The following is a 224,887-nucleotide window of genomic DNA, read 5'->3' on the forward strand; positions in this document are numbered from 1 at the left end:
GTGAAAAATTGCCCCTCAAACAAAAGACACAAACCATTTGAATATTTGATTTTCTTCTCTTCATCGTACCAGGGGAAATTTTGAGGTTTTTTACTGAAAAGTAAATCTGATACGGGGTTGTGCTCAGCCCTGCCAGAAATCACTGCATAGATAAAAAACTGGCGACATGCCTGACGGGTTTTCTTTAGCTTATCCAGAACTCCCCGTTTCTCCATCTTGCGAAAAACATCGAGCATCTCTTTTGCATTAATGTCTGCAATAGGTCTTTTGCCAATGTGAGGAAAAATATCCTTCTTCAGGTATTCAAGAATATCTGTTGCATAACCTTTGGACCATGATGGCTTCTTGTGCTCATGCCATTCAAGAGCGATAAGCTCAAAGCTGTTATTAACAGCCAGAATTTTTGCAGCCTTGATATCCTGCTTCTGCTGACTCGGATCTCCGCCCTCCAGCAGAAGCTTCTTAGCTTCTGAATGCTTCTGTCTGGCTTCTGCGAGGCTCAGTAACGGATATGTCCCAAACACGACCCGCTTCTCTTTACCAGCTATACGGTATTTGAGTCGCCAGCTTTTGGCTCCGTTTGGAAATATTTCAAGATACATACCTCCACCATCGGAAAGTTTGTATGACTTTTCCCTGGGCTTCGCAGAGTCGATTTGTCGGGCTGTTAGCTTCATTTGGGGGCATCATTTCCATTGAACCTGTCGATGCCCCCTATCGTGCCCCCATATTGGATAAGAACGCAATAGGTGACCCTGGACCGAAATGGACCAGTTAAAAGATTTATGTTCTGATTTTTAAGGGAAAAGTAGACTTTAAGGGATGTAAACAGAAGAGAAAGTGGCGCGCCCTACAGGATTCGAACCTGTGACCTACGGCTTAGAAGGCCGGTGCTCTATCCAGCTGAGCTAAGGGCGCGGAGAGGTTGGGTCGAATTATACGGTTGAACGCTGTTACGTCAACGTTTTTGCCGCGCCGACGCGGTGAGTGCCCAGGTAATGACCAATTTTCGCTAATGTTTGTCTCGCCAGGCGCTCAGCGACACCAGGTTACTCACCTCGGCGGTTTCACCTTCCAGCTCAACGCCTTGCTGAGTCACGCGCGTATTATACTGCTCGCGTAGCGCATTAAGCTCATGACTATCCGGTTCCAGCTGGCGCAAAAAGCCCAACGCCAGCAACAACTGCTGGCGGGAAATCGTCGCGGTAAAGCCTGCCCGGCTGAGTGCGCCGTGCCAGCGCCAGAGATTTTCATCGCTGCCATCGACAATCAACACCTGCCAGATTACCAGCACTGCCGCACCATTATTCAGATGTGCTTCATTATCACCGCTGATGTAGTCGGTAAACTCTTTTGCCGCCTCCTTTCCCATCAGGGAAAGCATGGATTCGATGTGAACCGGCGGGAGTTGTAGACGCTTACTGAGCGCCTGCGCGGCATGGCGCGAACCGGCGGTCAGCAGCTGGAAGCCTATAACAAACACGACAACTAAAGTGGCGATTATTAACCAAATCATTACGTCTTCCCTTCATTTCTCTGTCTGGCATCATAAGCGTTAACCCATACTTTCGTCACGGCGAAATGTCGGTAACCACACTGTGGTCAGAATCTCTACCTGACAGCCGGACGTGCTTCTGACAAAATAGGCGCCATTCCCGATTCAAACTCAACACAGTGGATTTACGCTCTGATGGCAGCAAAAATTATTGACGGTAAAACGATTGCGCAGCAGGTACGGCTTGAGGTTGCAGAAAAAGTGAAACAACGCCTGGCCGCCGGTAAACGTGCACCAGGTCTGGCCGTAGTTTTGGTAGGTGAGAACCCTGCCTCACAGATTTATGTCGGCAGCAAACGCCGCGCCTGTGAAGAAGTCGGCTTTATCTCTCGCTCTTACGATCTGCCCGACACCACCAGTGAAGCGGAATTGCTGCAGCTGATTGATACTCTGAACAGCGACAACACGCTCGATGGCATTCTGGTGCAGCTGCCTTTGCCAGCCGGCATTGATAACGTCAAAGTGCTTGAGCGCATCACGCCCGATAAAGATGTTGATGGTTTCCATCCCTATAACGTTGGTCGCCTGTGCCAGCGTGCGCCAAAACTGCGCCCGTGCACCCCGCGCGGCATTGTGACACTGCTGGAGCGCTACAACATTGATGCTTACGGGCTCAATGCGGTGGTTGTCGGTGCATCAAACATTGTGGGCCGTCCCATGAGCATGGAACTGCTGTTAGCCGGCTGCACAACCACCGTCACGCACCGTTTTACCCGCGATCTGCGCCACCACGTTGAACACGCCGATCTGCTGATTGTCGCGGTCGGTAAACCCCATTTTATTCCGGGCGACTGGATTAAACCGGGCGCAATCGTCATCGACGTCGGTATTAACCGTCTTGAAAGCGGCAAAGTGGTCGGGGATGTGGATTATGAGGCTGCCTTTGAACGTGCTTCTTATATCACCCCGGTTCCGGGTGGCGTAGGGCCAATGACCGTGGCGACACTTATTCAAAATACCTTGCAGGCATGCGAAGCGTTTCATGATGGGGAGCAGGCATAATGGCTACGTTTTCTTTGGGCAAATTTCCCCACGTTGATCTCTGCGATCTGCTGAAACTTGAAGGCTGGGTAGAAAGCGGTGCACAGGCTAAAGTGGCGATCGGTGACGGCGAGGTGCGGGTCGACGGCGAAGTCGAAACCCGTAAGCGCTGCAAAATCTTTCAGGGGCAAACGGTCGAGTTTGCCGGGCAGCGCGTTACCGTTGTTGCCTGATCCGCTGGTGCCCCAGGCGGGGCACCTTAAATCCGCGCCTCTCCCACTATCCGCGTCTCACCGTTAACCTGCTCCAGCGCAATGTGACTGACCTCTGCATGTTGTGCAATCAGCGTCGCCAGCCGGGGTGAATGGCTGGTGATCCATAACTGACTGAACTGACTGGCCTCGGCAATCAGGGCGGCAAGGGCAGGCAGTAAATCCTCATGCAGGCTGTTCTCAGGCTCGTTCAGCGCCATAAAGGCCGGCGGGCGCGGGCTGAGCAGCGCCACGACCAGGCACAGGAAGCGCAGCGTACCATCGGAAAATTCGGCGCTTTCCAGCGGGCGCAAAATGCCCTGGCGCTGCATCAGCATCTGAAAACGTCCGTTCTGCACATCCACCTGAAACTCAGTGTCCGGGAAGGCTGTTTTCATCACTTTATACAACAGTTCATGATGCCCACGTTCCACTATCGTTGCCCATGCTGCGGCAAGATTACTGCCATCATGGGCCAGAACGGGTGCGCGCACGCCAATCTGCGGCGAACGAATCGGTGAACCTGGCCAGACGGCAAACTCATGATAAAAGCGCCATGCTTTCAGACGTTCACGCATCCGGGAAAGTTCGGGATAGCGGTGCGGCTCACCCAGTTGTCCAAACAGGGATTCTTCAGGATGCAGTACGCCAGCATAACTGACGCGCTCCCCGTCGATGTTATGCAGAAAGGCGGTCTGATTAGTGCGCTGCATAATGCAGGAAGACGGTCGGCGCTGCTGGCCACTCAGCCAGATGCGTTCTTCTTTAACCAGCGGATCCAGGTTAAACAGGCTCGTTGATAGCGGTTCAGGAAAACCGGTTTCCAGCTGGTAATCCATATCATCCATCGTCACGGCCAGGATGAGCCGCTTAGGATCATGTCGGCGGTCGCCACGGCGCAATCCGCCCGCCCACATCACTTTTTGCACCCCGCCCTCTTCGGCCAGCGCCAGAGCAAGCCGTCCGTTAGCCGCCTCGTGTAGCAGCCGCACCGCTTTATAAAGATTGGATTTACCACAGCCGTTGGGACCGCTCACCACGTTTAGCGGGTGCAGCGGAAGTGTGAGATCGCGTACCGAACGGAAACCGCGAATGTGAATCTGCTTTATCGTCATCGACAAAAAAGGGCGATTGCTCGCCCTCTCCTGTGTTGCGTTTTATTTACGTCGCCAGGTGGAACCCTGCGGTCCGTCCTCCACAATCACGCCCAGCGCATTGAGCTTATCGCGTGCCACATCCGCCTGTGCCCAGTCTTTCGCCGCACGCGCATCAGCGCGGGCTTTGACCCAGCGTTCAATTTCTGCCACTTCGTCGTCATTGCCTTGGGCACTGCTTTGCAAAAACACTTCCGGCTCCTGTTGCAGAATCCCCAATACATCGGCGATTTCACGCAGTTTTGCTGCCAGCGCACTGGCGGCCGTCATGTCTTCACTTTTCAGACGATTCACTTCACGCGCCATATCAAACAGCACCGAATAGGCTTCTGGCGTGTTGAAATCGTCGTTCATTGCTTCGCGGAAACGGGCTTCGAACGCCTCGCCACCGCTGGCCGCTACGGTGCGGTCAGTATGACGCAGCGCGGTGTAAAGGCGTTCCAGCGCGGCGCGTGCCTGGTTCAGGTTATCTTCACCATAATTTAGCTGGCTGCGATAGTGGCCCGACATCAGAAAGTAACGCACGGTTTCGGCATCATAATGCTGTAGCACATCGCGCACGGTGAAAAAGTTGTTCAGTGACTTCGACATCTTTTCACGGTCAATCATCACCATGCCGGAATGCATCCAGTAATTCACATACGGACCATCGTGGGCACAGGTCGACTGGGCGATTTCGTTTTCATGATGGGGAAACATCAGATCAGAACCGCCACCGTGAATATCAAAGTGCGCACCCAGCTGTTTGCAGTTCATCGCCGAACATTCAATGTGCCAGCCCGGACGACCGTTGCCCCACGGCGATGGCCATGAAGGTTCGTCCGCTTTGGACATTTTCCACAGCACGAAATCCATCGGGTTACGTTTCACGTCGGCAACCTCTACACGCGCACCTGCCTGTAGCTGCTCCAGATCCTGACGCGACAGTGCGCCATAATCAACATCGCTCAGGACATCAAACATGACATCGCCGTTATCCGCGACATAGGCGTGACCGCGGGCAATCAGCGTTTCCACCAGCGCAATGATGTCAGGAATATGGCGCGTGGCACGCGGCTCCACATCCGGCGGTAAAATCCCCAGCGCATAGAAGTCGCTGTGCATTTCGCCGATCATACGGTTGGTCAGCGTTTCGATGCTCTCGCCATTCTCGTTGGCTCGTTTGATGATTTTGTCATCAATGTCGGTAATGTTGCGCACATAATTGACGTCATAACCGACGTAGCGCAGATAGCGCGAGACCACGTCGAAGGCCACAAACGTGCGCCCGTGCCCAATGTGACAGAGGTCATACACCGTGATGCCGCAGACATACATGCCGATTTTGCCAGCATGAATAGGGGTGAATTCCTCTTTTTGTCGACTCAGGGTGTTGTAAATCTTCAGCATTGGGGGTTTCCGTAGTGAGGCGTGCGTAACGCACCGTTTTGAGTATCCTGTTATTGTGCCGTATTTTTATCTGTCACGCGACGCAAAGCAAGCCAACTGCGCTGCCTGGCTGACGTATTATCGGAAATTATGATATAAGAACGTTCGAGAAAAAGGCGTGTGCGCTTAAAAGCACACCCTATGCTACTGACGACAACCTTTACAGGACGAAAAAAATGGTAACTTTCCAGACTAACCATGGCGATATCGTGATCAAGACCTTCGATGACAAAGCGCCCGCAACCGTAAAGAACTTCCTGGATTACTGCCGTGAAGGTTTCTACGACAACACCATTTTCCACCGTGTGATTAACGGCTTTATGATTCAGGGCGGCGGTTTTGAGCCTGGCATGAAGCAGAAAGCCACTAAAGAAGAGATCCGTAACGAAGCCAACAACGGTCTGAAAAACACCAAAGGCACGCTGGCCATGGCCCGTACCTCTGCGCCGCACTCTGCGACCGCACAGTTCTTCATCAACGTGGCGGACAACGACTTCCTGAACTTCCGTGACGAAAGCCTGCAGGGCTGGGGTTACTGTGTATTTGCTGAAGTGGTTGAAGGGATGGACGTGGTAGAGAAAATCAAAGCGGTTTCAACTGGTCGCAGCGGTATGCATCAGGACGTACCGAAAGATGACGTCATCATTCAGAAAGTGACCGTTAGCGAGTAATGTCGCGCACGCTGTTTATCGCAGATCTCCATCTGTGTCAGGAAGAACCGGCGATTACCGCCGGTTTTCTGCATTTTTTGCAGCGCGAAGCGCCTCACTGCGACGCGCTTTATATTCTGGGCGATCTGTTCGAAGCCTGGATCGGTGATGACGATCCGAATCCGCTGCATCAACAGGTTGCCAGCGCCCTTCATGCCCTGCCCGTGCCGGTCTTTTTTATTCACGGCAACCGCGATTTTCTGATCGGCAAACGCTTTGCCCGCGCCAGCGGCATGACCTTATTGCCCGAGGAGCAGGTTCTGACGCTTTATGGTCACCGACTTCTGATTATGCATGGCGATACGTTGTGCACCGACGATGCGGGTTATCTGCAGTTCCGGGCGAAAGTGCATAATCCCTGGATTCAACGTCTGTTCCTGACGCTGCCGCTGTTTATTCGTAAACGGATTGCGGCACGGATGCGCGCCAACAGTAAACAGGCCAACCAGCATAAGTCGCTGGAGATTATGGATGTCAATCAACAGGCCGTGGTCGATGCGATGGTACGTCAGCAGGTGCCTTTACTGATTCATGGTCATACGCACCGCCCCGCCATCCATGATGTGTCGCTGAACGGAGCCCCCGCACAGCGCGCGGTATTGGGTGCCTGGCACAGCCGGGGATCAATGATCCAACTGGATGCAAACGGCATCCAGCTCATCGACTTCGATTTTTAGTCGTCCGGTGACATCGCGTTGCACACCTGCGCTGAGGCCCGTCGAGCGGCGCAAGGTACCCGGGTACTGTGCGAACGGGCGGCAGGCCAGCATAGTGAAACGCGTTCACGCCCTGCCGCCTGCCTTCCCCGCCCTGCGGTGAGCTGAGTTGTCTCACTCAGGCCGTATGCATTCCTGATGCGATAAGCTTATCGTCTGACGCTAACCCGCCCGACGCAACCGTTTTCCTTGCGCCTTTCTCATGGTATTCTCTGTGCCCTTCAAAACCTGTCCGCCTGGTCAGGTGTGTTTTTATTCACAGGAGTTGACCGCATGTCGTCGAATGCCGCCCCGGCCCGCATCGCAGTTGTTATGGGTTCCAAAAGTGACTGGTCCACCATGCAGTTCGCTGCGGAAATCCTTACCAGCCTGGACGTGCCCTTCCATGTGGAAGTGGTGTCAGCGCACCGTACCCCGGATAAACTGTTTAGCTTTGCGGAAACCGCAGCGGACAACGGTTTTCAGGTGATTATTGCCGGTGCCGGTGGCGCGGCGCATTTGCCAGGGATGCTGGCTGCCAAGACCCTGCTGCCGGTACTCGGTGTGCCGGTGCAGAGCGCCGCGCTGAGCGGCGTCGACAGCCTCTACTCGATTGTACAAATGCCGCGCGGCATTCCGGTCGGCACGCTGGCCATTGGCAAAGCGGGTGCCGCTAACGCAGCCCTGCTGGCGGCGCAGATTCTGGCGATTCATGACAGCGCGCTGGCGTCACGTCTGGCCGCCTGGCGTCAGTCACAGACCGATGAGGTACTGGACAATCCGGACCCGCGGGAGGAAGCATGAAGCCGGTTTGCGTACTGGGTAACGGACAGCTTGGCCGTATGTTACGTCAGGCGGGCGAGCCTATGGGCATTGCCGTGCATCCGGTTGGCCTGGATGCCGACCCTGCTGCCCTGCCTATCGCCGGGAGCGTGATTACGGCTGAGATCGAACGCTGGCCCGAGACGGCACTGACGCGCGAACTCGCGAGCCACCCGGCCTTTGTGAATCGCGATATCTTCCCGCGGCTGGCCGACCGTCTGACGCAAAAACAGCTGCTGGATCAGCTCAGTCTGGCGACTGCCCCCTGGCAACTGCTGGCGGATAAAGGTGAATGGCCGCACGTTTTCAAAACGTTGGGCGAACTGGCTATTGTTAAGCGCCGCACAGGCGGTTATGACGGTCGTGGCCAATGGCGGTTACGTGCCGGTGAAACCGATACGTTACCCGACGACTGTTATGGTGAATGCATTGTCGAACAAGGCATTAACTTCTCGGGGGAAGTGTCGCTGGTCGGCGCGCGCGGCCATGATGGTAGCACCGTATTTTATCCGCTGACACATAATCTGCATGAAGAAGGCATTCTGCGTACCAGCGTTGCGTTCCCGCAGGCAGATGCCGCGCAGCAACAGCAGGCTGAGGCGATGTTAAGCGCCATCCTGCACGAGCTGAACTACGTCGGCGTCATGGCCATGGAATGCTTTGTCACGCCGCAGGGATTGCTGATTAACGAACTGGCGCCTCGCGTTCACAACAGCGGGCACTGGACTCAGAACGGGGCCTCAATCAGTCAGTTTGAACTTCACCTGCGCGCTGTTCTGGGTCTGGCTCTGCCACAGCCCGTGGTCATTGCGCCCTCAGTGATGGTTAACCTGATTGGCACAGCGTTAAATACTGACTGGCTCCAGCAGCCGCTGGTGCATTTGCACTGGTACGACAAAGCGGTGCGTGAAGGACGCAAAGTCGGTCACCTCAACCTGACCGACAGCGACCAGAGCCGTCTCGCTGCCGCCTTGCAGGCCTTGTTGCCGCTGTTACCTGCCGGGTATGCCAGCGGTATTCGCTGGGCAGCAGCCAAGCTGTAAATCTGTTCACGACCGGGCGCAGTATCATCGCGCCCGGTCGGTTTTACGTCGCGTCAAACGTCCTGAACAACGCATTGCCTTTCAACAAACGCACGCCCAGCCAGCCACCACAGAGCGACAGTAAGAGCGCGCCGCCCAGCGGTAAGGCCAGCCACAATGTCCAGTCGGGTTGCCACGGAAAATCAAAGATTTTACGCTGCAATGCCCAGAGTGCGGCCTCAGCACCGAGCGCCGCCGCAATGCCCGAGACGACGCCAATCAGCGCAAATTCACACCACAACGTAGTGCGCAGCAGACGTTTGCCCGCGCCCAGCGTGCGATAGACGACCAGCTCCTGTCGGCGCTGACGCATCCCCACCTGAATCTGCGCCATGAGCAGTAATACACCGCAGGCCGTGACCAGCACCACCATGATTTCCAGTGCCTGGCTGACCTGGGTCAGAACCTGTCCAATCTGACGCAGGACACTGCCGATATCCAGCAGACTCAGCGTGGGAAATGTGCGGTTAAGCTGCGCCAGTAATGCGGCACGGTTGTCCAGACGGAAACTGGTCAGCCAGGTCAGCGGCTGGCTGTCCAGCGCGCCGGGGGGAAAAATAAAAAAGAAATTGGGGCGCAGGCTTTCCCAGTCCACTTTTCGCAGACTGGTGATTTTGGCGCTGAACCGCTGCGTATCGCCCTCAAAGGTCAAACTGTCGCCCGGTTTTACCCCCAGGCGATCGGCCAGCGCCACCTCCATGGACACTTCTCCGGCTTTGGGCGGCCAGCTCCCCGCGACAAGCGGATTATGATCGGGAAGCGTTGCCAGCGCAGTCAGATTCAGTTCGCGGTTCAGCGCGTTGTCCCGTGCGGGATCGGCAGGCTGACCGTTAATCTCACTCAGGCGCATGCGCGCAATCGGGTAAAAGGTTTCAGGTTTAACCTGATGCGACTGCAGAAACTCACGCACCTGCGGAATCTGCTCCGCCGTGATGTTGAGCAGGAAAAAGTTCGGGCTGTCTGCGGGCAACTGCTGCTGCCAGCGATCCAGCAGATCACCCCGCATCACCAGCAGCAACGCCAGTAACATAAACGACAGGGAAAAGGCGGCAAGCTGACTCAGCGTCATAGCAGGCTGACGCAGTAAACGATTAATGGCAAGCCGCAGCGCCAGATTACGTACGGACAAACGACGCAGAAGCAGTAATGTGCCCCAGCCGAGCAGGGCCAGCAGCCCTGCCAGCACCATTACGCCCGCCAGCAGTGCCCAGAGCATTTTGCTGCCGCCGACCAGTACCGCCAGCAGCGCCACCACCAGTAAGCCCATCGCGGGCAGATAGATTTTCAGCGGCCAGACGGCGGCAACGGCATCGCGTCGCAACACGCGTAACGGCTGTGTCGCCAGCAGCAAGCGGTAAGGACGTAATCCCACCAGCAGGGAAATCATAAACAGCGAACCGATCGCCCACACCCACGGCCACAGGCTGGCCGCTGGCAGAGACGCCGGCAGCACCGGTTTCAACATCGCCATCAGGATGGCTTCAACCACCTGACCGACTGCGCCACCGGCCAGGGCGGCCAGCAGCAACACCGCCAGCCACTGACCGATGATCAATCGTTGTAACGCGCCGCGCGTGGCACCCAGCGTTTTCAGCACGGCCACCAGATCGTAGCGGCTGCGGCAGTAGTGACTCATGGCGACCGCCACCGCGGCAATGGCGAGCATCAGCGTTAACAGAGCAGATAACAGCAAAAACTGCTGGGCACGCTGCATGGAGCGGCCCAGCGCGTCTTCCGAATTTTCAATACTGATCCAGCGCTGCCCGGTTTTAATCTGTGGCGTTATCCAGCGGTCATACGTGTCCAGTTGCTGAGGCTTGCCTGCGAATTTATAGCGCCAGGTGAGGCGACTGCCGGGCTGGATGGCACCGGTTTTATCCGCGTCAGCCAGGTTAATCAGTAAACGCGGGGCCATCTCAAACGGATTAAAACCGCCATCTGGCTCCTGGATAATCTCACCCGTAATACGTAGCGTGGTATCGCCTACATCCAGTTCATCGCCGACGTGCAGACTAAGCAGTGCCATTAAACGCGGCGCGGCCAGCGCGGTACCGGGCTGGGGCTTCAGGCCTGGCGGCTGCGTTTTCAGCTCACCAAACATCGGATAAGTGTTTTCTACGGCTTTCACCGCAGCCAACTGCGGTGTCTGACCGGCAAAAGTCATGGTCATAAAGCTTAACTGTCGGCTGACTGACAACCCCGTTTCGCGGGCTTTATCCAGCCATGCCGCCGGCGCAGCCGTGCTGCTGCGCAACGTGCGATCGCCTGCCATAAAATCCCGGCTCTGCTGGCTCAGCCCCTTTTCCATGCGATCGCTAATCGATCCCAGCGCCAGCACACAGGCGACAGCCAGCGTTAACGCCAGCCAGACGATCAATAATGAGGGCGAGCGCCACTCACGCCAGAACCACCGCCAGATCATTTTTCCTCCCATAATTTTCCCTCGCGCAGACGCAAACGGCGGTTACAACGCGCCGCCAGCTGCGCATCGTGGGTAACCAGAATTAACGTCGTGGCAAAATCGCGATTGAGGGAAAATAACAGGTCGGCAATGCGATCGCCGGTGTGGCGATCCAGATTGCCTGTGGGTTCATCGGCAAACAGCAGCCCCGGACGGCCGCTGAACGCCCGCGCCAGCGCAACGCGTTGTTGTTCGCCGCCGGATAACTGCGCAGGCAGATGCTGTAAACGCCCGGCCAGGCCTAACTGCGTCAGGAGATCGCGCGCCTGGTCGCGGCTCTGCCGATCGCTCTCACCGCGCAGCAGTGCAGGTAACTGGACGTTTTCCAGCGCGTTGAGCGTGGGCACCAGCATAAATGACTGGAACACGAAACCGACCTGCTTCGCGCGCAACGCGGCACGCTGTTCTTCGTTCATGTGATGTAACGGCTGCCCCAACAGATGCACTTCACCTTCGCTGCCGTCATCCAGCCCGGCCAGAATGCCCAGCAAGGTAGATTTACCGGATCCTGACTCGCCAATCAGGGCTATCGTTTCTGCTGGTTTGACAACTAACTCAACTCCGGTAAGGATGGTTAACTGATGCTCTCCCTGACCCACGGACTTAGTAAGATGATGAACTTCAAGAATGTTTTCCGCTGGCATTATCCTTTCCTGTTATTGTGCTGTCTGTTGGTGTCCCGTCTTGCTGCGGCCGATACGTTGCTGGTGCTGGGTGACAGCCTGAGCGCAGGCTATCAAATGTCAGCCAGTCAGGCCTGGCCCAGCCTGCTGAATAAACAGTGGCAGCAGCAGCCCAGCGTCGTGAATGCCAGTATCAGTGGCGATACCGCCGCACAAGGGCTGGCACGCTTACCTGCCCTATTAAAACAACATCAGCCGCAGTGGGTGTTAATCGAACTGGGCGGTAATGACGGTCTGCGCGGCTTTCCTCCCAAAGACGTGGCGCAAACGCTGGGCACCATCATCTATCAGGTGAAAGCCGCAAAGGCAAAACCGATTCTGATGCAGATACGTTTACCCGCGAACTATGGCCGCCGTTATACTGATGCCTTCCGCGATATTTATCCGCAACTGGCAAAACAGTACGACATTGCTTTAGTGCCCTTTTTTATGGAGCAGGTTTATTTGAAACCGGAATGGATGCAGCAGGATGGGATTCACCCCAATCCTGATGCCCAACCGTTTATCGCCGACCTGATGGCAAAAGAGCTGGCTCCCTTAGTTAAGCAGTAGTTGTGCAAAAAAGGTAACGCATGCAAAAAACCATTTTGATAACGGGCTGCTCCAGCGGGATTGGTCTGGTCGCCGCCAAAGATCTGCTGGCACGCGGCTATCACGTCATCGCAGCCTGTCGTAAAGCCGACGATGTTGCACGGATGGACAGCCTGGGATTCACAGGGCTGCAACTGGATCTGGACGATCCTGACAGCGTTGATCGCGCTGCCGACAGGGTACTGGCGCTGACGCATGGCCGACTGTTTGCGCTGTTTAACAATGCGGGATTTGGCACCTATGGTCCCTTAAATACCCTGACGCGTCAGCAACTGGAAAAGCAGTTTTCCAGCAATGTGTTCGGCACTCATCAGCTCACCCTGCGCCTGCTCCCGGCCTTAAAGGCCTGGGGCAATGCCCGAATCATTAATACCAGCTCGGTGCTGGGCATTATTTCGACGCCGGGCCGCGGCGCTTATGCGGCCAGTAAATACGCGCTGGAAGCCTGGAGCGACGCGTTACGTATGGAACTGCATACCAGTGGCGTGCGTGTCAGTTTAATCGAACCGGGCCCCATTCATACCCGCTTCACGGATAATGTCACCCAGGGTGAGCAGGATAATCCGGTGCAAAATCCGGGCCTTGCGGCACGTTTTACATTACCACCTGAGGCCATTTTACCCAAACTGCGCCACGCACTGGAGAGCAACCATCCTCGCCTGCGTTATCCGGTGACGCTGGTCGCGCATATCATGAGCCTGTTGAAACGTCTGCTGCCTGGCTGGATACTGGATCGCATAATTCGCAGTCAGTGAGGCGAATCCGCGAATACAACTTGAAGCCGGGTCGGTCGGCCCCATATTCTTTAAACATTTTCTGCAAAGAGACTTAGTCATGTCACCACACGCTTCGATTATCGACATTAACGAATCCAACCTGCATCAGACCCTTGAGCAGTCAATGCAGATTCCGGTGCTGTTCTACTTTTGGTCGGATCGCAGCCAACACTGTCAGGAACTGACGCCACTGCTGGAACGCCTGGCGCAGGAATATGCAGGCCAGTTTATTCTTGCCAGACTGGATTGTGACAAGGAACAACGGGTTGCCTCACAGTTTGGGTTACGCTCCATTCCCACGGTTTACCTGTTCCAGAATGGCCAGCCCGTCGATGGCTTCCAGGGGCCGCAGCCAGAAGAGGCCGTGCGCGCCCTGCTGGAAAAAGTGCTGCCGCGCGAAGAAGAGCTAAAAGCCCAACAGGCGATGGCGCTGATGCAGGAAGGCAAACCGCTGGACGCGCTGCCGCTGCTGAAAGACGCCTGGCAGCTCAGTAATAAAGACAGCGAAATCGGCTTTCTGCTGGCAGAAGTGCTGATTACGTTAAATCGTAGCGACGAAGCTGAAACCGTATTAAAGGCCGTTCCCCTCCAGGATCAGGACACCCGTTATCAAAGCCTGGTCGCGCAGATCGACCTGCTGAAACAGGCCGCTGACACGCCAGAAATTCAGCAGTTGCAGTCGCAGCTGGAAAGTGATCCGGACAACGCCGAACTGGCAACCAAACTGTCGCTTCAGCTGCATCAGGTCGGACGCAATGAAGAAGCGCTGGAACTGCTCTTCAGCTTTATCAAGCGCGATTTGAATGCTGCAGATGGCCAGGCGCGTAAAATGTTGCAGGAGATTCTGGCTGCATTAGGCACCGGCGACGCCCTCGCTGCGCGCTACCGCCGCCAGCTTTACTCCCTGCTTTACTGAGATAAGCAGAAAACGGGCCGAACGACTTGGCCCGTCACGCTGACAACCCGGAGGTTATATGTTCACGGTTATTCCCGTTCTTATTCTGGTCGCACTGGTCATTGTCTGGTCCGGCGTGAAAATTGTGCCGCAAGGTTACCAGTGGACAGTTGAACGCTTTGGTCGTTATACCCGTACACTGCAGCCCGGCCTGAGTCTGGTCGTGCCTTTCATGGATCGTATCGGGCATAAGATCAACATGATGGAACGGGTGCTGGATATTCCCTCCCAGGAGATCATCTCCAAAGATAATGCGAACGTGACCATCGACGCCGTCTGTTTTGTTCAGGCTATCGATCCGGCACGGGCTGCCTATGAAGTCAGTAATCTTGAACTGGCTATCCTCAATCTCACTATGACCAATATGCGCACCGTGCTGGGCAGCATGGAACTTGACGAGATGCTGTCCCAGCGTGACAGCATTAATACGCGCCTGCTGCATATTCTGGATGAAGCCACCAATCCCTGGGGCGTAAAAATCACCCGTATCGAAATCCGCGATGTCCGGCCGCCGCAAGAGCTGATCGGTGCTATGAATGCGCAAATGAAGGCCGAACGTACCAAACGTGCCGATATTTTAACGGCGGAGGGCGTGCGTCAGGCAGAGATTTTGCGCGCGGAGGGAGAGAAACAGGCCCAGATTTTGAAAGCGGAAGGGGAAAGAACGTCAGCTTTCCTTCAGGCAGAAGCGCGTGAGCGCCAGGCCGAAGCGGAAGCCCGTGCGACAAAAATGGTGTCGGACGCCATTGCCTCAGGCAATATCCAGGCCGTGAACTACTTTGTGGCGCAGAAATATACCGACGCGCTGCAAAAAATTGGCGAATCCAGCAACAGTAAAGTGGTGATGATGCCGCTGGATGCCAGCAGCCTGATGGGTGCCGTTGGCGGTATCAGTGAGTTGTTAAAAGAAACCCGTAGCGAGTCAACGCGCTGATGCTCAGCGAAATTGTGGCGCATCCGCACGGATTCTGGCTGACGCTGGGCGGCTTACTGCTGGCGGCTGAGATGCTGGGTACCAGTGGTTATCTGCTCTGGAGCGGGCTGGCCGCCATGCTGGTTGGCCTTGTAGTCTGGTTTCTCCCCATGAACTGGGCCGCACAAGGGATGCTGTTTGCCCTGTTCACACTGGTCAGCGTATTTTTATGGTCTCGCTGGCTACGCTACCGCGAACGTCAGCAGCAGCCCAGTTCGCTGAACCAGCGCGGCAGCCAGATGATTGGTTTACACCTGACGCTGGAACAGACGCTGCAAAACGGTATCGGACATGTGCGCATCGGTGACAGCAGCTGGCGCGTTCAGGCCGAACACAATTTGCCTGCCGGAACCGAAGTGGTCATCGTGGCCGTTGAAGGCATCACGCTACGTATTCAGCCACGTTTGCCGTCAGCCTGACGGCAGCAACCTGCCAGGTCATTAATGATGGGACAGTCTGCACTGTCGTTGCCCGGACAGGCTGCCGCCAGCGCCAGCAAACGTGCGCGCATGGCGTGCAACTCTTCAATATGCGCAGCAATCTCATCGGCTTTTTGCAGCGTACGCGCCTTCACATCGGCGCTGTGACGCTCAGGATCGTTAAACAGCGCAACCAGTTCGCGGCATTCATCCAGCGTAAAGCCAACCTGGCGCGCCTGGCGCAGTAGATTCAGCTCATCAAGATGATGCGTATTGTAATGCCGGTAACCATTATCCCCGCGCAACGGGGGCGTCACGACGCCCTTCTCCTCATAAAAACGAATAGCCTTGCTGGTCAGTCCGGTCTTTTTCGCTACGGCACTAATATTCATAATGGATTCCCTGCCCTTCCCCTTAACAGTTAGCGGGATGATGAAAACAACGTTCGCACGCTGCTGGCTTAATACTCAGTTTACCTGTTTAGCCTCTGCCTTATCACCCTGGTTTCACTTCACTATGTTGACCCGCTTTCCTGAGAAACTATAGCGCACATCACCCCGTTTCTGAGGTCTGAGCCTGCTCATCATCAGGCTTCAGAGACCGCGCGTTGATTCCTGTTTCCCTTATGTTGCTTACGTTGGCAGCACTTCCCCTGCTCCAGACCGACCGTGCACAAACACGGCTCTCAAAGCAACGCCATAAAAAACAGCCACATAAATATTGTCAATGCGTAAAAATCTTATAAAATGACGTCCATTTGTAACTGTTAATCACATAAATTAAGGAGTGATTATGGTTTTAGTCAGCTGCCCGGAGTGTCATAAGGAAGTAAGTGATTCAGCATTACGTTGTCCGTCATGTGCCAAACAGCTCAGAAAACCACGCCGTTCGTTCTTTGGCAAAGTCATCAAATGGGCTTTCATCCTGTTCAACATTCTCATGATCTACTGCCTTGTTGCCGGATTAAGTGGAAGCGGCGAGGTGGTCAACAACGCGGCTTCTGATGCGGAAAGAGCGGGTGCTGCGATCGGTGCCGGTTTAGGTGTCATGGCTATTGGCGGCATTTGGGTGATTGGCGACATTATTCTGGGCATACTGGTCCTCTTCACAAGACCGAAGGGATGATGGACGTCACAGCGGTGTTGTAGAGTATTTTTTGCGTTAAATGCGCCAGTGCGTCACCCCGCGCTAACGCGTAAAAAACCCTGTATCGTGACCATCATTAACGATTAAGTCTGACAGTGAAGCGGACAGGCCCTGAAGGCGCCCTGCTGCGTAATTCCGGCTAAGGCTCGCCGCTCAGATAATCCGTTTCGGGTTAGTTGTCACACAGCTCGTCTGACGCCGAAACGATGCATAAAAGCCCCGCGGATAACCCGGGGCTTTTGCTTTTCCACCCCCACCCGCGACACGGGCTGCACATTTTTTACCCACCCATTCTGGCATTCTGTCCCTTTTAACAGCCTGTATTTGACCTTCCCCTTGATGGAAGGTTTATCCTTAGTCACAGTCACTTCTGACTACTCACTCCGCCACACCAACCAAGGAGTCAACGATGTCAAATACGGTTATCCTGGCACTGGAAGGATTATCCTGCGGCCATTGCGTTAAACGCGTAAAAGAGGCGCTTGAGCAGCGCGACGATGTTGAACAGGCCGAGGTCACCCAACAGGAAGCCAGCATTTCTGGCAGCGCCGAGGTCACTTCGCTCATCGCCACTGTCGAACAGGCGGGCTATCATGCAACGCTGAAACCTGAAGGCGCGCGCCCAAAGCCTGAGCCGTTGACAGCATCAGAGCCGCCGCCGGAGGCGCTGACAACGGAGTCCTCTTCTCTGCCGGCAACCGAAGCATTGCCTGCCCACGTCCTGCTTATTGACGGCATGAGCTGTGCCAGTTGCGTCAGCCGGGTTGAAAAAGCCCTTGAACAGGTTGCCGGTGTACAGCAGGCACGCGTTAACCTTGCCGAGCGAAGCGCGCTGGTCATGGGCCATGTTGAGCCACAGCAGCTGGTCGCTGCCGTGGATGCGGCCGGTTACGGTGCGGAAGTGGTTGACGACGAGCAGCAACGGCGTGAAAAGCAGCAAATCAGCGCCCGACGCGCCCTGCGTCGCTTTAGCTGGCAGGCGGGCGTCGCGCTGCTGCTGGGCGTGCCGCTGATGGTATGGGGCATGATGGGCGACAATATGATGCTCACTGCCGCGAACAGAACCACCTGGCTGGTCCTCGGGATGCTCACCCTGCTGGTAATGATCGGGGCGGGTGGCCATTTCTACCGCAGCGCCTGGCGCAGTCTCCTTAACCGCAGCGCCACCATGGATACGCTGGTGGCGCTGGGAACGGCGGCCGCCTGGAGTTACTCCTTCAGCGTGGTCATCTGGCCTGACTTTTTCCCGCCGCAGGCGCGTCATCTCTATTTTGAAGCCAGCGTGATGATTCTGGGCCTGATCAATCTGGGCCATGCGCTTGAACAACGCGCGCGCCAGCGTGCCTCACGCGCCCTGGAGCGGCTGCTGGATCTTACGCCCGCACAGGCCAATGTCATCACGGAACAAGGTGAGACGCTTATGCCCGTCAGCGCGGTAGAGCCCGGTATGATCCTGCGACTGGTCGCAGGCGATCGTATCCCCGTAGACGGCGAGGTACAGTCAGGCGAAGCCTGGTGTGACGAAGCAATGCTGACTGGCGAAGCGGCTCCCCAATCCAAAACACAGGGCGATCGCCTGTTTGCCGGTACGCTGGTGCAGGACGGGACCGTTCGCTTTATTGCGCAGGCGACTGGCGGCAATACCGCGCTGGCACGAATTATTCAGCTGGTACGTAAAGCGCAGAGCAGCAAACCTGAGGTTGGCCGTCTGGCGGATCGTATCTCTGCGGTCTTCGTACCGGTGGTCGTGATTATTGCCCTGCTGAGTGCGCTGATTTGGTACCTGGTGGGTCCACAGCCCCAACTGGCCTATGCGCTGGTCGTTGCCACCACCGTCATGATCATTGCCTGTCCCTGTGCGCTGGGTCTGGCAACACCGATGTCGATTATCGCGGGCACCGGACGCGCTGCTGAATACGGTGTGCTGGTGCGGGATGCCGATGCATTGCAACGCGCAAGTCATATCGACACGCTGGTGTTTGATAAAACGGGCACCCTTACACAAGGTGCCCCGCAGGTCACCGAGGTTATCACCTGGCAGGGCAGAACCCGCGATGCCGTGCTCTCTGCCGCTGCGGCACTGGAACAGGCGTCAGGGCATCCACTGGCGAAAGCTATCGTGGCAGAGGCCGGCGCTGGCGAGAAGCCTGAGATTTCGCAATTTCGTACAATACGCGGCAAAGGGGTGAGTGGCATTCTTAACGGCAGACAACTTGTCCTGGGTAATGTCAGCCTGTTAAGCGAGCACGGTGTGGATTGCCAGGCGGCACAGGAAGAAACTGAGAGACTAACCCGCCAGGGCGCAACGCCGGTTTTACTGGCTGAAGACGGGAAGCTTACTAGCCTGATTAGCCTGCGTGATACTCTGCGACCGGAGGCGGGTGAAGCGCTGCAACGGCTGCATCAGGCAGGTTACCGGTTGATTATGCTGACGGGGGACCATGAGAATACCGCCCGCGCTATTGCTGATGACGTGGGCATGGATGAAGTGATTGCGGGTGTTTTGCCGGAAGGTAAAGCCGATGCGATCAGCCAGTTGCAGCAGCAAGGCCGTCAGGTCGCCATGATCGGCGATGGGATTAATGATGCACCCGCGCTGGCCCAGGCGGATGTCGGCATAGCCATGGGCGGCGGCAGTGATGTGGCGGTGGAAAGCGCATCGATAACGTTGCTACGTGACGACCTGCATGGCGTGGCAGATGCCTTAGCGATTGCATCCGCCACACTCAGGAATATCCGTCAGAACCTGTTTGGTGCCTTTGTCTACAACATTATCGGTATTCCGCTGGCTGCGGGCGTGCTCTATCCCTTCACGGGGTTGTTACTCAGCCCGATTGTTGCCGGCGCGGCGATGGCACTCTCATCGATTACCGTCGTCAGCAATGCTAACCGGCTACTGCGCTTCACACCGCGCAAGAAGCCTTAACGGCCGCCTCTGTTTTTCGCCGCCGGATCCCGCTAGCATGGTGTCTTTAACACAGTAAGGACAGGGAATGACTGCGAGCCTTTGGCAACGTTTGCGTAACTGGATGGCGCCCCTTTTTCCCACCAGCTACCGGTGGCCGGCCGTCGATATCCGGTCAGGAGCATGCCAGTTTCATCTGGTGGGAAGCATTCATATGGGCACGCGCGATATGCAGCCTCTGCCAGTGCGGCTGCTACAACAGTTGCAAAATGCCGATGCCCTGGTAGTGGAAGCGGATATTACTCAGGGCGGTTCGCCATTTGATGACACCGAAGTATGCCCGCCGCTGTCGGTGCGTATGGATGAAGGCACGCTGGCGAAGCTGGACGCGTTATGCAATGAGACCGGTTTGTCCCTGACGCAGTTTGATACGTCACCGGCCTGGCAAATTGCGTTGATGCTGCAGGCCCGTCAGGCCCAGCGGCTGGGATTGCGCCCGGATTACGGCATTGATTATCAGTTGCTTCAGGCGGCACGTTCACTGCAAAAACCCGTGATTGAGCTGGAGGGCGCAGACGCGCAAATCACCCTGTTAAAGTCGCTGCCCGATAACGGTATGGCGCTGCTGCAGGATACGCTGACGCACTGGCACACCAACGCGCGCATGTTGCAGACGATGGTGAGCTGGTGGCTGGAAAGCCCGCCCCGCGAACCGCAAATCGCCTTACCGGCGACGTTCAGTCAGACGCTCAATGACACGCTGATTAGCCAGCGCAACCGTGAGTGGCGCGGGCGATTACAAACGTTGCCCGCGGGACGTTATGTGGTGGCCGTCGGCGCACTGCATTTATATGGTGAGAACAATCTGCCAGCCCTGCTACGAGCGGAGTAATCAGCGATAAAAAAAGAGAGCCGACAGTCATATCGGCTCTTCAAAGAGGAATGTGTTAATGATTTTAGTTATCGCTCAACAACCCAGTTGCTGGCGCGTGGCAATTCTCGCCTAAAGCACATTATTTCGCCACATTTATCTTTCAATAAAACGTAATAAGATTTTTCTGAATCAGAGGCCATTATGACGCCTGCGGTAAAACTGTTGGAAAAACAAAAAGTCAGCTTCACACTGCACCCTTATGAGCATGACGCAAGCGAAACGCATTTTGGCGATGAAGCGGTACGTAAGCTTAACCTGGACGCCCGCCAGGTCTATAAAACGTTGCTTGTAGCGCTGAACGGCGATGCAAAGCAGCTGGCCGTGGCGGTGACGCCCGTGGCAACGCAGCTTGATCTCAAAAAGGTGGCTAAGGCTCTCGGGGCAAAAAAAGCGGAGATGGCCGATCCCCTGCTGGCGCAGCGGATTACGGGTTATCTGATCGGCGGCATCAGTCCGCTGGGGCAAAAAAAGCGTCTGCCGACGGTGATTGACCACTCAGCCAACGACTTTGCCACGCTGTTCATTTCTGGCGGTAAACGCGGACTGGATATTGAACTCAGCCCGCAGGATTTGTCCCGTCTTCTGAATGCCCCGCTGGCAGACATTGCCCGACGCGATTAAGCCGGTTGCAGAGCGCAGAGTTCATCAATCATCCAGCGCCCGGCCGGGCCGGGCGGATGGCGGCGCGACCAGACCACTTCTACGGCGATGCGCTGCGGCCACCCGGCGACAGGCAATTCCTTTAAGACACCATGTCCAAACTGTTTCACCAGCCAGCGCGGCAAAATGCTCCAGCCAAAGCCCTGTTCCGCCATCTCAAGCAGCACATAATATGTCTGAGCAGACCAGGCCCTGCCCTGAAAAGTGGGGGCGCGGCGTTCGGTCCAGGTATTGAGACGAAGGTGACGAAGGGGTTCAAGCTGGCTTTCATTCACCGTCGCTTCCTGCGCCAGAGGATGATCCCGGTGCAGGTAAATCCCTAACTCAGCATCGACCTGCAGGCGGGCGACCGCGATGTCAGCCGGGAGCGTCGGCTGGGCACGAATCACGCCGATCTGCGCGCGCCCGGTTTGCAACAGTTCGACGACATCGTCATCTTCTGCGGCAATGCCTTCCAGCTCCACCTCCGGATAGCGCCTGTCAAATTGCCTGAGCAGGCGCTGATGGTAGTGCGTTTGCCAGAAGTCAGATACCGCCACGCTGAGCCGCGGTTCGATTCCCTCGGACAGGCGCGTTGCCAGCGCATCCAGTCGCTCACTGGCGGCAAGAATCTGCTGAACCTGCGGTAAGACGCGTCGCCCTTGTTCGGTCAGTTGCGGCTGACGACCGCGCCGGTCAAATAAGGCAAAACCCAGATCGTCTTCCAGGTTAATCACAGCCACGCTGATGGTGGACTGGCTTTTGTTTAAGGCGCGCGCGGCGGCAGAAAACGAGCCACTGGCTACCGTTTGCACAAAGGCTTCCAGGGATTCAGGAGAGTAACGCATGTGAACCATCGCTTTTATCGATAGATGATCATTTTATCTTAGCATGATGCCATGGGAAAATAGGCACCTGAACTAAGGAGACTGACATGCAAACTCGTTCACTCACCGAGCGCATCTTACATGCCAGCCTGTTTGAAGGCCTGGCCATCCTCACCATTGCCCCGCTGGCAGCCTGGATGATGGATAAACCGCTGTTTCAGATGGGCGCACTGGCCATCATGTTGTCCACGGTCGCGATGCTCTGGAATATGATGTACAACAGCGTGTTTGATCGCTGGTATCCGCCTCGTCAGAAACGCAGTGCGTGGGTTCGTGTGCTGCATGCTCTGGGATTTGAGGGCGGCTTTATCCTGATAGGGCTTCCGCTGGCCGCCTGGATGCTGGAGATTTCGTTATGGCAGGCCTTTATGATCGAAGTGGCGTTTTTTCTGTTCTTTCTGCCCTACACCTTCGTCTATAACCTGGTGTGGGATAAACTGCGGTCGCACTGGTTCAACCGTAAGGCCTGCCGCGCCTGACAAGGCACCGGGGAGACGAAGCGCCTCCCCGGTGATTTAACGCGGTGCTGCACGTTCCCCGTTCCAGTGTTGTATCCATGCCAAAATCATTTTGGGATAACGACGCGCGGGCACCGTTTCTTTCGCGTCTTTCAATGCATCCTGGGCCGTTGCCGTCTGGTAAATCACCTTATCGCGAGGCACGTAGTCGCTGGCATTCAGCGGCGAATGTTTACTGACCCAGTCACGCAGCACCACGGCGTCAACGTTGCCACTGTTGACATAACCCGGATGTGAATCAATACGGGGATAGCCATCGCCGCCCGCCGCATTGAAGCTGTTAGTCGCCATCCGATAAGTTTTGGTGTCATCCAGCGGCTGTCCGTTGATCGTGACTTTACTCACGCCGCTGCCATTCGCGGTCAGACTGACATTTGCAAACTGGGCATAACCGCCTGAACCCGGTTCGATATTCGCCACCACCGCCAGATAGCGTTTAATTTCCGCCCCACTCAGCGTGACGGAAACGACCTGATTGGCAAAGGGTTGGACCTGGAGCAAATCGCGCCACGCTACGGGCCCTGGTTTGAGCGAGGCCCGAATTCCGCCGCCGCTCATCACGGCGAAGTCGGCCTGGGTCGCGGCCATCTGCGCCCGCAGGATGAGCTGCCCGAGGCTGCTTTGCTGAACGCGCACGGTTTCTTTTTCGCCGGAAAACACCCCGTTGACGCGCCCGACATTCACCTGCAACGTCGCTTCAGCGCGTTTTTGAAACGGCGTCAGTAATTTCATCATAGCCGTGTTTTTGGGGATCTCTTCCTGCCAGGTCAGCCAGGATTCGCTGCCATCGAGATTTTTGATTTTATGTTTGAGGTTAACCGGGATGAGCTGATACGACGCCAGGGTAACCTCGCCATTGCGGTAGGTAAAATCGCCACGTCCGACATATTTTCCCCACTTTTCCGCCTGCATAATCCAGACGCCATTTTGCCGGTCAGGCTGACAGAGCTGACCCGGCTGGTAATCTTTGCGGCTCACATTCTCTTTTTCCATACAGACCGCGTCATGCGAATGCCCCCCTACGATCATATTGAGGGTGCCCGCAGGCAACCTGCGCGCCAGCGTCACATCATCAATCCCGTTACTGCCGTGTTTGCCGTCGTCATAATGACCAAGATGGGTCAGCGCCACGATCACATCCGGTTTTTCTTTGGCGCGTAGTTCAGACACAACCTTTACGGCTTCGGCTACCGGGTCACGGAATTCGATATCCGTTAACTGTTCAGGGTTGGTCAGGCGGGCGGTATCCGGCGTGATTAACCCGATAACCGCAATCTTCAGCCCCATGCGCCGGAACATCGCCCAGGGCTTAAACAGACGTTTACCTGTGCTTTTTTGATAAACATTCGCGGCCAGAAAAGGGAATTTGGCCCATTTTTCCTGTTTCCGCAGCACGGCGAGGGGTTTATCGAATTCATGGTTGCCCAGCGTCATGGCATCGTAACCAATCAGGTTCATGCCACGAATATCAGGTTCGGCATCCAGGGCATCCGATTCCGGCACGCCAGTGTTGACATCTCCGGCCGACAAAATCAGTGCACCACCGCCTTTGGCCTGAATATCGTAGCGTGCGGTATCTATTAATGTTTTTTGTGCCGCCAGACCGTACTCGCCCTGCTCATCAAACCAGAAATGGCCGTGCAGATCGTTGGTGTGCAAAATGCTGAAACGGTAACTCCGGTCAGGCACGGCGGCCTGAGTAAACAGTGATGAGAGCAACATCGCTCCGGTCAGACCCGCACCCGCCCATCGAGATAACACCACAGCCGCTCTCCTTTGAATAATGATTCTTGCCGATCGTCAGCGCCCTTCTGTGTCGCACATTCCCTGTGCTAACTCAAGTTTATCGCGCGTCGTCCGGTCATTATCGCAGGTTGTTCAGCGCAGGATGGCAGGACAGGGTCTGATTTTGTCATCACTGTTATGCATTAAGGCGCAATGTTAAGCAGAAGGAACGATTAGCTTGTTAATTTTTAGCTACTTTCGCTGGTGTGATTCGCCCTGTGTTAAATTTATGTATTACTCTGTTTTTAACAGTGCATTTCGTCAAGATGGCCTTCGCGCGCGCAGACAAGGCTGGCTGAGCCAATGCTAAATAACAGCCTGTTTTGTTTGCTGTTTTATCATCCGCTTTCATGCCATCAGGTCAGCCGCCTATCCGGCCGCCCCGACGCACAGAGGCCAACGAAGCAAAGGGAGCGGGCAAATCGCTGCCTGAGTGCGGTTGTAGGCTGTTACCAACACATTTTCACCTCATTATCGTCACGCTTGTGTCATTTAGAATGAATAAACTCCTTCCTGACCGTACGCAACAGACCGTTGTATCGACCCATAACTGCGATAAGTGAGAAAAACAGCCTTCATCTTGCACTTTTCGCGTATTTCCCTAATTTCTTTTGATAATCCCACAAATTATTCAGCGATGCCGCCTGATATGCATTAAACTCATTTGTTACAACCGGATACATTTACATCCAAGGAGACAGGCATGCATCACACCACACCGCTGATCACCACTATTGTCGGGGCACTGGTTCTGGCTTTCCTCCTTGGTATGCTGGCTAACCGGTTACGAATTTCTCCGCTGGTGGGTTACCTTGTTGCTGGCGTTATGGCCGGCCCTTTTACACCCGGCTTTGTGGCAGACACGAATCTGGCACCGGAACTGGCCGAACTGGGCGTGATTCTGCTGATGTTTGGCGTCGGTCTGCACTTTTCACTGAAGGACCTGATGTCGGTAAAGCGGATAGCCATTCCCGGCGCGATTGCACAGATCGCGGTAGCCACCTTGCTGGGAATGCTGATGTCGTGGGCGATGGGTTGGTCGTGGATGACCGGCCTGGTGTTCGGCTTGTGTCTTTCTACCGCCAGTACCGTGGTGTTGCTGCGTGCGTTAGAAGAACGGCAGCTGATTGAAAGCCAGCGCGGTCAAATTGCTATCGGCTGGTTAATTGTCGAAGACCTGGTGATGGTGCTTACGCTGGTCTTGCTGCCCGCCATTGCGGGCATGATGGAACAGGGCAACGCCAGCGCCAGCCTGGTGATCTGGGATCTGCTCTGGACCATCGGCAAAGTTGCCGCCTTTATGGTGCTGATGATGGTGGTAGGCCGCCGTGCGGTCCCCTGGATTCTGGCGAAAAGTGCGGCCACGGGTTCACGCGAGCTGTTTACGCTGTCTGTCCTGGCGCTGGCGCTGGGCATCGCATTTGGCGCCGTCGAGTTTTTCGACGTGTCTTTTGCGCTGGGTGCGTTCTTTGCCGGAATGGTGCTGAATGAATCGGAGTTAAGTCAGCGCGCTGCCCGTGACACGTTGCCGTTACGGGATGCTTTCGCAGTGCTGTTCTTTGTCTCTGTCGGCATGTTATTTGATCCCATGATCCTGGTGAAAGAGCCGCTGGCCGTGCTGGGTGCGTTGGTGATTGTCGTCATCGGCAAATCCGCCGCCGCCTGGCTGTTGGTTTCGCTGCTGGGTCATTCGCGTCGGACAGCGATGACCATCTCGGTGAGTCTGGCGCAAATCGGCGAGTTTGCCTTTATTCTTGCCGGTCTGGGCATTTCACTTGGCCTGCTTGATGAAGAAGGCCGAAATCTGGTCCTGGCGGCCGCTATCCTTTCTATCATGCTCAATCCGGTTCTGTTTACGCTGCTGGGGCGTTACCTCGCCAAAAATGAAACGATGGAGCAGCAGACGCTGGAAGAAGCGCTGGAAGAAGAACAAGAGATTCCTGTGGATGTCTGCAACCATGCGGTCATCGTTGGCTATGGTCGCGTCGGCAACCTGCTGTGTGAGCAACTGATCAAACTGAATATTCCGGTGGTGGTGGTAGAAAGCTCCATCCCGCGCGTAAAAGCCTTACGGGATCAGGGGATCAGAGCGGTGCTGGCGAATGCTGCCCGCGCCAATACCCTGGCGCTGGCGCGGGTGGACTGTGCCAGCTGGCTGTTAGTCACTATCCCTAACGGCTACGAGGTAGGCGAAATTGTGACGGCAGCACGACAGAAGCAGGCTGATATCGATATTATCGTGCATGCCCATTATGACGATGAAGTGGAGTATATTCTGGAGCGCGGTGCAAACCACGTCGTTATGGGTGAGCGGGAAATTGCCGCCAGTATTATTCAAAAGTTACAGGAAAAGCTAACGCTGCAGGAAGAAAAAACCGTCAGCGAAGGCCAGCACTAATCCATCCCAAACGGCTGTCGCCCCGCTGAACTCTCAGAGATTCAGCGGGGCGTCTGACTTGTCAGCCTTAACGATCCCAGTAGGACTCTTCCAGGCTGTCTTCACGCTCAGGCAAACCGCGCGTCAGTCGGGGCGAATGCTGATTCAGGACCTGATAGCTGACCCGGTTAGCATATTTGCAGACCTGCGCCAGCGACGAATAGGTCAGATAAGCACGCGCATGTTTACTGGAGTTAGGTACGTTGCGGCGATGGTAGTTATTCGCCGTAATGTCATGCAGCAACGCTGCCAGCGCGCCGTCCCCTGCCCCATTGGTATTCATGATCTTCTCCGGGCCGCCCATGTAGGGCGCGATGTGCGAGAAAATGCGTAACGGCTGCTGACAATCCTGTTTACGCATTGCGCGACTGAATTCGTACTGGTTGAATTCAGCAATCGCGCCCGGTAACAAAGGATGGTTGGTTTTACGCTTAAATTCGTCTTCGGTATAGCCCGCCATATATAAACCGGTCGGCCCTGCCGTGCACAGCACCAGATCCACCCACTCCAGCGCCCTGTCCGAGGCCAGTAGCGGGTCGGCCTCGCCCGTCAGCGCCAGCGCCTCTTCTTCGTTCATCGCCACAATCGACACGTGGTCACGCAGGAAATCACGCCAGAACTGAGGATTGTCACCTATCACGTGTTTCGTGCCTAACGTCAGCACCACCGGCACGTTGTGGCGCTTTGCATACTCGATAGCCTGCAGCGTCGCCTGTGGCATCGGTTCACCGTCTTTGCAACGCACCAGATACGAGGTCAGAACCAGCGCGGAAGCGCCCGCAATTACGTCCTCAGGCACACTTTCCGCTTTGAGCTGGTTCATCTGGCCAGGGCTAATCGCAAAGGTCCGATCGCCCTGATCGCCGATCAGGGTGAAACAGCGGCCAATCGCTCCGTCCACGCCCTGAAGATAGTTAAGATCCATGCGGCTCGAAGTATTACAAAGGTAACGATACGCATAACCGCCAATCTGAATGTTATTGCACATCACGCCCAGCAATACGGAACGGTCGTCCGCCAGCACGGAGAAATTGTGCAGCGTGTTGCCAATCGTGCCGCCTGCGAACTGGTGAGTAATCAGCTCGTCACGCATCAGTTCAGCGTACAGCGCTTCTGCCACGGCATCGTCAATGACCAGCGAATGGCCGGCACTCAGACCATAGCGGACCAGAAAGGCGTCATCGACTTTCGCTTCGATATCGACCAACGTCTGATCGATGCCCACTACCCAACTGCCGTCTTCGTTATCGAATGACGAGGACTGGAGAAGGGGATCGCGCGCGCTGACGGGAAAATAGTGTTTGGATTTACGTTTGCCGGGAAATTTCATGGTGACTGCCGTGAGGAAAAACAGGCAGAGAAGCATATCATATTCTCTACGACGACTTTAACGCTGCGCGCGAATCCGTAGCTCGCCCATCCCGCCCTGCCAGACTCCGGCGCATCTGACGTATCAGCGTATATTCCTGGCAGGCCATATGATGAACGCCGGGACGTGGCGCCTGCAGGTTCATGACAGCCTGTAGGAGGATGCAGCACGACAGCAATGCGGTTCCGTACCTGTCAGGCAGCAAGGGCCAGAAAACGGTCTGCGACAAGCGCGGCTGGCGTTCAGAGGACAACGAAGAAGGAAAACGCAGGAAAGTATGGGTAGATTCACTACAGCAAAAGGGGCCAGTCGTGCCGGCCCCTCTCTGCTTAGCCCAGAATTTTAGCCAGCTCTGCACTCACGTCGGACACGTTACGTGTGCCGTCGATTTTGTGGTACTCAGTGTTACCCGCTTCGGCTTCTTTGCTGTAGTAAGCAATCAGCGGTGCGGTTAGCTGATGGTATTCCACCAGACGTTTGCGCACCGTTTCTTCCTGATCGTCTTTACGCGTGGTCAGCTCTTCACCGGTCACGTCATCCTTGCCTTCCACCTTCGGTGGATTGAATTTGACATGGTAAACACGGCCTGATGGCGCATGAACACGGCGACCGACGATGCGTTCAACGATCAGTTCATCCGGCACAGCGAACTCCAGCACATAGTCCACTTTGATACCGGCTTCTTTCATTGCGTCAGCCTGAGGAATGGTGCGTGGGAAACCATCAAGCAGGAAACCGTTTTTGCAATCTTCCTGGGCGATGCGCTCTTTAACCAGCGCAATCACCAGCTCATCAGTAACCAGCTTGCCGGCATCCATAATGGCTTTCGCCTGGTTGCCCAGTTCGGTGCCCGCTTTAACCGCTGCACGCAACATGTCGCCAGTGGAGATCTGCGGAATGCCGTATTTCTCCATGATGAATTGGGCTTGAGTCCCCTTACCTGCGCCCGGAGCTCCGAGCAGAATAATACGCATTGCGTAAATCCCCTTGCGAATCGCATTGATGAATCTGAGAAGCGGAAGAACATACCATTATGATCCGCGCACCACAAGGAAGGGGCGGATCAACGCAGATCAGTGTACTGACTTTAGCCAGCGATCGCAGTGCGCGATATCAGTGAAAAGGCATTTTCGGACTGGTGGCGGGTGCAATGGGGCTTTTAAGGCGGTTGCGCAACAAATATGGGTGCCGGAAAGCAGGCAGGAAGACTGCAGCCAAAAAAAACCGGTGAGGATCTCACCGGTTTCGTCGTCTTACGCCGTCAGCAGTTGGTTCATCCGACGGATAAACTGGTTAGGATCGTCCAGCGTGCCGCGCTCTGCCAGCAGGGCCTGATCCAGTAACAGCTCAATCCACTCACCGAAGCGGGCTTCATCCTGGGTATCTGCCACGCGCTTCACCAGTTGGTGATCGGGGTTGATCTCGAAGATATATTTCACTTCCGGCACGTCCTGTCCTGCCGCCGCGAACAGTTTGGCCATTTGCGTGGTCATCTCGTTTGCATCGGTGGTCACAATCGCAGGCGTATCGGTCAGACGGTGCGTCAGACGGACTTCTTTCACACGTTCGCCCAGCAGCGTTTTCACGCGCTCAACAAAAGGTTCCAGCGCTTTTTCCGCTTCTTTCTGCGCTTCCGTTTCTTCGTCAGCCAGCTTATCCAGCGCTTCATCCGCTTTGCTGACAGACTGGAAGGCCTTACCGTCGAACTCGGTCAGATAGCTCATCATCCATTCATCGATACGATCGGACAGCAGCAGGACCTCAATGCCTTTTTTACGGAACAGCTCCAGATGCGGACTGCTTTTCGCTGCAGCATAGCTGTCGGCGGTAATGTAGTAGATCTTCTCCTGACCCTCGACCATACGGCTGACGTAATCTTCCAGCGACACGGTTTGCGCCGCGCTCTCGCTTTGTGTGGTGGCAAAACGCAGCAGTTTGGCAATCGTCTCTTTGTTGGCGTGATCTTCAGCGGGGCCCTCTTTCAGGACCAGACCAAACTCTTTCCAGAAGGTCTGGTACTTTTCGCTGTCCTCTTTCGCCAGCTTCTCCAGCATCTGCAGAACACGTTTGGTCAACGCGCCGCGCAGATTCTGGGTAACACGGCTGTCCTGCAGAATCTCACGCGATACGTTGAGCGGCAGATCGTTAGAGTCAATCAGGCCGCGCACAAAGCGCAGGTAGTTCGGCATAAACTGCTCGGCGTCATCCATGATGAACACGCGCTGCACGTAGAGTTTCAGACCATGTTTATGGTCGCGGTTCCACATGTCGAACGGTGCGCGAGCCGGGATATATAGCAGGCTGGTGTACTCCTGTTTCCCTTCTACGCGGTTGTGGCTCCATGTCGCCGGATCGCTGAAATCATGGGCAATATGTTTGTAGAACTCTTTGTACTCTTCGTCGCTGATCTCTGACTTGCTGCGGGTCCACAGCGCCTGAGCTTTGTTGATTTTCTCCCAGGTCGTGGTGCCGCTTTCTTCATCTTTGGTTTCGATTTCAACCGGCAGCGCAATGTGGTCGGAGTATTTACCAATGATGTTGCGGACGCGCCAGCTGTCGAGGAATTCATCTTCGCCTTCACGCAGGTGCAAGGTGATTTCCGTACCGCGATCGGCTTTGCTGATGTCAGCGATGGTATACTCACCTTCACCTGCCGATTCCCAGAACACGCCTTCGTCTTCGGCGGCACCCGCTGCGCGCGTGCGCACCGAGACTTTGTCGGCAACGATAAAGGCCGAGTAGAAACCCACACCGAACTGACCGATCAGCTGACTGTCTTTGGCCTGATCTGAGCCCAGGGATTCCAGAAAGGCTTTGGTGCCGGATTTCGCAATAGTGCCAAGGTTTTCAATCACTTCATCACGGCGCATGCCGATACCGTTATCGCTCAGCGTGATGGTGCGGTTATCCTTATCGACAGAGAGACGCACGCGCAGGTCACCATCGCCTTCGTACAGGCTGGCATCAGACAGCGCGCGGAAGCGCAGTTTATCCGCCGCATCCGAGGCGTTGGAAATCAGTTCACGCAGGAAAATCTCTTTGTTTGAATAGAGAGAATGGATCATCAGGTGCAGAAGTTGTTTTACCTCTGACTGAAAGCCACGAGTCTCTTGTCCTTTCATGGTCATTGCTACCTCAACAGAATCAGATTTAACGAACGTTGAGGAGGATGTGGGGGTACATGCAGGATTTTCAAGCCGGCGTTTTTCACAACGCCGGCAAGCGTTTAAAATTTAATCTTCTGGCGGCCTGCCAGTGAGTGGGATAGCGTGGTGCCATCCACCATTTCCAGTTCGCCGCCCATCGGAACGCCATGCGCAATGCGGCTGGCTTCAACGCCATACTGGCCACATAATTCTGCAATGTAGTTCGCGGTCGCTTCGCCTTCCACGGTGGGGTTGGTCGCCAGGATCACTTCCTGAATCGCTTCCTTCTCCAGACGCTGTTCCAGCCGATCGAGACCGATATCTGCCGGGCCGATGCCATCCAGGGGTGAAAGATGGCCCATCAGAACGAAATAACGGCCGGCAAATTGCCCGGTTTGCTCAATAGCATGGATATCTGCCGGACTTTCCACCACGCAGATCTGACCGTTTTGCTGACGCCGGGGATTGGCGCAGATAGTGCAGATTTCCTGCTCGGTGAAGGTGCGGCAATCGGCACAGTGACCGATTTCCGACATTGCCCGGGTCAGCGCCTGTGCCAGCCGCATTCCCCCACTACGATCGCGCTGTAGCAGTTGGAACGCCATCCGTTGCGCCGACTTCGGCCCAACGCCCGGCAAACAGCGCAATGACTCCATTAAGGACTCTAGCAGTGGGCTGGTTTGCATCAGAACGGCATCTTGAAGCCTGGTGGCAACTGCATGCCTGAAGAGACAGACGCCATTTTCTCTTTCTGCGCTTCATCAATGCGACGCGCCGCGTCGTTGAAGGCGGCAGCGATCAAATCTTCCAGCATGTCTTTGTCATCTTCCAGCAGGCTGGGATCGACTTCCACACGGCGGCAGTTGTGGGCACCATTGATGGTCACTTTGACCATGCCTGCGCCTGATTCACCCGTGACTTCCAGGGCGGCAATTTCTTCCTGAACCTGGGCCATTTTGTCTTGCATCTGCTGGGCCTGTTTCATCAGGTTGCCCAATCCGCCTTTACCAAACATAGTTTTCTCTCTCTGCTGAGGCTACAACGCGGTTTATTCATAACGTTGCAGCGTGTTCAAACGGGTCGAATGCTTTCCTCATCCAAATCGGCATCGAAAAAGCGACGAAGGGTTTGAATGTGGCTGTCACTCAAGATGGACTGACGCGCCTGCGCCAGCTTCTCTTCATAAATGGCCTGACGCCACTCCAGTGGCGTCAATACCGTAGGATTATCGTCTTCAATAACCGACAGTTCAACCTGATGTCCGGCAACCTGACTCAATGCGGCGGTCAGGGCCTGCTGCGCGGAGGCCGAATTCAGGTGACGCTGGCTGGAACGTAAATGCAGGCAAATACCCTGATCGGTGGTCTCTTTCCAGGCATTCAACGCCAGCTGTTGAACCAGTTTAGGCAGCGGCAAACCGGCCACTTCAGCCGCCCAGGCATCACGCTGCTGGGCTTCTTCAGCCAGCCGTGCGGCCAGCTCAGGATTTTTCTCATGCTCCAGCGCAGAACGCAAGGCTTTTGGCGTGGCGACGGGCGCGGCCGCTTCGGTTACGGGCGTCAGCGCTTTCCAGCGGTACGCCTCTTTTTTTACCGGCGCTTCAGGGGCGCGCTCACGCACACGCTGCTGACTGCGCTCGGTCACCGAGGCCAGTCGCTCAAGGGCAGAACTGGCCGGCCGCGCACCTGGCGCTGCCGGCTCACTCTTTTTTGCTTTGTTTGCTCCCTGGCGCAGCAGTTGGGTGCGCGCCTGCAGGAGCTGGCTGGTGGAACTGGACAGTGACGGTTCGGGTGCCGCAGGCGAGACAGACTGCGCGGTTGGTGCCGAAGCGGGTTCGGGTGCCGCCATTTGTGGCCGGGCAGCGGGCGCCGATTCGGTTAGCGACGGCGGTACGTTCTGTACCGGCACCGGCGCTGACTGCGCAGTCAGCGTGGGCCGCGCGATCGGCTCCGCGACGGCCGCTTTGGGATGAAACGCCAGCGCGCGCAATAAGGCCATCTCAATGCCCATACGACGATCGGGCGCAAGGGGTAAATCTTTGCGCCCCATCAGCAGGGTTTGATAATAAAGCTGCAGATCGGCAGGCGGCACGACGCGCGCCAGTTCCCGCAGGCGCAACGCATTGCTTTCTTCATCGTCGTTAAGAGAGGCAGGCAGTAACTGTACCATGGCAATGCGGTGCAGCAGGCGAAGCATCTCAACGAGCAATGCCTCCCAGTCAACCCCGCGCGAAGCTGCCTGTGCCAGCAACGCCATCACCTGTTCTCCGTTGCCGTCGACTACGGCTTCAAGCAGCCCCAGGGGTTGCTCATCGTCAAGCGTCCCGAGCATCGCCCCGACGGTCGCGCTGGTCACGCTGCCCTCGCCCATCGCAATGGCCTGATCGGTAAGGCTCAGCGCATCGCGCATACTGCCATCGGCAGCACGGGCCAGCAGTTGCAGCGCCCGCGGTTCCCGGGCGATCTGCTCCTGTTCTAATACGTTGTCAAGCTGCTGACGGATCTGGTCAACATCCAGCGCTTTAAGGTGAAACTGCAGACAACGGGACAGGATTGTCACCGGCAACTTCTGCGGATCGGTCGTCGCCAGCAGGAATTTAACGTGTGAAGGCGGTTCTTCCAGCGTTTTCAGCAGCGCATTGAAGCTGTGACGCGACAGCATGTGCACTTCATCAATAAGGTAAACTTTAAAGCGGCCGCGGGCGGGCGCATACTGCACGTTATCAAGCAGATCGCGCGTGTCTTCCACTTTGGTGCGCGAGGCGGCATCAATTTCGATGAGATCGACAAAACGGCCCTGTTCGATCTCACGGCAGTTATCGCACTGACCACAGGGCGTGGCGGTGATCCCGGTTTCGCAGTTAAGGCCTTTTGCCAGCAGACGGGCAATCGTGGTTTTCCCTACGCCCCGTGTGCCGGAGAAGAGATAAGCATGATGGATGCGTCCCAGAGACAATCCATTCGCCAGCGCCGTCAGAACATGTTCCTGACCGACAACATCAGCAAACGCCTGTGGACGCCATTTTCGGGCAAGTACCTGATAGCTCATGTGGTTTCGACGAATTTGGATGGAAATGTGAGCGCAGACGCACTGCAACCCCTGTATATGATTGCAGTAGTCTAACAGCTACGCTTTCACCTATCACTCGTTATCTTGAAGCGGTAAAGCGGAATGGCCCCACAGGTGCGCGAGGCCAGAAGCGAGGCTTAGTGGCCGGGGAAATTGACCAGGCTGTAGCTGTCAACGCCCAGCGCCTTGAGGCGGGCTTCCCCTGCCAAATCGAACAGGTTAATAATAAAAGCAGCATCTTTCACTTCACCGCCTGCACGACGGATCAGTTTGATCGTGGCTTCCAGCGTTCCGCCGGTCGCCAGCAGATCGTCGACCACCAGCACGACGTCGCCCGGCTGGATCGCATCTTTGTGCAATTCCAGTTGGTCGGTACCGTATTCCAGCTCGTAGGATTCGCTGTAAGTTTCACGTGGCAGTTTGCCTGGTTTACGCACCGGGACAAAACCCAGCCCCAGCCCCAGGGCAACCGGCGCACCAAAGAGGAAGCCACGCGCTTCTGTGCCGACAACTTTGGTGATGCCTTTATTACGGTAGCGCTCAACCAGCAGGGCGATGGACGCTGCATAGGCGTTCGGGTCTTCCAACAGGCTGGTGACGTCACGGAAAAGAATACCCGGCTTCGGGTAATCAGGAATACTTTTGATACTGTTTTTAATCAGTTCAAGCTGCTGCGCAGTGTCGGTCATAATCTTAAGCCTGGTAAAAAAATTCTGTTTTGCGCAGCTTCAATAGCGCCAATACCTGATTAAAGGTTCAGCGGAAATACATTCATAATGGGAAGCCGCACACGAAGAGGCCCAAATCTAAGCAAATGGCCGGCTAATTGCAACTTTATCGCGGAGGTAAACTGTCGTCTGGTGTTTCTGCCACCACCGGCATCCGCCACATAAACAGCAACAGAAGGCACAACATGATGCCCAGCATGATCCGTACCCACAGCACAGGCACCAGCCACAAGGATAGCGAAAATGTCGCCACAATCAGTACGATGGCGCGGCTTTTTGCCCCTGGCGGCATGCCACGATGCTGTTGCCAGTGGCGAATATAGCGACCAAAGGGCGATTTCCAGAGCAGCCAGTGATGAAAACGTGGTGAAGAACGGGCAAAACACCATGCTGCCAGCAGCATGAATGGCGTTGTAGGTAATAAAGGTAATACAATGCCCAGTATGCCAAGCACTATCGCCAGCCAACCCAGGGTTAATAAGACAATGCGTTGCATACCTGCCACCCAATGCGTTTTCCGTTGCATGACTTTAGCATACCTGCGTTGGGCGCAATGAGTAAGCATCCGACGCGGCAAAGGCTGCATCACTGCCTTCTCACCTTGCGCCAGGCCATCCACAGCCATCCCGACGGCGAGTGTCGCTCGCCGCGTTTTGACAACCAACTCTTTACGACGAAAGGGACCCGACTGGCCGATTATCTGCAGGAGATTGAGCACAACTATCAGCGCCTTTGTCAGGCCGGCGAGGATGTAGAACGTAGCCAGTGGCTGGCGGGTCATCTGGTGGACCAAATCGCCGCCCTGCAGCGTGAAGCCAGTACCCAGCAACTTCGTAGCCGCGCAGAACGTGCCCGGCCTTCCGCCCGTCAGCAAAAATATCTGGAATACCGGGAATATGAGCGTCGACTACAGGCGATGATCGACCAGCGGGAGCAACGGCTGGCGCTGGCAGAAACCTTTGCCGTTCAGCAGCAGTTGAAAAAAGACCTGGAGGTACTGGAAGGCCGTATGGCACGCTGCCGGCAGGCGATCCGCTCGGTGGAGTGGGCAATGTCACTGTCAGACAGCCCGTTTAGCAGTTAATGCGCTATCTTTGCAAGACCGCCATCGCAGGATGGCACGCTTATCAGGCCCATGATACAACGTCGCAGGAGGAATGATGTCCCTGGAAACGGCCCCCGAAGAGGTCAAACTGGCGGTAGATTTGATTCAGCTGTTTGAAGAACACCAACTGTCGGTGGAAACGGTGTTGTCCGCCCTGGCCATTGTTCAGCGCGATTACGAAAAGAAACGCGACGAACAGCGCAAAGACTAAGCCTTTTTTGCCAGCGTCGGACTTAAGCGCAACATATCAATCAGGGCATCCACCAGTTCGGGCGCATCGGCAACCAGATCAAATTTGCCAGGCGTAAAAAGCCAGCTTTCCATCATGCCATTGACATAGCTGCGCATGATTAACGCCGCCTGTCGGGTCTGGAACGTTTCTGGAAGTTGCCCGGCATCAATGCACTGACGCAGTACGTCTTCTATTTCGTTGTAACGCTCAAGCAACAGACTTTGCTGGATACTTTTTACGGCAGCCATTTCCCCGACAAATTCGCATTTATGAAAGATGATTTCCATCAACGCACGGCGCTGCGGATCGCGCGCAGTCGCCTGAAAGATATAGACCAGCATCGCCCGTAAAATGGAGAGTGGATCACCGGGGTATTTTGTTTGATACTCAAGTTTCACTTCATTAAGCCCGGCATCGCAGCGAAGCCATATTTCGTTCAACAAATCGGCTTTGTTTTTGAAATGCCAGTAGATAGCGCCACGGGTTACGCTGGCTGCAGAAGCGATGTCCGCCAGGGAGGTGGCTGAAACCCCCTCTTTCGAAAACAGAGCAAGGGCGGCGTCCAGAATTTGATGCCGGGTTTCAAGAGCTTGCGCTTTGGTTTTTCGTGCCATAGGGGACTTTTTTTACAAACAGGTAAGTTTACATACATTTGTGAATGTATGTACCATAGCACGAGCTAAAATAATACGCAGCAATGGGTTCATGGCTTTGTGATCCATTGATCATTTGATATCGGACTCTAGAGGTTTATTTATGAACAAATTCAGAGGGTTAACGCCTCTGGCGGCCGTCCTGATGCTCTCAGGCAGCTTTGTGTTAACAGGATGTGACGGAAATAAATCCGACCAGGCCGCCCAACAACAGCCGCCGGAAGTCGGTGTTGTCACCGTTAAAAGTGAACCCCTAAAAATTTCGACCGAACTGCCTGGCCGTACCCTGGCTTACCGTATTGCCGAAGTGCGTCCGCAGGTTTCCGGTATCATTCTGAAGCGTAACTTTATTGAAGGCAGTGAGATTAAAGCCGGTGAATCGCTCTATCAGATCGATCCCGCGACCTATCAGGCGTCCTATGACAGCGCCAAAGCCGATTTAGCGAAAGCAGAGGCCAATGCACGTATAGCGCAACTGACGGTCAATCGTTATAAGCCGCTGCTTGGCACCAAATATATCAGTCAGCAGGACTACGATAATGCCGTCGCCACCGCGGCACAAAACAATGCGGCCGTTCAGGCCGCGAAGGCTAACGTAGAAACCGCACGCATTAACCTGGCGTACACAAAAGTCTCTTCGCCTATCAGTGGCCGCATTGGTAAGTCATCCGTTACAGAAGGTGCGCTGGTACAAAGCGGGCAAACCACAGCGCTGGCCACGGTGCAGCAGTTGGATCCGATGTATGTCGATGTTACCCAGTCGAGTGAAGATTTCCTGCGTCTGCGTTCAGAACTGGAGTCCGGTCAGCTGAAACAGAACGATGGCAAAGCCAACGTTACCCTGCTGATGCAGAATGGTAAAAACTATGCTCAGCCGGGTACGCTGGAGTTCTCGGATGTGACCGTTGATCAAACCACCGGCTCGATCACCCTGCGCGCGATCTTCCCTAACCCTGATAAAGCCTTGCTGCCAGGAATGTTTGTACGTGCCCGTCTGGATGAAGGCACCAATCCAAACGCCCTGCTCGTTCCTCAGCAGGCGGTAACGCGCACACCAACCGGTGACGCCTCTGTCATGGTGGTCGGCGCGGACAACAAAGTTGAAGCACGTAAGATCAAAGCAGCCCAGGCTATTGGCGATAAATGGCTGGTAACAGAAGGTCTGAAAGCGGGCGAGCGTGTGATCTTTACAGGTCTGCAGCGTGCAAAACCGGGTGCACAAGTTACACCTAAAGAAGTCACAGACGATGCAAAAGCCGCAAAAGGTGATCCCTCTCAGGCCCAGTCTGCTAAAACATCGTCCTAACAGGAGCCGTTGATACATGGCTAAGTTCTTTATCGATCGCCCAATCTTTGCGTGGGTGCTGGCTATTATCGTCATGCTGGCGGGCGCGTTATCGATTATTAAATTACCGATTGAGCAATATCCCAATGTTGCGCCACCGGCCATTGAGATTCAGGCCAACTACCCTGGTGCTGACGCGAAAACGTTGCAAGACTCGGTGACGCAGGTCATCGAACAAAACATGAACGGCATTGATGGCCTGATGTATATGTCATCAAGCAGTGATTCCTCGGGTGCTCTGACGCTGACTATCTCCTTCCAGTCAGGGACTGACGCGGATATCGCGCAGGTTCAGGTGCAGAACAAACTGCAGCTGGCAATGCCACTGCTGCCTCAGGAAGTGCAACAGCAGGGGATTCAGGTTAAAAAATCCTCCAGTAGCTTCCTGATGGTAGCGGGTTTCATCAGCGATGATGGCAGCATGACGCAGAACGATATTGCTGACTATGTTGCCTCTAACATCAAAGATCCTATCAGCCGTACGCCTGGCGTGGGTGATACCCAGGTCTTTGGTGCGCAGTACGCGATGCGCATCTGGATGGATCCGAGTAAGTTAAATAACTATCAGCTGACGCCGGTTGATGTGATCAATGCGCTTAAAACCCAGAACGCCCAGGTGGCTGCCGGTCAGTTAGGCGGAACACCGCCGGTACCGGGACAGCAGCTGAACGCCTCAATTATTGCGCAAACGCGTCTGACCTCCACCAAAGAGTTCGGCAACATTCTGCTGAAAGTGAATAACGATGGCTCTCAGGTGCGTCTGCGCGATGTGGCACAGATCGAACTGGGTGGTGAAAACTACGAGATCATTGCGCGCTATAACGGTAAGCCTGCGTCCGGTATCGGTATCAAACTGGCGACTGGCGCTAACGCCCTGAATACCGCCGAAGCCGTTAAAGCCGAGCTGGCTAAGCTGCAGCCTACGTTCCCGGCGGGAATGAAGGTCGTTTATCCTTACGACACCACACCGTTCGTTAAAATTTCTATTTTCGAAGTGGTGAAAACACTGATGGAAGCGATTCTGTTGGTGTTCCTGGTGATGTATCTGTTCCTGCAAAACTTCCGAGCCACGCTGATTCCGACTATTGCCGTCCCGGTTGTGTTGCTGGGGACCTTCGCCATAATCGGCGCCTTTGGTTACTCGATAAACACCCTGACGATGTTCGGGATGGTGCTGGCCATCGGCCTGTTGGTGGATGACGCCATCGTGGTGGTCGAGAACGTCGAGCGCGTCATGGTGGAGGAAGGACTGCCACCGAAAGAAGCGACCAAGCGCTCGATGGAGCAGATTCAGGGCGCACTGGTCGGTATTGCCCTGGTGCTGTCAGCGGTCTTTATTCCCATGGCTTTCTTTGGTGGATCGACCGGCGTGATTTATCGTCAGTTCTCCATCACCATCGTGTCGGCCATGGCGCTGTCAGTACTGGTTGCGTTGATTCTGACGCCCGCACTCTGCGCCACTATGCTCAAGCCGGTGAAAAAAGGCGATCACGGTGCCACCAAAGGCTTCTTTGGCTGGTTCAACCGCCTGTTTGACAAGAGTACGCATCACTATGTTGACAGCGTAGGTCACATCGTTCGCGGTACGGGTCGCTATCTGCTGCTTTATCTGCTGATTGTGCTGGGGATGGCGTTTCTGTTCCTGCGTCTGCCTTCATCGTTCCTGCCGGAAGAAGATCAGGGCCTGTTACTGGCTCAGGCTCAGCTCCCTGCCGGCGCCACACAGGAGCGCACGCAGAAAGTGCTGGATCAGGTTTCTGATTACTTCCTGACGAAAGAAAAAGACTCGGTGAAATCTGTCTTTACCGTTGCGGGCTTTGGCTTTGCGGGCCGTGGACAGAATACCGGTATTGCCTTCGTCAGCCTCAAGCCGTGGGATGAGCGTACCAGCAGCGACATGAAAGTGCCTGCGATCCAGGGACGTGCAATGCAAGCGCTGGCGCAAATTAAAGACGGTATGGTCTTTGCGTTTAACCTGCCTGCCATTATCGAGTTAGGTAACGCGACCGGCTTTGACTTTGAACTTATCGATCAGGGTAACCTGGGACATGAAAAGCTGACGCAGGCGCGTAACCAGCTGTTTGGCATGATCGCACAACATCCGGATACGCTGGTCGGTGTGCGTCCCAACGGTCTGGAAGATACGCCGCAGTTCAAACTGGATATCGATCAGGAGAAAGCCCAGGCACTGGGTGTCTCACTCAGTGATATCAATACCACGCTGGGCGCATCCTGGGGCGGCTCTTACGTTAATGACTTCATTGACCGCGGTCGTGTGAAGAAAGTCTACGTGATGGGTAAAGCTGATGCGCGTATGCTGCCTGACGACATCAATAAGTGGTATGTCCGAAACAGCAACGGCGAGATGGTGCCCTTCTCTGCCTTCTCATCAGCACGCTGGCAGTATGGTTCACCGCGTCTGGAACGTTACAACGGTTTACCGTCTATGGAAATCCTGGGGCAGGCAGCCCCCGGCAAGAGCTCCGGTGATGCCATGAACCTGATGGAAGAACTGGCTTCGAAACTGCCGTCGGGCATTGGCTTTGACTGGACCGGGATGTCCTATCAGGAACGTCTGTCGGGTAACCAGGCACCTGCCTTGTATGCCATTTCACTGATCGTCGTGTTCCTGTGCCTCGCGGCCCTGTATGAGAGCTGGTCCATTCCGTTCTCGGTCATGCTGGTGGTTCCGCTGGGCGTGGTCGGTGCATTGATCTTTACGACCTTGCGCGGACTGAGCAATGACGTTTACTTTGTCGTGGGGTTACTGACCACTATTGGCCTCTCGGCGAAGAACGCCATCCTGATTGTGGAATTTGCGAAGGACCTGATGGAGAAAGAAGGCAAAGGGCTGGTGGAAGCCACGCTTGAAGCCTGCCGTATGCGTCTGCGTCCTATCCTGATGACCTCACTGGCGTTTATTCTGGGCGTACTGCCGCTGGCCATCAGTACCGGTGCCGGCTCTGGTGCACAGAATGCGGTCGGTACGGGCGTCATGGGCGGGATGGTGACCGCGACCGCGCTGGCCATCTTCTTCGTACCGGTATTCTTTGTGGTGGTGCGGCGTCGCTTTGGTAAAAACAAAGCCGAGATCGAAAAGGGTCATCCCGTCGATCATCCTGACCACTCGCATTAATCTGTAAACTAAAAGGCCGCATCAGCGGCCTTTTTTAATGCCTCACGCCGTCTCTTTTTTGACAGCCGCAGGGATTAACCGCTGCCATGATGACGCTGGCTTGTATTATCGCGATAACTTCCTGTTCACTCGGGGTGAACGCTGCCTTCCTCACCCTCTTTTACATTCAGGTTGGTCACGCCCGGCGCGCTCCCGGATGACCTGACGAGTCACTTTGTTTCTTTTCGGTCTTAACCGGTTCACGCTGATTTCACACCCGCTTCTTTCTCTTGTCTCTGCCCGGCTTCTTACCCTCTCGTCAGACTGCGCTGACGTGTCACGCGGCTGACAAGCGTGTCTGAAGCCACTTTGTCTTTGTGGCAGCGCAAATCTGTTCTTTCCTGTCTGCCTGAAGCACGGTCTGCCCTGCGCCTGTTCTCAGTCAGCGACAGCGTGCTATCCGTTGCACGGTTTGCCCGCCATCGCCGCCCCGCTGTTTCCCCTGGGTTTTACAGGGTTGCATTCATATCGGCCACGGCGCATAATATTGTTATATTATAACATTACATTGGTGAGAAGTATGAAAGCGAATATTCATCCCTCCTATCGTGCCGTGGTGTTCCATGACACCTCGGCTGATGTCTTTTTCAAAATCGGTTCAACAATCAAAACCGACCGTACCGTTGAGTTTGAAGGCGAAACCCTGCCGTATGTGACGCTTGATGTCTCCTCGGCCTCTCATGTGTTTTACACCGGTAAGCAGAAAGACTTTGCCAAAGAAGGCAGTACCGCGCGCTTTAATCAGCGTTTTGGGCGTTTTCTGGGTCGGAAATAAGCGAGGGCAACATGCAGGTACTCAGCTCACTCCGTTGCGCAAAGCGTCGCCATCGGGATTGCAAAGTCGTTCGGCGTAAAGGCCGTATCTATGTCATCTGCAAAACGAATCCGCGCTTTAAAGCCGTGCAGGGAAGAAAGAAAAAACGTTGATGTGTCGTGAACCTTAGCCGGACTGTCTCTTTCGAGCCATTCCGGCTTTTTTTATGCTTAGCGCATGCTCTTGAGCATCACGTCAACGTTGTGTTTAAACGCGGCTTCATAGGTCGGCGCCGGTCCGGACGCGGTGGACAGCGCTTCCGGATAAAGCTCACCACCCGGCTTCGCGCCTGTCGCGCTGGCAATCTGTTTCACCAGACGGGGATCGGTCTGATTTTCCATAAAGTAGGTTTTGATATGCTCCTGCTTAAGTTGGGTGATCAAACTGGCTACATCGCTGGCGCTGGCTTCCGCTTCGGTGGAGAAACCAACCGGCGCAAGGAACGTGACGCCATAGCGTTGCCCAAAGTAACCGAAAGCATCATGGCTGGTCAGCACCTTACGTTTTTGCTGCGGAATGGCGGCAAAAGAGGTTTTGGCCCAGGCGTCCAGCTTTTGCAGTTGCTGAATATATTTTTCGCCGCGCTGACGGATATCTTCAGCGTCCTGGGGATCGGCCTTGATTAACGCATTCATCACGTTTTTGGCATATATGGTGCCGTTATACATGCTGTTCCACGCATGGGGATCGGTAATGGTTTTGCCATCCTCTTCCATCGTGCGGGTTTCAATCCCTGTCGAGGCCACTACGGGCTCCCCTTTATAACCTGAGGCCGTCACCAGACGGTTCATCCAGCCCTCCAGACCGAGTCCGCTGACAAACACCACATCGGCTTTTGCCAGCGCTTCGCTGTCCTGCGGCGTCGGTTCGAAAGTATGGGGATCGCCATTGGGCCCGACCAGGCTTTTAACATGAACATGATCGCCGCCAATTTGTTTGACGATATCGGCCAGCACGGTAAAACTCGCCACCGCATCGATCGTTTTCGCCATGGTGAAGGGGCTGACGACTAATGCACCGATTGCCAGACTAATGGGTAATATCTTCATCGCTACCTCTGATTAATGGCGGCGCAGAATGCCACCGCACGGCCCTGTTAAGATGGAGAGAAAAAACAACATTGCGGCACTCAACACCACCGCCGGTCCGGCCGGCAGTGAAAAGTGCCAGGAAAGGACTAACCCCGTAAATGCCGACAGGACAGCCATCAACATGGCCGCGCCCAGCATCAGTACCAGATGACGGCTCCAGAATCGCGCGCTGGCGGCAGGCAACATCATCAGCCCGACCGACATCAGCGTGCCCAGCACCTGAAAACCCGCCACCAGGTTAAGCACCACCAGCGTCAGGAAAATACCGTGCACCAGCGGTGCGCTCCATTTACCTTGCGCACGCAGAAAATCCGCGTCAAAAGCGTCAATAACCAGAGGGCGATAGATCACCGCCAGCATCAAGAGGGTAAACGCGGCGATGCTGCCCACCACGATCAGGGCCGGGTTGTCCACCGCCAGCAATGAACCGAACAGGACGTGAAGCAGATCCACGCTGGAGCCACGCAGTGACACTAACGTCACGCCCAGCGCCAGCGAACCCAGATAGAAGCCGGCAAAACTCGCATCTTCTTTTAGTGGCGTATAACGGCTGACCGCACCGGACAATAACGCCACCGCCAGCCCCGCTATCAGCCCACCCACGCCCATCGCAACAAGGGATAAGCCTGAGATTAAATAGCCAATGGCGGCACCGGGCAGTACGGCATGGGATAACGCATCACCGATCAGGCTCATACGCCGTAAGGAGAGAAAGACGCCCAGCGGGGTGGCACTGAATGCCAGAGCAATACAGGCCACCAGCGCCCTGCGCATAAAGCTGAATTCAATAAAAGGTTGAATAAGCGTCACGGGGCAATGCTCCGTAACGGCGTCATAGCAACCGCACTGCGCTGATGCGATCCCTCATCCATTGACAGCACATCCGTAAAATAACGTTCAACTAACGGACGGTCATGCAACACGACCAGCAGCGTCGTGCCCGCCTGCTGCTGCTGCTGCAGAATTGACATCAGTAACGCCACCGTTTTGCTGTCAATGCCGTTAAAAGGCTCATCCAGCAGCCACAAGCGACTACGTTGCAGCATGAGCCGGGCAAACAGGACACGCTGTAGCTGGCCGCCAGACAATGTCGCGGGCTGAGCATCCGCATAATCACGCATCTGCACCGCATCCAGCGCGGCGTTTATCTCATTGCGCAGTGCCCGGTTAATGCCGCCAAACCAGCCACAGCGCGGCCAGCAGCCAATAGAAACCAGCTCAAACACGGTGAGCGGGAAACGCGTTTCCAGTTCGCTACGTTGCGGCAACCAGCTCACTTCACGGCGCGAGATCCGCACATCACACTGCCCGCTTACCGGGGGTAATAATCCGGCGATCGTCTTTATCAGGGTAGATTTACCGCTGCCGTTGGCACCGATTAAGGCAGTCATACTGCCCTGCGCCAGTTCTGTTGTCACAACGGGCGTGACCGCGCGTCCCTGATAACCTGCCTGCAAATGCCTGAACGTTATCACGGCTGCATTCCCCACCACATCGCCAGCGCCAGTACGGCGATTAACATCAATGCCACCAACAGCCGTCCACCGAGTGACATCAACAGTCCACTTTGATTCATCACTACACCAAAAATGTTATAACATAACAACCATCATACCCGATGTTGTCCGCCCACTGGCACGGCAATGTGTTTCAAAAAATAAACCAGGGCACAAATTGCCCGTATAAGGCCCAATAAGAAGCAGCAGTGAATCAATCACTTGCTTAAATGAGAGCATCACAGCGCAATATTGCTGAAGAGGGGGACTTGCAAAGCGACAAAAGAACATCAATGATGGGTCTGAAGACATTTATTATGAGTACGCTATGTCAGTAAGCATTGAATGTGATGTTGCGCAGAATGAAACGGATTGCGTAAAATTAGCTACAATCATTGAACGGAATATTCTCAAAATAACAGAATCTCTGGTTGGCGATTTGCAATGGTATTCCGCAAACGCTCAGTTAGTACCAGACAGTTTAAAAGTTATTGATGTTCAGATGACCGGACCGAATAGATTTAAGTTACTTTACGATTTCCAGTGGAATTTATTTAATCCTTGTCTGGATTTAAATGAAACCATTACGCAAAATGAACAAGTCAGTTTTCATATCGGCCCTGCCGCGCTTGTGTTTGAGCCCATTGAGAATCACCGTCCCTCACCCGGAGATGAATTGTAATATTTAGTAATGGAGGTGAGCAGAACTAATGATTTTACACTATCCTTAATGCAGTCCGTTAATTATAAGCCCAACCACCACTTCCTGGCCGCTTCACCGAACCTGGCCGCATTGCGGTAACTTTGCTAGCTACGGAGGGGAAAAAGATGGACGAATACTCACCGAAACGGCATGATATTGCCCAGCTTAAATACGTGTGTGAGAGTTTGTTTGACGCCAGTATGGCAACATTAACCGACAGCCATCATGGCTGGGTAAATGACCCTACTGCCGATGGTAATTTACAGCTGAACGATCTGATAGAGCATATCGCCTCTTTCACTATGAATTACAAAATTAAGCATGCAGAAGACGAAGCGCTGATTACCCAAATCGATGAATATCTTGATGATACTTTTATGCTATTTAGCAACTATAGCGTTAACACTCAGGATCTGCAGCGCTGGCAACGTTCAGCAAAACGTTTATTTAATCTGTTTCAAGAAGAGTGCGCTTATCTTCAACAGCCAAGCCATTCATTATAGTACTGACGTGAGAACGGTTTATTTATGAACAAAACCCTGACTAAAACTGATTATTTGATGCGACTGAGACGTTGTCGCTCAATTGACACGCTCGAAAGAGTGATTGAGAAAAATAAGTATGAATTGTCCGATGATGAATTAGCCGTATTTTACTCCGCAGCCGATCACCGCCTGGCTGAACTGACGATGAACAAACTGTATGACAAAGTCCCCGTGTCAGTATGGAAATTTGTACGCTAAGTTAATTTTTGCGTTACGTTTAATCTGATTTAACCCGCCCGTTTCTGTTTGACTCGCCTGCCGGCAATGGATCGGCCCAGGCGAGCTTTGCCTGCCTGCGAAGAAAGAGGCGTGTCAAAAAAAACGAGTGACAAGAGAGGAATCGGGTGGAGACAAAATGGTGGAGGCCCTGCCAGCTACATCCCGGCACACGCGTCACCTGCTGCGGCTGCTTCCTTCCGGACCTGACCGAGTTCACAAGCTAGCATTGCGGGAGAACCAACAGGGCCCCCATTGACAAGCCCTCATATCGAGAGCGCAGGCATTATCGGGGAAGCCTATGGCAATTGCAAGCCTGGCACGGATGACCGTTGGTTTCTTGTACGATCCCTGTAAATTACCCCCTTTATGTTAGCATTATGGTTCTTTTACTGGCAGGTAAGCCTATGGACTCAACCACTGACGGCTTTAAACAACGTATCTGGCAAATTGTGGCCGCCATTCCGCCCGGCAAGGTCACCACCTATGGCGATGTGGCATTACTGGCAGGCTCGCCCCGTGCGGCGCGCCAGGTGGGCGGCGTTCTGAGCCGCTTACCGGAAGGCAGTACGCTTCCCTGGCATCGGGTGATTAATCGTCACGGTACGCTTTCGCTCCAGGGCGAACGTTTTTTTCGTCAGCGTGAAGCGCTGGAAGCGGAAGGCGTGGAAGTTACGGAGGCAGGTCAGATCGATCTGGCTAAGTTTCGCTGGCAGTTTTAATACTGCAGGGCGGCACAGCGCGCCGCCCTGCCTCAGAGCCTTACATCGTTGTCGGTGCCGGCACGGCGGCGGACGGCGTAACCTGCGTGGGCGATGTCGGTGGCACAGTGGTGACGGCGCCAGGCTGAGTCTTCATCGGTACAGAAGGCACGGGCACTAACACCAGATCGGCTTTGGTGCCGCCCTGATTCACGACCGGTTTCACTTCTTCCGTGACAAAGGCCAGCTTGCCATTAACCGTAATAGCTGCGCTCAACAGAATGCGTGCATTTGGCTGAACATCCGCTGGGTTAAACGGCAGTATGAAATGGAACGGCGCCTGTTTCCCGTCGGTGCGAACCACGCGCTGTGCCAACACTTTGGACGGTGCATCTGCCACCGATGCATCAGACAGGGTCACTGTCAGGGCTGCATCAGGCGGTAACGCGATACGCTGACGAATATAAACCGCCCCGCTTACATTAGGCTGAGCGATGGTCGCCGTTTGTCCTGCGACCGCAGAACCCAATGTCGGTGTCGGTACCGGTTTTCCTTTATGGGCACAACCTGCGAGAGCCATTGCCATCGCGACGCCACTTAACACATGCCAGAATTTCATCGATGTCGTCTCCTTTTGATCAGAATGATTTTTAGCAGTGAATCTTTATTACAGCGTTTCACTCGCCGTATAGCTTTAATGTTGGCACAAAATCAAAAGTTTGCCTGGTTGGATGAAAGTCCAAAAGTGTGGTTGACGGAAACTGGTCGGATCTTTCACACTTAACAAAATACATTTTCTCAGGATAGCGCCATGAGTCAGGCACTCGAAAATCTGCTTAATCTTATTCATCTGGAAAAACTCGACGAGGGGTTATTTCGCGGCCAGAGCGAAGATTTGGGCCTGCGTCAGGTATTTGGTGGTCAGGTCGTTGGACAGGCTCTCTTTGCGGCCAAACAGACCGTTCCCGAGGATCGGGGCGTTCACTCCTTTCACAGCTATTTTCTTCGCCCCGGCGACAGCCAAAAGGCGATTATTTACGATGTTGAAAGTCTGCGCGACGGCAAAAGTTTCAGCGCGCGCCGCGTCAGTGCCATCCAAAATGGTCAGCCGATCTTTTATATGACGGCATCCTTCCAGTCTCCGGAAAGCGGGTTTGAACATCAAAAACCGATGCCGCAGGTTAAAGGACCGGAAAACCTGGCCAATGAGCAGCAAATGGCGCAAAAAATGGCGCATATGCTGCCGGAAAAATTACGCGAAAAATTTGTCGCTGAACGCCCGCTGGAAATCCGCCCGGTACAGATCCACAACCCGTTAAGAGGCCATGTCGATAAACCGCAGCGTCAGGTGTGGATTCGGGCCAATGGCACCCTGCCCGACGATGTGCGTATCCATCAGTACCTCCTTGGCTATGCGTCCGATCTCAACTTTCTGCCTGTGGCCTTACAACCGCATGGTAAAGGTTTTCTTGAAGCCGATATGCAGGTGGCGACCATTGATCACTCTATGTGGTTCCATCGGCCACTGAACTTCAATGACTGGCTGCTTTACAGCGTTGAAAGCACCTCAGCATCGGGTGCACGCGGCTTTGTTCGCGGGGAGTTTTACAATCAACAGGGTGAGCTGGTCGCGTCTACTGTGCAGGAAGGCGTTATGCGTCAGCGCAGCGAATAGCAAAAAGGGGCGAATCATCGCCCCTTTTTATTTATTCAGACTGACAAGTTACTGGTTGTAAGCGTTCTCGCCATGGCTGTTGACGTCCAGACCTTCGCGCTCCTGCTCTTCCGGTACGCGCAGACCGACGATCATATCGGCCAGTTTAAAGCCAATAAAGGCAACGACGGCAGACCAGACAATGGTAACGCCCACGCTCAGCAACTGAATCGCAACCTGATGGCCCATGGTCACGCCAGGCGCATAACCCACGCCGCCCAGTGAAGATGAAGCAAACACGCCGGTCAGGATACAACCGATGATGCCACAGACACCGTGGACACCAAACACATCGCAGGGATCGTCAACGCGCAGCCATTTTTTCAGCGTTGTCACGCCCCAGATACCTGCCAGACCACCCACGATACCGATGATCAGCGCGCCGCCAACACCGACATAACCACAAGCCGGCGTGATGGCAACCAGACCAGCAATAAATCCAGAACAGGCACCTAACAAAGACGGTTTACCACGCAGCGCCCACTCGCCAAAAGTCCAGGCCAGCACCGCACCCGCCGTCGCAACCACGGTATTCAGGAAGGCCAGAGCAGCAATTTCATTCGCAGCGGAAGCTGAACCGGCGTTAAAACCAAACCAGCCAACATACAGAATCGCAGTACCGGTGAATACCATCGGCAGGTTGTGTGGTTTGAATGCTTCTTTGCCAAAACCGGCACGTTTGCCCACCAGGTAAGCACCAACCAGACCGGCTACCGCAGCGTTAATGTGCACCACCGTGCCGCCCGCGAAGTCCAGTGCGCCATCCTGAGCCAGTAAGCCGCCCGCCCAGACCATATGCGCAATGGGAAGATAAGCCAGGGTCAGCCAGACACCGACAAAAATCAGCACCGCGGAGAAACGGATACGTTCCGCCAGCGCACCGACGACCAGACCGACCGTGATACAGGCAAAGGATGCCTGGAACGCGACGTGAATATACTGATAAAAGGTGCCCATGACGGCGGTCAGTGCAATGTTTTTCAGCATGGCCCAGTTGAAGCTGCCAAAGAAGGCATTGCCTTCGCTGAAGGCCAGTGAGTAGCCATAAACCACCCACAGTACGCACACCAGTGAGAAGGTCACCGCAACCTGTGTGAGCATCGACAGCACGTTTTTACTGCGGATCAGGCCGCCGTAAAACAGTGCAATCCCAGGAATTGACATAAACAGCACCAGTGCGGTGCAAATCATCATAAAGGCGTTGTCGGCTTTGTCCGCTACGGCAGGTGCCGCCATCGCCAGCGACGGTAACAGTGCCAGGCTGGTCAGGCCCAACTTGGTCAGCATTTTATTCATTTTTTTCCATCCCATCACATTACTGAGTCTTGTTTACAGTGCGGCTTCGTCGGTTTCGCCGGTACGTATGCGAATCACGCGCTGCAGTTCAGCAACGAAAATCTTGCCGTCGCCAATTTTTCCGGTGTAAGCCGCTTTACTGATTACGTCCACTACTTCGTCCAGTTGGTCATCGGCAATGGCGATATCAATTTTTACTTTCGGCAGAAAATTTACGCTGTATTCCGCCCCGCGATAGAGTTCAGCATGTCCTTTCTGACGCCCAAAACCTTTAACTTCGGAGACGGTCAGTCCCTGAATACCAATTGAAGACAATGCTTCTCGCACATCTTCCAGCTTGAACGGCTTAATCACGACGGTAACCAGCTTCATAGCCTCTCCTTAAGGATTAAAATAGGTCGGTCTCATGGACACGGAGAGACTTAAGCAAAGCCTGTGCCAGATATAATTAATGGGCAAAATCACTTTTCAGGCTGCGATGGAATCAGGGTTAGGAAACGCAGAATAAATAAGCAGAGCGCAGTAATGGGATGACTAAACGAAGCGGATGCACGCTTTTGGTGCTGTTAAGCACAAAGACGTGCATCCAAACGGGTCAACAAGGAAAAAATGCGCAAAAAAGGTGCAGATCATCCGGCGCTGGTCAGCGCCTCATCCGATTCGAGCCGATCACCTGCCTGCTGCAGCTGGTACATTTGCCAGTAACGGCCCTGCAAGGCCAGCAGCTGCTGATGATTCCCCTGCTCGACAACGCGGCCACGGTGCAAAACCAGAATCGTATCGGCCTCGGTGATAGTGGAAAGGCGGTGAGCAATCACTACCAGGGTCGTATATTGACGTAAGGTGCGCAGCGTGTGTTGGATCGCCTGCTCCGTGCCGGAGTCAATATTCGCGGTAGCTTCATCCAGTATTAAAATCTGCGGCAGTTGCACCAGCACCCGAGCCAGGGCCAGTAACTGTTTCTGCCCTACCGAGAGATTATTACCCTGCTCTCCCAGTCGGGTATGGATACCGTCAGGCAAGGCGCGCGCCAGCGGGGCCAGCTGTACCTGTTCAAGTACTGACCAGACCGCCTCTTCACTGATATCCCGACCCAGCCGTACATTCGCTAACAGCGTGTCGGCCAGCACCACCGGATCCTGCTGTACCATCGCGATACCGCGACGCAGTGCCTCATGGGAATACTGGTTAAGCGGACGATCGTCCAGGCGCACCTCGCCGCGCGTGGCGGGGTAATAGCCCATCAGCAAATTTGCCAGGGTGCTCTTGCCGCTGCCGGTATGTCCCACCAGGGCGACAAAGCCCCGCGAAGGCACGTCGAGATCAATATTACTCAGCACCTCACGATCGTCCCGGTAGGCAAAGCTCAGGTTCTCCAGCGTAATGCGCCCCGATTGCAGAGGCCGATCGTCATGACCGTAATGCTGCTGTGGCGCATCCATGAGTTCAAAAATACGTTCGCCCGCCACGACCGCCTGTTGCAGCATCGACTGCTGGGTGGTCAGTTCGATCAGCGGTTCATTGAGGCGCCCCAGGTAGGTAATAAAGGCGTAAAGCACCCCAACTTCAAACACACCCGGCACCGAAAAGCTGAACAGCAACAGTAATCCGCAGAGTATCAGCGCGGAGAACAGGCTCAGCAGCGGCCGTAGCAGAAAACCATCCAGCCTGAGCGTTTCCATGCGCGCCAGATAATGTGAACGGCTGGCCTCCAGCATGCGTTCACCAAAGCGCGCCTGCTGGCGAAACTGTTGTATCACGCTCATTCCGCTGATGACTTCATTGAAGCCATTATTAATGTCTGCCAGGTAGCTGCGTACACGACGGGCTATCGGCGTGCTGTAGCGCTGATAAATCAGCATCACAATGAGCACCATCGGGAAAATTAACATCGCCACCAGCGCCATGCGCCAGTCCAGACTAAACATCGCCACCATCATGGCACCGACCAGCGCGGCGCTACGCAGCACCGTTGCCACCACCGTGACGTACAGATCCCGAACAACTTCGGTATCATTCGTGACCCGGGAAATAATTTGCCCGACTGGCTGCGTATCAAAGGCGCCGAGCGGCTGGCGCAGTGCCGCATTCATGGCGTCGGTACGCAGGCGCTGTACCACACCAATGGCGGCCCGGTTAAACAGTAAGGCCTGCCAGTAATGCAAAGCGGCAGCCAGAAGCTGCAACAGGATAAAACTTACGACCAGTCCCGCCACCGTGCCCCACGGCATCTGATGCTTTGCGACCAGATTATCAATAAAATAGCTCACCAGAACCGGACCGGTCACTTCTGCCGCGGCCGCAATCCACAGCATCAACACGGCCAGAGACAATGACTTGCGCCACGGGCTGCCATAGCTGAGCAGGCGTTTGAGCGTTGGCCACATACGTTGTGATTTAGCCATGTGCCACCTCTTCTTCCCTCTCATCTTCGTCCAGTGCCGCTTCCAGCTGTTGGTAACGGTACATATCGCGATACCAGCCAGGCATATTTGCCAGCCCGGCATGATCGCCACGTTGTGCCACCGTGCCTTTTTGCAGCACCAGAATTTCGCTGGCCTCTGTCAGCGCCGACAAACGATGCGCACTGATAATGATCGTTCGCCCTCTGCCCCACTGCCGCAGATTATGCAGGATGTCGTGTTCAGTGCGACCATCAACCGCCGAGAGTGCATCATCAAGCACCAGAATTTCCGCATTCATCAGCAAGGCACGGGCGATGGAAATACGTTGTTTTTGACCACCCGACAGCATGACGCCGCGCTCGCCCACTTCGGTTTCATAGCCCTGCGGCAGACGCAGAATATCCTCGTGCACGCAGGCCATTTTCGCCGCCTGCTCAATCTCGTCCTGCGTGGCGTTGGGCTTACCCAACGCAATATTACGGGCCACGCTGTCCGAGAACAGGAACGGAGTTTGGCTCACCACGGCCAGGCGACTGCGCCAGCTGTCCAGACGCAGCGACGGCAGCGGGATGGCTTGGTAGCGAATATCACCTTGCTGAATGTCGAAATGACGCTGAATCAGACTCAGTAACGTGGTTTTACCACTGCCGGTCGGGCCACACAGCCCCAGCATATCGCCCGGTTTTAACTGGAACGTGACATTGCTTAATACCGCACCGGCACTGGCGGGATAATGAAACTCGCGGATAGCCACCTGCAGCGTTCCCGCTGGCTCAGGCAAGGTGTGATCACCGTCTTCCACCACTGGCGCTTCGGATAATAATGCGCGGATGCGGCTCCAGGCTGCGCTGCCTCGTTCAACGATGTTAAACATCCATGCCAGCGCCAGCATCGGCCAAATCATCAGGCCAAGATACATTACAAAGCTGGTGAGCTGGCCCAGCGTCATGTCTCCGTGCCACACCAGCCAGCTTCCGCCGCCTATCGCCAGCAGGTTGGCAAAACCAATGGCAATATAGATGGTGGGATCGAAACGCGCATCCACCCGGGCGACGCGCAGATTTTTTTCGCCGGTATCGCGTGCAATATCGGCAAACTGTTGGGACTGATGCTGCTCAAGTCCAAATGCTTTGATCATACGGATACTGGTCAGGCTCTCCTGCGTTTGATCGTTCAGGCTGGAAAAGGCAGCCTGAGCCAGTTTGAAACGGTTATGGAGTTGCTCGCCATAGCGGTGAATCACCAGTGCCATAAACGGCATCGGAATAAGCGAAATCAGCGTTAACTGCCAGCTGATTTGGGTACTCATGGCAATCAGCACAACACATCCCATCACCAGCGAATCCACCAGCGTGAGCACGCCTTCCCCGGCAGCAAAAACCACGCGATCCACATCGTTCGTGGCACGGGCAATGAGATCGCCGGTGCGATGGCGCAGGTAAAAGGCGGGCTGCTGTCGGCTGAGCTGACGGTAAAAGTCCTCGCGTAATTCGACGGCGAGTTGATAGGACGCGCCAAACAACAGCACGCGCCAGACATAACGCAGCAGATAAACCACGACGGCAGTCAGCAGCATCACCCCAATCCACATCATAATGCGGCTGGCGCTCATGCTGTGATGCGTTACGCCGTCAACCACCACGCCAACCACCCACGGCGGCAGAAGTTGCAGCACGGCAATGATGATTAATAAAGTGACGGCGCCCAGATAACGCCGCCACTCACGGATAAAATACCAACTTAACTGGCTGAATAATCGCACAAGGCAGCTCTCAATCTCAGGTAATCAGGGGGCAACCGGCAGGGCTGTAGTGTATTTGATCTCTTCCATCGCAAAGCTGGAGGTCACATCGATCAGGCCTGTTACACCATTAACTAAACGCTTATAGAAGGCATCATAACTTTTCATGTCGGCAACCTGAATACGCAGCAGATAATCATACTCCCCGGCCATGCGATAGAAGCCCATCACTTCAGGCATGCTTTGCACTACCGACACAAATTCCTGATACCAGTCTTTGCTGTGCTGGGTGGTTTTCACAAACATAAAGGCGGTAAGTGACAGGCCGAGTTTTTCATTATCAAGTAGGGCAACGCGTGCGCGGATGAAGCCATCTTCTTCCAGCTTTTTCAGGCGCTTCCAGCAGGGCGTGGTGGTGAGGTTAACCGCATCCGCCAGTACCTGGAGCGAAACTGTGCAATCCTGCTGCAGCATCGCCAGCAGTTTAAGGTCGATTTTATCTAACATGCGCACTCCGGTAGAAATTTTTTCTCCATTACGCCGATCTTACTGCAAAAGCTGCAAGCTCTTTTTCCTGCACGTGCCTTAAAATAGGGGGCTTTCACCCGGTCGGAAATAACCCTTATGTCTTCATGCTGGATACGCCACGCGATAAACGAAATCAATGCTGACTTTCAACGCTCTGCGGATACGCATCTGATCCGCTTTGCATTGCCCGATTTCCCGGGAATCGGGTTCTATCTGAAAGACGAAAGTACGCATCCCAGCGGTAGCCTGAAACACCGTCTGGCGCGGTCATTGTTTCTTTATGCTCTCGCTAATGGCTGGATCAAACAGGGTACGCCCGTGATTGAAGCGTCATCGGGCAGCACCGCCGTCTCAGAGGCGTATTTTGCCCGCCTGCTGGGCCTGCCCTTTATCGCCGTGATGCCAGCCAGTACGGCCCGACGTAAAATCGAACAAATCACGTTCTATGGTGGACAGTGTCATTTTGTGAGCGATCCCTGTCAGCTTTATGCCGAATCAGAACGGCTGGCGCGGGAACTGAATGGCCACTTCATGGATCAGTTCACCTATGCAGAGCGGGCAACTGACTGGCGCGGCAATAACAACATTGCCGAGAGTATTTTCCGCCAGATGGCGAATGAGCCTTTTCCTGTTCCTCATACGCTGATTATGAGTGCGGGAACCGGTGGGACCTCCGCCACGCTTGGCCGCTACATTCGCTATCAGGGATGCGATACCCGTTTGCTGGTTGTTGATCCGGAGCATTCCGTGTTTTACGACTACTGGCGAAACCGTGATGCCTTGCTCACCGGTCAGCGCGGCAGCATGATTGAAGGCATTGGACGTCCGCGCGTGGAACCGTCGTTTATGCCCGACGTTATTGATGAAATGATCAAAGTCCCGGATGCAGCCTCGATTGCCGCCATGCTTAAGCTGGAAACCCTGCTGGGGCGTAAACCGGGCCCGTCTACCGGCACAAACTTCTGGGGCATGATGCAGGTGGCCAAACGCCTGCGCGACAATAACCAACAGGGTTCACTGGTTACCCTGCTGTGCGACAGCGGCGAGCGCTATCCTGACACTTACTACCAGCCTGACTGGGTCGCACAACATATTGGTGATATCACGCCCTGGCAGCGCGAACTGGAATAATATTTCACCCCGCCAGGCAGATATAACCTGATGTGATCGCCGCCTGCAGCTGTTCAGCGGCGCACTCAGGTATTACCATAAGCGCAAATGTTTAAACTGGGATATCTCATGAAACGCGCTGTTGTGGTGTTTAGCGGTGGGCAAGACTCCACCACCTGTCTGGTTCAGGCTTTGCAACGTTATGATGAAGTGCACTGTGTGACCTTTGATTACGGTCAGCGTCATCGTGAAGAGATTGACGTTGCCCGCGACCTGGCCCTGAAGCTGGGTGCCCGTGCTCATAAAGTGCTGGATGTGACGATGCTGAATGCGCTGGCGGTGAGCAGCCTGACGCGTGACAGCATCCCGGTGCCATCGTATGACCCGACTGCAACCGGCCTGCCCAGCACCTTTGTCCCCGGCCGCAATATCCTGTTTCTGACCCTGGCATCAGTTTATGCCTATCAGGTTGAAGCGGAAGCGGTCATCACAGGCGTTTGCGAGACCGACTTCTCGGGCTACCCCGACTGCCGCGATGAGTTTGTCAAGGCGCTCAACCATGCCGTCAGCCTGGGCATGGCGCGTAACATTCGTTTTGAAACACCGCTGATGTGGCTTAATAAAGCCGAAACCTGGGCGCTGGCCGATTACTGGCAGCAGCTCACCTTAATCCGCGAAGACACCCTCACCTGCTACAACGGCATTAAAGGCGATGGTTGCGGCGACTGTGCCGCCTGCCATCTGCGGGCCAATGGCCTGAAGGCCTATCAGCAGGATCGCGCTGGCATTATGGCCGCCATGAAGGCCAAAACCGGTCTGGAATAATACTTTTGCGGCGACGATGGCGTGTCGCCGCCTTAATCAGGCCGGCTTCATTAATCTTTCCAGTCGCTGCCGCAGTTCTCCTTCGAGCGGAACGGCTTTTTGCGTGCGAAGATCAATGCACACAAACGTCAGTGCAGCATCCGCGACCACCGTTTCACTGCCCGCTAACAAAATGTGTTGAGTGATGATGCCACTTTTCCCATTGAGTTGCTTAATATCACTGCTGACCTCCAGTACGTCGCCCAATACGGCCGGGCGACGATAATTGATATTGATGTTTACCACCACAAAAGCCAGTTTTTGCTCAAGCAGCCAGGTAAAGGCCTCTGCTTCTTCCAGCCATTGCCAGCGCGCTTCCTCTAAAAACTCCAGATAACGCGCATTGTTAACATGCTGGTAAACATCCAGATGGTAGCCGCGCACTTTTATCGTGGTCTGCATGATCCTTCTCCTGCTGCTTATTGACTGGTTGGACCTGTTCACTCTAGCAGAGTCCCGCCCTGACAGCAGGTTAAGCATCAGAGTTGCGCTTCACTTCACAATTTTAACCGTGAGGCATTTCGCTCCACCAGCGCGTGACCAAAGCCAGGCACGTCTTTCAGTTGATCCACCGCCGTGAACGGCCCGTATTCTTCACGATAGCTGACGATAGACTGCGCCTTTTTCAGACCAACGCCATTCATCACCGCCGAGAGTTGCTCCGCCGTGGCTTCATTGATACTGACCTGCTCCTGATGCGGCATTGAAACCTGTGCAGCCTGTGTCTCACTGGGGGTTTCCGCCGCTGCCAGTGGCGTTTGAACGAGGGCGCCACACAGGGCGAGGGAAAGATAAAAGGCATGTAAGTGGGTTTTAGCCATGCTGTGTTTCTCCTTGTGTTAAACAGCAGGCTCAGCGTGTCATGTCCGCTAAACAGACTCAAAGGGCAACGTTCTAAAATGGAAAAGGCCGCATAAGCGGCCTTTAGTCATTTCAGCTGTTACCTGAATTTTGCGAGGATTACTGCATTTGAGCAGCGGCACCGTATTTGATTTTGGCCGCTTTACGCAGGTTTTGCAGTAAGGCTTCAAAGGTCAGTTGCGCGTTGTTTTGCGTGACGCCTTTGACCATCTCGTCAATCTGCGCCTGAGGCAGGCTACCGGTCGTAACCTTATTCACCGCGATCAGCACCACATTGCCTTGCATGTCCTCACCCACGCCCCATGACGGTTTGTTATCCGCTGGCTCTGGCAGGTTGAAGGCAGCCTGAGCAACGGGATCCTGCGTGTTACGGTCAACCGTTTTGCTGGCGCTTAACGTCAGACCTGCGGCTTTCAGCACATCCGGTTTACCGGCTTTCAGCTCGGCTAACAGTTTATCAGCCTGGGCTTTTGCCTGTTGCGTCGCTTTATCATGCTTGATCGTCTCGGTGATTTGCGCTTTTACCTTGTCGAGGGGTTCCACCGCTTCGGGTTTATGCGCACTGATACGCAGCACAAAGGCACGATCGCCATCGACATTGATGATGTCAGAGTTATTTCCGGGCGCACCGTTTTGTCCCACTAACCCACCATTGAAGATGGCCTGCTTAACGGCATCAAAGTCGAGATCTTTAGGCACATCGTCACGGCTGAACCAGCCTGTTTCTGTGGCCTTCATACCTGACGCCTGCTCTGCACCAGCCAGCGACTCATTATCATTGCTCGCGGCTTCACTGACTTTCTGCTGCAGTTTGTAGAATTCCGCCTGTGCTTTATCCTGTTTGACCGCGTCCGCGATCTCATCACGTACTTCCGCCAGCGGTTTAACCTGCTCAGGCTTGATGTCGTCAAGACGGGCAATCAGGAAACCCACAGAAGACTTGATTACACCGGAAAGCTGACCCTTTTCTTTCAGTCCCGCATTCTTCAGCTCGTCTGGCGTCGTTGACGGCTCAAGCCAGCCCATATCGCCGCCTTTACGGGAAGAGATTGGGTCAATGGATTTGGTTTTTGCCAGTTCCGCGAAATCCGCGCCGCCTTTCAGCTGCGCCAGAATAGCGTCGGCATCGGCTTCGGTTTTGGTCTGAATCACGCTGTAACGATCGCGCTGGGGCTGCGTGTAGTCCGCTTTATGTTGATCGTACCAGGCCTGAATATCCGCATCGCTGGCATTTTCCTGCATGCTGGCGGCATCCAGTTTGATATAGCTTACGCGGAACTGCTCAGGGGCCATAAAGCTGCTTTTATGCTGCTGATAATACTGGTTGATTTCGTCGTCATTGACGGTTTGCTTTGCAGCCAGAGCATTCACATCGAGGGTAGCCGTCTGAATATCACGCTTTTGCGCCACCAAATCCACCAGCTTAGTGGTTTCATTTTTCAGCATAAAATCGGTATTCGCGACCGCATTGATCAGCTGCTGGGTGGCCAGTTGTTTACGCAACGCTTCGGCATACTGATCCGGCGTGAATCCCATATTGCGGATCATCGCATTGTATTTAGCATTATCGAACTTGCCGTTGGTCTGAAACGCAGACTGGCTGAAGATAGCCTGTTTGACCTGATCGTCACTGATGGCAATATGCAGATCTTTTATGTAGGTATCCAGTAATGCCTGGTCAATCAGCTGAGACAGCGCCTGCTGGCGCATCTGCTGCATGTAACCTTCGTTGCCCGCAAGCTGCGAGAACTGATCACCCAGCATCTGCTGCTGACGATTGCGCTCGTTGTTGAACGCCTGCTCTAACTGCGCACGGCTGATCTCCTGGCCATTAACTTTGGCCGCATAATCGTTGTTACCGCCAATCAGATAGTTGCCAACGCCGGTCAGCACAAAGGAGAGAATGATCAACCCCAAAATAATCTTGAGCACGACATGGTTCGACGCCGCGCGTAAATTGTCCATCATGGTATGACAACACTCCGCTGTAGTGTGAATGTAAAGCCCTGCCGCAATAACACCATCTTCCCGACGCATTACTCCGCTGCAAGTCTGGCTGGCAGCATGCATCCTGTTGAGACAAGTCTCGCAACCTTAAACCGCCTCTCCGGATGTAAAAAAGGCACATCTTATTGATGTGCCCGTATGTTACATGAGAACGCGTTAACCGTCCTCTAATCCACTCAAGAAAATGTGTTATTGAGTGGTGGCGTTGTCATTAGTTGACAGCGTCTTTCAGTGCCTTACCTGCACGGAAACCCGGTACTTTACCTGCCGGGATAGTAATCTCTTTACCGGTTTGTGGGTTACGGCCGGTGCGCGCTGCACGCTCACGTACTGAGAAAGTGCCGAAACCTACCAGCGCCACTTCATCTCCGCTTTTCAGCGCGTCAGAAACAGAGCCCATAAATGCATCTAAAACACGTCCTGCTGCTGCTTTAGAAATGTCGGCATCGGCAGCAATTTTATCGATCAGTTGTGACTTATTCACTCTATTCATCCCCTCTTTATTATTTCACATCGTACCCACGCTTCCTGTCGGGCACGAACGCGCAGCAAGTTATATCAAGCCTTATATGCCGAAACAACGGTAATCCTCTTATAACATTGCTTCAGCAGCCACCTAAATTAGCGGGACAAAAAAAAGCTGGCAAGCACCAATTGGTGTTGCCAGCGCGGCTTTTTAACGCTTTATGCCATTAATCACTATTTTGCGGTAGCTACCTGCATACCGTAAGGCGCGTTTTCCAGTGCCAGGTTCAGCACTTCCTCAATACGTTTGACCGGATGAATTTCCAGATCGGCAATCACGTTCTGAGGAATTTCTTCCAGATCGCGTTTGTTTTCGTCCGGGATCAGCACCACTTTAATACCACCGCGGTGTGCCGCCAGCAGCTTCTCTTTCAGCCCGCCGATAGGCAGGACCTGACCACGCAGGGTGATCTCGCCGGTCATCGCGACGTTTGAACGCACCGGGTTACCGGTCAGGCAGGACACCAGGGCAGTACACATGGCAATACCGGCACTGGGACCATCTTTCGGCGTCGCGCCTTCCGGTACGTGCACATGGATATCGCGTTTTTCATAGAAATCGCCATTGATGCCCAGTTTTTCCGCCCGGGCGCGGACGACAGTCAGCGCGGCCTGAATGGATTCCTGCATGACTTCGCCCAGCGAACCGGTATAAGTCAGCTTGCCTTTGCCCGGTACACAGGCGGTTTCAATGGTCAGCAAATCGCCACCCACTTCCGTCCATGCCAGACCTGTTACCTGACCCACGCGGTTTTCGCTGTCGGCGCGGCCATAGTCAAAACGCTGCACCCCAAGGAAATCCTTCAGGTTTTCACCATTAATGGTGATGTGCTTTTTGGTTTTGTCCATCAGCAGCGTTTTCACTGCTTTACGGCACAGCTTGGACAGTTCACGTTCCAGGCTACGCACACCGGCTTCACGCGTGTAGTAACGAATGATGCCGATGATGGCGCTGTCTTCGACGGTGATCTCAGACGATTTCAGGGCGTTACGCTCAATCTGCTTCGGCAGTAAATGCTGCTTGGCGATATTGAGTTTTTCGTCCTCGGTATAGCCAGACAGACGAATCACTTCCATACGATCCAGCAGTGGAGCCGGAATGTTCATGGAGTTCGACGTCGCCACAAACATCACATCAGACAGATCGTAATCGACTTCCAGATAGTGATCGTTAAAGGCGATGTTCTGTTCAGGATCCAGCACTTCCAGCAGCGCTGAGGCCGGATCGCCGCGCATATCCGACGACATTTTGTCGATTTCATCCAACAGGAACAGCGGGTTTTTCACGCCGACTTTCGCCATCTTCTGAATCAACTTGCCCGGCATAGAGCCAATATAGGTACGGCGATGACCGCGAATTTCCGCTTCATCCCGCACGCCGCCGAGGGCCATGCGTACATACTTACGCCCGGTTGCTTTCGCAATAGACTGACCAAGCGAGGTTTTACCCACGCCCGGCGGTCCCACCAGACACAGAATCGGCCCTTTAATTTTGCTGACGCGACTTTGCACCGCAAGGTACTCAAGGATGCGGTCTTTGACGCGTTCCAGGCCATAATGGTCGGTATCCAGCGTTTCCTGGGCTTTGCGCAGATCTTTCTTCACTTTGCTGCGCGCATTCCACGGAACCTGAACCATCCAGTCGATATAGCCGCGCACCACGGTCGCCTCGGCAGACATCGGCGACATCATTTTTAGCTTCTGCAGTTCTGCTTCAGCTTTCTCACGCGCTTCCTGCGGCATTTTGGCCGCATCGATTTTACGTTTTAACGCTTCGTACTCGTCAGGCGTATCATCCATCTCGCCCAGCTCTTTCTGAATGGCCTTCATCTGCTCATTCAGGTAGTACTCACGCTGGCTCTTTTCCATCTGCTTTTTGACGCGATTGCGAATGCGTTTCTCAACCTGCAGCAGATCGATTTCAGATTCCATCATGGCCATCAGATATTCCAGACGTTCATTGACGTCTGACATCTCCAGCACTGACTGTTTATCCGCGAGTTTTAATGGCATGTGCGCCGCCACCGTATCCGCCAGGCGCGCCGCATCATCAATATTGTTGAGTGACGTTAAGACCTCAGGCGGGATCTTTTTATTCAGTTTAATATAGCCTTCAAACTGATTGATCGCCGTGCGCACCAGCACTTCCTGCTCGCGCTCTTCAATCTCCGGAGAGACCAGATATTCCGCCTGGGCGACAAAATGGTCACCGTTGTCAGCCAGCGTAGTGATATTGGCACGCTGTAAACCTTCAACCAGCACTTTTACCGTTCCGTCTGGCAGTTTTAACATCTGCAGTACGGAGGCAATGGTACCCACTGAAAAAAGATCGTTTATGCCAGGTTCATCCGTTGAAGCCTCTTTCTGTGCGACCAGCATGATCTTTTTATCATGATCCATTGCGGCTTCGAGGCACCGAATTGATTTTTCCCGGCCAACAAACAACGGAATTACCATGTGCGGATAAACTACCACGTCGCGCAACGGCAGGACGGGGATTTCAATGCGTTCAGAACGCTCAGGATTCATAGAGCTCTCTCTTAGTTTAGTGTCCGCAAGGTGATGGGTACCGCATCAGGCAGGTGTGCGGTCAAACCCACAGGTGTCTGAGTATATGGGGATGATTGTCAGACATTCAATGTCACAACGGTGAGAAATGCAAAAGGGGAAAGATTTTCCCCTTTATAGATGGCACAATGTGGACGATTTGTTTATTTATTCGCCAGAAGCCTGAGCTTCGTGCTTGCCATAAATCAGCATGGGTTCAGACTGACCTTCAATCACCGACTCATCAATCACCACTTTCTCGACATCTTCCATGGACGGCAGATCGTACATGGTTTCGAGCAGCGCGCCCTCCACGATAGAACGCAGACCGCGCGCACCGGTTTTACGTGACATCGCCTTTTTAGCAATCGCCGTCAGGGCTTCGTCACGGAACTCCAGCTCAACGCCTTCCAGGTTAAACAACGCCTGATACTGCTTGGTGAGTGCGTTTTTCGGCTCACGAAGAATCTGAATCAGCGCTTCCTCACTCAGTTCATTGAGCGTGGCTACCACAGGCAGACGGCCAATGAATTCTGGGATCAGGCCAAATTTGATCAGATCTTCCGGCTCACATTGCGCCAGTAACTCGCCTTCTGTTGCCTTCTGTGATTTACCTTTCACCGTTGCGCCAAAGCCAATGCCTGAACCGGTTTCAACGCGCTGCGAGATAACCTTATCCAGACCGGCGAAGGCGCCACCACAGATAAACAGAATCTTAGAGGTATCGACCTGCAAAAACTCCTGCTGCGGATGCTTACGGCCACCCTGCGGCGGCACGGCGGCGACGGTGCCTTCAATCAACTTCAGTAACGCCTGCTGCACACCCTCACCCGATACGTCGCGGGTGATCGATGGGTTGTCTGATTTACGTGAAATTTTATCGATTTCATCGATATAGACGATACCACGTTGGGCTTTCTGCACATCGTAGTCACATTTTTGCAGCAGCTTCTGGATGATATTTTCGACGTCTTCCCCCACATAACCGGCTTCGGTCAGCGTGGTTGCATCCGCCATGGTAAAAGGCACATCCAGTAAACGGGCCAGGGTTTCAGCCAGCAACGTTTTACCGCTACCGGTCGGACCGATCAGCAGAATGTTACTTTTGCCCAGTTCGATACCGTTGCTGGTATCCCCGTTGCGTAAACGTTTGTAGTGGTTGTACACCGCCACGGCCAGGACTTTTTTGGCCCGTTCCTGACCAATAACATAATCGTCGAGGTGATGGCGGATCTCATGCGGCGTAGGCAGCGCACTACGTTCGCGATGCGGGGCAACCTCTTTAATCTCTTCGCGAATAATGTCGTTACACAGATCAACGCACTCATCGCAGATATACACTGACGGCCCGGCAATCAGCTTACGCACTTCATGCTGGCTTTTGCCGCAAAAAGAGCAGTACAGCAACTTTCCTGAACCGTCTTTGCGCTTATCTGTCATCAGTTAACCTCTTCTTGTTCTCAGGCCGTACCAGCCGTACAGCACTGGCCGTGGGTACACGGCCGATGTTCATTCAACCCGTCATTATCTTGTCCTGTTAACTATAGACCAGAGACAAGGTGAAGTTAGGGCTTATTGGCGATGCGTCAGGATTGAATCGACCAATCCATACTCTACCGCTTCGCTGGCGGAGAGGAAACGGTCACGCTCAGTGTCACGCTCAATTTCTTCCAGTGACTTACCGGTATGTTCCGCCATCAGCTCGTTCATGCGCTGCTTCACTTTCAAAATTTCACGCGCATGAATCTCAATGTCGGTCGCCTGTCCCTGATAGCCACCCAGCGGTTGGTGAATCATCACGCGTGAGTTTGGCAGGCAGAAACGCTTGCCTTTCGTCCCGGCTGTCAGCAGGAAAGCCCCCATTGAGCAGGCCTGGCCCATACAAATGGTGCTGACGTCAGGCTTGATAAACTTCATGGTGTCATAAATTGACATGCCAGCCGTAATGACGCCACCCGGTGAGTTGATATAAAGGTAAATATCTTTTTCCGGGTTCTCCGCTTCCAGAAACAGCATCTGGGCCACAATCAGGTTAGCCATGTGATCTTCTACCTGACCGGTTAAGAAGATAACGCGCTCTTTAAGCAGACGGGAATAGATGTCGTATGAACGCTCGCCGCGCGAGGTTTGCTCGACCACCATTGGCACCAACGCATTTTGCGGTGCAGTAAACTCACGATCGCCACTGTATGACATTACCGTCTCCTGGATAAATTTCATTGGCAACATTCTGTACCGATTTTACGTAAGACGAGCAACAAAAACTATGCTCTGCCTCTTACCGACAACATCAGGACGGTTAATCAGTCAGCCGAACTGTTTTTTGCATACTCCCTCTATCTTGGGATAGTGCTCAGTTGTTTCAAGCATAACAACCTTTTCATCAATCGCTAACCCGGAAAAAGCGATGCGTGAACAATTCGCCTAAAAATTAATCAAATAGCGACAGACCCGTTGCCAGAAAGCGTATTACAGAAAAAAGCCCGCGACTTTTCAGGCGCGGGCTTTAGCACAAGGGGTTAAACGGACGATCAGGCCTGAGCGGTCTGATTCATCAGTTCCTGGAAGTTAGTTTCTTTTTCAGAAACTTTGGCTTTCGCCAGCACAGCTTCAACCGCCTGCTCTTCCAGCGCCACATTGCGCATGTTGTTCATCAGCTCGTTATTTTTGCTGTAGAACTCGATCACTTCCTGCGGATCTTCGTAAGCAGACGCCATTTCTTCGATCAGCACTTTAACGCGATCTTCATCGGCTTTCAGCTCGTGCGTGCGAATCACTTCGCCCAGCAGCAGACCAACCACAACGCGACGCTTCGCCTGCTCTTCGAACAGTTCGCGTGGCAGTTCCAGCGCTTGCTTCTCGTTACCACCAAAGCGTTGTGCAGCCTGACGACGCAGAACGTCGATTTCGCTGTCGATCAGCGCAGCAGGCACATCAATAGGGTTCGCTTCAACCAGACCGTCGATAGCCTGTGTCTTCACGCGGTTACGAATCGCGCCTTTCAGCTCACGTTCCATGTTCTTACGCACTTCCGCACGCAGGCCCGCAACCGAACCATCTTCCACGCCGAAACGCTTGATGAATTCTTCGGTCAGTTCTGGCAGTTCGCGCGTTTCCACTTTCTTCAGCACGATCTCGAACTTCGCGTCTTTCCCTTTCAGGTTTTCCGCGTGGTAGTCGTCAGGGAATTTCACGTCGATAGTGAAGGTTTCGCCTGCTTTGTGACCCACAACGCCTTCTTCAAAGCCTGGGATCATACGGCCCTGGCCCATGGCCAGAACGAAGTCAGATGCTTTACCGCCTTCAAATTCTTCGCCGTCAACAGAACCGGTGAAATCGAGGGTAGCGCGGTCTTCAGCACCCGCTGCAGCGTCGGTTTCAATCCAGTTAGCCTGCTGCTTGCGCAGCGTTTCCAGCATGGTATCGACATCGGCGTCGGTCACTTCGACCTGAGGCTTTTCAACTTCGATGTTTTCCAGGCCTTTCAGCTCAACTTCTGGATACACTTCGAACTCAACCGCATAGGTGAAGTCCTGACCTTCTTTATATTCGCCTGGCACATAGTTAGGCGCGCCAGCCGGATTGATCTTCTCTTTGATGATGGCGTCAACAAAGTTACGCGTCATCAGATCGCCCAGCACGTCCTGGCGCACAGAAGCACCGTAGCGCTGCGCGACGATGTTCATGGGCACTTTGCCTTTACGGAAACCATCGATACGGACTTTCTTCGCCACATCCACCAGTTCTTTTTTAACGGCGCTTTCGATGCTGTCAGCTGCGACAGTAATCGTAATGCGACGGCCCAGGCCCTGAGTGGTTTCTACAGAAACTTGCATCTTGTTACCTCAAAAAATCACGTGCTCGGTCAACTTCAGACACCACACATTAATTAATGCGCCGTATCTAACAACCGGGACGGCTTCCGTGAAGAGAACCTGATCCCTGTTACCAGAAGCGTCCCGAAGACATTCCGGAAAAATAGACGCAGCATTATAGCGGCATCACTGAGATGAGTCGAGGACGCTAAGTCACCACTTTTCAGGGAGTTTGCTGCTTTTTTGAGCCAGGTAACGCGTTTAGCAAGGATAAAAACACAAAAACGGCCCGCAGGCCGTTTAAAAAGAGGGGATGCTATGCGAGTGTGCCCGCGCCGCGACAGTTCGGCGAAGCGAGTACCGTATCCTGCAATCCTTCCCACTCTTTCAGGGTATAAGTATGCAAGGCCAGTGCGTGAACACTTCCCGCCAGCTCAGCACTGAGTTCACCATAAATTGCGCGATGACGGGCGAGAAAACGCTGACCGGTAAAAACGTCGCTGACAATCACCACTTTGAAATGGCTTTCGGAACCGGCAGGCACATTGTGTCGGTAGCTTTCATCATGCACTTCCAGATGAGCCGGCTCAAAAGCCTGGCGCAGCTTCTCTTCTATCTGTTCTCGAATCATGGTTTTACCCTCAATGGCGAGCGCTGTGCCCCATCTGTTTAAATATTAGTCCGTTTTTGGCTGCGCAACGCGACAGCGGACGCAATATTATCACTCCGTCGCCCTCTTCGCTTGTGCCTTGTCAGGCGGGGAATATGAAAAGGTAGAGAGCAAGAAAAAGCGCCTTGCGCGGTTTACCTTGTAGCAAAGGGCTTTATTCACTGCACCGCTTTGCTATGATGGCCGCAGTTTTTGCACACCAACCCATGACACTAACGAGAAAGCGTATGTTGAAAAAACTGTTATTCCCGCTGCTGGCTGCTTTTATCCTGGCCGGTTGCGCTTCCAGCAACAACACATTGACCATTCAACCTAAGATTCAGCTGCCACAGCGCGATCCGAGCCTGATGGGCATTACGGTGAGTATCAACGGCGCCGATCAGCGTCGCGATCAGGCGCTGGCAAAAGTTAATCGCGATGGACAACTGGTCAGCCTGACCCCGTCGCGCGATCTGCGTTTCTTACTTCAGGAAGTGCTGGAGAAACAAATGACAGCGCGCGGCTATATGGTCGGTCCTAATGGCGCGGTTGATCTGCAAATCATCGTCAATAATCTGTATGCCGACGTCACCCAGGGTGATGTGCGTTACAGCATTACCACCAAGGCGGATATCTCTATCGTGGCGACCGCGAAAAATGGCAATAAACAGATTAAAAATTACCGCCAGACCTACAGCGTAGAAGGGGCTTTCAGCGCCACCAATCAGAAAATCACCAATGCGGTGAATTCTACGCTGAGCGACGTGATCGCCGATATGGCGCAGGACACCAGCGTCAACGACTTCATCAAACAAAACGCCCGTTAATCAGGTCTTTTGCCCGGCACCCGGCCGGGCACTTTTCAAGGTCAGTATGAATCACTACTTCCGTGTCTTCCGCCAAAAAAATGCAGCCATTTTACTCCTTCTGGGATTCGCATCAGGTTTGCCTCTGGCCTTAACCAGCGGGACGCTGCAGGCGTGGATGACGGTTGATAATATCGATTTGAAAACCATCGGATTCTTTTCACTGGTGGGCCAGGCCTATGTGTTTAAGTTTCTCTGGTCCCCCCTGATGGATCGCTTCACGCCGCCGCTTCTTGGTCGGCGCAGAGGCTGGTTGCTCATTACGCAACTGGCACTGGTGGCCAGCATTGTGGCAATGGGCTTTTTGCAGCCCAGCCGGGATTTAACCCTGATGGCGGCACTGGCGGTACTGATTGCATTCTGTTCTGCGTCACAGGATATCGTCTTCGATGCCTGGAAAACGGATGTGTTGCCGCCGGAAGAACGCGGAAGTGGCGCTGCCATCACGGTGTTAGGCTATCGCCTGGCAATGTTGATATCGGGCGGTCTGGCCCTGTGGCTGGCCGATCGCTATCTCGGCTGGGAGGCGACTTACTGGCTCATGGCCCTGCTCCTGCTGCCCTGTCTTATCGCAACCTGTCTTGCCAAAGAGCCGGACAACGCGCAGGCCGCGCCGCGTACGCTACGTCAGGCGGTTGTCGATCCTCTGCACGATTTTTTTAATCGCAACAACGCCTGGCTGCTGATCACGCTCATCATTCTTTACAAGCTCGGCGATGCATTTGCCGCCTCTCTCACCACCACCTTTTTGATTCGCGGCGTGGGATTTAATCCGGGCGACGTCGGGCTGGTAAACAAAACGCTGGGCTTGCTGGCGACCATCATTGGCGCGCTTTATGGCGGCATGCTGATGCAGCGCCTGAGCCTGTTTCGCGCGTTAATGATTTTTGGCCTGCTCCAGGCGGTGTCGAATTTCGGCTACTGGCTGCTGGCGGTCACCGACAAACACCTCTGGAGCATGGCGAGCGCGGTCTTTATTGAGAACCTGTGTGGCGGAATGGGAACCGCTGCGTTTGTCGCGCTGCTGATGACGCTGTGTAATAAGTCCTTCTCGGCGACGCAGTTCGCCCTGCTGTCTGCGCTTTCAGCGGTAGGCCGGGTTTACGTGGGACCTGCAGCCGGTTATCTGGTCGAGATCTGGGGCTGGCCAACGTTCTATGCCTTTACCGTTTTCGCCGGTCTGCCGGGCCTGGCCCTGCTGGCTTTTTGTCGCGGTACACTGGACTTTACCCAAAAAACCGGCCAGTTTTTGCCGCGCCGCTATTTTTCCACAGGCTACCGCTGGACGAAACGGCTGTTTGCAGGCGGATGCGGGTTACTGGCGCTGTGGCTGCTGTCGCTGGCGCTGAATGCAACGGGCATGCTCACGCTTTCAGCGTGGCTGGCTCCGCTGTTTGAAGCCGGTATGGCGCTGGCGCTTTGCGGTGTGCTGTCCGGCGTGGTGCTGGATTATCGCGCATTGAGAAAGGCCGGGAATTGACCTTTTGCCTCATAATCGCACAGTCGCAGGTGCCATTTCAGCCAATTGGTTAAGCGAACCTAATTTGTCTTTGCGTGTCAATTTACAAAAAATATTTTTATCATGTGTGCGCTTCGGGCAAGATATTTAAATCCGGTACGCAATTAATTAAGTTAAAAATTAGAGAAAAAATGATGCAATATTGTTAAATAATTGGGTATTAAAAGTCAGGGTTATTCCTTTCCTACTTTTGTTTAACCCCGCATCCATCTCTTTTTGTTATATTACTGCCAACTGCTTGTCCACGTTAATAATTTGTCACCGAGAACAACATCTGTGACACCCTTAGCAAAAGGTGTCAACATGGTTCTGACACATCCTTAAGCTGGTTTACACTGCATAAACCTTCCCGTAAAATGCGCGCACACTTAAACGACAATAGAGCCCTTTGTCATTGAGGTCGTTAAATGAGACTCAGTAAATACAATAAAAGTTTGGGGATTTTGTCATTAATCGCAGGCACTTTATTAATGAGTGGCTGCGATAATGCATTGTTAAATCCCAAAGGACAGATTGCGCTGGAGCAACGTTCGCTGATACTGACCGCTTTTGGTCTGATGATGATCGTCGTGATTCCTGCAGTCTTAATGGCCGTCGTGTTTGCCTGGAAATATCGGGCGTCGAACACGAATGCTAAGTACAGTCCTAACTGGTCACACTCCAATAAAGTGGAAGCTGTGGTCTGGACCATTCCGATCCTGATCATCGTTTTCCTTGGTGTACTGACCTGGAAATCAACCCATGCGCTGGAGCCAAGCAAACCCCTGGCCTCTGACGTGAAACCGGTTGAAATTGACGTCGTTGCTCTGGACTGGAAATGGTTATTCATTTATCCAGAACAAGGTATTGCGACAGTTAACCAGATTGCCTTCCCGGCAAACACCCCGGTTAACTTCAAAATCACCTCCAACTCCGTCATGAACTCCTTCTTTATTCCTACGCTCGGTAGCCAGATCTACGCGATGGCGGGCATGCAGACCAAACTGCACCTGATTGCCAACGAGCCAGGAACTTTCGACGGTATTTCCGCCAACTTCAGTGGTCGCGGTTTCTCTGGCATGAAGTTCAAAGCCATTGCAACCAAAGACGATGCGGAGTTCCAGCAGTGGGTTGCCAAAGTAAAAGCGGCACCTAACACGCTGATGACGATGGATGATTTCGAGAAAGTGGCTGTGCCAAGCGAAAATCACCCGGTGGAATATTTCTCTTCAGCTAATCCTGAACTGTTCTTGCAGGTCATTAACAAGTTCATGAATAGCCACGGGAAAATGGACATGTCTGAACACAAAGGCATGGACATGAGTCACACCGCTACCGCGGGAGCCGAGGAATAATACGATGTTCGGAAAATTAACTCTGGATGCAGTGCCCTACCATGAACCGATTATCATGGTTACGGTTGCCGGCATCATCATTGCAGGTCTGGCGATCGTCTCTGCCATCACCTACTTTGGTAAGTGGAAATATCTGTGGTCTGAATGGCTGACGTCAATCGACCATAAAAAACTGGGTATCATGTATATCATCATGGCGTTCGTCATGCTGCTGCGCGGCTTTGCTGACGCCGTGATGATGCGTACCCAACAGGTTCTGGCTTCCTCCGGGGAAGCAGGCATATTGCCCCCTCATCACTACGACCAGATCTTTACCGCTCACGGCGTAATCATGATCTTCTTCGTGGCGATGCCATTCGTGGTGGGTCTGATGAACATTGCCGTACCGTTGCAAATCGGTGCGCGTGACGTTGCCTTCCCGTTCCTGAACAACCTGAGCTTCTGGTTTACCGCAATCGGTGTGATTCTGGTTAACCTGTCTCTGGGTGTCGGCGAATTCGCGCAAACTGGCTGGCTGGCCTATCCACCGCTGTCGGGGGCAGAATACAGTCCCGGCGTGGGGGTGGATTACTGGATCTGGAGTCTCCAGCTTTCCGGTATTGGTACAACCCTGACCGGTATTAACTTCTTCGTGACCATTCTGAAGATGCGTGCGCCGGGCATGGACCTGTTCAAAATGCCCGTCTTTACCTGGGCTGCGCTGTGCACCAACGTCCTGATCATCGCTGCGTTCCCGGTTCTGACCGTGACTCTGGCGCTGTTGACACTTGATCGTTACCTCGACTTCCATTTCTTTACTAATGATATGGGCGGTAACATGATGATGTACGTCAACCTGATCTGGGTCTGGGGTCACCCAGAGGTGTACATTCTTGTTCTGCCGGTGTTTGGTGTCTTCTCCGAAGTCACGGCCACCTTCTCGAAAAAACGTCTGTTTGGTTATACCTCACTGGTCTGGGCGACCATCGCCATTACCGTGTTGTCGTTCATCGTCTGGCTGCACCACTTCTTCACCATGGGTGCCGGTGCCAACGTTAACGCCTTCTTCGGTATCATGACGATGATCATCGCGATTCCGACCGGGGTTAAAATCTTTAACTGGCTGTTCACCATGTATCAGGGTCGCATTCAGATGCACTCTGCGATGCTGTGGACCGTAGGCTTCCTGGTCACCTTCTCTGTGGGTGGTATGACCGGTGTTCTGCTGGCCGTTCCGGGCGCTGACTTTGTCCTGCACAACAGTCTGTTCCTGATTGCGCACTTCCATAACGTGATTATCGGTGGTGTGGTATTCGGTTGTATGGCGGGTGTGACCTACTGGTTCCCGAAAGCCTTCGGCTTTACCCTGAACGAAACTTGGGGCAAACGTGCTTTCTGGTTCTGGATCATCGGCTTCTTCGTTGCCTTTATGCCGCTGTACGCACTGGGCTTCATGGGAATGACCCGTCGTCTGAGCCAGGATATCGATCCTCAGTTCCACTCTCTGCTGGTTGTTGCAGCGGTAGGTGCGGGTCTGATTGCCTGCGGTATTATTTGTCAGCTGATCATGTTCTACGTGTCTGTACGTGACCGCGACCAGAACCGTGACCTGACTGGCGATCCGTGGGGTGGCCGTACGCTGGAGTGGGCAACCTCTTCACCACCGCCGTTCTATAACTTTGCTGTTATCCCGCATGTGCATGAGCGTGACGCTTTCTGGGAAATGAAAGAGAAAGGCGAAGCGTACAAGCAGCCGGCTAAATATGAAGAAATTCATATGCCGAAAAACAGCGGTGCTGCGATTGTTATTGCCGCGTTTGCGACCATCTTCGGTTTTGCGATGATCTGGCATATCTGGTGGCTGGCAGGTCTTACTTTCCTCGGCATGATCGTAAGCTGGATCGTGAAGAGCTTCGACGAAGACGTGGACTACTACGTTCCTGTTGCCGAAGTAGAGAAGATTGAAAAGCAGCACTTTGACGAAATCAGCAAAGCAGGTCTGAAATAATGTCAACTACCGTAAAACACCACCACGACGCCCATGCGGAGCATGGGCATCACGATGCAGGAGCCAATAAAGTCTTTGGCTTCTGGATCTACCTGATGAGTGACTGCATTATCTTTGCAACCCTGTTTGCGACCTATGCAGTTATGGTTAACAACACCGCCGGCGGCCCGGCAGGCAAAGATATCTTTGAACTGCCGTTCGTGCTGGTTGAAACCGCCCTGCTGTTATTAAGCTCCATCACCTACGGCATGGCTGTTATCGCCATGAACAAGGAAAACAAAGGCGCCGTTATCGGCTGGCTGGCGTTGACCTTCCTGTTTGGTGCGGGCTTTATCGGGATGGAAATCTATGAATTCCATCACCTGATTGCTGAAGGCTTCGGTCCAAACCGTAGTGGCTTCCTGTCCGGCTTCTTTACACTGGTCGGTACGCACGGTCTGCACGTGACCTCGGGTCTGATCTGGATGGCCGTGCTGATGTTCCAGATCGCGAAACGCGGTCTGAACGCCACTAACCGTACCCGTATCATGTGTCTGAGCCTGTTCTGGCACTTCCTGGACGTGGTTTGGATCTGCGTGTTTACCGTTGTTTATCTGATGGGAGCCATGTAATGAGTCATTCTGTTAACGAACATGGTGCATCACACGGTAGCGTGAAGTCTTACATGATCGGCTTCATCCTCTCTATCATCCTTACGGCAATCCCGTTCTGGATGGTAATGGATGGTAGTGCTTCTCATGGAACCATCCTCGGCGTTGTGCTGGTCTGTGCAGTCGTTCAGGTGCTGGTTCACCTGGTTTACTTCCTGCATCTGGACAGCAAATCTGAGGGCGGCTGGAACATGGTGGCCATTGTCTTCTCAGCAATCATTATCCTGATTGTTGTGGTTGGCTCACTGTGGATCATGTGGAACCTCAACTACAACATGATGCCCCACTAAAGAGTCTGTGTAATGTTTAAGCAATACCTGCAAGTTACAAAGCCAGGAATTATTTTCGGGAATTTAATTTCTGTGATTGGCGGATTTTTGCTGGCCTCTAAGGGCAGCATTGATTACGCCCTGTTTCTCACCTCACTGGTTGGCGTGTCGCTGGTGGTTGCGTCAGGTTGTGTCTTCAACAACGTGATTGACCGCGATATCGACATCAAGATGGAGAGAACCAGGAATCGGGTGCTGGTTAAAGGCCTTATCTCCGCGAAAGTAAGCCTGGTGTATGCCACTGTGTTGGGTATTGCTGGCTTTGCACTGCTGTATTTCGGTGCTAACCCGCTGGCCATGTGGCTGGCGGTGATGGGCTTCGTGGTATACGTTGGCGTTTACAGCCTGTATATGAAGCGTCATTCGGTTTACGGTACGCTGATTGGTAGCTTGTCTGGCGCTGCGCCGCCGGTGATTGGCTACTGTGCCGTGACCAATGAGTTTGATGCGGGCGCCCTGATCCTGCTGGCGATTTTTAGCCTGTGGCAGATGCCGCACTCCTATGCGATTGCTATCTTCCGCTTTAAGGATTACCAGGCTGCCAACATCCCGGTCTTACCGGTTGTGAAAGGCATCTCCGTGGCAAAAAATCATATTACGCTTTATATCCTGGCGTTTATGATTGCCACGCTGATGCTGACGCTGGGTGGCTATGCAGGCTATAAGTATCTGGTCGTTGCCGCTGCCGTCAGCGTCTGGTGGCTGGGCATGGCGCTGTCAGGTTATAAAACCTCAAACGATCGGGTTTGGGCACGTAAGCTGTTTGTCTTCTCCATCGTCGCCATCACCGCGCTGAGCGTGATGATGTCAGTGGATTTCATGACGCCTGCGTCAAAAGATTTGCTAACTTACGTGCGCTGATGTGTACCAAAACAGCATGAAACGGGCGCGATTTTCGCGCCCTTTCTTTTTGTTACGACTGCTTAAGAACTATTGTTTTACCCTTCCACTCTCCCTCCCTAAAATAAATGCAGCACATCAACAGAGGTAGGAATGAACGATAATAAAATGACTCCGGTGGAGCTGCGCGCCACATGGGGCCTTGGCACGGTCTTTTCCCTGCGTATGCTGGGAATGTTTATGGTCCTGCCGGTATTGACCACCTATGGCATGGCACTCCAGGGAGCGAGTGAAACCTTAATCGGTCTGGCCATTGGCATTTATGGCCTGGCTCAGGCCATTTTCCAGATCCCCTTTGGCCTGCTGTCCGATCGTATTGGACGCAAGCCTCTGATTGTGGGCGGCCTGCTGCTGTTTGTCCTTGGCAGCGTGATTGCCGCCAGCACGGAATCCATTTGGGGCATCATCCTTGGCCGGGCGTTGCAGGGTTCGGGCGCGATTGCGGCCGCCGTGATGGCGCTGCTGTCGGATTTAACGCGTGAACAGAACCGCACCAAAGCGATGGCGTTTATTGGCATCAGTTTTGGCGTTACCTTTGCGATTGCGATGGTGGTGGGACCGATTGTGACCCACGCGCTGGGCCTGCATGCGCTGTTCTGGATGATCGCAACGCTGGCGACGCTGGGTATTCTCATTACGCTTTGGGTGGTCCCCTCCTCCACTCAGCATGTCCTGAACCGTGAGTCGGGCATGGTGCGCGGCAGCTTTAAAAAAGTGCTGGCCAACCCGCGCCTGGTAAAACTGAATCTTGGCATCTTCTTTTTGCATATCCTGTTGATGTCGAGCTTTGTTGCGCTGCCCGACCAGTTTGAACAGGCGGGATTACCGCCATCAGAACACTGGAAGGTCTATTTAACGACCATGCTGATCGCCTTTGCGGGCGTCGTGCCTTTTATCATTTATGCAGAAGTGAAGCGCAAAATGAAGCGCGTCTTTGTCGGCTGTGTCGGCATGATGGTCATCGCAGAAATTGTTTTATGGGGCGCGCAGGGCCATTTCTGGACGCTGGTGCTCGGCGTACAGCTCTTCTTCCTCGCCTTTAACCTGATGGAAGCCATCCTGCCTTCCCTGGTCAGTAAGGAATCGCCTGCCGGTTACAAAGGGACAGCAATGGGGCTTTACTCCACCAGCCAGTTTCTGGGCGTTGCGATCGGCGGAAGCCTGGGCGGTTGGGTGTTCGGTCATTTTGATGCGCAAACTGTGTTTATGGTGGGAGCGATTGTGGCGGCAATCTGGCTGTTCGTCAGTATGACCATGCAGGAACCGCCCTACGTCAGCAGTCTGCGCATTGTGCTGAGTGATGCGGCGCTGGCAGTACCGAATCTGGAGAAGCGCCTGAAGGCCCAGCCTGGAGTGAACGCGGTGCTGATCGTACCGGAAGAAAAAAGCGCTTACATTAAGATCGACAGTAAGATCACCAGCCGACCGGAGCTTGAAGCCCTTATCGGCGGTGGCTAATCCCCTGCCCTCACCGGGTTTGTTGTCTTTGACAAACCCGGTTCCTCCCGTTTATCCCCGCGCAAAATGCGTCCCTCTGGTCACGCAATTTACGTCACGGACATCAGCACCTTGCAGGGCAAAAGCGTTGCTGTCGCGGAAGGGGATCAGTGACAGCCAGACTGGTGTCACAGTCAGGCTGCCAACCCGACAGGATGCCTCAGAGGGCATCCTGTGCTCACGTGCTGAGTGGAGGGATTAATCGCGGAAGTTTTTGAACTGGAAAGGCTGGCCCAGGTTGCCATTACGCACCAGCGCCATTGCGCCCTGTAAATCATCACGAGACTTACCCGTTACGCGCAGAGATTCGCCCTGAATCTGCGTCTGCACTTTCAGCTTGCTGTCTTTAATCAGCTTCACCAGCTTTTTCGCGACGTCGCTTTCAATGCCTTTTTTCATTTTGGCATCCACGCTCCAGCTTTTGCCGCTGTGTTCAATCTCTTCTGGTACTTCCAGCGCCGCGCCTTCAATACCGCGCTTGAGCATTTTCTCGCGCAGGATATCCACCAGCTGCTTTACCTGAAAATCCGATTCACTGATGACCTTAATGGTTTCATTTTTTTCATTGAGTTCGTAACTGGCAGTGACGTTGCGAAAATCAAAACGCGTCGACAGTTCACGGTTAGCATTCTCTACTGCGTTGCGAACTTCCTGCATGTCGACTTCTGAAACGATATCGAAAGATGGCATCTCTTCTTCTCCTGAGGCTAAACTGGCATGCATAATACGCGTCTTACGGCACTAAATAAAATCGCACTGTGTAGCGCTATACTTAACTCATTGCCACAGCGCATAAATAATAAGCCCGCGAGCGGGAGGCAGCATGAAAATAACCGTATTAGGATGTGGCGCATTGGGCCAGGTGTGGCTCACCGCTCTTGCCCATTGCGGGCACGATGTTCAGGGCTGGTTACGCGTACCTCAGCCCTACTGCTCAGCGAATGTAATCGATCCGCTGGGGCGCGTGACGAACCGGACCTTCATTGCCAACGATCCGCTGTTTTTGGCGCAGAGCCAGCTGCTGTTGGTGACGCTGAAAGCCCCGCAGGTATCAACGGCCGTAAAAAATCTGGAAAGCGTGATGTCAGAAAACTGCCCGGTTTTGCTGTTGCACAATGGCATGGGCACGCTTGGCGAATTAAAAGGTCTGACGCAGCCGCTGTTACGCGGTATCACCACGCACGCCGCAATGCGGGATGGCACGGTCATTAAGCACGTCGCCACGGGCGTCACCCATATTGGTCCCGGCAACCGTAAAAGCGAGCACTGGAGTGAGGTCGCCGATGTGCTGCACGAAGCGCTGCCCGATGTCGCCTGGCATGACAATATCCGGGCGGCCTGCTGGCGTAAGCTGGCGGTAAACTGTGTGATCAACCCACTCAGCGTGGTTTACGACTGTCAGAATGGCGCACTGCGTCAGCATCAGGCCGACATCATCACCTTATGTGACGAAATCAGTTGGGTTATGGAGCGTGAAGGCCAGTCCGTGGCCAGCCAGAGCCTGCAGGATCAGGTGCTGAATGTGATTGAGACGACCGCCGCCAACACCTCATCAATGCTGCAGGATATACGCGCTCAGCGACTGACGGAAATTGAATACATCACCGGCTTTCTGCTGCGTCGCGCACGCACTCACGGCTTAGTGTTACCTGAAAACACCCGGCTGTACGACATGATTAAACGCAAGGAGTCTTATTATGGGCGCGAACGCCTCGGTACTGGTCTGTCTGGCTCATGGCAGTGAAGAGACGGAAGCCGTTACCACACTCGATCTGCTGGTCCGTGGCGGGATAAAGACGGTGACCGCCAGCGTGGAAAGCGATGGCTGCCGTGAAATCGTCTGTTCGCGCGGCGTTCGCCTGCTGGCCGACGTCCCGCTGGTCGAGGTGGCGGACAACGCCTACGATGCCATTGTCCTGCCCGGCGGACTAAAAGGAGCCGAGACATTTCGTGACAGTCCGCTGTTGGTTGAAACCGTACGCCAGTTTCATTTGTCAGGACGTATTGTTGCGGCCATCTGCGCAGCCGCTGGCACGGTACTGGTGCCGCATAACCTGTTTCCGGTCGGCAATATGACAGGGTTCCCCGGTTTAAAGTCCACCATACCGGAAGAGAAATGGATGGAACGTCGTGTCGTCTGGGATCCGCGAGTCAATTTGCTCACCAGTCAGGGACCGGGCACGGCGATGGATTTTGCGCTGAAATTAATTGATTTGCTAGCAGGCAGTGATAAAGCACGTGAGGTCGCGGCACAACTGGTGCTGGCGCCGGGTATTTACGACTATCAGGCCAGTTAAGTCGCCGGTTCAGACGCCTGCCGGACGCTCTGTGCTCGTCTTGCCCTGGTATGCAAGGCGAGCACAGGGGGAAGCGGTCAGTGACCGCTATGCGGATTACGGACGATATACCTTCACGTTTTTAAACCCCTGCTCATGCAGATAGAGCGCCTGTAATTTACTCATCACACCGCGATCGCAGTACAACAGCCAGGTTTTGTTCTGATCAAGGTCGCCAAACTGCGTACTGAGTTTGTAGAAAGGCATCGACTTCACCTCCGTTCCCGCCAGCTGTAGCGGTTTGTCTTCCTGCTCATCCACCGAGCGGATATCCAGCACGCTGTCGTTTTCGTTCAGCAAGCCGACCGTCTCGACCTCAACCACCTCTTCCTGCGTCTGCTCCGCGATTTCGCGAATATCCACATTGGTCGCCTCGGCCACCATACGTTCCAGAATCGCGAAATCAAACTGGCTTTCTTCGGCTTCGATTTTGCCTTTTACCGCTTTGACCGTCGGGCTTTTCGAAATCACGCCACAATATTCCGGCATGGTGCTGGCAAAGTCTTCGGTGCCGATTTCACGCGCCACTTTAATAATGTGCTCTTTGTCGTGAGAAATCAGCGGGCGCAAAATCAACGTATCGGAGGCATTGTCGATCAGTCGCAGATTGGTCAGCGTCTGGCTGGAGACCTGCCCCACCGCTTCGCCTGTGACCAGGGCCTGTACGCCATAACGTTCCGCCACCATTGAGGCTGCACGGACCATCATACGTTTCAGCACCACGCCCATTTGACCGTCGTCGATTTTTTCTAAAATTTCGCCGACAACTGGCTCAAAGTTGATTGCCACAAAACGTACACGGTGCGAACGGCCAAAGCGGTTCCACAGATAATGGGCGACCTGACGTACGCCGATTTCATGTGCCGCGCCGCCCAGGTTAAAGAAGCAGTAGTGAACGCGGCTGCCACGACGCATCAGCATGTAGCTGGAAACGCCGGAGTCAAATCCACCTGAGATCAGCGACAGCACATCTTCCTGGGTACCAATCGGGAAGCCGCCCAGCCCTTCATAGCGTGCGGTGACCAGCGTTAAGCGGTTTTCTTCCACTTCGAGGTTAACCGTCACCTCAGGTTTCTTAAGCTGAACGGTGGCGCTGGCGATGTGCTGATTTAGCCCGCCGCCAACATAGCGCTCGACGTCCTGCGAACTGAAGCTGTGTTTGCCACGGCGCTTAACCCGCACGCAAAAGGTTTTGTTTTCCAGGCTGTCGCGATACTGTGCCAGCGTCTGCTCGAAAATATCGTGGATGTCGGTATATTCGCGCTCTTCAACCGCAAGGACATGATGAATACCCGGGATGCGCATCAGCTCATCGGGAATAATCTTCCGCATGGCTTCATCTTTGCAGCGCACTTCAATATGATCCCAAAAACGCACCACCGCGATCTCATCGCTGACCGTTTTGAGCACGTTGCGGATATTACTGGCAAGAATCTTAATAAAGCGCAGACGCACCGACTGACTCTTGATGGTGATTTCAGGAAATAACTTGACGATAAACTTCATGGCAATACAGCTTCGTTGGGCAAATAAGTGCTAAAACAGGCTGCACTTAGCTGGTAAGATCATAAAATTGCGGGGTGACAGGCGCATCCGCATCCGAGGCGCGAGAGTATATCACCTTTACCCGGTGACTGCTTCTGCAACAGCATGCACATTGATTATTTTGCTAATCATTCTCTCTCAGCTACCATGACCGATTGCAAGATAACGTTCCAACCGTGAGTCGACACGAAATATGCCGAAAAAAGCCGAACAGCCAGCCAGCTTTGAAACGTCATTGCAGCAGCTGGAGCAGATTGTTAATCGTCTGGAAAGTGGTGAACTGCCGTTGGAAGACGCCCTGAATGAATTTGAGCGCGGCGTGCAGTTAGCGCGCAATGGCCAGCAAACGTTGCAGCAAGCCGAGCAGCGCGTGCGCATTCTCCTCAGCGACGATAACGATGCCGATCTCTCCTCTTTCACGCCGGAAAACAACTAATGGATTTTCCTGAACTGCTCAATGCGTATCACCAGCAGGTGAATCACGCGTTGATGGGCTACCTGGATGCCCTCCCTTTTCAGAGTTCTCCTCTGGTGAATGCCATGCAGTATGGGGCACTATTAGGCGGCAAACGCATGCGCCCGTTTCTGGTTTACGCAACCGGCACCATGCTCAATGCGAATAAAGCCAGTCTCGATGTGCCTGCAGCGGCTGTCGAATGTATTCACGCCTATTCACTGATTCATGACGATTTGCCGGCAATGGACGATGATGCGTTACGTCGTGGGCAACCGACCTGCCACATCAAATATGGCGAAGATACCGCCATTCTTGCCGGTGATGCGCTACAAACGCTGGCCTTTTCTATTCTGGCCGACCAGCCCATGCCGGGCGTGAGTGCGGAATACCGCCTCGCTATGCTGTCAGAGCTGGCCAGGGCCAGCGGCGTAGCGGGTATGTGCGGCGGGCAGGCGCTGGATCTGGCGGCAGAAGGTCAGTCTGTCGATCTTCATCAACTGGAACAGATCCATCGTCACAAAACGGGGGCGTTGATTCGCTCAGCCGTGCGACTCGGTGCCTTTGCTGCCGGCGACGCGGGCCGTGAAGCGCTGCCGTATCTTGACCGCTATGCGGATGCCATCGGCCTGGCCTTTCAGGTGCAGGATGACATCCTGGATGTGACGGGCGACACAGCCGTTATCGGAAAACGTCAAGGTGCCGATCAAGATCTTGGAAAAAGCACCTATCCTTCATTGATGGGTCTGGATAATGCCCGGATTAAGGCACTGGATTTATACCAGGAAGCCGTGGATGCTTTGCACATGCTCTCTGCAAAATCCTATGACACCTCTGCCCTGAAGGCGCTGGCGAGCTTCGTAATTGAACGCGATAAATAACTTCCATGATGAGTCACTGATGAGTTTTGATACTACAAAATACCCGACACTGGCGCAGGCAGAAACGGTACAGGCACTACGTGCCCTGCCTAAAGAAAAATTGCCTGCGCTCTGCAATGAGCTGCGCCAGTATTTATTAGACAGCGTGAGCCGCTCAAGCGGCCATTTTGCGTCGGGCCTGGGCGTGGTCGAGCTGACGGTGGCGCTGCATTACGTCTATAACACACCGTTCGACCACCTCGTGTGGGACGTCGGTCATCAGGCTTATCCGCATAAAATTTTAACCGGCCGCCGCGATCGCATTGGATCGATTCGGCAAAAGAATGGCGTGCACCCCTTTCCGTGGCGGGGAGAAAGTGAATACGACGTCCTGAGCGTCGGTCACTCCTCTACCTCCATCAGTGCCGGGCTGGGCATGGCTGCTGCGGCCGAACGGGAAGGTAAAGGGCGCCGTACCGCCTGTATTATCGGCGACGGTGCCATCACCGCAGGCATGGCCTTTGAGGCCATGAACCATGCGGGCGATATTAAACCCGATATGCTGGTTATCCTGAACGACAACGAAATGTCGATTTCTGAAAACGTCGGGGCGCTGAATAACCGCCTGGCACAGATTTTATCGGGTAAGACCTACGCGCGTCTGCGCGAAGGAGGCAAGCGCGTACTGACCGGCCTGCCGCCGATTAAAGAGTTAGTAAAACGCACCGAAGAACACCTGAAAGGCATGGTGGTGCCGGGCACCCTGTTTGAAGAACTGGGGTTCAATTACATCGGACCGGTCGATGGTCATGATGTCCTGACGCTGGTGAATACGCTGACGAATATGCGTAGCCTGAAAGGCCCGCAGTTCCTGCATATTATGACGAAAAAGGGTAAAGGTTATGCCCCGGCAGAGCAGGATCCGATCACCTGGCATGCGGTGCCCAAATTTGATGTCGCCAGCGGCGAACTGCCTAAGAGCGCCGAAGGATTGCCGAGTTATTCGAAGATCTTCGGTAACTGGCTGTGCGAAACGGCGGCTGACGACGCGAAGCTGATGGCGATTACGCCCGCCATGCGCGAAGGGTCGGGTATGGTAGGATTCTCCCGCAAGTATCCCAACCAGTATTTTGACGTTGCCATTGCCGAACAGCACGCCGTGACCTTTGCGGCGGGCCTGGCCATTGGGGGCTATAAACCGGTTGTTGCGATTTACTCTACCTTCCTGCAGCGCGCCTACGATCAGGTTATTCACGATGTCGCGATTCAGAAGCTTCCGGTCCTGTTCGCGATTGACCGTGGCGGCATCGTTGGGGCCGACGGCCAGACGCATCAGGGTGCCTTTGATCTCGCCTATCTGCGCTGCATTCCGGATATGGTCATCATGACGCCGAGCGATGAGGACGAATGCCGCCAGATGCTTTATACCGGCTATCACTATCAGGCGGGTCCGGCTGCCGTGCGTTATCCACGCGGAACCGGCACTGGCGTTGCTCTGACGCCACTGCAAAGCCTGCCGCTGGGCAAAGGTGTGGTTAAACGTCGGGGCGAAAAGCTGGCGATCCTTAACTTCGGTACACTGCTGCCTGAAGCCAGCCACGTTGCCGAAGCGCTGAACGCCACCCTGGTGGATATGCGTTTTGTTAAACCGCTGGATGAAGCGTTAATTACCGAACTGGCCGCACAGCATGAGTCGTTGATTACGCTGGAAGAAGGCGCGATTAAGGGCGGCGCAGGCAGCGGCGTCAACGAGTTCGTGATGGCGAAACGTCTGGGCATTCCCGTTCTCAATATTGGCCTGCCTGATGAATTCATTCCCCCGGGCACGCAGGAAGAGATGCGTCACGACTACCACCTGGACGCAGACGGTATTCAGCAGCAAATCAGTCACTGGCTGGCGCAGTAGTTCCCCTCCCCCGCTCTCTGCGGAGAGCGGTATTCCTGCTATGCTTAATTCCCCTGGAAGGACATAGCAGGAGTCATGATGAAAACCGTTCCACTCGCGAATACTGATTTAAAAGTTTCCCAGCTCTGCCTGGGCTGTATGACATTTGGTGAGCCCACCCGCGGTAAACATGCCTGGACACTGCCTGAAGAAAGCAGCCGACCGCTTATCAGGCAGGCGCTGGAGGCCGGGATTAACTTCTTCGACACCGCTAACAGCTATTCAGACGGCAGTAGTGAGGAGATTCTGGGGCGAGCGCTCAGGGATTTCGCCCGCCGCGAGGAGGTCGTGGTCGCCACCAAAGTCTATTTCCCGCTGAGTAATCTGTCACAAGGCCTGTCCCGTAAAAACATTCTGCAATCCATTGATGACAGCCTGCAACGGCTGGGCATGGAGTATGTCGATCTGCTGCAGATTCACCGCTGGGACTATGACACGCCGCTCGAAGAAACCCTGTCGGCACTTGATGAGGTGGTGAGATTCGGCAAAGCACGTTATATCGGCGCCTCATCCATGCACGCCAGTCAGTTTGCACAGGCCTTAACCATGCAGGCAGAACAGGGCTGGGCACGCTTCGTCAGCATGCAGGATCAGTACAACCTGATTCAGCGCGAAGAAGAACGTGAGATGCACCCGCTGTGCCAGCGTGAAAACGTTGCGGTCCTGCCATGGAGTCCACTGGCACGCGGTAAGCTCACCCGGCCATGGGGCGAAACCACCGCCCGCTCCGTTTCTGATGAGGTGATGAGCACGCTCTATGCTTCAACGGAGGAAAACGATGCGGCGATTGCGGCGCGCCTGGCGCAGGTAGCAGCCGACAAAGGCGTAACGCGAGCGCAGGTCGCACTGGCGTGGTTACTGAGCAAACCGGTGGTGACAGCGCCCATCATTGGCGCCTCTCGTGCAGAGCAGTTTGCTGAGCTGGTGGAAGCCGTGAACGTTGACCTGACAACGCAGGATATTGCCGCCCTGGAAAGTGAATATCAGCCTCACCCGGCCACCGGCTATCAGTGATACCAACGCAGCGTGTTCACAGGCGTGACGCGCTCATTCGGCCCGGCCGGGAGAGAATAATGGTGAGACAACCGTACGCCGGTATTTCGGCTACGGTTGCAAAACGGTGATGATAAGGGGCGCAGGACGAACGCTTAACCGGCGAGATAAACCCCGGCACCATAAAGGATGGCTGCAGCAATAATGCCCGCAATAATGTCATCGACCATAATGCCCATGCCGCCATGCACGTTACGGTCGAACCAGCGAATCGGCCAGGGCTTCCAGATATCCAGCACGCGGAACAGCACAAAACCGGCCACCACCCACTGCCAGCTGTTCACCGGAATGGCCATCAGCGTAATCCACATCCCGATAAACTCATCCCAGACAATGCTGCCGTGATCGTGAACGCCCATGTCTTTGGCGGTGCGATGGCAAAGGTACACGCCCACGCTGATGCCTAGCAGCACGACCAGCGAATACAGATCGTGCGGAAGCAGGGTCAGCAGACACCAAAAAGGAATGGCGGCCAGCGATCCCACTGTACCGGGCATAACCGGGCTGAGCCCACTGCCAAAACCGGTCGCCAGTAAATGCCAGGGATTACGCATCCGCAGACGACCTTTGGCGATATGTTTATCTGATGTCAAAATGGTCGAATCCTTTAAAACGCACATCTGTCGGTTTGCCGTTTTCGAGCAGTGACAATCCTTCTGACTCGGGCGCCATCTGCCCAATACAGGTATAAGGCACGCCAAGATGTCCCAGCGCCACGTCCAGTGCACCCCGATTCACTTCCGGCACACTGAAGCACAGCTCATAGTCTTCGCCGCCGCTGAGCGCCCAGCGCAGCACCTGTGACGCATCAAAATTGTCACGCAGTGCCGGGGACAGCGGAAGCGCGTCAAGGTTGATACGTGCCCCGCAGCCGCTGGCTTTCAGCACATGACCTATATCAGAAATCAGCCCGTCTGAGATATCGATAGCGGAAGAGGCCAGCGAACGCAGTGACTGCCCCTGTAACACGCGCGGCATGGGCCGCAGGTGACGTTTAATCAGGGCTTCATGAATGGCCGGATCGTCAATGCGGCAGTGATGCTGCAGCAACGCCAGCCCGGCCGCGCTGTCGCCCAATGTACCGGTGACATAGATCCAGTCGCCGGGTTTTGCGCCCGAACGCTTTAACGCTTTGCCGTGAGGAATCAGCCCATGAATACCCAGCGTCAGGCTGAGAGGCCCCCGCGTCGTGTCTCCCCCCACCAGCTGCATATCGTAATATTCCAGCAGGTCAAACAGGCTTTCGCTGAAGCTGCTCAGCCAGCTTTCATTCACATCCGGCAAGGTCAGCGCCAGGGTTAGCCAGGCAGGATCGGCACCCATCGCGGCCAAATCGCTCAGATTCACCGCCAGTGATTTATAGGCTAAATCTGCAGGATGGATCGTGGGCAGGAAGTGGATACCGGAAACCAGCGTATCGGTGCTGACCGCCAGCGTTTGCTTTTCGGGCACGCTCAGCAGCGCGCAATCGTCGCCGATGCCGAGTTCGACATCACGGCGGCTACGCGTTCTGCGATTGAAGTAGCGTGCGATGAGTTCAAATTCACCACATGACATAATTGCGTTCCGCTTAACCATTAATGAAAAAGGCCGGTAAGCCGGCCTTATTGATTATTTGCGTTGGGGTCGAATTTGCGGACCGGCTTTATCCAGCACACCGTTGACAAATTTATGGCTGTCTTCAGCGCCAAATACTTTCGCCAGTTCGATACCTTCGTTAATGGCCACTTTATAAGGCACATCAGAACGCTTGCTCAGTTCATACAGCGACACACGCAGAATGGCTTTTTCCACCTGCCCCAGTTCTTCTAACTGGCGCGACAGATAGGGTTGCATCAATCCATCCAGGTACGCGCTGTTGGTCGCCACACCGGCCAGCAGTTCGCGGAAATAAGTAATATCGACGTCTTTAACGTCCTGTTCCGCCAGAAACTGGTATTCCACATCGGCAATGTCGTTGTTAGACAACTGCCAGGAGTAAAGCGCCTGGACAGCGCACTCACGGGCGCGACGGCGAGCAGCAGGTTTCACAAAATTCCCCTTACAAAAATCAGGCTTTAATGGCTTTCAATACGTTGATCATTTCAAGTGCGGTCAGGGCCGCTTCGGCACCTTTGTTACCCGCTTTGGTTCCAGCACGCTCAATGGCCTGCTCGATATTTTCGGTTGTCAGTACGCCGAATGCCACAGGAATATCGCTGTCCATGGCAACACTGGCAATGCCCGAGCTGGCTTCACCCGCGACGTATTCGAAGTGCGCCGTGCCACCGCGAATCACGGTACCCAGCGCAATCACGGCATCATGTTTGCCGGTTTTAGCCAGCGCACGCGCGGCCAGCGGCAGTTCGTAAGCACCCGGTACCCAGACGACAGTGATATTGTCATCGTTGACCTGGCCGATACGCTTCAGGGCATCCACAGCGCCGTCTAACAGGCTCTCGTTGATAAAGTTGTTAAAACGCGCGATAACGATGGCAATTTTTGCTTCTGGCGTTGCAACGGCAGCTTCGATAACTTTCATACACATCCTTTCAGGGGTTTGTTTAGCCCCGCGCAGGGGGGCGGATTCTAACATACTCTTTGGCGGCGTGCTCTCGCTTTTCCGCCTCTGTTATTGCGGTATCAGGGTCAGACGGAGATCGCTGCCGACCTGACGCACGTCGCTGAAGGCAAAAACCGGCGCGTCAGCCAACTGCGTCAGACCCGTAAGCTGACACAAACCGCGCGCGTCATTACCCAGTAATTTCGGTGCCATATACACAATGAGTTCGTCAACCAGACCGGCCTGAAGCAGTGCCCCTGCCAGCGTGGCACCGGCTTCGACCCAGACGCTGTTAATCTGGCGCTGGCCCAGCACCATCATCAGCGCCACTAAATCCAGTTGGCTGTCGCGTAAAGGAACCGGAATTTGCGTCACCGAGTCAGGCCAGCGCTGAGTGTCGGCCTGCTGTCGCATCAGCCAGGTTTCGCCCAATTGTTCTATAAGTTTGTGCTGCGGTGTTACGCGATTCTGGCTGTCGACGATGACGCGTACCGGCTGGCGTAAGGTCTGCGCATCAACCAGGCGCTGACTGTCGCTGTCCAGTTCAGCCCAGCGTACGGTCAGGGAAGGATCGTCGGCCAGCACCGTTGCGCTGCTGCTGAGAATGGCGGCGCTCTGCGCTCGCAAACGCTGGACATCGCGTCGGGCAGCCGGCGAGGTGATCCACTGGCTTTCGCCACTCGCCATGGCGGTGCGGCCATCCAGTGATGCCCCCAGTTTAAGCTGTATCCAGGGGAAGCCGGTCCGCATGCGTTTCAGGAATCCCCGGTTCAGGGCTTCCGCTTCCTGCATCATCAGTCCGTGGCTGACTTCAATGCCCGCCTGCTGCAGTCGATGTAATCCCCGTCCGGCGACCTGCGGATTGGGATCCTGCATCGCGGTCACGACGCGTTTTACACCGGCCTCAATAAGCGCGTCGCAACACGGCGGCGTGCGCCCGTGATGACTGCATGGCTCCAGCGTCACATAGGCTGTCGCCCCACGCGCACGCGCACCGGCCATGCGCAGGGCATGCACTTCCGCATGCGGTTCTCCGGCGCGCTGGTGCCAGCCTTCGCCAACAATGTCGCCATCGCGTACAATGACGCAACCAACATTAGGGTTTGGCCTGGTAGTAAAACGTCCGCGCCGCGCCAGTACCAGCGCGCGCGCCATATAACGTTCATCGGTCATGATTTAATCCTGTAATCTGGCAATCTCTTCGCCAAAATCACGCACGTCCTCAAAGCTGCGATAAACAGATGCAAAGCGAATATAGGCCACTTTATCGAGTTTTTTTAGCTCGTCCATGACCAGGTTACCGATCAGCTTGCTGGGAATTTCACGTTCACCCGTCGCACGCAACTGCGTTTTGATATGGCTCACCGCACTCTCTACGGCATCCGCACTGACCGGGCGTTTCTCCAGCGCTTTCATCATGCCGCTGGCAAGTTTGTCTTCATTGAAAGGTTCACGCACGTCGTTGCTTTTCACCACGCGTGGCATGACCAGCTCAGCGACTTCAAACGTAGTAAATCGCTCATGGCACACCAGACACTGACGACGGCGCCGCACTGACGAACCCTCACTGACCAGACGAGAATCAATCACTTTTGTGTCTACAGCGGAGCAGAATGGGCAATGCATGATGTTTCCTGACACGAGATAATTGGGCCGTACAGTGTAGCGCGAACTGCAAGTCAACAAAATCGATTCCCGTGCTTTACCCTGCCCGCTTCACAGACCGGATGGGAAATGCCCGCCCGCGTAAAACCCGCTACGCTTAAAGCGCTCAGGGCAAAAAGCGGACAAAGTAGCCACGTTCGTGCCGATACGGGGTACTGCATCACCGGATACCTGCGCCACTGCGCTGGCCAGATGCCCGATATCAACCTGTTTCACCTTGCATCATTACGCGTAACGCGAGGTGAAATCGGCACGCCAGCGGCTACGGCATTTTATCGCTCAGGGAAAGGCAATTTCAGAGCACACTTAAGGTAATCGGCGTGATTTCAGTTCAGGCTTCAACGCCATAAGCGGATGCTGATGGGTCCCGCGACAAGGGGCAGTTATTACGTCATTTGAATAAAGGATAAAAAACATGATGAACAGGATGGTTTGGGCACCCGCGGCCCTCTCACTGGTTCTGCTAAGTGGTTGCAGCACCCCAGCCCAGCCGCAGGTGAAACAACTGCACCGGGAAGTCAGTCAGCTTAATCAGCAGATGCAGCAACTCACCAGCCAGGCAAGTGCGGTTGAAATTCAGGGGCAGCTGAACGCCCATTCACAGCAGGGCGCATGGCTGTTGCCGCAGGCAAACACGCCCGTGGCACTTCAAACGCAGGTTGGCACGCTGCGCCTGTCGCTCGCACGCATTGAGGCCGAGGCTGGCGGTACGCATGCTGACCTGACGCTTCGCACACAAGACAATTCACCGCTGCCCGGACTGCATGTGACAGTAGTCTGGGGCCAGCTCGATCCCGCAACCGGTAAGCCACTTGAGGCCGACAGCCTGACGCAAACCCTCAGGGTTCCCGCCTCACTGACGCCACGCAGTTCGGTCACCGTACCATTACGGTTAAAGGGTGTGACGCCGGAGCAACTGGGTTATGTTCGAATTCACCAGATGATCGCAGATACGTCCAGGCCCTGAAAACAAAAAAGCCGCCAGATTACGCTGGCGGCTTTTTTTATCGTACCAATACTACGGCAGGATCGAAGGCTGATCGGCGCCCTCTTTCTCCACTTTCTGTACCAGCATATGTTCGCGTTTCATGCCCAGCTTCAGCGCCAGTGCTGAAGAAACGTAGATCGACGAAACGGTACCGATGGTGACACCAATCAGCATGGTCAGTGAGAAGCCTTTCAGCAGCGCACCACCAAAGATGAACAGGATCAGGATCATCGCCAGCGTAGTCAGGGAGGTGATCAGGGTACGGCTTAACGTCTGCGTCAGGGACACGTTCGTAATGTCATAAGAGGAGCCGCGACGGATCTTGCGGAAGTTCTCACGAATACGGTCCGAGACCACGATTTTATCGTTCAGGGAGTAACCGATGACCGACATCAGCGAGGCCACAATCGTAAGGTCAATCTCGACCCGGAACAGCGACAGCAGTCCACAGGTGATAATGACGTCATGCGCCAGCGCCAAAACCGTACCCAGTGCCAGACGCCACTCAAAGCGAATACCGATATAAATCAGAATCGCAATCAGTGCCGACAGCAGGGCTAACGCCCCGGCCTGCGCCAGATCGCTGCCCACGCTCGGTCCGACAAACTCGATACGTTTGACCGTCGCGTTTTGCTGCGTCGTCTGGTTGATAACCGTTACCACTTTATTACCCAGCTCGGTTCCCGCAGGCCCGGTGACCGGCGGCATGCGCACCATCACATCGCGGCTGCTACCGAAATTCTGGATCAACGGTTCCTGGAACCCGGACTTCACCAGCGCACCGCGGATGGCGTCGAGATCGGCCGGTTTCTCCAGATTGATCTCAATGACCGTACCGCCGGTGAAATCGAGCCCCCAGTTAAAACCGCGTACGCCAACAATGGCAATCGAGATGATGATTAACAGTCCCGAAATGATGAATGCCAGCGTATCCCAGCGCATAAAGTCAACGACTTTACGGCCGTGGTTTAACTGCTCAATGTTATATTCCTGTGCCACAACGCACTCCTCAGATAGACAGCTTCTTAACGCGCTTGCCACCGTACATCAGGTTGATAATGGCGCGGGTTCCGACGATCGATGTGAACATGGAGGTCGCAATACCGATAGCCGTTGTAATCGCAAAGCCCTTAATGGAGCCCGTACCAATTGCATACAGAATCACTACCTTAATCAGGGTCGTCACGTTCGCATCGACAATACTGGAGAAGGCACCTTTGTAGCCCTCATGAATTGCCTGCTGTACGGAACGCCCGTTGCGCAGTTCTTCTTTGATACGTTCATTGATCAGGACGTTTGCATCGACTGCCACCGCCAGCGTCAGCACAATACCGGCGATGCCTGGCATGGTCAGCGTGGCCCCCGGTAACAGCGACATAATGCCGACAATCAACACCAGGTTTGCAAGCAGTGCGCTGGTCGCAATCAGGCCCACTTTCTTGTAGTACAGCACCATAAACAGGATGGAGGCGACCAGGCCCCACAGGCAGGCTTCCAGCCCCTGAGTAATGTTCTGCTGACCCATTGTCGGACCGATTGTCCGCTCTTCCACAATCTGGATAGGCGCAATCAAGGCCCCGGCGCGCAGCAGCAGCGACAGCTGACGTGCTTCGTTCGGGTTGCTGATACCGGTGATGCGGAAGCTGTTGCCCAGGCGTGACTGGATGTTGGCGACGTTAATCACCTCTTCCTGTTTCACCAGAATGGCGCGACCATTCGCATCTTTCTTACCGCTGTCTTTGTACTCCACAAACAGGGTCGCCATTGGTTTACCGATGTTGTCCTTGGTGAAGTTCGACATGATGTTACCGCCCGCGCCATCGAGTGAAATATTCACCTGAGGCTGGTTGTATTCGTCCATGCTGGAGGTCGAATCGGTAATGTGGTCACCGGTCAGAATCACGCGTTTGTACAGCACGACAGGCTGGCCGTCACGCATGTCTTTGACCTCGGAATCCCCCGGCACGCGACCATTGGCGGCGGCGGTCGGATCAACGCTGGTATTGACCAGACGGAACTCCAGCGTCGCGGTTGCGCCCAGAATTTCTTTGGCGCGCGCCGTGTCCTGAATACCTGGCAGTTCTACCACGATGCGGTCAGAACCCTGACGTTGCACCAGCGGCTCCGCGACACCCAGTTGGTTCACACGATTACGCAGGATAGTGATGTTCTGCTGAACGGCATATTCGCGCGCTTCGCTGAGGCGAGCATCGGTCATGGTGGCTCGCAGAGCATCGTTACCGCTGTTGCTGATCACCAGATCCTGATGACGGGATGACAGCCACTTCACGGCAGCGTCACGGCTGGCTGCGTCACGGAAACGGATTTCCACGCCGTAGTTAGCAATCTTGCTGACGTTGGTATAAGGGATATTCTTTTCGCGCAGGTCGCTGCGCAGGCTGTCCGCATTCTGCTCTTGCAGTTTGCTCAGGGCAGTGTCCATATCCACTTCCATCAGGAAGTGCACGCCACCGCGCAGATCGAGGCCAAGTTTCATTGGCTGCGCCGCCAGCAGGGTAAGCCAGCGCGGCGTTGCGGGAGCCAGATTCAGCGCCACAACATAGTTTTCGCCCAGCGCTTTCATGATCGCTTCACGGGCGCGCAACTGCACATCCGTGTTAGAAAAACGCGCCGTAATCGCCCCGTTTTCCAGGGCAACAGACTTCGCCTGAATATTATCTTGTTTTAATACGTTCTGAATTTGATCCAACGTTTGCTCACTGGCGGCGCTTCCGCGCGCGCCAGTGATTTGAACAGCCGGATCCTCACCATAAAGGTTGGGAAGTGCATATACCAGGCCAATGACAAGCACCACGACCAGCATTATGTACTTCCACAAAGGATAACGATTTAACACGGCAGTTCCCTTAGGGAAGTAAAAATTACAGCGCCTTCATAGAACCTTTCGGCAGGACGGCAGCCACGAAATCACGTTTAATAACCACTTCGGTAGTGTCGTTCAGCGCAATCGCAATGTAGCCGGTTTCTGCCACTTTGGTTACGCGACCCACCAGGCCACCATTCGTCAGCACTTCATCACCTTTGGAGATAGAATCCATCAGCTTCTTGTGCTCTTTTGCGCGTTTCTGCTGAGGGCGCAGGATCATGAAGTAAAAAATCAGGCCAAAGACGACCAGCATGATCACCAGAGAATACGGACTTCCCTGAGACGGTGCGCCTGCTGCAGCCACAGCGTCAGAAATGAAAAAGCTCATTAAATTTCCCTCATTGATGAATTATCAGACGTTAAAGGCGGAACCGCTTTGCCCGTCCGTTGGTAGAACTCGGTAACAAAGCGCTCTAATTTACCCTCTTCAATAGCCTGGCGTAAACCTGCCATCAGGCGCTGGTAGTAGCGCAGGTTATGAATCGTGTTCAGACGCGCGCCCAGTATTTCGTTACAGCGATCAAGATGATGCAAGTAAGCACGGCTGTAATTGCGACAGGTGTAACAATCACACTCGGCATCCAGCGGCGACACATCGTCTTTATGCTTCGCATTGCGGATTTTTACCACGCCGTCCGTCACAAATAAGTGACCATTACGTGCATTACGCGTTGGCATCACACAGTCAAACATGTCCACGCCACGACGCACACCTTCGACCAGATCTTCAGGTTTGCCCACGCCCATTAAATAACGCGGTTTGTCCTCAGGGATCTGCGGACAAACATGCTCCAGGATGCGGTGCATGTCCTCTTTCGGCTCACCGACCGCCAGGCCGCCCACAGCGTACCCATCAAAGCCAATCTCTACCAGACCTTTCACAGACACATCACGTAAATCTTCGTAAACCGAGCCCTGAATAATACCGAACAGCGCGTTCTTGTTGCCCAGGCTGTCAAAGCGGTCACGGCTGCGCTGCGCCCAGCGTAACGACATCTCCATTGAGCGTTTCGCATAATCCCAGTCGGCCGGGTACGGCGTGCACTCATCGAAGATCATGACGATATCCGAGCCCAGATCGTACTGAATTTCCATGGATTTTTCTGGATCGAGGAAGATCTGATCGCCATTGATCGGGTTACGGAAGTGAACGCCCGCTTCGGTGATTTTACGAATGTCGCCCAGGCTGAAGACCTGGAAACCGCCGGAGTCCGTCAGGATAGGGCCTTTCCACTGCATAAAATCATGCAGATCGCCATGCAGCTTCATGATTTCCTGACCGGGACGAAGCCAGAGGTGGAAAGTATTGCCCAGAATAATTTGCGCGCCGGTATCCTGCACTTCTTCCGGCGTCATGCCTTTTACGGTGCCATAGGTGCCCACGGGCATAAACGCCGGGGTTTCGACCACGCCACGATCAAAAATCAGACGCCCGCGACGCGCGCGACCGTCTGTGGTATCAAGCTCAAATTTCACAAGACCTCCATCGGAGAAACAGTCCGATGTTCAAAGTAAACAGATCAGGCGCCCACTTTTTCCAGCGGCGCCTGGGGGTTTTTGCTGATAAACATCGCGTCGCCGTAGCTGAAGAAACGGTATTCTTCTGCCACCGCAGCGCGATAAGCAGCCATGGTGTGCTGGTAACCGGCGAAGGCCGAGACCAGCATAATCAGGGTTGATTCCGGCAAATGGAAGTTGGTGATTAACGCATCGATCACCTGGTACTCGTAGCCCGGATAGATAAAAATTTGGGTATCGTCGAAGAACGGCGCAATCAGGGCATCCTGACTGGCTTTGGCGGCGCTTTCCAGCGAACGTACCGAGGTGGTGCCAACGGCGACCACTTTATTCCCCCGCGCCTTACAGGCCAGCACCGCGTCTACCACATCCTGCGGGACTTCCGCGTACTCCGCGTGCATGTGGTGATCTTCAATCGTCTCGACGCGCACCGGCTGGAACGTGCCCGCCCCAACGTGCAACGTGACAAAGGCCATTTCCACGCCTTTATCTTTGAGCGCCTGCAACAGCGGCTCATCAAAATGCAGCCCCGCCGTGGGCGCGGCGACGGCACCGGGTCGGGCGCTGTAAACCGTTTGATAAAGCTCACGATCCGCCTCTTCATCCGGGCGGTCAATGTACGGCGGCAGCGGCATATGGCCGACGCGGTTAAGAATGTCCAGTACGTCGCGGTCATCGTCAAAGGCGATCTCAAACAACGCATCGTGCCGCGCCACCATAGTGGCTTTCACGCTCTCGTCGTCACCCAGCAGCAGCGCTGCGCCAGGCTTCGGCGCTTTCGATGCGCGAACATGCGCCAGCACGCGCTTGTCATCAAGCATGCGCTCGACCAGCATCTCAATTTTGCCGCCGCTTGCCTTGCGTCCGAACACCCTGGCCGGGATAACGCGCGTGTTGTTAAACACCAGCAGATCTCCGGGCTGGAGCTTATCCAGCACATCCGTAAACACGCCGTGAGTGAGCGCGCCGGTTGGGCCATCCAGCGACAGCAGGCGGCAACCACTTCGTTGCGCCTGGGGATAATGGGCGATAAGAGATTCAGGCAAATCAAAAGCAAAATCGGCGACACGCATGACAGACTTCTTACTCAGAAAAACAGGCGGCACAGTTTAGCGGAAAACCGAACAATTCTGAACAACTGGCTGCGTAAACGGAGTTGCGCTTATAATGCCGCATGAATTTTCTTGCGCATCTTCACTTAGCCCATCTTGCCAACAGCTCTTTGCTGGGCAATCTGATGGCCGATTTCGTTCGCGGCGCGCCGCACCAACACTGGCCTGAACCGGTGGCCGACGGCATTCTGATGCATCGTCGCCTGGACGTAATGACCGATGCCCTGCCGGAAGTGCGCGCGGCACGCCAGCTTTTCCGGGCAGAGACCTATCGCGTCGCCCCCATCACGCTGGATGTCATCTGGGACCATTTTCTGGCGCGCCACTGGGATCGCGTTCATCCGTCACAAACGCTGCAAGCGTTTACGGCCCGTGCCGAGCGCGAAATCGTTCCGCAACTGGCCGCCACGCCCGAGGAATTTAAAGAACTGAATGCGGTGATGTGGCGAGAACGCTGGTTCGAACACTACGCCGATCCCCTGCGCCTTGAACGCGTGCTGAATGGCATGGCCCGACGTCGGCCAAGGCTGGCGGCACTCAGCGACTCTTACCAGGACTTCACCGCCCATTATCCGGCCTTTGAAGCCTGTTTCTTTCAGTTTTATCCCCGCCTGATGCAGTTGGCCGCCAGCCGGCAGCTGTGATTCACCCTCTTTATCAGGTAAGACGCGGCTTACCTGATAACGCTGAAAAAGCACGCAAACAGTACACCGACGATATTGCCATTACTGGCGCACTACGGCTTAATAAGCCTTGCTTAACTATGCTTTGCGCTACTCTCACTGTCAGACCGCCTGTTCAGGCGCTTCCTGTATTCGATGTGTTTTAAAATCATAAGAGGGAAACATGTCATCCGCTTCGCATTCTGAAATTGACGCGCGCTATCGCTACGCCTGCGAAATCGCCCGTGCCGCCGCAAGCCGCGCCTTGTCATGGTATCAACAGCGTCAAAAACTGGTGGTGGAACATAAAAGGGACCTTCAGGACGTGGTCAGTGAAGCTGACCGTAACGTTGAAGAATTAATTAAATCACTGATTGCAGAACGCTATCCCGAGGATGCGGTATTAGGTGAAGAGAGCGGTGGAGAAACAGGCGAGGCCCGCATTTTATGGGTCATCGATCCGATTGATGGCACCGCCTGCTTCGTCAATGGTCTGCATAACTGGTGCGTTTCGCTGGCCATCGTCTGCGAAGGTGAACCGGTGGTAGGCGTGGTTTGCGATCCCAATCATCAGGAGCTGTTTCACGCCCGCAAAGGCCAGGGCGCCTGGCTTAATGAGACCCGGCTTGAGGTTCATCAGGCCCGTCACCTCAACGAAGGGCTGTTGGGCATCAGTAATTCCAGCCGGGTGCCGGGAGAAAAGGTTACGCAGCTTATTGATGCGCTACTCAAACAAGGCGGGATGTTCATTCGCATCGGCTCCGGTGCATTAACCAGCGCCTGGGCCGCTGCCGGTCGCCTGATTGGCTATTATGAAGCCCATATGCATCCCTGGGACAGCCTGCCGGGCATCGTGTTAATGCGGGAAGCGGGCGGCGTCACCAATGACTATATGCGCAATGATGGCCTGAAAAACGGCAATCCCGTTTTGCTGGCGAATGCCGTAATCTATCCACAGATTAAAGCCCTTCTCGCGCACCAGGAACTGGAGGATGAATAATGTCTGCCTGTAGCCACCTGCGCGTAGTCGCGCTCTGTGCGTTATGGTTCGTGGCGGGGTCGCTTTACGCGGCGCCAGAATACCAGTTAGAGAAAGTGGTCGAACTCAGCCGACACGGGGTGCGCCCGCCGACGCCGGGCAACCGCCAGGAGACAGAGGCAGCAACCGGACAGCCCTGGCCCCGGTGGAGTACAGCGGACGGCGAGCTGACGGGCCATGGCTACAGTGCGGTGGTGAATAAAGCGCGCTGGGAAGGCGATCACTATCGCCAGTTGGGATTACTTCCCGCGGGTTGTCCTGACGCGACAGCACTCTACGTACGCGCCAGCCCTCTTCAGCGAACGCGCGCCACTGCCGAAGCGTTGGTGGATGGCGCATTTCCCGGCTGCAGCGTGGCGGTGCATACCGTCACGGGCGACGTCGATCCGCTTTTTCAGACGGAAAAATTGCCCTTTGCCCGCATCGATCCGCAGCGTGAGATGGAAGAAAAGCGGCGTGTGGCGGGCGATTTAGCACAGCGACAGCAGCAGCTCCAGCCCGCCATTCAGGCGCTTAAACAGGCGGTCTGTCCGGCTAACCGCGCGTGCCCGTTTTTTGATCGCCCCTGGCAGTTAAAGCAGACCAAAAGCGGCAGCGTCTATGTTGAAGGCTTAAGCACGCTGGCCGCCATGGTCGAGACGTTGCGCCTGGGCTACAGCGAAAACTTACCGTTCGCGAGGCTGGCGTGGGGCCACATCACTTCCGCTCAACAGATCACCGCCCTGCTCCCCCTGCTGACGGCCAGTTATGATCTCAGCAATGATGTGCTCTATATGGCGCAACGCCGTGGCTCGCTTCTGTTACAGCGGATGCTCGACGCCATTCAGGGGAACGATCCCGATGTACGATGGGTACTGCTGGTGGCCCATGACACGAATATCGCGATGGTTCGCCGCCTGATGGGATTTGAATGGCAACTGCCGGGTTATACGCGCGGTAATATTCCGCCGGGAAGTAGCCTGGTGATGGAGCGCTGGCGGGATACGCAAAGCAATCAGCGCTACCTGCGCGTCTATTTTCAGGCACAAAGTCTGGACGGGCTACGTCAGTTACAACCCATTAATGACCGTCATCCTTTGTTGCGTCAGGAGTGGCAGCAAGCCGGCTGCCATATCACCGACGTGGGTACACTGTGCCCGTTACAGGATGCGATTGCCGCGTTGGGTCAACAGCTGGACCGCAGCGCGATCGTTCCGGAATCCCTTATATTACCCGCGCAGAACGCATTAGCGCCCGTGTCGGGTTAACGGTGGGCTTTCTCTTATTTTTCGGCAACTTATTTAACGACGTACGCTTTTGCATTAGCATCGTTTCGTCAATCATCCCTCTGTTTGTTTCATTTGCTATGTGACGTTTTCGGCGAATCCTTTCGCCGATTTTATTTCGTCGTGTCAGTCGCCTTCGCGGCCGGGAATCAGGACGGCTTGCGCACCAGCTTATAACCCAGCAGCAACAGCACAATCCACACCATGCCCACGTAAAGTGAGATGCGCGTATCCGGAAAGTAGCCGATCAGGCCGATGATAAAGCATAAAAAGGCTACGCCGAAACCGGCTGTCCAGCTTCCGCCCGGGAGGGCAAATGTCAGCTGACGGGCTGCCGCTTTACCAATTTTGCGGCGAAACGCAATCTGGGACAGCAGAATCATAATCCAGACCCAGACGGTGGCAAAGGTGGCCAGAGAGGCAATGACCAGGAACACTTTCTCGGGCATCAGGTAGTTGAGCCAGACCGCAATCAGCATGGCAAACATCATGACTACTACCGTGACCCACGGAATCCCGCGTGCTGACACCTTCATAAACACTTTAGGTGCATGGCCCTGCTGCGCCATACCGTGCAGCATACGCCCGACACCGAACACATCGCTGTTAATCGCGGACAGGGAGGCCGTCAGTACCACAAAGTTGAGGATAGAAGCGGCAGCGGCAATACCCAGATGTTGGAAGGTCAGCACAAACGGGCTACCGTTGGTGCCCACCTGATTCCATGGATAGAGGGACATGATGACAAACAGCGTACCCACGTAAAACACCAGAATACGCATCGGCACGGAATTAATGGCGCGTGGGATGGAAGTCGCCGGATCCTTAGCTTCACCGGCCGTGATGCCAATAATTTCTATCCCGCCGTAAGCAAACATCACCATCTGAAGTGACAGCAGCATGCCAACAATCCCGTGGGCAAAAAAGCCGCCGTTGGTCCACAGGTTGTGAATGCCGGTCGGCTGGCCACCGTTACCGATGCCCCAGATGATCATGCCAAATCCTGCCAGAATCATCACAATAATGGTGGCGACTTTGAAGAAGGAGAACCAGAACTCCACTTCGCCGAACACCTTCACGCTCATCAGATTGACCGCGCCGATGATCAGCACGACGCTCAGTACCCAGATCCAGTGCGGCACCTCCGGGAACCAGACACCCATATAAATACCAAATGCCGTGACGTCGGCGATGGCCACAATCAGAATCTCAAAGCAGTACGTCCAGCCGGTGATATACCCAGCCATTGGTCCAAGATAATCCTGCGCGTAACGAGAAAACGAGCTGGCCTGGGGATTATTAACGGACATTTCTCCCAGCGCGCGCATGATAATGTACGCCACCGCGCCGCCGATAATATAGGCGAGCAGAACGCTCGGTCCTGCCATCCTGATGGCGTCCGCCGAGCCATAAAACAGCCCGGTGCCAATCGCCGATCCCAGCGCCATAAAACGGATGTGGCGCGTGCTCAGTCCGCGTTTGAGCTTGTTGGTTTCTTGCATAACAACCTGTACCTGTGAAATGAAAAAACCACGGGCAAGCCCGTGGTTAAAGAAGAATCAATCTTAGCCGTTACGAGTGAACTGTCACCTGTTCCGGCCCTTTTAACCGATCAACCAACGCCACAAGCAGCAACATCACCAGTGAGGGCGGCAACCAGGCAAGCCCCTGGTCGGCTAATGGCAGATGCTGGCTGAATGCGGGTAACGCCTCTTTAAACCCGGTGGTTTTGATTGCGTCAAGGATACCAAACAGCAGGCTGACAAGCATAGTCGGAGCAATGATTCGGCTGCTTTTGTTCCAGATATTCTGGGTAAAACTCAGCACAACCAGTACGATGCACGGCGGATAAATTGCGGTCAGCACCGGAATCGAGATCTGGATCAGATGACTCAGCCCCAGGTTGGAAACCACCATGGAGAACAGCCCCAGCACAAACACCAGCGTTTTGTATGACAACGGCAGATACTGGGCAAAAAACTCGGCGCAGGCACAGGTCAGGCCCACGGCTGTCACCATACAGGCAATAAAAATCAGCGCGGCAAGGAAGAAGCTGCCCATATCGCCAAAGGTGTGCTGTACATAGGCATGCAGAATCGCGGCGCCGTTAGCATTTTGATCGACCAGCGCCCCGCTTCCTGCGCCCAGTTTAAACAGGCTCAGGTAGACCAGCGTCAGCCCTACACCCGCGATAATCCCCGCCAGTACCGTATAACGGGTTAACAGTGCCGCGTTATCAATACCGCGTGAACGGGCCGCATTCACAATCACAATCCCGAATACCAGGGCACCCAGCGTATCCATCGTGAGATAGCCGTTCACGAAACCGCTGGAAAACGCAGCGCGCTGGTAGTCGGCGGTGGCCGGAATGGTGCCGCCTGCGGGCCACAGCAGGGCGGCAACGCCGAGCAGCGTCAGGGCGGCAATTTTCAGCGGTGCCAGAATATGCCCGACCGTATCCAGCAGTTTGCCGGGATAGAGCGAAATGCCCATCACCAGCACAAAGTAAATCAGGCTGTAGATGAACAACGGCAGTGCACCGTCGCCGGTGATCGGCGCGATCCCGACTTCAAACGACACCGTGGCGGTGCGCGGCGTGGCAAAGAGTGGCCCCACCGCCAGATAGCAGACAGTGGCCAGAACCACCCCGGCAATTTTACCAATCGGTGTACTCAGCGCGTCAATCCCGCCGCCGACGCGCGCCAGCGCAATGACGGTGATGACGGGTAATCCCACAGCGGTAAGCAGAAACCCTAAAGCGGCCACCCAGACATGTTCGCCTGACTGAATACCGACCATAGGAGGAAAGATAATGTTACCCGCACCAACAAACAGGGCAAACGTCATAAAGCCCAGCGCGAGAATGTCTTTAACGGTTAAACGATGTGTCATACGGCCTGTCACTGATGTTGCGATGAAAGATAAGTTTGCGTTGCCCCCTCGCTGCGCCATGACAACGGCTGATCAGACGACAGCAGCGCATTATGCGCAGCGTCCGGTTTAGCGCAGGTGATTTGAGCTGCTTTTTTTCTGTTCACAGAGGGATAAATCGACAACGGCCGTAAGTAAAACGTTTATAGCGAAGAAAGGCAATACGAGATCGGAAAACCAGAGGCTTATTTCGTGATTTAAGTCAAAATTAGTGGATCACATCAATATTAGCAGCAAGCACATCAGATGATGTGCCTTAATAATAAACAGGCCATGGGAAATACCAGCATACTGACGTCTTTTTATGCACAAGTGGCGCATATATTGCGCCACACTGCGCACTTTTGACGCTTACCAGACCTGATTCGCCACATCCACAACCAGACGAATCTTCTGCCACTGTTCCGCTTCGGTCAGGCTGTTCCCCTCTTCCGTTGAGGCAAAGCCACACTGTGGACTAAGGCAAATCTGGTCAAGGCTGAGGTACTGCGTCGCCTCCTGTAAACGTGCTTTTACCTGATCCACGTCTTCGAGTTCGCCGACCTTGGTGGTAATTAAACCAAGCACCGCCTGCTGATGACCCGGCCGGATAAAACGCAGCGGTTCGAAACCGCCGGAACGGTGGTTATCATATTCCAGGAAAAACGCATCGACATTAACAGTGCCAAACAGGATTTCGGCCACAGGTTCATAGCCGCCTTCTGAAATCCAGGTCGAACGGAAATTGCCGCGGCAGACATGCAGACCGACGGTCAGATCGGCCGGTTTATCCTCCAGCGCTTTATTCAGCACGCGGGCGTACGTTCGGGCCAGCTGCTCGGGATCGTCACCGCGCTCGCGGATCTCACGCTTTTGATCGTCCGAACACAGGTACGCCCACACCGTATCATCCAGTTGCAGATAGCGGCAGCCTGCCGCATAAAAGGCGGCGATTGCGTCTTTGTAAGTCTGTGCCAGATCGTCAAAGTACACATCAAGATCGGGATACACCTCCGGGTCGATCACTTTACGTCCGCCACGGAAATGCAGCACGCTGGGACTGGGAATCGTCATTTTCGCCACGGCATCCCCTGCGATGCCTTGCAAAAAGCGGAAATGATCCAGCATCGGATGCCCGTCAAACCCCAGTTTGCCGGTCACTTTGACACCGTGCGCTTTGGTCTGTACGCCGTTGAACTGAATGCCCTGATCGGCTTCAAAATGTTCCACGCCTTTCAGGCCGTAGAAAAAGTCAAAATGCCACCAGCCGCGACGGAATTCCCCATCCGTGACCACTTTGAGGCCGTTTTCACGCTGTTTTGCCACCACATCACGGATGGCTTCGTTTTCAACCTCACGCAACTCGTCAGCGCTGATTTCCCCCGCCTGGTATTTCTCGCGAGCCTGTTTGATCGCGGCAGGACGAAGAAAGCTGCCAACGGTGTCGGCACGAAACGGGGCGGTTTGTCTTTGCATGATCACTCCTTATCACGGCCAGATAATTTCGGCCGGGAATAGTTACATAATGTTATTTTAGCCTTCTGGATGGCTAAACGTCTAAATGCAGAGTGACATGCTGTTCTCTCAGCGGCAAACGAATAAAATTCACGTCGCCTGAAAAAAATTCATGTTGCATTGTCGCCGTCGGCTTTTCTGTCAGCGACCGCAGCACAGACAGCCTGATCGGGCTTACGGGTCCGGAGGCAGGCTGTTTCACGGTGACGCTACCGGCGTTTGTTGACGGGCAGGTGGACGTTATTCGAGCGAAGCGCGAGCCTGAGCAATCTGCGCCGCAGAGAGCGGCAAATACCCGGCCTCGCTGACGCGCTGTTGACCCTGACTGGAAAGCACCTGTCGTAAAAAGGCATCGACCAGTGGCGGTAAAGGTTTACCTGGCGCTTTATTCACATAGAGATAAAGCGGACGCGACCATGGATAGCGGCCGGTACGGATAGTCTCTGGATCCGGTGCCACCGCGTCGCCGTTTTTGGTCACCACAGGCAGCAACCTGACGCCGCTCAGATGGAAACCAAAACTGGCATAGCCGATGCTGCGGGGATTATCGGCTACGGCCTGTACCACGGCGGCAGAACCGGGAAACTCGGCCACGTCATTGCGGAAATCGCCCTGACACAGCGCCTGCTGTTTGAAAAAGCCCCATGTTCCCGAGGCGGAGTTACGGCCATAGCGCTGGATGGGACGCTGCTGCCATTCTGTCTCGCGCAGTCCCAGGTCACCCCAGCGTTGTGGAACCTGATGCGCGCCGCAAAGCCGGGTGATAGAAAAAACCGCATCGAGCTGACGCGGATCGATTTCACGCAGCGGGTTACGTTGATTGACCACCACGACCAGCGCATCCATTGCCACCGGCACGGCCAGCGGCGGATAGCCATAGCGCGCCTCAAAGGCCTGGCGCTCATCAGCCTGCATCGGACGACTCATCGCGCCCAGTTGAACGGCCCCGGCGGTCAACGCAGTGGGCGCGGTAGACGACCCCGAAGCCTGAACCTGAACGTTCACGCCAGGCGCCTGACGGCTAAAGTCATCTCCCCATAACGTCATCAGGTAGCCGAGCGTGTCGGAGCCGGCGCTACTGAGATTTCCGGACAGCATGACGGGCTGCGCCTGCCCGAGGGCTGGCAACAGCGAAAAGAACACCAAAAGAAAAGCGCGCATCGTTCCGGTCCGTTCACGATTGATGAACGGCATTCTCCTGCATCCCGTTACTGACAATCAACCTTAGCGCCAGGGTAAATGTAAAACAGGTTTCCTGATGCGGGATGCTGGTGATCTCCAGCCGGGCATTATGGTGACTCAACGCATGTTTGACGATAGCCAGCCCCAGCCCGCTGCCGCCGGTCGCACGTGAACGTGCTTTGTCTACACGATAAAAGCGTTCGGTCAGGCGCGGAATATGCTCAGCGGGAATACCGGGACCGTTATCGCAGACCTTAAATACCGCGCCCTGCTTGCTGCGTAACCAACTGATATCAATTCGTGTGCCGTCTGGCGTATGGTTGACCGCGTTGTAGACCAGGTTGGAGATGGCACTGCGCAATTGCTCGTCATTGCCAAACACTTTCAGATGCGGATCGGTGTGAAAATGGATTTGATGTCGCCCGCCGCTCAGCGTTTCCGCTTCATGTTGCAGCAGTTTCAACATGACCGGCACATCGACTTTTTCTTTCATATTGATGACCGGGGCCGCCTCAATACGCGACAGCGTCAGAAGCTGCTTCACCAGGCTGTCCATTCGGCGGGTTTGTTCTGACATGGTGTGCAACGCTTTGTCACGCGAACGTTGATTCATGACCGAGTCATTCATCATCTCCAGATAACCCTGAAGCACCGTCAGCGGCGTCCGGAGTTCGTGACTGACGTTGGCGAAGAAGTTGCGTCGTGCACCTTCCAGCTGGTGCATTTGCGTTACGTCGCGGGCCACCATCAACCACTGGCCTTCGCTGTAGGGCATAACACGAAATTCCATGTGATGCTGGTTATTCAGCACCAGCGTCAGCGGCTTGTCGAAATCGCGCTGGCGCAGATAACGTGAAAATTCAGGATAGCGCAGCAGATTAAGGATATTTTGCCCGTTATCTTCGGGCCAGCGCAGCCCGAGGTGCTGCTGTGCCAGGCCATTGCACCAGAAGATGGTGCCCTCTTCCGTTGTCAGGATAACGGCATCCGGCAGCGACTCTGCACCACTGCGAAACCGTTTGATCAGATGACCCAGCTCACGCCGCCGACGTCGGTTGCGCAGCTGCATTTGGTACAGACCGTAAAACAGCGGTTCCCAGCTTGCCTGACCGGAAGGCGGGGTCATCGTGCGATCCAGCCACAGCCAGTGCGACAGCCGCATCAGGTTATAAAAATGCCACAGTAAAATACCGACTACGCTGAGTAACAACAGCCACGGCAGATAGCCGAACAACAGGCCGAGTACCAGCGCAGGCAAACACGCCAGCACCAGTTCGGACAATAATCGCTTCCAGGAGAGGCGTTCCAGCACGGTTAAAGCTCCGTTTAAAAGCGGGCAGAGAAACGATAACCTGTTCCGCGGACGGTTTGTACCATGCGATCGTGACCGGTCAGTTCCAGCGCTTTGCGCAGACGGCGAATATGCACGTCAACTGTACGATCTTCAACATAGACGTTGGTGCCCCAGACGTGATTCAGTAGCTGTTCACGGCTGTAAACACGTTCAGGATGGGTCATAAAGAAGTGGAGCAGCTTGTACTCTGTCGGCCCCATCTCCAGCGGCGTGGTTTCCGACATCACCCGGTGCGAGGAGGGATCCAGGCTCAGGCCCTGCATTTCAATTACATCTTCGACCGCCATCGGCGAAATGCGACGCATCACAGCTTTGATACGGGCCATCAGCTCTTTCGGTGAAAACGGTTTGGTAATGTAGTCGTCGGCCCCGACTTCCAGGCCACGCACGCGATCTTCCTCTTCGCCACGGGCGGTCAGCATCATGACCGGAATATCACGCGTCATCGCTTCACGTTTAAGGTGTTTGATAAACTGAATGCCGCTGCCGCCAGGTAACATCCAGTCCAGCAGGATAAGGTCAGGCCAGGGTTCAATCAGCTTACTGACGGCGCTGTCATAATCTTCTGCCTCAATCGGCTGATAATCATTTTGTTCCAGAACGAAACATAACATCTCACGGATTGGAGCTTCATCTTCCACAACTAAAATGCGCTTAGCCATTATGACTCCTGCAGGTAGGACGGCTTTCACTGATATTTGCGGCGCCATTATGCGTCAGTTTTGTGACACTTTTATGAAAAAGTTAGCCATAAAAACCGGCCTGCAACAACCATTTATGACAACATGACGACATGTTTTGTGGCTTTAGTGATGGAGCCAGTATAATCGCCGGGCGATTTGTTATGGCAGGGAGTGTTATGCGCATTATCCATACCGCGGACTGGCACCTGGGGCAGTTCTTTTACAACAAAAGCCGGGCCGCTGAGCATCAGGCCTTTCTGGACTGGCTGCTGGCCCGAATTGAAGAGCATCAGGTGGATGCGCTGATTGTGGCGGGTGATTTATTCGATACCGGCACACCGCCCAGCTATGCACGTGAAATGTTCAACCGCTTTGTGGTGGCGTTACAACCCAGCGGCTGTCAGCTGGTGGTGCTGGCCGGAAATCACGATTCGGTGGCGACGCTGAACGAGTCGCGTGAACTGCTCGCCTGCCTGAATACCCGCGTGATTACCACGCCGCAGGACGGGGACGATGTGCTGGTGTTAACGACGCGTCGGGGCGAACCGGGCGCGCTGCTGTGCGCCATTCCTTATCTGCGGCCACGCGATATTATGCGCAGCCAGGCCGGCCAGTCAGGACGCGATAAACAGCGCAGCCTGCTGGAGGCCATTACCGCCCATTATCAGCGCAGTTTTGCTGCCGCGCAGGCGCTGAATCTGGCGCTTCCCATCGTCGCGACCGGCCACCTCACCGCCCTCGGCGTCAGCAAAAGCGACTCAGTGCGCGATATCTATATTGGTACACTGGATGCCTTTCCGGCCTCGGCCTTTCCGCCTGCGGATTATATTGCGCTGGGGCATATTCATCGTGCGCAGCGCGTGGCCGACAGCGATCATATTCGCTACAGCGGTTCGCCGATTCCGCTCAGCTTCGATGAACTGGGCAGCGAAAAAAGTGTGTTCCTGCTGGATTTCAGCCCGTCAGGCCTGACGGTCACGCCCCTGACCATTCCCCTGTTCCAGCCAATGCAGGTCCTGAAAGGCTCGCTGGCGCAAATCACCCGGCAGCTCAGCCAGTTTTCTGCGCCCGACGGGACCAAACCTGTCTGGCTGGATATTGAAGTGACCACGCAGGAATATTTAAGTGATTTGCAGCGTCAGGTAGAAGCGCTGACAGCTTCCCTGCCCGTAGACGTTTTGCTGCTGCGCCGCAGCCGTGAACAGCGCCAGCACAGTCTGGCACAGCTGGATAAAGAAACCCTGAGCGAACTGAATGTGGAAGAAGTGTTTGCCCGACGACTGGCGCTGGATGACGCGCTGGACGCGGATCAGATTGCCCAGACCACCCTGCGGTTTAAACAGACGCTGGCGGATCTGGAGGAACAGCCATGAAAATTCTGACGCTGCGCTTCAAAAATCTTAACGCGCTCAAAGGTGAGTGGTTTATTGATTTTCGCACCGAGCCGTTTGCCAGCAACGGGCTGTTTGCGATTACCGGCGCGACGGGCGCCGGTAAAACTACGCTGCTGGACGCCATCTGTCTGGCACTGTATCACCAGACGCCGCGCCTGGGCGGCATCTCTCAGGGGCATAACCCCCTGATGACACGCGACTGTGCCGAGTGCCTGGCGGAGGTCGAGTTTGAAATTAAAGGCGAAGCCTGGCGGGCATTCTGGAGCCAGAACCGCGCGCGCGGCACCGCTGACGGTAAACTGCAGGCTCCCCGCGTTGAGCTGGCACGCTGCGCCGATAATCAGATTGTGGCAGATAAAGTGAGCGATAAGCTCAAACTTACGGAAACGCTGAGCGGGCTGGATTTTGCGCGCTTCACCCGCTCAATGATGCTGTCACAAGGCCAGTTTGCGGCGTTTCTTAACGCCAAAGCCAATGAGCGGGCAGAACTGCTGGAAGAACTGACCGGAACCGAAATTTATGGTCGTCTGTCCATGGCCGTGTTCGAACGCCACAAAGCGGCCAAAACGGCGCTGGAACTGTTACGCAGTCGGGCAGGCGGCATGGCGCTGCTTGATGAGGCAACCCGTACTGCACTGCACCAGCAAAAAAAGGCCCTCAGCGACACTGAACACCAGCTGACTGCCGCGCTTGCCGTGGCGCAGGCGCAGCAACAGTGGCAGCAACAGCATCAGCAGGCTATTGCGGATACAGAGCAGGCAACCGCGGCCCTCGCTGCGGCAGAGCACACCAGTCAGGCGGCAGAGCCGGATCGTCAACGTCTGGCGCGCAGTGAACCGGCGGAGAAACTGCGCGGTCCGTTGCAGCAACGTGACAGTCTGCTGGCCGAACGCAACGCGATGCGGGAACGTCAGCAGCAGCTCAGCCAACAGATGCACACGGCCACACAGGCGCATCATGTGTTGCAGCAACGCTATGCGGAAACGGACACGGCGCACGAACAGTGCCGACAGCAACAGCAGCAGCAGGAAACGCTGTTGACCGGGCAGGTCATTCCGCTTGATCAGTCTCTCTCTGCCTTATACGAGCACATTCAGCAGCTACAGCAGGATGCCGAACGGCAACAGCAACACTGCGCTCAGCGCGAAGCCGCGTTACACAGCGAAGCCCGCCAGGTGCGCCACCTGCAAGAGACGATTGCTCAACAGCATGCCCTACGTGAGCAGTTAGCTGACATGCCGCAATGGGGTGAACACCTTCCGATCTGGAAAGAGCGTTTTGCCCAACTGACCCGCTATGAAGCGGCACAGGCTGAGCTGGATCAGCAGATACAGCAGCAACAGCGCCACATTCATCAGCGCCAGGGGGATATTGAGCAGCTGGCACAGCAACTCACGCCACTGGATCAGGCCGCACAGCAGGCGCAGCAGTCCTTGTCTCAGGCTGAGCAAGCACTAACTTCCCTTCAGAACGCGCATCCACCTGAAGCCTTACGTCAGGCACTGAGCCAGCATCAGCAACAGCGCGAGGCGCGCCATGCGCTGACGATAGTGGCCGCGCAGTGGCAACCCCTGCATCAGCAGCGCACGCAGTACGAAAAACGCCTGCATGAGCTTGAGACGGCTCAGCAGCAGGGTGAAAGCGCACTGCTGACGTTAAGAGAAGCCTGGCGACGGGAAAAACAGCAGCTCAGCGACGTAGAGAAAATTTGCCAGCTCGAAAGCCAGATTGCTGACCTGGAACAGTACCGCGCCCGGCTTGAAGCCGGGCAGCCCTGCCCGTTGTGCGGCGCCTGCGAGCATCCTGCGGTCGAAACCTATCGTGCTCTGGAAGTTAGTGCTAACCAACAACGTAAAGCCGAGCTGCAAAAACAGGTAGACGCGTTGAGTGAAACCGGGACGGCAAAGAAGGAGCAGATAAAGCAGCTACAGGCTCAACAGCAATCTCTGCGCGAAGAAATCACGGGTCTGACCCAACAACTTGATGCCCTTTCTCAACAATGGCAGGAACTGAGCAGTGAGCTGGCGCTCACCTTCCCGCTGACAGATACGGATGCAAGAATCGCGTGGCAGCAGGCGCAAAATCGCCACGAGCAGACGCTTACGGCCCGGCTTGACGCACTGGAGCAAGCCGAGCGCGCGGTGCTGGCGGCCAAAGATCACCACCTGCGGCAGCACCAGACATTACAACAGCATCAGCAAACGCTACTGTTGACTCAGCAGCAACTGGAAAGCCAGCACCAGGCGCTTCAGGCGTTACATCAACAGCAGCGTCAGGCCGCAGAAAACGGCCAGCAGCTTGAAGCCGCGCTGGCACAGCAGTTCAGCGACGTGGCGTTATCTTTACCTGAACGTACGGCGCGCGACAACTGGCTGGCAACCCAGCAAGAGCGCTGGCAGCGCTGGCAAGAGAGTGAGCGGTTGCTTGCTAACCTGCAGCCGCAACTTGCACGGGCGGAAACACAGGCTGACGCGCTGCAACAGCAGTTACAGCTTGAGCAGCAACGCCTGGATCAGCAGCGGCAGCAGCTCACCGCGTTACAGCAGCAGGCACATGAAAAACAGCAGCAGCGTCAGGCCCTGTTTGGCGATCGCGATGTGGCTCAGGCGCGCCAGCAGATGCAGGTGCTCGTCGATCAGCACGAGGCGCAACTTACTCAGCAGCGCAACGCACTGCATCAGTCACAGGCAGAGGTCAGCCGTCTTAATGGCCAGTTGACGCTGCTGGAAAGCCAACTGCAGAGCCTGTCCGGGCGCGTCACGGAAGCAGAACAACGCTTCAGCGCGGCGCTGGCGGCGGCCGAATTCGCTGATGAAACGCACCTGCGCGCGGCATTGCTGGATGAACAGGCGGCGCAGCAACTGCGTCAGCAGCTTCAGCAGATTGACCAGCACCGTCTGCACCAGCAGGCACGCCTGGCAGAACTGCAGCAGCGGCTGGCGGCACATCAGCAGCAAAAACCGGCTTTGATGCCGGATTCACCGGACGTGCTGGCGGCAGAGCTGGCGCGCTTACAGCAGTCCCTGCGTGAAAATGCAAACCAGCAGGGCCAGGTACAGCAGCAGTTAGACAGCGATGCCAGCCTGCGAAACCAACAGCAAACGCTACTGGCGCGTATTGCGCAGGATGAGACGGCGTTAGCGCAATGGACCCTGCTTAACGATCTTATTGGCTCGGCAACGGGCGATAAATTCCGGCGCTTTGCCCAGGGGCTTACGCTCGATCACCTGGTGGCCCTGGCCAACCGTCAGTTAGATCGCCTGCACGGTCGCTACCTTTTACAGCGACGTGCCAGCGATGTGCTGGAACTGGATGTGGTGGATACCTGGCAGGCCGACAGCGCCCGCGATACGCGCACGCTGTCCGGCGGAGAAAGTTTCCTGGTGAGCCTGGCGCTGGCGCTGGCACTGTCTGACCTCGTCAGCCATAAAACCCGCATTGAGTCGTTATTTCTGGATGAGGGCTTTGGTACGCTGGATGCCGAAACGCTGGACACCGCTCTGGATGCCCTGGATGCGCTTAACGCCAGTGGCAAAACTATTGGCGTCATCAGCCATGTTGAAGCCATGAAAGAGCGCATTCCCGTTCAGATTAAGGTACGCAAAATGAATGGCCTGGGTTACAGCACCCTTGACATCCCCGGCCAGTAGGAGGTTAACCATGTTGAGATGGACCGGTATTTTCGCGGTTGCCCTGCTGCTTTTAGCAGGCTGCAGCCAGCCGCACGGCGCTGATGCCAGGCACTGCGCGCCGAACATGACGCAGACTCAGTGCCAGGCCGTCGACCACTATATCGCGCAGGTGAATGCCGTGGTGATGCGCAATTTTCATCACGCGCAACGTTACACAGGCCAGCGCTGCCTGGTGACGGCACAACGCCGCGCGGACGGCCGCTATAACGTCATGCGCACAGAAGGAAATGAATCGTTATGCCTGAGCGCCTGGCAGAGCGTGAGTAGCGCGCGTGATATGCCCCTTCCGCCTCAGGGCGCGCCCCGGCAATGGGTATTTGCTTTTGCCCCGTAACCATAACGCGGCAGCTCGCGCCATCGCGGCCTGAACGTAAATGCAGATGCGCCCTTTCGGAAAGTCCTGAACCGGCGGTGCAGCCTGACGGTGATGAAGCCTGAAAACTGGCGGTTCACCGTCCACAACGGATTACTCAGGCCAGAGCCAGGCGGCTCCGCGAACACCGCTCGAATCCCCGTGTACGGCTTTCAGTACCGGCGTTTCACATTCGCCGCCAAATACCCATTTTTTCATCAGTGTGGGGACGGTCTGGTACAGACGATCCACGTTGCTCATGCCGCCGCCCAGAACAATCACATCCGGATCGATCAGGTTAACCACCTGGGCCAGCGATTTGGCCAGGCGCATTTCGTAGCGGCTCATAGCCAGTTCCGCCACCGGATCCTGCTGTGCCAGCAGGTGAACAATCTCGGCACCTTTGCGTGCAACGCCGCTTAAACGCTGGTAATCAGTGGCAAAGCCGGTGCCCGAGACAAAGGTTTCAATACAGCCCTGTAATCCGCAATAACAGGGCACTTCAGCGCGATAGCGCAGTTCATCTTCGTCCATCCACGGCAGCGGATTGTGGCCCCATTCGCCCGCATTACCATTACCACCGATACGGGATTCGCCGTTTATCGCCACGCCCGCCCCCGAACCGGTGCCAATAATCACTCCAAAGACCAGCGGCTTACCGGCACCCGCGCCGTCAACGGCTTCGGATACGGCCAGACAGTTCGCGTCGTTGGCAATGCGGACGTCACGATTCAGCGCGTGCGCCAGATCCTTGTCCAGCGGCTGTCCGTTAAGCCAGGTTGAGTTCGCGTTTTTTACCCGCTGCGTGTAGGGCGAAAGCGTGCCGGGAATACCGAGGCCTACCGTGCCCGTCTGTCCGGTCTTTTCTTCCGCCAGACGCACCAGATCGACAATAGCCTGTACCGTAGCGGCATAGTCGTTTCGGGGCGTGGAAACCCGATGGCGAAACAGCTCGCTTCCCTCGCTGGACAACGCAATCACTTCTGTTTTGGTGCCGCCCAAATCAATGCCGATGCGCACGGTTTATTCCTCATTATTCGTTAGGGGATTCTTACACTAAAAGGCGATGCCCTTAAAGGCAATGAAACCGCATCGATGTTTCGCTATCATGCGCACACTTAGTGAGATTTGTGCGCCCGATCGCGCCACGGTAAGGAATCCTGATGTTGTGGTTTAAAAATATGATGGTTTATCGTCTGAATCGTGACATTCCGTTGTCCGCAGACGACATGGAAAAACAGCTTGAGGCATTCACCTTCTCGCCTTGTGGCAGCCAGGACATGAGCAAGACCGGTTGGGTGTCACCGATGGGAAACCGCAGCGATGCGCTGACCCATGTGAATAACGGTCAGATTGTCATCTGCGCGCGCAAAGAAGAGAAAATTTTGCCTTCACCGGTGGTGAAGCAGGCGCTGGAAGCCAAAATTGACAAGCTTGAGGCAGAACAGAGCCGTAAGCTGAAAAAAACCGAAAAAGATTCGCTCAAGGATGAAGTGCTGCACAGCCTGTTGCCGCGTGCCTTCAGCCGTTTCAGCCAGACGTTTATGTGGATCGATACCGTTAATAATCTGATCATGGTGGACTGCGCCAGCGCGAAAAAAGCCGAAGATACGCTGGCCCTGCTGCGTAAAAGCCTGGGTTCACTGCCGGTCGTACCTCTGACGCTGGAAAGCCCGATTGAACTGACGCTGACCGAGTGGGTACGTTCCGGCGATCTGCCCGCAGGCTTTGCCCTGATGGATGAAGCCGAGCTGAAAGCGATTCTGGAAGACGGCGGCGTGATTCGCTGTAAAAAACAGGACCTGGTATGCGACGAAATCGCCAACCATATCGAGGCCGGCAAGCTGGTGACAAAACTGGCGCTCGACTGGCAGGAACGGATTCAGTTCGTCCTGTCGGATGATGGTTCCGTGAAGCGCCTGAAATTCAGCGATACGCTGCGTGATCAGAACGACGATATCGATCGGGAGGATTTTGCTCAGCGCTTCGATGCCGACTTTATCCTGATGACCAGCGAACTGGCCGCCCTGACCAGTAATCTGATTGAAGCGTTGGGTGGTGAGGCTCAGCGGTAAAACAGGCGGCCGCAAAAGATGCGGCCGTTTTTTTCAGTCTTTCAGATAGCGGCAAAGATAAGAGCTGGGCTCGCCTACCTGCAGATGAAACTCGCTGTGACCCGGCACGTTAAATACCGATCCCGCCTCGAACCATTTCCACTCTGTTTCCCCCGGCAGCAACACTTTCATTGATCCACTGACCACGGTCATCTCTTCCGGCTGGGCAGTGCCAAAGGTGTATTCGCCTTCTGCCATCACACCAACGCTGGCACGACCGGTGCTCGCACTGTCAAAACCGATGGATTTAACTTTTCCGTCAAAATACTCACTTACGTTGAGCATAAATCTTCCTCACAGCACATTAGGGTGACTGGCAGTGTAGAAGCGAACTTGCTGATCTGTCACGCGAAATAATGAGCGAATGTGATCGCTGGCGGTGACAAGGGACGGGGATAAGACGGGCGCGCATCGACGGCATCCTTGCCAGCGCGACGGCTTACTCTTTTTCTACATCTTCGTAACGTTGTTTCGCATCATGCGCTTCCTGCTCTGAATCGTGCTCACTGATGAGTGAATCCGGCTTCGGATGATCGGCTCGCAGTTGCCAGGACGTGACTTTTTTACCTTCGGGGCCTTTTTCCACGGTCACAACGCGCGCTTCTCTGGGGTAAGGAGGTCTTGACGGCATCATTTGTCCCTCTTGGCTGAATGACATTCCACACGACAGGCGGTTGCCCGTCATGGAATAAGTATAGTCAAAAAGGCGTAAATCGCGGCGGGAAGGAGATAAATCTGACGGTTAGCTGGCGCGTGCCAGCGATAACGACTGCAGAATTTGCTCAACAACGCGTTCCGGCGGCTGCATCGCGTCCACTTCATGGTGAGCGGCCATACGATACAGGTGGGCACGGGCGCGCAGCACCTCTGTCATCTCTTCAGCGATGGGCCGTCCGGTCAGCGTCGGGCGCTGCGCAGCTTCAGGCTGGCTTTCCAGACGCCGGGCAAGCACCTCAGAAGGCGCACTTAACCAGATAACCTGACCATGTTCGCGCATATAGCGGCGGTTGACCTCTGCCAGCACCATGCCACCACCGGTCGCGATGATGGTTGAGGGCGCCGTCACGGCTTTCAGCGACTCTGTCTCCCGCGCACGAAAGCTTTCCCAGCCTTCCGCCGCGACAATTTCAGCCACGGTACGCTGGGTCGTGAATTGCAGGTGGTGATCGGTATCGCGGAAGGCATAACCCAGCGCATGAGACAGGGCTTCACCGATGGTGGTTTTTCCGCAGCCGCGCGCACCAATCAAAAAAATGGACAAGGACATCTGGGCACTTCCTCCGCCGTACAGCCCATAACAGCTGCAGGTCTGGCTTAAATAATACGCGCATCATAGCGGGAAATGATGGCGGCCTCTACCCATTGAGCGTATTTTACGCACAGTCAGACAACCCATTGCATTAAGCTTTTTATAAACAATGAATTAACCATGCACATTTTGTGCATGAACACCGTATTTTTGTCTCTGCAACATTTGCTTACCGCCACGAATTTACATTGCTGCTCATCGCCCCCATATACTGTTTACAGTCGCAACGGGAGAGTAATCATGCAACGCGAAGAACAACAACTGATTGAAAATCTGTTCAGCCGTTTGAAACAAGCGGAAAGCCAGACAGCGGCGCGCGATGCTGCTGCCGAACAACTCATCAAACAACACCTGCAGGAACAACCAGGCGCGCCCTACTACATGGCGCAGGCCATTCTGATTCAGGAAGCGGCCCTTAAAAAACTTAATGAACGTATTAAGGAACTGGAAAACCAGCTGGCGCAACAACAGGCGCAGCAGCAGCCGAAGAGCAGCGGTGGATTTTTATCCAGCCTGTTTGGCGGCGGCAGCGCCCAACCGCAGCCAGCTCAGCCGCAGTGGAACAGTGCGCCGCAACAGGCACCGCAACCGCAGCAACCTTATGCCAGCGCCCCGGCGCCACGTGGCAGCGGCTTCCTGGGCGGTGCCCTGCAAACCGCCGTTGGGGTGGCAGGCGGTGTAGTCATGGCCGATATGCTGACCAGCATGTTCCATCATTCTCAGCCGCAGGAGATCGTTAACATCATCAACGAGCAGCCGTTGCCGCAGGTGGACGACAGTCTGAATACCTTCAACGGTGGCAACGATCAGTCGTTCCTTGACCAGAACGGGGCGGATAATCAGTCTTTCCTGGATCAAAGTAACGGCTGGAGTGATTCCTACGCCGACAACGGCGACCTGAATGATTTTGGCGGCAATGACTTCGACGACGACGACAACTTCGTCTGATTTAGCGCTGGCGTTGTCGGAGCCAGCTGTCTAATTCATTGGCAAACTGCTGGCGGTCCCGTGGGCTTAATGCGGCGGGGCCGCCTGTCTGAACACCGCTGGCGCGCATGGTGTCCATAAAATCGCGCATGGTCAGTCGTTCGAGAATGGTTGCTGGTAAATAGCGTTCCCCGCGTGGATTCAAGGCTGCCGCGCCCTTCTCAATCACTTCCGCGGCCAACGGAATATCGGCCGTAATCACCAGATCGCCGACGTTTACGCGCTTAACAATCTCATTGTCCGCCACATCAAATCCCGCAGGCACCTGCAGTGTTCGCAGCCAGGGCGAAGGTGGCACCCGCAGGGACTGGTTAGCCACAAAGGTCACCACGGTTTGCGTTCTGTCCGCTGCCCGGTACAGCACGTCCTTAATCACGTTAGGACAGGCATCAGCATCAACCCAGATAGCCATCGTTATTCCTTGTTCTGCAAAAGAGTGACGATGGTAACCTGTTTTGCTGATCGGGTTGAGTGAAAAACACAGCCCTCTTTAACGCAGAACCTGCTTTAGCCGACCTGGCTGCACCGCCACTGCGCCTTAATGCGCAGCGCACCGCGCCATGTCCTGGCACGGTTAAACGCCTCCGGTCAGCGGGGGGACAGCAGGCCGTTCAGCACAGGGCTAACTTGTTATTAATCCTGTCTGCAGTAAGCTACATCGTTGATATGTGTAAACAGCAAAGGAGACGGTGATGCAGGAAAAGAAAATCGGATTTATTGGCGGAGGCAACATGGCCAAAGCCATCATTGGCGGCCTGATAAACAGCGGGCAAGTTGCACCGTCAGCGATCTGGATTTATGACCGTAAAGCCAGCACTAATCAGGAAATGGCCGAACAATACGGTATCCATGCGGCTGAGAGCGCAGAAGCGCTGGCGCAGCATGTTGATGTCCTGTTTGGTGCGGTAAAACCGAATGTCATCCTCAGAGTTCTGAATGATCTCGCCACCTGCATGAAAAAAGAGACGCTGGTTGTCTCCATTGCGGCAGGCGTTACCCTGGACAATCTGGCCTCCGTACTGGGACACGATCGAAAAATCATTCGGGCCATGCCGAATACCCCGTCTCTGGTGGGAGAAGGGATGACCTCGGTCACGCCCAATGCGCTGGTTGAACAGAGCGAACTCGATGAGGTCGTTGCAATGTTTAAAAGCTTTGGCCAGGCGGCGGTAGTGGATGAATACCTGATTCATTCCGTGGTGGGCGTGAGTGGTTCGGCACCGGCTTACGTGTTTATGTTCATTGAAGCCATGGCCGATGCTGCGGTGGCAGGTGGCATGCCGCGGGCGCAGGCCTACCAGTTTGCGGCACAGGCCGTAAAAGGTTCGGCACAGATGGTACTGGAGACCGGCAAACACCCGGGCGAGTTAAAAGATATGGTCTGCTCGCCGGGCGGCACCACGATAGAAGCGGTCAAAGTTCTGGAAGAAAAAGGTTTTCGCTCCGCCGTGATTGAGGCGATGCAGCAGTGCATGGCGAAATCTGAGAAGCTGAGCCGCAGTTAACCCGCGGCGTCTGGCAACGGCAGTGCGCGTTGCCAGGCGCCTCCCCACTAGCCGGCGGAACGGTAGTCCTGATAAAGCGCCAGCGCCTGCTTCACCGTCATGGATTGCTGCATGTTGTCAACCAGCGCGGCGGTCAGAGTGTAAAGGCCACAGGAGAAAATCGCCGCCAGTTGCCCTTCTTTGCCATAAAACGCCATGAATTCCTTTTCTTCCAGCGAGCCCACCGACTGGTAGTCATCCCAGTCCGCCGCATGGCCAAGATATTCATAGCGCGTACCGTAGTGCGCGGTCCAGAAAAACGGCACCCGATCAAAGTGACGGATATTGCCCAGCATATTGATGGCCGCTGTCTGTCCTTGTTGTTCGGCAACACGAAAGTGTTCGATTCGCAACGGCCCCTGGGGAGAAGGATACGTGGCGATATCGCCTGCCACCCAGACATTCTCGGCCACCCGGAGTTGTTCGTCCGTTTGCAGGCTGCCATCCTCCAGCAGCGGCAAATCATGAATAAAGTGTGTGGCGGGTTTAACGCCGGTCGCAAACAGCACCACATCGGCGGCAATATGCTTGCCCGTTTTTAGTCGTACCGCGTTAACATGGTCTTCGCCCAGCAGGGCATCGATCTCGCCTTCGATAAACTTTACGCCGTTCGCCTGGTGGAGCTGATAAAAATAGCGACCCACGGCTTCGCCAAACTGTTTCGCAAACGGCAGCGGATGACGCGCAATGACGGTGACATCAATGTCGCGATTACGCAGTGAGGAGGCCAGTTCCATGCCGATAAAGCTGTTGCCGATAATGACAATCTGTTGAGTGTCATCGACCGCCTGCAGTAAGTCTGCGGTGTGCTGTTTACTGCGCAGGATATGAACGCCAGCCAGATCGCGCCCGGCCAGCGCAGGTTTGACGGGCGCGCCACCTGTGGCAATCAGGAGCTTATCGAATTGCAGCGTCGTACCGTCAGCAAATATTATCCGATGCTGAGGGTTATCAATCCGCTCCACGCGCTTTTGCAGGCGTTCTACGTGCGCCATGATGTCCTCACCCAGCAGTGAGGGCACCTCATCGATGTCCATTTTGCCCGAGGGGACAAATTTGGTTAACGCCGTGCGATCATAGGGTGCATCAGGCTCCTGCTCAATCAGGATCAGCCGCCCTTTAAACCCCTCGTGACGTAACCGCCATAGCGCCGCACTCCCGGCTGCGCCACCACCCAGCACGACAAAGACCGGCGCAGCGGCTCCACTGCCTATCGCAGTCGCAGGCGACATGGCTTTGGGATTCACCAGAACCGCCTCGTTTTCAATGCGCACGGGATACTGTTTGAGATCGGCCAGCGCGAGCGGCTCACACATTTTGCCACTGTCCAGTTCAAAAGTGGCTTTATGCCAGGGACAGATCAGCCGGTTTTCACAAATGGCACCCTGCTCAAGGGGTGCGCCGGCATGGGGACACTTCGCCTGGTAAGCGTGTACGTTGTCGCCATCACGAATTAACAGCAGCTCTGTTTCCCCGAGCTTTTTTTTAACCGGCTGGCGGTGCGGTAAATCCTTCAGAGCGACCACAAATTGATAGTTCACGACATAGCTCCTTCTCCGACTGTCACGGCTGAACGCGCAGATCAACAGGGCTTCTGCGCAAATGCCTGTAAACAGTAAGTGTGGCAAAGGATCGGCCAGACTCCGGTTTTAACGTCAGGATTTTTTGCTAACTGTTTGTTTAAGCGGAAATTAAAAATACGTGAGGATGTGACAGCGCAGGCAGGAGAAAACTAAAGCGGCCACCGAAATGGCCGACCGAACGTTAACTTTTCTTCAGACACTGACTCATGAAGGTTTTGCGTGCTTCCCCCGTCAGCTTTTTATCACCGGCCTGCAGATTACAGGTTTTCATTTTTACCTGCTGCGGCGACATGTCGGCGACCTTACTGTCCTTTTTCAGGCAATCGCTCATAAATTTCTTTCGCACATCGCCTTTCAACGCTTGTGACGTGGCATGTTCATTACACATGGCCATTTTTTGCTGTTGTGGCGTTTTTTCAGCCGCACTGGCGCTGCCGCCCACCAGTAAGCCTGCTAACACTAGCGTCATTAAACCGCGTTTCATTGTATTCACTCCCTCTTGATGAAAACAGATTAATTCTGGCACGTTACACGCTATACGGAATACGTTTATCAGGGAATAAGGCAGAGATCGCAAATCTGAATTGTCGGTGGCACTTTTCAGATACGCGGACGATTAAGTAAGCGCGTGACATAACGTTTTAGCAGGACCGTATTTTTATCATTATGATCTACATCGGCATTCATCATGGCGGTTTCAATACTGCTGACGATAGCGTGATGCTGCTCGGGTGGAAGCAAACGCAGCATCGCGGTAACCACGATTTCCAGCGCTTCGATCTGTGCAACCTGCTCTTTTGACGCCTCTTCTTTTTCTGCCAGGGTGATTAGCAACTCAGCAATCAGGTTTTTCATGCCGGGGCCCCTTCGTGTAAGACAAATAAAAATTAGCATTCGTCAGATTAAAAAACAAAGTGATTTTTCAGCCCGCTTTGCGTCCGACTCAGGCCATTTTGTCGCTACGGTTTTATTGCATTTATTTTGCCGGAAAACGAAACGTTGTTATCGCAATGAAATAACACGCTGACTCACTCAGTCGAAATAAAATAAAGATTCCCGGCTGGCTTTTTTTAGCAGAGATTCTTTTCTTACAAGCGATAACGGCCGTTTTCATTCCCGTTAACGTGAGAAAAATCTCCCCGCGATTGCGGGCAGTCGGTCCCCCTGTTCCTTAACCTTCCACCTGGACAACAGGATCCGCACGGCCCGATAATGACGGGCTACTCAGCCCTTTGGCTGCGCCAAAAACGCACCTGATTCAGTGCAACAGCTTGTCTTTCATCAAGATAATCTGAAAAAATGCCTTATTGCATATTGGCACTATTCGATTTTCACTCATCACATCTGAAAAATATTTCAGGCTGTTACTGACAATCCTCTCTGGCCCACCTATGTTTAAAAAACCGCCAGGTACGGGCGGGACGTTGGCTGTTCTGACCAACGAAACGCTCCCGATAAAACCCTTGCCGTTCTTTCCGGGAGCCCATCATTCAGTAGCTTCTGCCTGCTGCGCCGTTGCGCACCGGGCAAAGGGTCTGTTTGCGGAGACGAGGAATGAGCGTCCAATCTAATAGTGCCAGTCGTGCTATCACTGATTACTTCAACAGCCCGGACTGGAACGTGCTGCCGGAGTCCGATCTGCTGGCCGTTATCCTGCGTGAACTGATGGAAGCAGGCCAGCCGACAACGAATAAGGCAATAATCGCACGCGTCATTAATAAACTGGAGTTTGAAGGGGATGAGCAGCGCCTGCAGCGTTACCGGGGTTTACTGGCCCAGTTGATGGAAGCGCGGCCACGTGAGTAGGCCGCCTTTATGCTATTTCACCCAACGGAGCTGACGGGCTTCACTTACACTGGCACGGCCGCTGCTGCGTTGAAACAGGCAGAGTTCACGCCCACGCCGGTTTTTCATTTGCTTCTGTGGGTAATGCCCCTCAAGTAACAAGGCGCTGTAACCCACGCTGTCATCATAGTCGATGGGCTGCCCCACGATTTTTACCTTACTTAGCGTACTGGCATTAATACAGGCCTGCCGCATGACCTGCTGGTTTTCCTGCCATGCCGTCGGGCTGGAAGCCAGTGCGACCGGACTGATCAGCAATAAAAGTGACAGTGAGAGGCGTGGACGAGAGTACATGCGTTGCTCCTTCCAGACTGAGCCAGAAAAAAATTCCCGCCAGAGCGGGAATAAACAAGACGAGCATTGCAAATTGATGTGACGAGGAAATCCCGATCCTGCTGGCTCAGTGCGACCAGACGACCACAAGCTGAAGACAACAGAATACCGGCCTTATCTTCCCCTGTTCCCATGACACCTCAATGACAATGCGCGGTTTATTTAACGCTTAACCACAATAGACCTGGGTGATAGTACCGCTTTTGTCTGCCAGAAAGTTCAGGCGGGCGAAATTAAAATCCATCGTGACGGCAGAATTCCACGGAATAGCGCGCACCTTCTGACTGAAACGCTGTTGCTCAAGGGCGGACAGCGGTTTGCCGACAAAGTTTTGGTAATGAGAGGCACCGCAACTGTCCGCTTCCTTGCCGGGCGGGACGGCTGCCGTATCAGGCTGCGTGGTGGAATGACAGGCCGTCAGCAGTAAGAAGCCGGTTGCCACCAGCACTTTTCCGTAATGATTCACGTATGTTCTCCTGTAATCGTGTTAAACCCTGACCTGAAGCGTAACAAGCCCCACCACCGGGTTGAATCGTTAAAATCAAGCGATTCACACATTATTAAGCATTAAATGCTGCCTTATTGTCAGATAACCAGTGTAAAGGCACTTACCGTTCAGAATTTCAAATACAAGGCGCTAACCTTACTAAGAATTATCTTAGGAGGCTACTATGGAACTTGTGATTTTTATCTGCTTTGCCGTTGTGATGACACTGATTGCGGTTCGGGTGCGATAAGCGGCCCGTTTGCGGGTGCGGTTTCACGTCTGACAGGCTGGGCGACCTGACAGGCGACAGAGTGTAACGCAGGCAAAGTACTGATTTTTAACTGATTAACCCAGACTCATTTACGTAGCGTAATAAACAGCTAACATTGTGTGATCGGCTCTCTCGACAGCGATTTGAGGCATTGCTACTATGCGCTTATCTTCGCTGGCTGGGTCGCCTATGAACACCAATTCCGACAGAGTGACGTTGACACTGTTTTATGTCGGCAGCTTTGTTGTTTATTACCTCGTTACCATGTTGATTACCCTGTTTCCTAATTACGGTATTCTGCGTAATGACGGTTTACTGGTGCCTGTGCTTTGCCTGTTTGAATTTGCCGTTATCTATCCGCTGTATCGCTTTTATTGCCAGCGTCGTACCGATATTCCTCTGGGCTTTTTGCGTTCCGGTCAGACTTTACTGTTTATTGGCGCGCTGTTTATTTTAATGGTGGCACAAACGCAGTATTTGCAGCCGGAAGGCTGGCTGGTCGCACAAACCCAGCAGGGGCCCAGTTCGATGCTTATCCTGCTGTTGACCGCCGTCTTACTGGCTCCTGTGTTTGAGGAAGTGTTATTTCGCGGCTTTTTATTACAGGGATTTCTGTTGTGGGCACCTAACAGCCGTTTTGCCTGTGTATTACTGACCTCGTTACTGTTTGCGCTCATGCATACGCAATATGTCCACTGGGAAACGGTGGTGGCGCTGACGCTGTTTTCTATGCTGCTTTGCTACGCCCGTCTGCGCAGCAATACGCTGGCCCTGCCGGTCTTTCTGCATACGCTGAATAATCTGATTGCGATTCTGCCTGCCTGGTATTTCGCCTGATCCCGCTGACCTTTTGTTAACGTGTTATCACTAACCTGCGTAAAATCAGCGTGTATCTTTTACTAACAGGGAAGGATGGTCAGAAAGCCCATGATTACCATGCTGGATGTGGCCCGCAAGGCCGGCGTCTCTAAAGCCACCGTCTCGCGCGTGCTGGCGGGAAATCGCTACGTCAGTAAGAGTACGCAACAGAAGGTCTTTCAGGCTGTGGCGGAAACCGGTTATCGCCCTAACCTGCTGGCGCGTAGCCTGGCGACGCAGAAATCCCAGAATATTGGGCTTATCGTTACCCATTCTTTATTCAATGGGCCTTACTTCAGCGAATTGCTGTTTCAGGCTGCTACGTTGACGAATAACTATGGCCGGCAGCTTATTCTGGCGGATGGTAAAACCAGCGCTGACGATGAACGTGCCGCCATTGAGTTTCTGCTCGACCTGCGCTGTGACGCCATCATTATCTATCCCCGTTTTCTGGATACCGCGGCGCTGGATGCCATTATTGAGCAGCACGCCATTCCCGTTATGGTGGTGAATCGTCAGCTGCAGCGTCATCCGGCACACTGCGTCTGGGCCACCCATCAGCAGAATACCTTTCAGGCCACCCGCTATTTGATTACGCGCGGCCATTACGACATCGCTTTCATTACGGGTCTGGCAGGCTCACCGACCGCTGCGGCCCGCCTGGCCGGTTATCAGCAGGCGCTTGACGAGCATGGCTTAGCGGACCGTGCGCTGATCGTGCAGGGTGCATGGACGCCCGCCAGCGGCATGGCGGCGGCAAAAACGCTGCTTGAATCGGACATGCCATTTAGTGCACTGATGGCCAGTAATGACGATATGGCTATTGGGGCCGCGCTGGCGCTGAACGCTGCGGGCAAAAGGCTGCCGGAGGATGTCTCCCTGCTGGGCTTTGATGATATTCGTGTGGCGGAATTTTTTCTGCCGCCGCTCACCACGGTACATGTGCCGGTCGCAGAGATGATTCAGCATACGCTGGCGCAGCTGGTGGCGATGCTGGAAGGGGAAGCGGTCACGGCCTTGCCGCCGTTTAGCGGTCACCTGATCGAACGGGCCTCGGTCACTGACGGGCCTTATAAACAGTAAGGCGCGGCATCCCTGCCGCGCACCATCAGTAGTCGACTGAATCGTTCAGCGTTGCGCCATTACTGCGAATCAGTTTCTGGTACCAGAAAAAACTCTTCTTACGGTAACGTGCCAGATCTTTTAAATCTTTTTCATCGCGGTTGACGTAAATAAAGCCGTAACGCTTGTTGATGCCCTGATGCGTACTTACCAGATCTATTGCCGACCAGGGACAATAGCCAAACAGTTCCACACCATCGGCAAGTGCCAGCTGCAGTTGAGCAATGTGTTCGCGCAGATACGCAATACGGTAATCATCATGTACCTTATTATCGGCCTCCAGCCGATCAAAGGCACCCAACCCGTTTTCGGTCACGATAAGCGGCAAAGCATAGCGGGCATAAATCTGGCGCGCCGTAATGCGAAAACCCACCGGATCGATATACCAGCCGAACTGATTTTGCCGGAGATGCGGATTATCACATCCCACATAAACCGACCGATCAATGCCCGCCATTTGCTGATCGGGCCGAGGTTTATTTTCGCTTTGCTCCTCCTCGCCTTCGGCTCCCACCGTCGCGGACGCATAATAATTAAAGGCGATAAAATCCGGCTTGCCTGCGGCGATGATGGCCATGTCATCGTCTTCGATCGTGGGTAACCAGCCGCGCTGTTTCAGGAAAGCCCAGACCACGGCGTTATAGCGACCATGGACCGCCAGATCCAGATAGAGCCAGTTGCGAATTGCAGAGAAATTATCGGCTGCCAGCACATCTTCCGGCCGCGCACTGGCGGCATAGACGCAGGAGATATTGGGTGCCGGGCCAATTTTGGCATCCGGCAACCGTTCATGGCAGGCGATCATCGCTTTTGCCTGTGCCAGCATCATATGGTGATTCTGCTGATATAGCGTTTTCTGCGGATCGGCGGTGCCGGGTGGCAACGTACCAATCACATCGCCCTTGAGGATCATCATGTTCTGTTCGTTGATGGTCAGCCAGTACTTAACCTGACGACCATAGTGCTCAAAGCAGGTGATGGCAAAACGCTCAAAGGCCGCCACTGTACGCCGTGAAGACCAGCCGCCCGCCTGCTGCAACGCCCAGGGCAAATCAAAATGATAAAGGGTGACCAGCGGCGTAATGCCGTACCGACAGAGTTCATCGATCACCTGCTGATAAAAAGCCACGCCCGCCGGGTTCAACGCACCATCGCCCTCGGGATAAAGACGGCTCCAGGCAATGGAAAAGCGGTAGGTTTTTAATCCCATCTCCGCCAGCAGCGCGATGTCCTCTCTGAAACGATGATAGTGATCGCTGCAAACGGTAAAATCGGTAAGGTCCTGATGGAAGGTTGCCTGGTCAATGACGGAAGGCCCTTTGCCCTCTTCATTCCAGGCCCCTTCAACCTGATAAGCTGAGGTGGACGCGCCCCAGAGAAAGTCCCTGGGAAACGCGGGCAATGTCGAATGTTGCATATAACCTCCTGTTTAACGTGCGGCTAACTCCCGGCGCAGTTGAATGATCTCCTCAGCCAGTTCGCGACAGAGCATTGCGTTCATCAGGTGGTCCTGAGCATGGACCATAATCAGACTGACCGGAATCTTTCCGCTGCCCTCATCAGCGCCAATGAGCTGCGTTTGCGTTTGATGGGCTGCTTTGGCCGCCGCGGTTGCGGCACTGAGCATACTGTCCGCCTGCGCCCAGTTTTGCTGCCGCGCCGCCCGTAACGCCTCCATTGAACAGGAGCGAGCTTCGCCTGCCTGGATAATCAGTTCGATTACCGTGCTTTCATCAATTTCCATGGGTTACTCCTTAACCGGTTGCGCTGCGGCAGAGGGTTGCTCTTGCTGCAGCAGTTGACGCTCGTACATTTTGAAAAACGGGTAGTAGATCAGCGTGGCAATAGTGACCAGCACGGCAATCAACACAATGACGCGCCAGTCCCAGCCGGTTGACCAGGCGGCCCCAATGGGGGCGGGCGTCGTCCACGGAGCCAGTGAGATCACGTGATTAATCAGGTTCGTTTTGGTGGCGATCCAGGCAATGACGGCGTTGACTAACGGGGCAAGAATAAAAGGGATAAACAGAATGGGGTTCATCACGACCGGTGAACCAAAAATTACCGGTTCGTTGATGTTGAACATGCTGGGCACCACACTCAGTTTTCCAATCGATCGCAGATGTGCTGACTGACTGCGTAAGTAAAGCAACACCAACCCCATCGTCGAACCGGAGCCACCGATAACAATAAAAAACTGCCAGAAGGGTTCAATAAACACGTGGCTGATGGGTTCTCCCGCGTTCAGCGCCTGCTGATTCAGACCGAGATTGGTCAGCCAGAAAGCCTGCAATATGCCCCCGACAATCACCGCCCCATGAATGCCTGCAAACCACAGCAGATGGCACAGCAGTACCGCCACCAGCACGGCAGGCAGTGAATCAGAGGCAGAGATGATGGGCGAGAAAATGGCCATGATGGCCTGAGGCAGCAACATGCCGAACTGCGCCTGTACCCACAGGCTCAGGGGAAACAACGTAATAAAAATCGTGATAATCGGGATGAGCAGATCGAACGACTGACGGATCTTCGGCGGCACCTGCTCGGGCAGTTTGAAACCGATGTTGTATTTCTGCAGAACGTGCATCAGCTCCGTCGCAAAGAGCGCGACCAGAATGGCGGTAAAAATGCCCTCCCCGCCAAGCGAACCAACCGGCAACGTTTTGCCGCTTTGCGGTGCCGCCACCACCAGAAACGCCATCAGCGACAGACTGGCCGCCATAAAGCCATTCATCTTATAACTGTTTGCCAGGTTATAGGCGATGGCACTGGCGATATAGAGCGCCATAATGCCCATCGTCATGTTGTACGGCATCATGATTTGTTCTTCATGCGCCTTTACCATGCCCAGCCACCACTGTGCGAACGCCCAACTACTGTCTGCCGAAAAAGGCGGATGAGCAAACAACAGCATAAACGAGCCCACGATCAGAAACGGCATGGAGGCAATAAATCCGTCCCGGATAGCGATGACATGACGCTGGCTGGAAAGACGGCCCGCCAGTGGGCTAATACGGTTTTCGATGACGCCGAATAGAGATTCACTGAAGTGGCTCATTGCCTGACTCCTTGCTGAGGCAAAAGAGAATAACCTGCCTGACGCAGTGCGGGTTTCGCGTGATATATCCCGGACCTCCCTGGTGTCAGGTATGAATAAGCTTTAGTGCGTCGCTTAATATTTTTTCACCATTCATCATGCCGTAATCCATACTGTTGATGACCGCAACCGGCTTACTGTATTGCTGGGCGATCGGTTGAAAATCGGCCAGCTTGTATTTGATTTGTGGCCCGAGCAGGCAGCAGTCGTAATCGGCGATATCGTCTCTAAACTCTTCAATCCCAACAGCTTTTATCTCGACGTCCAGCCCTTGCTGTTGCGCCGCCTTTTCCATTTTCTGCACCACCATACTGGTGGACATACCCGCAGCACAGCACAGTAAAATCTTCGTCATGGTGTATTCCTCGTTGTGGTGAATGATTAACGAATACACAGGGTGAAAATTTTCTGCAACCGGTTTCAGATTTGCGTATCAGAAGTGTGAGAAGTATCAAAACGCGAGCATTAAAGAGGTTCGGGGCGAATAAACACCTGAATAAGCCTTATCAGGAAGCCCGTTTCTCGTCATGCTGAGGCAATAAAACGGCGGTTCACTCAGCCATATCGTCGGCGCTGTCCATCGCAGTGATGGGTAAGAATTCACTGCCTGATAAGCGGGTAACGCGTATAATTGCTCAGAGCAATCCGATACCGACTGCCGTAACACGGGCGTCCGGCGGCAATTAGCTATACTGGTGATATATAAAGGAACACTCACCCTTCTCGCAGTACGCGGACCGGGATAAGGAGTCGGTTATGTTAATTGGTTTTGTGTTATTGGTCAGCGCGTGTGGACACGATGCCTGTGAAGCTTTACCGGTGTCAGAACGCATTTATCCGACGAAAACCGCCTGTGAAGTCATGGCAAATCGTATCCATAAAGTGCGTCCTAACGTCGTGCTGATATGTGGCGAAGTGCATCGTTAAGAAAGCGGTACAGGGCGAATGGCACAAAAAGTAGCCGATGACATTGCAAGGTTGCCGCTTAACGTTCAAAATATAAGCTGTTCTACACCAACACAGTTGTGAATCCCATGAAAAGTAGTCGTCCCCGCCGTCCTACCGGGCGTTGGGTTTATTACATTTTGTATGAAGGCATTCTGTGGCCCTGTCCGGTTCGCTGGGAATGGGAAAGCGGATACGGTGGCTGGCTGCCGTTTTACTACTCACCTACGTTTGAGTTTGTCGCGGGCGATCCCGGCAAGGCGTACCGTATTGCGCGCACGGATGTACGTGTGAAGCGGAGTGAAGAGATTTACGCCTGATTGCTGTCATGCATTGCATGGCAGCCACGAGGCGGTAAGAAGGAAACAGATTACCTCCAGCAGCAGTACCACCATCAGCAACACGCCGGGTTTGTGGCGCGACAGTCAGGATTTCAGCCCCATAGCATTGCGGCCCTGTGGATCAGCAGCAGTCCGCCCCCCATGCTCAGCAAAACCCGCCCCCCTTTTCCGTCTTTTTTGCCATTTCAGTGTTCGTCTGAAGAAAGCGAAAATGCGCCCTGAGGCGCATCCGGATGCTGCAAGATTACCGCGGGAGCCGCCAGAAGGCGACTCAGGTACGCAATCAGTTATTCAGCGTGTAATCGAGTGTGATTTCTGCATTAAGCACCTGCGAAACCGGACAGCCGGCTTTAGCTTTATTGATGATTTCATCAAAGGTGTCGTTATCAATGCCCGGCAGCGAGATGGTGCTGGTCAGCGCCACTTTCGTAATCGCGAAGCCTTCACCTTTTTTGTCCAGCGACACATCGGCACTGGTATCAATGCTTTCAGGTTTATGGCCTGCGTTACCTAACATGAGCGACAGTGCCATTGAAAAACAGGCGGCATGTGCTGCGCCGATAAGCTCTTCCGGATTGGTGCCTTTCTGCCCTTCGAAACGGGTGTTAAAGCCGTAAGGTTGCTGGTTCAGTACACCACTTTCTGTGCTGACTGTGCCTTTGCCTTTGATATCGCCTTCCCAATGCGCCGAACCTTTCTTATGAATGGTCATATCATTCCTCCTGTTGGTAAAGAAGGTAAGTATAGACAACGTCGCTCAGTTTGCCGGGCATGAGGCCGGATGCAGGGCCACTTCGCCCAGCAACGCATTCGCCTGCGCCAGCGACGTCTGGTTGATATCGGCTATACACTTCGCGCCTGTTAAGGTCATCGCGACTTTCATTTCGTTTTCAATCAGCGTCAGCAGATGTTCGACGCCACGTTGGCCATGTGTGGCCAGCGCGTAAACAAAGGCCCGTCCCAGCAGAACAGTATCTGCGCCCAACGCAATCATGCGCACCACATCAAGCCCATTACGGATGCCGCTGTCGGCAAGAATCGTCATATCCCCCTTCACCGCATCCGCGATGGCCGGTAAGGCACGAGCCGAAGACAACACGCCGTCCAGCTGGCGTCCGCCATGGTTTGAGACCACAATGCCATCGGCACCAAACCGCACCGCATCGCGGGCATCTTCCGGATCCAGAATGCCTTTAATCACCATTGGCCCGTCCCAGAACTCACGGATCCATTCCAGATCTTTCCAGGAAATCGACGGATCGAAATTCTTTGCCAGCCAGCCAATATAGTCTTCCAGCCCGGTCGGTTTGCCCAGATAGGTGGAAATATTGCCCAGATCGTGTGGTCGGCCCTGTAGCCCAACATCCAGTGCCCAGCGTGGGTGCGTGACAGCCTGCCAGTAGCGGCGCAGGGCCGCGTGCTTGCCGCTCATGCCCGAGTGCGCATCGCGATAGCGTGCGCCCGGCGTTGGCATATCAACGGTAAATACTAATGTGGTACAGCCCGCCGCTTTTGCCCGCTCAAGGGCGTTACGCATAAAGCCGCGATCGCGCAGCACATACAGTTGAAACCACATGGGCCGACTGATTTGCGGTGCCACTTCCTCAATCGGGCAAACGGAGACGGTCGATAAGGTAAACGGAATCCCTTTGCCCGCCGCAGCGCGCGCGGCCTGCACTTCCCCACGACGCGCGTACATGCCACACAGCCCAACCGGTGCCAGCGCGACGGGCATGGACAGCGTTTCACTGAACAGCGTGGTTTCCAGGCTGAGCGCCGACATATTCCGGAGAATGCGCTGGCGCAGCGCCACGTCTGACAGATCGGCAACATTCCGCCGTAGCGTATGCTCTGCATAGGCACCGCCATCCAGATAATGAAACAGAAAAGGCGGTAAAATGCGCTGCGCGGCGGCGCGATAGTCACTGGCGGCAGAGATGATCATCAGCGGTTTTCCTTGTGATTGTGCAGGTCATGACCCGGCAAACGCGTAATTCGCGCCTGCCTGGCTTCGTCTTCATCAAGTGTTTTCATTGTGGTGTGAACAAAACCCAGATGATCCATAGCGGCTGACCGGGCAGCCTCGGCATCGCCCAGTAAAATCGCGTCGAGCATCGCCCGGTGCTGATCGGTCAGGCGGTCAAAAATCACGGGTCTGATGTACATCAGCTTACGACTGTGCAGCATGGACGAGTGCAGTAAATCGAATAACCCCCGCATGGTTTGCAGCAGCACGATGTTATGTGAGGCTTCTGCGATGGCCAGATGAAAGCGCAGATCGGCCTGCCCGGCCAGATGGGGATCGTCACTCTCTTTCATCGCCAGCGTGGCATCAAAGGCGTACCGCAGACGCTCTTTATCTGACTCGGTAGCCCGTAGCGCCGCATGCCAGGCCGTGCTGCCCTCAATCGCATGGCGCGCTTCAAGAATGTCGTAACGGTAGTCCGGATCGTTGGCGAGAAGCTGACGAATGGGCTCGACGATGCGCTGCTCAGACCAGGGCTCCTGCGGCTGACGCAGCCAGGTACCGTCACCGCGCCGACTCATCAAAACGCCGCTGCTGATCAGTTGCTGAATAGCTTCACGCAGCGACGAACGGGAAACGCCCAGCGCGGCCGCCAGCTGACGCTCGGCGGGCAAACGCATGCCCGGCTCAAGCTGATGATCGCGGATATAGTGCTTAAGCCGCATCGGTAAGGGATCGTTTGGTGTCATGGGATCATCCAGGGAAAAACGTAAGCCTGCAGCGTGGTCATCACCCCAACCAGGCCGGTAAAGATCAGGCTGTGCTTTACGGTGAAGCGGAACAGATCGGACTCTTTGCCGACCAGACCGACCGCTGCACAGGCAATAGCGATCGACTGGGGAGAGATCATTTTACCGGTGACGCCACCCGTGGTATTCGCTGCCACCAGCAGGATATCGGAAACGCCAATCTGCTGCGCCGTGGTGGCCTGCAACGCGGCAAACAGCGCGTTGGAGGAGGTATCCGAACCGGTAAGAAACACGCCAAGCCAGCCCAGAAAGGGGGAGAAAAAGGTAAAGGCATGGCCCGTGTGCGCTAAGGCCAGCGCCAGCGTGGCTGATAAACCCGAGTAGTTCGAGATAAAGGCAAAGGCCAGCACCATACCAATGGAGTAGATGGGCAACATCAGGGATTTCAGTGTTTCGACAAATGTCCCGACTGCCGCTCTGGGTTTCATTTTCAGAAAGATAATCGCCACAATTGCCGCAATCAGAATGGCAGTGCCGGTTGCAGACAGCAGATCCAGTTTAAAAATGGCGGGCCAGGCGCTGGGCTGTGCCACAACCGGCGGTATCCGGGTAATCCAGTCATGCAGGCCAGGGACGGGAATGCTCATCACCCAGTTGGCCAGTGCACCCCCTTTGGCAAACAGCGCTTTAAAGGGCGGGATGCTCCACAGCGTTACCGTTGCGGTGAGAAACAGGAAGGGCATCCAGGCGCGAATGACCTGCTTTGTCGTATACGTCTGCTGACGTGCGGGTTGCGTCGCCGTATGATTTTCGGCATCGCTGAAGCGAAAGATGCGAACCGGCTGCCAGACGCGCAGAAACAGAGTCAGGGAAACCAGTGACGCCAGCGAAGAGATAATATCGGGTAACGCCGGGCCCAGGAAATTTGAACTCAGGAATTGTGCTATCGCGAACGACCCACCCGCAACCATCACCGCCGGCCAGGTTTCTTTCACCCCGCGCCAGCCATCCATGATCGCCATGATCCAGAACAGCACGATGACGGTTAAAAAAGGCAGCTGGCGTCCGGCCATCTGACCGATGGCAAAGCTGTCCAGACCGGTAACCTGCCCGGCGACAATAATGGGAATACCCATCGCACCAAACGCCACCGGCGCGGTATTCACGATCAGGCATAACCCTGCGGCATAAAGCGGATTAAAACCCAGCCCTACCAGCAACGCAGCCGTGATCGCCACCGGCGCACCAAAACCTGCCGCGCCCTCTAAAAAGGCACCAAAGGAAAAACCGACAATCAGCATCTGTAAGCGCTGATCCGGCGTGATCGACAAGATGGACGCGCGAATGATATCGAACTGCCCGGTCCTGACCGAGATTTTATAGACAAAGACCGCGGCCACGATAATCCAGGCAATGGGCCACAGGCCGTACAGGAAGCCGTAGGCCGCTGAGGCCAGCGCCTGCTGCCACGGCATATGATACAGCAGCAGCGCAACTCCCAGCGCCAGCATGACAGTGATGGTGGCAGCCTGATGGCCTTTCATCTTTAGCTTAATCAACGCAAAAAAGAAAAACAGAACAGGCAGTAACGCAATCAGGCTGGAGAGCCAGATGTTATTGAGCGGATCATAATTTTGCTGCCAGACCTGCATGCCGTTATCTCCAGAAAGGTGATGAGAGCGATGCGCGACGGGCATAAACACAGGGCGCATCTGTCACGCCCGCTCTGCTTATTGGTCCTACCAATTTTGCCAGTTGGGGCTTATCCGTTACAGATACTTAACCCGCTGTTAACCCAAGGCAACAGTTACGGCTTTAATTTTAACGTTATGTGAACCACTGAAAAGGTTTAGCTGTTTTGGTCGGACCAATCACGATTGTGGAAAGGCGTATTTGTAACTTTGCGGATGAAAACGCAGATTTAACCCGACCAGCCCAATCGTAACGCCGCACTGGAGCCACCAGATCGTGGAGAAATCCCCGGTCAGTGCATGCAACTGACCGGCGATAAACGGCATACTGCCGGCAATAATAAAGCCAATCCCTTGCATGAACGCCACCAGTCGTCCGCCCGCCTGCGGATGCGCCAGATGGTCCAGCGCCAGCACCAGCGCCAGGGGAAAAGCACCACCCAGACCCACGCCCGCCATTCCCACCCACAGCCATGGATGGTAAAGCGGTGCAAACAGGAGGCCAAGCATACCGCTTAGCTGAAAAATCAGCGTTAACAGCAACAGCGGCCGTCGATCCGGGCCGCGCGTCAACAGCGGAAACACCATCGCCCCGGCGACCTGGCAGGTAATCATCACGCCCAACAGGCTTCCGCCCGCTTGCGCGCTCCAGCCGAGTTGATGGTAGAAATCAGGCAACCATGCTACGCAAATGGCATAACCGCCATTCACTAAACCAAAGCTGAGCGCCAGCATCCAGGCGCGCGCGTTACGCCATAGTGAAGGCATCACGACCGACGCGCGCGCTGGCGACGTCACCCCGGGCATCCACGCCCAAAGCAGGATGGCCAGCAGCGCAGGCACGGCCCAGCTGCTGAGGGCCATCTGCCAGCTCAGGTGAGCACTTAACCACGGTGTTAATGCGGCACCCAGTCCGCCCCCGCCCATCAGGGCCGCAGACCACAGCCCGGTCATCATCGCACTGCGTTGTGGAAAGCGTTGGCGGATAAAGCCCGGCATCGCCATTTGCACTATCCCGATACCAATGCCGCCCGGTAGCGTGCTCCCTACCAGCGATTCGCCTTGCGCCACAAAAAGGCGGCTGAGGAGCGCCAACACTAACAACGCCAGTCCGCCACACAGCAGTCCGCGCAGTTGAACACGCTGCATAAGTGGTGCGCTGATTAACGCTATCGCTCCCATCATCATCATGGGAATCGCAGGCAGCAGTGACGCTGCCAAGGCGGAGAGCCCAATGCTTTCGCGTAACTGATCCAGCAACGGACTGACGGAGGTCATCAGTGGACGCATATTCAGTCCCGCCAGCACCAGGGCGGTAACGATCACAATATTCTCTTTTTTCATGGGCCATCCTGGAAGTAAACCTTGTCAGCCTGACAGCTGTGGTTACTATTTGGAAATGGAATATCATCATGACAGGCAGTGGAAAAATGAATCGCCAGCCTATGTTCACGCCCCAGCAGCTTCTGAGCTTTGTTGCGGTCTGCGAAACCGCCAGCTTCACCCGTGCCGCCGATCGCGTGCACCTGTCGCAATCAACAGTGAGCCAGCAGGTGCGGCGACTGGAAGAGAGGGTGGGAAAAGCACTGCTGGCCCGCTCATCACATCAGGTAACCGTCACGGAGGAAGGCGAGAAGCTGTTGGGTTATGCCCGCCGTATCATTGCCCTGAATGGCGAAGCACTCGATGTGTTGAGCGATAAGTGGCGCGATGGTGTGCTGCGGCTTGGCGTTCCGGAAGATTTTGCGGCCCCCACGGCTGCCCTGCTGGCGCAGTTCAGTCGCGAACATCCCCATATGCGGCTGGATGTGATGAGCGGGATGCAGGTAGAACTACGTCGGGCCTGGCAGCGGGAGGAACTTGATATCATGCTGATTAAGCAACCTTACGGTGAACGCCCGCTGGCTTCCCGACCCGAGCCGCTGTTATGGCTGGACAGCGCGGCATATCCCTGCTTTGAGCATTCCCCGGTGCCGCTGGTCCTGTTTCCTCAACAGGGACTTTATCGCGAGGAGATCTGCCAGACGCTGGATGGGCTGGGCCGCAGCTGGCGCATCGGTTACAGCAGTGCCAGCCTTGTGGCCCTGTCTGCCGCCAGTGCCCAGGGCCTGGGCGTTACGCTGTTGCCTGCCAGCTGTCGTCTGCTTGCACACCGTGTGCTGGGCGACCAGCAGGGCTTGCCGGTGATTGACACTTTTGAGCTGGCGCTGTTCTGTCGCCAGCCGGATGACGCGCTTCAGCGCCAGCTGGCAGAGGCACTGGTGACATTTGCCGATCTGCACTGGCAGTGAGTTTTTCACTGACAGGCAGTGGTAAAGGACGCTGTAAAACCAGAAACCGCGTGCAGATGCGGACGCGCCCCCTGTCACAGAGCTGGCATGGGGCGCGGACAGCCGAATGAAGGCGACGCTAAACCCGAGCCTCCCTCGTCTGTGACATTAACGCCATCGCAAGCGTATAGAGATGGGCGCCATCAGAAGCCACCGGATCGTCTTCGGCATAACATCCAATCATAGAGGCCACTTTATCTGCCGATAAGCTTTCCCCATAGAGATGCAATGTCAGGACTGCACGACCTACGATTTTAAGTACGTCTTCATGCAAGATCTGCGGGATATTATTCAATGAAAAAATCCTCTGCCAGTAGTGATATCGATGTATCCTCCTCAATATAAAGGCGTTTACAAGTCGTTTTCATCTTCTCTTCTGGCGATACTTTTGCATTATTAATGCGTTAATTCCGTCGCAAATGCGGAATAATCTGATTAACTTTAAATTGTGTACTACAAAGAAAATATTAGAAAAAAATTCTTAATCTTAATGGCTTAGTCCATGTAAGCGGTTTCACATCTTACGTTTTAATTGATTAAAATTTCCCAACTAATCTTTTTCATCTTCAGTTTATTCTTAGATAAAAGCGCCGCCCGGCGCAGGGTTTGCAGGTTAACATTGCTGTTGTGTACGCTTTCTGACAGACTTGCGCTCGCAATGATGCCCCAACTTACAGCCGCAGAGGCCGCACCCGTGACCGCTTTTTCCTCGCTTAATTCTCTTCCCGATAGTCAGCTCGATAACCTGCGCGAGATGGGCTATACCAGCATGACGCCGGTCCAGGCCGCCTCGCTGCCCGCTATCTTAGCCGGACGCGACGTTCGTGCGCAGGCAAAAACCGGCAGCGGCAAAACGGCCGCATTTGGTATTGGCCTGTTGCATCATATCGACAGTGCGCGTTTTCAGACTCAGGCGCTGATTTTATGTCCGACGCGAGAACTGGCCGATCAGGTCAGCAACGTTCTGCGGCAGTTAGCGCGCTTCACGCGCAATATCAAAATTCTGACCTTATGCGGCGGCCAGCCCATGAGTGCGCAGCGCGATTCGCTGGTGCATCCACCGCAGATTGTGGTCGGTACGCCGGGCAGGATTCTTGACCATCTCAAGCGCGAAACGCTGCAGCTCGACAGTCTGCGCACGCTGGTGCTGGACGAAGCCGATCGGATGCTGGAAATGGGCTTTCGTGACGATATGGAAACCATTATCGCCGCCACGCCCGCCGCGCGTCAGACGCTGCTGTTCTCTGCCACCTGGCCAGACGGCATTGCAACACTGAGCCAGCGCTTTCAACGTGATGCGCTGAGCGTCGTGACGGAAGAGGTCAGCGAACTGCCGGCAATCGAACAACAATTTATTGAAGCGACGCACGGCGAAAAATTGTCGCTGCTGATTAGCCTGCTCAGCGAACGCCAGCCATCGTCCTGTGTGGTGTTCTGCAACACCAAACGCGAATGTGATGATATTGCCGCCGCGCTTAACGCCCGCGATATCAGCGCCCTGCCCCTGCATGGCGATCTCGAACAACGCGATCGCGAACGTGTGCTGATCCGGTTTGCTAACGGCAGTGGTCGCGTGCTGGTGGCGACGGACGTCGCGGCCCGCGGCCTGGACATCAAGTCGCTGTCGCTGGTGGTGAACTACCAGCTGGCGTGGGATCCCGAAGTACATCTGCATCGTATCGGCCGTACCGCGCGGGCGGGCGAAGAAGGCGCTGCCGTGAGTTTTGTCGCGGCCGATGAAATGGCGCGCGCGCATGCGTTAGAAGATTTCCTGCAGCAGAAGCTGCCATGGGTTGCCGCCAGTGCGCTCAGGAAAAGCAGTAAACCGTTGCCGGCAGCCATGATGACGATTTGCATTGATGGTGGGCGTAAAGCCAAGATTCGGCCCGGCGATATTCTCGGTGCGCTGACAGGAGAAGCAGGCTATCGCGCCGATCAGATCGGTAAGATTGATCTCACCCCGACGCATGCTTATGTAGCGATTGAAGCGGCTCAGGCAAAATCTGCGCTGGTCAAACTCAAGCAGGGCAAAATCAAAGGCAAAACCTGCCGGGCTGTACTGCTGAAAGACTAAAAGAAAGGGCGAGAGTCATTCTCGCCCTGCCGATTATGGCTCATCGATCCGCATAACGTGCAGCGTGGTTTTGTCACCTTTCCCGTGCACTTTACCGCTGACGCGAACTTTGTCGTCAGCGGAATAGGTTTTGCCATCGAACGTTTTCTTCGGCGCAATAATGGTTAAAGTGCCGGTGCTGTCACGAAACTGATAATTATTGTCCGCGACTTTTTTTACGATATAACCTTCCAGCGTGACGTAACCGCCCTGCCGAAAGTCACGAATCTGATCGATGTGCGTCTGTCCTGTGTCTTCTGACCCTTTGTAGCCTGCATCCTGTTTATGCTGTGGCGGCGGCGTATCACCTGCCTTGAAGCCACCTTCTTCCGCGTAAGCCCCTGTGGTCGCTACCGCCAGTAAGGTCGCCAGTACTAATTTTTTCATCGCTTACTCCTTTATAGGGAAAAGTATCCATGCTGCGTTCTCACTGTTAAGCCTGGCACAATAATCTCTTAACGTGCGTTTTCCCCTCTCACCTTTTTCCGAAGGCTGCCGATAACTTCATCACACCCTTTTTCACCTGCTGCGCTGACGCTGAGGCAACGATGGATAATTTTCAGAAAGAGATCGATGAGAGAGCGAATCTCGCCTTATCGAATAAGTTTGAGCTGCTGCTGTTTCGCCTTGGCTCTGACCAGTTAAAAGGTAAATCAGAGCTGTTTGGGATAAACGTATTTAAACTGCGTGAAATTGTTCCGATGCCGCCGATTACGAAAGCCGCGGGCATGCGTTCGCCGTTGCTGGGCATGGCGAGCATTCGTGGACAGTTCATTCCTGTTATTGACCTGCCTGCGGTAGCCGGTTGCGTGCCTGAAACGGGCCTGAACCTGCTGCTGGTGACCGAATACGCGCGTAATACGCAGGCGTTTGCCGTCGAATCCGTTGAAAACATCGTGCGTCTTAACTGGAGCCAGGTTCATACCGCTGAAGCCGGTATCGGTGGACGTAACATCACCAGTATCGCGTGCCTGGATGACGACGAACAAAAAAGCAATCTGGCCATGGTGCTGGATGTCGAACAGATTCTCTATGACATCATCCCGTCCGTTCGTGGCGTGGAGCCTGAAGCGCCGAAAGAGCGTCAGTATAAAATGAAGCCCGGTTCCGTCGCGATTGTGGCTGAAGACTCCAAAGTTGCCCGCCAGTTGCTGGAGCAGGGCCTGAAGAGCATGGGCATTCCTGCCGTCATGTGTAACACCGGCCTGGAAGCGTGGGAAAAAATCAAAGCGATCCACCAGCAGGCTCAGTCGCAGGGTGAATCCATTCACGACAAGATCGCGCTGGTGTTAACCGACCTGGAAATGCCGGAAATGGACGGCTTTACGCTCACGCGTAACATCAAGCGCGACACCACGTTGCGTCATATTCCCGTCGTGATCCACTCCTCACTTTCGGGCAGTGCTAACGAAGATCACGTTCGCAAAGTCGGGGCTGATGGCTATGTTGCCAAGTTCGAATTAAACGAACTGTCGGATGTCATTTTCAAAGCGCTGGAAGCCGCAAGCTAAAACGTAGCGGGCAGCACAACCCTGCCCTGCTGTCACCTAACGTTCAATACATGAGACTATGAAAATGCAGAGTGAAGCGCTTCCTGTCGTACGTAAGCCCCTGTTCCGCGGGCGTTTACGTCAGCTGAGCTGGATTGCAATGGTGATAGCCTGTCTGGCGTTCTGGGCCGGCGTTCTTGTGCTGATGGTATAAGCGCAGCCTGGAAAACGGCTTCTACATTTCGCGAAAAGGGAATGAAAAAAGGCTGCCACTGGCAGCCTTTTTGATTACGGTAAATGCACAACGCTATAACGCTCTTTAGCCTTTTCAGAGCGCCTGTGGCTGACTCTGAGTTACAATCCTTGTCGCGTTAATCTGAACAACGACCGTTTTGCAAAAAATGCATTTTGCTCCATGCGGGTTGGCTCTTGTCACATCGAAATGTGATGTACGGTACTGCGAGCCATTACAGTGAGGACACTTGAAACGCGTAATTTTCAGTCCTTAGAGACCAACAACGTTTGCAGCAGCTGGGCCTTTAGCACCATTTTCTACTGTAAATTCAACTTGTTGACCTTCATCTAAAGTACGGAAATCAGTACCCTGGATTGCAGAGAAGTGTACGAATACATCTTTGCTGCCGTCCTGAGGAGAGATGAAACCGAAGCCTTTCTCAGCGTTGAACCATTTAACGGTACCGCGGATTTTGTTAGACATGTTTAATTCCTTAAATAATTGAGCCTTCCGGCGTAATGGCCTGAGAACAGATTTCAATCAGAACGTAAGAGAAGACTCAAAAAGAAGGAATGTCTCGCGACAGGCTTAGAGATGAGAACTGCTGTAGATACTTACTTTGATAGCGTCTGTTAATCAAACCGACGATTCATTAGGTCACATCCTCGCGTTGCATGCAAGGGTTATTTTGAAATCGATGCAAACAGGGCAGATAAGCCAGACGACGTGCCTCTGCCCTGTTCTGCCTTCAGCCTTGGCGAATGTGGATTCTGTGGCCCTGCTCACCGGCTGCCAGATCGTCACGCAAGGTTAACTCGGGGATCGCGTAATCCCCGCCGTTTTGCCGATAATAGCCAACAGGTGAAGTAATAAACAGGTTATCGAGCCGCTTACTCAGTTCCTGACACAGCGCATCAAAACGTACGCTATCGATCCGGCCGGTACGGTAAACCGTGAACGGCGGCAGCACGTCAAAGCCGGGGTAAAAAAGAATGCCATGCTGAATGGGAAACAAAATGTCATCAATATGCCCATTGATGCCGCGAGGACCGTAATGCGACGCCCATCCGCCCATAGTGACCACCAGCATGGCGCGCTTCCCTGCCAGCGTACCTTCACCGTAGCGATCGCCCCAGTGCGTATCTGAATGTTCGCCTACGCCGTAGGCAAACCCGCAGGCATAAACACGATCGATCCAGCCTTTCAAGATGGCGGGCATCGAAAACCACCATAACGGGAACTGCAAAATCACCGCATCGGCCCACAGTAGTTTTTCCTGTTCCTGCTGGATGTCTTCGCTTTGAAAGCCGCCTTCAAAAGCCTGAATGGATTCCAGTGAGGGAGTAAACCGTTCGACATGTTGGCGATGTTGTGTGTCGGCAGGCGTTACGCGCGCCTCCCAGTTCATGGCATAGAGATCGGAAACGCGCACCTGATGGCCCAACTGTTGCAGATGACTGACGGAAAAACGCGCCAGCGCACCGTTAAGCGAGCGGGGTTCAGGGTGAGCAACAACGATTAACACATTCATAAACTATCCCGTGTTGATAAAAGAGACAGGTAGCCTGCGCCTGATTGTGCTATCAGTAAAAGTAAAGGAACGGATAGTCGCTATAGACAGGACTGATACCATGAAGCCCGATCTGAATTTGTTGATCACGTTAAACGTCCTGCTACAGGAGAACAGCGTCAGCCGTGCCGCTGAACGGTTAAACCTTTCCCAGCCTTCCGTCAGTGCCCGGCTGGAACGCCTGCGTACTTTATTTAACGATCCGCTACTGATTCCGGTTTCCCATGGTATGCGTCCCACGGCACGAGCAGAAGGATTACGCCCTTCGCTTGAAGAACTGGTTGCCAGAATCGATGAAGTCGTAGCCGAGCCGGGACCCTTTGTGCCCGCAGAGGCAGACATCACCTGGCGTATTGCCGCCACGGATTATGGTGCGCAGACGGCGCTGATGCCGTTGATGAATACCTTACGTCAGGAAGCACCGGGCACCCGGCTTGCCATTCTGGATATGAAACCGGCGTTGATTGCACAGCAGTTAGAAAAAGGCACGGTCGATCTGGTGCTTCATCTGCGTGACGGCGTGCCTGACGGGCTGCATGTCCGCCCACTGTTTCAGGAGCGCTATGTGGTAGCAGGCCGTCAGGGTCATCCCGCCCTGCATTCTGCTATCACCGCCGAAGCGCTCTGCGCGCTGGAGCATGTGGTGGTGTCGCCAGACGGCGGCGGCTTTCGTGGGGTGACGGATACGGTGCTGGAAGCTAGAGGGCTAAGCCGAAACGTAGTGCTCTCTGTGCCTCATTTTTTGCTGATGGGCAGCGTGCTGAGCACCAGCGATTTAGTGGCGTTGATGCCGGAGAGAGTGGCGGCGAGGATGCCGGGATTAATGACGGTGCTACCACCGATGGCGATTCCAGGCTTTGAGCTGGTGATGCTGTGGCATGCGCGATCGCACCGGGATTTGGGGCACAGGTGGTTAAGGGAACGGGTGGTGGGGAGGTTTTAATGGAAGGTTGGAATGGAGCGGTTCTGAATTAGAACTGAATCTGAAAATATTTAACTTTGGAGAATAATGAAGACGACTAAATCGTTTCATTAAGATCACCATACTAAACATTTACGCTTAAGAAGCCCCGGCATTAGGAATACCATCTGTTTTTTACAAGTAACATCTCACCTTATAGTAAAATATTTACACCTACAAAAAATCGCTCCACTTATTAATACCCCCCCCAAAAAAAACCCGCCATTGTGACTGATTCAAGCTACATCTGTAGCTTCCAAAAACTCATACCATCAATCAACCAATATCGCTGATTATCTGGAATTAGCAAACCAAAATCACTATCAGCCTGAGCATTCCAGCCTGCTGGCACAAACTTTTCGTACCCTCTATCCCAATCCGTATGACGATATATATTTTTATCGAAATTGATATAAAATTCAGGCAACCCCATTCGTAATTTATCCCACTCATATGAAACAGGTTCTTTAAGAGTTGATAAAAACACTCAATGTAATTATAAAAATCACATAGGTGAGTTCTTGAATATCCCAATGTGAAAAAAACCTTCAAATTTTCAACTGAATATGTCGCCACATTATTTTAGAAACATACTCACTAAAGTTATCTTTTGTAAGAACAGGCACCCCATTTCTGAATAGTTTTATTGCCTCATCATACAAAGACTCTTCCATAAGCCCATTATCGATATGAACCTTGTATTCCGTTCTTACATCAATGCAATAATTTCCTTATTATCAGAGACATAATAATGAACACCGCGATTGATTTTCCACCATTGAAAAGATCCCTTAACAAAAGCTAGCAATCATTTTCCAAATTCATTGATGAACTCCTCTTTAGTTAACACACGGGCTTTTGATGAGTTTTGCTCTATGAATCTGTCCCATATCTTAGGTAACTCCAGCGATATACTAGGCTTACCTTGATTTGGATCTACTATTTTAGGTGCATTAGGGTCTCTAGGGACACCCGGCATAAGTCTTTGTTGAACTGCAGCATCCATTATTTGTTTGTGTAGCGCAGCATCGACCTCAAAAACGACTACTGATCCATCGGATCTTTTGTTAGTCAGATAGTATGATGCATGATTAGGACCATTTGTACTAACACATAATTGCCAACTGCATCCTGAGTTGATAGTTACACTTCCATAAGCATTAACACTAATTCTATTCTGACTGGTTCTTATAACATTACCTTCAACACAAAAGTAAGTTTCTGATGTATCCACCTTAGCGACAGAATCAACTGTTAAGCCATCCGATGTTGATGCACCTTTATTCGTAGCAGCGCTGTATTTTGCTGCCAGACTTTCCAATTGTAAAATACAAGTAAGCGACGGGTCGGATTTTACTCCACTGGCCTCACAATCTTTGGCTTTTCCGTAAACTTTCTATTCGCGGAACACTCAGCATATTATTCTCAACAACAATGCTCAATATATTACATTTTCAAATCAGTAAGGAAAATCATTTCCTTTCTTTTGATAAACTCCAGGTCCTTAGAATCAGGTAAACTATCAATCAATTTCTTAACCGTTCCTCGTGCATATCGAGCTTCTTGATAGCTTTTACCTGCATCCGTAGTGAAAATGAGCCGTTCCTCATCTTGATCGAATCCTAAATAAAACCAATAACCTCGACCACTTATTTCTGCAACTCCTGTGTCGAGCCAGATTATACCTTCTGGCGCACCTTCTGAAAAATCCAACTCATCTAGAATAATGTTACCAATATCCGGTGCATTTTCAATTACCTCACTATTTACGCTGTCCTTTAAAAAAGATATTGCCACATAAAGATCGACAGCGACACTTTCACCTGGGATCATTTTTCCGTTGATCACAAAATTAAACATTCCGCTTGGAGATGAATAACCAGAAGCCATAAACTCCAATTGAAATGCGATTTCAAAAAAATCATCACCAATAATCATTTGATTTTCCAACCTTGTTGTTTCTTCAATGCCGATTTTACATCATTTGGCAAAATTAATGGGTTTCTTTCATCTGCTGTACTACCTGCCCAATGCCAGTTCCCAGTATTGTATGGCATGAATTGGTGTATATTCCCGCTATCATCCATGGTGTAGCGCGCTTTTTGGTTTTTGGCGTTAACTGAAACTGAGTTTTCAAAAAGACTTAAAGAGTTTCTCGGCTCAATACCTGCGTTTCGTGGTGGATTAATTGTATGCTTAGGATTTGACTGATAATTTAGACCATTACTAGCAGTTACAGGATCTTTAACTGGTATTGGGCTTCCTTTGCCACCTCTGGTTCCCGTGGACAGATTTACATTCGGCCCCAGTTCTTCACCCGATGTGGAGACGTTAACATTCCCCGCACCCGCCATTGCCAGCGCATCATTATTACCTTTCGTACTGCTGGCAATATTCTGCTTGAAGTCATCATACTTCGATAGCACCTGCTTCATGGTTGAAGCCGCCGCACTGCTTATTCCTGTTTTTTCACTCTCGCTTCCTTTCAGGCCATACAATCCCGGCAATGTCTGCCGCTTGGTTGATATTGATGGCGAGCGCGAACTTGTCTTTTGCTTCCTGATAGCTGATATTCTGTGATTTCGCGTAGCCTTCTATTGCGTAATCCCATTTATCAGCTGAGGTATTCGCCACTATTTGGCTAACCCGGGCATGATTCAGCTCTTTCTACGTTAGGCCGCCCAGATAACCGCTGTAGCTATCCTGCAGACCCTGAGCTAAAGCATTCGCATCCTGACAAGCGGGCGATACCCGTCCCTGAGAACAGGCATCCTGAAGATACTTATCAACTTCGGCATCGAGTTTAGTTAGCTGGTCGTGTCGATTTTCCAGCGCAGCCACGTCTTCAGCCGTTCTTGGGTGCAGGGCCAGTCCTGTTTCTGACAGTGCAAGTTCAATGCTGTTTTTCTCCTGGGCATCTTTGCCGCTCAGCGCATTATTCTCTAACGCATTTCCGTTTCCGATTTTCAAAGATTCGCCTTTTGAATTAATGGGATATGTTTCAAAATTAGATTGAGTACCAGTCGTTGCATAAGGACTATTAGGTTTTTCAGATGCAGGTCTGTCCCCCCCTAGTACTATCAGCACTAATCCATCCGCCTTTACTGGTTTGCCTTGCTCCATCACCAACCCAGATCATCCCTAACCTATCGGCTTCGGTACGAGTACCATAGCCCATTGAAAAATCTTTTTTACCAGACCCATCACCTTTAATAGCTATTTCCAGCCTCGGATCCTGCTTCGCTATATTAGTCAGATTCTGTTGTACCAGGTCGACTTTTAGTTTCGGGGAAGACGCGGCGTTCTCTGCTCCACTTGATGGCTTACTTTCTGCCTGAGTACCACCGGCTCCGGGCTTCGCCGACGTTGTCGAGGGTTTCACTCCCGGCGTTAGCCCTTCATCAACAGCTTTACCAACACCAATACCCGCTATCCCTCAGGCAATATACATGGCTCCAAGCTGGTAGCCCACCGCAGCCCGGGCCGCCTCTTCACTCATACCAGTGCGTATGTACGCCGCCACCATGCCGTTAAATAGCGCCTGCGTCTGCTTCGCCTCCGCACTGATGCCATTCAGCAACTGCTGTATCTACTGATAGCCTTCCTGCGCTTCCTTCTGATTCTGGTGACCCAGATTCTGATAGGTGCCCTGCTTCTCCAGCACATCCTGCCGGGCGGCGCTACAGGCCTCTGCGCTGCCACTCATACAGGCATCAACCACCGCCTTACTGGTTTCCGCATCCTTGCGGTTAAGCATGTCTTTCTCTTTCTGCTCCTGCGGCGTCAGGCTCTGCTTGTGGTTCAAATCCGTCTGGCGGCTCTTCTCCGTGCTGCTCAGGTAATTATTCTCAACCGTAACCTTCCCGGCCTGTATTATCACATGTATATTCAAATATACCTGTCTTATCATTAAATGAACCTTCGGCTTGTAGCAATTTCCTTTCTATACCATCACCACCCTTAATGGTAAAAACCTTTCCTTCCATTAATTGCTCGCGGCTCAGATAACTGGCACCTCCATGAGTTGGATCTGGTTTTAATCCACTACCAATACAGTCTGCCTCAATTATTTTAAGATGAAACTTTGGCTGGAAGGGTTTCCGGGGGCGATTAATGATACCGGCGATCTGCCGATGTACAGACGCGGAAACGGGCATTTTGCGTAAGAACTGTTAAAACGTAAAACGATCCCGACTCAGGGGGCCGGGATCCTATCAAGGACCTTGCCATTGTAGTTTAGGCTTTAAATTATCAGGCACCATTTTAAACAATAACTTAATATATTCGGTGTGCTGATTATAATTAGGTGATATATCTTCGCTACATTTTTCAAAATAACTTTTAGCCTGATTATTCAGGAAACATACATCATGCTCTATCATATCTCGCTCCGCAATACTTTTAGGTAAGTTATGTATAAGTTCAGTTTCAAAATAGCAGGAGATATCTCTTGCCTTTACCCAAGCATTTTTTGACTGAATACTTCTTACATAAGGTAAGACAAGATTAAGCATCTGGATGTATATTTCTGTTTTTGTCATTATGATCAACCTTATCAGCGCTTAGGCATAGATACTGTTCCGGCAGGAGCTCTTTTAACTTGAGTCCAAACACCATTTTTTAATAACTGATCAATATATTTTTCATCACCCGTCTGTATATATATATCTTGAGCAGCCACCATTCAATGGTTTCCTTCAGTTATATAAGAACGTCCCTGACTATCAATGTAACCAGCTATTTTCCCTTTAGGAGCAGAGAATTTAAAATCACCATTTAACATATCTTTTTTGCGCTTATCGACATAATCAGGGTTCCTCAACCCTACCTGTAAACTTTTAATCGTAACAGGATAAAACTGAGAAGTTATCGCAGCTTTTGCTAATTGAATTACGTCTTTCCCCGTGTTCGCGAAGGAAGCTAGTGCTGCCTGATTTTCTGGATCAGATACAAACGCCGCAAACTTTGTCCAGGCAGGGCTACTTTGATCTATCTTCGCCAGATCCTGACCATTCCACTGGTGGACGTAAGCTTTGGCTTCCTCACTGGTCATGACATCGGCACCGACACCACTCAACCAGCCGGGACGATCTGCCATATCATAGCCGCCCTGAGCGATTTCCTTATCAACAACTTGGGCTTCCAGCGGATTATCTTTCAGCTTCTGCTCAGTTTCAGTACTCTGTTTATCGCTAATCTGTTTCCACTTCTCGATAACAGCCTGGCAGTCACCACCGGATTTTCGACAGTTCGACAGCTCTTTATCGAACGTCAGTGACTGATCAGGACTCAGCGAGTTATTCTCAACCTCAGTCCGCGCCGCCGAGCCACCGCTTGCTGCCCCCATGCCACCGCTCACAGCCCCGCCCACTTCAGCACGTGCCAGCGTAGCGATATTGGCAATCAGATGTTTTTCATCGGCTGTAAGGAGAGCGGCTTCTTTACCGAAAAACAGCCTGCTTAGCACATCTTGGTGCCCAGAGAGCGGCAGCGGTGAATCCCCCGCCGCTGCGCCAGCCACGCTACCACCCTGAGCCCTGCGATAAGACCGGAGGCCAGTGTACGAAGCAGGATGCGCATGGCATCATTGTCACCGGATGCCTGCTTAAACATTTGAGCAAGTAGCGGTGCCGCACCTGCAGCGACTGCACCGCTGGCATTTCCACCTGCAAGCGCTGAGAATACGCCGCTGACTGCCTGCGCAGCAATCTGCATTATGAAGCCTGTGCCATATTTTCTTCTGTTTGCACGTCGAGGCTGTGCAGGCGATAGTACGTGAAGTGCTGGAGAGCCTGATTAGTAAGTATCAGTACCGCCGCTGGAACTTTGCAAGGAAGGCGGTTAAAGAAGGGTAGAAGACGTTATTTAGCGCAGACTAAAGATGCAGCTACACCAACAACCCGCTGACCGGGTAGTTCCTTCAGCATGCCCTTTTCCGTCAGCGCCTGCCAGCATGGTGTTAGCCATATTCCCGGCGAACTGGCCCGCCATGCTGGCACCCGAGCTCATGCCGATGCCCTGATGTTCCGTTTTGTAGTCGGCCGCGTTATGCAGATCGGTAAAACCCAGCGTTCCCGTATCCAGACGGTTTTTATCCGCCCCGGCCTGAGATTTAACCGGACCTTGTTATAGAGACAAAAGTGAAGCTGCCGCATGAGCCATAACTGGACTCTTTCATGTCGCGCCTGACAGAGCGATTTTATTTACCGTAGGTAATGCTAAATCGCCACGCCCTGTCAGCTGACTGCCGTAATTAACTAAGTCTCCGTTGGCAGGGCCCATGACTTTTTCAGGTGGCGTTGATAATCCGATTCCGGCCTCAGTTATTAATTGAGCCGCTGACTAAATGAGATTGCAAAGTTGGTTCTGAGTTGTGTTGCTGTATTGAGAATGAAATGCTGATGCCAACGACGTTGGCTGGATCATCCTGTCCCTCACTGGCTGACAGGTCTGTACACCAGTTAAAACGGCGTTCATCACCTGATTGGCAGCCAAACTCCTATTGCCCCTTTGACTGACCTACTGAGCCGCAACCACCGCCCTGTTAATAAGAAATTGATATTAAAATCAACGTACAATTGCGGTCTTTTTAAGGGAAATAAAGCCCCCGAAGACCTCATCAGGGGCGAATGAAAAGCGCTAAAGACTTCTGATCTGTTGCCCGGCGACATCTATCATCAGCCTGTCCTCTGGCTGAATGATATCCAGCATATCACCCTGCTGACAGAGAAAGGCAACACCGGCTTCGCGGGCAATAATGGCAGCGTGAGAGAGCGCACTGCCCTCCCGCAGGCAAATGCCTTTTATCTGCTTCACATCCAGACTGGCGACCGCAGAGGGAAAGATGTCATCGGCAATCAGAATCGCGGGCACATCCGGTGACGGAAGCGTAATCTCAAGGCCGCTAAGGTGACACAGGGTGCGGTGCAGGATGTCTTGAATATCGATAAATCTCGCCTGCAGGTAAGCATCATCCAGTTGCCGGTATTGCTGACTCAGCGCCATGAGCACCTCATACCAGGCGGATTCGGCACAGCACCGTGCCGCACGAAGCTTCTCGCAGGCTTCATCAAACATATCGGCATCATCCAGCAACGTGTGATGCCCGGCGAAAATAGCGGCTACCGCCTCGCCATAATTCGCTTCTGCCCGTTTATGCAGCGCATCCAGATCACAGAGAGTGTCAGCGATTGCCTGCTTCAGCCGTCGGCATTCCTGCTGCTCATCGGCACATGGACGCCGGTCAGGCTGCGCCAGCGGCAAGGTATAAAACACTGCTTTACCCTGCACCTGTCCCGTGTCCGGTACCGTTGTCCTGAGCGACATCGTTTCAGGTTGCTCGCCAAAATTTTCCGCCGCCAGAGAGGTGAACGCTTCCAGCGCAGCGCCCGCTTCGGGGCCACGTGCCGACAAGGTAATCTGATCGTTACAGCGCACCTGCAGCAGAGCAATCTGGTTGAGACTGTCTGGCGTGACACACTGGTTATCTTTTTTCAGTACCAACTCCGCATCAAAGCCAGCCAGCGTGGTCACAAGCCGTGAAGCAGGACGGACGTGCAGGCCATGGTGATTTTTTACGGTCACCGTGACCGATTGTACGTCCTCGTGTGGGTTAACGGTGGCGACGCTGGCAACGGCACTATCAGATGCAATACCCAGTTGTGCCTGCTTCGCCTCCAGCGCCTTCATGGCCACCGTCATCACCTTTTCGATATCGGCACCCGCCGCCGCACTGACGGTTGCCGCCAGCGTACCTTCCACCAGCGGTGCGGCACACAAACGCACTTTGGCCGCAATGGCAGGATCAAGCAGCTCAAGCGCCGTTTCTGCACTTAACAGCGCACTTCCCATGTCCATCATGACCAGAACATGATCCGCATCTGCCACCGATTCGATCGCCGCCATCACTTTCACGGGATCCGTGCCAATCGGATGATCAGGATCGTCAATGCCGGCAGCGACCGCCAGCTTGCAGCGATCGCCGGTTAACATTTGTCGCGCCAGCATCTCCACGCCGTTACCCAGCAACGCACTGTGTGACACGATCACCAGATTTACCATATGCTTCTCCTTAAGCTTTGGCGGCGGCAGCCAGCATCTGCATCATAAACATCACCGATGTTGCCCCCGGATCCTGATGACCAATACTGCGCTCTCCCAGGTAACTGGCGCGGCCTTTGCGGGCCTGCATTGTAATGGTGGCGTGAGCGGCCGCTTCTGCCTGCTCGCAGGCGGCATCCAGCGCGGCGATGACCGACATATTTTGCTCACTGGCGTGCCGCAGTAACGCCACCACCGCAAGCCAGACATCACACATCGTTTTATCGCCGGGTTCCGCTTTTCCTCGATTCACCACGCCTTCGGCCCCTTCGCGTATCATTTGATACAGCTCTTCCAGCGTCAGGCTCTGATGTGCCTGTGTGACCTGCGCCGCCCGGATAAAGAAAGTGCCAAACAACGGCCCGCTGGCACCGCCCACATTGGAAAGCAGCGTCATGCCGGTATTTTTGAGGATAAAGCCAATATCCTTATCGGCAATCGCGGGCAGCTTCTCGACCACCTTACTGAAGCCCCGGTGCATATTTAAGCCGTGATCGGCGTCGCCAATTTCGCGATCCAGGCCGGTGAGAAAATCACTTTCACGGGTAAAAACTTCACCACAGCGGTATAGCCAGTTCACAATTTGGGCGCGGGTAAGTGACATGTCGAACTCCTTAACAGCCCCAGTTCAGGGCAGGTGTGTGTACCGGGGCATCCCACAGTGACAGAGCCTCATCATCCACGCTTAACAGCGTGATGGAAAAGCCCACCATATCCAGCGATGTGCAGTAGCTGCCCACCAGATTTCGCGCGATAGTGATGCCGCTTTCGTCGCAACGCTGAGCCAGGCGGTTATAAACACCATACAGTTCCGACAGTGGCGTAGCGCCCAGATTATTAACCAGCGCAATCACACGATCGCCGCGGGTTAATGCCTGCTTGCTGTGTTTAATCTCTTGCCAGCTTCCGCTGTTTTGATCCCAGTGACGTAGGGTGCGGCTGTAGTTGCCATTCTCCAGCAGCGTGTCGAACATCTCATCGACCGTCTTGTCCAGCGAGGTAAAAGTACGGCGGTCGATGCCGGGTTCGCCATGAATCCCTACACCGAACTCCATTTCGTTGTCCTGAAGTTCGAACGAGCGTTTGCCGGCGGCGGGCACGGTACAGGCGCCTAACGCAATACCGATCGAGTGGCCCAGGTTATTGAGTTTACGTCCCAGCGCCGCACAGGCTTCCAGTGAATCGCCCCGCTCCGCTGCGGCTCCAAGCAGTTTTTCAATCAGTACCGTATTCGCCACACCACGTCGTCCTGTCGTGTAGAGACTGTCTTTTACGGCCACGTCATCGTCAACCACCACTGTGGTGACTTTTACACCGCTTTCGTGCAGCAGCTCGGTGGCGGTTTCGAAGTTGAGAATATCACCGGTGTAATTTTTGACTATCATCAGTACGCCTTCACCACCGTCAATTTTCATGGCGCATTCATACATTTTATCCGGCGTTGGCGAGGTGAAAATCTCACCCGGGCAGGCACCCGAAAGCATGCCCGGACCAATAAATCCGCAGTGCATCGGTTCATGGCCGCTTCCGCCGCCCGACAGTAAGGCAACCTTTCCGGCGACAGGCGCATCGGCGCGCGTCATACAAACTGGATCCTGATGCAGCGTCAGTTCAGGATGGGCACGAGCGAAGCCTGCAAGTTGTTCACTCAATACATCTTCCACACGATTAATCAGCTTTTTCATGGGTATGCTCCGTTAGCATCGGTTTGCCGCCGCTCTTGCCTCAGCAAAAGGGACAGCATTATCAGGAGAGCGAGACGGCGAAAAGCAGCGCGTCGGTGGAGTGATTCTTACGGAGTCGACAGGAAAAAAAATGCCCCTCTTCAGCGTTCCATAAGGGAACGTTTTGCTGCGTTATTATGTTTCGTTATGAAACGTTTTATCGCACTTACGGCGAAAAATGAGAGGCAAAGCAAGAAATCGGGATCGTTGCACGTGATCAATCTGTCTGAGCGATAAGCGTTTTATCCCCTCAGGCTGGCGCGCAGTCGCGTCCTTCCTCTCACATGGGTTCCGGGTAGTCTCTTAACCGCTAAGAGGCGATCGCGATCGCAACATGGCTTTTCGAGCGCGTTTATTGTTTCAGGATGGAACATAACTGGCCGTATGGCGTTCCATATAAGAACGTTGGCGTCAAAAATATTTCCCCTCACCGTTGATCGTAAAGTGAGTCGCGTACGCCGGTCATTATCCGGCTCACATCGCCAACTGAGCCAGAAAGATGCGCGCGTTCATCTTGCGAACATGTTCTTACTTGAGGGTGAAAGGAATGCCAAAAATTATTCAGTCTCCAGCGAAATATATTCAGGGCCCCGATGCCTTGTTGTCCTTTGGGAAATATGCCAAAAACCTGGCAAATCATTTTTTTGTGATTGCCGATGACGTTGTGATGAAACTGGCGGGCGATCAGGTCCTGTCCGGCCTTGCCAGCCACAGTGTGACCTGCCATGCCGAACGCTTTAACGGGGAGTGTTGCCGGACGGAAATAGAACGCCTGATGGCCCTTGTCGAACAGCATGGCTGCCGGGGCGTGATCGGACTGGGTGGGGGGAAAACGCTGGACACCGCTAAAGCCGTCGCCTGGTATCTGAAACTGCCGGTGGTGGTGATCCCGACCATCGCGTCGACGGATGCGCCCACCAGCGCGCTGTCGGTCATTTATACCGAATCCGGTGAGTTTGCTGAGTACCTGATCTATCCCAAAAACCCTGACATGGTGGTCATGGATACTACAATCATTGCCAAAGCCCCGGTTCGCTTACTGGTCGCCGGTATGGGTGATGCCCTGTCGACCTGGTTTGAAGCAAAAGCCTGTTATGACTCGGGCGCAACCAGCATGGCGGGAGGGAAATCGACCGCGGCCGCGTTAAGCCTGGCGCGTCTGTGCTATGAGACGCTTCTGGCTGAGGGCGAAAAAGCGCGCTGTGCCGCCCAGGAGGGCGTCGTCACGGAAGCCCTGGAACGTATTGTGGAAGCCAACACCTATCTGAGTGGTATTGGTTTTGAGAGCAGCGGTCTGGCTGCCGCTCATGCGATTCACAATGCATTTACCGTGCTGGAAGAGTGCCATCATCTTTATCATGGCGAAAAAGTGGCGTTTGGTACGCTCGCGCAGTTGGTACTGCAAAACAGCCCGACAGATGAGATCGAAACCGTGCTGAACTTCTGCCAGAAAGTGGGCCTGCCTGTCACGCTGGCACAGATGGGAGTGAAACACGGCATTGAAGAGAAAATAAGCGCGGTTGCCCATGCGGCCTGCGTGGAAGGCGAAACCATCCACAATATGCCGTTCCCGGTTACACCGGACAGCGTGTACGCAGCCATTGTGACTGCGGATCTGCTGGGGCAGCAGTGGCTGTCACGTTAGCCGACTGCCGGTAACCGCTGGCCCGGGTATCACGGGCACCAGGCGTCCCTCTGACCGGATCTGTCAGAGGGATTTTCTATGGTTTTCTGGCGGAAAACGTGATGACGGGTTTACCTCCCCATAGCAATAATGACGGTTCAGTGGTGATTACGCAGTCATGGCAGCGCTGCAGTAAATATATGCAACGCGATAACTGGCAGACGCCACACCAGGCGCAGGGCCTGACCTATGAATCCATATGTCGACGTAAAGCCGCGTTGATAACCCTCGGTCAGGCGACGCTGGAGGATGCATGGGAATACATGGAAAACCGTGCCTGTGCGCTGCTCATTCTGGACGAATCAGCCTGTATTCTGACCCGCTGCGGCGCGCCTGAAACGCTGATGCAGCTTGACGCATTAGGCATGCGGGATGGCAGCTATTGTGCGGAAAGCATTATCGGTACCTGTGCCTTATCGCTGGCGGCACTTGAAGGTCAGCCCATTAAGACCCACGGCGAACAGCACTTCAAACGGGCCCTTCATCCCTGGTTTTTCTGCTCAACCCCAATATTTGATAATCATGGTCGCTTATTTGGCTCCATTTCTCTGGCCTGCCAGGACAAGACGCAGGCATCGTCAGATCTTTCTCTGACGTTAGCCATTGCCCGTGAAGTGGGCAACTCGTTACTGACGGACACTTTGCTTACCGAGTCCAACCGCCATCTGAATCAACTCAATGGCCTGCTGGAAAGCATGGATGACGGCGTGATGGCCTGGAACGAGCAAGGCGTGTTGCAGTTTCTCAACGCCCGGGCCGCACGGATGTTGCATCTGAATGCGCTGACCAGTCAGGGAAAAATGCTGGCGGATTTGGTGACCCTGCCTGCCCTGTTACGTCGGGCCATCACCCAGGTTCAGGCGCTGAAGCATGTAGAAGTCACGTTTGAAAGCCAGCACCAGTTTGTGGATGCCGTCATTACGTTGAAACCGATTGTTGAACCCCAGGGCAACAGTTTTATTTTGCTGCTTCATCCGGTTGAGCAGATGCGCCAACTGATGACCAGTCAGTTAGGTAAAGTCAGCCATACGTTTGAACAAATGCCTGAAGAAGATGCGGAAACACGACGTTTGGTTTGTTTCGGCCGTCAGGCCGCAAAAGGCCGCTTTCCGGTCTTACTGTGTGGGGAGGAAGGCGTGGGGAAAGAGCTACTCAGCCAGGCGATTCATAATGAAAGCGACCGGGCGAGTGGTCCCTACATTGCGGTTAACTGTCAACTTTATGCCGACAATTCTCTGGGAGAGGATTTTACAGGCAGTGCGCCCGGCGAGGATGAAGATGGCCGGTTAAGCCGACTAGCGCTGGCCAGCGGCGGCACGTTGTTTTTGGAAAAGATTGAATATCTGACTCCGGCTCAGCAGTCTGTGCTGCTTCAGGTCATCAAACAGGGCGTACTGACCCGGCTGGATGCCCGGCGGCTTATTCCTGTTGATATCAAAGTGATTGCCACGACGACCACTAATCTGGCCCATCTTGTGGAACAGAATCGTTTTAGCCGTCAGCTTTATTACGCCTTACATTCCTTTGAAATTGCCATACCGCCTCTGCGGGCCCGCCGTCACAGCATTCCCTGTCTCATTAACAACCGGTTGCGCAGGCTGGAAAAGCGGTTTTCGTCACGTTTTAAAGTGGATGACGAGGTTATCACGCAGTTAATGCAGTATGGATGGCCAGGCAATGACTTTGAGCTCAACAGCGTAATCGAGAATATTGCGATCCGCAGTGAAAATGGCCATATCCGGCTAAGCAACCTGCCTGAATCACTGTTTTCTGAACAGGCTGATAATACTGCCGGCACGGCGTTGTTGCCGGATGATTTGTCTTTTCGCGCCATTGAAAAAGAAGCGATTCTTCAGGCGGCCCGAATGACGCACGGCAAGGTACAGGCTATGTCGGCGATGCTGAATATTGGACGCACCACCTTATGGCGAAAAATGAAACACTATGCGATTGATGCCAGTGAGTTCAAACTAAAGTAAGGGCTGTCGGTTATATTCGTCAGCCGATGAGGCGGTCAGTCTGCGCCTGACCGCCTTGTTATTTTGCTATATCATACCCGGGACAATGATCGCCAAAAAGATCAGGGCAATTAAGCTATGTTTTACCCAGTAATAAAGGGTCCGGTTACGCTTTTTCAGATTCTGTCCGGCATCGCGAACAGCATTAACGTATTTAAAAATCCGGTTAATGAATCCCGTTTTGTCATTTTCATCATTGGGCGAGGCGGCTGCCGACATTAACGTATTGCCAACCCAGTGATTAACCGCCTGTGCCCAGCGCCATTTCATCGGCCGCTCAATATCGCAGAACAGAATAATGCGCGTTTGCTCGCTTTCATTCTGCGCCCAGTGCACATACGTTTCGTCAAAAATCACCGCCTGGCCATCGCGCCAGCTATGGCGCTGGCGATCCACTTCGATAAAACAACGGTCGTCATTGGGCGTCACCAGCCCAAGGTGATAACGCACCGATCCCGCGTAGGGATCGCGGTGTTTACCTAAATGACTGCCTGCAGGCAGTTCTGCAAACATAGCCGCTTTGATGGACGGGATCTGACTCACCAGTGCCGTGGTCACAGGACACAGCTGCTGTGCTGAAGGGTGCACATCGCTATACCACTTAAGGTAAAAACGTTTCCAGCCACGTTTAAAGAAGGTGTTAAAACCTGCATCATTATGGCTTTGTGCCGCTTTGATGTGATCCTGAAGCCGTATCGCCTCCTCACGGATAACCTCCCAGTTATCGGTAAGCTGACGAAGTTCAGGAAAATCATCCGTCGGGAAATAAGGCTGTTTTGCCGGCAACCTGGAGAAGCCCGTCATAAACATATTGATGGGCGCCATAAAGGTCGAGTGATCAAATAACTGACGTGAAAACTTTTGCTTTTCTACACCGCGTGAGTGCGCATAGATAACGCTAATAATAAAAATACCAATGATAATGGCAGCCACCATACAACGTGTTCCTTGTATTGCAAGAATGGAGTGTTTCTTGCGAAGAGTTATTGGGACTTTAATTTTTAGTATTGAAACGTAAAAATTTTTGTCATGCAGTGCGCTTTGCGTTATCACTCATGGCGAATAACGGCAGGTTGTTTAGTAAAGGTTTATAAAACGGAAGCAATCTGTCCGCACAGCGCCTCAGATCATCGCAATAACACTTCAACATCTGCCAGCATGTAAATAAACGTCGCGAGGCCGAAGCCTCGCGAATGTAGATGCATGCTAATCGTAATACGCCACCTTGCGATCGACGCCGTTTATATTCATCAGCACAAATCCGGTCGGCGTTGTTTTATTTGTCGGCGAGCCTTCTGCGGTCGCCAGGGTTACCACTCCTTTTTCATTGGCGCCCAGCCCCGCTACGCCATTGTGAAGACCAAAGCGCGCAGCGGGTTTTAGCGTCCCGACTTTTGTGACGTCATCAACCTGAGACATATCACTCTGGAAAAGTGAGCAGGATCCGGTGTCAAAGCGCGTCGGTCCGGTGGTTTTCAGGTTAAACATGGTCTCACCGCTGTTAGCGCGCAGCTTGACCCACACGCCAGCATAGGTGGTGCCCACCCGGTTGTAGCGAATATCCATAACAGCAGGTTGACCCATGTGGCAGGCATCCGCCCAGACGGTATCGAGCCGTTGTAGGTTGATCCACGTTTTCCCTGAACCCGGCATGTTGACGGGTGACGTAGCAGTCCCCGAAGGCGTGGTGTTATCCGCTTTGCCAATCAACTCAATAACCCATTGCTGATTGGGTGAAGGGAAAAACACCTGGCCCAGGCGATACCAGTTATCCGTCGCAGTATTATTCACGACTTTATAGCCACTGAAGTACCCTGCCCGTAGCGATCCACTCATAAACGTGCCGTAGTTCTCGTCGCGGCGATAGCCATACTCGAAAGTAGAAAGCCATTTGCCCGTGACCAGATCCTGACTGAGCTTTGCGCCCGCCTGCAGGTTAATATGGCGCATTACCACGCGCGCATTATTGAGGATTAAAGGTGCACTACAGTCTTCGACGTTGAGCGTATCAATTGTCCAGCCGCCATCAGACAGATCGCCGGGATTACGCGTATGTTCAATCCACACGTTGCGCATAATCGCCTGTGTCATGCGCGGCATGTAAAGCGTGGCATCGCCATAGCCTGTCTGGAAATTCGCGTTGCACAATTCAACCGCCGTGGAGTGATCCCACACGCCATTAGGCGAATTTGACCAGCCAATATCAAACACCCGTGAGTAGGTGGTATTGGTGTAGATTTGCTCAAACTTACTGTCGAGCGTGTCCTGCAGTTTAAAAATCGTGCCGCCACTGCGCTGGCCGCGAAAACAGCTAATATTGACGATTTGCCCCTCCACACAGATATTTTCAAAGAAAGGCTGAGTGTTGCTGCACATCTCAGGGGTGATGGTGGCTTTATTGGCAACAATATCCGCGCTGGCTTGCCCATCCCAGGTGATACCACGGATCGTCGTCCTGCGGGCTTTAACCTTAAACAGCGTATTGGCGCTTTTGTCGGAGATAAGGGTTGTGCCGGGCAGAGAACCCAGCGCCAGGTCATCGCCGGCCAGACCAAAGAACGGCATTTCTGTATCACTCAGGTCCATTGGCATGATCAGGAAACGTCCGCCGGGAAAACGGACCGGTAAACCTTTCATATTTTGGCTGTAAGTTTGTGACCAGCCAAGAATACGTTTAAACGCATCGGTGTCATCGGTTACGCCATCGCCTTTCGCGCCAAAATGCAGGATGTTAACTTCACGTGGATCGTTAATCGAACGCTTCCAGTAAAAGTTATTGCCAACGGCGACTGTACCGCCATCGTCTTTTAACGTGGTGGTGCCGGTGAATCCCACAAAATCACCGCCGCCCCGGAAACTGGAGTCTTTGTCGTAGTAGCGTTTTAACACGGCAATTTCACCTGATTTTGACGGCACGGTAGTACGCAGCTCAGCAAATGAGTTGACTTCAATCATGATATCCTCCTCAGGATAAGATTTATAAATCAATTAGTTAACTATTTTGACGATGAGGGATGCCCACAGAGGGCATCCCAGAGATCGTTATGGGCATTGATGGCGCGCACAGTGCGAATGTCTGCCTTCTGCGCGTCATCGCCATGGGTGTAAATAGGGGAAAAGAGAATGCAGGCTGAATCGTTAGAGATGATGGGTTCAGGGCTGGTTATATTTGGACTGCTGCAACTTGTCGCGAGCAGCAGCATCATCAAGATTGAGGTTATCAGTCGCCACACGCTTCGCCTCCTCACTATTGTGTTGCTGTTGATGAGTAATCTTCGTCAGGCGGTCTGCCTCTTGCCTGGCCCCCTCGGCTTCTGACTGCGCCTGCTGTTGCACCTTGCCAATTTTTTTGCCACCAAAGTAACTGGCTCCCAAAGCCGCCATCAGCGCACCCAGCGCAGCCAACCAGTGCCAGCCGCCGTTGGTTAACAGAGAAAAAAACGTCATGACTCCATCTCCTTACTTTGCCGTTTTTCATTGAGCAGGGTTTTCTGGCGAACAAACTGCGCAATCACGCCCATCGCCACCATGAAGGCACCGATAAGACCCAGATAGTTGTGGGGGAGAATGCTTTTTACGTCCTCCGGCAGCGTTTGCCAGGCATTGAGCGCAGAAGACGGAAACGACTGAACCCAGGCACTGAGCATCGATCCCAGCGAGGCAAGCCATACAGACCAGGTTTTAAACAACAATTTGGCGTGAGAAACAAACTGAAGCGTGGTGAAGCGCTGCATTAACAGCAAAATGATAATGACGCTTAACACCGCGATAATGAAAAGTAACCATCTCATAGTAACCCCCGGTAGACGTCATAGTTTCCGCTGCGCATCACTTCGGCATGACGCCGGACACGGCCCGGTGTCTGCCGCGCCCACAGGCTGTTGAGCATGGCCTCACCGGCCTCAACAAAGTTTTCCTGGGCAATCGCGTTGAGCATGTTTTTAAACTGCAAAATGCCATCTACGCCAAGCTGATAGGCCATACTCATCAGAACATCGGTACGCGCCTCATTACATTTCTCCAGCGCCAGCTTAATGGGCGCACGGCTTTGCATATCTGTAATCTTGTTTTCCAGAATGCATTGCTTCCAGACATCCCCGACCCGCCGGGGAACCCGCATGACATAGTTACTTAGCGATGCGCCTTTCGGGCCAATACGGATGCCGCCTGCAACGGTAGGAAACCCCAGCGTATCGAGATACGGCATTTCGGCGTAACCCTCTTCAAAATTCAGAATTGCAATAATCTGGCTCATAAAAACTCCTCATAGACGATGCAGACATATCCGACCGGGCTGACAAAACATAAAACAAACTGATTAGTGCAGGGATAAACGCAGCGGCGATGCCGGGTGAACATGCAGCAGCATTGAAGCATTTACAAAAGGTCAGAAAGGATGGAGATGTCTGCGACAGGCGTAAAATCAGTGACGAAAAATTCGTTCAACGGACCGCATAGAGATGAACATGTGGCAGGCAGCAATTATCAAATCCCGATATCTCCTGGCTTCTCAGGCGCGGTGCGGCAATCGCGCGATCAACAGCCGATATCACTTGCCGCTGACAGATTTGCTCTGCGCGGCGAAGCGTGCGGGTTTCGGGTGGACAGTTAAGTGCTTCGTCAATACTGTGTTTGAGACGGTTAAGAGGTTGACGCCGCTGATGACGGCGAGTTCGTGCATTGCCTGTAAAAACGCTTTTGCCATACTGGATTATCGCCATAACTCCTCCTGTGAATGAGTCTTTGGCGATAGGGTGGCAGGCAAGCATTTTCGCTCCGTTGAACACGCCTGAACGTCGCGGAATGCTGTTCACAGGCACTCCTCCCGGCTGAATAATCAGTCAGGTGGAAGGCTAAGCAAAGGGTTCGGGCGGCATCTGATGACACTGCACGGTACGCATCCACCCCATCCCAAAGCTCATTAGCGTTGGGGGGTTGATTCGCGCTTGTGCAGCGCCTCAATTGTTTAAGAGCGTTTCATCCTGGAGGTAACAACTTTTTTCGTCCCTGCTCAAATTATTAACAGGTTCTTATGCTTTATCAAACACCACTGGTTAATTTATTTTTTACCATAAGTTAACTTTTTGAATTTAGACCGATTATTTTTTTCACTTAAGGATCATCAGTCTGACTGAATTGCCTAACCCAGAATATGATACTGCCTGGCCTGGCTCATGATCACCTTTGCCAGAACGGTTAAACTGCCCGCATCATTCCGGTCCAGATACCAGGTCTCGTAACGTTTATTATCTGAGATAACAGCAATTCTTTTATGCTGCAGTTGCAGGCGTTTGAGGTAAAGTCTGTCGTCCAGTGTAAAGATGTAGATGCCATCTCCGTCGAATGTCTGCACGCTAATGTCCACAAACAGCTGATCCCGTGGGGCAAATGTGTCTGACATGGCATCACTGTTCATTGCGATTAACCGAATATGATCGGCCGGGCGGCCGCTGAACAAGATGCGGGCTTCCTCCTGCCCGTATTCGATAGCCTTAATCGTTTCAACGAAGTCATCCCCGACGGGAACCCCCATTGCTGACGTTTGCCCCAGGTCAAAACTGTTAACGCGAAACGTGCTTTTTTGGCACGGCATATCCTGCAGTAAATACGGTTCCTGGGTCTGCTCCATGCCATATTGCAGCCATTCTACTCTGACACCCAGTAACTGGCTGAGCGCCAGAAGATTGCCATTATCGGGTACGGACTGCGCGTTAAACCATTTCCACACGCCGGGTGCGGAAATCTGACAACCCTGCTGTTGCAGCGCACAGGCGACCTGCTTATTTCGGCCATGACCGGTGATGCCCGCACTTTCACACGCGGCGATCAGCCTGGCAGTGAACGCTTGTTTGATACTCTCTTTTTTAACCATCAGTTAATAATCAACCATGAAAGAGGTGCTGAATGTTATTTTCGTTATTGCTACCAGTTCATTTTATATTACCGCCCGTTGACTACCTAACGGCATTGCCAGGCATTTTTGATTATTGTTAACCGTTATTATGCCAAGCGAAGCATAAAATCAGGCGCTAAGCCGCGTCTGACCTCACCTTTCAGTAATCTTGTGTAAAAAATTGCGCCCTACCTTCATCGTTTCTGATGAACAACCTCCGTCTTACTGACTAAAAAGCGGCCAACGGGCGAAAAACTCTACCATTGAGTGGTGCGAAAAAAAGCCATCTAAAAAAAACGGGAGCCTGCACAGGCTCCCGTTTTATTCACTAAAATGCGGTTATGCACGCAGGCTGTCGTCTCCCCAGCCAATCCATTTATAGGTCGTCAGCGCCTCCAGGCCCATTGGACCACGGGCATGCAGTTTTTGCGTACTGACCGCGACTTCCGCGCCCAGACCAAACTGTGCCCCGTCGGTAAAGCGCGTGCTGGCGTTGACGTAAACAGCAGACGAGTCAACCTGCTTAACAAAGCGCGCGGCATTTTGTGTGCTGCGTGTCAGGATAGCGTCTGAGTGCTGCGTGCCGTGCTCGCGAATATGCGCGATAGCTTCATCCATATCGGCAACCCGTTTAACGTTGAGATCAAGCGACAGCCATTCATCGTCGTAATCGCCCTGTTGGATGGCGGTAACGCTGGCCGGTCCCTGCTGCAGTTCACTCAGGATACTGGCATCAGCATGCAGCGGAATGTTCTCCTCTGCCATGCGGGCCATAAAAGCGGGCAGAAAGCGCGCCGCCATGGCCGCGTCGATCAGCAGCGTTTCGAGGGAGTTACAGGCACTCGGACGCTGCTTCTTGGCATTCACGATGATATCCAGCGCGGCGTCGATATCCATCGTGTCGTCGATATACATATGGCAAACGCCAATGCCGCCAGTAATCACCGGAATAGTGGAATGTTCGCGACAGAGTTTGTGCAGTCCGGCGCCCCCTCGCGGAATCAACATATCCACATAGCGGTCCAGTTTTAGCAGTTGATTGACCAGTTCCCGATCCGGATTCTCAATCGCCTGAATGGCAGCTGATGGCAAGCCGTGCTGCTGCAAAGCGTTTTGTATTACCCGGACGGTAGCCGCGTTCGTCCGCCATGTCTCTTTCCCTCCACGCAGGATGGCCGCATTGCCGGTTTTCAGGCACAGGCTCGCCACATCCACCGTGACGTTCGGACGCGCTTCATAAATGACGCCGATCACCCCTAACGGCACCCGGCGGCGCTCAATGCGCAAGCCGCTGTCCAGTAAACCACCATCGATCACCTGCCCTACCGGATCGGCGAGCCGACAAACCTGGCGAACATCGTGGGCAATCGCACTGAGGCGCGCGGGCGTCAACGTCAGGCGATCGAGCAATGCGGCGCTCATGCCGTTCTGCCTCGCCTCAGCCAGATCCTGCTCGTTTGCCGCCAGGATCCCCTCGCTTTCTGCCTCAAGCCGATCGGCGATAGTCAGCAAAACCTGATTTTTTTCTGCCGCAGACAGATCCGCCAGTTTCCAGGCCGCGGCGCGCGCCGCCTTTCCCATTTCTTCAAGCATGTGTACTCCTTAACTGACGATCATGTCGTCGCGATGCACGGCAACCGGCCCGTATTCGTAGCCCAGAATCTCGCTTATCTGTTGACTATGGTGACCCGCAATCATGCGCATCGCATCACTGTTATAGCGCGAGACGCCGTGCGCAATATCGCGCCCCTGCAAACTGCGGATACGGATCACTTCACCACGGGAAAAATTCCCCTGAATCTCGCGGATCCCTTTTGGCAGCAGCGAACTGCCGCGCGCAACAATCGCAGCAAGCGCACCGTCATCCACGGTGATCTCTCCGGCGGGCGGCGCACCGAAAATCCAGCGTTTACGGTTTTCCAGCGGCGTCTGCTGAGCATGAAACAGTGTACCGACGGGCTTGCCCTCAATCACATCGTTGATCACGCCATGACGACTTCCGGCCGCAATAATGACATCAATACCGGCCCGGCAGGCGACATCGGCAGCCTGCAGCTTCGTCGACATGCCGCCCGTGCCCAACCCGGATACGCTTCCGCCCGCCAGTGCGCGCAGTGCGTCGTCAATGATATGCACATCGCTGATTAACTGGGCATCCGGATTACTGCGCGGATCGGCGGTAAACAATCCCTGCTGATCGGTCAGTAACAACAGTTTGTCTGCCCCGCCCAGCATTGCCGCCAGCGCAGAGAGGTTGTCATTATCGCCCACTTTAATTTCCGCCGTGGCAACGGCGTCATTTTCATTGATGACCGGCACAATGTGGTTGTCCAGCAAGGCCCGTAAGGTATCGCGGGCATTGAGGAAGCGTTCGCGATCTTCCATATCAGCACGGGTCAGTAACATCTGCCCGATATGAATACCGTAAATAGAAAACAGCTGTTCCCACAACTGGATCAGACGACTTTGCCCCACCGCAGCTAACAGCTGCTTTGAGGCGATGGTAGGCGGCAGTTCGGGGTAACCCAGATGTTCACGACCGGCCGCCATCGCGCCGGAGGTCACAATCACAATACGATGGCCGGCGGCGTGCTGCTGCGCGCACTGACGCACTAATTCCACCATATGTGCCCGGTTTAACCGACGCGAACCGCCGGTAAGCACGCTGGTACCCAATTTGACCACAAGGGTCTGACTGCCACTCATGTTGTCCTGCCGTAAAAAATTTCTGTGAACCGACTTTTTAACAGGTGCGGTGAGGGAAGCCAACAGCCAGTAAGGGAAAAGCTGCAAATTTTGCAGAGTGCGGAGTAGACCAAAAGTTCCCCTTTAACAACAAAACATAAAAGTTGTCATAAAAACTTCATCATTCATCGGTAAAAAGTCGGTGTTTTACAAATATTTTCACTAATGCCTCAAAAGTTTTCTTGATGTAACAAGGCGGCAAATGAATGCCCCCTGGTGCGTTCACTGAGCGGCCGGAGAATAAGGCAGCCCTGCCTGCAGCAAGAAAATAGTGAGGATATAAGCATTTTACTCATTGGGATTGATAGCAAATGAAGAAAAGTACACTGGCAATCGTTGTCTCTGCTCTGGCGCTGACCTCTGCCGCTCAGGCCGCTGAAGTTTATAACAAAGACGGTAACAAGCTGGATTTCTACGGTAAGGTAAAAGCCGAGCATTACATGAGCGATAATGCTGGTCAAAATGGCGACAAATCTTATGTGCGTATCGGTTTCAAAGGCCAGACGCAGATTAACGATATGATGACCGGTTATGGCCAGTGGGAATATCAGTACAATGCTAACAACTCTGAAGGCAGCGATGCTAATACAGGCAACAAAACCCGTCTGGGCTTTGCCGGTCTGAAATTCTCTCAGTACGGTTCATTCGACTATGGCCGTAACTACGGCGTACTGTACGACGTTGAATCGCTGACTGACGTCTTCCCGGAATTTGGTGGTGACGGTACAGCCCGTACGGATAACTTTATGGCGCAGCGCGCTTCTGGCGTCGCCACTTACCGTAACACCAACTTTTTTGGTCTGGTCGATGGTCTGAAGTTTGCCCTGCAGTATCAGGGTAAAAATGACTCGACTTCCGCAAACAGCCGTACCGATATTACACGCCAGAATGGTGATGGCTATGGTGCCTCACTGGGTTATGCGATTGCTGACTCTGGTGTGAGCGTACTGGGTGCAATCACTTCTTCTGACCGTACCAATTCACAACAGGCTGGCACCTATGGTCATGGCGATAAAGCAACGTCATGGGGCACGGGCCTGAAATATGATGCCAACAGTATTTATCTGGCCGCGATTTATACCGAAACCCGCAACATGACGCCTATCAGTGGAACAAACCGTGTCGCTGGCGGCTCCGTTTCAGGCTCAGCCAACAAAGCAGAAAACCTGGAGCTGGTTGCGCAGTATCAGTTTGACTTCGGCCTGCGTCCTTCTATTGGCTACGTGCAGACCAAGGGCAAAGATATCGAAAACGGTATCGGCAACGAAGACCTGGTTAAATATATCGACGTGGGCGCCACCTACTACTTCAACAAAAACATGTCGACGTTTGTGGATTACAAAATTAACCAACTGGATAAAGACAACAAGCTGGCGCTTAACAACGATGACATCGTTGCTGTCGGCCTGACCTACCAGTTCTGATGAATCTGAGCTTCGCCTGACGAGAGAGGCTGTCGAAGGAATGACGGCCCGCGTGATGGAGAGGTTTAGTGCTTTACCCTCAATGTGAATGTGTCTGTTAAAAGGGCGAGTGACCATCACTCGCCCTTTCCTGTAGGGCAATCTGAGCGGGATCGATCCTGACAATAAAGCCCCCGCAGGGGCTTCAGTTTCAGGCGCTGAGTTTTATCGGTTTTTCATCGAAGTCACTAGCGGGCACCAGATCCAGTTCAAACTCTTTCAACGTCTCTTTTAAACGGCCATGGAAATTACGCAGCGTTTCTTCCACGCGGGCTGAATTATCTTTGCCCTTGATCGTGGCGACAGACCAGTCGCCCTCTTTATCAAACAGGCCAATATGATACACATAGGTAACGTGATCGGCTTGCGCTTCCAGCTCCATCCACCAGCCCCAGAACTCTCGCAGCTCAGGCGCAGGTTTAACATTTACGCAGGCAGCCAGGCAGTCGAAGAAGAAGCGATTTTCACTACATTTTCCATCGCGTATGTAAGGTCCCAGTTCCGTGAAGCGTTTAAGCAGGCGACTGCGGGGATGACCACTCGGTAACGTCATGCTAATTCTCCATTAGGACAGGCTTTATATCTCGAACCGCAGCAGCCATGCTGCATTGTCTTGCAACGATCCGAATGATTCCAGCTAGTAGTTGTAGCAAACACTGTCAATTTTGCCAGCTATCTTTTTAAACGTTGTACCAGCCAGTCGCAGATTTCATTCAGGGCGCTATCGAAACTGGCCGCTACCGGTTTTACCGGAATTAACAACGCTTTACCTTGTGCTGAAGAGCTGGCGATCAGTTTGCTTTCCTCCTCAGGGCTGAAGAGATCGTTGAACCAGTATGCTGACAGCATGGGCGTGGCAGTTCGACGTCCCAGTAGCCCCTGATTTTTCAGCGAGTAGCTGAGCAGTTCCGCCCGCAAGGCGCTGTCTGTACTGCCTGCCATGCCAAGCCGACTGGCCAGCATGTCCATATACATATCCGGTACTTTGTTCTGCAAGGTATTTTGTGTCAGCAGGCTGTGTACGATGGGCCCGAGACAGGCTACGGCTCGCAGACGCGGCGCTTCCAGATAGGCCAGACGAACAGCGACATTGGCACCGAAGCGAAAACCCAGCGCCGCTACACGCGTGTGATCGATCCACGGAACAGAAGCCAGATCGCGCAGCACCTGCTGATGCAGAAAGCTGGTATCCTGGCTGAGCTTCCACTTGATGGCGTTCCCGACGGACGGCATATCCAGTGTCAGCATAGCGATGCCGCGCGGCGCAAGATAATCGTGGAAGAGACGATAGTGGTCAGTTTGCAGCGAGTCCAGCGCACCGCAAAACATCACGGTGGGATAAGGGGCTTCCACGCCAGGCGGCATATGCAAAAAACCGCTGACGGGGCTGCCTCCTTCAATGTGGAAGGTCAGCGTTTTGAGTTCCCCGGGTAAGCGGCGGGTCGCTTCTTCATAAGCGCGGCTGGCCAGGGCCTGCGCCTGATCCGCCAGTTCATCGCCTTTAATATAGGGGTACGCGGCCACACTGTAGAGATGAGACGCGTGCAGCCAGTCATGCCCGGCCTGGTCGTGGGCGTCCTCTTTCGCGTCCAGTGCACGTTGTTGCCAGCGACCTGCCTGTCTGCTCCACTCGTAGTTCCAGTTACCGTTGCGATAACCTATTACCGTATCCAGTAGCGCAGGGTTGGTGTGCTCAACATCGCTGATTGCAATACGCGCCAGTACCTCGCTGATCTCCTGCGCGGGCACGCCCCGCCATGTCCACATCAGCTTATTAAGCATCCGATACCAGCCGCGCCGGCTGTCGCCATCCAGGGCAGAATGCACTTCATGCGTGGCATGCCGACGCAGGCGTACCAGCGACGACGTTTCGGGATGTTTGAAGCGAGGTTTAAACAGCTCAACGCTCAGGTTTTTGCCAGACATATCACCTCTCTAACAACACAGACAGCAGCAGTTAAGTTTACTGTACTGCACGGCAAGTCGCGAGGCGCAGAAAGCACAACGCCCGGAAAACCGGGCGTTGTTTGTGTTGCGTCAATCAGCCTTTGACAATCGGTGGAATATAAACCACGCCCATGTCCCATGGCTGTTCGATCCAGGTGTTCTGCGGAATATCAACGATATAGTCATCAACCAGCGCACGTCCGGCAGGCTTTGCAAAGATGGTGCAGAAGCGCGCTTTCGGATACATCTCACGGATGGCTTGTGCGGTACCGCCGGTATCCACCAGGTCGTCAATCACGATAAAGCCTTCACCATCGCCTTCGGCGCGTTTCAGGACTTTCATTTCACGCTGATGATCGTGGTCATAGCTGGAAATACACACGGTATCGACATAGCGAATACCCAGTTCACGTGCCAGCAGCGAAGCCGGTACCAGACCGCCGCGACTCACTGCAATAATGCCTTTCCACTGTTCAACAGGCAGCAGGCGTTGAGCCAGTTTACGGGCATGAATCTGCAGCATGTCCCAGGTAACGACGTATTTTTCGCTCATAAATAGGAATCCCAGCCAGTCAGTGTGGCTTAAAAAATGTGCAACGGGGAAAAGGTTGCGCGAGATTATAAGGACATGACGCGCTAAAAACCAGCACCTGGCGGCTGGTTGCGGTTTTTTAGCGCGGTGAATGACACACAGAACGAAAAACAGTGATATTCTCGCCCTATCTCGTCAGTTCACTGACGGCGATCTTTCACTGGAACTTCGCACTGTCCGGCAAAGCCGGCGCACTGACACAGGAGACTTGTCGTGTCTGAATTGTCTCAACTCTCTCCACAGCCGCTGTGGGATTTTTTCGCCAAAATCTGCTCGATTCCTCATCCCTCTTTTCATGAAGAAGCGCTGGCTAACTACATTGTTAACTGGGCCAAAGAACAAGGCTTCTGGTGTGAGCGCGATCAGGTCGGCAATATCCTGATTCGTAAACCTGCGACCGCCGGTATGGAAAAACGCACGCCCGTGGCCCTGCAGGCACACCTTGATATGGTGCCGCAGAAAAATAACGATACCGTTCACGACTTCACCAAAGATCCTATTCAGCCGTATGTCGATGGCGAATGGGTGAAAGCGCGCGGGACGACGCTGGGCGCCGACAACGGGATTGGTATGGCCTCGGCCCTTGCGGTACTGGCGGACAACAGCCTGACCCATGGCCCGCTGGAAGTCCTGCTCACCATGACCGAAGAAACCGGTATGGACGGTGCTTTTGGTTTACAGCCAGGCTGGCTGCAGGCTGACATTTTGATCAACACCGATTCGGAAGAAGAAGGTGAGATCTACATGGGTTGCGCAGGCGGCATCGATTTCATCACAACCCTGCCCCTGACGCGCGAAGCGGTTCCTGCCGGTTTTGAAACCCTGAAGTTCACCCTGAAAGGACTGCGTGGCGGTCACTCAGGTGCGGATATTCATATGGGCCTGGGGAATGCCAATAAGTTGCTGGCCCGTTTCCTGACCGCGCATGCGGCAGAGCTGGATCTTCGCCTGATTGCGTTCACCGGCGGTACACTGCGCAACGCGATTCCTCGCGAAGCCTTTGCAACCGTTTCTGTCGACAGCAGCAAAGTGGATAACCTCAAATCGGCCGCCGCCAGCTTCCTGGCCGCGGTACAGAATGAGCACGGCGTGAAAGAGAAGAATATTGCTTTTGTCAGCGAACCGGTTGCCCATCAGGGCGAGGCGCTGAGCCGTGAAAGCCGCGATCGCTTCCTGAATTTGTTAAACAGCACTCCGAACGGCGTGATCCGCAACTCTGATGTCGCCAAAGGCGTTGTGGAAACCTCACTTAATGTGGGCGTTGTGACGATGGATGCCGACAAAGCGGAAATTAACTGTCTGATTCGTTCGCTGATCGACACGGGACGTGATTATGTGGTGCAGATGCTGACCTCACTCGGCCAGCTGGCGGGCGCGCAGACCAAACCAAAAGGCGGCTATCCTGGCTGGCAGCCCGATGCCGACTCGCCCATCATGGCCCTGACGCGTGAAACCTATGTCGCCCTGTTTGGCAAAATACCCAATATTCAGGTGATCCACGCGGGTCTGGAATGTGGCTTGTTTAAAAAGCCCTATCCCAACATGGATATGGTTTCGATCGGCCCAACCATCACAGGTCCGCACTCCCCCGATGAGCAGGTCCATATCGAAAGCGTTGGCCTGTACTGGAAGCTGCTGACTACACTGCTGAATGTGGTGCCGGAGAAATAAAATCCGTACACCATAAGATTAAGGGCTTATGTTCTGCATAAGCCCTTTTTTTGCGCCTCGCTCGCCTTTCCGCTGTCACACTTACCCGAGCATTAGCTTTCGTCACCCGTCGCTAAAACAGTTTAAAGCGTTTCTCCGGGGTGCAGATTGGCATTTTCTGTTGCAACACCAGTGTAATAATGTCGGGAATCCCTCTTTTCCCGACCGCGTTTTAACACCATTGCGCTAGTCGGGAATCGTTCGTCTGACACGACCCGAGGACGCATGAAGACCTTATTACTCACCAAAGAAGATGTCCGACAGCTCATCAGCATTGATGATGTCATTGAAGCCGTCGACGAAGCCTACAGGGCCTTTAACGGCGGCCTGGTGGAACAGCCTGACTATATCGGCCTGCACCTGCCCGCCCCCCGTGGCGAGATTGATTTTAAAACCTGCTATTACCGCACCAACGAACTGATTTCGATGAAAGCCTCCTCCGGCGGTTTTTCAGAAAACCCGTCCCGTCCTGGTCTGCCGGGCGGTATGGGCACGATCATCCTGTTTGATGCCCAAAGCGGCGCCCTGTGCTGTGTGATGGACGGTAGCCTGGTTACCGGTCTGCGAACCGGTGCGTCGGGCGCTGTTTCCGTCAGAGCACTGGCACGTAAAAATGCCAAAAAAATCGCCGCGATTGGCACTGGCAATCAGGCGAGAATGCAAATCCAGGCGATCGCCCGGGTAATGGATATTGAGGAAATCCATGCCTGGAGCCGAACGCCAGCCACCCGTCAGGCTTTCAAAGCGGACATTGAAAGCACCACAGGTATTCCGGTCATTATCGCGCACAGCTGTCAGGCGGCGGTCGGGCAAGCCGATATTCTTATCACCACCACCCGGGGCAAAGGTCCGCTGATTGAGGCCGACTGGATTCCGCCCGGCACGCATATCATCGCCATTGGCACCGATCAGCGCGGTAAACAGGAGTTTGACCCGCAGATTTTTAGTCGGGCAAAAGTGATCGTGGATTCCCTGCCCCAGTGCACGCAGAAAGGAGAAACCTGGCATGCGCTGGACAGAAATATCATCAGTGAAAACGCGATTCATGCCGAAATCGGGGAAATTTTGTCCGGGACGAAACCGGGCCGGGAAAACGATCGGGAAATTACCTTCTTTGACTCCACTGGGCTTGCCATTCAGGACAACACGACAGCCGGGCGCATTTACCGCAAGGCCCTTGAAAAAGGCTACGGAACCGGATTTGCATTTTTTGAATAACGTTTCGTTCAGACGAAGGTAATGTATATGACGCGTTCGTACCCCACCCTGCAGGACATTCATGACGCACAGCAGCGCATCGCTGCCCATATTCGCCATACGCCGTTACTCCGCGCTGAAAAAATTGAAAAACGGGTCGGCTGTGAGCTTTACCTCAAGCCGGAGACGTTGCAGATTACCGGCGCGTTTAAAATACGGGGCGCACTGAATAAGGTCCTTTCTCTGCCCGTTGAGGCGTTTGCCAACGGCATGATTTCCAGTTCATCAGGCAATCATGCCCAGGGCCTGTCTTATGCAGGCAGAATGCTGGGCGTAAAGGTCATTCTGGTGCTGCCGGTCACAACGCCGCAAATCAAAATCGACAATACGCGTGCCCTGGGCGCAGAGGTGATTCTCTTCGATGGCGACAATGCGTCCCGCTGGAAGAAGGTGTATGAAATTGCCGAGCTCAACAATTATGCGGTAGTGCATGGCTTTGAAGATCCGATGGTCATGGCGGGCCAGGGAACGATCGGCTGCGAAATCCTGCATGATTTGCCGGATGTGGATACCGTGATTGTGCCGCTGGGCGGTGGCGGACTTCTCTCCGGTGTGGCCACCGCAATCAAAGAAACCCGTCCTGCCGTCAGAGTGATTGGCGCGGAACCCGCTCTGACACCGAAATATTACCAAAGTCGGATCAACAAACAGCCAACGTCACTGCCGCTGCTCAATACTATTGCGGATGGCTTAAGACTCAGCGTGCCGGGCCGCAATCCCTACCCGATTATTGAAAAGTACGTGGATGAGATTGTGCTGGTTGACGACGAGCATATTGCTCAGGGCATGCGGGTGCTGGCCAGTGAGGCAAAATTGATTGCCGAGCCCGCGGCCTCCATCGGCCTTGGCGCGTTGCTGGCGGGCTCGGTCAGCCTGAAGCCCGCTGAGAAAGTCTGTGTACTGTTAACGGGCGGTAACTGGGATCTGGCCGACCTCGCCGAAATCTATGCCGTGAAGTAACCGCGACGGATGCGATGCGTTCTGCACGTGGTGAAGTCTGCGACAAAACCACGTCGCATTTTCCGATCCTGAGATAAAAGCGCATCCGTTTAAAAAAGACTGACGCCCAGGCGCAGCATAATCCGCTGGGTTAAGGCGACTTCTTACCGTTAAATCACCAACTTGCTGCGCTTAGTCAGCTTTAGCCGCCATTATGTCCAGATGTCTGGATGGCTAATAAATTTCTGTGCTAACTTATGCGCTTTCGTTAGTTGCCGCACCGGTAGCTTCGGGAAAAAATGCGATCAGTGACTTTAATGGAGAGCTCCGTGATGCGTGCAGTCAATCGCCTTGAGATGCGTAACATCTCTATCGATTTCGGCGGATTTGCCGCGTTAACCTCAGTGGATTTTCTGACGGAAGGTCACTCGGTTCATGCCCTGACCGGGGCCAATGGCGCGGGTAAATCCACCCTGATGGCGGTACTCTCCGGTGCCCACAGTCACTATCACGGTGAGATTCTGCTGGACGGCCAGCCTGTGTCGATTCGCAGCCCGCGTGACGCCAAAAAGCTCGGCATTCACCTGGTGCAGCAGGAAGTGGATGTTGCGCTGGTGCCCCAGTTAAGCGTGGCCGAGAACATTCTGCTGGATCAACTGGCCGAACCGGGCCATGGCTTTCGCTGGGGCGATATGCGTCGTCAGGCGCGGGACCTGCTGGCGCAGCTGGATGCCACGATTGATGTCAGACGCCCGGTCGAACGTTGTTCGCTGGCGGAAAAGCAGCAAATCCTGCTGGCCAGAGCCCTGTCGCACCATTGCCGCTTTCTGATTCTTGATGAACCCACTGCCCCACTCGACCAACACGAAAGCGAGCGCCTGTTCGCCGTAGTTCGTCGCCTGCAGACCAGCGGTATTGGCGTGATATTTATCTCTCATCGTATTCACGAACTGAAAGCCATCTGCGATCGCCTGACGGTACTGCGCGATGGCCGCCTGGTAGAAAGCAGCCCAATGGCTTCCCTGAGCGGTGAGCAAATCGTTGAAAAAATGCTGGGTCATCCGTTGACCGATATCTATCCTCCGCGCCGGCCATTGCAGTCCTCATCCGTACTCATGGCGGTGGAAGGATTACATGATGAACACCTGCTCCGGGACATCTCACTGCGTTTACACAAGGGCGAGATTCTGGGTATTGCCGGGCTGGCCGGGGCTGGCAAAACCGAACTCTGCAAAGCGTTATTTGGTGCCAGTAAAAGCCGGGTTACCCGCGGTGAACTGCACGGTAAACGCTGGAAACCGCGATCGCCACACGATTCCGTGAGTCAGCGCATGGCACTGGTGCCGGAAGAGCGCCGCAAAGAGGGCATCTTCATTGACGAATCGGTGGCGATGAACCTCAGTATCAGCGCAGACGACAGTTTTTCCCGCTGGAGCCTGTTCGGCCATCGTCAGGCCTGGCGCTGGGCGGAAGCGGTGATCCGTCGTCTTAACGTGCGTACGACTGGCCCCGCCCAACCGTTACGTCGGCTTTCCGGCGGCAATCAACAAAAGGTGGCGATTGGCAAATGGTTACGCAATAACGCCGATGTCCTGATTTTCGACGAACCGACCAAAGGCGTGGACGTAAAAGCCAAAACGGAACTGTTCACGCTAATCAGCAACCTTGCCCATGAAGGCAAAGGGATTATTTACGCCTCTGGCGAATTTTCTGAACTGGTCGGCTTATGCGACCGTATTTGTGTGCTCTGGGACGGACGTATTGTGGCGGAATTAGACGGACAACGCGCCACGGAAGAGACACTTTTGCTCTATTCCACCGGAGGAACCCCTGCGTGAGCAGTAAAGAGTTAGCCCTGAATTCCGCATCGCCATCGCTGCGCCATCAGCTGTTCGATTTCCTCTATAAGTGGGGCATGTTGCTGACAGTGGTGATATTGATCGCTGCCTTTGGCCTGGCTTCCGACAGCTTTCTGGAGCCGAACAATATCATCAATATTTTGCGGTCTATCGCCATCGTAACCGTGATTGCCGTGGGCGTTTCTGTATCCCTGACCGTTGGCGGCTTCGACCTTTCGGTGGGCTCTACCGCGTCACTGGCAAACGCCCTGGTCATTTCGCTGTTTGTCTGGTACGGCTTCGATACCACGGCGGCGATCGCCATCACTCTGGCGCTGTGCACGCTGGTGGGACTGTTTAACGCCTTTCTGATCGTCGTGCTGCGCATTCCCGACATGCTGGCCACGCTGGCCACCCTGTTTGTGATTCAGGGCGTCGCCATGACCTACAGCTTTGGCGGCTCGATTACGGAAAACATGGTGCTGCCCAGCGGCGATATGGCGGAAGGCACCATTCCTGCTGCCTTTAACCTGTTGGGTCAGGTACCTACGATCGTGATTATCATGCTGGTGGTGACCGTGGTGGCACAGCTGGCGCTATCGCTGACCAAACACGGCCGCCGCATGTATGCGCTGGGCGGAAACCCCGAAGCCGCCCGACTTTCCGGTATTCGCACCACGCGTTATCGCGTTCTGGCCTATGTGATTGCCTCACTACTGGCCGGACTGGGCGGTATTCTGCTGGCCTCACGCATTGGATCGTCTCAGGTTAACGCCGGTAGCGGTTATCTGATGGACGCCGTGGCTGCCGCCTGGATCGGCTTTTCACTGGCCGGCTCCGGTAAGCCAAATGCGCTGGGTACGCTGGTCGGGGCCGTCATTTTAGGGGTGCTGCAAAACGGCCTGGTGATGTTATCTGTGCCCTATTACGCCATGGACATTATCAAAGGATTAGTGCTGGCCTTAGCGCTGGCCATCACTTATGTACAGCGTCGTTAAGACGCATTCTTCTACTGGAGTTAAGAATAATGAAAAAGATAACACTCTCGCTGCTGGCCCTGAGCCTGTTAAACGCCAGTGCCGCGTTTGCCGACACCATAACACCTGTCCCTGCCGCCATCGCCAATCATGAAGGGCCGATTCGTATTGCCGTCATCCGTAACCTCGGTTCCGACGACAACACGACTCAGTTTGTGGCAGGCGCGATTCAGCAGGGTCGCCAGTTGGGCTTCAAAGTCAGCACCTTCCTCAGCAACGGTGATGACGCGCGTTTTCAGGATTTTGTTAATCAGGCGATCAGCCAAAAATACGACGGTATTGTGCTGTCACACGGCAAAGCGCCCTATGCCAGTGCGTTGGTAAAACGCATCGCTGACGCGGGCATTAAAGTGTCGGTATTTGACACACCGGTAGACAACCCGATTCCCGGCGTGACGGTGACCGCCCAGGATGACGCCTCGCTGGCGCAGCTCTCCCTGGGGCAGTTGATCAAAGACTTCAACGGCAAAGCGAACATCGTGAAGTTATGGGTCGCCGGTTTCCCGCCGATGGAACGCCGTCAGGTGGTGTATGAAAAATTATTAAAAGAAAACCCAGGCATTCATCAACTGGAGTCCATTGGTGCCGTATCAACGGATGTCCAGGGCGACACGGCCAACAAAGTGGGCGCGATTCTGGCGAAATACCCGAAAGGCAAGATTGACGCCATCTGGGGCGCATGGGATGCCTTCAGCCAGGGCGCGTATAAAGCGTTGCAGGAAAATGGCCGCACCGAGATCAAGCTGTACAGCATTGATGTTTCCAATCAGGATTTGCAGCTGATGCGCCAGAAAGGCAGCCCGTGGGTGCAGACCGTCGCGGTCGATCCGAAAACTATCGGTGCCGTGAATATGCGCCTGGTGGCGAACAAGATCGCCGGTGAAACCACGCCTGCAACGTATGAATTTAAAGCGTCGTCGATTTCACAACAGGCGCTCGACAGCCATCCTGGCGCTGTGAATGTCGCGTCGCTTAACAAGATCATTCCGGGCTGGGGCAGCAATAACGATTTTGTCCAGCCGTGGTTTGCGACGCTGGAAGCAAAATATAAGAAGTAATGGGTTGTTGGTGGCGCTTACGCGGGGCGGTTAATTCGCTGCGCGAGGTGGCTGGTTTGTGTCGCTGACGGCTTATGAAACGCTGAGAGGGTTTCGCCCGCCAGGCGGCCGGGAGTTTCAGTCTGCCCGGTGCGGGCGACCAACAAGGGCTCCCGTCCTGCCCAACTCCCCCACTTTGAGATTTGCGTCTGTTCAGGCGTTTTTATTGCTTTGGATACCGATAATTGATGCTTGTGCGAGAAGTCTTTTCAGGCGTTGAGAAGGTTTGAGTCGCTGACAGCTTATGAAGCGCTGAGGGGGTTTCGCTCGCCAGGCGGCCTGGAGTTTCAGTCTGCCCGGTGCGGGCGACCGACAAGGGGCCGCCAGCCGCCGCGGCCCCTTGACCCCGGGCTCCCGTCCTGCCCACCCGCCGCTTCGCGGTGCCTTCGCTGCTTCAGGATTTCTGCGGACCGCCATGACGCGCCATCCGTGGCGCGGCCCGGCTCTCGCCGACGTCCTGTCGGCTCATCCGGAAATCCCTCATCCGCTCAGCGGGTGGGAAGGCCGCCCCAAACACCCGCTTCACTGTCTCTGTGTTAAAGCCACTTCCGGTGTCGCTGTAGGTGACCGGAAAGTCCTACAGTCTGCTGGTTTTGAATCAATGCCTGTTTATAAAAACTTTTTTTTAAATCCCACTGCACACATTCACTACAGACAACACCCGCTTTTAAAAGAAACCAGGACTGACAGGCGGGGGTTTTTCTGCCGGCATCCGGCGCGCTGAGGAGGGAACGGAGGCCAGGACGGAGCGGCAGGGATGCCGCGCAGAGGACGGCTGCGCCAGGGAGAGCGCATCCGGACGGTCCGTCAGGCCGCAGTGAGAGACGAAGGAACAGCGACGGCTGACGGCCGCCGGGATTGTTAAGGGGCTGGCGCAAGCCCCTTAACCCGGCCGCCTGCACGGACAGGCTGAAACTGCCCGTTGCCTGGCGGGCGGAAAATTCCCCGATGCAGGACCGTAATCTTCCCGCCCCGCGGCCAAACAGACAAATCCTCAGACAACACCACACCACATCAGTAACACGATCCCACAGGCAGGGGTTTCCTGCCGACATCCGGCGCGCTGAGGAGGGAACGGAGGCCAGGACGGAGCGGCAGGGATGCCGCGCAGAGGACGGCTGCGCCAGGGACGGCGCATCCGGACGGTCCGTCAGGCCGCAGTGAGAGACGAAGGAACAGCGACGGCTGACGGCCGCCGGGATTGTTAAGGGGCTGGCGCGAGCCCCTTAACACGGCCGCCTGCACGGACAGGCTGAAACTCCCTGTCGCCTGGCGGGCGGAAAACTCCCGGTGTACGACCGTAATCTCCTCCGCCCCGCGGGCAAACAGACAAATCCTCAGACAACACCATACCAAATCAGTAACACGATCCCACAGACAGGGGTTTTCTGATGGCATCCGGCTCGCTAAGAAAAGAACGGCGGGCGGAAAATGCCCGGAGCACAGCCGTAATCCCCCCACTCAACGCGAAAGCGCCCCCTCTATAATCCCAGCAGCAACTGTCTCTCCAGCTGCGGATCCACCAGCGTCACATGCAGCCCCACCAGCCGGACGCCACGTCCGGCGCGGCGCTCGTCCCAGGTCTTACGGGCCACGGCAATCATGTCCTCTTTATTGAGCACGGGCCAGACATGTTCCTGAGTGGTCTGCTGGAAATCACTAAACTTCAGCTTCACGCCCTGGCGCGCAATGTGCTTATCAGGTCGAATCTGCGTCAGGCGACGATCAAGCTCGGCATAGAGGTAATCAATAATTTCCAGACAGCGCTCCCAACTGTCGATATCGTCAGCCAGCGTCCGCTCCACACCCAGCGATTTCCGTTCGCGTTCAACCACCACGCCCCGTTCGTCAATGCCGTGACTGCGCTCCCATAACACTCTGCCGAACTTGCCAAAACGCTTAAGCAGCAGCGCCAAATCGGCTTTTTGCACGTCCGCGCAGGTGTGCAGACCCAGCTCTTCGAGCTTTTTTGCTGAAACTTTTCCTACACCGGGAATTTTTGCCAGCGGTAAGGCCAGCAAGAAATCGGACATCTGGGCCGGTGTAATCACATACTGACCATCAGGCTTGTTTAAATCGGAGGCGATCTTGGCAAGGAATTTTATGGGCGCGATGCCCGCAGAGGCGGTGAGCTGCGTTTCGCGAAAAATGGTGGCGCGGATGTCCTGCGCGATAAGCGTGGCCGATCCCTGACAGTGCTGGCTGTCGGTAACATCCAGATAGGCTTCGTCCAGTGAGAGTGGCTCAATGAGCGAGGTATAACGCGAAAAGATGGCGCGGATCTGACTGGAGGCTTCTTTATAGACGTCATACCGTCCGGGCAGTAGACGCAGATGCGGACAAAGCTTTAAGGCCATACCGGTCGGCATCGCGCTGCGTACGCCATATTTGCGGGCCGGATAATTAGCGGTACTGATAACGCCACGTCGATCGCGGCTGCCGCCGATGGCCATGGGAATATCGCGTAATGAGGGATCGTCACGCATTTCCACCGCCGCAAAAAAGCAGTCCATATCAACATGAATGATCTTACGCATCGCCCCTCCAGTACTGGATAAGTATACAGTTCGGAAAGGCTTGTGCAATATTTCTTGCAATAACAAACAAAGTTTACAAATTTTTGGCGTCATTCCGCTAAAGAAATGGACATTTTGCGCCGTGCTGTATTGCTAAAAAAACAGACAATGTTTAATGTTGCGCTGCGGTAGCGGAAAGTTCCGATAATGCAAACAGAGGCGCACATAACGCGCCATTGTTCTTCTTCACTTCAAGGTATACACAGCATGGGCAAAATCGCACTTCTGTTTGCGATGCTTTTACTGCCAGCCCTCAGCATGGCAATGACTCCCGAGCCGGTTCAGCAACTGGCCCCTGTGAGTAAAGAGTTAAAGAAACAGCTAATCGGCACGCCGGTTTATATTCAGATCTTTAAGGAAGAGCGGACACTTGAGCTGTACGGCAAGATTGGTAACGAATACCGCTTGCTGGATACTTACCGCATCTGCAATTTTTCGGGCGGTCTGGGTCCAAAACGCCGTGAAGGCGATTTTAAAAGCCCGGAAGGTTTCTACAGCGTAAAACTGAATCAGCTTAAACCGGACAGCCGTTTCTATCGCGCGATTAATATTGGCTTTCCGAATCAATACGACCGTGACCAGGGCTACAGCGGCAACTACCTGATGATTCACGGCGACTGTAAGTCGATTGGCTGCTACGCCATGACCAATGCCTATATGGATCAGATTTTCACGTATGTGAACGCGGCATTGCGTAATGGTCAGCAGGAAGTGAACATTGCAATTTATCCGTTCCGCATGACGGACAGCAACATGCAGCGCCATCGTTATTCGACCTACGCGGATTTCTGGAAGCAGCTTCAGCCGGGTTACGTCTACTTTGCGAAGTATCATCAACCGCCGACAGTCAATGTTGCCAGCGGCAGATATGTGATGAACAGCAGCCCGGTCATCACCCAACCCGAAGCGGCATCACAGTCGTTCCTGGCGCTCTCCAAGGTAAAATAAGGCCCACTCGCCTGGCACGATCCGGTGCCAGGTTTCATTCCCCGTCAGCGGCTGTGTGGCAATGACCGTGACCACGTCGTTCGCCCCGGTATGTTTCTGGAAATCAATTTCCACATCCTGATCGAGCAACTGCGCCCGGCCAAAAGGGGCACGGCGGGTGATCCAGAACAGATTGGTCGAGCAGAAGGCCATCAGATAGCGCCCGTCCGACAGCAACATGTTGAACACGCCCTTTTGCCGCAGCTCGCTCGCCAGCTCGCCGATGTAGCGGAAAACCGCAGGCCAGTTTCCCGGCGTGCGCGGATAGCGCGTGGCCAGCTTATGCAGAATCCAGCAAAAGGCCTTTTCGCTGTCGGTTTCGCCCACTGGCCGAAACGTGCCGGTTTCCAGTTGCCGGTAACCTTTCAGTTGTCCGTTGTGGGCATAGGTCCAGTTGCGTCCCCATAACTCCCGGGTAAACGGGTGCGTATTTTCCAGCGAAACCGGGCCGCGATTCGCCTGGCGAATGTGCGCCACGACGGAATGGGATTTGATGGGATATTCCTGCACCAGGCGCGCAATGGGGGAATTAAAACTCGGCAAGGGATCTTTAAAGGTGCGGCACCCTTTATCTTCATAAAACGTAATGCCCCAGCCGTCTTTATGCGGCCCTGTTCCGCCGCCGCGCTGCACCAGTCCGGTGAAACTAAAACAAATATCGGTGGGGACGTTAGCGCTCATCCCGAGCAATTCGCACATAGCAACCGCCTTAGAGTAAAAGCCTCCTGTCGGTCAGGAGGCGACACACGCTGTTACCTGACCATCTCTTTTTCAATCAGCAGCATCAGGATATGAATCACTTTGATGTGGATCTCCTGAATACGGTCAGCATAACCGAAATGGGGCACACGAATTTCAATGTCCGCGCTGCCGGCCATTTTACCGCCATCTTTACCGGTCAGCGTGATCACTTTCATCCCCTGGGCGCGCGCCGCTTCAACGGCTTTGATGATATTAGCCGAGTTACCTGAGGTTGAAATCCCCAGCAACACGTCGCCCGGGCGCCCTACCGCTTCTACATAACGGGAAAAGACATGGTCATAACCAAAATCATTACTCACACAGGAAAGGTGGCTGACGTCTGAAATGGCAATCGCCGGGTAGCCCGGACGATTTTCACGGTAACGGCCCGTCAGTTCCTCCGCAAAATGCATCGCATCACAGTGTGATCCGCCGTTGCCACAGGAGAGCACTTTGCCGCCCGCTTTGAAGCTGTCCGCCAACATCACCGCAGCACGCTGGATGGTATGAATGTTCGCGTCGTCACTCAGAAAGTTATTCAACGTTTCTGCAGCTTCGTTGAGCTCTGAACGAATAATGTCCTGATACATAGACTTGTCCTTTGTAGGAGAGGGTAATCGCAGCAAGTTTAACGGAATGGCTGACGCACGCATAGCATCACGCCGCCGGATCCTTTTCGCGCCGCGCTTTTTCGCGACCACAGCCTGGGCGTTGCTCGCGCTTTCGCTGATTTTGTGAGTCAGGTTGTAATTGCGATGTAAACAAATTGATAAATGCCCTCATCTGAATTACACCTTCATCATAACAGGTCAGACCTCTTACTACTTACGGAGCACTTCATTATGATGGTTGTCTCGATTCTTGCTACAGTGCTGCTGACTGGCGCACTGTTCTATCACCGCATCTCGCTGCTGCTCAGCAGCGTCATCCTGTTGCTGTGGACCGCAGCAATGGCGGTGGTCCATCTCTGGACGCCGTGGCTGCTTGTGCCGCTGGCGATTATCCTGTTACCGCTGAATCTCACCAGCCTGCGCCGCAGCCTGTTTTCCAAACCAATGCTGCACCGCTTTCAGCAGGTGATGCCGCCGATGTCTCGTACGGAAAAAGAGGCGATCGATGCGGGCACTACCTGGTGGGAAGGCGACCTGTTTCAGGGCAAACCCGACTGGCAGAAACTGCATAACTACCCGCAACCGCGACTGACGCCGGAAGAACAGGCGTTTCTTGACGGGCCGGTAGAAGAAGCCTGTCGTCTGGCAAATGATTTCCAGATTACCCATGAACTGGCCGATATGCCGCCAGAACTGTGGGCGCATCTGAAAGCCCATCGCTTCTTTGCCATGATCATCAAGAAAGAGTACGGCGGCCTGGAGTTCTCTGCCTATGCACAGGCGCGCGTGTTGCAGAAACTGGCCGGCGTCTCAGGCATTCTGGCGATTACCGTGGGCGTGCCTAACTCACTGGGCCCTGGCGAACTGCTGCAACATTACGGAACGGAAAAACAGAAAGACCACTATCTGCCGCGTCTGGCGCGTGGCGATGAAATCCCCTGTTTCGCCCTGACGAGCCCGGAAGCCGGTTCAGATGCGGGAGCGATTCCGGATACGGGCGTTGTGTGCATGGGCGAGTGGCAGGGCCAGCAGGTGCTGGGCATGCGCCTTACCTGGAACAAGCGCTATATTACGCTGGCCCCGATTGCCACTGTGCTGGGCCTGGCGTTTAAACTTTCCGATCCCGACCATCTGCTGGGCGACAAAGACGAACTGGGCATTACCTGCGCCCTGATCCCCACCAGCACACCGGGCGTGGAAATCGGCCATCGCCATTTCCCGCTTAACGTACCGTTCCAGAATGGCCCAACCCGCGGTAAAGATATTTTCGTGCCGATCGATTTCATTATCGGTGGCCCGGAAATGGCCGGACAGGGCTGGCGGATGCTGGTGGAATGTCTGTCGGTGGGCCGTGGAATCACCCTGCCGTCTAACTCAACCGGCAGCCTGAAAAGCGTAGCGCTGGCCACAGGCGCCTATGCGCATATCCGCCGTCAGTTCAAACTGTCTATCGGTAAAATGGAAGGGATTGAAGAACCCCTGGCGCGCATTGCCGGTAATGCCTACGTGATGGACGCTGCCGCGACGCTGATTACCACCGGCATTATGCAGGGCGAGAAACCTGCGGTGCTGTCTGCGATTGTGAAATATCACTGTACCCACCGCGCCCAACAGTCAATTATCGATGCAATGGATATTGCCGGGGGTAAAGGTATCATGCTGGGCGACAGCAACTTCCTGGCCCGGGCTTATCAGGGTGCCCCTATCGCCATTACCGTGGAAGGCGCGAATATCCTGACCCGCAGTATGATCATCTTTGGCCAGGGTGCTATCCGCTGCCATCCGTATGTGTTGCAGGAAATGGCGGCCGCCGCCAGCAATGATGTGGCGGGCTTTGATAAGGCGCTGTTTAGCCATATTGGCCACGTTGGCAGCAATGCGATGCGCAGCCTGTGGCTGGGCCTTCTGGGCGGACGCACCAGCGCCGCGCCAACGCGTGATGCCACCCGTCGCTATTATCAGCACCTGAACCGTATCAGTGCCAATCTGGCGTTACTGTCGGACGTGTCCATGGCGGTGTTAGGCGGCAGCCTGAAACGTCGCGAACGTATGTCAGCCCGCCTGGGCGATGTGCTGAGCCAGCTGTATCTGGCCTCGGCGACGCTGAAACGTTATGAGGATGAAGGCCGTCATGAAGCCGATCTGCCGCTGGTGCACTGGGGCGTGCAGGATGCCTTGCACAAAGCCGAGAAAGCTATGGACGATCTGCTGAGCAACTTCCCGAACCGTCTGGTCGCTGGCGTCATGCGCCTGGTGGTCTTTGCCGGTGGTCAGCACTGCCCGGCACCGTCCGATCGCCTGGATCATAAGCTGGCAAAAATGCTGCAGGTGCCGTCGGCGACGCGTACGCGCTTAGGTCGTGGTCAGTATCTGGCTCCCAGCGAGCATAATCCGGCGGGCCAGTTAGAGCAGGCGCTACAGGATGTGATGGCGGCTGAGGTGATTCACGATCGCCTGTGCAAACAGCAGAAAAAACACCTCTCGTTTACGCGCCTGGATGCGCTGGCTAAACAGGCGCTGGAACAGGGCTGGATCGATCAGAAAGAGGCAGAGGTGCTGAAGCGTGCCGAAGAGAGCCGTCTGCGTTCAATCAACGTGGACGAGTTTGAGCCCGATGCGCTGGCCGTGCCGGTCAGACAGGATGTGACTAAGCCCGCGCGCCCCAGCGAGGCGGCATAACCCATCAGGCCGACATCACGTCGGCCTTTTTTTATCCCGCCTGACGGATGCGGGCAATCAGTGCATCCACATCGTCCACATGCCCGGCCGCCAGAATCAGGGTGCGGCCCAGGGTAATCGCATTGCGAATGCAGTCAGTCCGCATCTCCTCATCCCGAATCAGTTTCATGTCCGCCACATGCGACATGCCAACGGTTCTGCGAATCAGTTCGGTGCCACAATAGCCAATGGTATCTGCCCACACTTTACGCAGAAACGCCTGCGCATAGCCGGGATAAGCCATGGCCACATCCTGCGTCTTGCTCTCCGCCAGCGCCAGAAAACGCGTTTCAAAGGTCTGCCAGACATCATGCACGTCGCTCAGGCGCTGCTCGCGCGCATCCGCGGCTTCACGGGGCGGCAGCAGCCCTGGTAAGCCACAGTAGTTAATCAGCAGATTGCCCAATGCCGTACCGACATCAAATCCCATCGGTCCAAAATAGCCAAACTCTGCGTCGATCGCTTTTAAGCTACCGTCAGCCACAAAAATGGAGCCGCTGTGGATATCGCCATGCAGTAAGGCTTCTGCATGACTGAAGAAACGGTGCTTCAGCCCGGCGACAGCAATGCGCAGCGCCTCATCGGTACGAAGCGATGCCACCAGGGGTTCCAGCGCCTCGGGATAGCTGTTACGCACATGGTCGGTATAGGGATCGTTGAAAAAAAGATCTTCTGTGATTTCACACAGTTCGGGATTGATAAAGCGCGCCACTTCGGCTTTTTTCACATGCGGATGCAGGATGAAGTCTGAGGTATGGAACAACGTCTGGGCCAGATATTCGCCAAGCTGACGCGGCGCCTCCGGATAGTAAGCGCCCTTCACCAGCTCGCTGCGCCAGATACGGTGACTGGACAGATCTTCCATGATCATCACCGCCAGGTCTGCATCGTAATGCGTGACGTTGACCGTGTGCTGCGGGCAATATTTGTAATGCTCGACCAGCGTCTGCGCTTCAATACGCGCACGATCAAGAGTTAACGGCCAGGATTCGCCCACACAGCGCACATAGGGCAACGCCTGCTTGACCACAATGCGGCTGTTGCCCTGGTCGTCGTAAATTTTGAACACCAGGTTGAGGTTACCATCACCAATCTCTTCCGCACTGCGTAAAACCGAGGGATCTTCCAGCCCACCAAACTGTTTGGCATATTCAACCGCATCAGCAGCGGTGAACGTACGGTATTGCGACATTGACCTTTCCTCATCAACAAACGCCGGTGTGCGCCGGAGCTGATTAATCTTTCGTAACAAGCCGTTCAGACGTCTATACATCCGTTACGCATGTTGGCACAATATCCGTCATCAACGCAACATGGATTTCACCAACAATGCAGACATTCCAAACCACAAGCTTACAGGTTCGCAACAACCAGCTCTGGATACTGGATCAGCAGGCCCTGCCTCAGCAAAAGAACTGGCTGCCCGCCCATACTGTGGCGCAGTTGGTTGACCATATTCATGCCCTGCGGGTGCGCGGCGCGCCGTTAATTGGTTTATCTGCATCACTGCTGCTGGCCCTGCTGGCAGAACAGGGGGAATCACGCGAGCAACTGGCGCAATCGCTGGACACCCTGCGGGCCGCCCGCCCTACTGCCGTAAACCTGATGAATAACCTTGATCGTATGAAACAGGCGCTGGCGCAGCCAGAAATGGCAACGAGCCTGATGGAAGAAGCGTTGCGTCTGGTGCATGAAGATAAACAGCTGTGCGATCGCATCGCCGATGCCGGCAGCGCGCTGGTCAAACCCGGCAGTCAGTTGTTAACCCACTGCAACACCGGCGGTCTGGCGACTGCGGGTGTGGGTACGGCACTGGGCGTTATCGCGCGTGCGCATCAACAAGGCCACGTTCACAATGTCTGGGTTGATGAAACGCGCCCGCTGTTGCAGGGGGGACGCTTAACCGCCTGGGAACTGGGCGAGCTGGGTGTGCCTTACCAGTTGATCACGGATTCGATGGCCGCCAGCCTGATGGCGGCGGGCAAGGTTGATGCTGTCTGGGTCGGCGCGGATCGCATTGCCGCCAATGGTGACGTGGCGAATAAAATCGGCACCTACAGCCTGGCGGTACTGGCGCACTATCATGGTATTCCGTTTTATGTTGCCGCGCCGCATACCACGCTGGATCGTCAATGCCCGACGGGGGATGCCATCCCGATTGAGCAGCGTGCCGCCAGTGAAGTTACCGGTGTGTCGGGAAGCTTCGGCAGCGTGCAGTGGGCGCCCGCGGATGCGCAGGTTTCTAATCCGGCCTTTGATGTCACGCCTGCGGCGCTCATCAGTGGTTGGGTACTGGATACCGGCGTGATCACACCGGCACAGGTGGCTGCTGGCGTTTTTCAGCCACAGTAAACAAAACGGGCGGCTGAGTCAGCCGCCCGCAGAAGGCACCGTCATAATTACGCCAGGCGCGGGTAGGCATCGGCGATCCTGTCGCCTGTGAAGTTGGCGATCCAGCCTTCCTGATTATCAAAAATACGAATCGCCGTGAAATGCGGGGATGATCCCATATCAAACCAGTGCGGCGTGCCTGCGGGCACCGAAATCAGATCGTTCTTTTCGCACAGGATCTGCAGAATTTCACTGTCCAGATGCAGGCAGAACAGCCCGGCGCCTTCGACAAAGAACCGCACTTCGTCTTCACCGTGCGTATGTTCTGAGAGGAATTTCTGGCGCAGCACGTCTTTTTGCGGATTGTCTGCCCGCATACTGATGACGTCCCAGCTCTGATAGCCTTTTTCGGCGACCAGGCGGTCAATGGCGTGCTGATAGGCGTTGATCACCGTTTCCGCATCGGGATTCTCGCCCAGATCGCGGTCTGCCTGCCAGCGCTCGAAGCGAACGTCTTTGGCGTTCAGACGCTCACGGATCGCCTCGGGATCGGTGCTGTGCCACAACGGCTGGCTCGGATCGCTATCGCTAAAAATGGTCAGTGCACTCATTTCAAATCGACTCCGGGTTAATCTGAGAAAAATCAGCGACCTGACGATGATGGCTGTCATCATCCGCCGCGTCACGAATCAGCTGCAACGTGTGCCAGCCAGCCTGTCTGGCGGCGTCCAGCTCCTGATGAATATCAGAGAGGAACAGCAATTGTCCGGCCGGCAAGCCCGTTTGCGCCGCGATGTTTTGATACGACGTTACCTCGCGCTTGGCGCCCACGTGGGTATCAAAGTAACCGCTAAACAAACCAGTAATATCACCTTCGTCGCTGTAGCCAAATAACAATTTCTGCGCGGCGACCGAGCCAGAGGAATATATATAAAGTTTAATGCCTTGCGCGTGCCAGGCCGTGAGCGCAGGCAGGACATCCGGATAAAGGTGCCCTGTAAAACGCCCGCTCAGATAGCCCTCGCGCCAAATCATCCCCTGCAGCGCTTTCAGGCCGGTCGATTTGCGGTCCTCATCCATATAAGAAAACAGGATGGCGATCACGCTGTCGACGTCGGCATCGGGCTGTCCGGCCTCCGCACGCACGGCATTGAGCGCGTCCTGAACGGTGGGCTGCGCCTTATGCTGGCGAACATAGTCGGCCAGATGGGCACGGGCATAGGGAAACAGGACGTTATGTACAAAACGGATATCGCTGGTGGTGCCTTCAATATCGGTAACAATGGCCTTAATCATGCCTTCTCCAGCAAGCGACGTTGACGTTCGCATTCAAATAAAAACTCCAGCCCTTCCAGATGGCGGCGCGCTTCTGCCACATCGTTGCCCCAGCAGGTCAGGCCATGACCACGCAGCAGAAAGCCGTAACGCAGCGGAAAACGGGCTGCATAATCTTCAATTTCTGACGCCAGCTCGGCAACATCCTGGCGGTTATCAAACACCGGAATCGCCACGGTATCCTCATGCGTGGACTGACCGCTCAGCGACTTTTGCATCTCATAGCCGTACAGCAGTAGCGCCGCGCCCTGCTCTACGCGCGACAGAACGGTGGAATTGACCGTGTGCGTATGCAGTACTGCGCCCGCCTCCGGAAACAGGCGGTAGATCAGCGTGTGCAGTGCGGTCTCGGCAGAAGGCCTGCGACCCGAGGGGGCCTGGCTGGTGGCAATGTCGACCTGAATAAAGTCATCCCGCGTCAGGCTGCCTTTATCTTTGCCTGACTCGCTGAGCAGGCAGAAATGCGCATCCTGGCGCACCGACATATTGCCGCCGGTGGCGGGCGCCCAGCCCTTCGCACCTATCCAGTGACAGGCGGCAACCAGCTGATCTAAAGCATGAGAATCGGACATTACTCTTCCTTTTAGCCGTCTAAGCGTCTTGATTGCCAAATACTAGCATCCTGTTTATAGTGGCAGCAACTCAGCGTTTCTTCGTAACCGTTTTTGCGCGTAAGGCAACCTAATCATGACGCAATCCATCCTCACGCCTGAGAGCAAGTTACCCGCCCTCGGCACCACGATATTCACGCAGATGAGCGCGCTGGCACAGCAGCATAACGCCATCAATCTTTCCCAAGGTTTTCCGGATTTTGATGGTCCGCGCTACCTGCAGGACAGGCTGGCTTATCATGTCAGTCAAGGTGCCAATCAGTATGCCCCCATGACCGGCGCACAACCGTTACGCGAAGCCATTGCCGAAAAGACCGCTGCGTTGTACGACTATCGTCCCGATGTGAACAGCGATATCACCGTGACCGCAGGCGCAACCGAAGCGCTGTATGCCGCGATCACTGCCCTGGTTCGCCCGGGTGACGAGGTGATCTGCTTCGATCCCAGTTACGACAGCTATGCGCCCGCTGTGCAACTGGCGGGCGGCGTACTGAAACGCCTCACCCTGCAGCCGCCCACGTTTGCAGTTGACTGGCCGGCGTTCTCCGCGCTGTTAAGCGATAAAACCCGACTGGTTATCTTAAATACGCCACATAATCCCTCGGCCAGCGTCTGGCACCAGGCGGACTATGCGGCCTTATGGCAGTCGATTGCTGACCGGGAAATCTATGTGCTGAGCGATGAGGTTTATGAGCACATCTGTTTTGCCCAGGACGGTCATGCCAGCGTGCTGGCGCACCCCGAACTGCGTCAACGTGCGGTGGCGGTTTCCTCGTTTGGCAAAACCTTTCACATGACCGGCTGGAAAGTGGGTTACTGCGTCGCCCCCGCGGCGATCAGCGCAGAAATCCGCAAGATCCATCAGTACCTCACTTTTTCCGTCAACACACCCGCTCAACTGGCGATTGCCGATATGCTGCGCCAGCATCCTGAACATTATCGTGAGCTGCCCGACTTCTATCGCGCGCGCCGTGACCGACTGATACAGGCACTGAGCCGTAGCCGTTTCCGCATTTTACCGTGCGAAGGCACCTACTTCCTGCTGGCGGACTACAGCGCTATATCGGCGCTGGATGACGTGCAGTTTTGCCAGTGGCTGACGCGCGAAGTGGGCGTGGCCGCGATCCCGCTGTCGGTCTTCTGTGAAGCGCCTTTCCCACACAAACTGATCCGGCTGTGCTTTGCAAAACAGGAAGCGACGCTCGACGCCGCAGCAGAGCGCTTATGTCGTCTTTAGCCATTACGTTGTTGCAAGCGCCGCTGACGTGGATGGATGGCGAGGCTAACCTGCGCCATTTCGATAATCTGCTGGCTGACATGACAGACCGGGATGTGATTATTCTGCCGGAGATGTTCACCACCGGTTTTGCGATGGAGGCTGCACAGCAGGCCCTGCCGCAACAGCAGGTCGTGACATGGCTACACCGTCATGCGAAGCGCACGAATGCGCTGGTGGGCGGCAGTGCCGCGATACAAACGCCAGCGGGTGCCGTGAACCGTTTTTTGCTGGTTGAGCCGAATGGCACGCTGCATCACTATGACAAGCGACACCTGTTTCGCATGGCGGATGAACAGCAGCATTACGTCGCGGGCACGGCGCGCACGGTGATTCAGTGGCGCGGCTGGCGCATTTTGCCGCAAATCTGTTACGACCTGCGCTTTCCGGTCTTTTCGCGCAACCAAAATGACTACGATCTGGCGTTGTATGTGGCCAACTGGCCTGCGCCGCGCGCGCTGCACTGGCAGGCGCTACTGCTGGCCCGGGCGATTGAGAATCAGGCGTTTGTCGCGGGCTGCAATCGCGTGGGCAGCGATGGCAACCAACATCAGTACAGTGGGGACAGCCGAATTATTTCACCGCAAGGCGAGGTGCTGGCTGCAGGTGAGCCCTTTACGGCAGGTAAGGTTGAGACGTCGCTGTCGCTTGCCGATCTGCAGGCTTATCGCGAGCGGTTTCCGGCGTGGCGGGATGCGGATGGCTTTACGCTGGCTGAATAAAAGCGCCCCGGCCAGGCCGGGGCGCTTCAGTCAGTTATTGCAGGTCGAAACGGTCCAGATTCATTACTTTTGTCCAGGCCGCCACGAAGTCAGTAACAAACTTCTGTTTCGCATCGCTGCTGGCATAGACTTCCGCCAGGGCGCGCAGGATGGCGTTGGAACCGAACACCAGATCGGCACGCGTGGCGCTGAACCTGACTTCGCCACTCTGACGGTCACGGCCTTCAAAGATCTCTTCACTGCTGTCGGTCGCACGCCAGGCGGTGCGCATATCCAGCAAGTTTACGAAGAAGTCGTTACTCAGGACGCCGACGCGGTCAGTAAAGACGCCATGATGGCTGCCGTCAAAGTTGGTCCCCAGCACACGCAGACCACCCAGTAACACCGTCAGTTCCGGCGCGCTCAGCGTCAGCTGCTGTGCTTTGTCCAGCAGCAGGGTTTCGGTTGACGAGCCGCCTTTCACGCGACGGTAGTTACGGAACCCGTCCGCCAGCGGCTGAAGCACGTTAAAGGATTCGACATCGGTTTGATCCTGACGAGCATCCACACGACCTGGCGTAAAGGGGACCTGCGCGGCCACGCCCGCAGCGGCGGCGGCCATTTCGATACCGACGCTGCCCGCAAGGACGATGACGTCAGCCAGCGAGGCCTTGCCGGATTCCTGCTGAATCTGCTGCAGTTTCGGTAACACGTCGTTAATCACGCTGGCGTTCACAGCCCAGCTATTCTGCGGTGCCAGGGCCAGACGGGCACCGTTCGCTCCGCCACGTTTGTCGCCACCCCGGAAGGTTGATGCCGACGCCCAGGCCGCTGAAACCAGCTGGCTCACGCTCAGACCTGACGCCGCGATTTTCGCCTTCAGCTCACTGATATCCGCTGGCGTGGGCTGATGAGTCGGCTGCGGTAACGGATCCTGCCACAGTAAATCTTCTTTCGGTACTTCTGGCCCGATGTAACGTGCTTTTGGCCCCATATCGCGGTGCGTCAGTTTAAACCAGGCGCGGGCGAAGGCTTCGTTAAAGGCCTGCGGATCGTTAAGGAAACGGCGAGAGATTTTCTCGAACTCCGGATCAAAACGCAGCGTCAGGTCCGTAACCAGCATGGTGGGTTTACGCTTTTTCTCAGGATCGAACGGGTCCGGAATAATGGCTTCTGCGTTAACGGCTTCATACTGAATGGCCCCTGCCGGGCTATGGGTTTTCACCCACTCATATTTAAACAGGTTCTCAAAGAAGTAGTTACTCCACTGAGTTGGCGTCTGCGTCCAGACGACTTCCAGACCCGACGTAATCGCATCGGCACCGACACCGCTGCCGTAGCTGTTGTTCCAGCCAAAGCCCTGAGCTTCGATGGGTGACGCTTCCGGATCGACGCCAACATGGCTGGCCGCCGCCGCACCGTGGGTTTTACCCAGCGTATGCCCGCCTGCGATCAACGCGACGACCTCTTCATCGTTCATGCCCATGTTGCCAAAGGTGGCGCGAATCGCTGGCGCGGCAGATGCCGGATCGCCGCTGGCTTCAGGCCCCTCTGGGTTCACGTAGATCAGCCCCATTTCGGTTGCGCCCAGCGGGGCGTTAGCCAGACTTTCGGGATGACGGTGGGCCAGCCACTCGGTTTCGTTACCCCAGTCCACGTCCATATCCGGTTCCCAGACGTCTTCACGACCGGCACCAAAACCAAAGGTACGGAAACCTGAGTTTTCCAGCGAAACGTTACCCGCGAGAATATAGAGGTCGGCCCAGGAAATTTTCTGGCCGTATTTCTGTTTGACCGGCCACAGCAGGCGACGGGCTTTGTCCAGGCTGACGTTGTCAGGCCAGGAGTTCAGCGGCGCGAAACGCTGCTGACCACGACCGGAGCCGCCACGGCCATCGATAGTGCGGTATGTGCCGGCACTGTGCCACGCCATGCGGATGAACAGACCAATGTAGCTGCCCCAGTCGGCAGGCCACCATGACTGGGAGTCGGTGAGCAACGCCCGGATATCGGCTTTCAGTGCGGAATAGTCCAGTTTGCTGAACTCTTCGCGGTAGTTGAAGTTCTCGCCGAGGGGATTAGAGCGGTTGGAGTGCTGGTTCAGCAGATCCACGCGCAGCATATTTGGCCACCAGTCGCGATTGCTGGTACCACTACCGGCTCCACGAGCCAGAACGCTTTCTTCTTCCGATTTACCGTGATGAAAGGGACATTTACCTGAAGCGGCTACATCATTATCTTTTGGCGTGCTCATTATCGGCTCCGTTGCCTTCACATTGTCATCGCTAAGATAACCCTGGCGTTAGCAGGAATATAGTCGGATGGGCCGAAGGTATTGATAGCCATTAGCTTTCAAGCGCAGCGAAAAAAAAGCTGCGCCCGATGGACCCGTCAGCTGCCGCGATAGGTGGACCAGCTCCAGGGGGATATCAAAAAGGGCAAGTGGTAATGGCTGCCGCTTTCCGTGAGGACAAAATCAATTTGTGCGCTGACGTATAAGGTTTCCCGTCCGTCCGCGCGAAAGTAGGCGCCAATATCTGCCGTGAGGCGATACTGCCCAGACGCAAGTGGCTCAGGTGTCAGATCCTTCAGACGACCATCGTTATCTGTGACGCCTTGTGCACAGGGAGTCCAGCCTTGTGCCGTGTGCTGTTCCAGCAACATGGCAACGCCCGGCGCGGGTTTTCCCAGCGCCGTATCCAGAATGTGAGTGCTGATGGTGCTCATGAAAAACTCTCCTTTAAGCGCAGCAGGGTGATTTCCCGCAACTGCGCCAGGGCTTCCTGTTGCTCGGTTTCCGGGCTGTTGTCCAGCCGCCGCGTGAGTTCATCAAGCAGCGTCTGTGCGCTGCGTCCTTTGGCCCGAATCAAAAATACCCGGTTAAAGCGCGCCTCATATGCCTGATTGCCCCGCACCATGGCCTGATGTAACGCGTCGTCTGCGTGTTGCATGGCCGCCTGTTCGCTACGCGACAACTGTTTTTCCTTCTCATTGCCCTGCGCCTTTTCCCCGATACGTGGATGAGCGGAGAGCGCCTGATTCAGATCGTCCTCCTGCCAGTCCTGTGTCAGCCGTTGTGCTTCAGTCAGCAGGGCATCAAGACTGTGAAACGGGCGGGCCGCCACCAGCGCCAGCTGCCAGTGCGGCAGCGCAACGCAGTGGGACAGGGCAAGCTGTGCAGCGGCTTCCGGTAACTGGTTAAAGGTATCCAGATCCATATTAATGCTGCTCCGCAAGGAGGCAAATCGTCTGCAAATAGGCCTGAACCGCTGGCGCGACATCGGCTTCATTCACCGATTCTGCCGGATGGTGGCTGATGCCGCGGTGGTTACGCACGAACAGCATCCCCACCGGCCAGCGCTCTGCAATGGCAATAGCATCATGACCCGCCCCGCTGGGCAGCGCCAGGCAGCGTCCCTGAACGGTTTCTACCGCGTGGCTCAGCGCCTGTTGCAATCCGGCATCGCAGGCCGTTGCCGCGATACGGTAATACTCCTGCGCGCTAAAGGTTAAACCGCGACGCAGTGCAATGGCTTCCGCCCGGGTCAGCAACGAGGACAGCAACGATTCAAGCGGCGCGTCCTCGGGTCCACGCACATCCAGAGACAGATGCACCTCCCCCGGAATGACGTTCACCGCGCCCGGCGCGCAGTTCAGCGTGCCCACCGTAGCGACAAGCGGTGAAGTCTGCTCGCGCGTGGTATGCTCGATGAATACCATCCACTCTGCGGCAGCGGCCAGCGCGTCTTTACGATGCGCCATCGGTACGGTTCCGGCATGACCGGCCTCACCGGTGAAACAGCAATTGAGGCGACGGGCACCGTTGATCGCGGTAACCACACCCAACGCGAGATCTTCCTGCTCCAGGCAAGGCCCCTGCTCTATGTGCAGTTCAAGATAGGCCACGATGTCGCTGACGTTACGAGCGGCGCGTGAGATCTGGCTGGCGTCCAGGCCGACATCCTGCATCGCCTGTGCCACCGTAATGCCATTGCCGTCAGGATGGGTCGGCCAGCTGACAGGCCAGGTGCCGGTAATGCCGCGACTGCCCAGCAGGGTAATGCCAAAACGCGTGCCTTCTTCATCACCAAAGCCGATGATTTCAATGGCCAGGGGCAGGCGACGCTGGCGATCGTGGAGCCACTGCACGGTTTCAATCGCGCTCAGCACGCCCAGCATGCCGTCATAGCGGCCCGCATTACGAACCGTGTCCAGATGCGAGCCCAGCAGCAGCGCAGGTGCGCCAGGCTGGGCCGCGTCGTAGCGGCCGCAGATATTGCCGACTTCATCCTGCCAGACCGTCATACCGGCGGCCTGCATCCACTCACCGACGCGCGCGTTGGCACGCAGGTGTTCCGGCGACAGATAAACCCGTGTCAGCCCTTGTTCGCTTTCACTGATCTCAGCCAGCGCATCACAGCGCGCCATCACGCGCCGGGCGGCAACCTGAGCCTCGCTGGCATTCATCATCATGCATGGCTCCCGTAGTGGTTCCATGCCGCCTGCGAGCCCGCGCCCTGTGGCGTGCGGTAACCGACATGCGACAACACCATTTCCAGCGCGGCCAGGGTTTGCATCACGCAGTCTTTGCGCGCGTTGTAACCCATCGTGCCGATGCGCCAGACTTTGCCATGCAGCGGACCAAACGACGTGCCGATTTCAATGCCGAAATCTTCCAGCATCAGCTTACGGACCTCATCGCCATTGACGCCCTGAGGGATCACTACGCCCAGCACGTTACTCATTTTGTTGCTGAGATCGCCAAAGGTTTCCAGCCCCATCCCCTGAATGCCTTTTAACATCGCTTCGCCGTGCAGCTTGTGGCGCGCAATCCCGTTATCCAGCCCTTCCTGCAGAATCAGACGCGCGCATTCACGCGCGCCGAACAGGGCGCTGGTCGCTTCAGTGTGGTGATTGAGGCGTTCCGGGCCCCAGTAATCCATGATCATGCCGAGATCGAAATAGTTGGAGTAGATCATCTCGTCATCGCCATCCTGGTGCGCATCCGTGCGGATCCCCTGCTCTACGCATTTGCGCTGGCGGATCACCGCTGCCATCTCATCGCTCAGCGTGATCGGCGAAGTTCCGGACGGGCCACCCAGGCATTTCTGCATGCCGGCGGACACCGCGTCCAGGCCCCATGCATCGGTTTCCAGCGCATTGCCCGCCAGCGATGCCGTGGCATCGGTGTAAAACAGCACACCATATTTTTTGCAGATCGCCCCCAGCTCCGCCAGCGGCTGCAGCATAGTGGTTGAGGTATCGCCCTGTACGGTCAACAGCAAACGCGGTTTTACTTTTTTAATCGCATCTTCGATCTGATCGGGCGTAAACACCTCTCCCCACGGCACCGCAATGGTGTGCACATCGGCCCGGCAGCGACGGGCGATTTCACACAGCAGATGACCAAAACGGCCATAGACTGGCACCAGCACCTTATCGCCAGGGCGAATCGCCGACAGCAGGATCGCTTCAATACCGGCGCGTGAGGTACCGTCGATCAGCAGCGTCCAGCGGTTTTCGGTGCGGAACACGCCGCGATAGAGCGCCATCACTTCATTCATGTAATGGGTCATCGCCGGATCATATTGTCCGAGCAACTGGCTCGACATCGCGCGCAGCACACGCGGATCGGCATTGATCGGACCGGGGCCCATTAACAGGCGCTGAGGCGGATTAATTTGCGAAAATTGAGAGATATCCATAGTGAATTCCTTGTTAAGCACTCACAGACGCACAGAGGAAATAAACTGCTTTAGCTCCGCCGTCTGCGGATGGGCAAACAGTGTTTTGCTGTCCCCCTGTTCCCAGACGCGCCCCTGATGCATAAAGACCACACGATCGCCCACATCGCGGGCGAAGTTCATTTCATGGGTGACGAGAATTAACGTCATGCCTTCGGCGGCAAGTTGCTCCAGCACTTTCAGCACTTCGCCGACCAGCTCCGGGTCCAGGGCTGAGGTGATCTCATCACACAGTAATACCCGGGGTTCCATGGCAAGTGCGCGGGCAATGGCTACGCGCTGTTGCTGTCCGCCTGACAGGCTGGACGGGTAATAATCCAGCCGCTCGCCCAGCCCCACTTTTTCCAGCATACGGGCTGCCAGTTCGCGGCACTCGGCCTGACTTTTTTTCAGAACCCGACGCGGTGCCAGCATGACGTTTTCCAGCGCCGTCATATGTGGGAACAGGTTGAAGTTCTGAAATACCATCCCTACGGAGCGGCTGATTTCGCGCGCCTGTGAGTCGCGGTCGGTGATGGTCATGCCGCCGAGTTTAATGCTGCCATCCTGATAGCCTTCCAGCCCGTTCATGCAGCGCAGCAGTGTACTTTTGCCGGAACCGCTGCGACCGATAATCGAGATCACTTCTCCCATATCGATATCCAGATCCACGCCTTTCAAAACATGGTTAGTGCCGTAATACTTCTGGACCTGATTAATGGTGATGAGCGGCATTGAATTTTTTCTCCAGATACTGGCTGTAACGCGACAGCGGATAACACATCAGGAAGTAGCCCAGTGCCACCAGCCCAAAGACTTTAAACGGCTGGTAGGTCACGTTATTCAAAATGGTGCCGGCTTTGGTCAGCTCGACAAATCCGATAATGGAGGCCAGCGCGGTGCCTTTAATCACCTGCACAGCAAACCCCACTGTCGGGGCAATCGCAATGCGGATCGCCTGAGGCGCAATCACCCGCGTGAGCGTCTGACCAAAGTTCAGGCCGAGGCAGCGTGACGCTTCCCACTGCCCTTTTGGCAGCGCCTGAATACTGCCGTGCCAGATATCCAGCAAATAGGCACTGGTATAAAAGGTCAGCGCCAGCGACGCAGCGGTCCAGGGCGCAACGTCGATGCCAAACAGCCCGACGCCAAAGAAAGCCAGAAACAGCTGCATCAGCAGCGGTGTGCCCTGGAACAGCTCGGTGTACGCGCGAATGATTCGCGTCAGCCATTTACGCTTTAACAGACGTAAAAACAGCAGAGGTAACGTCACGAGCGTACCGCCTAAAAAGGCCACCAGCGACAGGGCAATCGTCCAGCGCGCGGCCAGCAGCAGGTTGCGCACGATGTCCCAGTCGGTAAAGGTTGTCATCATGCCTGCACCCCCAGCCACTTGCGGCCAATCGCCAGCAGCAGCTGACGCATTACTATCGACAACGCCAGGTAGATCAACGTGGTCACCGAGTAGACTTCGAAACTCAAAAACGTACGTGACTGAATCAGGTTGGCGGCAAAGGTCAGCTCCTCGTAGGAGACCTGCGAGACGACCGACGATCCCAGCATCACAATGATGCACTGACTCACCAGCGCCGGATAAATCCGTTGCAGCGACGGTGGCAACACCACGCGCAGAAAGGTCTGGCTGCGCGTTAATCCCAGCACCCGACCGGCTTCCCACTGCCCTTTTGGCGTGACCTGAATGCCCGCCCGGATAATTTCCGTGCTATAGGCACCCAGGTTAACCAGCATCGCCAGCAGTGCGGCTTCCCCTGCGGTGAGTTTCAGCCCCAGGTTGGGTAAACCGAACACAATAAAGAACAGCTGCACCACAAACGGCGTATTACGAATCAGTTCGACATAGATGCCCCACAGGCGGCTTAACCAACTGGGTTTACCGCTGCGCAGCGCCGCGCCGATAATGCCGATACTGACGCCGCCGACCGTCGCCAGCACCGTTAACTGGATCGTTACCCACAGGCCGGAGAGCAACTCCGGCCAGTACGGCAACAATGCAGGGAAATTAAGTTGCCCGGTCATTGCCCCGTCCTTATGCGCCCAGGTTGGCTGGCAGCGGCGCTTTCAGCCACTCTTCGGACATTTTGTTCAGCGTGCCGTCTTTAATGCCCTGGTCGATCAGCGCATTCACTTTCTCTTTCAGTGCCGGCTCGTCTTTTTTCAGTCCGATATAGCACGGCGAGTCTTTCAGCATGAACTGCGCAACAGGGGCTTTAGCCGGGTTCTGACGCGTAATGGCTGCGACGACCAGGTTGCCGGTAGCGACATACTGCACCTGTCCGGAGAGGTAGGCTGATAACGTGGTGTTGTTATCTTCATAACGTTTCACCTGCGCGTCTTTCGGCGCCACCTCGCTCAGCACCATATCTTCCACCGCACCACGGGTGACACCCACCGACTTGCCGCTCAGCGCCGCGGGATCTTTGAGATGATCGCCTTTAGGTCCAAAAACGCCCAGAAAGAACGGCGCGTAAGCCCGGCTGAAATCAATCACCTTTTCACGCTCAGGATTTTTCCCCATGCTGGAGATCACCAGATCCACCTTGTCCGTCTGCAGATAAGGCACACGGTTGGCACTGCTGACCGGCACCAGTTGCAACTTAAGTTTCATCTGTTTGGCCAGATACTTTGCCATGTCGATGTCATAGCCCTGCGGTTGCAGATCGGTCCCCACGGAGCCAAACGGTGGGAAATCCTGCGGCACTGCCACTCGCAGCACGCCGCGTTTCTGGATGTCCTGCAGTTGATCCGCCAGCACGCTGCCTGCCTGTGCCATCAGTACGGCTGCCGCGACAACGGCCATTAATACTTTTTTCATTATGCACCCCGGTGAGATTATGTGAAACAAAAGATTCTTATGATTGGCATTCTGCAACTAATGTGCCAACGCAACGGGTGGGGGATAAATGCGGATTAACGCTGAAATGGCGGCTTTTACTAAGCGTAATGCGATTCCCGAGTCACCCCGGGAGACGGTCCAAAAAGGGGCAAAGCACCAAAATGGTGCCTGCTAACGGTGCTCCAGCTCATCAAGGTGCTGATAAAGATCGGCAATCTGATGAATACGCGGCCGCCCCAGCGCCAGTAATTCATGCAGCAGGGCGTTGGCGAGCAGGTTCACCAGACTCATGGCCGAGGCGTAGCTGTCGAAGGCGGAGACGCTGTCCAGCGGGGCGCAAAACTGCCAGCGCGCCAGTGAAATCACGCTCTGCGCCTGGGGCTCACACAGCGCCAGTACCGGAATCCTTGCGCTTTGCAGCTGCTGCATTAACGGCTGAATAATGCGGGTGCGGCGGCGAAACGCAATCACGACCACCATGTCCTCCGGCGTGATGTCCACCAAATCCTCTGCCAGCGTCTGGCCCGGCTGGGGCAGAATATGCACCTGAGCACGCGTCTGAATGAGCTGCTGACGCAGATGCAGCGCCACCGGATAGGCATTGCGCATGCCAACAATATAGATACGTTTTGCCTGCGCCAGCTGGGCGATGACATCGGCGAATTGCTGGGGATCAATGCTGTTAACCCATTGTGTCAGATTGGCCATTTCCTGCTTGTAATGCCGCGACAGCAGGGTATTTCCCTGTACCGCATCCCGGTTATCCGTTAACGGCATACCGCTCTGGCGCAGGGTACGGAGCTCATCGCGCATGTCTTTATATTTGTCATAGCCCAGGCGCTTAAACAGTCGGCTCACCGTGGCTTTTGAGACACCGCTCAGGCGTGCCAGCTCGGCACTGTTATAGCTAATCAGGTCATCAAAGTGGTCAAAAATAAAGTCGGCTATACGCTGCTCCTGCGGCGAAAGCTGGGGGTAATGCGTTCTGAGTCGCTCATCAAGCTGTTTCATTCAGGTCCTGTAACTTTTGTTTCAATCGCGGGATTGCCACAGAAGCTAGCATAATTTGGGCCAGATAAACCTGTCCAGAGACGTTGTCTTCTTAAAAACTGGAACGGCTCTTGCTTAAACTTTTGCTTTGTACCCTGAAAAACAGAATGAGAAGAGCATGATTCAGAGCAATTTGGCCCCGTTAGGCATGGCCGTGACGCCGCATCATCTGGCCAGTGAAAGTGCGCTGGCGGTACTGCGGGAAGGGGGGAACGCGATTGAGGCCATGGTGGCCGCCGCGGCGACGATTGCGGTGGTCTATCCGCACATGAATGGGCTGGGCGGTGACGGATTCTGGCTGATCATGCCAGGCAAAGGCGATCCGGTTGGCATTGATGGCAGTGGCAGAGCGGGTTCGCTGGCGAATTTTGACTTCTATAAGGGGGAAACCCATATCCCTCATCGTGGACCTAAAGCGGCCCTGACGGTGGCGGGCACGGTGAGCGGCTGGCAGGCGGCACTGGACCTGTCCGCAGAACTGGGGGGAACCACCCTGCCTTTACCGCGCTTACTCCGCGATGCTGTTCGCTATGCTGCCGATGGCATTCCCGTCACCGCCTCACAAGCCGCGGCGACGCGGACGAAGCGCGACGAGCTACAGCATCTGCCTGGCTTTGCCGCCACGTTTTTACCGGACGGCGATGTGCCAGCGGAAGGCAGCCGTTTCACCCAGCCTGATTTAGCCCGTACATTGAGCCTGCTGAGCGAAGAAGGTCTGGACAGTTTTTATCGCGGCACGCTGGCACAGCACCTTGCGGAAGAAATGGTCAATCTGGGCATTCCCATCACCCTGGCGGATTTACAGCAGCAACGGGCTCGCCGCGTCACGCCGCTCCATATTCGCCACAGCGAAGGCGATATCTGGAATATCACGCCACCGACACAAGGTATGGTGTCGCTGGCCATACTGGGCATCACGGATCATCTGGACATGGCGAACGCAGATGAGGTGCAGACGATCCACCGTATCGTCGAAGCCACCAAAAAAGCGTTTGCCCTTCGGGATCAGCATATTACCGATCCCCGCCATGTGGTTGAGGATCTGCAGGCACTGCTTGACGGCGAAACCCTCGCCACCCTCGCCAGCCAGATTCAGGATGATCGCGCCGCGCCCTGGGGAACCGGTCGCGGGCCTGGCGATACCGTCTGGATGGGCGTGATGGACAGCAGCGGGCTTTCCGTTTCCTTTATCCAAAGTATTTATCATGAGTTTGGCAGCGGTGTAGTGGTGCCCGGCACCGGACTTGTCTGGCAAAACCGGGGCGCGGCTTTTAGCCTCGATCCCGACCATATGCTGGCGCTGGCGCCCGGTAAACAACCCTTCCATACGCTGAATCCTGCCGCCGCACGCCTGAAGGATGGTCGCACCATGGTATACGGCTCCATGGGCGGCGATGGCCAGCCGCAAACTCAGGCAGCCATTTTTACCCGCCATGTTATTCAGCGCCTGCCGCTGCAGCAGGCCGTTAGCGCACCTCGCTGGCTGCTGGGGCGGACCTGGGGCCAGCTGTCGGACTCGCTCAAACTGGAAAGTCGCTTCGCGCCCGACACCCTGGAGGCGCTACGTGCGTTAGGACATGACGTGGAGTCGCTGCCGGCCTACAGTGAGGCCGTCGGCCATGCAGGTGCCATTGTTCGTCACAACAACGGTATGTTTGAAGGCGCAAGCGATCCGCGCAGCAACGGCAGCGCCGCCGGTTTCTGACAGGAGTAAATCATGAATCAGAGTGACTGGGCAGCCTATATTGCCCAAATGGAGCAAATCCTGAACGTGGAACTGGACGAAGATCGCCGTGTCGCCCTGCTACAACAGATGACGCGCATTGCCGATATGGCGGCCCCGTTGATGGCTTATCCGCTGGACGACCGGCTCGAAGTCGCAGGAGTGTACAAAGCATGAGACCAGACGAGGTTTCCATTCAGGCACTTCAGCAGGCGATTCAGCACGGTGATATCAGCGCCCGTGAAGTGGCGGAGCAGACACTGACCGCGATTGAGAAACAGAATCCGCAGCTTAATGCCTGGACGGATATCACCGCAACGCGGATGGTGCAGGAAGCGGATGCGATAGACAAGCAACGCCTGCGCGGCGAGACTTTGCCGCCGCTGGCGGGCATTCCCTATGCGGTAAAAAACCTGTTTGACGTGCAGGGGTACACTACCCTGGCGGGGGCCAGACTGTTTCGTCAGCGTCCGGCCGCAACCCGGGATGCCTTTGCCATCACCCAACTTCAGCAGGCCGGTGCCCTGCTTTCCGGCATGGTCAACATGGATGCCTATGCCTACGGTTTTACCACCGAAAATACCCACTATGGGGCGACGCACAACCCGCATGATCTGGCGCGCATTGCGGGCGGCTCATCCGGCGGTTCGGCCGCCGCCGTGGCAGCGGGACTGGTGCCTTTCTCGCTGGGGACGGACACCAACGGCTCAATCCGCGTCCCGGCTTCCCTGTGTGGGATTTTTGGCCTGAAACCGACTTTTGGCCGCTTATCCCGCAGCGGCAGCCATCCGTTTGTCGCCAGTCTGGATCATATCGGTCCCTTCGCCCGTCGGGTGGACGATCTGGCCCTGGTTTACGATCTGCTGCAAGGGCACGACAGCACGGATGCCTTCCAGGCCGATCGCCCGCTGGCAGCCACCTTACCGCAGCTGAAAAACGGTGCACAGGATTTGCGCTGTGCCGAACTGGGCGGCTTCTTTTCGACCTGGTGTAATGATGATGCCCGCGCGGCGCAATTACAGGTGGCGCAGGCGTTACAGGCTCAGGACGACGTGGTAATCGCGGAGGCTGAGTTAGCGCGCTCGGCCGCCTTTATTATGACCGCCTCTGAAGGCGGCAATCATTACCTGCCTGCGCTGCGTCAGCAGCCCGACCTGTTTGAGCCCCATTCGCGTGAACGCCTGCTGGCTGGTGCGATGCTGCCCGCGGCATGGTATGTTCAGGCCCAGCGCTTCCGCCGCCACTTTCAGCAGCAGGTCTTCCCGCTGTTTGCGCAGTACGATGTGCTTATCGCCCCTGCCACGCCATGTAGCGCGCCGTTAATTGGTCAGGAAACGATTGCCATTAACGGGCAGAATCTGCCGACGAAGGCCAGCATGGGCATGCTGACGCAGCCGATCTCCTTCCTTGGACTTCCCGTCTGTACTGTGCCGATGACGACGGCGAGCGGTTTACCGATTGGCGTACAGTTAATTGGCGCCCCCTTTAACGAACAGGCTGTCTTACGCGCAGCCTGTGCCCTTGAACAACAAGGACTGACATTTTCGCCCACCCGCAGGGCAGGAGCACAATGAATACTGACGCGATTAATCTTCCCGAGGTGCTGAACGCCGTTACCGCCGCGTTCTACCGTTATGAAAAGGCGCTGACGGGCAACGACATTGCCGTCCTGGATGAGCTGTTCTGGCACGATCCGCGGACCGTGCGCTTAGGCGCTGGCGAGAACCTGTACGGCATCGATGAAATCCGCGCGTTTCGCGCGGCAAGACCGTCGGCGGGGCTGGACCGCACGCTGCGCAATACGGTGATCACCACGTTTGGTGACGCGTATGCGGTGTGCAGCACCGAATTTACCCGGGCGGGCACGGAGAAAATTGGCCGTCAGCAACAGACCTGGGTGAAGTTTCCGCAGGGCTGGCGCATCGTGGCAGCGCAGGTCAGTCTGATGAGCTAAGCCCGGCGGAGCAGTCATATGTTAAGGCCGGGAGGCCTGAGTCTAACGCTTCACGCCGCGAAAGCGCTCAACTGCAACCCCTACGCCGCTCTACAGGGCGGCGAGCTCGCCTAACCAGGCGATCATTGCCTCTGCGCCAGGCTGGTTCAGCGTGCGATTCGGCCAGGCCAGATAATAGGGCTTGCTGAGCGGCAACGCGAGCGCATCTACAATGACCAGTTCGCCCCGGTCCAGCGCCTGGGCGATCATCCGGCGCTGTCCCAGCAGCACACCAGCGCCGGCCACGGCGGCATCAATCGCCAGCGAGGTCAGGTTAAAGGTCATGGCTGGACGAGCTGCTGGCACAGCCATTCCTTTCGCCTCAAACCAGCCCGACCAGTCTGGCAAAAAGCGCCCTTCTTTGCCCCAGTCGAGATGAATCAGCGGCGCATGCCGTAACAGATCCTCGCGGGAAAAGGCGTCGTTCAGCCGCGGGCTGGCGACCGGGAGCACCTCATCATGAAACAGATACGCTTTATTCAGTCTGGGATACGCCTCCTCGCCGAAGCACATCACAAAGTCGGCCGGCGTTTGAGCAAAATCCACCTCCGCGTGCGTGCCATGTAAGGAAAGAATGACATCCGGACAGCGTTCACGCCAGCGGCACAGATGCGGCAACAGCCATTTCGACGCCAGCGCCGGCAGCGTGTAAAGCGTAAGCTGTGCGGCGGTCTCAGTGCGTCCTATGTTGCGCTGACCAAGCTGGAGAACCGCAAAGGCTTCCGTGACATAGCGAAGATACTGCTTGCCCGTCTCCGTCAGCATCACACCCTGTTGCGTACGTAAAAACAGGACGCAGCCAAGATGATCTTCAAGCTGGCGAATTTGCTGACTCACCGCCGCAGGGGTTAAGGCCAGCTGTGCCGCGGCCCTGGTCAGGCTGCCGGTTTCCGCAGCCACTTTAAATGACTGAATCACGTTGATTTTAGGCAAGCGCGATGACGGGTTGGGCATTAAGCATTCCTTATCAGGGTATTAACGATTTATTGGTATTCAGCTGATGCCGGGCAGGCTAGTGTGACAATTCATCCCTTCATTATGAGACCGCGACGATGCCCAAAGCCCTGGTACGTACTGACTTACATCCTCTGACCGACCACGCCTGGCGTCAAGACTGTCGCAGGCAACTTAATCAACACGGCGCGCTGGTGTTGCGTCATTTTTTGCAGCCTGCCGCCCTGCAGGCCATCGTCGCAGAAGGCAATGCGCAGCGCGATCGGGCTTATTACACTGTCAGTCAGCACAACGTTTACCTGATGAAAACGGATGCCGGCTTCAGCGACAGCCATCCACGCAACCGCGAAGTAAACAGCACCAAAGGGTGCATTACGGACGATATGATTGCAGCGGATTCCCCGCTGCGTCAGTTGTATGACGATGCGCTGTTTCAGTCTTTCTTATGCGAAGTGCTGGACGAAGAGGCGCTGTATCCCTACGCCGACCCGTTGTCTTCGATTAACCTGCACTATGCGCCACAGGGTAAAGAGCTGGGATGGCATTTTGACAACTCCTCGTTTGCCATCACGTTGCTGGTGCAGAAACCGCTGGGCGGTGGACGGTTTCAGTATGTGAAAGACCTGCGGGATGCTGATGCAGGCGAAATGAATTACGCGGGCGTGGCCGCCGTGCTCGATGAACAGCACGCCGTCGATGAACTGGCTATGGATACCGGTGACCTGGTACTGTTTCGTGGGCGAAATTCACTGCATCGCGTGACGCCCACAGAAGGCGACATCACGCGCATGCTGGCGGTGCTGGCCTACAATACCGCGCCCGGCATCGCCCTGTCGGAAACGGCCCGCCTGACGTTTTACGGCCGGTTGTAAACCGCACCCGCAAACGTTTTTGCCGATCATCTGGCCGCGCGGCACGCTCCACCCTGCGTGGCTTTATTGGTGGACGTTACCGCCATCCACTGACGCAGGTTTTGTAGCATTGCCATACAGCGTTCAAGCTGTTCAAGACTGACAAACTCATCTGCTTTGTGTCCCTGTTCCATGCTTCCCGGCCCGCAGACCAACGTGGCTACCCCAATCTCGTCAAATAATCCCCCTTCGGTGCCAAAGGCGACCGTAGCGAAGTCGTTATGTCCGCTCCACTGCGCCAGCCAGCGGGCAAAGTCGGTCTGCGGATCGGTCAATAAGCCGGGGTAGTCGCTCAGTGGTTGAAAGGTAATGTTGCACGACGGTTCAGTGCGCTGCATTTCAGGCACCAGTTCTGCTTCGGCGAAGTGGCGTACGCTGTCATACAGCGCCTGAGCATCCGTACCAGGCAGCGTTCGCCACTCCATATCAAACTGGCAGGTCTCAGGAACAATATTCAGTGCTGTCCCGCCCTGAATCGTGCCAATCTGCAGCGTGCTGTAAGGCGGTTCAAACCGTTCGTCACGTTGCAGCTTTAACGCTTCTTCCTGCTGCAAAAGACGCGCAATTAACCGGGCGGCGTAGTGAACCGCATTCACGCCCTGATGCGTATAGGCAGAGTGGCAGGCGTGGCCCTGCACCCGACAGCGCACCGCCCGTTTTCCCTTATGTCCGTAAACCGGCTGCATGGCGGTCGGCTCACCCACAATACACATCGCCGGTTTTGCCGGTGAGGCATTGAGCATCGCCACCAGCGAGCGCACGCCCAGGCACCCCACCTCTTCGTCACAGGAAAACGCCAGATGCAAAGGCATGCGCAGGGGCTGCTGAAGAAACGCATCCAGCATGGCCAGCACGCAGGCAATAAAGCCTTTCATATCGGCGCTTCCCCGACCGTAGTATCGTCCGTCACGTTCCGTCAGGGCGAAAGGCGGCACGGACCAGTTTTGCCCCTCAACCGGCACCACGTCCGTATGCCCTGACAGCATAACGCCGCCTTCGCCCTCCGGCCCCAGACGCGCATACAGATTGGCTTTTTTACCGCTGTCGTCATACAGCCACTGCGTCGTTACGCCTCTGTCAGTCAGGTAGTCGTCAATAAACTGGATCAGGGCCAGGTTTGACACCCGACTGGTTGTGTCAAAGGCCAGCAGGGAGGCCAGAAGCGCCCGTAACGTCTCATTCATCGCCGGGCACACCATAGGCCGGTGCCTCACGCGGATCCAGCGCGCGCGTGACATAGGCTTCCATCTGGGGTTCATAGGCAAGCCACAGTTGTGTCAACTGCCCGACAGGGTCGTGCCCGGTCCAGTCGATGCGCAGATCCACCAGCGGCCAGGGATAATCATCCACAAGTTTGAGCGCAGCTGAATGTAACGGCCCGGCTTCTCCGCCTGCCGCCACGCCGGCCTGAAGGGCGGCAAGCAGCCGGCTGGCCAGTTCACCGGAGGCCGCTTCAAAGGCTGCGCACATGGATGCCGTTACGTCCTTGTTCGCCAGCATATTGCCTGCGGCGATACAGTTTTTTCCTTCGGCCATGCTCCAGATACCCAGCGTCTTGCTGCCACTGAAAAACGCTGTGTTACCCTGAATATCAATCGCGGCGACCTGGCGGTAATCACTGAATCTGTCGCCAGCCAGCGCCCGCTTTAGCGCCACGTTCAGATCGCTGCCCTGATCCAGATGCAACAGAATCTGCTGCCCCAGAGAGGGCAACGTAATATTCTGGCTGGATACGGCACCCACGCCGGCCTGGAGCCAGGGACAGCGCGCGCCTACCGCAATGCTGGATGAACTGATAGCGATGCCGAGCTGACCGGTTTCTTCACACCGTGCCGTCACTGATAAGGTCATTGGTCTGCTCCACGTTTCCAGTCATCCGGAATCACCGCAATGACATCAATTTCCATCAGCCATTGCGGCTGTGCCAGAGCCGAAATCACCAGCCCTGTTGAGACGGGGAAAACACCTTTTAGCCACTTTCCGACTTCCCGGTAGACCGGTTCGCGATAACGCGGGTCGACTATATACGTGGTGGTTTTGACAATATGCGACAGATCGCTCCCCGCCTCTTCCAGCAGTTGCTTCACATTTTTCATCGCCTGCGCCGCCTGCGCGGCCGGATCGCCCAGGCCAATCAGATTACCGTCGAAGTCAGTGCCGACCTGGCCGCGCAGGTACACTGTGTTACCTGCACGTACGGCCTGGCAGAGATCGTTGTCCAGCGTTTGATTAGGGTACGTTTCTTTGGTGTTAAACATCCGAATACGAGTATGGGTTGGCATAACAGCAGTCTCCTGGTTCAGTTTTCTGACGCGGCACGGTAATCCTGATACTGGCGCTGGATAGCAATATGGTCGGCAACATACTTTGCGTCATGCCACACGCCCCAGATAAACGAGGAGCCGCGGCGCGACTGCCAGGGCAGCCCGAGGAAATAGAGTCCGGACTCCGGGGAGACGCCGCGTTGATGGAGAGGTCTGTTTTTCTCGTCAAAGGCGTTAACCTTCAGCCAGGTATAATCCGTGGCATAGCCTGTTGCCCAGATGAGCGTCGTGATCCCTGCGCGGACCAGATTGAGCGACTGCACGGGATGCGAGACGCTTTCCGGATCGGGCAGAAAGGCGCGTGCGGCCGGATCCTCGGGTAAATTCAGGCCATGGCGTTCAACCCAGGCATCGGCCGCATCCAGCAGGGATAAATAGTTTTCATCGCCTGCGGCAATGTTTTGCGCCAGATCGGGCTTAAAGGTCACGACCTCGCCGGAAAAGCGCTCCGTCAATCCGACCAGGTTGATGCCCTGCTCCGCCAGTTTGCGAAAGTCGACGGTATGCCCGCCGCGCGCGCCGCTGACCGCGATGGTGACGTGTTCTTTCCCCGGTTGGCTGGCTGCCGCATCCCACAGGCCAAGGACCCCTAACCACCAGCAAAAGTCCCGGTTGCGATAGCGGCGAGGCGGACGATCGTGGGGACCAACGGAGAGCCACACGTCTTTTCCTGCACGCTGAAGCTCATCGGCAATCTGCACCCCTGACGAGCCCGCGCCGATAACCAGCACACCACCTTCAGGCAGTTGTTGCGGGTTACGGTAGTCCGCCGAATGTAACTGGGTGAACCGTGTATCCGTGGGCGCAATGGCGGGAATCACAGGCTTCTGAAAAGGCCCTGTGGCGACGACTACGCGCCGGGCAACGATCGGACCAGCGGAGGTTGAGACGTCGAACCCGCTGCGCCCGACACGCGGTACCACGCTGATGACTTCGACGCCCGTTTTGACAGGCGCCTCGATGTGCTGCACATACGCTTCAAAATAGTCAGCAATCTGTTCTTTAGGCACAAAGCTGTCAGGATCCTGCCCCGGAAAAGTCATGCCGGGAAACCGATCGTGCCAGGCCGGGCCGTTGGCGACCAGCGAGTCCCAGCGCCGGGTCCGCCACGCTTCGGCAATACGATTTTTTTCCAGCACGCAATGCGGAATGCCGAGCCGCCCCAGATGCTCGCTCATGGCGATGCCGGCCTGCCCTGCCCCAATCACCAGGGTATCTGTTTCTTGCTCTGATATTGTCATTCCATCATCCTCAAGCCCGACGTTTTAATGACGTGTTCCTGACACGCGCCAGCGCCAAGACTATTTGAGGCAGATGAATGGGTAAAATATTATAAAGCTAATATCTGAATAAGAAATTAATAAGCAGAAGATACGTGCCCGGTTATTAAAGCCACTCAGCGAATAAAGCGCGAAATTAGCCGATGTGATTTACCGCAAATACATTTCTTTTTCTTACCAAACAGCACGGTAATTGCGCGGCACTTTTTACACGGTGGGCCCCAACGCACTATTCTGGCAATAGTCCATAAAAAGTTTTGTCGGTCGCGTCGGTTCATTATGACTTAACCAGGCCATGATTAACGTCGAGGCTTCCATATCATCTTCAATATCAATCTGCGCCAGCTTTTCACCGTCATAAGTCACATCAGTACAGGGGCGGGTGACCAGAACTGAAAACCCCAGCCCCTGTCCTACCATGCAACGCACCATTTCAATGGAGGGCGAACTGTAGGCTACCTGCGGGTGGTACCCTTTGCTTTTGAAAATATTGATGAAGTAATTCCTGCTGGGTACCGCATCCAGCAAAATCATAGGTTCCTGACTCAGCTCACGCAGCGTGACCAGGGATTTTTGTGCCAGTGGATGGTTTACCGGCAGGAGCGCGTAAGGTTTATGCGGGGCGTTTAACGTGGTTTTTTGAATGGTGTTATCCAGCTCGAGATCGTAGAGAAAAGCCAGATCAAAACGTCCGCGATGGAGTCCATGCATCAGTTCATGCTGCTCGCCGTCGTACAGTTCAATGGTAATATCCGGATAGTGTTTTTTAAACCCGGCTATCAGTTTGGGCATATACAGCGGCGCCGCAGATTCAAAACATCCCACCGCAATCGTGCCTGAAATCAGGGTGTTATCTGCACGTGAGTTTTGCTCAAACTCGTGTGTCAGACGTAGCAGCTCCTGCGCCTTTTCGTAAAAACGGCGGCCGCCAGGCGTCAGCGAAACACCCTGTGCGTGATGGCGGATGAGCAGTTGCTGATCGAAGGCGTCCTCCAGGTTTTTGATGGAAACGGAAATGGAAGGCTGGGCGATATGCAACTGACGCGAGGCTTCCGCAATGCTTTCCGTCTCCACCACGGCGACGAAATATCTGAGCTGTTTAAGTGTAAAGCGACTCATGGCGTTACCTCTGTTTTTTATAGTCAGCAAGACACCTTGCTTCGTTCCGGCCTAAGCAGCACTGCAAATGCTGTGCCACTTACCTGCCCGTTCCACCTGAACGCCGTTTATGTATTAACGCCATTCCACCTGTTTTTTTACGTCTGGCAGAAACGTAATCATCAAAAAGAAATTGCACCAATAACTCTCACCCTGCGTCGCAATGATCAGCGTGCTGCCCTAAATAAGCGCAAAAAGGGAAAGAATACGTTAATTATTGCCCTGCACTGTTAAAAAGACACCGTTTAAAAAGGGATATAACAGTTGGATAGTTTTTTTAAAATCAGAAGCCAGCAAATTACTAATTGCTATCGTTCCCGTCCTGCCGCCATAGTGAATTACAGAATTATTCACCCCTTCTGTTTAATGTGAGCAAGCCCATGACATTTAACTGGAACTATATGTTCAGTCTGTTTAGCGACGCTAATTTTTGGCTGGCGACATGGACTGTCATCAAACTGAGCCTGCTGACCTGGGGAACGAGCATTATTGCGGGATTTATCCTGGCGCTGGCCAAGCAGTCGCGCCATCCCTTATTGACGCTGCCGGCCCGGTTTTATATCTGGCTCTTTCGCAGCCTGCCTTTGCTGGTGCTGCTGATCTTTGTTTATAACCTGCCTCAGGCATTGCCCGCCACGTCGACGGTACTGAGCGATCCATTCTGGGCAGGATTTATTGCGCTGACCATGTGTGAAAGCGCCTATATCGCAGAGATTCACCGTGGCGGGCTGCTGGCGATTCCCAAAGGCCAGAGCGAGGCTGCCCGGGCACTGGGATTACGCTATGCAGGCATTCAGTGGCGCATCATTATCCCGCAGGCACTGCGTGTGGCCTTACCGGCACTGGCGAATGAATACATCGCGATCGTGAAGCTGACGTCACTGGTCTCTGTTATCTCGCTTACCGAAATTTTGATAGTCGGCCAGCGACTCTACTCGCAAAACTTTCTGGTCATGGAAACCATGGCGGCAGTGGCCTTCTATTACGTGCTGATCGTTACCGTCTTTGACTTCCTGCTGAAACAGCTGGAGCGCTATCTGGACGTGACACAACGCCAACCGTCCGGCAAACCTGATGCACATCTTTTCGAACTCGCACAACGCGCAGCGGTGAATCCTGTCCGTCAGGCGTTTCACGCCAGCGGACCAGCGTTGCAGGCCCTGCGTCTGCACAAGGCTTACAACAATGTTGAAGTGCTGGGCGCCGTTAACCTGCAGATCCATCCTGGCGAAGTGGTTTCCGTAATCGGGCCTTCAGGTTCAGGAAAAACCACGCTGATTCGCCTGCTTAATGGTCTGGAGCAGATCGATAACGGTGAAATTCGTATTAACGGAAAACCCTTTATTCATCTCAGTCAGCAGGGAGAGCAACGCAAGCCACGCTTCGTTGAGCATGCAGAGCATCGTCTCAATATCGGGATGGTCTTTCAGAGCTTTAATTTGTTCAGTCATCTCAGCGTTATGGACAACCTGTTGCTGGCGCCTCGCTATCACAAGCTCGCGCCTGCCGCGGTATTAAAACAGCAGGCTGCTGCGCTGCTTTTTAAAGTCGGCATGCTCGACCATGCGTGGAAGTACCCTCATCAGCTCTCCGGCGGTCAGCAGCAACGCGTGGCTATCGCACGTGCCTTGATGATGCGTCCGCAAATCATGCTGTTCGATGAACCCACCTCTGCACTGGATCCCGAAAAAGTGAATGAAGTGCTTCAGGTCATTGAAGCCCTGGCAAGCGAGGGCATCACCATGGTGATCGTGACCCATGAGATGAACTTTGCCTTCAAGGTGTCTGACCGGATTGTCTTTATGGAAAAAGGACGCGTGGTCTGTGACGACGCGCCGCAGGCTCTACGCGATGGCCAGCATCCGCGCGTGGAAGCTTTTCTGAAGGATGTCTCGCTGGCGTAACGATGTATTAATCACGAGGGCACGACCATGATTGAACAGTGGCAGGTAGATCAGTATCACCAGCAGGGATTTCTGGTAGTTGAAAATGTCCTGACAAGCGATGAAATCGCAGCGCTACAACACGACTTTGACCAGTGGGTTGAGGAAAGCCGCAGCCAGAATGCGCCCTGGGGCGATACGCAGGATGGGCGTCCGCGTTTCGATATTGAGAGCGATCACCGTGCCGATCATCCTTCTTTGCGCCGCGTCAACTCACCGAACGATATCTCTGCCGCCTATCGCCATGCGGCACTGCATTCACGTATGGCGCAGATTGCCGGACAGTTAATCGGGGGCAGCGGTGCACGCTATCATCACAGTAAGATCAACTCGAAACTGCCCCATACCGCAACGAAAGTGGAGTGGCACCAGGATTTCCTGTTCACCCCGCACAGCAACGACGATATCGTGACCGCGCTGCTGATGGTCAGTGAGGTCACACCGGAAAATGGTCCGCTGAACGTGGTGCCGGGCAGCCATCAGGGGCCGCTTTATTCACACTGGCAGGGTGGCCGCTTTACCGGTGCCGTTGATCCCGCAGTGGTGAAAGAACAGTGCCAGCAGCCTACCGCCTGTTTTGGTCCCTCGGGTTCTGTGTGCTTTATGCATACCCGACTGCTGCACGCCTCCAGTCCCAATGAAACCGAATGGCCGCGCACACTGTTTATCGCCGTGTACGCCGCTGAAGATGCACTGCCGTTCGGTGAAAACCCGTTACCCAGCCCGGATGCGGGCACGCTGGTTTACGGTGAGGAGAGCGGCATGATCCGCAGCACCGCAAACGCCTTCCGCCTGCCGCAGAAACCGCGCGGTGCTTCGTTTTTTGTTCAACAGGCCGGTAAAGATCTTGCCAACGTCTGATGGCATTTTTCAGAGAGAGAATAATGATGAAAACCTACGTGTTAAGTCTGCTTGCCGCAGGCGCTGTACTGGCGTCCTTTAACGCCTCAGCCTTTTTACAACCCGGCAAAATTATCGCCGGATCGGATATGACCTTCTTTCCGTATGAGTACATGAAGGATAATAAACCCGCCGGCTTTGACATTGAGTTTCTTGATGGTCTGGCCAAAGTGATGGGCCGTCAGGCCGTTAACATTGATACCCGTTTCCCTAACCTGATTACCGGCTTGCAGAGTAACCGGTTTGATATGACTAATTCGTCGATGTACATCACCGCCGATCGCATGAAAGTGATCGACATGATTCCCTATCTGAAAAGCGGCGAAGCTATCCTGTCGTTGAAGGGAAGCGATTACCAACCCAAAACGCCTGAAGATTTCTGCGGCCATAAAATCGGTTCGATGGGCGCCACGTCGTGGTTGCAGCAGTTACACAAACTGTCTGACGACTACTGTGTGAAAAACGGTAAACCCCCCATCGCGATTAGCGAATATTCGACCGATCCGCAGACAACGCAGGCGATGCTCTCCCATGCGGTCGAAGCACAGATTACCGATGCCGCCGTGGCGCGTGGCGTGGTGCAAAAGCTGGGCGACCGTATTCAGATTTCCTCCACGACACTTATCTATCCGGTGTTAAACGGTTTTGGCGTGAAGAAGGACAATACGGAGGTGAAAAAAGCCCTGGTCGCTGCGCTGGCTACCTTCAGTAAAACGCCCGAATATGCCGCGCTGCTCAAAAAATACCATTTTGAAGCGCCAACAGCCGACGATCTCAACACCCTGATGCCAAAACCTTAATCTCAAACGCGTGCCCGTCACGCGTTCATTTTCAGGAGGGAATATGGCGCTTTCTTTTGAAGAGCAGACCCGTATCGATCTGGCGGCGGCCTTTCGCATTATTGCCCACCTGGGCATGCATGAGGCGGTAGCGAACCATTTCAGTGCCGCCGTTTCACCGGATGGTAAGCAGTTTCTGATGAACCCAAAGTGGAAACACTTTTCACGGCTTCGCGCCAGCGACCTGCTGCTGCTCAATGCAGAAGATACCGCCTGTGGAGAGCGGGATGATGTAGACGCCACGGCCTGGTCGATCCATGGGCAAATTCATCAGCGGCTGCCAGAAACCCGGGTCGTGATGCATCTGCATCCGGTTTACACCACCAGCGTCGCCTGTCTGGCGCAGCCACACATTCCGCCTGTCGATCAAAACAGTGCGCGCTACTTCAACCGTATCGCGGTGGATACCCTGTACGGGGGCATGGCAGACACTCAGGAAGAAGGCGCCCGACTGGCCAGCCTGCTGACCGATAAGCGTCGTCTGTTGATGGGTAATCACGGCGTTATGGTTACCGCCCAGACGGTGGGCGAGGCCTATGATGATATCTGGACACTGGAGCGGGCCTGCCAGATTCTGGTCACCGCCTGGTCTACCGGGCAACCGTTGAAGGTGCTGAGCGACGAGGTCGCGGAAAAAACGGCCCGTGACTGGGAAGGCATCCCCGACTTCTCTCTGCGGCATTTCGAAGAGATGAAGCAGTTGATGATTGAGGCCGATCCCACGTTATGTGACTGAGTGGGGCCGTGCGGACGACAATGCCGGAAACCGGGGCAGCGCGTGGCGACATCCTTTTGCCGTCACGCGCTTGCCGCCGGGAGATTACGCCTCTGGCGCGGGGTAGGTTTTTATCCAGTGATCGGCAATCTGCTGCCGGGTGCAAATCCACACATCTTTATGCTGCTGAATGTGGTCGAGGAAATTTTGCAAGGCGCGGAATTTTCCCGGGCGACCTAACAGGCGGCAGTGCATCCCCACCGACATCATTTTGGGCGCGGTTTCGCCTTCTTCATACAGCACGTCGAACGTATCGCGCAGATAGGTGAAGAACTGCTCTGCGGTATTGAAACCCTGGGGCGAGGCAAAGCGCATATCGTTGCATTCCAGCGTGTAAGGAATGATCAGATGGGGTTTTACCGTACCGTCCTGACAGGTGACCTGAGTCCAGAATGGCAAATCATCACCATAATAGTCGCTGTCATAACTGAAGCCGCCCTGTTCCACCACCAGCCGCCGCGTATTGGGGCTGTCGCGTCCGGTGTACCAGCCTGTGGGCGCTTTGCCAAACAGGTCCGTTAACACATCCACCGCCTGCTGCATGTGCTGACGTTCGGTTTTAGCATCAATGCCCTGATAGTGAATCCAGCGCCAGCCGTGGCTGACCACGTCATACTGCGCCTGTTTGATGGCGTCCACGATGTCCGGGTGGCGCGCCAACGCCATCGCGACGCCAAACACGGTAAGGGGCAGTCCGCGCTTCTGAAACTCATTGTGAATGCGCCAGAAACCGGCGCGGGATCCATACTCGTACAGGGATTCCATCGACATATGCCGATCCGGATAACTGGCCGCCCCAATGATGTCAGACAGGAACTGTTCTGAACCCGTGTCGCCGTGCAAAACGTTGTTTTCTGCCCCTTCCTCATAGTTGAGTACAAACTGCACCGCGACGCGCGCTTTCTTTGGCCAGCGTGCATGTGGAGGCTTTCCACCGTAACCGATCAGGTCACGCGGGTAATTCTTATTGAAGCTGTAGGTTTTTTTATCCTGGCTTTCAGTCATCACTTGCATCCTGTCGTTGAACGGGAACATCTGCTTAGTTTAGGTGCTGAAAGACACCTGAGAGCGGTTTATGTAGCGGATAAGCTAAATCGCCTTGTTTACTGGTGCCAAAACCCAGCGCCACCAGCGATTCCACCATCTTGACGGCGGCGCTGACGCCATCAATCACCGGCATCTCCAGCTCTTTTGTCAGCGACGCGGCCAGCGTTGCCATGCCCCCACAGCCTAAAACAATGGCGCCACAGCCATCTTCCCGCTTTGCCTGGATACAGCGCTGGCGCACTTTCTCCTGCGCCACGCCGCTGCCGTCTTCCAGCGCCAGCACGGGTAAATCAATAGCATGTAAAGCGGCACAATGGTGCGTAAAACCGTACTGCTGAAGTAAATGGCGTGCGATGACCAGCGTGCGGGGCAACGTCGTGACAATTGAAAAACGCGTTGCCACCAATGTGGCGGTATGCATGGCCGCCTCCGCGATACCGATGACCGGCCCGCTTGCCAGTTCGCGTGCCGCCAGCAAGCCAGGATCGCCAAAACAGGCAATCACATGGCCACTGACGCCCTGCGCTTTGCCGAGCTTCACCTGTTCCAGCACGCCGATTGCCGCTATCGCCTCATCAAAATGCCCTTCAATCGACGGCACGCCCTGCGAAGGGCAAACGGCAATAATGTCCGTTCCAGGTGCGGCCACCGCGCGGGCCGCCTGACCGATGGTTTCGGTCATCGCCTGGCTGGTATTGGGATTGATAACCTGAATCAGGCTCATGATACAGCTCCTTTATGCCCGGCAAACAGTCGGGAAAAATCCGGTAGTGTTTCGCCTCCGCGCTCAAAATGGAGGCTGGCAACGATGTGTTCAAAATGGTGCTGCAGCGAGGCGGTCAGTGACACCAGGTCTTTTTCCCGGAGTCGCTGGAGTAACTGGCCGTGATCGTCACAGCGACAACCGCGCTGCCAGGGCGCGCCCCAGGTGGCAATCACCAGCGACGATCGCTGAGCCAGTTGCGTCACCAAATCCGTTAATACCTGATTGCCCGAAATCGCCTGCAACTTGATATGAAAGGCCGCGGACAGACGAATCGCCGCCGGCCCGTCATGCCGGGCAATCGCCTCTTTTTCCTGCTCAACCAGGGCCGTGAGCCCGGCCAGGTGCGGTGCCTGCAGATGTTCCAGCACCGCAGAAAGATTGCCGCACTCAAGCAGGCTTCGGGTGCGGAAAATATCCCGCGCTTCCTCCACGCTCGGTGTGGCGACATGTGCACCACGTTTGGGCGTGAGCGTGATCATTTGCACCGCAGCAAGGCGCTGCAAGACCTTACGGATGCCCGTGCGGCTCACGCCAAAGACCTCTGAAAGCGCTTCTTCCGGCAATTTGCTGCCGGGCGGCAGTTGATGTTCGACAATGGCGTTCATTAACGCCTGATAGATAGGTTCATCTTTATCATGCAGATCGGCCGCCGTTCTCTGGCCTGTTTCACTCTTCATCACCCGCTCCGGTAAACATCATTGCGTCACTTATCGTATACGTTAAAAATAAATTTTGTATACAAAAAACAAATCTGGCCTGGATCCTGCAATGTGATTTCACAAGGTTATTTTATTCATGTCTTTGAGAGGAGCAGGTTTCATGCCAAATCATTCAACGGTAGGTAACACATCGGCCTCTGAAGCCGGAAAAGCATACAGTCCGAAGCTATGTAATGCTGACCTGGCGCCTACCCGTCATCAAAACTGGTCGTGGTACAACATCTTTTCCTTCTGGATGTCGGATGTGCACAGCATGGGCGGCTACGTGGTCGCGGCAAGCTTCTTCACATTAGGGCTGGCCAGCTGGCAGGTGCTGCTGTGTTTGCTGGCGGGGATCTGTATTGTTCAGCTCTGCGCCAACCTGGTCGCTAAACCCAGCCAGATGGCCGGCGTGCCTTATGCGGTCATTTGCCGCCAGGCATTCGGTGTCTTTGGCGCCAATATTCCGGCGGTGATCCGCGGCCTGATTGCGTTTGCCTGGTACGGTATTCAGACCTGGCTGGCAGCGAATGCGCTGATGCTGGTGCTGCTGAAGTTTTATCCGTCGCTGGAAAGCCTGACGCACAGCCACTGGCTTGGCTTATCGCAACTGGGCTGGTACTGCTTTGGCGTGATGTGGGTTCTGCAGGCGATGGTGTTCTGGCACGGCATGAGTGCGATTAAGCGCTTTATTGATATCGCTGGTCCCGCCGTTTACGTCGTCATGCTGGCACTGGCGGGCTGGATTGTATACAAAACCGGATTCGACGGTATTTCGTTTACGCTGGCCAGCAAATCGCTGTCCGTCGGTGAACAAACCTGGCAGATGATTACGGCAACGGCACTGGTCGTGTCTTACTTCTCAGGCCCGCTGCTGAACTTTGGTGACTTTTCTCGCTACGGCAAAAGCATGAGTGAGGTTCGCCGGGGTAACCGCTGGGGACTGCCGTTCAATTTCCTGCTGTTCTCCATCGTGACCGTTGTGATTGTATCGGGTACGCAGTCCTTGTTTGGCAAAATGATCACCGATCCTATCGAAACCGTGAGCATGGTTGGCAGCGATTTAGCCGTGGCGATTGGCTTACTGACCATGATCACCGCGACGATTGGCATCAACATCGTGGCGAACTTCGTGTCTCCTGCTTTCGATTTTTCTAACTGCTCGCCTCAGAAAATCAGTTTTCGTACCGGGGGGATGATTGCAGCGGTGGGTTCGGTCCTGCTCACGCCGTGGAATCTGTTCCAGTCGCCTGAACTGATTCACTATACGCTGGACGTACTGGGTTCGTTTATCGGGCCTTTGTTTGGCATTCTGTTAGCCGATTTTTACCTGATCAAAGGCGGCCGTATTTCTGTGGACGATCTGTTCGATGCCACACCGCAGGGGCGCTACTGGTATCGCGGTGGATTTAACCCGAAAGCCATTGTCGCCCTGCTGCCCTCGGTCGCTATTTGTCTGGTGATTAGCTTTATCCCTTCTCTGCATCAGGTCGCCAACTTTAGCTGGTTTATCGGCGTGGCGCTGGCGGCAAGCTGCTACTGGCTGGTGGCGCGGGAAAAACAGGTTGCAGGAAAACATACGACAATCCCGTCGGGTGCCGTCGCGATGCAGAAAGACTGATTCACGCTTACTGTCAGTCAGTCCGTTTCTGTGAGGACTGGCTGTGGGAACGTCGTTCTTACCCTGCCTTTATGGGGCATTTATTGGGTGCGACGGGCATCAGGTCGAAAATACGGGATAGCACTGAGCGTGACGGGCAAACCGGCTGTTGAGAGGAAGACGAGAAACGTCCAGAGCCAGAAAGCAAAAACGCCATGCTGATAACCAGCATGGCGTCAAAATTTGGCGGAACGGACGGGGCTCGAACCCGCGACCCCCTGCGTGACAGGCAGGTATTCTAACCAACTGAACTACCGCTCCGCGCTTTGTTCCCCGTCGGGAACGAGGCGCATATTAATCACATCATTACTCGCCGTCAACGGTTTTCCCCCTGCCCGCTTCCGTTTGCTGCTATTTTCGCCCCGATGTTGATTTTACACACAAATCTTTGCGACTCAGGCGCGCCAGAGGCAACTGCCCCCCTTCTTCATGATCAGATCCAGCCGTGATTCGTGATGACTGATTTCCTCATCACTGGCGGTGACCACGCGCAATCCTGATGTGGGCCGAACGATGCGCTGAATGCCTTCGCTCTGCTGCTGACGCGAGCGATCCTCTTCCGACGAGAAAGACAAGGACGTTTGTCCGCCCGTCATGGTTAAAAAGACTTCGGCCAGGATCTCGGCATCGAGCAGTGCGCCGTGCAACGTACGCTTACTGTTGTCTATCTCATAACGTGAACACAGCGCGTCGAGGCTGTTGCGCTTACCGGGGAACATACGGCGCGCCATCGCCAGGCTGTCAGTAATCTTGCAGAAGGTTTCCGTTTTTTCGATGCCGCGCTCAAGCTTGCTGAACTCATAATCCATAAAGCCGATATCAAACGAGGCATTATGAATAACAAGTTCTGCACCACGGATGTAGTCAAGAAACTCATCGGCAATCTCACTGAAGGTCGGTTTATCCAGCAGAAACTCATCGGCAATACCGTGAACGCCAAACGCTTCCGGGTCGACCAGCCGATCGGGCTTGAGATACATGTGGAAGTTGTTCCCTGTCAGGCGACGGTTCACCACTTCAACGGCACCGATCTCAATGATGCGGTGACCTTCATAATGCACCCCGATCATATTCATACCGGTGGTTTCAGTATCGAGAACGATTTGGCGGTTATTTGCAGTGCTCATAGGGCTCGTTTTATGTCAGACTTGGCGTTTTGTCAGAAGGAAGTCTACCAGAGATGCGCAAACAGGTAGAAATTTATACCGATGGTTCCTGCCTCGGCAACCCGGGCCCGGGAGGTTATGGCGCAATTTTGCGTTATGGGCAACATGAAAAAACATTTAGCGCCGGTTACCGCCTGACGACCAATAATCGCATGGAACTGATGGCGGCTATCGTCTCGCTGGAAGCCCTGAAACAACCCTGTGACGTGGTATTGAGTACCGACAGTCAGTATGTGCGCCAGGGCATTACGCAATGGATTCATAACTGGAAAAAACGCGGCTGGAAAACAGCCGATAAGAAGCCGGTTAAAAACGTCGATCTGTGGCAACGGCTTGATACTGCGCTCAGCACCCATCAGATTCAATGGGAGTGGGTTAAAGGCCATGCGGGCCACCCGGAGAATGAACGCTGCGATGAACTGGCACGCCATGCCGCAAACCATCCGGCTTTTGATGATATCGGCTATCAACCAGAATCCTGATCGTTGACGTGTCTGAACTGCCGTGTCGCATTCACAGGCTGCGGCAGGGGCCTTTTGCTCAGACTCATTCTTGCCTTGGTCGGCGTGAGAGGGAAACTGCGCTTACGCGCAACGACGATATTCAGGCACCCTAAAGCAGGTAAATGAGCGCTGATCATTCTGCCGCCCTGACGGTGCCAGGGCAACACCTGAAAACGCGTACGAAAGACCACTTCATAATTCAGCAATCCCAGCCAGTCCAGTAATCGCATCTGGCTGAACATGCGCCCGCTCCAGGGCGCTTTACGCTGTATTCCGGGTAGTATTTTACTTATGCCCAGCAGACTGAACGGATTGAAGCCGCTGATTATCATCCAGCCATCATCGATCAATACCCGGTCCACTTCCCGCAATACCCGGTGGGGATCCTGACTCCAGGATAACGTATGGGCCAGTAAACAGGCATCGACAGACTTGGCTTCGAACGGGAGCTGGGTGGGATGCGCCAGGACCTGTAAGCCTTCACCTTCGACACCTACGCTGACCTGATGGGAAATCGCGCACTGTTCCGTATTGATTTCTGCGCTGAGGTTGCCAAGCTTAAGCATATGAAAGCCATAAAGCTTTCCGAGGTAAGGCTGAAGTTGCTGCGTCAGGGCATCGCGAAAGTAAATGCCCCATGGCATATCGTGCCATGAGCGTGGGGCGTTCAGGATTTGGCGTGTCTTGGCGGGCTTCATGCTTTACCATTTTCCTTTTAACGACCAGCGAGAGGTATTTATGAATCTTACCAGCATTCCTGCACTGCAAGATAACTACATCTGGACGTTAACAGATGACGAAGGAAAATGCCTGATTGTTGACCCGGGTGAAGCCCAGCCGGTTCTGGAGAAAATTCAGGCCAGTGGCTGGCAGCCTGTCGCCATTTTGCTGACGCATCATCACAACGATCATGTCGGTGGCGTGAAAACGCTCTGTGAACATTTTCCCGAGATTGCCGTTTACGGTCCGCAGGAAACGGCAGATAAAGGGGCAAAAACATGCGTGCGTGAAGGAGATAACGTTGACGTTTTGGGCCTGTCATTCGCGGTCATCGCTACGCCGGGGCACACTTTAGGACATATCTCATATTACAGTGCACCTTATCTTTTTTGTGGAGATACGATGTTCTCAGGTGGTTGCGGACGGCTTTTCGAAGGCACCCCTGAGCAAATGTACCAGTCCTTTCAAAAGCTTAATTCGCTCCCGGAAGACACATTAGTGTGCTGTGCGCATGAATATACTTTATCCAATTTGAAGTTTGCTGCGGCAATTTTACCCCACGATCCGCAAATAACGGCTGAATACCATAAAATTAAGGACTTACGGGCCGAAAACCGCATTACTTTACCTACAAAACTGGCCCATGAGCGTGTGATAAATTTATTTCTCCGAACGCAAGATGCTGATTTACAACGCGCTTTAAACGTTGATGCTGGGGTTGGGCCCGTATGGCAAACATTTGCTGTTCTACGCGAGAAGAAAGACGCTTTTTGATTTTTCGGGTTGTGTTGTGAAGGACCGTCACGTATAGTTGCTCGTCTTTTAAGCGAACTATTGACACACACATGAAGGCTAAAGCGATATTATTCGCCTCGGTCTTGCTGGTAGGATGTCAGGCATCACGGAATGACGCCAATATCCCCGAACAGCATGCCCAGAGTCTGTCTTCAGCTGGTCAAAGTGAAAATGGAAAATACGGTGATCGACTTTTATCGCCGCGATGGCAGGAAGATGGAACTGGCCTCGCAGAAGATAATGATCTCTGGCGTTTCATTAGTGACGAGTTGAAGATGGGGATTCCGGAAAACGCCCGGATCCGCGAACAGAAATTAAAGTTTTTAAAAAATAAGAGCTATCTCCACGATGTAACATTACGGGCAGAGCCGTACATGTACTGGATAGTCGAGCAGATTAAGAAACGTAATATGCCGATGGAACTGGTACTGCTACCCATAGTGGAGAGCGCTTTTGATCCTCACGCAACGTCATCTGCAAATGCTGCTGGCATCTGGCAGATCGTTGGGAGTACGGGTCGAAACTATGGTTTAAAACAGAACCGTTACTACGATGGTCGTCGCGATGTTGTCGCCTCAACGAAAGTAGCACTGGATATGATGCAGCGTCTTAATACGATGTTTGGTGGTGACTGGCTTTTGACAGTGGCGGCTTACAACAGCGGAGAAGGACGGGTACTCAAAGCGATTAAACAGAACAAGGCGCGCGGTAAGCCTACCGACTTCTGGCATCTTTCGCTTCCACGTGAAACCACGGTTTATGTACCAAAAATGTTGGCCTTGAGCGAGTTGCTTAAGCACAACAAGCGTTACGGTATCAAACTGCCGACGCCTGACGAAAACCGTGCTCTGGCACGCGTTGAAGTGGGTCAGCAGATAAAACTGACGCAGGCCGCAGAAATGGCGGGGATGTCGCTCACCAAGTTAAAGAGCTTCAATACCGGTTATAAAGGCGGCGCAACAGCACCTAATGGGCCACATTACATTCTGGTGCCGAAGTCTAACGTCGCAAAGCTGCGTGATTCACTGGCTTCCGGTGATATCTCTGCCGTGCAGCCCACACAACTGGCGAAAGCCAGCAATGAGGGGGGCTACAAAGTGCGAAGCGGCGATACCTTATCCGGTATTGCGAATAAGTTAGGCGTCAGCGTGGCCACACTGAAGCAGCAAAATAACCTGCGCAGTGCCAGTATTCGTCCCGGTCAGTTACTGACTGTGGGTTCGAATGGCACGAGCCTGGCGGATAATAGCAACAGCATCACCTATCGCGTTCGTAAGGGTGATTCTCTTGACAGTATCGCCCGTCGTCACGGCGTTAACATCAAAGACGTGATGCGCTGGAACAGTGTTGTGAGTAACGCAAAAGATATTCAGCCTGGTGACGAGCTCACGTTGTTCGTTAAGAATAACGCAACACCAGATACCTGATACGTTGAAAAGGCTGACATTTGTCAGCCTTTTTTCTTGTTTGATTCTACATCCTGCCCGTGACCACGTTCTCTCTGCCCTTTCCTGCCTGATGTCACCTTTATCGTATGGTACTGAACTCAACCAAAAGCGGGTTATGGTCGGATGCCTGCGTCACCAGAACCGAGGCTTCACTGACGTGTATATCGCGATAAAAAACGAAATCTAAAGGTCTGCCAAAGGCTTTACGTCGGTGGTCGGCGGTAAACATCACCTCTTCCAGTTTCATCTGATGCGCAAAGCGATAGAGGGCATTAATGCGCTGGCGGCTCCAGGCGTTGAAGTCGCCCGCCATAATGACAGGCCCGCGATGATGGATAATCTGTTCGCCAATGGGGCCGAGCTGCTTGCTGTAAACATCCACGCCCAGGCTAAAATTTACCGCGTGGATGTTCACCACCATCAGCATCTCGCCCGTGGGAAGCGGATACGCCGTGACTAAGGCGGATTTTGAGAGCCTTAACAGGGGTTCTCGCTCGCGCAGGGGGCAACAATAAACAGGGTGAGCAGAAGCTAACGTCATGACGCCAGAGGGGTGCTGAGGCAGCACTAAAGCCGGGACCTGATCGGCCGCCAGATAGTTACTGGTCGCAAAGCGGATTAGCTCGGGCGTCGTCTGCGCTTCCTGAAGCAGAACCAGATGGGCATCCTTACCAAACCCTTCCAGCACGGACATCCAGTCAGCGCGCTGCTGCTTAAAGATATTCCATACTAATACTTTCAAAGTGGGATCGGCGGGGAGTGGCTCACCCGGTGGCAGTGCCTGGCCGAGATGAAACATGGCACCCGGAGGAAAGATCCTTTCCGCTGGCTGTCCGGCTACATATCTCATCGCATAGGTTTTTTTGCGCACTGTCCCGCCTGGCTAATCATTCAGAAATTCATGTCACTTATCTGTTATAGGGATTTTAGTACGCAGTTTCAATCGATGCCGACGATTGTTCGAGACCGCCCTCCCACTTTATTGTCGTCACGAATGGCGTAATCCGGCCTGTGCAGACCGTTTCTTCCACTAAAAAGATAACCGGCCTGACGGAAAGGCGCTTTCGTCTTCTTTAGCCCGCTTTACCAAAAAGCCATCCGCGCCAAGGGGGTAAACGGCAGGCTGTGCTTTAATTAGCGGTATATGGCCTCAGGCGCTATTTCACATGAAGGAAACAATGAAGGCATCTTCTGAAGAACTCAAAGTATTTGTCAGCGTGGTTGAAAACGGGAGCTTCAGCCGCGCGGCGGACACCTTGCAGATGGCCAATTCCGCAGTCAGCCGCACGATCAAAAAACTGGAAAATAAACTCGGACTGGCTTTACTGACGCGCACCACACGCAATCTTGCGTTAACGCAGGAAGGAGAACGTTATTTCCAGCAGGTTCAGCATTTTCTTCAGGTGATGACGGCCGCAGAAGACGCGTTGATAGAGAGCCGTCATGCGCCCAAGGGATTGTTACGTATTGATGCCGCCACTCCTGTCATACTGCATCTCCTGATGCCCATGATAAAAGCTTTTCGGGAGCGCTATCCCGAGATTGCCCTTTCACTGATTTCATCTGAAAACTTTATTAATCTCATCGAGCGTAAAGTCGATGTGGCGATTCGGGCAGGCAGCCTTACCGATTCAGGCCTGCGGGCACGACTGCTGTTCACCAGCTATCGCCGCTTTATTGCCTCTCCCGGGTATCTGGAGAAATATGGTATTCCTGTGTGCGCAGCCGATCTGGATAATCATCAGTGTCTCGGTTTTATTGATGCGCCACGTCTTAACCGCTGGCCAATCGCCTGTGACGATGGGGAACTTTACATCATCCGTTCGGAACTGGATTCTAACAGCGGAGAAACCATCAAGCAGCTTTGTCTGGACGGTAATGGGATTGCCTGCCTTTCTGATTATATGGTGCATAAAGAGATCGCTGACGGAAGTCTGGTGGAGATCCTGGCCGATCAACGTTTACCGGTAGAGATGCCGTTCAATGCTGTCTATTACAGCGATCTTGGCGTAAGCCAGCGCGTGCGTGCCTTTATTGATTTTTTAAGCGAATGGGTAGTAGAGCAACCCTGGCATATACAGGCTCAGTTACAGCCGTACACCCACCCCTGAAAGCAGTAATTTCCCTCGCCAGACTGTTTAAACATCATCTTCTGATGACGTTTACAGCGCAAATCCAGCCGCGTTTGCAGCCGTTCTGCGTCCCTGAAAGCACAGGAGGGCGTAAGCGAATACGGCGTCGTGAGAAGGACCGCCTGATGGTGAGTGCAAAGAGGGTGAGGTGAAGCCGGACCGTCAAAAACGCCTGTTCTGAGCGCCAGTCGAGGACAGACCAGAAGGTCAGCAGGAAGATTATGCAGCCGGGAGAGTGCGCGGAGGTAATGTCTTTTATATTAAGGAAAGGACTGAGTAGCACGCCAATGCGCGATCAATAAGCTGTGAAGTGATTGCCCTGGGCTGGTTGCCGTAGAAATGGAAAAAGCCCTGACCGTTAAGTCAGGGCTTTCCAATTAA

Annotated in this window: 225 protein-coding genes, 2 tRNA genes, 1 other RNA gene, 1 pseudogene and 1 other annotated feature; of the genes and pseudogenes, 94 read left to right on the top strand and 135 right to left on the bottom strand. The window is 54.5% G+C overall.

The features are described 5' to 3' along the window. The 3 genes from RAC90_RS13185 to RAC90_RS13195 all read right to left on the bottom strand — a co-directional run. Positions 1-677: tyrosine-type recombinase/integrase (locus RAC90_RS13185; protein ID WP_375124435.1), on the bottom strand; the 677-nt coding region annotated here is incomplete at its 3' end. 164 nt (positions 678-841) lie between these two features. Then, positions 842-918: transfer RNA gene (locus RAC90_RS13190), tRNA-Arg, on the bottom strand. 94 nt (positions 919-1,012) lie between these two features. Then, on the bottom strand, positions 1,013-1,516 hold the full coding sequence (locus RAC90_RS13195) for a DUF1198 family protein (protein ID WP_039338456.1): 504 nt from the start codon (positions 1,514-1,516) through the stop codon (positions 1,013-1,015). A gap of 174 nt (positions 1,517-1,690) precedes the next feature. Between RAC90_RS13195 and folD the strand changes: the two genes are divergently transcribed. Next, a complete protein-coding gene (folD, locus tag RAC90_RS13200; protein WP_375124436.1) occupies positions 1,691-2,557 on the top strand; it encodes a bifunctional methylenetetrahydrofolate dehydrogenase/methenyltetrahydrofolate cyclohydrolase FolD in 867 nt (288 codons plus the stop codon). Beyond that, entirely contained in the window at positions 2,557-2,769 is a 213-nt protein-coding gene (gene ybcJ / locus RAC90_RS13205) for a ribosome-associated protein YbcJ (RefSeq protein WP_006117853.1), read from the top strand. The genes folD and ybcJ overlap by 1 nt, the downstream gene beginning before the upstream one ends. Positions 2,770-2,795: 26 nt before the next feature. On the opposite strand, the gene RAC90_RS13210 is transcribed toward ybcJ, so the two are convergent. Both RAC90_RS13210 and cysS read right to left on the bottom strand, forming a co-directional pair. Then, complete coding sequence (locus RAC90_RS13210; RefSeq protein WP_058708299.1) at positions 2,796-3,902, bottom strand: AAA family ATPase; 1,107 nt, start codon at positions 3,900-3,902, stop codon at positions 2,796-2,798. A gap of 42 nt (positions 3,903-3,944) precedes the next feature. Further along, the gene (cysS, locus tag RAC90_RS13215; RefSeq protein WP_375124437.1) at positions 3,945-5,330 is read right to left on the bottom strand and encodes a cysteine--tRNA ligase; all 1,386 of its coding nucleotides are present in this window, start codon (positions 5,328-5,330) and stop codon (positions 3,945-3,947) included. A gap of 215 nt (positions 5,331-5,545) precedes the next feature. On the opposite strand from cysS, the gene ppiB reads away from it, so the two are divergent. The 4 genes from ppiB (at position 5,546) to purK (ending at position 8,639) form a co-directional block, all read left to right on the top strand. Then, complete coding sequence (gene ppiB / locus RAC90_RS13220) at positions 5,546-6,040, top strand: peptidylprolyl isomerase B (protein WP_006117856.1); 495 nt, start codon at positions 5,546-5,548, stop codon at positions 6,038-6,040. Continuing rightward, positions 6,040-6,756 (top strand): UDP-2,3-diacylglucosamine diphosphatase, encoded by a 717-nt coding sequence (gene lpxH, locus RAC90_RS13225; RefSeq protein WP_058708297.1) that lies wholly within the window; start codon positions 6,040-6,042, stop codon positions 6,754-6,756. Before ppiB ends, lpxH begins: the two co-directional genes overlap by 1 nt. Before the next feature lie 312 nt (positions 6,757-7,068). Continuing rightward, on the top strand, positions 7,069-7,578 hold the full coding sequence (purE, locus tag RAC90_RS13230) for a 5-(carboxyamino)imidazole ribonucleotide mutase (RefSeq protein ID WP_006117858.1): 510 nt from the start codon (positions 7,069-7,071) through the stop codon (positions 7,576-7,578). After that, positions 7,575-8,639 (top strand): 5-(carboxyamino)imidazole ribonucleotide synthase, encoded by a 1,065-nt coding sequence (purK, locus tag RAC90_RS13235; RefSeq protein WP_054634390.1) that lies wholly within the window; start codon positions 7,575-7,577, stop codon positions 8,637-8,639. The genes purE and purK overlap by 4 nt, the downstream gene beginning before the upstream one ends. Positions 8,640-8,682: 43 nt before the next feature. Here purK and ybbP read toward each other — a convergent pair whose 3' ends face one another. Continuing rightward, positions 8,683-11,100, bottom strand: coding sequence for a putative ABC transporter permease subunit YbbP (gene ybbP / locus RAC90_RS13240; RefSeq protein ID WP_375124477.1), 2,418 nt, complete (start codon positions 11,098-11,100; stop codon positions 8,683-8,685). Beyond that, a complete protein-coding gene (gene ybbA / locus RAC90_RS13245; protein ID WP_375124438.1) occupies positions 11,097-11,783 on the bottom strand; it encodes a putative ABC transporter ATP-binding protein YbbA in 687 nt (228 codons plus the stop codon). The genes ybbP and ybbA overlap by 4 nt, the downstream gene beginning before the upstream one ends. Here ybbA and tesA point away from each other — a divergent pair. From tesA to RAC90_RS13270, 5 genes are all read left to right on the top strand, one after another. Further along, positions 11,751-12,374, top strand: a complete 624-nt coding sequence (gene tesA, locus RAC90_RS13250; protein ID WP_375124439.1) for a multifunctional acyl-CoA thioesterase I/protease I/lysophospholipase L1 — start codon at positions 11,751-11,753, stop codon at positions 12,372-12,374. The two genes, ybbA and tesA, sit on opposite strands and share 33 nt — an antisense overlap. 20 nt (positions 12,375-12,394) lie before the next feature. Further along, the gene (locus tag RAC90_RS13255) at positions 12,395-13,168 is read left to right on the top strand and encodes an SDR family oxidoreductase (RefSeq protein ID WP_033738720.1); all 774 of its coding nucleotides are present in this window, start codon (positions 12,395-12,397) and stop codon (positions 13,166-13,168) included. Between the two features lie 79 nt (positions 13,169-13,247). Then, the gene (locus tag RAC90_RS13260; RefSeq protein ID WP_006117864.1) at positions 13,248-14,105 is read left to right on the top strand and encodes a co-chaperone YbbN; all 858 of its coding nucleotides are present in this window, start codon (positions 13,248-13,250) and stop codon (positions 14,103-14,105) included. Positions 14,106-14,163: 58 nt separating this feature from the next. Further along, entirely contained in the window at positions 14,164-15,078 is a 915-nt protein-coding gene (locus RAC90_RS13265; protein ID WP_006117865.1) for an SPFH domain-containing protein, read from the top strand. Continuing rightward, positions 15,078-15,536, top strand: coding sequence for an NfeD family protein (locus RAC90_RS13270; RefSeq protein WP_033738715.1), 459 nt, complete (start codon positions 15,078-15,080; stop codon positions 15,534-15,536). Before RAC90_RS13265 ends, RAC90_RS13270 begins: the two co-directional genes overlap by 1 nt. Here RAC90_RS13270 and cueR read toward each other — a convergent pair. Next, positions 15,512-15,928, bottom strand: a complete 417-nt coding sequence (cueR, locus tag RAC90_RS13275) for a Cu(I)-responsive transcriptional regulator (protein ID WP_006117867.1) — start codon at positions 15,926-15,928, stop codon at positions 15,512-15,514. The two genes, RAC90_RS13270 and cueR, sit on opposite strands and share 25 nt — an antisense overlap. Before the next feature lie 400 nt (positions 15,929-16,328). On the opposite strand from cueR, the gene RAC90_RS13280 reads away from it, so the two are divergent. The 4 genes from RAC90_RS13280 (at position 16,329) to ybaK (ending at position 21,142) form a co-directional block, all read left to right on the top strand. Continuing rightward, positions 16,329-16,661, top strand: a complete 333-nt coding sequence (locus RAC90_RS13280; protein WP_375124440.1) for a hypothetical protein — start codon at positions 16,329-16,331, stop codon at positions 16,659-16,661. Between the two features lie 430 nt (positions 16,662-17,091). Then, a complete protein-coding gene (gene copA / locus RAC90_RS13285) occupies positions 17,092-19,608 on the top strand; it encodes a copper-exporting P-type ATPase CopA (RefSeq protein WP_375124441.1) in 2,517 nt (838 codons plus the stop codon). A 67-nt stretch (positions 19,609-19,675) separates the two neighbouring features. Next, a complete protein-coding gene (locus RAC90_RS13290; RefSeq protein WP_006117911.1) occupies positions 19,676-20,479 on the top strand; it encodes a TraB/GumN family protein in 804 nt (267 codons plus the stop codon). Positions 20,480-20,662: 183 nt separating this feature from the next. Next, positions 20,663-21,142 (top strand): Cys-tRNA(Pro)/Cys-tRNA(Cys) deacylase YbaK, encoded by a 480-nt coding sequence (gene ybaK, locus RAC90_RS13295; RefSeq protein WP_033738710.1) that lies wholly within the window; start codon positions 20,663-20,665, stop codon positions 21,140-21,142. Here the strand turns inward: ybaK and RAC90_RS13300 are convergent. After that, positions 21,139-22,008 (bottom strand): LysR family transcriptional regulator, encoded by an 870-nt coding sequence (locus tag RAC90_RS13300; protein WP_375124442.1) that lies wholly within the window; start codon positions 22,006-22,008, stop codon positions 21,139-21,141. The genes ybaK and RAC90_RS13300 overlap by 4 nt on opposite strands. A gap of 86 nt (positions 22,009-22,094) precedes the next feature. Here RAC90_RS13300 and RAC90_RS13305 point away from each other — a divergent pair, with 86 nt between their 5' ends. Further along, the gene (locus tag RAC90_RS13305; protein ID WP_039338466.1) at positions 22,095-22,526 is read left to right on the top strand and encodes a multidrug/biocide efflux PACE transporter; all 432 of its coding nucleotides are present in this window, start codon (positions 22,095-22,097) and stop codon (positions 22,524-22,526) included. Positions 22,527-22,562: 36 nt separating this feature from the next. On the opposite strand, the gene ushA is transcribed toward RAC90_RS13305, so the two are convergent. Continuing rightward, positions 22,563-24,287 carry a bifunctional UDP-sugar hydrolase/5'-nucleotidase UshA gene (gene ushA / locus RAC90_RS13310; protein WP_375124478.1) on the bottom strand — a complete coding sequence of 575 codons (1,725 nt, stop codon included), beginning with the start codon at positions 24,285-24,287 and terminating at the stop codon, positions 22,563-22,565. A 766-nt stretch (positions 24,288-25,053) separates the two neighbouring features. On the opposite strand from ushA, the gene ybaL reads away from it, so the two are divergent. Continuing rightward, complete coding sequence (gene ybaL, locus RAC90_RS13315) at positions 25,054-26,748, top strand: YbaL family putative K(+) efflux transporter (protein ID WP_033738703.1); 1,695 nt, start codon at positions 25,054-25,056, stop codon at positions 26,746-26,748. A 67-nt stretch (positions 26,749-26,815) separates the two neighbouring features. Here the strand turns inward: ybaL and RAC90_RS13320 are convergent, their stop codons facing one another. From RAC90_RS13320 to RAC90_RS13355, 8 genes are all read right to left on the bottom strand, one after another. Beyond that, the gene (locus RAC90_RS13320) at positions 26,816-28,117 is read right to left on the bottom strand and encodes an inosine/guanosine kinase (protein ID WP_033738797.1); all 1,302 of its coding nucleotides are present in this window, start codon (positions 28,115-28,117) and stop codon (positions 26,816-26,818) included. Positions 28,118-28,485: 368 nt separating this feature from the next. Further along, positions 28,486-29,130, bottom strand: a complete 645-nt coding sequence (adk, locus tag RAC90_RS13325) for an adenylate kinase (RefSeq protein WP_033738701.1) — start codon at positions 29,128-29,130, stop codon at positions 28,486-28,488. Positions 29,131-29,409: 279 nt separating this feature from the next. Continuing rightward, a complete protein-coding gene (gene htpG / locus RAC90_RS13330; RefSeq protein WP_033738700.1) occupies positions 29,410-31,284 on the bottom strand; it encodes a molecular chaperone HtpG in 1,875 nt (624 codons plus the stop codon). Positions 31,285-31,382: 98 nt separating this feature from the next. Beyond that, the gene (recR, locus tag RAC90_RS13335) at positions 31,383-31,988 is read right to left on the bottom strand and encodes a recombination mediator RecR (RefSeq protein WP_006117920.1); all 606 of its coding nucleotides are present in this window, start codon (positions 31,986-31,988) and stop codon (positions 31,383-31,385) included. After that, positions 31,988-32,317: a YbaB/EbfC family nucleoid-associated protein gene (locus RAC90_RS13340; RefSeq protein WP_033738698.1), complete on the bottom strand. Its 330-nt coding sequence runs from the start codon at positions 32,315-32,317 to the stop codon at positions 31,988-31,990. The genes recR and RAC90_RS13340 overlap by 1 nt, the downstream gene beginning before the upstream one ends. 56 nt (positions 32,318-32,373) lie before the next feature. After that, a complete protein-coding gene (gene dnaX, locus RAC90_RS13345) occupies positions 32,374-34,350 on the bottom strand; it encodes a DNA polymerase III subunit gamma/tau (protein WP_375124443.1) in 1,977 nt (658 codons plus the stop codon). Then, positions 32,971-33,032 (bottom strand) — a sequence feature (DnaX frameshifting element). Its footprint overlaps the gene before it by 62 nt. Positions 34,351-34,508: 158 nt before the next feature. After that, positions 34,509-35,060: an adenine phosphoribosyltransferase gene (apt, locus tag RAC90_RS13350; protein ID WP_006117923.1), complete on the bottom strand. Its 552-nt coding sequence runs from the start codon at positions 35,058-35,060 to the stop codon at positions 34,509-34,511. Positions 35,061-35,205: 145 nt separating this feature from the next. After that, entirely contained in the window at positions 35,206-35,595 is a 390-nt protein-coding gene (locus RAC90_RS13355) for a DUF454 family protein (RefSeq protein ID WP_058708335.1), read from the bottom strand. A 57-nt stretch (positions 35,596-35,652) separates the two neighbouring features. Here RAC90_RS13355 and priC point away from each other — a divergent pair, with 57 nt between their 5' ends. Together priC and rsmS are read left to right on the top strand one after the other, a co-directional pair. Beyond that, positions 35,653-36,183, top strand: a complete 531-nt coding sequence (priC, locus tag RAC90_RS13360) for a primosomal replication protein PriC (RefSeq protein ID WP_039338470.1) — start codon at positions 35,653-35,655, stop codon at positions 36,181-36,183. 76 nt (positions 36,184-36,259) lie between these two features. Next, positions 36,260-36,415, top strand: a complete 156-nt coding sequence (rsmS, locus tag RAC90_RS13365; RefSeq protein WP_006117926.1) for a pleiotropic regulatory protein RsmS — start codon at positions 36,260-36,262, stop codon at positions 36,413-36,415. On the opposite strand, the gene acrR is transcribed toward rsmS, so the two are convergent. Then, the gene (gene acrR, locus RAC90_RS13370; protein ID WP_039338471.1) at positions 36,412-37,050 is read right to left on the bottom strand and encodes a multidrug efflux transporter transcriptional repressor AcrR; all 639 of its coding nucleotides are present in this window, start codon (positions 37,048-37,050) and stop codon (positions 36,412-36,414) included. The two genes, rsmS and acrR, sit on opposite strands and share 4 nt — an antisense overlap. A gap of 142 nt (positions 37,051-37,192) precedes the next feature. Here acrR and RAC90_RS13375 point away from each other — a divergent pair, with 142 nt between their 5' ends. The 4 genes from RAC90_RS13375 to ykgO all read left to right on the top strand — a co-directional run bounded on the left by RAC90_RS13375 (position 37,193) and on the right by ykgO (position 42,536). Next, positions 37,193-38,395, top strand: coding sequence for an efflux RND transporter periplasmic adaptor subunit (locus RAC90_RS13375; protein ID WP_006117928.1), 1,203 nt, complete (start codon positions 37,193-37,195; stop codon positions 38,393-38,395). 16 nt (positions 38,396-38,411) lie between these two features. Continuing rightward, complete coding sequence (locus RAC90_RS13380; RefSeq protein ID WP_033738689.1) at positions 38,412-41,570, top strand: multidrug efflux RND transporter permease subunit AcrB; 3,159 nt, start codon at positions 38,412-38,414, stop codon at positions 41,568-41,570. A 559-nt stretch (positions 41,571-42,129) separates the two neighbouring features. Then, positions 42,130-42,384, top strand: a complete 255-nt coding sequence (locus tag RAC90_RS13385) for a type B 50S ribosomal protein L31 (RefSeq protein ID WP_033738687.1) — start codon at positions 42,130-42,132, stop codon at positions 42,382-42,384. Between the two features lie 11 nt (positions 42,385-42,395). Further along, positions 42,396-42,536: a type B 50S ribosomal protein L36 gene (gene ykgO / locus RAC90_RS13390; protein ID WP_006117931.1), complete on the top strand. Its 141-nt coding sequence runs from the start codon at positions 42,396-42,398 to the stop codon at positions 42,534-42,536. 57 nt (positions 42,537-42,593) lie between these two features. Here the strand turns inward: ykgO and RAC90_RS13395 are convergent, their stop codons facing one another. From RAC90_RS13395 to RAC90_RS13405, 3 genes are read right to left on the bottom strand one after another with little or no spacing between them, the layout of a single operon-like run. Then, on the bottom strand, positions 42,594-43,472 hold the full coding sequence (locus RAC90_RS13395) for a metal ABC transporter substrate-binding protein (protein ID WP_033738684.1): 879 nt from the start codon (positions 43,470-43,472) through the stop codon (positions 42,594-42,596). A 12-nt stretch (positions 43,473-43,484) separates the two neighbouring features. After that, entirely contained in the window at positions 43,485-44,324 is an 840-nt protein-coding gene (locus RAC90_RS13400) for a metal ABC transporter permease (RefSeq protein ID WP_006117933.1), read from the bottom strand. Further along, positions 44,321-44,989, bottom strand: a complete 669-nt coding sequence (locus RAC90_RS13405; RefSeq protein ID WP_375124444.1) for a metal ABC transporter ATP-binding protein — start codon at positions 44,987-44,989, stop codon at positions 44,321-44,323. Before RAC90_RS13405 ends, RAC90_RS13400 begins: the two co-directional genes overlap by 4 nt. Before the next feature lie 349 nt (positions 44,990-45,338). Between RAC90_RS13405 and RAC90_RS13410 the strand changes: the two genes are divergently transcribed. The 3 genes from RAC90_RS13410 (at position 45,339) to RAC90_RS13420 (ending at position 46,456) form a co-directional block, all read left to right on the top strand. Next, complete coding sequence (locus RAC90_RS13410) at positions 45,339-45,692, top strand: hypothetical protein (protein WP_033738682.1); 354 nt, start codon at positions 45,339-45,341, stop codon at positions 45,690-45,692. Between the two features lie 146 nt (positions 45,693-45,838). After that, positions 45,839-46,216 carry an Hha toxicity modulator TomB gene (gene tomB, locus RAC90_RS13415; RefSeq protein WP_039338473.1) on the top strand — a complete coding sequence of 126 codons (378 nt, stop codon included), beginning with the start codon at positions 45,839-45,841 and terminating at the stop codon, positions 46,214-46,216. 24 nt (positions 46,217-46,240) lie between these two features. Then, positions 46,241-46,456 carry an HHA domain-containing protein gene (locus tag RAC90_RS13420; RefSeq protein WP_006117940.1) on the top strand — a complete coding sequence of 72 codons (216 nt, stop codon included), beginning with the start codon at positions 46,241-46,243 and terminating at the stop codon, positions 46,454-46,456. A 167-nt stretch (positions 46,457-46,623) separates the two neighbouring features. Here RAC90_RS13420 and ffs read toward each other — a convergent pair. Then, positions 46,624-46,720: signal recognition particle sRNA small type (gene ffs, locus RAC90_RS13425), an RNA gene on the bottom strand. A gap of 161 nt (positions 46,721-46,881) precedes the next feature. On the opposite strand from ffs, the gene RAC90_RS13430 reads away from it, so the two are divergent. Further along, entirely contained in the window at positions 46,882-47,196 is a 315-nt protein-coding gene (locus RAC90_RS13430; protein ID WP_033738677.1) for an MGMT family protein, read from the top strand. A 40-nt stretch (positions 47,197-47,236) separates the two neighbouring features. Here the strand turns inward: RAC90_RS13430 and RAC90_RS13435 are convergent, their stop codons facing one another. Next, positions 47,237-47,794 carry a YbaY family lipoprotein gene (locus tag RAC90_RS13435; RefSeq protein ID WP_006117943.1) on the bottom strand — a complete coding sequence of 186 codons (558 nt, stop codon included), beginning with the start codon at positions 47,792-47,794 and terminating at the stop codon, positions 47,237-47,239. Positions 47,795-47,986: 192 nt separating this feature from the next. On the opposite strand from RAC90_RS13435, the gene tesB reads away from it, so the two are divergent. Beyond that, positions 47,987-48,850, top strand: a complete 864-nt coding sequence (tesB, locus tag RAC90_RS13440; RefSeq protein ID WP_006117944.1) for an acyl-CoA thioesterase II — start codon at positions 47,987-47,989, stop codon at positions 48,848-48,850. A 48-nt stretch (positions 48,851-48,898) separates the two neighbouring features. Here tesB and amtB read toward each other — a convergent pair whose 3' ends face one another. The 5 genes from amtB to RAC90_RS13465 form a co-directional block, all read right to left on the bottom strand. Next, entirely contained in the window at positions 48,899-50,185 is a 1,287-nt protein-coding gene (gene amtB, locus RAC90_RS13445) for an ammonium transporter AmtB (RefSeq protein WP_033738675.1), read from the bottom strand. Positions 50,186-50,218: 33 nt separating this feature from the next. Then, complete coding sequence (gene glnK / locus RAC90_RS13450; protein WP_003850469.1) at positions 50,219-50,557, bottom strand: P-II family nitrogen regulator; 339 nt, start codon at positions 50,555-50,557, stop codon at positions 50,219-50,221. Positions 50,558-50,814: 257 nt separating this feature from the next. Then, positions 50,815-52,590 (bottom strand): SmdB family multidrug efflux ABC transporter permease/ATP-binding protein, encoded by a 1,776-nt coding sequence (locus tag RAC90_RS13455; RefSeq protein WP_205959251.1) that lies wholly within the window; start codon positions 52,588-52,590, stop codon positions 50,815-50,817. Next, positions 52,583-54,352 (bottom strand): SmdA family multidrug ABC transporter permease/ATP-binding protein, encoded by a 1,770-nt coding sequence (locus tag RAC90_RS13460; protein WP_375124445.1) that lies wholly within the window; start codon positions 54,350-54,352, stop codon positions 52,583-52,585. Before RAC90_RS13460 ends, RAC90_RS13455 begins: the two co-directional genes overlap by 8 nt. A gap of 24 nt (positions 54,353-54,376) precedes the next feature. Next, the gene (locus RAC90_RS13465) at positions 54,377-54,838 is read right to left on the bottom strand and encodes an Lrp/AsnC family transcriptional regulator (protein WP_033738670.1); all 462 of its coding nucleotides are present in this window, start codon (positions 54,836-54,838) and stop codon (positions 54,377-54,379) included. Between the two features lie 117 nt (positions 54,839-54,955). Between RAC90_RS13465 and RAC90_RS13470 the strand changes: the two genes are divergently transcribed. Continuing rightward, positions 54,956-55,990: a PLP-dependent cysteine synthase family protein gene (locus RAC90_RS13470; RefSeq protein WP_033738668.1), complete on the top strand. Its 1,035-nt coding sequence runs from the start codon at positions 54,956-54,958 to the stop codon at positions 55,988-55,990. A 108-nt stretch (positions 55,991-56,098) separates the two neighbouring features. Beyond that, positions 56,099-56,794 (top strand): 7-cyano-7-deazaguanine synthase QueC, encoded by a 696-nt coding sequence (queC, locus tag RAC90_RS13475; protein WP_006117951.1) that lies wholly within the window; start codon positions 56,099-56,101, stop codon positions 56,792-56,794. A gap of 36 nt (positions 56,795-56,830) precedes the next feature. Here queC and RAC90_RS13480 read toward each other — a convergent pair whose 3' ends face one another. The 9 genes from RAC90_RS13480 to bolA all read right to left on the bottom strand — a co-directional run bounded on the left by RAC90_RS13480 (position 56,831) and on the right by bolA (position 67,219). Then, positions 56,831-57,235, bottom strand: coding sequence for a thioesterase family protein (locus tag RAC90_RS13480; RefSeq protein ID WP_006117953.1), 405 nt, complete (start codon positions 57,233-57,235; stop codon positions 56,831-56,833). A 95-nt stretch (positions 57,236-57,330) separates the two neighbouring features. Further along, a complete protein-coding gene (locus RAC90_RS13485) occupies positions 57,331-57,654 on the bottom strand; it encodes a helix-hairpin-helix domain-containing protein (protein ID WP_033738667.1) in 324 nt (107 codons plus the stop codon). 139 nt (positions 57,655-57,793) lie between these two features. Further along, a complete protein-coding gene (ppiD, locus tag RAC90_RS13490; protein WP_039338626.1) occupies positions 57,794-59,662 on the bottom strand; it encodes a peptidylprolyl isomerase in 1,869 nt (622 codons plus the stop codon). Between the two features lie 250 nt (positions 59,663-59,912). Next, positions 59,913-60,185 (bottom strand): nucleoid-associated protein HU-beta, encoded by a 273-nt coding sequence (gene hupB / locus RAC90_RS13495; RefSeq protein WP_006117956.1) that lies wholly within the window; start codon positions 60,183-60,185, stop codon positions 59,913-59,915. 215 nt (positions 60,186-60,400) lie between these two features. After that, positions 60,401-62,755 carry an endopeptidase La gene (gene lon / locus RAC90_RS13500; protein WP_033738666.1) on the bottom strand — a complete coding sequence of 785 codons (2,355 nt, stop codon included), beginning with the start codon at positions 62,753-62,755 and terminating at the stop codon, positions 60,401-60,403. Positions 62,756-62,941: 186 nt separating this feature from the next. After that, entirely contained in the window at positions 62,942-64,213 is a 1,272-nt protein-coding gene (clpX, locus tag RAC90_RS13505) for an ATP-dependent protease ATP-binding subunit ClpX (protein WP_033738665.1), read from the bottom strand. A gap of 132 nt (positions 64,214-64,345) precedes the next feature. Further along, positions 64,346-64,969 (bottom strand): ATP-dependent Clp endopeptidase proteolytic subunit ClpP, encoded by a 624-nt coding sequence (gene clpP / locus RAC90_RS13510; protein ID WP_058708280.1) that lies wholly within the window; start codon positions 64,967-64,969, stop codon positions 64,346-64,348. Between the two features lie 335 nt (positions 64,970-65,304). Beyond that, on the bottom strand, positions 65,305-66,609 hold the full coding sequence (gene tig / locus RAC90_RS13515) for a trigger factor (protein ID WP_033738663.1): 1,305 nt from the start codon (positions 66,607-66,609) through the stop codon (positions 65,305-65,307). A 295-nt stretch (positions 66,610-66,904) separates the two neighbouring features. Beyond that, positions 66,905-67,219 (bottom strand): transcriptional regulator BolA, encoded by a 315-nt coding sequence (bolA, locus tag RAC90_RS13520; protein ID WP_185199659.1) that lies wholly within the window; start codon positions 67,217-67,219, stop codon positions 66,905-66,907. 266 nt (positions 67,220-67,485) lie between these two features. On the opposite strand from bolA, the gene RAC90_RS13525 reads away from it, so the two are divergent. The 8 genes from RAC90_RS13525 to RAC90_RS13560 all read left to right on the top strand — a co-directional run bounded on the left by RAC90_RS13525 (position 67,486) and on the right by RAC90_RS13560 (position 76,280). Next, positions 67,486-68,064 carry a lipoprotein gene (locus RAC90_RS13525; RefSeq protein WP_006117962.1) on the top strand — a complete coding sequence of 193 codons (579 nt, stop codon included), beginning with the start codon at positions 67,486-67,488 and terminating at the stop codon, positions 68,062-68,064. A 46-nt stretch (positions 68,065-68,110) separates the two neighbouring features. Next, positions 68,111-69,583: a muropeptide MFS transporter AmpG gene (gene ampG, locus RAC90_RS13530; RefSeq protein ID WP_205951345.1), complete on the top strand. Its 1,473-nt coding sequence runs from the start codon at positions 68,111-68,113 to the stop codon at positions 69,581-69,583. A gap of 446 nt (positions 69,584-70,029) precedes the next feature. Next, complete coding sequence (gene cyoA / locus RAC90_RS13535; protein WP_033738657.1) at positions 70,030-70,956, top strand: cytochrome o ubiquinol oxidase subunit II; 927 nt, start codon at positions 70,030-70,032, stop codon at positions 70,954-70,956. 4 nt (positions 70,957-70,960) lie between these two features. After that, positions 70,961-72,943: a cytochrome o ubiquinol oxidase subunit I gene (gene cyoB, locus RAC90_RS13540; RefSeq protein ID WP_033738655.1), complete on the top strand. Its 1,983-nt coding sequence runs from the start codon at positions 70,961-70,963 to the stop codon at positions 72,941-72,943. Next, positions 72,943-73,554: a cytochrome o ubiquinol oxidase subunit III gene (locus RAC90_RS13545; RefSeq protein ID WP_006117966.1), complete on the top strand. Its 612-nt coding sequence runs from the start codon at positions 72,943-72,945 to the stop codon at positions 73,552-73,554. The genes cyoB and RAC90_RS13545 overlap by 1 nt, the downstream gene beginning before the upstream one ends. Beyond that, positions 73,554-73,883 (top strand): cytochrome o ubiquinol oxidase subunit IV, encoded by a 330-nt coding sequence (locus RAC90_RS13550; protein WP_006117967.1) that lies wholly within the window; start codon positions 73,554-73,556, stop codon positions 73,881-73,883. Before RAC90_RS13545 ends, RAC90_RS13550 begins: the two co-directional genes overlap by 1 nt. A gap of 12 nt (positions 73,884-73,895) precedes the next feature. Further along, on the top strand, positions 73,896-74,783 hold the full coding sequence (gene cyoE, locus RAC90_RS13555; protein ID WP_006117969.1) for a heme o synthase: 888 nt from the start codon (positions 73,896-73,898) through the stop codon (positions 74,781-74,783). Positions 74,784-74,915: 132 nt separating this feature from the next. Then, positions 74,916-76,280 carry an MFS transporter gene (locus tag RAC90_RS13560; protein ID WP_006117970.1) on the top strand — a complete coding sequence of 455 codons (1,365 nt, stop codon included), beginning with the start codon at positions 74,916-74,918 and terminating at the stop codon, positions 76,278-76,280. Between the two features lie 237 nt (positions 76,281-76,517). On the opposite strand, the gene RAC90_RS13565 is transcribed toward RAC90_RS13560, so the two are convergent. After that, positions 76,518-77,009 (bottom strand): YajQ family cyclic di-GMP-binding protein, encoded by a 492-nt coding sequence (locus tag RAC90_RS13565; protein ID WP_006117971.1) that lies wholly within the window; start codon positions 77,007-77,009, stop codon positions 76,518-76,520. 133 nt (positions 77,010-77,142) lie between these two features. Between RAC90_RS13565 and panE the strand changes: the two genes are divergently transcribed. Continuing rightward, on the top strand, positions 77,143-78,063 hold the full coding sequence (gene panE, locus RAC90_RS13570; RefSeq protein WP_033738652.1) for a 2-dehydropantoate 2-reductase: 921 nt from the start codon (positions 77,143-77,145) through the stop codon (positions 78,061-78,063). After that, positions 78,017-78,616, top strand: a complete 600-nt coding sequence (gene yajL, locus RAC90_RS13575; protein WP_006117973.1) for a protein deglycase YajL — start codon at positions 78,017-78,019, stop codon at positions 78,614-78,616. Before panE ends, yajL begins: the two co-directional genes overlap by 47 nt. Positions 78,617-78,712: 96 nt before the next feature. On the opposite strand, the gene thiI is transcribed toward yajL, so the two are convergent. Then, positions 78,713-80,161, bottom strand: a complete 1,449-nt coding sequence (gene thiI / locus RAC90_RS13580) for a tRNA uracil 4-sulfurtransferase ThiI (RefSeq protein WP_375124446.1) — start codon at positions 80,159-80,161, stop codon at positions 78,713-78,715. Positions 80,162-80,393: 232 nt separating this feature from the next. On the opposite strand from thiI, the gene xseB reads away from it, so the two are divergent. The 4 genes from xseB to RAC90_RS13600 all read left to right on the top strand — a co-directional run bounded on the left by xseB (position 80,394) and on the right by RAC90_RS13600 (position 84,473). Beyond that, entirely contained in the window at positions 80,394-80,636 is a 243-nt protein-coding gene (gene xseB, locus RAC90_RS13585) for an exodeoxyribonuclease VII small subunit (protein WP_006117975.1), read from the top strand. Continuing rightward, complete coding sequence (gene ispA, locus RAC90_RS13590; protein WP_033738647.1) at positions 80,636-81,535, top strand: (2E,6E)-farnesyl diphosphate synthase; 900 nt, start codon at positions 80,636-80,638, stop codon at positions 81,533-81,535. The genes xseB and ispA overlap by 1 nt, the downstream gene beginning before the upstream one ends. Before the next feature lie 19 nt (positions 81,536-81,554). Continuing rightward, positions 81,555-83,420 (top strand): 1-deoxy-D-xylulose-5-phosphate synthase, encoded by a 1,866-nt coding sequence (gene dxs / locus RAC90_RS13595; protein ID WP_375124447.1) that lies wholly within the window; start codon positions 81,555-81,557, stop codon positions 83,418-83,420. A 78-nt stretch (positions 83,421-83,498) separates the two neighbouring features. Continuing rightward, positions 83,499-84,473, top strand: coding sequence for an aldo/keto reductase (locus RAC90_RS13600; protein WP_375124479.1), 975 nt, complete (start codon positions 83,499-83,501; stop codon positions 84,471-84,473). 134 nt (positions 84,474-84,607) lie between these two features. On the opposite strand, the gene pgpA is transcribed toward RAC90_RS13600, so the two are convergent. The 6 genes from pgpA to nrdR form a co-directional block, all read right to left on the bottom strand. Beyond that, positions 84,608-85,066, bottom strand: coding sequence for a phosphatidylglycerophosphatase A (pgpA, locus tag RAC90_RS13605; RefSeq protein ID WP_375093900.1), 459 nt, complete (start codon positions 85,064-85,066; stop codon positions 84,608-84,610). A gap of 25 nt (positions 85,067-85,091) precedes the next feature. Then, positions 85,092-86,069 carry a thiamine-phosphate kinase gene (gene thiL, locus RAC90_RS13610; RefSeq protein ID WP_054634408.1) on the bottom strand — a complete coding sequence of 326 codons (978 nt, stop codon included), beginning with the start codon at positions 86,067-86,069 and terminating at the stop codon, positions 85,092-85,094. A 54-nt stretch (positions 86,070-86,123) separates the two neighbouring features. Next, entirely contained in the window at positions 86,124-86,543 is a 420-nt protein-coding gene (nusB, locus tag RAC90_RS13615) for a transcription antitermination factor NusB (RefSeq protein ID WP_006117983.1), read from the bottom strand. Positions 86,544-86,562: 19 nt separating this feature from the next. Further along, entirely contained in the window at positions 86,563-87,033 is a 471-nt protein-coding gene (gene ribE, locus RAC90_RS13620; protein ID WP_006117984.1) for a 6,7-dimethyl-8-ribityllumazine synthase, read from the bottom strand. 90 nt (positions 87,034-87,123) lie between these two features. Next, positions 87,124-88,227, bottom strand: coding sequence for a bifunctional diaminohydroxyphosphoribosylaminopyrimidine deaminase/5-amino-6-(5-phosphoribosylamino)uracil reductase RibD (gene ribD, locus RAC90_RS13625; RefSeq protein WP_375124448.1), 1,104 nt, complete (start codon positions 88,225-88,227; stop codon positions 87,124-87,126). A gap of 3 nt (positions 88,228-88,230) precedes the next feature. Continuing rightward, positions 88,231-88,680, bottom strand: a complete 450-nt coding sequence (gene nrdR, locus RAC90_RS13630) for a transcriptional regulator NrdR (RefSeq protein ID WP_006117986.1) — start codon at positions 88,678-88,680, stop codon at positions 88,231-88,233. A gap of 457 nt (positions 88,681-89,137) precedes the next feature. Between nrdR and RAC90_RS13635 the strand changes: the two genes are divergently transcribed. After that, on the top strand, positions 89,138-89,686 hold the full coding sequence (locus tag RAC90_RS13635; protein ID WP_375124480.1) for a DUF3251 domain-containing protein: 549 nt from the start codon (positions 89,138-89,140) through the stop codon (positions 89,684-89,686). Between the two features lie 51 nt (positions 89,687-89,737). Here the strand turns inward: RAC90_RS13635 and secF are convergent, their stop codons facing one another. Genes secF through queA form a run of 5 tightly spaced genes read right to left on the bottom strand, consistent with a single transcriptional unit; the run spans position 89,738 to position 95,185 of the window. Next, positions 89,738-90,706 carry a protein translocase subunit SecF gene (gene secF / locus RAC90_RS13640; protein ID WP_006117989.1) on the bottom strand — a complete coding sequence of 323 codons (969 nt, stop codon included), beginning with the start codon at positions 90,704-90,706 and terminating at the stop codon, positions 89,738-89,740. Between the two features lie 10 nt (positions 90,707-90,716). Beyond that, on the bottom strand, positions 90,717-92,564 hold the full coding sequence (secD, locus tag RAC90_RS13645) for a protein translocase subunit SecD (RefSeq protein ID WP_072021736.1): 1,848 nt from the start codon (positions 92,562-92,564) through the stop codon (positions 90,717-90,719). A 25-nt stretch (positions 92,565-92,589) separates the two neighbouring features. Further along, positions 92,590-92,922 (bottom strand): preprotein translocase subunit YajC, encoded by a 333-nt coding sequence (yajC, locus tag RAC90_RS13650; RefSeq protein ID WP_006117993.1) that lies wholly within the window; start codon positions 92,920-92,922, stop codon positions 92,590-92,592. Beyond that, entirely contained in the window at positions 92,922-94,070 is a 1,149-nt protein-coding gene (gene tgt / locus RAC90_RS13655) for a tRNA guanosine(34) transglycosylase Tgt (protein ID WP_006117994.1), read from the bottom strand. Before tgt ends, yajC begins: the two co-directional genes overlap by 1 nt. Before the next feature lie 44 nt (positions 94,071-94,114). Further along, positions 94,115-95,185: a tRNA preQ1(34) S-adenosylmethionine ribosyltransferase-isomerase QueA gene (gene queA, locus RAC90_RS13660; protein ID WP_006117567.1), complete on the bottom strand. Its 1,071-nt coding sequence runs from the start codon at positions 95,183-95,185 to the stop codon at positions 94,115-94,117. A gap of 101 nt (positions 95,186-95,286) precedes the next feature. Here queA and RAC90_RS13665 point away from each other — a divergent pair, with 101 nt between their 5' ends. The 3 genes from RAC90_RS13665 (at position 95,287) to RAC90_RS13675 (ending at position 98,172) form a co-directional block, all read left to right on the top strand. Continuing rightward, a complete protein-coding gene (locus RAC90_RS13665) occupies positions 95,287-95,868 on the top strand; it encodes an ACP phosphodiesterase (RefSeq protein ID WP_006117568.1) in 582 nt (193 codons plus the stop codon). A 202-nt stretch (positions 95,869-96,070) separates the two neighbouring features. Further along, entirely contained in the window at positions 96,071-96,886 is an 816-nt protein-coding gene (locus RAC90_RS13670; protein WP_375124449.1) for an inositol monophosphatase family protein, read from the top strand. Further along, positions 96,886-98,172, top strand: coding sequence for a histidine-type phosphatase (locus tag RAC90_RS13675; protein WP_375124450.1), 1,287 nt, complete (start codon positions 96,886-96,888; stop codon positions 98,170-98,172). Before RAC90_RS13670 ends, RAC90_RS13675 begins: the two co-directional genes overlap by 1 nt. A 167-nt stretch (positions 98,173-98,339) precedes the next feature. Here the strand turns inward: RAC90_RS13675 and proY are convergent, their stop codons facing one another. The 6 genes from proY to phoB all read right to left on the bottom strand — a co-directional run bounded on the left by proY (position 98,340) and on the right by phoB (position 105,813). After that, positions 98,340-99,692 carry a proline-specific permease ProY gene (proY, locus tag RAC90_RS13680; RefSeq protein WP_006117571.1) on the bottom strand — a complete coding sequence of 451 codons (1,353 nt, stop codon included), beginning with the start codon at positions 99,690-99,692 and terminating at the stop codon, positions 98,340-98,342. A 70-nt stretch (positions 99,693-99,762) separates the two neighbouring features. Next, positions 99,763-101,082 (bottom strand): branched-chain amino acid transport system II carrier protein, encoded by a 1,320-nt coding sequence (gene brnQ / locus RAC90_RS13685; protein WP_006117572.1) that lies wholly within the window; start codon positions 101,080-101,082, stop codon positions 99,763-99,765. A 390-nt stretch (positions 101,083-101,472) separates the two neighbouring features. Beyond that, positions 101,473-102,576: a cobalamin-independent methionine synthase II family protein gene (locus RAC90_RS13690; protein WP_033738625.1), complete on the bottom strand. Its 1,104-nt coding sequence runs from the start codon at positions 102,574-102,576 to the stop codon at positions 101,473-101,475. A gap of 279 nt (positions 102,577-102,855) precedes the next feature. Further along, a complete protein-coding gene (locus tag RAC90_RS13695) occupies positions 102,856-103,776 on the bottom strand; it encodes a PstS family phosphate ABC transporter substrate-binding protein (RefSeq protein WP_375124451.1) in 921 nt (306 codons plus the stop codon). A 13-nt stretch (positions 103,777-103,789) separates the two neighbouring features. Beyond that, entirely contained in the window at positions 103,790-105,109 is a 1,320-nt protein-coding gene (gene phoR, locus RAC90_RS13700) for a phosphate regulon sensor histidine kinase PhoR (protein WP_375124452.1), read from the bottom strand. Positions 105,110-105,123: 14 nt separating this feature from the next. Continuing rightward, a complete protein-coding gene (gene phoB / locus RAC90_RS13705; protein WP_014606457.1) occupies positions 105,124-105,813 on the bottom strand; it encodes a phosphate response regulator transcription factor PhoB in 690 nt (229 codons plus the stop codon). 197 nt (positions 105,814-106,010) lie between these two features. On the opposite strand from phoB, the gene sbcD reads away from it, so the two are divergent. The 3 genes from sbcD to RAC90_RS13720 are packed head-to-tail and all read left to right on the top strand — an operon-like array spanning position 106,011 to position 111,254. Further along, on the top strand, positions 106,011-107,207 hold the full coding sequence (gene sbcD, locus RAC90_RS13710; RefSeq protein WP_039338511.1) for an exonuclease subunit SbcD: 1,197 nt from the start codon (positions 106,011-106,013) through the stop codon (positions 107,205-107,207). Beyond that, positions 107,204-110,878: an AAA family ATPase gene (locus tag RAC90_RS13715; protein WP_375124453.1), complete on the top strand. Its 3,675-nt coding sequence runs from the start codon at positions 107,204-107,206 to the stop codon at positions 110,876-110,878. Before sbcD ends, RAC90_RS13715 begins: the two co-directional genes overlap by 4 nt. A gap of 10 nt (positions 110,879-110,888) precedes the next feature. Continuing rightward, complete coding sequence (locus RAC90_RS13720; RefSeq protein WP_277281403.1) at positions 110,889-111,254, top strand: cell envelope integrity protein TolA; 366 nt, start codon at positions 110,889-110,891, stop codon at positions 111,252-111,254. Positions 111,255-111,386: 132 nt separating this feature from the next. On the opposite strand, the gene mak is transcribed toward RAC90_RS13720, so the two are convergent. Beyond that, positions 111,387-112,292: a fructokinase gene (gene mak / locus RAC90_RS13725; protein ID WP_033738617.1), complete on the bottom strand. Its 906-nt coding sequence runs from the start codon at positions 112,290-112,292 to the stop codon at positions 111,387-111,389. A gap of 143 nt (positions 112,293-112,435) precedes the next feature. Here mak and rdgC point away from each other — a divergent pair, with 143 nt between their 5' ends. Further along, on the top strand, positions 112,436-113,347 hold the full coding sequence (gene rdgC, locus RAC90_RS13730) for a recombination-associated protein RdgC (RefSeq protein WP_033738615.1): 912 nt from the start codon (positions 112,436-112,438) through the stop codon (positions 113,345-113,347). 33 nt (positions 113,348-113,380) lie between these two features. Here rdgC and ppnP read toward each other — a convergent pair whose 3' ends face one another. The 3 genes from ppnP to aroL form a co-directional block, all read right to left on the bottom strand. Beyond that, positions 113,381-113,671, bottom strand: a complete 291-nt coding sequence (gene ppnP / locus RAC90_RS13735; protein ID WP_006117582.1) for a pyrimidine/purine nucleoside phosphorylase — start codon at positions 113,669-113,671, stop codon at positions 113,381-113,383. A gap of 154 nt (positions 113,672-113,825) precedes the next feature. Next, positions 113,826-114,017, bottom strand: a complete 192-nt coding sequence (locus tag RAC90_RS13740) for a YaiA family protein (RefSeq protein ID WP_006117583.1) — start codon at positions 114,015-114,017, stop codon at positions 113,826-113,828. A gap of 111 nt (positions 114,018-114,128) precedes the next feature. Then, a complete protein-coding gene (aroL, locus tag RAC90_RS13745; RefSeq protein WP_006117584.1) occupies positions 114,129-114,653 on the bottom strand; it encodes a shikimate kinase AroL in 525 nt (174 codons plus the stop codon). A gap of 282 nt (positions 114,654-114,935) precedes the next feature. On the opposite strand from aroL, the gene RAC90_RS13750 reads away from it, so the two are divergent. Further along, positions 114,936-115,643 (top strand): DUF2076 domain-containing protein, encoded by a 708-nt coding sequence (locus tag RAC90_RS13750; RefSeq protein WP_006117585.1) that lies wholly within the window; start codon positions 114,936-114,938, stop codon positions 115,641-115,643. Between the two features lies 1 nt (position 115,644). On the opposite strand, the gene RAC90_RS13755 is transcribed toward RAC90_RS13750, so the two are convergent. Beyond that, the gene (locus RAC90_RS13755) at positions 115,645-116,094 is read right to left on the bottom strand and encodes a YaiI/YqxD family protein (protein WP_375124454.1); all 450 of its coding nucleotides are present in this window, start codon (positions 116,092-116,094) and stop codon (positions 115,645-115,647) included. A 280-nt stretch (positions 116,095-116,374) separates the two neighbouring features. Between RAC90_RS13755 and proC the strand changes: the two genes are divergently transcribed. Continuing rightward, on the top strand, positions 116,375-117,187 hold the full coding sequence (gene proC, locus RAC90_RS13760; RefSeq protein WP_033738612.1) for a pyrroline-5-carboxylate reductase: 813 nt from the start codon (positions 116,375-116,377) through the stop codon (positions 117,185-117,187). Positions 117,188-117,234: 47 nt separating this feature from the next. Here proC and RAC90_RS13765 read toward each other — a convergent pair whose 3' ends face one another. The 3 genes from RAC90_RS13765 to iraP form a co-directional block, all read right to left on the bottom strand. Beyond that, positions 117,235-118,767: an FAD-dependent oxidoreductase gene (locus RAC90_RS13765; protein WP_375124455.1), complete on the bottom strand. Its 1,533-nt coding sequence runs from the start codon at positions 118,765-118,767 to the stop codon at positions 117,235-117,237. A gap of 223 nt (positions 118,768-118,990) precedes the next feature. After that, positions 118,991-119,293, bottom strand: a complete 303-nt coding sequence (locus RAC90_RS13770; protein WP_006117589.1) for a PsiF family protein — start codon at positions 119,291-119,293, stop codon at positions 118,991-118,993. Positions 119,294-119,409: 116 nt separating this feature from the next. Next, positions 119,410-119,664, bottom strand: coding sequence for an anti-adapter protein IraP (gene iraP / locus RAC90_RS13775; protein WP_006117590.1), 255 nt, complete (start codon positions 119,662-119,664; stop codon positions 119,410-119,412). Between the two features lie 699 nt (positions 119,665-120,363). Between iraP and RAC90_RS13780 the strand changes: the two genes are divergently transcribed. Then, on the top strand, positions 120,364-120,615 hold the full coding sequence (locus RAC90_RS13780) for a biofilm development regulator YmgB/AriR family protein (RefSeq protein WP_006118140.1): 252 nt from the start codon (positions 120,364-120,366) through the stop codon (positions 120,613-120,615). Positions 120,616-120,627: 12 nt separating this feature from the next. On the opposite strand, the gene RAC90_RS13785 is transcribed toward RAC90_RS13780, so the two are convergent. Next, positions 120,628-120,948: a hypothetical protein gene (locus RAC90_RS13785; RefSeq protein ID WP_006118139.1), complete on the bottom strand. Its 321-nt coding sequence runs from the start codon at positions 120,946-120,948 to the stop codon at positions 120,628-120,630. Between the two features lie 208 nt (positions 120,949-121,156). Continuing rightward, the gene (locus RAC90_RS13790) at positions 121,157-121,453 is read right to left on the bottom strand and encodes an I78 family peptidase inhibitor (protein ID WP_375124456.1); all 297 of its coding nucleotides are present in this window, start codon (positions 121,451-121,453) and stop codon (positions 121,157-121,159) included. 481 nt (positions 121,454-121,934) lie between these two features. On the opposite strand from RAC90_RS13790, the gene RAC90_RS13795 reads away from it, so the two are divergent. Together RAC90_RS13795 and RAC90_RS13800 are read left to right on the top strand one after the other, a co-directional pair. Next, positions 121,935-122,582: a CPBP family intramembrane glutamic endopeptidase gene (locus tag RAC90_RS13795; protein WP_033738779.1), complete on the top strand. Its 648-nt coding sequence runs from the start codon at positions 121,935-121,937 to the stop codon at positions 122,580-122,582. Positions 122,583-122,672: 90 nt separating this feature from the next. Further along, positions 122,673-123,686, top strand: a complete 1,014-nt coding sequence (locus RAC90_RS13800) for a LacI family DNA-binding transcriptional regulator (protein WP_375124457.1) — start codon at positions 122,673-122,675, stop codon at positions 123,684-123,686. A 25-nt stretch (positions 123,687-123,711) separates the two neighbouring features. On the opposite strand, the gene RAC90_RS13805 is transcribed toward RAC90_RS13800, so the two are convergent. From RAC90_RS13805 to RAC90_RS13820, 4 genes are all read right to left on the bottom strand, one after another. Beyond that, positions 123,712-125,142: a glycoside hydrolase family 1 protein gene (locus RAC90_RS13805; RefSeq protein ID WP_039338519.1), complete on the bottom strand. Its 1,431-nt coding sequence runs from the start codon at positions 125,140-125,142 to the stop codon at positions 123,712-123,714. A 12-nt stretch (positions 125,143-125,154) separates the two neighbouring features. Continuing rightward, on the bottom strand, positions 125,155-125,469 hold the full coding sequence (locus tag RAC90_RS13810; RefSeq protein ID WP_006118134.1) for a PTS lactose/cellobiose transporter subunit IIA: 315 nt from the start codon (positions 125,467-125,469) through the stop codon (positions 125,155-125,157). A gap of 3 nt (positions 125,470-125,472) precedes the next feature. Continuing rightward, a complete protein-coding gene (locus RAC90_RS13815) occupies positions 125,473-126,783 on the bottom strand; it encodes a PTS sugar transporter subunit IIC (protein ID WP_033738601.1) in 1,311 nt (436 codons plus the stop codon). An 85-nt stretch (positions 126,784-126,868) separates the two neighbouring features. Further along, positions 126,869-127,177 carry a PTS sugar transporter subunit IIB gene (locus tag RAC90_RS13820; RefSeq protein WP_006118087.1) on the bottom strand — a complete coding sequence of 103 codons (309 nt, stop codon included), beginning with the start codon at positions 127,175-127,177 and terminating at the stop codon, positions 126,869-126,871. Between the two features lie 401 nt (positions 127,178-127,578). Between RAC90_RS13820 and RAC90_RS13825 the strand changes: the two genes are divergently transcribed. Both RAC90_RS13825 and RAC90_RS13830 read left to right on the top strand, forming a co-directional pair. After that, a complete protein-coding gene (locus RAC90_RS13825) occupies positions 127,579-127,749 on the top strand; it encodes a hypothetical protein (protein ID WP_006118086.1) in 171 nt (56 codons plus the stop codon). Between the two features lie 107 nt (positions 127,750-127,856). Further along, positions 127,857-128,087 (top strand): hypothetical protein, encoded by a 231-nt coding sequence (locus RAC90_RS13830; protein ID WP_006118085.1) that lies wholly within the window; start codon positions 127,857-127,859, stop codon positions 128,085-128,087. A gap of 304 nt (positions 128,088-128,391) precedes the next feature. On the opposite strand, the gene RAC90_RS13835 is transcribed toward RAC90_RS13830, so the two are convergent. From RAC90_RS13835 to RAC90_RS13855, 5 genes are all read right to left on the bottom strand, one after another. After that, a complete protein-coding gene (locus RAC90_RS13835) occupies positions 128,392-128,820 on the bottom strand; it encodes an OsmC family protein (protein ID WP_006118083.1) in 429 nt (142 codons plus the stop codon). A gap of 45 nt (positions 128,821-128,865) precedes the next feature. Continuing rightward, entirely contained in the window at positions 128,866-130,053 is a 1,188-nt protein-coding gene (lldD, locus tag RAC90_RS13840; protein WP_054634426.1) for an FMN-dependent L-lactate dehydrogenase LldD, read from the bottom strand. Further along, positions 130,053-130,823, bottom strand: coding sequence for a transcriptional regulator LldR (gene lldR, locus RAC90_RS13845; protein WP_033738599.1), 771 nt, complete (start codon positions 130,821-130,823; stop codon positions 130,053-130,055). The genes lldD and lldR overlap by 1 nt, the downstream gene beginning before the upstream one ends. After that, positions 130,820-132,475 carry an L-lactate permease gene (lldP, locus tag RAC90_RS13850; RefSeq protein ID WP_039338526.1) on the bottom strand — a complete coding sequence of 552 codons (1,656 nt, stop codon included), beginning with the start codon at positions 132,473-132,475 and terminating at the stop codon, positions 130,820-130,822. The genes lldR and lldP overlap by 4 nt, the downstream gene beginning before the upstream one ends. A 219-nt stretch (positions 132,476-132,694) precedes the next feature. Continuing rightward, complete coding sequence (locus RAC90_RS13855; protein ID WP_054634427.1) at positions 132,695-133,858, bottom strand: cyanate transporter; 1,164 nt, start codon at positions 133,856-133,858, stop codon at positions 132,695-132,697. Positions 133,859-133,944: 86 nt separating this feature from the next. Here RAC90_RS13855 and RAC90_RS13860 point away from each other — a divergent pair, with 86 nt between their 5' ends. Further along, positions 133,945-134,805 carry a LysR family transcriptional regulator gene (locus RAC90_RS13860; protein ID WP_375124481.1) on the top strand — a complete coding sequence of 287 codons (861 nt, stop codon included), beginning with the start codon at positions 133,945-133,947 and terminating at the stop codon, positions 134,803-134,805. Between the two features lie 733 nt (positions 134,806-135,538). Next, the gene (gene dbpA / locus RAC90_RS13865) at positions 135,539-136,918 is read left to right on the top strand and encodes an ATP-dependent RNA helicase DbpA (RefSeq protein WP_006118077.1); all 1,380 of its coding nucleotides are present in this window, start codon (positions 135,539-135,541) and stop codon (positions 136,916-136,918) included. Positions 136,919-136,951: 33 nt separating this feature from the next. On the opposite strand, the gene RAC90_RS13870 is transcribed toward dbpA, so the two are convergent. Continuing rightward, positions 136,952-137,344: a YgiW/YdeI family stress tolerance OB fold protein gene (locus RAC90_RS13870; protein ID WP_006118076.1), complete on the bottom strand. Its 393-nt coding sequence runs from the start codon at positions 137,342-137,344 to the stop codon at positions 136,952-136,954. Positions 137,345-137,505: 161 nt separating this feature from the next. On the opposite strand from RAC90_RS13870, the gene RAC90_RS13875 reads away from it, so the two are divergent. Both RAC90_RS13875 and RAC90_RS13880 read left to right on the top strand, forming a co-directional pair. Then, positions 137,506-138,468 carry a chemotaxis protein gene (locus tag RAC90_RS13875; protein ID WP_006118075.1) on the top strand — a complete coding sequence of 321 codons (963 nt, stop codon included), beginning with the start codon at positions 137,506-137,508 and terminating at the stop codon, positions 138,466-138,468. Between the two features lie 58 nt (positions 138,469-138,526). Continuing rightward, a complete protein-coding gene (locus RAC90_RS13880) occupies positions 138,527-138,661 on the top strand; it encodes a hypothetical protein (protein WP_255421330.1) in 135 nt (44 codons plus the stop codon). A gap of 114 nt (positions 138,662-138,775) precedes the next feature. Here RAC90_RS13880 and RAC90_RS13885 read toward each other — a convergent pair whose 3' ends face one another. From RAC90_RS13885 to RAC90_RS13895, 3 genes are all read right to left on the bottom strand, one after another. Further along, complete coding sequence (locus tag RAC90_RS13885) at positions 138,776-138,949, bottom strand: cold-shock protein (RefSeq protein WP_375124482.1); 174 nt, start codon at positions 138,947-138,949, stop codon at positions 138,776-138,778. 3 nt (positions 138,950-138,952) lie between these two features. Further along, the gene (gene cspA / locus RAC90_RS13890; RefSeq protein WP_006118073.1) at positions 138,953-139,165 is read right to left on the bottom strand and encodes an RNA chaperone/antiterminator CspA; all 213 of its coding nucleotides are present in this window, start codon (positions 139,163-139,165) and stop codon (positions 138,953-138,955) included. A 265-nt stretch (positions 139,166-139,430) separates the two neighbouring features. Beyond that, positions 139,431-140,213 (bottom strand): NAD(P)H-dependent oxidoreductase, encoded by a 783-nt coding sequence (locus RAC90_RS13895; protein ID WP_375124458.1) that lies wholly within the window; start codon positions 140,211-140,213, stop codon positions 139,431-139,433. Between the two features lie 100 nt (positions 140,214-140,313). Between RAC90_RS13895 and RAC90_RS13900 the strand changes: the two genes are divergently transcribed. Continuing rightward, the gene (locus tag RAC90_RS13900; protein ID WP_054634429.1) at positions 140,314-141,195 is read left to right on the top strand and encodes a LysR family transcriptional regulator; all 882 of its coding nucleotides are present in this window, start codon (positions 140,314-140,316) and stop codon (positions 141,193-141,195) included. 826 nt (positions 141,196-142,021) lie between these two features. On the opposite strand, the gene RAC90_RS13905 is transcribed toward RAC90_RS13900, so the two are convergent. The 10 genes from RAC90_RS13905 to RAC90_RS13950 form a co-directional block, all read right to left on the bottom strand. Then, positions 142,022-142,534 (bottom strand): hypothetical protein, encoded by a 513-nt coding sequence (locus RAC90_RS13905; protein ID WP_155489665.1) that lies wholly within the window; start codon positions 142,532-142,534, stop codon positions 142,022-142,024. A 125-nt stretch (positions 142,535-142,659) separates the two neighbouring features. Beyond that, entirely contained in the window at positions 142,660-143,151 is a 492-nt protein-coding gene (locus tag RAC90_RS13910) for an Imm42 family immunity protein (RefSeq protein ID WP_054634431.1), read from the bottom strand. Then, positions 143,148-143,648, bottom strand: a complete 501-nt coding sequence (locus RAC90_RS13915) for a hypothetical protein (RefSeq protein ID WP_253274992.1) — start codon at positions 143,646-143,648, stop codon at positions 143,148-143,150. The genes RAC90_RS13910 and RAC90_RS13915 overlap by 4 nt, the downstream gene beginning before the upstream one ends. 232 nt (positions 143,649-143,880) lie before the next feature. After that, positions 143,881-144,336: a DUF6862 domain-containing protein gene (locus RAC90_RS13920; protein WP_375124459.1), complete on the bottom strand. Its 456-nt coding sequence runs from the start codon at positions 144,334-144,336 to the stop codon at positions 143,881-143,883. A gap of 313 nt (positions 144,337-144,649) precedes the next feature. Continuing rightward, positions 144,650-144,793 (bottom strand): hypothetical protein, encoded by a 144-nt coding sequence (locus RAC90_RS13925; protein ID WP_324028964.1) that lies wholly within the window; start codon positions 144,791-144,793, stop codon positions 144,650-144,652. A 9-nt stretch (positions 144,794-144,802) separates the two neighbouring features. Further along, positions 144,803-145,123 carry a DUF6862 domain-containing protein gene (locus tag RAC90_RS13930; protein ID WP_054688080.1) on the bottom strand — a complete coding sequence of 107 codons (321 nt, stop codon included), beginning with the start codon at positions 145,121-145,123 and terminating at the stop codon, positions 144,803-144,805. Between the two features lie 304 nt (positions 145,124-145,427). Continuing rightward, positions 145,428-145,754: a zinc ABC transporter substrate-binding protein gene (locus tag RAC90_RS13935; protein WP_375124460.1), complete on the bottom strand. Its 327-nt coding sequence runs from the start codon at positions 145,752-145,754 to the stop codon at positions 145,428-145,430. Positions 145,755-145,768: 14 nt separating this feature from the next. Then, on the bottom strand, positions 145,769-145,897 hold the full coding sequence (locus RAC90_RS13940) for a hypothetical protein (protein WP_375124461.1): 129 nt from the start codon (positions 145,895-145,897) through the stop codon (positions 145,769-145,771). After that, a complete protein-coding gene (locus tag RAC90_RS13945) occupies positions 145,898-146,734 on the bottom strand; it encodes a VENN motif pre-toxin domain-containing protein (protein WP_375124462.1) in 837 nt (278 codons plus the stop codon). Then, positions 146,674-146,928: a hypothetical protein gene (locus RAC90_RS13950; RefSeq protein ID WP_375124463.1), complete on the bottom strand. Its 255-nt coding sequence runs from the start codon at positions 146,926-146,928 to the stop codon at positions 146,674-146,676. The genes RAC90_RS13945 and RAC90_RS13950 overlap by 61 nt, the downstream gene beginning before the upstream one ends. Before the next feature lie 38 nt (positions 146,929-146,966). Between RAC90_RS13950 and RAC90_RS13955 the strand changes: the two are divergent. Further along, positions 146,967-147,068: pseudogene (locus RAC90_RS13955) on the top strand (RstR family transcriptional regulator); the annotation flags it as partial. 70 nt (positions 147,069-147,138) lie between these two features. After that, positions 147,139-147,345 (top strand): hypothetical protein, encoded by a 207-nt coding sequence (locus RAC90_RS13960; RefSeq protein ID WP_172913482.1) that lies wholly within the window; start codon positions 147,139-147,141, stop codon positions 147,343-147,345. A gap of 507 nt (positions 147,346-147,852) precedes the next feature. Here the strand turns inward: RAC90_RS13960 and dhaM are convergent. The 3 genes from dhaM to dhaK are packed head-to-tail and all read right to left on the bottom strand — an operon-like array spanning position 147,853 to position 150,998. Then, the gene (gene dhaM / locus RAC90_RS13965; protein WP_375124464.1) at positions 147,853-149,274 is read right to left on the bottom strand and encodes a dihydroxyacetone kinase phosphoryl donor subunit DhaM; all 1,422 of its coding nucleotides are present in this window, start codon (positions 149,272-149,274) and stop codon (positions 147,853-147,855) included. A gap of 10 nt (positions 149,275-149,284) precedes the next feature. Then, complete coding sequence (dhaL, locus tag RAC90_RS13970) at positions 149,285-149,917, bottom strand: dihydroxyacetone kinase subunit DhaL (protein WP_054688083.1); 633 nt, start codon at positions 149,915-149,917, stop codon at positions 149,285-149,287. A 10-nt stretch (positions 149,918-149,927) separates the two neighbouring features. Then, positions 149,928-150,998 (bottom strand): dihydroxyacetone kinase subunit DhaK, encoded by a 1,071-nt coding sequence (gene dhaK, locus RAC90_RS13975; RefSeq protein WP_054688084.1) that lies wholly within the window; start codon positions 150,996-150,998, stop codon positions 149,928-149,930. Between the two features lie 586 nt (positions 150,999-151,584). On the opposite strand from dhaK, the gene RAC90_RS13980 reads away from it, so the two are divergent. Both RAC90_RS13980 and dhaR read left to right on the top strand, forming a co-directional pair. Further along, positions 151,585-152,682 (top strand): glycerol dehydrogenase, encoded by a 1,098-nt coding sequence (locus RAC90_RS13980; protein ID WP_375124465.1) that lies wholly within the window; start codon positions 151,585-151,587, stop codon positions 152,680-152,682. A gap of 101 nt (positions 152,683-152,783) precedes the next feature. Then, on the top strand, positions 152,784-154,700 hold the full coding sequence (gene dhaR / locus RAC90_RS13985; protein ID WP_054688086.1) for a dihydroxyacetone kinase operon transcriptional regulator DhaR: 1,917 nt from the start codon (positions 152,784-152,786) through the stop codon (positions 154,698-154,700). A gap of 66 nt (positions 154,701-154,766) precedes the next feature. Here dhaR and lpxO read toward each other — a convergent pair whose 3' ends face one another. The 9 genes from lpxO to proB all read right to left on the bottom strand — a co-directional run bounded on the left by lpxO (position 154,767) and on the right by proB (position 163,338). Further along, positions 154,767-155,675 carry a lipid A hydroxylase LpxO gene (gene lpxO / locus RAC90_RS13990; protein WP_054634446.1) on the bottom strand — a complete coding sequence of 303 codons (909 nt, stop codon included), beginning with the start codon at positions 155,673-155,675 and terminating at the stop codon, positions 154,767-154,769. A gap of 270 nt (positions 155,676-155,945) precedes the next feature. After that, on the bottom strand, positions 155,946-157,694 hold the full coding sequence (locus RAC90_RS13995; protein ID WP_054634447.1) for a glycosyl hydrolase family 28-related protein: 1,749 nt from the start codon (positions 157,692-157,694) through the stop codon (positions 155,946-155,948). 198 nt (positions 157,695-157,892) lie between these two features. Continuing rightward, positions 157,893-158,186, bottom strand: coding sequence for a hypothetical protein (locus tag RAC90_RS14000; RefSeq protein WP_033738571.1), 294 nt, complete (start codon positions 158,184-158,186; stop codon positions 157,893-157,895). Beyond that, positions 158,183-158,530 (bottom strand): hypothetical protein, encoded by a 348-nt coding sequence (locus RAC90_RS14005; protein WP_006118062.1) that lies wholly within the window; start codon positions 158,528-158,530, stop codon positions 158,183-158,185. Before RAC90_RS14005 ends, RAC90_RS14000 begins: the two co-directional genes overlap by 4 nt. Further along, complete coding sequence (locus RAC90_RS14010) at positions 158,527-158,994, bottom strand: glycoside hydrolase family protein (RefSeq protein ID WP_033738569.1); 468 nt, start codon at positions 158,992-158,994, stop codon at positions 158,527-158,529. The genes RAC90_RS14005 and RAC90_RS14010 overlap by 4 nt, the downstream gene beginning before the upstream one ends. A 187-nt stretch (positions 158,995-159,181) precedes the next feature. Further along, on the bottom strand, positions 159,182-159,460 hold the full coding sequence (locus RAC90_RS14015; RefSeq protein ID WP_072193621.1) for a hypothetical protein: 279 nt from the start codon (positions 159,458-159,460) through the stop codon (positions 159,182-159,184). A gap of 419 nt (positions 159,461-159,879) precedes the next feature. Then, positions 159,880-160,611, bottom strand: coding sequence for an XRE family transcriptional regulator (locus RAC90_RS14020; RefSeq protein WP_054634448.1), 732 nt, complete (start codon positions 160,609-160,611; stop codon positions 159,880-159,882). Between the two features lie 360 nt (positions 160,612-160,971). After that, the gene (gene proA / locus RAC90_RS14025; RefSeq protein WP_006118058.1) at positions 160,972-162,225 is read right to left on the bottom strand and encodes a glutamate-5-semialdehyde dehydrogenase; all 1,254 of its coding nucleotides are present in this window, start codon (positions 162,223-162,225) and stop codon (positions 160,972-160,974) included. A gap of 9 nt (positions 162,226-162,234) precedes the next feature. Next, positions 162,235-163,338 carry a glutamate 5-kinase gene (gene proB, locus RAC90_RS14030; RefSeq protein ID WP_033738564.1) on the bottom strand — a complete coding sequence of 368 codons (1,104 nt, stop codon included), beginning with the start codon at positions 163,336-163,338 and terminating at the stop codon, positions 162,235-162,237. A 350-nt stretch (positions 163,339-163,688) separates the two neighbouring features. Here proB and ompC point away from each other — a divergent pair, with 350 nt between their 5' ends. Beyond that, the gene (gene ompC, locus RAC90_RS14035; protein ID WP_054634449.1) at positions 163,689-164,801 is read left to right on the top strand and encodes a porin OmpC; all 1,113 of its coding nucleotides are present in this window, start codon (positions 163,689-163,691) and stop codon (positions 164,799-164,801) included. A 190-nt stretch (positions 164,802-164,991) separates the two neighbouring features. On the opposite strand, the gene crl is transcribed toward ompC, so the two are convergent. The 3 genes from crl to gpt form a co-directional block, all read right to left on the bottom strand. Next, positions 164,992-165,393: a sigma factor-binding protein Crl gene (gene crl, locus RAC90_RS14040; protein WP_006118055.1), complete on the bottom strand. Its 402-nt coding sequence runs from the start codon at positions 165,391-165,393 to the stop codon at positions 164,992-164,994. A gap of 119 nt (positions 165,394-165,512) precedes the next feature. Then, positions 165,513-166,766, bottom strand: coding sequence for an esterase FrsA (gene frsA, locus RAC90_RS14045; RefSeq protein ID WP_033738560.1), 1,254 nt, complete (start codon positions 166,764-166,766; stop codon positions 165,513-165,515). A 115-nt stretch (positions 166,767-166,881) separates the two neighbouring features. Beyond that, positions 166,882-167,340, bottom strand: a complete 459-nt coding sequence (gene gpt, locus RAC90_RS14050; RefSeq protein WP_006118053.1) for a xanthine phosphoribosyltransferase — start codon at positions 167,338-167,340, stop codon at positions 166,882-166,884. A 252-nt stretch (positions 167,341-167,592) separates the two neighbouring features. Here gpt and pepD point away from each other — a divergent pair, with 252 nt between their 5' ends. The 6 genes from pepD to RAC90_RS14080 all read left to right on the top strand — a co-directional run bounded on the left by pepD (position 167,593) and on the right by RAC90_RS14080 (position 175,218). Beyond that, positions 167,593-169,050: a beta-Ala-His dipeptidase gene (gene pepD / locus RAC90_RS14055; RefSeq protein ID WP_375124466.1), complete on the top strand. Its 1,458-nt coding sequence runs from the start codon at positions 167,593-167,595 to the stop codon at positions 169,048-169,050. Between the two features lie 264 nt (positions 169,051-169,314). Further along, on the top strand, positions 169,315-170,307 hold the full coding sequence (locus RAC90_RS14060) for an ornithine cyclodeaminase family protein (protein WP_375124467.1): 993 nt from the start codon (positions 169,315-169,317) through the stop codon (positions 170,305-170,307). Positions 170,308-170,334: 27 nt separating this feature from the next. After that, positions 170,335-171,306 carry a threonine/serine dehydratase gene (locus RAC90_RS14065; RefSeq protein WP_033738776.1) on the top strand — a complete coding sequence of 324 codons (972 nt, stop codon included), beginning with the start codon at positions 170,335-170,337 and terminating at the stop codon, positions 171,304-171,306. 311 nt (positions 171,307-171,617) lie between these two features. After that, on the top strand, positions 171,618-173,123 hold the full coding sequence (locus tag RAC90_RS14070; RefSeq protein ID WP_033738551.1) for a sugar ABC transporter ATP-binding protein: 1,506 nt from the start codon (positions 171,618-171,620) through the stop codon (positions 173,121-173,123). Next, a complete protein-coding gene (locus RAC90_RS14075) occupies positions 173,120-174,121 on the top strand; it encodes an ABC transporter permease (protein WP_006118048.1) in 1,002 nt (333 codons plus the stop codon). The genes RAC90_RS14070 and RAC90_RS14075 overlap by 4 nt, the downstream gene beginning before the upstream one ends. Positions 174,122-174,150: 29 nt before the next feature. After that, entirely contained in the window at positions 174,151-175,218 is a 1,068-nt protein-coding gene (locus tag RAC90_RS14080; protein WP_039338561.1) for a sugar ABC transporter substrate-binding protein, read from the top strand. A 1,520-nt stretch (positions 175,219-176,738) separates the two neighbouring features. Here the strand turns inward: RAC90_RS14080 and dinB are convergent. After that, a complete protein-coding gene (gene dinB, locus RAC90_RS14085; RefSeq protein ID WP_006118046.1) occupies positions 176,739-177,794 on the bottom strand; it encodes a DNA polymerase IV in 1,056 nt (351 codons plus the stop codon). Positions 177,795-178,040: 246 nt separating this feature from the next. On the opposite strand from dinB, the gene dpaA reads away from it, so the two are divergent. After that, positions 178,041-178,781 carry a peptidoglycan meso-diaminopimelic acid protein amidase gene (gene dpaA, locus RAC90_RS14090; protein ID WP_033738547.1) on the top strand — a complete coding sequence of 247 codons (741 nt, stop codon included), beginning with the start codon at positions 178,041-178,043 and terminating at the stop codon, positions 178,779-178,781. On the opposite strand, the gene RAC90_RS14095 is transcribed toward dpaA, so the two are convergent. Both RAC90_RS14095 and lpcA read right to left on the bottom strand, forming a co-directional pair. Continuing rightward, positions 178,746-179,519 (bottom strand): class II glutamine amidotransferase, encoded by a 774-nt coding sequence (locus RAC90_RS14095; RefSeq protein ID WP_006118044.1) that lies wholly within the window; start codon positions 179,517-179,519, stop codon positions 178,746-178,748. The genes dpaA and RAC90_RS14095 overlap by 36 nt on opposite strands. A gap of 53 nt (positions 179,520-179,572) precedes the next feature. Continuing rightward, positions 179,573-180,151, bottom strand: coding sequence for a D-sedoheptulose 7-phosphate isomerase (gene lpcA / locus RAC90_RS14100; RefSeq protein WP_039338565.1), 579 nt, complete (start codon positions 180,149-180,151; stop codon positions 179,573-179,575). A 252-nt stretch (positions 180,152-180,403) separates the two neighbouring features. Here lpcA and fadE point away from each other — a divergent pair, with 252 nt between their 5' ends. Then, positions 180,404-182,851: an acyl-CoA dehydrogenase FadE gene (gene fadE / locus RAC90_RS14105; protein ID WP_367143274.1), complete on the top strand. Its 2,448-nt coding sequence runs from the start codon at positions 180,404-180,406 to the stop codon at positions 182,849-182,851. Positions 182,852-182,882: 31 nt separating this feature from the next. Here fadE and mtnK read toward each other — a convergent pair whose 3' ends face one another. Continuing rightward, on the bottom strand, positions 182,883-184,082 hold the full coding sequence (gene mtnK / locus RAC90_RS14110; protein WP_039338567.1) for an S-methyl-5-thioribose kinase: 1,200 nt from the start codon (positions 184,080-184,082) through the stop codon (positions 182,883-182,885). A 137-nt stretch (positions 184,083-184,219) separates the two neighbouring features. Between mtnK and mtnA the strand changes: the two genes are divergently transcribed. Then, a complete protein-coding gene (mtnA, locus tag RAC90_RS14115; protein WP_006118040.1) occupies positions 184,220-185,242 on the top strand; it encodes an S-methyl-5-thioribose-1-phosphate isomerase in 1,023 nt (340 codons plus the stop codon). A gap of 47 nt (positions 185,243-185,289) precedes the next feature. Here mtnA and RAC90_RS14120 read toward each other — a convergent pair whose 3' ends face one another. The 3 genes from RAC90_RS14120 to RAC90_RS14130 are packed head-to-tail and all read right to left on the bottom strand — an operon-like array spanning position 185,290 to position 187,128. Then, the gene (locus RAC90_RS14120; RefSeq protein WP_367143276.1) at positions 185,290-185,832 is read right to left on the bottom strand and encodes an acireductone dioxygenase; all 543 of its coding nucleotides are present in this window, start codon (positions 185,830-185,832) and stop codon (positions 185,290-185,292) included. 1 nt (position 185,833) lies between these two features. Continuing rightward, the gene (gene mtnC, locus RAC90_RS14125; RefSeq protein ID WP_054632960.1) at positions 185,834-186,517 is read right to left on the bottom strand and encodes an acireductone synthase; all 684 of its coding nucleotides are present in this window, start codon (positions 186,515-186,517) and stop codon (positions 185,834-185,836) included. Further along, positions 186,514-187,128, bottom strand: a complete 615-nt coding sequence (locus RAC90_RS14130; RefSeq protein WP_054632959.1) for a methylthioribulose 1-phosphate dehydratase — start codon at positions 187,126-187,128, stop codon at positions 186,514-186,516. Before RAC90_RS14130 ends, mtnC begins: the two co-directional genes overlap by 4 nt. A 115-nt stretch (positions 187,129-187,243) precedes the next feature. Between RAC90_RS14130 and RAC90_RS14135 the strand changes: the two genes are divergently transcribed. Further along, positions 187,244-188,404 carry a pyridoxal phosphate-dependent aminotransferase gene (locus RAC90_RS14135; protein ID WP_054632958.1) on the top strand — a complete coding sequence of 387 codons (1,161 nt, stop codon included), beginning with the start codon at positions 187,244-187,246 and terminating at the stop codon, positions 188,402-188,404. Beyond that, entirely contained in the window at positions 188,392-189,165 is a 774-nt protein-coding gene (locus RAC90_RS14140) for an amidohydrolase (protein ID WP_054632957.1), read from the top strand. The genes RAC90_RS14135 and RAC90_RS14140 overlap by 13 nt, the downstream gene beginning before the upstream one ends. 34 nt (positions 189,166-189,199) lie before the next feature. Here RAC90_RS14140 and katG read toward each other — a convergent pair whose 3' ends face one another. The 10 genes from katG to hpxU all read right to left on the bottom strand — a co-directional run bounded on the left by katG (position 189,200) and on the right by hpxU (position 198,732). Beyond that, positions 189,200-191,398: a catalase/peroxidase HPI gene (gene katG / locus RAC90_RS14145; protein WP_375124468.1), complete on the bottom strand. Its 2,199-nt coding sequence runs from the start codon at positions 191,396-191,398 to the stop codon at positions 189,200-189,202. 137 nt (positions 191,399-191,535) lie between these two features. After that, the gene (uraH, locus tag RAC90_RS14150; protein ID WP_054632956.1) at positions 191,536-191,871 is read right to left on the bottom strand and encodes a hydroxyisourate hydrolase; all 336 of its coding nucleotides are present in this window, start codon (positions 191,869-191,871) and stop codon (positions 191,536-191,538) included. Then, positions 191,868-192,362, bottom strand: coding sequence for a 2-oxo-4-hydroxy-4-carboxy-5-ureidoimidazoline decarboxylase (uraD, locus tag RAC90_RS14155; protein WP_054632955.1), 495 nt, complete (start codon positions 192,360-192,362; stop codon positions 191,868-191,870). Before uraD ends, uraH begins: the two co-directional genes overlap by 4 nt. A 1-nt stretch (position 192,363) precedes the next feature. After that, positions 192,364-193,617, bottom strand: coding sequence for an allantoate amidohydrolase (hpxK, locus tag RAC90_RS14160; protein ID WP_375124469.1), 1,254 nt, complete (start codon positions 193,615-193,617; stop codon positions 192,364-192,366). Beyond that, positions 193,614-194,849, bottom strand: a complete 1,236-nt coding sequence (locus tag RAC90_RS14165; protein WP_006118030.1) for an alanine--glyoxylate aminotransferase family protein — start codon at positions 194,847-194,849, stop codon at positions 193,614-193,616. The genes hpxK and RAC90_RS14165 overlap by 4 nt, the downstream gene beginning before the upstream one ends. A 21-nt stretch (positions 194,850-194,870) precedes the next feature. Further along, complete coding sequence (locus tag RAC90_RS14170) at positions 194,871-195,602, bottom strand: amino acid ABC transporter ATP-binding protein (RefSeq protein ID WP_006118029.1); 732 nt, start codon at positions 195,600-195,602, stop codon at positions 194,871-194,873. Then, positions 195,583-196,239 carry an amino acid ABC transporter permease gene (locus tag RAC90_RS14175; protein ID WP_033738775.1) on the bottom strand — a complete coding sequence of 219 codons (657 nt, stop codon included), beginning with the start codon at positions 196,237-196,239 and terminating at the stop codon, positions 195,583-195,585. The genes RAC90_RS14170 and RAC90_RS14175 overlap by 20 nt, the downstream gene beginning before the upstream one ends. Next, complete coding sequence (locus RAC90_RS14180) at positions 196,239-196,904, bottom strand: amino acid ABC transporter permease (RefSeq protein ID WP_006118027.1); 666 nt, start codon at positions 196,902-196,904, stop codon at positions 196,239-196,241. Before RAC90_RS14180 ends, RAC90_RS14175 begins: the two co-directional genes overlap by 1 nt. A gap of 10 nt (positions 196,905-196,914) precedes the next feature. Next, the gene (locus RAC90_RS14185; protein ID WP_006118026.1) at positions 196,915-197,700 is read right to left on the bottom strand and encodes a transporter substrate-binding domain-containing protein; all 786 of its coding nucleotides are present in this window, start codon (positions 197,698-197,700) and stop codon (positions 196,915-196,917) included. A 192-nt stretch (positions 197,701-197,892) separates the two neighbouring features. Continuing rightward, on the bottom strand, positions 197,893-198,732 hold the full coding sequence (gene hpxU / locus RAC90_RS14190; RefSeq protein ID WP_033738523.1) for a MurR/RpiR family transcriptional regulator HpxU: 840 nt from the start codon (positions 198,730-198,732) through the stop codon (positions 197,893-197,895). A gap of 157 nt (positions 198,733-198,889) precedes the next feature. On the opposite strand from hpxU, the gene RAC90_RS14195 reads away from it, so the two are divergent. Genes RAC90_RS14195 through hpxZ form a run of 4 tightly spaced genes read left to right on the top strand, consistent with a single transcriptional unit; the run spans position 198,890 to position 202,448 of the window. After that, on the top strand, positions 198,890-200,476 hold the full coding sequence (locus RAC90_RS14195; protein WP_006118024.1) for a gamma-glutamyltransferase family protein: 1,587 nt from the start codon (positions 198,890-198,892) through the stop codon (positions 200,474-200,476). 12 nt (positions 200,477-200,488) lie between these two features. After that, positions 200,489-200,671, top strand: coding sequence for an oxalurate catabolism protein HpxX (hpxX, locus tag RAC90_RS14200; protein ID WP_033738521.1), 183 nt, complete (start codon positions 200,489-200,491; stop codon positions 200,669-200,671). Further along, entirely contained in the window at positions 200,668-202,068 is a 1,401-nt protein-coding gene (locus RAC90_RS14205) for an AtzE family amidohydrolase (protein WP_375124470.1), read from the top strand. The genes hpxX and RAC90_RS14205 overlap by 4 nt, the downstream gene beginning before the upstream one ends. After that, on the top strand, positions 202,065-202,448 hold the full coding sequence (gene hpxZ, locus RAC90_RS14210; protein WP_006118021.1) for an oxalurate catabolism protein HpxZ: 384 nt from the start codon (positions 202,065-202,067) through the stop codon (positions 202,446-202,448). Before RAC90_RS14205 ends, hpxZ begins: the two co-directional genes overlap by 4 nt. 90 nt (positions 202,449-202,538) lie before the next feature. Here hpxZ and RAC90_RS14215 read toward each other — a convergent pair whose 3' ends face one another. Beyond that, a complete protein-coding gene (locus RAC90_RS14215) occupies positions 202,539-203,441 on the bottom strand; it encodes a LysR substrate-binding domain-containing protein (RefSeq protein ID WP_375124471.1) in 903 nt (300 codons plus the stop codon). A 98-nt stretch (positions 203,442-203,539) separates the two neighbouring features. Between RAC90_RS14215 and RAC90_RS14220 the strand changes: the two genes are divergently transcribed. Further along, positions 203,540-204,313, top strand: a complete 774-nt coding sequence (locus RAC90_RS14220; RefSeq protein ID WP_375124472.1) for a 2OG-Fe(II) oxygenase — start codon at positions 203,540-203,542, stop codon at positions 204,311-204,313. 26 nt (positions 204,314-204,339) lie between these two features. Here the strand turns inward: RAC90_RS14220 and argE are convergent, their stop codons facing one another. From argE to RAC90_RS14245, 5 genes are all read right to left on the bottom strand, one after another. Continuing rightward, a complete protein-coding gene (gene argE, locus RAC90_RS14225) occupies positions 204,340-205,551 on the bottom strand; it encodes an acetylornithine deacetylase (RefSeq protein ID WP_375124473.1) in 1,212 nt (403 codons plus the stop codon). Then, positions 205,529-206,203 carry a DUF1028 domain-containing protein gene (locus RAC90_RS14230; RefSeq protein ID WP_033738511.1) on the bottom strand — a complete coding sequence of 225 codons (675 nt, stop codon included), beginning with the start codon at positions 206,201-206,203 and terminating at the stop codon, positions 205,529-205,531. Before RAC90_RS14230 ends, argE begins: the two co-directional genes overlap by 23 nt. Further along, the gene (locus RAC90_RS14235) at positions 206,200-206,634 is read right to left on the bottom strand and encodes a RidA family protein (RefSeq protein ID WP_033738510.1); all 435 of its coding nucleotides are present in this window, start codon (positions 206,632-206,634) and stop codon (positions 206,200-206,202) included. The genes RAC90_RS14230 and RAC90_RS14235 overlap by 4 nt, the downstream gene beginning before the upstream one ends. A gap of 17 nt (positions 206,635-206,651) precedes the next feature. Beyond that, positions 206,652-207,917, bottom strand: coding sequence for an NAD(P)/FAD-dependent oxidoreductase (locus RAC90_RS14240; protein ID WP_058702731.1), 1,266 nt, complete (start codon positions 207,915-207,917; stop codon positions 206,652-206,654). 246 nt (positions 207,918-208,163) lie between these two features. Continuing rightward, a complete protein-coding gene (locus tag RAC90_RS14245; RefSeq protein ID WP_033738508.1) occupies positions 208,164-209,075 on the bottom strand; it encodes a LysR substrate-binding domain-containing protein in 912 nt (303 codons plus the stop codon). A gap of 419 nt (positions 209,076-209,494) precedes the next feature. Here RAC90_RS14245 and RAC90_RS14250 point away from each other — a divergent pair, with 419 nt between their 5' ends. The 4 genes from RAC90_RS14250 to RAC90_RS14265 are packed head-to-tail and all read left to right on the top strand — an operon-like array spanning position 209,495 to position 213,532. Beyond that, the gene (locus RAC90_RS14250; protein ID WP_375124474.1) at positions 209,495-211,018 is read left to right on the top strand and encodes an amino acid ABC transporter permease/ATP-binding protein; all 1,524 of its coding nucleotides are present in this window, start codon (positions 209,495-209,497) and stop codon (positions 211,016-211,018) included. Positions 211,019-211,045: 27 nt separating this feature from the next. Next, complete coding sequence (locus RAC90_RS14255) at positions 211,046-211,918, top strand: phytanoyl-CoA dioxygenase family protein (protein WP_375124475.1); 873 nt, start codon at positions 211,046-211,048, stop codon at positions 211,916-211,918. 23 nt (positions 211,919-211,941) lie between these two features. Beyond that, on the top strand, positions 211,942-212,757 hold the full coding sequence (locus RAC90_RS14260; protein WP_033738503.1) for an ABC transporter substrate-binding protein: 816 nt from the start codon (positions 211,942-211,944) through the stop codon (positions 212,755-212,757). Between the two features lie 43 nt (positions 212,758-212,800). After that, the gene (locus RAC90_RS14265; protein ID WP_006118009.1) at positions 212,801-213,532 is read left to right on the top strand and encodes a class II aldolase and adducin N-terminal domain-containing protein; all 732 of its coding nucleotides are present in this window, start codon (positions 212,801-212,803) and stop codon (positions 213,530-213,532) included. 84 nt (positions 213,533-213,616) lie between these two features. On the opposite strand, the gene puuE is transcribed toward RAC90_RS14265, so the two are convergent. The 3 genes from puuE to RAC90_RS14280 are packed head-to-tail and all read right to left on the bottom strand — an operon-like array spanning position 213,617 to position 216,061. Beyond that, positions 213,617-214,576: an allantoinase PuuE gene (gene puuE, locus RAC90_RS14270; RefSeq protein ID WP_033738501.1), complete on the bottom strand. Its 960-nt coding sequence runs from the start codon at positions 214,574-214,576 to the stop codon at positions 213,617-213,619. A 34-nt stretch (positions 214,577-214,610) separates the two neighbouring features. Next, positions 214,611-215,342: an allantoin racemase gene (hpxA, locus tag RAC90_RS14275; protein ID WP_033738498.1), complete on the bottom strand. Its 732-nt coding sequence runs from the start codon at positions 215,340-215,342 to the stop codon at positions 214,611-214,613. Continuing rightward, the gene (locus RAC90_RS14280) at positions 215,339-216,061 is read right to left on the bottom strand and encodes a GntR family transcriptional regulator (protein ID WP_375124476.1); all 723 of its coding nucleotides are present in this window, start codon (positions 216,059-216,061) and stop codon (positions 215,339-215,341) included. Before RAC90_RS14280 ends, hpxA begins: the two co-directional genes overlap by 4 nt. 142 nt (positions 216,062-216,203) lie before the next feature. Here RAC90_RS14280 and RAC90_RS14285 point away from each other — a divergent pair, with 142 nt between their 5' ends. Next, positions 216,204-217,703, top strand: coding sequence for an NCS1 family nucleobase:cation symporter-1 (locus RAC90_RS14285; RefSeq protein WP_033738495.1), 1,500 nt, complete (start codon positions 216,204-216,206; stop codon positions 217,701-217,703). 223 nt (positions 217,704-217,926) lie between these two features. On the opposite strand, the gene RAC90_RS14290 is transcribed toward RAC90_RS14285, so the two are convergent. Next, a tRNA-Asp gene (locus tag RAC90_RS14290) sits at positions 217,927-218,003 on the bottom strand. Positions 218,004-218,137: 134 nt separating this feature from the next. Beyond that, a complete protein-coding gene (gene dnaQ / locus RAC90_RS14295) occupies positions 218,138-218,869 on the bottom strand; it encodes a DNA polymerase III subunit epsilon (RefSeq protein ID WP_006118004.1) in 732 nt (243 codons plus the stop codon). Positions 218,870-218,922: 53 nt separating this feature from the next. Here dnaQ and rnhA point away from each other — a divergent pair, with 53 nt between their 5' ends. Continuing rightward, positions 218,923-219,390: a ribonuclease HI gene (gene rnhA, locus RAC90_RS14300; RefSeq protein WP_006118003.1), complete on the top strand. Its 468-nt coding sequence runs from the start codon at positions 218,923-218,925 to the stop codon at positions 219,388-219,390. Here the strand turns inward: rnhA and RAC90_RS14305 are convergent. Then, entirely contained in the window at positions 219,375-220,109 is a 735-nt protein-coding gene (locus RAC90_RS14305) for a class I SAM-dependent methyltransferase (protein ID WP_033738493.1), read from the bottom strand. The two genes, rnhA and RAC90_RS14305, sit on opposite strands and share 16 nt — an antisense overlap. 40 nt (positions 220,110-220,149) lie before the next feature. Here RAC90_RS14305 and gloB point away from each other — a divergent pair, with 40 nt between their 5' ends. Beyond that, positions 220,150-220,905, top strand: coding sequence for a hydroxyacylglutathione hydrolase (gene gloB, locus RAC90_RS14310; protein WP_039338635.1), 756 nt, complete (start codon positions 220,150-220,152; stop codon positions 220,903-220,905). Positions 220,906-220,976: 71 nt separating this feature from the next. After that, positions 220,977-222,353, top strand: coding sequence for a murein transglycosylase D (gene mltD, locus RAC90_RS14315; RefSeq protein WP_058708229.1), 1,377 nt, complete (start codon positions 220,977-220,979; stop codon positions 222,351-222,353). A 100-nt stretch (positions 222,354-222,453) separates the two neighbouring features. Here mltD and RAC90_RS14320 read toward each other — a convergent pair whose 3' ends face one another. Then, positions 222,454-223,245: an endonuclease/exonuclease/phosphatase family protein gene (locus tag RAC90_RS14320; RefSeq protein ID WP_110268559.1), complete on the bottom strand. Its 792-nt coding sequence runs from the start codon at positions 223,243-223,245 to the stop codon at positions 222,454-222,456. A 307-nt stretch (positions 223,246-223,552) separates the two neighbouring features. Here RAC90_RS14320 and yafC point away from each other — a divergent pair, with 307 nt between their 5' ends. Continuing rightward, positions 223,553-224,485 (top strand): DNA-binding transcriptional regulator YafC, encoded by a 933-nt coding sequence (yafC, locus tag RAC90_RS14325; RefSeq protein WP_110268558.1) that lies wholly within the window; start codon positions 223,553-223,555, stop codon positions 224,483-224,485. Positions 224,486-224,887 lie beyond the last annotated feature (402 nt).

It is taken from the genome of Pantoea sp. CS_6 (assembly GCF_041954745.1).
GTDB classification, from domain to species: domain Bacteria; phylum Pseudomonadota; class Gammaproteobacteria; order Enterobacterales; family Enterobacteriaceae; genus Pantoea; species Pantoea stewartii.

What these genes read in the sequence shown, in the direction of transcription:
- RAC90_RS13195 (WP_039338456.1), bottom strand. Translation starts at nt 1,516, where the DNA reads ATGATTTGGTTAATAATCGCCACTTTAGTTGTCGTGTTTGTTATAGGC.
- folD (WP_375124436.1), top strand. Translation starts at nt 1,691, where the DNA reads ATGGCAGCAAAAATTATTGACGGTAAAACGATTGCGCAGCAGGTACGG.
- ybcJ (WP_006117853.1), top strand. Translation starts at nt 2,557, where the DNA reads ATGGCTACGTTTTCTTTGGGCAAATTTCCCCACGTTGATCTCTGCGAT.
- RAC90_RS13210 (WP_058708299.1), bottom strand. Translation starts at nt 3,902, where the DNA reads ATGACGATAAAGCAGATTCACATTCGCGGTTTCCGTTCGGTACGCGAT.
- cysS (WP_375124437.1), bottom strand. Translation starts at nt 5,330, where the DNA reads ATGCTGAAGATTTACAACACCCTGAGTCGACAAAAAGAGGAATTCACC.
- ppiB (WP_006117856.1), top strand. Translation starts at nt 5,546, where the DNA reads ATGGTAACTTTCCAGACTAACCATGGCGATATCGTGATCAAGACCTTC.
- lpxH (WP_058708297.1), top strand. Translation starts at nt 6,040, where the DNA reads ATGTCGCGCACGCTGTTTATCGCAGATCTCCATCTGTGTCAGGAAGAA.
- purE (WP_006117858.1), top strand. Translation starts at nt 7,069, where the DNA reads ATGTCGTCGAATGCCGCCCCGGCCCGCATCGCAGTTGTTATGGGTTCC.
- purK (WP_054634390.1), top strand. Translation starts at nt 7,575, where the DNA reads ATGAAGCCGGTTTGCGTACTGGGTAACGGACAGCTTGGCCGTATGTTA.
- ybbP (WP_375124477.1), bottom strand. Translation starts at nt 11,100, where the DNA reads ATGATCTGGCGGTGGTTCTGGCGTGAGTGGCGCTCGCCCTCATTATTG.
- tesA (WP_375124439.1), top strand. Translation starts at nt 11,751, where the DNA reads ATGATGAACTTCAAGAATGTTTTCCGCTGGCATTATCCTTTCCTGTTA.
- ybbA (WP_375124438.1), bottom strand. Translation starts at nt 11,783, where the DNA reads ATGCCAGCGGAAAACATTCTTGAAGTTCATCATCTTACTAAGTCCGTG.
- RAC90_RS13255 (WP_033738720.1), top strand. Translation starts at nt 12,395, where the DNA reads ATGCAAAAAACCATTTTGATAACGGGCTGCTCCAGCGGGATTGGTCTG.
- RAC90_RS13260 (WP_006117864.1), top strand. Translation starts at nt 13,248, where the DNA reads ATGTCACCACACGCTTCGATTATCGACATTAACGAATCCAACCTGCAT.
- RAC90_RS13265 (WP_006117865.1), top strand. Translation starts at nt 14,164, where the DNA reads ATGTTCACGGTTATTCCCGTTCTTATTCTGGTCGCACTGGTCATTGTC.
- RAC90_RS13270 (WP_033738715.1), top strand. Translation starts at nt 15,078, where the DNA reads ATGCTCAGCGAAATTGTGGCGCATCCGCACGGATTCTGGCTGACGCTG.
- cueR (WP_006117867.1), bottom strand. Translation starts at nt 15,928, where the DNA reads ATGAATATTAGTGCCGTAGCGAAAAAGACCGGACTGACCAGCAAGGCT.
- RAC90_RS13280 (WP_375124440.1), top strand. Translation starts at nt 16,329, where the DNA reads ATGGTTTTAGTCAGCTGCCCGGAGTGTCATAAGGAAGTAAGTGATTCA.
- copA (WP_375124441.1), top strand. Translation starts at nt 17,092, where the DNA reads ATGTCAAATACGGTTATCCTGGCACTGGAAGGATTATCCTGCGGCCAT.
- RAC90_RS13290 (WP_006117911.1), top strand. Translation starts at nt 19,676, where the DNA reads ATGACTGCGAGCCTTTGGCAACGTTTGCGTAACTGGATGGCGCCCCTT.
- ybaK (WP_033738710.1), top strand. Translation starts at nt 20,663, where the DNA reads ATGACGCCTGCGGTAAAACTGTTGGAAAAACAAAAAGTCAGCTTCACA.
- RAC90_RS13300 (WP_375124442.1), bottom strand. Translation starts at nt 22,008, where the DNA reads ATGCGTTACTCTCCTGAATCCCTGGAAGCCTTTGTGCAAACGGTAGCC.
- RAC90_RS13305 (WP_039338466.1), top strand. Translation starts at nt 22,095, where the DNA reads ATGCAAACTCGTTCACTCACCGAGCGCATCTTACATGCCAGCCTGTTT.
- ushA (WP_375124478.1), bottom strand. Translation starts at nt 24,287, where the DNA reads ATGTTGCTCTCATCACTGTTTACTCAGGCCGCCGTGCCTGACCGGAGT.
- ybaL (WP_033738703.1), top strand. Translation starts at nt 25,054, where the DNA reads ATGCATCACACCACACCGCTGATCACCACTATTGTCGGGGCACTGGTT.
- RAC90_RS13320 (WP_033738797.1), bottom strand. Translation starts at nt 28,117, where the DNA reads ATGAAATTTCCCGGCAAACGTAAATCCAAACACTATTTTCCCGTCAGC.
- adk (WP_033738701.1), bottom strand. Translation starts at nt 29,130, where the DNA reads ATGCGTATTATTCTGCTCGGAGCTCCGGGCGCAGGTAAGGGGACTCAA.
- htpG (WP_033738700.1), bottom strand. Translation starts at nt 31,284, where the DNA reads ATGACCATGAAAGGACAAGAGACTCGTGGCTTTCAGTCAGAGGTAAAA.
- recR (WP_006117920.1), bottom strand. Translation starts at nt 31,988, where the DNA reads ATGCAAACCAGCCCACTGCTAGAGTCCTTAATGGAGTCATTGCGCTGT.
- RAC90_RS13340 (WP_033738698.1), bottom strand. Translation starts at nt 32,317, where the DNA reads ATGTTTGGTAAAGGCGGATTGGGCAACCTGATGAAACAGGCCCAGCAG.
- dnaX (WP_375124443.1), bottom strand. Translation starts at nt 34,350, where the DNA reads ATGAGCTATCAGGTACTTGCCCGAAAATGGCGTCCACAGGCGTTTGCT.
- apt (WP_006117923.1), bottom strand. Translation starts at nt 35,060, where the DNA reads ATGACCGACACTGCGCAGCAGCTTGAACTGATTAAAAACAGTATCAAA.
- RAC90_RS13355 (WP_058708335.1), bottom strand. Translation starts at nt 35,595, where the DNA reads ATGCAACGCATTGTCTTATTAACCCTGGGTTGGCTGGCGATAGTGCTT.
- priC (WP_039338470.1), top strand. Translation starts at nt 35,653, where the DNA reads ATGAGTAAGCATCCGACGCGGCAAAGGCTGCATCACTGCCTTCTCACC.
- rsmS (WP_006117926.1), top strand. Translation starts at nt 36,260, where the DNA reads ATGTCCCTGGAAACGGCCCCCGAAGAGGTCAAACTGGCGGTAGATTTG.
- acrR (WP_039338471.1), bottom strand. Translation starts at nt 37,050, where the DNA reads ATGGCACGAAAAACCAAAGCGCAAGCTCTTGAAACCCGGCATCAAATT.
- RAC90_RS13375 (WP_006117928.1), top strand. Translation starts at nt 37,193, where the DNA reads ATGAACAAATTCAGAGGGTTAACGCCTCTGGCGGCCGTCCTGATGCTC.
- RAC90_RS13380 (WP_033738689.1), top strand. Translation starts at nt 38,412, where the DNA reads ATGGCTAAGTTCTTTATCGATCGCCCAATCTTTGCGTGGGTGCTGGCT.
- RAC90_RS13385 (WP_033738687.1), top strand. Translation starts at nt 42,130, where the DNA reads ATGAAAGCGAATATTCATCCCTCCTATCGTGCCGTGGTGTTCCATGAC.
- ykgO (WP_006117931.1), top strand. Translation starts at nt 42,396, where the DNA reads ATGCAGGTACTCAGCTCACTCCGTTGCGCAAAGCGTCGCCATCGGGAT.
- RAC90_RS13395 (WP_033738684.1), bottom strand. Translation starts at nt 43,472, where the DNA reads ATGAAGATATTACCCATTAGTCTGGCAATCGGTGCATTAGTCGTCAGC.
- RAC90_RS13410 (WP_033738682.1), top strand. Translation starts at nt 45,339, where the DNA reads ATGTCAGTAAGCATTGAATGTGATGTTGCGCAGAATGAAACGGATTGC.
- tomB (WP_039338473.1), top strand. Translation starts at nt 45,839, where the DNA reads ATGGACGAATACTCACCGAAACGGCATGATATTGCCCAGCTTAAATAC.
- RAC90_RS13420 (WP_006117940.1), top strand. Translation starts at nt 46,241, where the DNA reads ATGAACAAAACCCTGACTAAAACTGATTATTTGATGCGACTGAGACGT.
- RAC90_RS13430 (WP_033738677.1), top strand. Translation starts at nt 46,882, where the DNA reads ATGGACTCAACCACTGACGGCTTTAAACAACGTATCTGGCAAATTGTG.
- RAC90_RS13435 (WP_006117943.1), bottom strand. Translation starts at nt 47,794, where the DNA reads ATGAAATTCTGGCATGTGTTAAGTGGCGTCGCGATGGCAATGGCTCTC.
- tesB (WP_006117944.1), top strand. Translation starts at nt 47,987, where the DNA reads ATGAGTCAGGCACTCGAAAATCTGCTTAATCTTATTCATCTGGAAAAA.
- amtB (WP_033738675.1), bottom strand. Translation starts at nt 50,185, where the DNA reads ATGAATAAAATGCTGACCAAGTTGGGCCTGACCAGCCTGGCACTGTTA.
- glnK (WP_003850469.1), bottom strand. Translation starts at nt 50,557, where the DNA reads ATGAAGCTGGTTACCGTCGTGATTAAGCCGTTCAAGCTGGAAGATGTG.
- RAC90_RS13455 (WP_205959251.1), bottom strand. Translation starts at nt 52,590, where the DNA reads ATGGCTAAATCACAACGTATGTGGCCAACGCTCAAACGCCTGCTCAGC.
- RAC90_RS13465 (WP_033738670.1), bottom strand. Translation starts at nt 54,838, where the DNA reads ATGTTAGATAAAATCGACCTTAAACTGCTGGCGATGCTGCAGCAGGAT.
- RAC90_RS13470 (WP_033738668.1), top strand. Translation starts at nt 54,956, where the DNA reads ATGTCTTCATGCTGGATACGCCACGCGATAAACGAAATCAATGCTGAC.
- queC (WP_006117951.1), top strand. Translation starts at nt 56,099, where the DNA reads ATGAAACGCGCTGTTGTGGTGTTTAGCGGTGGGCAAGACTCCACCACC.
- RAC90_RS13480 (WP_006117953.1), bottom strand. Translation starts at nt 57,235, where the DNA reads ATGCAGACCACGATAAAAGTGCGCGGCTACCATCTGGATGTTTACCAG.
- RAC90_RS13485 (WP_033738667.1), bottom strand. Translation starts at nt 57,654, where the DNA reads ATGGCTAAAACCCACTTACATGCCTTTTATCTTTCCCTCGCCCTGTGT.
- ppiD (WP_039338626.1), bottom strand. Translation starts at nt 59,662, where the DNA reads ATGATGGACAATTTACGCGCGGCGTCGAACCATGTCGTGCTCAAGATT.
- lon (WP_033738666.1), bottom strand. Translation starts at nt 62,755, where the DNA reads ATGAATCCTGAGCGTTCTGAACGCATTGAAATCCCCGTCCTGCCGTTG.
- clpX (WP_033738665.1), bottom strand. Translation starts at nt 64,213, where the DNA reads ATGACAGATAAGCGCAAAGACGGTTCAGGAAAGTTGCTGTACTGCTCT.
- clpP (WP_058708280.1), bottom strand. Translation starts at nt 64,969, where the DNA reads ATGTCATACAGTGGCGATCGTGAGTTTACTGCACCGCAAAATGCGTTG.
- tig (WP_033738663.1), bottom strand. Translation starts at nt 66,609, where the DNA reads ATGCAAGTTTCTGTAGAAACCACTCAGGGCCTGGGCCGTCGCATTACG.
- bolA (WP_185199659.1), bottom strand. Translation starts at nt 67,219, where the DNA reads ATGATTCGAGAACAGATAGAAGAGAAGCTGCGCCAGGCTTTTGAGCCG.
- RAC90_RS13525 (WP_006117962.1), top strand. Translation starts at nt 67,486, where the DNA reads ATGTTGAAAAAACTGTTATTCCCGCTGCTGGCTGCTTTTATCCTGGCC.
- ampG (WP_205951345.1), top strand. Translation starts at nt 68,111, where the DNA reads ATGAATCACTACTTCCGTGTCTTCCGCCAAAAAAATGCAGCCATTTTA.
- cyoA (WP_033738657.1), top strand. Translation starts at nt 70,030, where the DNA reads ATGAGACTCAGTAAATACAATAAAAGTTTGGGGATTTTGTCATTAATC.
- cyoB (WP_033738655.1), top strand. Translation starts at nt 70,961, where the DNA reads ATGTTCGGAAAATTAACTCTGGATGCAGTGCCCTACCATGAACCGATT.
- RAC90_RS13545 (WP_006117966.1), top strand. Translation starts at nt 72,943, where the DNA reads ATGTCAACTACCGTAAAACACCACCACGACGCCCATGCGGAGCATGGG.
- RAC90_RS13550 (WP_006117967.1), top strand. Translation starts at nt 73,554, where the DNA reads ATGAGTCATTCTGTTAACGAACATGGTGCATCACACGGTAGCGTGAAG.
- cyoE (WP_006117969.1), top strand. Translation starts at nt 73,896, where the DNA reads ATGTTTAAGCAATACCTGCAAGTTACAAAGCCAGGAATTATTTTCGGG.
- RAC90_RS13560 (WP_006117970.1), top strand. Translation starts at nt 74,916, where the DNA reads ATGAACGATAATAAAATGACTCCGGTGGAGCTGCGCGCCACATGGGGC.
- RAC90_RS13565 (WP_006117971.1), bottom strand. Translation starts at nt 77,009, where the DNA reads ATGCCATCTTTCGATATCGTTTCAGAAGTCGACATGCAGGAAGTTCGC.
- panE (WP_033738652.1), top strand. Translation starts at nt 77,143, where the DNA reads ATGAAAATAACCGTATTAGGATGTGGCGCATTGGGCCAGGTGTGGCTC.
- yajL (WP_006117973.1), top strand. Translation starts at nt 78,017, where the DNA reads ATGGGCGCGAACGCCTCGGTACTGGTCTGTCTGGCTCATGGCAGTGAA.
- thiI (WP_375124446.1), bottom strand. Translation starts at nt 80,161, where the DNA reads ATGAAGTTTATCGTCAAGTTATTTCCTGAAATCACCATCAAGAGTCAG.
- xseB (WP_006117975.1), top strand. Translation starts at nt 80,394, where the DNA reads ATGCCGAAAAAAGCCGAACAGCCAGCCAGCTTTGAAACGTCATTGCAG.
- ispA (WP_033738647.1), top strand. Translation starts at nt 80,636, where the DNA reads ATGGATTTTCCTGAACTGCTCAATGCGTATCACCAGCAGGTGAATCAC.
- dxs (WP_375124447.1), top strand. Translation starts at nt 81,555, where the DNA reads ATGAGTTTTGATACTACAAAATACCCGACACTGGCGCAGGCAGAAACG.
- RAC90_RS13600 (WP_375124479.1), top strand. Translation starts at nt 83,499, where the DNA reads ATGAAAACCGTTCCACTCGCGAATACTGATTTAAAAGTTTCCCAGCTC.
- pgpA (WP_375093900.1), bottom strand. Translation starts at nt 85,066, where the DNA reads ATGCGTAATCCCTGGCATTTACTGGCGACCGGTTTTGGCAGTGGGCTC.
- thiL (WP_054634408.1), bottom strand. Translation starts at nt 86,069, where the DNA reads ATGTCATGTGGTGAATTTGAACTCATCGCACGCTACTTCAATCGCAGA.
- ribE (WP_006117984.1), bottom strand. Translation starts at nt 87,033, where the DNA reads ATGAAAGTTATCGAAGCTGCCGTTGCAACGCCAGAAGCAAAAATTGCC.
- ribD (WP_375124448.1), bottom strand. Translation starts at nt 88,227, where the DNA reads ATGACCGATGAACGTTATATGGCGCGCGCGCTGGTACTGGCGCGGCGC.
- nrdR (WP_006117986.1), bottom strand. Translation starts at nt 88,680, where the DNA reads ATGCATTGCCCATTCTGCTCCGCTGTAGACACAAAAGTGATTGATTCT.
- RAC90_RS13635 (WP_375124480.1), top strand. Translation starts at nt 89,138, where the DNA reads ATGAACAGGATGGTTTGGGCACCCGCGGCCCTCTCACTGGTTCTGCTA.
- yajC (WP_006117993.1), bottom strand. Translation starts at nt 92,922, where the DNA reads ATGAGCTTTTTCATTTCTGACGCTGTGGCTGCAGCAGGCGCACCGTCT.
- queA (WP_006117567.1), bottom strand. Translation starts at nt 95,185, where the DNA reads ATGCGTGTCGCCGATTTTGCTTTTGATTTGCCTGAATCTCTTATCGCC.
- RAC90_RS13665 (WP_006117568.1), top strand. Translation starts at nt 95,287, where the DNA reads ATGAATTTTCTTGCGCATCTTCACTTAGCCCATCTTGCCAACAGCTCT.
- RAC90_RS13670 (WP_375124449.1), top strand. Translation starts at nt 96,071, where the DNA reads ATGTCATCCGCTTCGCATTCTGAAATTGACGCGCGCTATCGCTACGCC.
- RAC90_RS13675 (WP_375124450.1), top strand. Translation starts at nt 96,886, where the DNA reads ATGTCTGCCTGTAGCCACCTGCGCGTAGTCGCGCTCTGTGCGTTATGG.
- proY (WP_006117571.1), bottom strand. Translation starts at nt 99,692, where the DNA reads ATGCAAGAAACCAACAAGCTCAAACGCGGACTGAGCACGCGCCACATC.
- brnQ (WP_006117572.1), bottom strand. Translation starts at nt 101,082, where the DNA reads ATGACACATCGTTTAACCGTTAAAGACATTCTCGCGCTGGGCTTTATG.
- RAC90_RS13690 (WP_033738625.1), bottom strand. Translation starts at nt 102,576, where the DNA reads ATGCAAAGACAAACCGCCCCGTTTCGTGCCGACACCGTTGGCAGCTTT.
- RAC90_RS13695 (WP_375124451.1), bottom strand. Translation starts at nt 103,776, where the DNA reads ATGCGCGCTTTTCTTTTGGTGTTCTTTTCGCTGTTGCCAGCCCTCGGG.
- phoB (WP_014606457.1), bottom strand. Translation starts at nt 105,813, where the DNA reads ATGGCTAAGCGCATTTTAGTTGTGGAAGATGAAGCTCCAATCCGTGAG.
- sbcD (WP_039338511.1), top strand. Translation starts at nt 106,011, where the DNA reads ATGCGCATTATCCATACCGCGGACTGGCACCTGGGGCAGTTCTTTTAC.
- RAC90_RS13715 (WP_375124453.1), top strand. Translation starts at nt 107,204, where the DNA reads ATGAAAATTCTGACGCTGCGCTTCAAAAATCTTAACGCGCTCAAAGGT.
- RAC90_RS13720 (WP_277281403.1), top strand. Translation starts at nt 110,889, where the DNA reads ATGTTGAGATGGACCGGTATTTTCGCGGTTGCCCTGCTGCTTTTAGCA.
- rdgC (WP_033738615.1), top strand. Translation starts at nt 112,436, where the DNA reads ATGTTGTGGTTTAAAAATATGATGGTTTATCGTCTGAATCGTGACATT.
- ppnP (WP_006117582.1), bottom strand. Translation starts at nt 113,671, where the DNA reads ATGCTCAACGTAAGTGAGTATTTTGACGGAAAAGTTAAATCCATCGGT.
- RAC90_RS13740 (WP_006117583.1), bottom strand. Translation starts at nt 114,017, where the DNA reads ATGCCGTCAAGACCTCCTTACCCCAGAGAAGCGCGCGTTGTGACCGTG.
- aroL (WP_006117584.1), bottom strand. Translation starts at nt 114,653, where the DNA reads ATGTCCTTGTCCATTTTTTTGATTGGTGCGCGCGGCTGCGGAAAAACC.
- RAC90_RS13750 (WP_006117585.1), top strand. Translation starts at nt 114,936, where the DNA reads ATGCAACGCGAAGAACAACAACTGATTGAAAATCTGTTCAGCCGTTTG.
- RAC90_RS13755 (WP_375124454.1), bottom strand. Translation starts at nt 116,094, where the DNA reads ATGGCTATCTGGGTTGATGCTGATGCCTGTCCTAACGTGATTAAGGAC.
- proC (WP_033738612.1), top strand. Translation starts at nt 116,375, where the DNA reads ATGCAGGAAAAGAAAATCGGATTTATTGGCGGAGGCAACATGGCCAAA.
- RAC90_RS13770 (WP_006117589.1), bottom strand. Translation starts at nt 119,293, where the DNA reads ATGAAACGCGGTTTAATGACGCTAGTGTTAGCAGGCTTACTGGTGGGC.
- iraP (WP_006117590.1), bottom strand. Translation starts at nt 119,664, where the DNA reads ATGAAAAACCTGATTGCTGAGTTGCTAATCACCCTGGCAGAAAAAGAA.
- RAC90_RS13780 (WP_006118140.1), top strand. Translation starts at nt 120,364, where the DNA reads ATGAGCGTCCAATCTAATAGTGCCAGTCGTGCTATCACTGATTACTTC.
- RAC90_RS13785 (WP_006118139.1), bottom strand. Translation starts at nt 120,948, where the DNA reads ATGTACTCTCGTCCACGCCTCTCACTGTCACTTTTATTGCTGATCAGT.
- RAC90_RS13795 (WP_033738779.1), top strand. Translation starts at nt 121,935, where the DNA reads ATGAACACCAATTCCGACAGAGTGACGTTGACACTGTTTTATGTCGGC.
- RAC90_RS13800 (WP_375124457.1), top strand. Translation starts at nt 122,673, where the DNA reads ATGATTACCATGCTGGATGTGGCCCGCAAGGCCGGCGTCTCTAAAGCC.
- RAC90_RS13805 (WP_039338519.1), bottom strand. Translation starts at nt 125,142, where the DNA reads ATGCAACATTCGACATTGCCCGCGTTTCCCAGGGACTTTCTCTGGGGC.
- RAC90_RS13810 (WP_006118134.1), bottom strand. Translation starts at nt 125,469, where the DNA reads ATGGAAATTGATGAAAGCACGGTAATCGAACTGATTATCCAGGCAGGC.
- RAC90_RS13815 (WP_033738601.1), bottom strand. Translation starts at nt 126,783, where the DNA reads ATGAGCCACTTCAGTGAATCTCTATTCGGCGTCATCGAAAACCGTATT.
- RAC90_RS13820 (WP_006118087.1), bottom strand. Translation starts at nt 127,177, where the DNA reads ATGACGAAGATTTTACTGTGCTGTGCTGCGGGTATGTCCACCAGTATG.
- RAC90_RS13825 (WP_006118086.1), top strand. Translation starts at nt 127,579, where the DNA reads ATGTTAATTGGTTTTGTGTTATTGGTCAGCGCGTGTGGACACGATGCC.
- RAC90_RS13830 (WP_006118085.1), top strand. Translation starts at nt 127,857, where the DNA reads ATGAAAAGTAGTCGTCCCCGCCGTCCTACCGGGCGTTGGGTTTATTAC.
- RAC90_RS13835 (WP_006118083.1), bottom strand. Translation starts at nt 128,820, where the DNA reads ATGACCATTCATAAGAAAGGTTCGGCGCATTGGGAAGGCGATATCAAA.
- lldD (WP_054634426.1), bottom strand. Translation starts at nt 130,053, where the DNA reads ATGATCATCTCTGCCGCCAGTGACTATCGCGCCGCCGCGCAGCGCATT.
- lldR (WP_033738599.1), bottom strand. Translation starts at nt 130,823, where the DNA reads ATGACACCAAACGATCCCTTACCGATGCGGCTTAAGCACTATATCCGC.
- lldP (WP_039338526.1), bottom strand. Translation starts at nt 132,475, where the DNA reads ATGCAGGTCTGGCAGCAAAATTATGATCCGCTCAATAACATCTGGCTC.
- RAC90_RS13855 (WP_054634427.1), bottom strand. Translation starts at nt 133,858, where the DNA reads ATGAAAAAAGAGAATATTGTGATCGTTACCGCCCTGGTGCTGGCGGGA.
- RAC90_RS13860 (WP_375124481.1), top strand. Translation starts at nt 133,945, where the DNA reads ATGAATCGCCAGCCTATGTTCACGCCCCAGCAGCTTCTGAGCTTTGTT.
- RAC90_RS13870 (WP_006118076.1), bottom strand. Translation starts at nt 137,344, where the DNA reads ATGAAAAAATTAGTACTGGCGACCTTACTGGCGGTAGCGACCACAGGG.
- RAC90_RS13875 (WP_006118075.1), top strand. Translation starts at nt 137,506, where the DNA reads ATGGATAATTTTCAGAAAGAGATCGATGAGAGAGCGAATCTCGCCTTA.
- RAC90_RS13880 (WP_255421330.1), top strand. Translation starts at nt 138,527, where the DNA reads ATGAAAATGCAGAGTGAAGCGCTTCCTGTCGTACGTAAGCCCCTGTTC.
- cspA (WP_006118073.1), bottom strand. Translation starts at nt 139,165, where the DNA reads ATGTCTAACAAAATCCGCGGTACCGTTAAATGGTTCAACGCTGAGAAA.
- RAC90_RS13895 (WP_375124458.1), bottom strand. Translation starts at nt 140,213, where the DNA reads ATGAATGTGTTAATCGTTGTTGCTCACCCTGAACCCCGCTCGCTTAAC.
- RAC90_RS13900 (WP_054634429.1), top strand. Translation starts at nt 140,314, where the DNA reads ATGAAGCCCGATCTGAATTTGTTGATCACGTTAAACGTCCTGCTACAG.
- RAC90_RS13910 (WP_054634431.1), bottom strand. Translation starts at nt 143,151, where the DNA reads ATGATTATTGGTGATGATTTTTTTGAAATCGCATTTCAATTGGAGTTT.
- RAC90_RS13915 (WP_253274992.1), bottom strand. Translation starts at nt 143,648, where the DNA reads ATGAAGCAGGTGCTATCGAAGTATGATGACTTCAAGCAGAATATTGCC.
- RAC90_RS13920 (WP_375124459.1), bottom strand. Translation starts at nt 144,336, where the DNA reads ATGGAGCAAGGCAAACCAGTAAAGGCGGATGGATTAGTGCTGATAGTA.
- RAC90_RS13930 (WP_054688080.1), bottom strand. Translation starts at nt 145,123, where the DNA reads ATGATAAGACAGGTATATTTGAATATACATGTGATAATACAGGCCGGG.
- RAC90_RS13935 (WP_375124460.1), bottom strand. Translation starts at nt 145,754, where the DNA reads ATGACAAAAACAGAAATATACATCCAGATGCTTAATCTTGTCTTACCT.
- RAC90_RS13940 (WP_375124461.1), bottom strand. Translation starts at nt 145,897, where the DNA reads ATGGTGGCTGCTCAAGATATATATATACAGACGGGTGATGAAAAATAT.
- RAC90_RS13950 (WP_375124463.1), bottom strand. Translation starts at nt 146,928, where the DNA reads ATGCAGATTGCTGCGCAGGCAGTCAGCGGCGTATTCTCAGCGCTTGCA.
- RAC90_RS13960 (WP_172913482.1), top strand. Translation starts at nt 147,139, where the DNA reads ATGCCCTTTTCCGTCAGCGCCTGCCAGCATGGTGTTAGCCATATTCCC.
- dhaM (WP_375124464.1), bottom strand. Translation starts at nt 149,274, where the DNA reads ATGGTAAATCTGGTGATCGTGTCACACAGTGCGTTGCTGGGTAACGGC.
- dhaL (WP_054688083.1), bottom strand. Translation starts at nt 149,917, where the DNA reads ATGTCACTTACCCGCGCCCAAATTGTGAACTGGCTATACCGCTGTGGT.
- dhaK (WP_054688084.1), bottom strand. Translation starts at nt 150,998, where the DNA reads ATGAAAAAGCTGATTAATCGTGTGGAAGATGTATTGAGTGAACAACTT.
- RAC90_RS13980 (WP_375124465.1), top strand. Translation starts at nt 151,585, where the DNA reads ATGCCAAAAATTATTCAGTCTCCAGCGAAATATATTCAGGGCCCCGAT.
- dhaR (WP_054688086.1), top strand. Translation starts at nt 152,784, where the DNA reads ATGACGGGTTTACCTCCCCATAGCAATAATGACGGTTCAGTGGTGATT.
- lpxO (WP_054634446.1), bottom strand. Translation starts at nt 155,675, where the DNA reads ATGGTGGCTGCCATTATCATTGGTATTTTTATTATTAGCGTTATCTAT.
- RAC90_RS13995 (WP_054634447.1), bottom strand. Translation starts at nt 157,694, where the DNA reads ATGATTGAAGTCAACTCATTTGCTGAGCTGCGTACTACCGTGCCGTCA.
- RAC90_RS14000 (WP_033738571.1), bottom strand. Translation starts at nt 158,186, where the DNA reads ATGACGTTTTTTTCTCTGTTAACCAACGGCGGCTGGCACTGGTTGGCT.
- RAC90_RS14005 (WP_006118062.1), bottom strand. Translation starts at nt 158,530, where the DNA reads ATGAGATGGTTACTTTTCATTATCGCGGTGTTAAGCGTCATTATCATT.
- RAC90_RS14010 (WP_033738569.1), bottom strand. Translation starts at nt 158,994, where the DNA reads ATGAGCCAGATTATTGCAATTCTGAATTTTGAAGAGGGTTACGCCGAA.
- RAC90_RS14015 (WP_072193621.1), bottom strand. Translation starts at nt 159,460, where the DNA reads ATGGCGATAATCCAGTATGGCAAAAGCGTTTTTACAGGCAATGCACGA.
- RAC90_RS14020 (WP_054634448.1), bottom strand. Translation starts at nt 160,611, where the DNA reads ATGGTTAAAAAAGAGAGTATCAAACAAGCGTTCACTGCCAGGCTGATC.
- proA (WP_006118058.1), bottom strand. Translation starts at nt 162,225, where the DNA reads ATGCTTGAAGAAATGGGAAAGGCGGCGCGCGCCGCGGCCTGGAAACTG.
- proB (WP_033738564.1), bottom strand. Translation starts at nt 163,338, where the DNA reads ATGAGTGGCAGTCAGACCCTTGTGGTCAAATTGGGTACCAGCGTGCTT.
- ompC (WP_054634449.1), top strand. Translation starts at nt 163,689, where the DNA reads ATGAAGAAAAGTACACTGGCAATCGTTGTCTCTGCTCTGGCGCTGACC.
- crl (WP_006118055.1), bottom strand. Translation starts at nt 165,393, where the DNA reads ATGACGTTACCGAGTGGTCATCCCCGCAGTCGCCTGCTTAAACGCTTC.
- frsA (WP_033738560.1), bottom strand. Translation starts at nt 166,766, where the DNA reads ATGTCTGGCAAAAACCTGAGCGTTGAGCTGTTTAAACCTCGCTTCAAA.
- gpt (WP_006118053.1), bottom strand. Translation starts at nt 167,340, where the DNA reads ATGAGCGAAAAATACGTCGTTACCTGGGACATGCTGCAGATTCATGCC.
- RAC90_RS14060 (WP_375124467.1), top strand. Translation starts at nt 169,315, where the DNA reads ATGAAGACCTTATTACTCACCAAAGAAGATGTCCGACAGCTCATCAGC.
- RAC90_RS14065 (WP_033738776.1), top strand. Translation starts at nt 170,335, where the DNA reads ATGACGCGTTCGTACCCCACCCTGCAGGACATTCATGACGCACAGCAG.
- RAC90_RS14070 (WP_033738551.1), top strand. Translation starts at nt 171,618, where the DNA reads ATGCGTGCAGTCAATCGCCTTGAGATGCGTAACATCTCTATCGATTTC.
- RAC90_RS14080 (WP_039338561.1), top strand. Translation starts at nt 174,151, where the DNA reads ATGAAAAAGATAACACTCTCGCTGCTGGCCCTGAGCCTGTTAAACGCC.
- dinB (WP_006118046.1), bottom strand. Translation starts at nt 177,794, where the DNA reads ATGCGTAAGATCATTCATGTTGATATGGACTGCTTTTTTGCGGCGGTG.
- dpaA (WP_033738547.1), top strand. Translation starts at nt 178,041, where the DNA reads ATGGGCAAAATCGCACTTCTGTTTGCGATGCTTTTACTGCCAGCCCTC.
- RAC90_RS14095 (WP_006118044.1), bottom strand. Translation starts at nt 179,519, where the DNA reads ATGTGCGAATTGCTCGGGATGAGCGCTAACGTCCCCACCGATATTTGT.
- lpcA (WP_039338565.1), bottom strand. Translation starts at nt 180,151, where the DNA reads ATGTATCAGGACATTATTCGTTCAGAGCTCAACGAAGCTGCAGAAACG.
- fadE (WP_367143274.1), top strand. Translation starts at nt 180,404, where the DNA reads ATGATGGTTGTCTCGATTCTTGCTACAGTGCTGCTGACTGGCGCACTG.
- mtnK (WP_039338567.1), bottom strand. Translation starts at nt 184,082, where the DNA reads ATGTCGCAATACCGTACGTTCACCGCTGCTGATGCGGTTGAATATGCC.
- mtnA (WP_006118040.1), top strand. Translation starts at nt 184,220, where the DNA reads ATGCAGACATTCCAAACCACAAGCTTACAGGTTCGCAACAACCAGCTC.
- RAC90_RS14120 (WP_367143276.1), bottom strand. Translation starts at nt 185,832, where the DNA reads ATGAGTGCACTGACCATTTTTAGCGATAGCGATCCGAGCCAGCCGTTG.
- mtnC (WP_054632960.1), bottom strand. Translation starts at nt 186,517, where the DNA reads ATGATTAAGGCCATTGTTACCGATATTGAAGGCACCACCAGCGATATC.
- RAC90_RS14130 (WP_054632959.1), bottom strand. Translation starts at nt 187,128, where the DNA reads ATGTCCGATTCTCATGCTTTAGATCAGCTGGTTGCCGCCTGTCACTGG.
- RAC90_RS14135 (WP_054632958.1), top strand. Translation starts at nt 187,244, where the DNA reads ATGACGCAATCCATCCTCACGCCTGAGAGCAAGTTACCCGCCCTCGGC.
- RAC90_RS14140 (WP_054632957.1), top strand. Translation starts at nt 188,392, where the DNA reads ATGTCGTCTTTAGCCATTACGTTGTTGCAAGCGCCGCTGACGTGGATG.
- katG (WP_375124468.1), bottom strand. Translation starts at nt 191,398, where the DNA reads ATGAGCACGCCAAAAGATAATGATGTAGCCGCTTCAGGTAAATGTCCC.
- uraH (WP_054632956.1), bottom strand. Translation starts at nt 191,871, where the DNA reads ATGAGCACCATCAGCACTCACATTCTGGATACGGCGCTGGGAAAACCC.
- uraD (WP_054632955.1), bottom strand. Translation starts at nt 192,362, where the DNA reads ATGGATCTGGATACCTTTAACCAGTTACCGGAAGCCGCTGCACAGCTT.
- hpxK (WP_375124469.1), bottom strand. Translation starts at nt 193,617, where the DNA reads ATGATGATGAATGCCAGCGAGGCTCAGGTTGCCGCCCGGCGCGTGATG.
- RAC90_RS14165 (WP_006118030.1), bottom strand. Translation starts at nt 194,849, where the DNA reads ATGGATATCTCTCAATTTTCGCAAATTAATCCGCCTCAGCGCCTGTTA.
- RAC90_RS14170 (WP_006118029.1), bottom strand. Translation starts at nt 195,602, where the DNA reads ATGCCGCTCATCACCATTAATCAGGTCCAGAAGTATTACGGCACTAAC.
- RAC90_RS14175 (WP_033738775.1), bottom strand. Translation starts at nt 196,239, where the DNA reads ATGACAACCTTTACCGACTGGGACATCGTGCGCAACCTGCTGCTGGCC.
- RAC90_RS14180 (WP_006118027.1), bottom strand. Translation starts at nt 196,904, where the DNA reads ATGACCGGGCAACTTAATTTCCCTGCATTGTTGCCGTACTGGCCGGAG.
- RAC90_RS14185 (WP_006118026.1), bottom strand. Translation starts at nt 197,700, where the DNA reads ATGAAAAAAGTATTAATGGCCGTTGTCGCGGCAGCCGTACTGATGGCA.
- hpxU (WP_033738523.1), bottom strand. Translation starts at nt 198,732, where the DNA reads ATGAAACAGCTTGATGAGCGACTCAGAACGCATTACCCCCAGCTTTCG.
- RAC90_RS14195 (WP_006118024.1), top strand. Translation starts at nt 198,890, where the DNA reads ATGATTCAGAGCAATTTGGCCCCGTTAGGCATGGCCGTGACGCCGCAT.
- hpxX (WP_033738521.1), top strand. Translation starts at nt 200,489, where the DNA reads ATGAATCAGAGTGACTGGGCAGCCTATATTGCCCAAATGGAGCAAATC.
- RAC90_RS14205 (WP_375124470.1), top strand. Translation starts at nt 200,668, where the DNA reads ATGAGACCAGACGAGGTTTCCATTCAGGCACTTCAGCAGGCGATTCAG.
- hpxZ (WP_006118021.1), top strand. Translation starts at nt 202,065, where the DNA reads ATGAATACTGACGCGATTAATCTTCCCGAGGTGCTGAACGCCGTTACC.
- RAC90_RS14215 (WP_375124471.1), bottom strand. Translation starts at nt 203,441, where the DNA reads ATGCCCAACCCGTCATCGCGCTTGCCTAAAATCAACGTGATTCAGTCA.
- RAC90_RS14220 (WP_375124472.1), top strand. Translation starts at nt 203,540, where the DNA reads ATGCCCAAAGCCCTGGTACGTACTGACTTACATCCTCTGACCGACCAC.
- argE (WP_375124473.1), bottom strand. Translation starts at nt 205,551, where the DNA reads ATGGTGTGCCCGGCGATGAATGAGACGTTACGGGCGCTTCTGGCCTCC.
- RAC90_RS14230 (WP_033738511.1), bottom strand. Translation starts at nt 206,203, where the DNA reads ATGACCTTATCAGTGACGGCACGGTGTGAAGAAACCGGTCAGCTCGGC.
- RAC90_RS14235 (WP_033738510.1), bottom strand. Translation starts at nt 206,634, where the DNA reads ATGCCAACCCATACTCGTATTCGGATGTTTAACACCAAAGAAACGTAC.
- RAC90_RS14240 (WP_058702731.1), bottom strand. Translation starts at nt 207,917, where the DNA reads ATGACAATATCAGAGCAAGAAACAGATACCCTGGTGATTGGGGCAGGG.
- RAC90_RS14245 (WP_033738508.1), bottom strand. Translation starts at nt 209,075, where the DNA reads ATGAGTCGCTTTACACTTAAACAGCTCAGATATTTCGTCGCCGTGGTG.
- RAC90_RS14250 (WP_375124474.1), top strand. Translation starts at nt 209,495, where the DNA reads ATGACATTTAACTGGAACTATATGTTCAGTCTGTTTAGCGACGCTAAT.
- RAC90_RS14255 (WP_375124475.1), top strand. Translation starts at nt 211,046, where the DNA reads ATGATTGAACAGTGGCAGGTAGATCAGTATCACCAGCAGGGATTTCTG.
- RAC90_RS14260 (WP_033738503.1), top strand. Translation starts at nt 211,942, where the DNA reads ATGATGAAAACCTACGTGTTAAGTCTGCTTGCCGCAGGCGCTGTACTG.
- RAC90_RS14265 (WP_006118009.1), top strand. Translation starts at nt 212,801, where the DNA reads ATGGCGCTTTCTTTTGAAGAGCAGACCCGTATCGATCTGGCGGCGGCC.
- puuE (WP_033738501.1), bottom strand. Translation starts at nt 214,576, where the DNA reads ATGACTGAAAGCCAGGATAAAAAAACCTACAGCTTCAATAAGAATTAC.
- hpxA (WP_033738498.1), bottom strand. Translation starts at nt 215,342, where the DNA reads ATGAGCCTGATTCAGGTTATCAATCCCAATACCAGCCAGGCGATGACC.
- RAC90_RS14280 (WP_375124476.1), bottom strand. Translation starts at nt 216,061, where the DNA reads ATGAAGAGTGAAACAGGCCAGAGAACGGCGGCCGATCTGCATGATAAA.
- RAC90_RS14285 (WP_033738495.1), top strand. Translation starts at nt 216,204, where the DNA reads ATGCCAAATCATTCAACGGTAGGTAACACATCGGCCTCTGAAGCCGGA.
- dnaQ (WP_006118004.1), bottom strand. Translation starts at nt 218,869, where the DNA reads ATGAGCACTGCAAATAACCGCCAAATCGTTCTCGATACTGAAACCACC.
- rnhA (WP_006118003.1), top strand. Translation starts at nt 218,923, where the DNA reads ATGCGCAAACAGGTAGAAATTTATACCGATGGTTCCTGCCTCGGCAAC.
- RAC90_RS14305 (WP_033738493.1), bottom strand. Translation starts at nt 220,109, where the DNA reads ATGAAGCCCGCCAAGACACGCCAAATCCTGAACGCCCCACGCTCATGG.
- gloB (WP_039338635.1), top strand. Translation starts at nt 220,150, where the DNA reads ATGAATCTTACCAGCATTCCTGCACTGCAAGATAACTACATCTGGACG.
- mltD (WP_058708229.1), top strand. Translation starts at nt 220,977, where the DNA reads ATGAAGGCTAAAGCGATATTATTCGCCTCGGTCTTGCTGGTAGGATGT.
- yafC (WP_110268558.1), top strand. Translation starts at nt 223,553, where the DNA reads ATGAAGGCATCTTCTGAAGAACTCAAAGTATTTGTCAGCGTGGTTGAA.